The organism is Streptomyces sp. NBC_00390 (assembly GCF_036057275.1).
In the GTDB taxonomy this organism is placed as follows: domain Bacteria; phylum Actinomycetota; class Actinomycetes; order Streptomycetales; family Streptomycetaceae; genus Streptomyces.
Genome location: NZ_CP107945.1, coordinates 6,414,151 through 6,642,266, shown reverse-complemented (window position 1 = coordinate 6,642,266; position 228,116 = coordinate 6,414,151). Strand labels below are relative to the sequence as shown.

Annotated in this window: 202 protein-coding genes, 3 rRNA genes, 5 pseudogenes and 1 riboswitch (2 of these 211 only partly in view); of the genes and pseudogenes, 89 read left to right on the top strand and 121 right to left on the bottom strand. The window is 70.5% G+C overall.

The genetic code is table 11. From position 1 onward, the window contains the following. From pnuC to OHS70_RS29340, 10 genes are all read right to left on the bottom strand, one after another. Positions 1 to 220 carry the 5' portion of a nicotinamide riboside transporter PnuC gene (pnuC, locus tag OHS70_RS29385; RefSeq protein WP_328402279.1) on the bottom strand. Its footprint begins 434 nt before the window's first position, so the window shows 220 of its 654 coding nt (coding positions 1-220); its start codon is at positions 218 to 220; the stop codon falls past the left edge of the window. Between the two features lie 111 nt (positions 221 to 331). Next, positions 332 to 1,450, bottom strand: a complete 1,119-nt coding sequence (locus OHS70_RS29380) for a pseudouridine synthase (protein WP_328402277.1) — start codon at positions 1,448 to 1,450, stop codon at positions 332 to 334. Further along, positions 1,450 to 2,019 (bottom strand): SMC-Scp complex subunit ScpB, encoded by a 570-nt coding sequence (gene scpB / locus OHS70_RS29375; protein ID WP_328405994.1) that lies wholly within the window; start codon positions 2,017 to 2,019, stop codon positions 1,450 to 1,452. The genes OHS70_RS29380 and scpB overlap by 1 nt, the downstream gene beginning before the upstream one ends. A gap of 32 nt (positions 2,020 to 2,051) precedes the next feature. After that, positions 2,052 to 3,329: a segregation and condensation protein A gene (locus OHS70_RS29370; protein ID WP_328402275.1), complete on the bottom strand. Its 1,278-nt coding sequence runs from the start codon at positions 3,327 to 3,329 to the stop codon at positions 2,052 to 2,054. A 44-nt stretch (positions 3,330 to 3,373) separates the two neighbouring features. Further along, positions 3,374 to 3,952: a hypothetical protein gene (locus tag OHS70_RS29365; RefSeq protein ID WP_328402273.1), complete on the bottom strand. Its 579-nt coding sequence runs from the start codon at positions 3,950 to 3,952 to the stop codon at positions 3,374 to 3,376. Then, a complete protein-coding gene (locus tag OHS70_RS29360) occupies positions 3,937 to 5,103 on the bottom strand; it encodes a ParA family protein (protein WP_328402271.1) in 1,167 nt (388 codons plus the stop codon). Before OHS70_RS29360 ends, OHS70_RS29365 begins: the two co-directional genes overlap by 16 nt. A gap of 339 nt (positions 5,104 to 5,442) precedes the next feature. Further along, positions 5,443 to 6,558, bottom strand: a complete 1,116-nt coding sequence (gene ald, locus OHS70_RS29355; RefSeq protein ID WP_328405992.1) for an alanine dehydrogenase — start codon at positions 6,556 to 6,558, stop codon at positions 5,443 to 5,445. A gap of 143 nt (positions 6,559 to 6,701) precedes the next feature. After that, positions 6,702 to 8,759 (bottom strand): tetratricopeptide repeat protein, encoded by a 2,058-nt coding sequence (locus OHS70_RS29350; protein WP_328402269.1) that lies wholly within the window; start codon positions 8,757 to 8,759, stop codon positions 6,702 to 6,704. A gap of 158 nt (positions 8,760 to 8,917) precedes the next feature. Beyond that, positions 8,918 to 9,544 (bottom strand): NUDIX hydrolase, encoded by a 627-nt coding sequence (locus tag OHS70_RS29345; protein ID WP_328402267.1) that lies wholly within the window; start codon positions 9,542 to 9,544, stop codon positions 8,918 to 8,920. Between the two features lie 83 nt (positions 9,545 to 9,627). After that, the gene (locus OHS70_RS29340; protein WP_328402265.1) at positions 9,628 to 11,292 is read right to left on the bottom strand and encodes a CTP synthase; all 1,665 of its coding nucleotides are present in this window, start codon (positions 11,290 to 11,292) and stop codon (positions 9,628 to 9,630) included. A gap of 411 nt (positions 11,293 to 11,703) precedes the next feature. Between OHS70_RS29340 and OHS70_RS29335 the strand changes: the two genes are divergently transcribed. The 3 genes from OHS70_RS29335 (at position 11,704) to OHS70_RS29325 (ending at position 16,676) form a co-directional block, all read left to right on the top strand. After that, positions 11,704 to 13,506, top strand: a complete 1,803-nt coding sequence (locus tag OHS70_RS29335) for a glycoside hydrolase family 15 protein (RefSeq protein WP_328405990.1) — start codon at positions 11,704 to 11,706, stop codon at positions 13,504 to 13,506. Between the two features lie 88 nt (positions 13,507 to 13,594). Next, on the top strand, positions 13,595 to 14,977 hold the full coding sequence (locus OHS70_RS29330) for an FAD-binding oxidoreductase (protein ID WP_328402263.1): 1,383 nt from the start codon (positions 13,595 to 13,597) through the stop codon (positions 14,975 to 14,977). A 40-nt stretch (positions 14,978 to 15,017) separates the two neighbouring features. Then, positions 15,018 to 16,676 carry a PucR family transcriptional regulator gene (locus OHS70_RS29325; RefSeq protein ID WP_328402261.1) on the top strand — a complete coding sequence of 553 codons (1,659 nt, stop codon included), beginning with the start codon at positions 15,018 to 15,020 and terminating at the stop codon, positions 16,674 to 16,676. Between the two features lie 433 nt (positions 16,677 to 17,109). Here the strand turns inward: OHS70_RS29325 and OHS70_RS29320 are convergent, their stop codons facing one another. The 5 genes from OHS70_RS29320 to OHS70_RS29300 form a co-directional block, all read right to left on the bottom strand. Then, on the bottom strand, positions 17,110 to 18,192 hold the full coding sequence (locus tag OHS70_RS29320) for a glycosyltransferase family 4 protein (protein WP_328402259.1): 1,083 nt from the start codon (positions 18,190 to 18,192) through the stop codon (positions 17,110 to 17,112). 438 nt (positions 18,193 to 18,630) lie between these two features. Next, positions 18,631 to 20,358 carry a DNA repair protein RecN gene (gene recN / locus OHS70_RS29315; protein WP_328405988.1) on the bottom strand — a complete coding sequence of 576 codons (1,728 nt, stop codon included), beginning with the start codon at positions 20,356 to 20,358 and terminating at the stop codon, positions 18,631 to 18,633. A gap of 130 nt (positions 20,359 to 20,488) precedes the next feature. Next, positions 20,489 to 21,388, bottom strand: coding sequence for an NAD kinase (locus tag OHS70_RS29310; protein WP_328402257.1), 900 nt, complete (start codon positions 21,386 to 21,388; stop codon positions 20,489 to 20,491). Between the two features lie 53 nt (positions 21,389 to 21,441). Continuing rightward, positions 21,442 to 22,257 carry a TlyA family RNA methyltransferase gene (locus OHS70_RS29305; protein ID WP_328402255.1) on the bottom strand — a complete coding sequence of 272 codons (816 nt, stop codon included), beginning with the start codon at positions 22,255 to 22,257 and terminating at the stop codon, positions 21,442 to 21,444. Positions 22,258 to 22,264: 7 nt separating this feature from the next. Next, positions 22,265 to 22,612: a hypothetical protein gene (locus OHS70_RS29300; RefSeq protein WP_328402253.1), complete on the bottom strand. Its 348-nt coding sequence runs from the start codon at positions 22,610 to 22,612 to the stop codon at positions 22,265 to 22,267. A 42-nt stretch (positions 22,613 to 22,654) separates the two neighbouring features. Here OHS70_RS29300 and OHS70_RS29295 point away from each other — a divergent pair, with 42 nt between their 5' ends. Then, complete coding sequence (locus OHS70_RS29295; protein ID WP_328402251.1) at positions 22,655 to 23,002, top strand: SCP2 sterol-binding domain-containing protein; 348 nt, start codon at positions 22,655 to 22,657, stop codon at positions 23,000 to 23,002. A gap of 355 nt (positions 23,003 to 23,357) precedes the next feature. Here the strand turns inward: OHS70_RS29295 and OHS70_RS29290 are convergent, their stop codons facing one another. The 4 genes from OHS70_RS29290 to OHS70_RS29275 form a co-directional block, all read right to left on the bottom strand. Then, entirely contained in the window at positions 23,358 to 24,161 is an 804-nt protein-coding gene (locus OHS70_RS29290) for an ABC transporter ATP-binding protein (protein WP_328402249.1), read from the bottom strand. Positions 24,162 to 24,190: 29 nt separating this feature from the next. After that, positions 24,191 to 25,210 carry a FecCD family ABC transporter permease gene (locus OHS70_RS29285; protein WP_328405986.1) on the bottom strand — a complete coding sequence of 340 codons (1,020 nt, stop codon included), beginning with the start codon at positions 25,208 to 25,210 and terminating at the stop codon, positions 24,191 to 24,193. Between the two features lie 8 nt (positions 25,211 to 25,218). Next, positions 25,219 to 26,220 carry a FecCD family ABC transporter permease gene (locus tag OHS70_RS29280; protein ID WP_443062767.1) on the bottom strand — a complete coding sequence of 334 codons (1,002 nt, stop codon included), beginning with the start codon at positions 26,218 to 26,220 and terminating at the stop codon, positions 25,219 to 25,221. Between the two features lie 138 nt (positions 26,221 to 26,358). Beyond that, positions 26,359 to 27,387, bottom strand: a complete 1,029-nt coding sequence (locus OHS70_RS29275; RefSeq protein ID WP_328405984.1) for an HAD hydrolase-like protein — start codon at positions 27,385 to 27,387, stop codon at positions 26,359 to 26,361. Between the two features lie 74 nt (positions 27,388 to 27,461). On the opposite strand from OHS70_RS29275, the gene OHS70_RS29270 reads away from it, so the two are divergent. Further along, a complete protein-coding gene (locus OHS70_RS29270) occupies positions 27,462 to 28,742 on the top strand; it encodes a DUF1015 domain-containing protein (RefSeq protein WP_328402245.1) in 1,281 nt (426 codons plus the stop codon). Between the two features lie 76 nt (positions 28,743 to 28,818). Here OHS70_RS29270 and OHS70_RS29265 read toward each other — a convergent pair whose 3' ends face one another. The 6 genes and pseudogenes from OHS70_RS29265 to OHS70_RS29240 form a co-directional block, all read right to left on the bottom strand. Further along, positions 28,819 to 29,601: a hypothetical protein gene (locus tag OHS70_RS29265; RefSeq protein WP_328405982.1), complete on the bottom strand. Its 783-nt coding sequence runs from the start codon at positions 29,599 to 29,601 to the stop codon at positions 28,819 to 28,821. 405 nt (positions 29,602 to 30,006) lie between these two features. Then, positions 30,007 to 30,987 (bottom strand): annotated as a pseudogene (locus tag OHS70_RS29260) (hypothetical protein); the annotation flags it as partial. Positions 30,988 to 31,121: 134 nt separating this feature from the next. After that, positions 31,122 to 31,238, bottom strand: a 5S ribosomal RNA gene (gene rrf / locus OHS70_RS29255). Positions 31,239 to 31,372: 134 nt separating this feature from the next. Then, positions 31,373 to 34,496, bottom strand: a 23S ribosomal RNA gene (locus OHS70_RS29250). A 312-nt stretch (positions 34,497 to 34,808) separates the two neighbouring features. Continuing rightward, positions 34,809 to 36,334 (bottom strand): 16S ribosomal RNA (locus OHS70_RS29245). Together the 16S, 23S and 5S rRNA genes form the textbook arrangement of a ribosomal RNA operon. Positions 36,335 to 36,840: 506 nt before the next feature. Then, positions 36,841 to 37,482 (bottom strand): DNA-3-methyladenine glycosylase, encoded by a 642-nt coding sequence (locus OHS70_RS29240; RefSeq protein WP_328402243.1) that lies wholly within the window; start codon positions 37,480 to 37,482, stop codon positions 36,841 to 36,843. Between the two features lie 75 nt (positions 37,483 to 37,557). Here OHS70_RS29240 and OHS70_RS29235 point away from each other — a divergent pair, with 75 nt between their 5' ends. The 3 genes from OHS70_RS29235 (at position 37,558) to OHS70_RS29225 (ending at position 39,625) form a co-directional block, all read left to right on the top strand. Further along, entirely contained in the window at positions 37,558 to 38,340 is a 783-nt protein-coding gene (locus OHS70_RS29235) for a sporulation protein (protein ID WP_328402241.1), read from the top strand. Between the two features lie 48 nt (positions 38,341 to 38,388). Continuing rightward, positions 38,389 to 38,919: a YbhB/YbcL family Raf kinase inhibitor-like protein gene (locus OHS70_RS29230; protein WP_328402239.1), complete on the top strand. Its 531-nt coding sequence runs from the start codon at positions 38,389 to 38,391 to the stop codon at positions 38,917 to 38,919. Positions 38,920 to 39,115: 196 nt separating this feature from the next. Next, entirely contained in the window at positions 39,116 to 39,625 is a 510-nt protein-coding gene (locus OHS70_RS29225; protein ID WP_328402237.1) for an HNH endonuclease, read from the top strand. Between the two features lie 76 nt (positions 39,626 to 39,701). Here the strand turns inward: OHS70_RS29225 and OHS70_RS29220 are convergent, their stop codons facing one another. The 4 genes from OHS70_RS29220 to OHS70_RS29205 form a co-directional block, all read right to left on the bottom strand. Continuing rightward, positions 39,702 to 40,472, bottom strand: a complete 771-nt coding sequence (locus OHS70_RS29220; RefSeq protein WP_328402235.1) for a sulfite exporter TauE/SafE family protein — start codon at positions 40,470 to 40,472, stop codon at positions 39,702 to 39,704. 86 nt (positions 40,473 to 40,558) lie between these two features. Beyond that, the gene (locus OHS70_RS29215) at positions 40,559 to 41,503 is read right to left on the bottom strand and encodes an SPFH domain-containing protein (protein WP_328402233.1); all 945 of its coding nucleotides are present in this window, start codon (positions 41,501 to 41,503) and stop codon (positions 40,559 to 40,561) included. A 136-nt stretch (positions 41,504 to 41,639) separates the two neighbouring features. Continuing rightward, positions 41,640 to 42,068: an NfeD family protein gene (locus tag OHS70_RS29210; RefSeq protein ID WP_328402231.1), complete on the bottom strand. Its 429-nt coding sequence runs from the start codon at positions 42,066 to 42,068 to the stop codon at positions 41,640 to 41,642. 74 nt (positions 42,069 to 42,142) lie between these two features. Further along, complete coding sequence (locus OHS70_RS29205) at positions 42,143 to 42,934, bottom strand: ABC transporter ATP-binding protein (RefSeq protein ID WP_328402229.1); 792 nt, start codon at positions 42,932 to 42,934, stop codon at positions 42,143 to 42,145. A 135-nt stretch (positions 42,935 to 43,069) separates the two neighbouring features. On the opposite strand from OHS70_RS29205, the gene OHS70_RS29200 reads away from it, so the two are divergent. Then, the gene (locus OHS70_RS29200; RefSeq protein ID WP_328402227.1) at positions 43,070 to 43,855 is read left to right on the top strand and encodes a hypothetical protein; all 786 of its coding nucleotides are present in this window, start codon (positions 43,070 to 43,072) and stop codon (positions 43,853 to 43,855) included. A gap of 680 nt (positions 43,856 to 44,535) precedes the next feature. On the opposite strand, the gene OHS70_RS29195 is transcribed toward OHS70_RS29200, so the two are convergent. The 3 genes from OHS70_RS29195 to OHS70_RS29185 all read right to left on the bottom strand — a co-directional run bounded on the left by OHS70_RS29195 (position 44,536) and on the right by OHS70_RS29185 (position 46,716). After that, positions 44,536 to 44,784 (bottom strand): chaplin, encoded by a 249-nt coding sequence (locus OHS70_RS29195; protein ID WP_328405979.1) that lies wholly within the window; start codon positions 44,782 to 44,784, stop codon positions 44,536 to 44,538. A gap of 149 nt (positions 44,785 to 44,933) precedes the next feature. After that, positions 44,934 to 45,578, bottom strand: coding sequence for a response regulator transcription factor (locus tag OHS70_RS29190; RefSeq protein WP_328402225.1), 645 nt, complete (start codon positions 45,576 to 45,578; stop codon positions 44,934 to 44,936). After that, positions 45,571 to 46,716: a GAF domain-containing sensor histidine kinase gene (locus OHS70_RS29185; protein ID WP_328402223.1), complete on the bottom strand. Its 1,146-nt coding sequence runs from the start codon at positions 46,714 to 46,716 to the stop codon at positions 45,571 to 45,573. Before OHS70_RS29185 ends, OHS70_RS29190 begins: the two co-directional genes overlap by 8 nt. Positions 46,717 to 46,888: 172 nt before the next feature. Between OHS70_RS29185 and OHS70_RS29180 the strand changes: the two genes are divergently transcribed. The 3 genes from OHS70_RS29180 (at position 46,889) to OHS70_RS29170 (ending at position 49,720) form a co-directional block, all read left to right on the top strand. Next, positions 46,889 to 47,584, top strand: coding sequence for an SDR family NAD(P)-dependent oxidoreductase (locus tag OHS70_RS29180; protein WP_328405977.1), 696 nt, complete (start codon positions 46,889 to 46,891; stop codon positions 47,582 to 47,584). Further along, a complete protein-coding gene (locus tag OHS70_RS29175) occupies positions 47,581 to 48,678 on the top strand; it encodes an S-adenosylmethionine:tRNA ribosyltransferase-isomerase (protein ID WP_328402221.1) in 1,098 nt (365 codons plus the stop codon). The genes OHS70_RS29180 and OHS70_RS29175 overlap by 4 nt, the downstream gene beginning before the upstream one ends. Positions 48,679 to 49,006: 328 nt before the next feature. Next, positions 49,007 to 49,720, top strand: coding sequence for a transglycosylase SLT domain-containing protein (locus OHS70_RS29170; RefSeq protein WP_328402219.1), 714 nt, complete (start codon positions 49,007 to 49,009; stop codon positions 49,718 to 49,720). A gap of 68 nt (positions 49,721 to 49,788) precedes the next feature. Here the strand turns inward: OHS70_RS29170 and OHS70_RS29165 are convergent, their stop codons facing one another. After that, positions 49,789 to 52,305, bottom strand: coding sequence for an ABC transporter ATP-binding protein/permease (locus OHS70_RS29165; protein WP_328402217.1), 2,517 nt, complete (start codon positions 52,303 to 52,305; stop codon positions 49,789 to 49,791). A 273-nt stretch (positions 52,306 to 52,578) separates the two neighbouring features. Here OHS70_RS29165 and OHS70_RS29160 point away from each other — a divergent pair, with 273 nt between their 5' ends. After that, on the top strand, positions 52,579 to 54,099 hold the full coding sequence (locus OHS70_RS29160; protein WP_328402215.1) for a streptophobe family protein: 1,521 nt from the start codon (positions 52,579 to 52,581) through the stop codon (positions 54,097 to 54,099). A gap of 160 nt (positions 54,100 to 54,259) precedes the next feature. Next, positions 54,260 to 55,486, top strand: coding sequence for a phosphoserine phosphatase SerB (gene serB / locus OHS70_RS29155; RefSeq protein WP_328402213.1), 1,227 nt, complete (start codon positions 54,260 to 54,262; stop codon positions 55,484 to 55,486). A gap of 106 nt (positions 55,487 to 55,592) precedes the next feature. On the opposite strand, the gene OHS70_RS29150 is transcribed toward serB, so the two are convergent. The 4 genes from OHS70_RS29150 to OHS70_RS29135 form a co-directional block, all read right to left on the bottom strand. Continuing rightward, positions 55,593 to 56,144, bottom strand: a complete 552-nt coding sequence (locus tag OHS70_RS29150; protein ID WP_328402211.1) for a SixA phosphatase family protein — start codon at positions 56,142 to 56,144, stop codon at positions 55,593 to 55,595. Positions 56,145 to 56,234: 90 nt separating this feature from the next. Then, on the bottom strand, positions 56,235 to 56,438 hold the full coding sequence (locus OHS70_RS29145) for a hypothetical protein (RefSeq protein ID WP_328402209.1): 204 nt from the start codon (positions 56,436 to 56,438) through the stop codon (positions 56,235 to 56,237). A gap of 158 nt (positions 56,439 to 56,596) precedes the next feature. Next, positions 56,597 to 56,713: an SGM_5486 family transporter-associated protein gene (locus OHS70_RS29140; protein WP_328402207.1), complete on the bottom strand. Its 117-nt coding sequence runs from the start codon at positions 56,711 to 56,713 to the stop codon at positions 56,597 to 56,599. Positions 56,714 to 56,730: 17 nt separating this feature from the next. Beyond that, positions 56,731 to 58,038, bottom strand: a complete 1,308-nt coding sequence (locus tag OHS70_RS29135; RefSeq protein ID WP_328402205.1) for a CynX/NimT family MFS transporter — start codon at positions 58,036 to 58,038, stop codon at positions 56,731 to 56,733. Between the two features lie 96 nt (positions 58,039 to 58,134). Between OHS70_RS29135 and OHS70_RS29130 the strand changes: the two genes are divergently transcribed. Then, on the top strand, positions 58,135 to 58,821 hold the full coding sequence (locus OHS70_RS29130) for a FadR/GntR family transcriptional regulator (protein WP_328402203.1): 687 nt from the start codon (positions 58,135 to 58,137) through the stop codon (positions 58,819 to 58,821). Here the strand turns inward: OHS70_RS29130 and OHS70_RS29125 are convergent. From OHS70_RS29125 to fabG, 3 genes are all read right to left on the bottom strand, one after another. After that, positions 58,784 to 59,146, bottom strand: a complete 363-nt coding sequence (locus tag OHS70_RS29125; RefSeq protein ID WP_328402201.1) for a hypothetical protein — start codon at positions 59,144 to 59,146, stop codon at positions 58,784 to 58,786. The genes OHS70_RS29130 and OHS70_RS29125 overlap by 38 nt on opposite strands. A gap of 177 nt (positions 59,147 to 59,323) precedes the next feature. Then, a complete protein-coding gene (gene fabI / locus OHS70_RS29120; protein ID WP_328402199.1) occupies positions 59,324 to 60,091 on the bottom strand; it encodes an enoyl-ACP reductase FabI in 768 nt (255 codons plus the stop codon). A gap of 5 nt (positions 60,092 to 60,096) precedes the next feature. Continuing rightward, positions 60,097 to 60,816, bottom strand: coding sequence for a 3-oxoacyl-[acyl-carrier-protein] reductase (gene fabG, locus OHS70_RS29115; RefSeq protein ID WP_328402198.1), 720 nt, complete (start codon positions 60,814 to 60,816; stop codon positions 60,097 to 60,099). 224 nt (positions 60,817 to 61,040) lie between these two features. Here fabG and OHS70_RS29110 point away from each other — a divergent pair, with 224 nt between their 5' ends. The 3 genes from OHS70_RS29110 to tyrS all read left to right on the top strand — a co-directional run bounded on the left by OHS70_RS29110 (position 61,041) and on the right by tyrS (position 65,291). After that, positions 61,041 to 62,564 (top strand): TldD/PmbA family protein, encoded by a 1,524-nt coding sequence (locus OHS70_RS29110; RefSeq protein ID WP_328402196.1) that lies wholly within the window; start codon positions 61,041 to 61,043, stop codon positions 62,562 to 62,564. After that, positions 62,564 to 63,961, top strand: a complete 1,398-nt coding sequence (locus OHS70_RS29105; RefSeq protein ID WP_328402194.1) for a metallopeptidase TldD-related protein — start codon at positions 62,564 to 62,566, stop codon at positions 63,959 to 63,961. Before OHS70_RS29110 ends, OHS70_RS29105 begins: the two co-directional genes overlap by 1 nt. 61 nt (positions 63,962 to 64,022) lie before the next feature. Next, positions 64,023 to 65,291, top strand: coding sequence for a tyrosine--tRNA ligase (tyrS, locus tag OHS70_RS29100; RefSeq protein ID WP_328402192.1), 1,269 nt, complete (start codon positions 64,023 to 64,025; stop codon positions 65,289 to 65,291). Between the two features lie 94 nt (positions 65,292 to 65,385). Here tyrS and OHS70_RS29095 read toward each other — a convergent pair whose 3' ends face one another. Next, on the bottom strand, positions 65,386 to 65,658 hold the full coding sequence (locus OHS70_RS29095; RefSeq protein ID WP_328402190.1) for a GlsB/YeaQ/YmgE family stress response membrane protein: 273 nt from the start codon (positions 65,656 to 65,658) through the stop codon (positions 65,386 to 65,388). 228 nt (positions 65,659 to 65,886) lie between these two features. On the opposite strand from OHS70_RS29095, the gene OHS70_RS29090 reads away from it, so the two are divergent. Both OHS70_RS29090 and OHS70_RS29085 read left to right on the top strand, forming a co-directional pair. Then, complete coding sequence (locus tag OHS70_RS29090; RefSeq protein WP_328405975.1) at positions 65,887 to 66,261, top strand: DUF3099 domain-containing protein; 375 nt, start codon at positions 65,887 to 65,889, stop codon at positions 66,259 to 66,261. A gap of 192 nt (positions 66,262 to 66,453) precedes the next feature. Further along, positions 66,454 to 66,678, top strand: coding sequence for a hypothetical protein (locus OHS70_RS29085; RefSeq protein ID WP_328402188.1), 225 nt, complete (start codon positions 66,454 to 66,456; stop codon positions 66,676 to 66,678). Here the strand turns inward: OHS70_RS29085 and moaA are convergent. The 3 genes from moaA to OHS70_RS29070 form a co-directional block, all read right to left on the bottom strand. After that, positions 66,661 to 67,650, bottom strand: a complete 990-nt coding sequence (moaA, locus tag OHS70_RS29080; protein WP_328402186.1) for a GTP 3',8-cyclase MoaA — start codon at positions 67,648 to 67,650, stop codon at positions 66,661 to 66,663. The two genes, OHS70_RS29085 and moaA, sit on opposite strands and share 18 nt — an antisense overlap. Before the next feature lie 152 nt (positions 67,651 to 67,802). Further along, positions 67,803 to 69,425, bottom strand: a complete 1,623-nt coding sequence (locus OHS70_RS29075) for a solute symporter family protein (protein ID WP_328402184.1) — start codon at positions 69,423 to 69,425, stop codon at positions 67,803 to 67,805. Continuing rightward, positions 69,422 to 69,790, bottom strand: a complete 369-nt coding sequence (locus OHS70_RS29070; RefSeq protein WP_328402180.1) for a DUF485 domain-containing protein — start codon at positions 69,788 to 69,790, stop codon at positions 69,422 to 69,424. Before OHS70_RS29070 ends, OHS70_RS29075 begins: the two co-directional genes overlap by 4 nt. 265 nt (positions 69,791 to 70,055) lie before the next feature. Between OHS70_RS29070 and OHS70_RS29065 the strand changes: the two genes are divergently transcribed. The 3 genes from OHS70_RS29065 to OHS70_RS29055 all read left to right on the top strand — a co-directional run bounded on the left by OHS70_RS29065 (position 70,056) and on the right by OHS70_RS29055 (position 73,640). Continuing rightward, the gene (locus tag OHS70_RS29065; RefSeq protein WP_328402178.1) at positions 70,056 to 71,588 is read left to right on the top strand and encodes a S8 family peptidase; all 1,533 of its coding nucleotides are present in this window, start codon (positions 70,056 to 70,058) and stop codon (positions 71,586 to 71,588) included. 77 nt (positions 71,589 to 71,665) lie between these two features. Continuing rightward, positions 71,666 to 73,045 (top strand): CoA transferase, encoded by a 1,380-nt coding sequence (locus OHS70_RS29060; RefSeq protein ID WP_328402176.1) that lies wholly within the window; start codon positions 71,666 to 71,668, stop codon positions 73,043 to 73,045. A 55-nt stretch (positions 73,046 to 73,100) separates the two neighbouring features. Next, positions 73,101 to 73,640, top strand: coding sequence for a hypothetical protein (locus tag OHS70_RS29055; protein ID WP_328402174.1), 540 nt, complete (start codon positions 73,101 to 73,103; stop codon positions 73,638 to 73,640). Positions 73,641 to 73,690: 50 nt separating this feature from the next. On the opposite strand, the gene OHS70_RS29050 is transcribed toward OHS70_RS29055, so the two are convergent. The 4 genes from OHS70_RS29050 to OHS70_RS29035 form a co-directional block, all read right to left on the bottom strand. Further along, complete coding sequence (locus OHS70_RS29050; protein WP_328402172.1) at positions 73,691 to 74,734, bottom strand: zinc-dependent alcohol dehydrogenase family protein; 1,044 nt, start codon at positions 74,732 to 74,734, stop codon at positions 73,691 to 73,693. Between the two features lie 19 nt (positions 74,735 to 74,753). Continuing rightward, positions 74,754 to 75,389, bottom strand: a complete 636-nt coding sequence (locus OHS70_RS29045) for a lysoplasmalogenase (protein WP_328405973.1) — start codon at positions 75,387 to 75,389, stop codon at positions 74,754 to 74,756. 90 nt (positions 75,390 to 75,479) lie between these two features. Beyond that, positions 75,480 to 76,361: a sterol desaturase family protein gene (locus OHS70_RS29040; protein ID WP_328402170.1), complete on the bottom strand. Its 882-nt coding sequence runs from the start codon at positions 76,359 to 76,361 to the stop codon at positions 75,480 to 75,482. A gap of 158 nt (positions 76,362 to 76,519) precedes the next feature. Continuing rightward, positions 76,520 to 77,242 (bottom strand): VIT1/CCC1 transporter family protein, encoded by a 723-nt coding sequence (locus tag OHS70_RS29035; RefSeq protein ID WP_328402168.1) that lies wholly within the window; start codon positions 77,240 to 77,242, stop codon positions 76,520 to 76,522. 392 nt (positions 77,243 to 77,634) lie between these two features. On the opposite strand from OHS70_RS29035, the gene OHS70_RS29030 reads away from it, so the two are divergent. The 5 genes from OHS70_RS29030 to OHS70_RS29010 all read left to right on the top strand — a co-directional run bounded on the left by OHS70_RS29030 (position 77,635) and on the right by OHS70_RS29010 (position 82,467). Continuing rightward, positions 77,635 to 78,702 carry a DEDDh family exonuclease gene (locus OHS70_RS29030; RefSeq protein WP_328402166.1) on the top strand — a complete coding sequence of 356 codons (1,068 nt, stop codon included), beginning with the start codon at positions 77,635 to 77,637 and terminating at the stop codon, positions 78,700 to 78,702. A 64-nt stretch (positions 78,703 to 78,766) separates the two neighbouring features. After that, positions 78,767 to 79,000, top strand: a complete 234-nt coding sequence (locus OHS70_RS29025; protein ID WP_152894276.1) for a hypothetical protein — start codon at positions 78,767 to 78,769, stop codon at positions 78,998 to 79,000. 102 nt (positions 79,001 to 79,102) lie between these two features. Further along, on the top strand, positions 79,103 to 79,891 hold the full coding sequence (locus OHS70_RS29020) for an SURF1 family cytochrome oxidase biogenesis protein (RefSeq protein ID WP_328402162.1): 789 nt from the start codon (positions 79,103 to 79,105) through the stop codon (positions 79,889 to 79,891). Positions 79,892 to 79,921: 30 nt separating this feature from the next. After that, positions 79,922 to 81,706 carry a glycoside hydrolase family 15 protein gene (locus tag OHS70_RS29015; protein WP_328402160.1) on the top strand — a complete coding sequence of 595 codons (1,785 nt, stop codon included), beginning with the start codon at positions 79,922 to 79,924 and terminating at the stop codon, positions 81,704 to 81,706. A 5-nt stretch (positions 81,707 to 81,711) separates the two neighbouring features. Beyond that, positions 81,712 to 82,467: an SDR family oxidoreductase gene (locus OHS70_RS29010; RefSeq protein ID WP_328402158.1), complete on the top strand. Its 756-nt coding sequence runs from the start codon at positions 81,712 to 81,714 to the stop codon at positions 82,465 to 82,467. 133 nt (positions 82,468 to 82,600) lie between these two features. Here OHS70_RS29010 and amaP read toward each other — a convergent pair whose 3' ends face one another. Genes amaP through OHS70_RS28985 form a run of 5 tightly spaced genes read right to left on the bottom strand, consistent with a single transcriptional unit; the run spans position 82,601 to position 84,899 of the window. Then, positions 82,601 to 83,179, bottom strand: coding sequence for an alkaline shock response membrane anchor protein AmaP (gene amaP / locus OHS70_RS29005; protein ID WP_328405971.1), 579 nt, complete (start codon positions 83,177 to 83,179; stop codon positions 82,601 to 82,603). Positions 83,180 to 83,184: 5 nt separating this feature from the next. Next, positions 83,185 to 83,847, bottom strand: a complete 663-nt coding sequence (locus OHS70_RS29000; protein ID WP_328402156.1) for a DUF6286 domain-containing protein — start codon at positions 83,845 to 83,847, stop codon at positions 83,185 to 83,187. Beyond that, a complete protein-coding gene (locus OHS70_RS28995) occupies positions 83,844 to 84,188 on the bottom strand; it encodes a hypothetical protein (RefSeq protein ID WP_328402154.1) in 345 nt (114 codons plus the stop codon). Before OHS70_RS28995 ends, OHS70_RS29000 begins: the two co-directional genes overlap by 4 nt. Positions 84,189 to 84,194: 6 nt before the next feature. Continuing rightward, positions 84,195 to 84,386, bottom strand: a complete 192-nt coding sequence (locus OHS70_RS28990; RefSeq protein ID WP_328402152.1) for a hypothetical protein — start codon at positions 84,384 to 84,386, stop codon at positions 84,195 to 84,197. A gap of 12 nt (positions 84,387 to 84,398) precedes the next feature. Continuing rightward, on the bottom strand, positions 84,399 to 84,899 hold the full coding sequence (locus tag OHS70_RS28985) for an Asp23/Gls24 family envelope stress response protein (RefSeq protein WP_328402150.1): 501 nt from the start codon (positions 84,897 to 84,899) through the stop codon (positions 84,399 to 84,401). A 90-nt stretch (positions 84,900 to 84,989) separates the two neighbouring features. Between OHS70_RS28985 and OHS70_RS28980 the strand changes: the two genes are divergently transcribed. Further along, entirely contained in the window at positions 84,990 to 85,661 is a 672-nt protein-coding gene (locus OHS70_RS28980; protein WP_328402148.1) for a hypothetical protein, read from the top strand. A gap of 100 nt (positions 85,662 to 85,761) precedes the next feature. Here the strand turns inward: OHS70_RS28980 and OHS70_RS28975 are convergent, their stop codons facing one another. From OHS70_RS28975 to OHS70_RS28965, 3 genes are all read right to left on the bottom strand, one after another. After that, positions 85,762 to 86,553 (bottom strand): enoyl-CoA hydratase/isomerase family protein, encoded by a 792-nt coding sequence (locus tag OHS70_RS28975; RefSeq protein WP_328402146.1) that lies wholly within the window; start codon positions 86,551 to 86,553, stop codon positions 85,762 to 85,764. A gap of 211 nt (positions 86,554 to 86,764) precedes the next feature. Continuing rightward, entirely contained in the window at positions 86,765 to 86,986 is a 222-nt protein-coding gene (locus tag OHS70_RS28970) for a helix-turn-helix domain-containing protein (RefSeq protein WP_005477683.1), read from the bottom strand. A gap of 393 nt (positions 86,987 to 87,379) precedes the next feature. Next, positions 87,380 to 88,978: an ABC-F family ATP-binding cassette domain-containing protein gene (locus tag OHS70_RS28965; protein WP_328402144.1), complete on the bottom strand. Its 1,599-nt coding sequence runs from the start codon at positions 88,976 to 88,978 to the stop codon at positions 87,380 to 87,382. A gap of 343 nt (positions 88,979 to 89,321) precedes the next feature. On the opposite strand from OHS70_RS28965, the pseudogene ypfJ reads away from it, so the two are divergent. Beyond that, positions 89,322 to 90,211, top strand: a pseudogene (gene ypfJ, locus OHS70_RS28960) (KPN_02809 family neutral zinc metallopeptidase). Positions 90,212 to 90,332: 121 nt separating this feature from the next. Further along, complete coding sequence (locus OHS70_RS28955; protein ID WP_328402142.1) at positions 90,333 to 90,740, top strand: VOC family protein; 408 nt, start codon at positions 90,333 to 90,335, stop codon at positions 90,738 to 90,740. A 17-nt stretch (positions 90,741 to 90,757) separates the two neighbouring features. On the opposite strand, the gene OHS70_RS28950 is transcribed toward OHS70_RS28955, so the two are convergent. The 3 genes from OHS70_RS28950 to OHS70_RS28940 form a co-directional block, all read right to left on the bottom strand. Further along, entirely contained in the window at positions 90,758 to 92,221 is a 1,464-nt protein-coding gene (locus OHS70_RS28950; RefSeq protein ID WP_443062674.1) for a hypothetical protein, read from the bottom strand. A 111-nt stretch (positions 92,222 to 92,332) separates the two neighbouring features. Continuing rightward, positions 92,333 to 93,460 carry an alpha/beta hydrolase gene (locus tag OHS70_RS28945; protein ID WP_328402138.1) on the bottom strand — a complete coding sequence of 376 codons (1,128 nt, stop codon included), beginning with the start codon at positions 93,458 to 93,460 and terminating at the stop codon, positions 92,333 to 92,335. Between the two features lie 520 nt (positions 93,461 to 93,980). Beyond that, positions 93,981 to 94,655 (bottom strand): class II aldolase/adducin family protein, encoded by a 675-nt coding sequence (locus tag OHS70_RS28940; protein WP_328402136.1) that lies wholly within the window; start codon positions 94,653 to 94,655, stop codon positions 93,981 to 93,983. A 245-nt stretch (positions 94,656 to 94,900) separates the two neighbouring features. On the opposite strand from OHS70_RS28940, the gene OHS70_RS28935 reads away from it, so the two are divergent. From OHS70_RS28935 to OHS70_RS28905, 7 genes are all read left to right on the top strand, one after another. After that, positions 94,901 to 96,148 (top strand): inorganic phosphate transporter, encoded by a 1,248-nt coding sequence (locus tag OHS70_RS28935; protein WP_328402134.1) that lies wholly within the window; start codon positions 94,901 to 94,903, stop codon positions 96,146 to 96,148. Positions 96,149 to 96,160: 12 nt separating this feature from the next. Further along, positions 96,161 to 96,382, top strand: coding sequence for a hypothetical protein (locus OHS70_RS28930; RefSeq protein ID WP_328402132.1), 222 nt, complete (start codon positions 96,161 to 96,163; stop codon positions 96,380 to 96,382). A 182-nt stretch (positions 96,383 to 96,564) separates the two neighbouring features. Then, a riboswitch (cobalamin riboswitch) is annotated at positions 96,565 to 96,709 on the top strand. 108 nt (positions 96,710 to 96,817) lie between these two features. Continuing rightward, positions 96,818 to 97,807, top strand: a complete 990-nt coding sequence (locus OHS70_RS28925; protein ID WP_328402130.1) for a cobalamin biosynthesis protein — start codon at positions 96,818 to 96,820, stop codon at positions 97,805 to 97,807. Then, positions 97,804 to 99,327 (top strand): cobyric acid synthase, encoded by a 1,524-nt coding sequence (locus OHS70_RS28920; protein WP_328402128.1) that lies wholly within the window; start codon positions 97,804 to 97,806, stop codon positions 99,325 to 99,327. The genes OHS70_RS28925 and OHS70_RS28920 overlap by 4 nt, the downstream gene beginning before the upstream one ends. Before the next feature lie 193 nt (positions 99,328 to 99,520). Continuing rightward, positions 99,521 to 101,902 carry a putative cobaltochelatase gene (locus OHS70_RS28915; RefSeq protein ID WP_328402126.1) on the top strand — a complete coding sequence of 794 codons (2,382 nt, stop codon included), beginning with the start codon at positions 99,521 to 99,523 and terminating at the stop codon, positions 101,900 to 101,902. Next, entirely contained in the window at positions 101,902 to 102,510 is a 609-nt protein-coding gene (gene cobO / locus OHS70_RS28910) for a cob(I)yrinic acid a,c-diamide adenosyltransferase (RefSeq protein ID WP_328402124.1), read from the top strand. Before OHS70_RS28915 ends, cobO begins: the two co-directional genes overlap by 1 nt. Continuing rightward, positions 102,504 to 103,847, top strand: coding sequence for a cobyrinate a,c-diamide synthase (locus OHS70_RS28905; protein ID WP_328402122.1), 1,344 nt, complete (start codon positions 102,504 to 102,506; stop codon positions 103,845 to 103,847). The genes cobO and OHS70_RS28905 overlap by 7 nt, the downstream gene beginning before the upstream one ends. Before the next feature lie 23 nt (positions 103,848 to 103,870). On the opposite strand, the gene OHS70_RS28900 is transcribed toward OHS70_RS28905, so the two are convergent. Beyond that, positions 103,871 to 104,590, bottom strand: coding sequence for a ZIP family metal transporter (locus tag OHS70_RS28900; RefSeq protein ID WP_328402120.1), 720 nt, complete (start codon positions 104,588 to 104,590; stop codon positions 103,871 to 103,873). Positions 104,591 to 104,710: 120 nt separating this feature from the next. On the opposite strand from OHS70_RS28900, the pseudogene OHS70_RS28895 reads away from it, so the two are divergent. Both OHS70_RS28895 and cobC read left to right on the top strand, forming a co-directional pair. Next, positions 104,711 to 105,079 (top strand): annotated as a pseudogene (locus OHS70_RS28895) (cobalamin biosynthesis protein); the annotation flags it as partial. Positions 105,080 to 105,420: 341 nt separating this feature from the next. Further along, positions 105,421 to 106,506 (top strand): Rv2231c family pyridoxal phosphate-dependent protein CobC, encoded by a 1,086-nt coding sequence (gene cobC, locus OHS70_RS28890; RefSeq protein WP_328402119.1) that lies wholly within the window; start codon positions 105,421 to 105,423, stop codon positions 106,504 to 106,506. 88 nt (positions 106,507 to 106,594) lie between these two features. Here cobC and OHS70_RS28885 read toward each other — a convergent pair whose 3' ends face one another. Further along, on the bottom strand, positions 106,595 to 107,518 hold the full coding sequence (locus OHS70_RS28885; protein ID WP_328402117.1) for an SCO1860 family LAETG-anchored protein: 924 nt from the start codon (positions 107,516 to 107,518) through the stop codon (positions 106,595 to 106,597). Positions 107,519 to 107,851: 333 nt separating this feature from the next. Next, complete coding sequence (locus OHS70_RS28880; protein WP_328402115.1) at positions 107,852 to 108,937, bottom strand: amidohydrolase family protein; 1,086 nt, start codon at positions 108,935 to 108,937, stop codon at positions 107,852 to 107,854. Positions 108,938 to 109,368: 431 nt separating this feature from the next. Here OHS70_RS28880 and ectA point away from each other — a divergent pair, with 431 nt between their 5' ends. The 4 genes from ectA to thpD are packed head-to-tail and all read left to right on the top strand — an operon-like array spanning position 109,369 to position 112,533. Continuing rightward, positions 109,369 to 109,872: a diaminobutyrate acetyltransferase gene (gene ectA, locus OHS70_RS28875; RefSeq protein WP_328402113.1), complete on the top strand. Its 504-nt coding sequence runs from the start codon at positions 109,369 to 109,371 to the stop codon at positions 109,870 to 109,872. A gap of 36 nt (positions 109,873 to 109,908) precedes the next feature. Then, positions 109,909 to 111,177 (top strand): diaminobutyrate--2-oxoglutarate transaminase, encoded by a 1,269-nt coding sequence (gene ectB, locus OHS70_RS28870; protein ID WP_328402111.1) that lies wholly within the window; start codon positions 109,909 to 109,911, stop codon positions 111,175 to 111,177. A 57-nt stretch (positions 111,178 to 111,234) separates the two neighbouring features. Next, positions 111,235 to 111,633, top strand: coding sequence for an ectoine synthase (locus OHS70_RS28865; RefSeq protein WP_328402109.1), 399 nt, complete (start codon positions 111,235 to 111,237; stop codon positions 111,631 to 111,633). A 3-nt stretch (positions 111,634 to 111,636) separates the two neighbouring features. Next, positions 111,637 to 112,533, top strand: a complete 897-nt coding sequence (gene thpD / locus OHS70_RS28860; RefSeq protein WP_328402107.1) for an ectoine hydroxylase — start codon at positions 111,637 to 111,639, stop codon at positions 112,531 to 112,533. Between the two features lie 72 nt (positions 112,534 to 112,605). Here thpD and OHS70_RS28855 read toward each other — a convergent pair whose 3' ends face one another. Beyond that, positions 112,606 to 113,679 carry an alkene reductase gene (locus OHS70_RS28855; protein WP_328402105.1) on the bottom strand — a complete coding sequence of 358 codons (1,074 nt, stop codon included), beginning with the start codon at positions 113,677 to 113,679 and terminating at the stop codon, positions 112,606 to 112,608. Positions 113,680 to 113,862: 183 nt separating this feature from the next. On the opposite strand from OHS70_RS28855, the gene OHS70_RS28850 reads away from it, so the two are divergent. The 4 genes and pseudogenes from OHS70_RS28850 (at position 113,863) to OHS70_RS28835 (ending at position 118,948) form a co-directional block, all read left to right on the top strand. Then, the gene (locus tag OHS70_RS28850; RefSeq protein ID WP_328402103.1) at positions 113,863 to 114,369 is read left to right on the top strand and encodes a MarR family winged helix-turn-helix transcriptional regulator; all 507 of its coding nucleotides are present in this window, start codon (positions 113,863 to 113,865) and stop codon (positions 114,367 to 114,369) included. 134 nt (positions 114,370 to 114,503) lie between these two features. Beyond that, positions 114,504 to 116,936: pseudogene (locus tag OHS70_RS28845) on the top strand (virulence factor); the annotation flags it as partial. Beyond that, positions 116,916 to 117,323 carry a polymorphic toxin type 43 domain-containing protein gene (locus OHS70_RS28840; protein ID WP_328405968.1) on the top strand — a complete coding sequence of 136 codons (408 nt, stop codon included), beginning with the start codon at positions 116,916 to 116,918 and terminating at the stop codon, positions 117,321 to 117,323. The pseudogene OHS70_RS28845 and the gene OHS70_RS28840, both read left to right, overlap by 21 nt. A 920-nt stretch (positions 117,324 to 118,243) precedes the next feature. After that, on the top strand, positions 118,244 to 118,948 hold the full coding sequence (locus OHS70_RS28835) for a hypothetical protein (RefSeq protein WP_328402101.1): 705 nt from the start codon (positions 118,244 to 118,246) through the stop codon (positions 118,946 to 118,948). A gap of 239 nt (positions 118,949 to 119,187) precedes the next feature. Here the strand turns inward: OHS70_RS28835 and OHS70_RS28830 are convergent, their stop codons facing one another. The 6 genes and pseudogenes from OHS70_RS28830 to OHS70_RS28800 form a co-directional block, all read right to left on the bottom strand. Further along, positions 119,188 to 120,237, bottom strand: coding sequence for an aminotransferase class V-fold PLP-dependent enzyme (locus OHS70_RS28830; RefSeq protein ID WP_328402099.1), 1,050 nt, complete (start codon positions 120,235 to 120,237; stop codon positions 119,188 to 119,190). Between the two features lie 86 nt (positions 120,238 to 120,323). Continuing rightward, positions 120,324 to 121,037: a DsbA family oxidoreductase gene (locus tag OHS70_RS28825; RefSeq protein ID WP_328405966.1), complete on the bottom strand. Its 714-nt coding sequence runs from the start codon at positions 121,035 to 121,037 to the stop codon at positions 120,324 to 120,326. 175 nt (positions 121,038 to 121,212) lie between these two features. Next, positions 121,213 to 121,581, bottom strand: a pseudogene (locus tag OHS70_RS28820) (hypothetical protein); the annotation flags it as partial. A 382-nt stretch (positions 121,582 to 121,963) separates the two neighbouring features. Then, the gene (locus OHS70_RS28810) at positions 121,964 to 122,761 is read right to left on the bottom strand and encodes an LppX_LprAFG lipoprotein (protein WP_328402097.1); all 798 of its coding nucleotides are present in this window, start codon (positions 122,759 to 122,761) and stop codon (positions 121,964 to 121,966) included. 154 nt (positions 122,762 to 122,915) lie between these two features. Next, complete coding sequence (locus OHS70_RS28805; RefSeq protein WP_328402095.1) at positions 122,916 to 123,524, bottom strand: DUF1349 domain-containing protein; 609 nt, start codon at positions 123,522 to 123,524, stop codon at positions 122,916 to 122,918. 5 nt (positions 123,525 to 123,529) lie between these two features. Further along, the gene (locus tag OHS70_RS28800; protein WP_328402093.1) at positions 123,530 to 125,059 is read right to left on the bottom strand and encodes an aldehyde dehydrogenase (NADP(+)); all 1,530 of its coding nucleotides are present in this window, start codon (positions 125,057 to 125,059) and stop codon (positions 123,530 to 123,532) included. A 168-nt stretch (positions 125,060 to 125,227) separates the two neighbouring features. Here OHS70_RS28800 and OHS70_RS28795 point away from each other — a divergent pair, with 168 nt between their 5' ends. The 8 genes from OHS70_RS28795 (at position 125,228) to OHS70_RS28760 (ending at position 132,326) form a co-directional block, all read left to right on the top strand. Beyond that, positions 125,228 to 125,998, top strand: a complete 771-nt coding sequence (locus OHS70_RS28795; RefSeq protein ID WP_328402091.1) for an IclR family transcriptional regulator — start codon at positions 125,228 to 125,230, stop codon at positions 125,996 to 125,998. A gap of 5 nt (positions 125,999 to 126,003) precedes the next feature. Then, positions 126,004 to 126,483 (top strand): GNAT family N-acetyltransferase, encoded by a 480-nt coding sequence (locus OHS70_RS28790; RefSeq protein ID WP_443062673.1) that lies wholly within the window; start codon positions 126,004 to 126,006, stop codon positions 126,481 to 126,483. Between the two features lie 89 nt (positions 126,484 to 126,572). Continuing rightward, positions 126,573 to 127,562 carry a hypothetical protein gene (locus OHS70_RS28785; protein WP_328402089.1) on the top strand — a complete coding sequence of 330 codons (990 nt, stop codon included), beginning with the start codon at positions 126,573 to 126,575 and terminating at the stop codon, positions 127,560 to 127,562. Positions 127,563 to 127,585: 23 nt separating this feature from the next. Beyond that, complete coding sequence (locus OHS70_RS28780) at positions 127,586 to 128,824, top strand: sensor histidine kinase (protein ID WP_328402087.1); 1,239 nt, start codon at positions 127,586 to 127,588, stop codon at positions 128,822 to 128,824. Continuing rightward, on the top strand, positions 128,821 to 129,477 hold the full coding sequence (locus OHS70_RS28775) for a response regulator transcription factor (protein WP_328402085.1): 657 nt from the start codon (positions 128,821 to 128,823) through the stop codon (positions 129,475 to 129,477). The genes OHS70_RS28780 and OHS70_RS28775 overlap by 4 nt, the downstream gene beginning before the upstream one ends. Positions 129,478 to 129,578: 101 nt before the next feature. Next, a complete protein-coding gene (locus tag OHS70_RS28770) occupies positions 129,579 to 131,027 on the top strand; it encodes a penicillin-binding transpeptidase domain-containing protein (RefSeq protein ID WP_328402083.1) in 1,449 nt (482 codons plus the stop codon). A 54-nt stretch (positions 131,028 to 131,081) separates the two neighbouring features. Further along, complete coding sequence (locus OHS70_RS28765; RefSeq protein WP_328402081.1) at positions 131,082 to 131,534, top strand: hypothetical protein; 453 nt, start codon at positions 131,082 to 131,084, stop codon at positions 131,532 to 131,534. Positions 131,535 to 131,582: 48 nt separating this feature from the next. Next, the gene (locus OHS70_RS28760; protein ID WP_328402079.1) at positions 131,583 to 132,326 is read left to right on the top strand and encodes a hypothetical protein; all 744 of its coding nucleotides are present in this window, start codon (positions 131,583 to 131,585) and stop codon (positions 132,324 to 132,326) included. A gap of 76 nt (positions 132,327 to 132,402) precedes the next feature. On the opposite strand, the gene OHS70_RS28755 is transcribed toward OHS70_RS28760, so the two are convergent. Then, the gene (locus OHS70_RS28755; RefSeq protein ID WP_328402077.1) at positions 132,403 to 133,809 is read right to left on the bottom strand and encodes an NCS2 family permease; all 1,407 of its coding nucleotides are present in this window, start codon (positions 133,807 to 133,809) and stop codon (positions 132,403 to 132,405) included. A 407-nt stretch (positions 133,810 to 134,216) separates the two neighbouring features. Between OHS70_RS28755 and OHS70_RS28750 the strand changes: the two genes are divergently transcribed. The 5 genes from OHS70_RS28750 to OHS70_RS28730 all read left to right on the top strand — a co-directional run bounded on the left by OHS70_RS28750 (position 134,217) and on the right by OHS70_RS28730 (position 139,412). Continuing rightward, complete coding sequence (locus tag OHS70_RS28750; protein WP_328402075.1) at positions 134,217 to 135,410, top strand: cytochrome P450; 1,194 nt, start codon at positions 134,217 to 134,219, stop codon at positions 135,408 to 135,410. A 47-nt stretch (positions 135,411 to 135,457) separates the two neighbouring features. After that, complete coding sequence (locus OHS70_RS28745) at positions 135,458 to 136,087, top strand: hypothetical protein (RefSeq protein ID WP_328402073.1); 630 nt, start codon at positions 135,458 to 135,460, stop codon at positions 136,085 to 136,087. After that, entirely contained in the window at positions 136,084 to 137,367 is a 1,284-nt protein-coding gene (locus OHS70_RS28740) for a cytochrome P450 family protein (RefSeq protein WP_328402071.1), read from the top strand. The genes OHS70_RS28745 and OHS70_RS28740 overlap by 4 nt, the downstream gene beginning before the upstream one ends. After that, on the top strand, positions 137,364 to 138,047 hold the full coding sequence (locus OHS70_RS28735) for an SDR family oxidoreductase (protein WP_328402069.1): 684 nt from the start codon (positions 137,364 to 137,366) through the stop codon (positions 138,045 to 138,047). Before OHS70_RS28740 ends, OHS70_RS28735 begins: the two co-directional genes overlap by 4 nt. A gap of 138 nt (positions 138,048 to 138,185) precedes the next feature. Continuing rightward, positions 138,186 to 139,412, top strand: a complete 1,227-nt coding sequence (locus tag OHS70_RS28730; protein WP_328402067.1) for an MFS transporter — start codon at positions 138,186 to 138,188, stop codon at positions 139,410 to 139,412. A 163-nt stretch (positions 139,413 to 139,575) separates the two neighbouring features. Here the strand turns inward: OHS70_RS28730 and OHS70_RS28725 are convergent, their stop codons facing one another. Further along, the gene (locus tag OHS70_RS28725) at positions 139,576 to 140,031 is read right to left on the bottom strand and encodes a hypothetical protein (RefSeq protein WP_328402065.1); all 456 of its coding nucleotides are present in this window, start codon (positions 140,029 to 140,031) and stop codon (positions 139,576 to 139,578) included. 99 nt (positions 140,032 to 140,130) lie between these two features. Here OHS70_RS28725 and OHS70_RS28720 point away from each other — a divergent pair, with 99 nt between their 5' ends. Both OHS70_RS28720 and OHS70_RS28715 read left to right on the top strand, forming a co-directional pair. After that, the gene (locus OHS70_RS28720) at positions 140,131 to 140,349 is read left to right on the top strand and encodes a hypothetical protein (protein WP_328402063.1); all 219 of its coding nucleotides are present in this window, start codon (positions 140,131 to 140,133) and stop codon (positions 140,347 to 140,349) included. Between the two features lie 45 nt (positions 140,350 to 140,394). Continuing rightward, positions 140,395 to 141,591: a TerD family protein gene (locus OHS70_RS28715; RefSeq protein ID WP_328402062.1), complete on the top strand. Its 1,197-nt coding sequence runs from the start codon at positions 140,395 to 140,397 to the stop codon at positions 141,589 to 141,591. A 53-nt stretch (positions 141,592 to 141,644) separates the two neighbouring features. On the opposite strand, the gene OHS70_RS28710 is transcribed toward OHS70_RS28715, so the two are convergent. The 4 genes from OHS70_RS28710 to OHS70_RS28695 all read right to left on the bottom strand — a co-directional run bounded on the left by OHS70_RS28710 (position 141,645) and on the right by OHS70_RS28695 (position 147,021). Then, positions 141,645 to 141,875 carry a hypothetical protein gene (locus tag OHS70_RS28710; protein ID WP_328402060.1) on the bottom strand — a complete coding sequence of 77 codons (231 nt, stop codon included), beginning with the start codon at positions 141,873 to 141,875 and terminating at the stop codon, positions 141,645 to 141,647. A 51-nt stretch (positions 141,876 to 141,926) separates the two neighbouring features. Further along, the gene (locus OHS70_RS28705) at positions 141,927 to 143,510 is read right to left on the bottom strand and encodes a TROVE domain-containing protein (RefSeq protein WP_328402058.1); all 1,584 of its coding nucleotides are present in this window, start codon (positions 143,508 to 143,510) and stop codon (positions 141,927 to 141,929) included. A gap of 327 nt (positions 143,511 to 143,837) precedes the next feature. Further along, entirely contained in the window at positions 143,838 to 145,280 is a 1,443-nt protein-coding gene (locus OHS70_RS28700) for an alkaline phosphatase PhoX (protein ID WP_328402056.1), read from the bottom strand. Positions 145,281 to 145,545: 265 nt separating this feature from the next. Continuing rightward, positions 145,546 to 147,021, bottom strand: coding sequence for a hypothetical protein (locus tag OHS70_RS28695; protein ID WP_328402054.1), 1,476 nt, complete (start codon positions 147,019 to 147,021; stop codon positions 145,546 to 145,548). A gap of 301 nt (positions 147,022 to 147,322) precedes the next feature. Here OHS70_RS28695 and OHS70_RS28690 point away from each other — a divergent pair, with 301 nt between their 5' ends. Both OHS70_RS28690 and dapA read left to right on the top strand, forming a co-directional pair. Then, a complete protein-coding gene (locus tag OHS70_RS28690) occupies positions 147,323 to 149,173 on the top strand; it encodes an endonuclease/exonuclease/phosphatase family protein (RefSeq protein ID WP_328402052.1) in 1,851 nt (616 codons plus the stop codon). A gap of 133 nt (positions 149,174 to 149,306) precedes the next feature. Next, complete coding sequence (gene dapA / locus OHS70_RS28685; protein WP_328402050.1) at positions 149,307 to 150,203, top strand: 4-hydroxy-tetrahydrodipicolinate synthase; 897 nt, start codon at positions 149,307 to 149,309, stop codon at positions 150,201 to 150,203. Here the strand turns inward: dapA and OHS70_RS28680 are convergent. Next, positions 150,188 to 150,391, bottom strand: a complete 204-nt coding sequence (locus OHS70_RS28680) for a hypothetical protein (protein WP_328402048.1) — start codon at positions 150,389 to 150,391, stop codon at positions 150,188 to 150,190. The genes dapA and OHS70_RS28680 overlap by 16 nt on opposite strands. A 131-nt stretch (positions 150,392 to 150,522) precedes the next feature. Continuing rightward, positions 150,523 to 151,524 (bottom strand): 2,3,4,5-tetrahydropyridine-2,6-dicarboxylate N-succinyltransferase, encoded by a 1,002-nt coding sequence (dapD, locus tag OHS70_RS28675; RefSeq protein WP_328402046.1) that lies wholly within the window; start codon positions 151,522 to 151,524, stop codon positions 150,523 to 150,525. A 196-nt stretch (positions 151,525 to 151,720) separates the two neighbouring features. Between dapD and OHS70_RS28670 the strand changes: the two genes are divergently transcribed. Continuing rightward, positions 151,721 to 152,797, top strand: coding sequence for a hypothetical protein (locus OHS70_RS28670; protein WP_328402044.1), 1,077 nt, complete (start codon positions 151,721 to 151,723; stop codon positions 152,795 to 152,797). Between the two features lie 3 nt (positions 152,798 to 152,800). On the opposite strand, the gene OHS70_RS28665 is transcribed toward OHS70_RS28670, so the two are convergent. Continuing rightward, complete coding sequence (locus OHS70_RS28665; protein WP_328402042.1) at positions 152,801 to 153,763, bottom strand: alpha/beta fold hydrolase; 963 nt, start codon at positions 153,761 to 153,763, stop codon at positions 152,801 to 152,803. Positions 153,764 to 154,065: 302 nt separating this feature from the next. Here OHS70_RS28665 and OHS70_RS28660 point away from each other — a divergent pair, with 302 nt between their 5' ends. Beyond that, positions 154,066 to 155,316 (top strand): PucR family transcriptional regulator, encoded by a 1,251-nt coding sequence (locus tag OHS70_RS28660; protein ID WP_328402040.1) that lies wholly within the window; start codon positions 154,066 to 154,068, stop codon positions 155,314 to 155,316. A gap of 120 nt (positions 155,317 to 155,436) precedes the next feature. Here OHS70_RS28660 and OHS70_RS28655 read toward each other — a convergent pair whose 3' ends face one another. From OHS70_RS28655 to OHS70_RS28615, 9 genes are all read right to left on the bottom strand, one after another. After that, complete coding sequence (locus OHS70_RS28655; protein WP_328402038.1) at positions 155,437 to 155,832, bottom strand: metal-sulfur cluster assembly factor; 396 nt, start codon at positions 155,830 to 155,832, stop codon at positions 155,437 to 155,439. After that, on the bottom strand, positions 155,829 to 156,284 hold the full coding sequence (gene sufU / locus OHS70_RS28650) for a Fe-S cluster assembly sulfur transfer protein SufU (protein ID WP_328402033.1): 456 nt from the start codon (positions 156,282 to 156,284) through the stop codon (positions 155,829 to 155,831). The genes OHS70_RS28655 and sufU overlap by 4 nt, the downstream gene beginning before the upstream one ends. Positions 156,285 to 156,297: 13 nt before the next feature. Further along, entirely contained in the window at positions 156,298 to 157,554 is a 1,257-nt protein-coding gene (locus OHS70_RS28645) for a cysteine desulfurase (protein WP_328402031.1), read from the bottom strand. Then, the gene (gene sufC / locus OHS70_RS28640) at positions 157,551 to 158,315 is read right to left on the bottom strand and encodes a Fe-S cluster assembly ATPase SufC (protein WP_328402029.1); all 765 of its coding nucleotides are present in this window, start codon (positions 158,313 to 158,315) and stop codon (positions 157,551 to 157,553) included. The genes OHS70_RS28645 and sufC overlap by 4 nt, the downstream gene beginning before the upstream one ends. Before the next feature lie 7 nt (positions 158,316 to 158,322). Beyond that, positions 158,323 to 158,640: a non-heme iron oxygenase ferredoxin subunit gene (locus OHS70_RS28635; protein ID WP_328402027.1), complete on the bottom strand. Its 318-nt coding sequence runs from the start codon at positions 158,638 to 158,640 to the stop codon at positions 158,323 to 158,325. Beyond that, a complete protein-coding gene (sufD, locus tag OHS70_RS28630) occupies positions 158,640 to 159,821 on the bottom strand; it encodes a Fe-S cluster assembly protein SufD (RefSeq protein WP_328402025.1) in 1,182 nt (393 codons plus the stop codon). The genes OHS70_RS28635 and sufD overlap by 1 nt, the downstream gene beginning before the upstream one ends. 151 nt (positions 159,822 to 159,972) lie before the next feature. Then, positions 159,973 to 161,394: a Fe-S cluster assembly protein SufB gene (sufB, locus tag OHS70_RS28625; protein ID WP_328402023.1), complete on the bottom strand. Its 1,422-nt coding sequence runs from the start codon at positions 161,392 to 161,394 to the stop codon at positions 159,973 to 159,975. Further along, entirely contained in the window at positions 161,391 to 162,116 is a 726-nt protein-coding gene (locus tag OHS70_RS28620) for a helix-turn-helix transcriptional regulator (RefSeq protein WP_328402021.1), read from the bottom strand. Before OHS70_RS28620 ends, sufB begins: the two co-directional genes overlap by 4 nt. 104 nt (positions 162,117 to 162,220) lie before the next feature. Then, complete coding sequence (locus OHS70_RS28615; protein ID WP_328402019.1) at positions 162,221 to 162,994, bottom strand: DUF72 domain-containing protein; 774 nt, start codon at positions 162,992 to 162,994, stop codon at positions 162,221 to 162,223. A 149-nt stretch (positions 162,995 to 163,143) separates the two neighbouring features. On the opposite strand from OHS70_RS28615, the gene OHS70_RS28610 reads away from it, so the two are divergent. The 4 genes from OHS70_RS28610 to OHS70_RS28595 all read left to right on the top strand — a co-directional run bounded on the left by OHS70_RS28610 (position 163,144) and on the right by OHS70_RS28595 (position 167,109). Then, positions 163,144 to 164,067, top strand: coding sequence for an ABC transporter ATP-binding protein (locus tag OHS70_RS28610; RefSeq protein WP_328402017.1), 924 nt, complete (start codon positions 163,144 to 163,146; stop codon positions 164,065 to 164,067). Positions 164,068 to 164,182: 115 nt separating this feature from the next. Then, a complete protein-coding gene (locus OHS70_RS28605; RefSeq protein ID WP_328402015.1) occupies positions 164,183 to 164,950 on the top strand; it encodes an ABC transporter permease in 768 nt (255 codons plus the stop codon). A gap of 49 nt (positions 164,951 to 164,999) precedes the next feature. Next, entirely contained in the window at positions 165,000 to 166,115 is a 1,116-nt protein-coding gene (locus OHS70_RS28600) for a hypothetical protein (protein ID WP_328402013.1), read from the top strand. A 34-nt stretch (positions 166,116 to 166,149) separates the two neighbouring features. Next, a complete protein-coding gene (locus tag OHS70_RS28595) occupies positions 166,150 to 167,109 on the top strand; it encodes a COX15/CtaA family protein (RefSeq protein ID WP_443062672.1) in 960 nt (319 codons plus the stop codon). A gap of 45 nt (positions 167,110 to 167,154) precedes the next feature. Here the strand turns inward: OHS70_RS28595 and OHS70_RS28590 are convergent, their stop codons facing one another. The 3 genes from OHS70_RS28590 to OHS70_RS28580 form a co-directional block, all read right to left on the bottom strand. Continuing rightward, positions 167,155 to 168,249 carry an amidohydrolase family protein gene (locus tag OHS70_RS28590; RefSeq protein WP_328402009.1) on the bottom strand — a complete coding sequence of 365 codons (1,095 nt, stop codon included), beginning with the start codon at positions 168,247 to 168,249 and terminating at the stop codon, positions 167,155 to 167,157. 66 nt (positions 168,250 to 168,315) lie between these two features. Beyond that, positions 168,316 to 168,660: a hypothetical protein gene (locus tag OHS70_RS28585; RefSeq protein WP_328402007.1), complete on the bottom strand. Its 345-nt coding sequence runs from the start codon at positions 168,658 to 168,660 to the stop codon at positions 168,316 to 168,318. A gap of 69 nt (positions 168,661 to 168,729) precedes the next feature. Further along, on the bottom strand, positions 168,730 to 169,677 hold the full coding sequence (locus OHS70_RS28580; protein WP_328402005.1) for a heme o synthase: 948 nt from the start codon (positions 169,675 to 169,677) through the stop codon (positions 168,730 to 168,732). A 390-nt stretch (positions 169,678 to 170,067) separates the two neighbouring features. Between OHS70_RS28580 and tkt the strand changes: the two genes are divergently transcribed. From tkt to pgl, 5 genes are read left to right on the top strand one after another with little or no spacing between them, the layout of a single operon-like run. Next, positions 170,068 to 172,155: a transketolase gene (tkt, locus tag OHS70_RS28575; RefSeq protein ID WP_328402003.1), complete on the top strand. Its 2,088-nt coding sequence runs from the start codon at positions 170,068 to 170,070 to the stop codon at positions 172,153 to 172,155. A gap of 34 nt (positions 172,156 to 172,189) precedes the next feature. Then, positions 172,190 to 173,308: a transaldolase gene (tal, locus tag OHS70_RS28570; protein WP_328402001.1), complete on the top strand. Its 1,119-nt coding sequence runs from the start codon at positions 172,190 to 172,192 to the stop codon at positions 173,306 to 173,308. A gap of 5 nt (positions 173,309 to 173,313) precedes the next feature. After that, on the top strand, positions 173,314 to 174,846 hold the full coding sequence (gene zwf, locus OHS70_RS28565) for a glucose-6-phosphate dehydrogenase (RefSeq protein WP_328401999.1): 1,533 nt from the start codon (positions 173,314 to 173,316) through the stop codon (positions 174,844 to 174,846). Then, entirely contained in the window at positions 174,843 to 175,865 is a 1,023-nt protein-coding gene (gene opcA, locus OHS70_RS28560; protein WP_328401997.1) for a glucose-6-phosphate dehydrogenase assembly protein OpcA, read from the top strand. Before zwf ends, opcA begins: the two co-directional genes overlap by 4 nt. Continuing rightward, a complete protein-coding gene (pgl, locus tag OHS70_RS28555; RefSeq protein WP_328401995.1) occupies positions 175,862 to 176,644 on the top strand; it encodes a 6-phosphogluconolactonase in 783 nt (260 codons plus the stop codon). Before opcA ends, pgl begins: the two co-directional genes overlap by 4 nt. A gap of 82 nt (positions 176,645 to 176,726) precedes the next feature. On the opposite strand, the gene OHS70_RS28550 is transcribed toward pgl, so the two are convergent. The 15 genes from OHS70_RS28550 to uvrC all read right to left on the bottom strand — a co-directional run bounded on the left by OHS70_RS28550 (position 176,727) and on the right by uvrC (position 195,018). Beyond that, positions 176,727 to 177,569 carry a poly-gamma-glutamate hydrolase family protein gene (locus OHS70_RS28550; protein ID WP_328401993.1) on the bottom strand — a complete coding sequence of 281 codons (843 nt, stop codon included), beginning with the start codon at positions 177,567 to 177,569 and terminating at the stop codon, positions 176,727 to 176,729. Between the two features lie 58 nt (positions 177,570 to 177,627). Then, positions 177,628 to 179,154, bottom strand: coding sequence for a PH domain-containing protein (locus tag OHS70_RS28545; RefSeq protein ID WP_328401991.1), 1,527 nt, complete (start codon positions 179,152 to 179,154; stop codon positions 177,628 to 177,630). Beyond that, positions 179,151 to 179,657, bottom strand: coding sequence for a PH domain-containing protein (locus tag OHS70_RS28540; RefSeq protein WP_328401989.1), 507 nt, complete (start codon positions 179,655 to 179,657; stop codon positions 179,151 to 179,153). Before OHS70_RS28540 ends, OHS70_RS28545 begins: the two co-directional genes overlap by 4 nt. A gap of 4 nt (positions 179,658 to 179,661) precedes the next feature. After that, the gene (pgi, locus tag OHS70_RS28535) at positions 179,662 to 181,314 is read right to left on the bottom strand and encodes a glucose-6-phosphate isomerase (RefSeq protein ID WP_328401987.1); all 1,653 of its coding nucleotides are present in this window, start codon (positions 181,312 to 181,314) and stop codon (positions 179,662 to 179,664) included. A gap of 148 nt (positions 181,315 to 181,462) precedes the next feature. After that, a complete protein-coding gene (locus tag OHS70_RS28530) occupies positions 181,463 to 182,698 on the bottom strand; it encodes an MFS transporter (protein WP_328401985.1) in 1,236 nt (411 codons plus the stop codon). A 109-nt stretch (positions 182,699 to 182,807) separates the two neighbouring features. Then, positions 182,808 to 183,143: an RNA polymerase-binding protein RbpA gene (locus tag OHS70_RS28525; RefSeq protein ID WP_072483070.1), complete on the bottom strand. Its 336-nt coding sequence runs from the start codon at positions 183,141 to 183,143 to the stop codon at positions 182,808 to 182,810. Between the two features lie 135 nt (positions 183,144 to 183,278). Continuing rightward, a complete protein-coding gene (gene secG / locus OHS70_RS28520) occupies positions 183,279 to 183,509 on the bottom strand; it encodes a preprotein translocase subunit SecG (protein WP_328405962.1) in 231 nt (76 codons plus the stop codon). A gap of 104 nt (positions 183,510 to 183,613) precedes the next feature. Further along, positions 183,614 to 184,402, bottom strand: a complete 789-nt coding sequence (gene tpiA / locus OHS70_RS28515; protein ID WP_328401983.1) for a triose-phosphate isomerase — start codon at positions 184,400 to 184,402, stop codon at positions 183,614 to 183,616. Positions 184,403 to 184,408: 6 nt separating this feature from the next. Then, entirely contained in the window at positions 184,409 to 185,620 is a 1,212-nt protein-coding gene (locus tag OHS70_RS28510) for a phosphoglycerate kinase (protein WP_328401981.1), read from the bottom strand. A gap of 118 nt (positions 185,621 to 185,738) precedes the next feature. Continuing rightward, positions 185,739 to 186,743, bottom strand: coding sequence for a type I glyceraldehyde-3-phosphate dehydrogenase (gene gap, locus OHS70_RS28505; protein WP_328401979.1), 1,005 nt, complete (start codon positions 186,741 to 186,743; stop codon positions 185,739 to 185,741). A 212-nt stretch (positions 186,744 to 186,955) separates the two neighbouring features. Next, positions 186,956 to 189,904: a M14 family metallopeptidase gene (locus OHS70_RS28500; RefSeq protein ID WP_328401977.1), complete on the bottom strand. Its 2,949-nt coding sequence runs from the start codon at positions 189,902 to 189,904 to the stop codon at positions 186,956 to 186,958. A 157-nt stretch (positions 189,905 to 190,061) separates the two neighbouring features. Then, complete coding sequence (gene whiA, locus OHS70_RS28495) at positions 190,062 to 191,051, bottom strand: DNA-binding protein WhiA (protein WP_005318962.1); 990 nt, start codon at positions 191,049 to 191,051, stop codon at positions 190,062 to 190,064. After that, positions 191,042 to 192,076 carry a gluconeogenesis factor YvcK family protein gene (locus tag OHS70_RS28490; RefSeq protein WP_328401974.1) on the bottom strand — a complete coding sequence of 345 codons (1,035 nt, stop codon included), beginning with the start codon at positions 192,074 to 192,076 and terminating at the stop codon, positions 191,042 to 191,044. The genes whiA and OHS70_RS28490 overlap by 10 nt, the downstream gene beginning before the upstream one ends. Beyond that, positions 192,073 to 193,014: an RNase adapter RapZ gene (rapZ, locus tag OHS70_RS28485; RefSeq protein ID WP_328401972.1), complete on the bottom strand. Its 942-nt coding sequence runs from the start codon at positions 193,012 to 193,014 to the stop codon at positions 192,073 to 192,075. The genes OHS70_RS28490 and rapZ overlap by 4 nt, the downstream gene beginning before the upstream one ends. A 6-nt stretch (positions 193,015 to 193,020) precedes the next feature. Beyond that, entirely contained in the window at positions 193,021 to 195,018 is a 1,998-nt protein-coding gene (uvrC, locus tag OHS70_RS28480) for an excinuclease ABC subunit UvrC (protein WP_328401970.1), read from the bottom strand. Between the two features lie 276 nt (positions 195,019 to 195,294). Between uvrC and OHS70_RS28475 the strand changes: the two genes are divergently transcribed. Further along, positions 195,295 to 196,227 (top strand): hypothetical protein, encoded by a 933-nt coding sequence (locus OHS70_RS28475; RefSeq protein ID WP_328401968.1) that lies wholly within the window; start codon positions 195,295 to 195,297, stop codon positions 196,225 to 196,227. Between the two features lie 22 nt (positions 196,228 to 196,249). Here the strand turns inward: OHS70_RS28475 and OHS70_RS28470 are convergent, their stop codons facing one another. Further along, a complete protein-coding gene (locus OHS70_RS28470; protein ID WP_328401966.1) occupies positions 196,250 to 196,705 on the bottom strand; it encodes a Rieske (2Fe-2S) protein in 456 nt (151 codons plus the stop codon). Between the two features lie 154 nt (positions 196,706 to 196,859). On the opposite strand from OHS70_RS28470, the gene OHS70_RS28465 reads away from it, so the two are divergent. Continuing rightward, complete coding sequence (locus OHS70_RS28465; protein WP_328405960.1) at positions 196,860 to 197,756, top strand: carbohydrate kinase family protein; 897 nt, start codon at positions 196,860 to 196,862, stop codon at positions 197,754 to 197,756. Positions 197,757 to 197,904: 148 nt separating this feature from the next. Here the strand turns inward: OHS70_RS28465 and uvrA are convergent, their stop codons facing one another. After that, entirely contained in the window at positions 197,905 to 200,898 is a 2,994-nt protein-coding gene (uvrA, locus tag OHS70_RS28460; RefSeq protein WP_328401964.1) for an excinuclease ABC subunit UvrA, read from the bottom strand. A gap of 194 nt (positions 200,899 to 201,092) precedes the next feature. Here uvrA and OHS70_RS28455 point away from each other — a divergent pair, with 194 nt between their 5' ends. Further along, the gene (locus OHS70_RS28455; RefSeq protein ID WP_328401962.1) at positions 201,093 to 201,776 is read left to right on the top strand and encodes a maleylpyruvate isomerase family mycothiol-dependent enzyme; all 684 of its coding nucleotides are present in this window, start codon (positions 201,093 to 201,095) and stop codon (positions 201,774 to 201,776) included. 9 nt (positions 201,777 to 201,785) lie between these two features. Beyond that, the gene (locus OHS70_RS28450) at positions 201,786 to 202,442 is read left to right on the top strand and encodes an MBL fold metallo-hydrolase (protein ID WP_328401960.1); all 657 of its coding nucleotides are present in this window, start codon (positions 201,786 to 201,788) and stop codon (positions 202,440 to 202,442) included. Between the two features lie 263 nt (positions 202,443 to 202,705). Here the strand turns inward: OHS70_RS28450 and OHS70_RS28445 are convergent, their stop codons facing one another. The 6 genes from OHS70_RS28445 to OHS70_RS28420 form a co-directional block, all read right to left on the bottom strand. Beyond that, positions 202,706 to 203,458, bottom strand: coding sequence for an alpha/beta hydrolase (locus OHS70_RS28445; protein ID WP_328401958.1), 753 nt, complete (start codon positions 203,456 to 203,458; stop codon positions 202,706 to 202,708). Between the two features lie 242 nt (positions 203,459 to 203,700). Then, positions 203,701 to 204,723, bottom strand: coding sequence for a TerC/Alx family metal homeostasis membrane protein (locus tag OHS70_RS28440; RefSeq protein ID WP_328401956.1), 1,023 nt, complete (start codon positions 204,721 to 204,723; stop codon positions 203,701 to 203,703). Between the two features lie 264 nt (positions 204,724 to 204,987). After that, positions 204,988 to 206,988: a TerD family protein gene (locus OHS70_RS28435; protein ID WP_328401954.1), complete on the bottom strand. Its 2,001-nt coding sequence runs from the start codon at positions 206,986 to 206,988 to the stop codon at positions 204,988 to 204,990. Between the two features lie 143 nt (positions 206,989 to 207,131). Next, entirely contained in the window at positions 207,132 to 207,710 is a 579-nt protein-coding gene (locus OHS70_RS28430; protein WP_328401952.1) for a TerD family protein, read from the bottom strand. 132 nt (positions 207,711 to 207,842) lie between these two features. Continuing rightward, positions 207,843 to 209,972: an excinuclease ABC subunit UvrB gene (uvrB, locus tag OHS70_RS28425; protein WP_328401950.1), complete on the bottom strand. Its 2,130-nt coding sequence runs from the start codon at positions 209,970 to 209,972 to the stop codon at positions 207,843 to 207,845. 80 nt (positions 209,973 to 210,052) lie between these two features. Continuing rightward, positions 210,053 to 210,931: an MHYT domain-containing protein gene (locus tag OHS70_RS28420; RefSeq protein ID WP_328401948.1), complete on the bottom strand. Its 879-nt coding sequence runs from the start codon at positions 210,929 to 210,931 to the stop codon at positions 210,053 to 210,055. Positions 210,932 to 211,186: 255 nt separating this feature from the next. Here OHS70_RS28420 and OHS70_RS28415 point away from each other — a divergent pair, with 255 nt between their 5' ends. The 5 genes from OHS70_RS28415 to OHS70_RS28395 all read left to right on the top strand — a co-directional run bounded on the left by OHS70_RS28415 (position 211,187) and on the right by OHS70_RS28395 (position 215,952). Beyond that, a complete protein-coding gene (locus OHS70_RS28415) occupies positions 211,187 to 212,116 on the top strand; it encodes a glycerophosphodiester phosphodiesterase (RefSeq protein WP_328401946.1) in 930 nt (309 codons plus the stop codon). Then, a complete protein-coding gene (locus OHS70_RS28410; protein WP_328401944.1) occupies positions 212,113 to 212,643 on the top strand; it encodes a methylated-DNA--[protein]-cysteine S-methyltransferase in 531 nt (176 codons plus the stop codon). Before OHS70_RS28415 ends, OHS70_RS28410 begins: the two co-directional genes overlap by 4 nt. An 81-nt stretch (positions 212,644 to 212,724) precedes the next feature. Further along, on the top strand, positions 212,725 to 213,999 hold the full coding sequence (locus OHS70_RS28405; RefSeq protein ID WP_328401942.1) for an MFS transporter: 1,275 nt from the start codon (positions 212,725 to 212,727) through the stop codon (positions 213,997 to 213,999). A gap of 163 nt (positions 214,000 to 214,162) precedes the next feature. Next, on the top strand, positions 214,163 to 215,068 hold the full coding sequence (locus tag OHS70_RS28400) for a pseudouridine-5'-phosphate glycosidase (RefSeq protein ID WP_328401940.1): 906 nt from the start codon (positions 214,163 to 214,165) through the stop codon (positions 215,066 to 215,068). After that, positions 215,065 to 215,952 (top strand): carbohydrate kinase family protein, encoded by an 888-nt coding sequence (locus OHS70_RS28395; protein WP_328401938.1) that lies wholly within the window; start codon positions 215,065 to 215,067, stop codon positions 215,950 to 215,952. The genes OHS70_RS28400 and OHS70_RS28395 overlap by 4 nt, the downstream gene beginning before the upstream one ends. A 9-nt stretch (positions 215,953 to 215,961) precedes the next feature. Here the strand turns inward: OHS70_RS28395 and OHS70_RS28390 are convergent, their stop codons facing one another. Further along, positions 215,962 to 216,600 (bottom strand): uridine kinase, encoded by a 639-nt coding sequence (locus OHS70_RS28390; RefSeq protein WP_328401936.1) that lies wholly within the window; start codon positions 216,598 to 216,600, stop codon positions 215,962 to 215,964. A 112-nt stretch (positions 216,601 to 216,712) separates the two neighbouring features. Between OHS70_RS28390 and OHS70_RS28385 the strand changes: the two genes are divergently transcribed. Further along, a complete protein-coding gene (locus tag OHS70_RS28385; RefSeq protein WP_328401934.1) occupies positions 216,713 to 216,949 on the top strand; it encodes a hypothetical protein in 237 nt (78 codons plus the stop codon). 48 nt (positions 216,950 to 216,997) lie between these two features. Here OHS70_RS28385 and OHS70_RS28380 read toward each other — a convergent pair whose 3' ends face one another. After that, on the bottom strand, positions 216,998 to 217,627 hold the full coding sequence (locus tag OHS70_RS28380; protein ID WP_328401932.1) for a winged helix-turn-helix transcriptional regulator: 630 nt from the start codon (positions 217,625 to 217,627) through the stop codon (positions 216,998 to 217,000). A gap of 85 nt (positions 217,628 to 217,712) precedes the next feature. On the opposite strand from OHS70_RS28380, the gene OHS70_RS28375 reads away from it, so the two are divergent. Continuing rightward, positions 217,713 to 218,924, top strand: coding sequence for a pyridoxal phosphate-dependent aminotransferase (locus tag OHS70_RS28375; RefSeq protein ID WP_328401930.1), 1,212 nt, complete (start codon positions 217,713 to 217,715; stop codon positions 218,922 to 218,924). A 409-nt stretch (positions 218,925 to 219,333) separates the two neighbouring features. Here the strand turns inward: OHS70_RS28375 and OHS70_RS28370 are convergent, their stop codons facing one another. Next, on the bottom strand, positions 219,334 to 220,065 hold the full coding sequence (locus OHS70_RS28370; protein WP_328401928.1) for a DUF7873 family protein: 732 nt from the start codon (positions 220,063 to 220,065) through the stop codon (positions 219,334 to 219,336). Positions 220,066 to 220,133: 68 nt separating this feature from the next. Between OHS70_RS28370 and OHS70_RS28365 the strand changes: the two genes are divergently transcribed. Next, a complete protein-coding gene (locus tag OHS70_RS28365) occupies positions 220,134 to 220,592 on the top strand; it encodes a hypothetical protein (protein ID WP_328401926.1) in 459 nt (152 codons plus the stop codon). 15 nt (positions 220,593 to 220,607) lie between these two features. Here OHS70_RS28365 and OHS70_RS28360 read toward each other — a convergent pair whose 3' ends face one another. Beyond that, the gene (locus OHS70_RS28360) at positions 220,608 to 221,579 is read right to left on the bottom strand and encodes a D-2-hydroxyacid dehydrogenase family protein (RefSeq protein WP_328401924.1); all 972 of its coding nucleotides are present in this window, start codon (positions 221,577 to 221,579) and stop codon (positions 220,608 to 220,610) included. Between the two features lie 45 nt (positions 221,580 to 221,624). Between OHS70_RS28360 and OHS70_RS28355 the strand changes: the two genes are divergently transcribed. Beyond that, on the top strand, positions 221,625 to 222,272 hold the full coding sequence (locus OHS70_RS28355; protein ID WP_328401922.1) for a DUF2293 domain-containing protein: 648 nt from the start codon (positions 221,625 to 221,627) through the stop codon (positions 222,270 to 222,272). 5 nt (positions 222,273 to 222,277) lie between these two features. On the opposite strand, the gene OHS70_RS28350 is transcribed toward OHS70_RS28355, so the two are convergent. From OHS70_RS28350 to OHS70_RS28335, 4 genes are all read right to left on the bottom strand, one after another. Next, complete coding sequence (locus OHS70_RS28350; RefSeq protein ID WP_328401919.1) at positions 222,278 to 222,970, bottom strand: chaplin; 693 nt, start codon at positions 222,968 to 222,970, stop codon at positions 222,278 to 222,280. A gap of 329 nt (positions 222,971 to 223,299) precedes the next feature. Next, the gene (locus tag OHS70_RS28345; protein WP_328401917.1) at positions 223,300 to 224,619 is read right to left on the bottom strand and encodes an SWIM zinc finger family protein; all 1,320 of its coding nucleotides are present in this window, start codon (positions 224,617 to 224,619) and stop codon (positions 223,300 to 223,302) included. After that, positions 224,616 to 227,522 (bottom strand): DEAD/DEAH box helicase, encoded by a 2,907-nt coding sequence (locus tag OHS70_RS28340; protein WP_328401915.1) that lies wholly within the window; start codon positions 227,520 to 227,522, stop codon positions 224,616 to 224,618. The genes OHS70_RS28345 and OHS70_RS28340 overlap by 4 nt, the downstream gene beginning before the upstream one ends. A gap of 148 nt (positions 227,523 to 227,670) precedes the next feature. Next, on the bottom strand, positions 227,671 to 228,116 hold the 3' portion of the coding sequence (locus OHS70_RS28335) for a slipin family protein (protein WP_328401913.1). It continues 625 nt past the right edge of the window; the window shows 446 of its 1,071 coding nt (coding positions 626-1,071); its start codon lies off the right edge, out of view; the stop codon is at positions 227,671 to 227,673.

Below are 228,116 nucleotides of genomic sequence, written 5' to 3'. Positions count from 1 at the left end.
GCAGGCCGGCGTCGGCGTACAGGCCCGCCTGGGTGAACAGCAGGATGAAGAAGAGGTTGTTGGCGATGCCGATCGGCCAGTTGGCGATGTGCTGGCGGGCGACGAGCCACACGCACAGTGCGCCGCTGCCGAAGCCGAGGAACTCGGCCCAGCTCACCGCAGTGCCGAGCACGGTGAACAGCGGTTGCTGCAGGGGTTCGAGGATGTCCGCGAGGCTCACGCCCGCCTCCTTAAGAGTCACCCTGACTATAAAGGGCCGGGGGTTGCGTCCACAAGACGAAAAGGCCCGTGACCTGAACGGTCACGGGCCCTTTCGGATGCTTTTGTACGACTACAGGCCGACTTCCTTCATCAGCATGCCGACCTCGGTGTTGGTCAGGCGGCGCAGCCAGCCCGACTTCTGGTCGCCGAGCGAGATCGGGCCGAAGGCGGTCCGTACGAGCTTGTCGACCGGGAAGCCTGCCTCGGCGAGCATGCGGCGCACGATGTGCTTGCGGCCCTCGTGGAGGACGACCTCGACCAGGTAGTTCTTGCCGGTCTGCTCCACGACCCGGAAGTGGTCCGCGCGGGCGTACCCGTCCTCGAGCTGGATGCCGTCCTTGAGGCGCTTGCCGACCTCGCGGGGCAGGGGGCCCTGGATGGCGGCGAGATAGGTCTTCTTCACGCCGTACTTGGGGTGGGTGAGGCGGTGTGCCAGCTCGCCGTGGTTGGTGAGGAGGATGATGCCCTCGGTCTCCGTGTCGAGCCGTCCGACGTGGAAGAGACGCGTCTCGCGGTTGGTGACGTAGTCGCCGAGGCACTGGCGGCCGTCCGGATCCTCCATGGTGGAGACGACACCGGCCGGCTTGTTCAGCGCGAAGAACAGGTACGACTGGGTGGCCACGGTCAGGCCGTCGACCTTGATCTCGTCCTTCTCGGGGTCGACGCGCACGCCCTGCTCGATGACGATCTTGCCGTTCACCTCGACCCGGCCGGCGTCGATCAGCTCCTCGCAGGCGCGGCGCGAGCCCACACCGGCGCGGGCGAGCACCTTCTGCAGCCGCTCCCCCTCCTGCTCGGCGCCGGGGAACGTCTTGGGCGTCCTGACCTCCGGCTTGTTCGCGTATCGCTCGCGGTTGCGCTCCTCCGAGCGGGCGTCGTACTCGCGCGACCGCGCCGGAGCCGTACGGCCGCCGCCCCGCTGGGGAGACTGCCGGGGGCCGCCCTTGGCGCCGCCGCGGGCGGCGGCGCCACGGCCGCGCCTGGGGCCCTCCGAGCCGTCGCCCACGTCGTAGGTGCGCTCCTCGGGGCGGGGGCGGCGCGGGTTGCTGTCGCGCTGCTGCCGGTCGTCGCGGCTGTTACCGGCACCCCGGTAATTGCCGCGGCCGGCGCTGCTGCCGCGGCCGCCGCTGTTGCCACCACGGCTCCCGCCGTTGTTTCCGCTGCTGTTCCTGCCGCTGCTGCTTCGCATCAAATTTCCGTCTTGTCGTCTGCGTCGTCGGAATCCGGTGCATCCGGATCGAACGACGGAACGCCTTCCTGCGTCTCGGCCTCGATCGCGTCCGCCTCGGGGAGGAAGGGCGCGAGCTCCGGGAGCTCGTCCAGGCCGCGCAGGCCCATCCGCTCCAGAAAGTAGTTCGTCGTCCTGTACAGGATCGCACCTGTTTCGGGTTCCGTGCCCGCCTCCTCGACCAGACCCCGCTGGAGGAGGGTGCGCATGACCCCGTCACAGTTCACTCCGCGCACCGCGGAGACCCGCGAACGGCTGACCGGCTGGCGGTACGCGACGACCGCCAGCGTCTCCAGGGCGGCCTGGGTCAGCCGTGCGTGCTGTCCGTCGAGCACGAAGCGCTCGACGGCGTCGGCGTGCTCTGCGCGGCTGTAGAAGCGCCAGCCGCCCGCTACGAGCCGGAGTTCGAAGCCGCGGCCCTGGACGGTGTACTCGTCCGCGAGCTCCCGCAGCGCGTCTGCGACAGCCCTGCGGGGCTGCTCGAGCACCTTGGCGAGATGCTCCTCGGTCGCGGGCTCGTCGACGACCATGAGGACGGCCTCGAGGGCGGGCTTGAGCTCGCTCACTGCTTCTCCTCCGTGTTGTCGGGGACTCGGTCGAATTCGTCCGTGACGGTCACCGACCCGCTGCCGGACCAGATGACGACGAGCTCCCCCAGCGCGTGCTCCTGGTCCAGTGCGACGGCCTTCTCACGGTAGAGCTCGAGCAGGGCGAGGAAGCGGGCGACGACGGTGAGGGTGTCGTCGACGCCCTCGGTCAGCTCCGCGAACGTGGCCCGCCCACGCTCCCGCAGCAGCCCGACGACCACGTCGGCCTGCTCCCGGACGCTGACGAGGGGGGCGTGGATGTGGTCGACGTACACCTGCGGCCTGGGCTTGGGCTGCATGGCCTTGACCGCGAGTCTGGCGAACCCCTCGGCGCCGATGCTGATGACGACATCGGGCAGCAGGTCGGCGTGATGGGGTTCGAGCCCCACGGTACGGGGGTACCGGCGGGCCTCGGCATCCAGCCGGGCGCTGAAGATCTCGGCGATCTGCTTGTAGGCGCGGTACTGCAACAGCCGCGCGAAGAGGAGGTCCCGCGCTTCGAGCAGTGCCAGATCCGCCTCGTCCTCCACCTCGGCGGAGGGCAGCAGGCGGGCGGCCTTGAGGTCGAGCAGCGTCGCGGCGACGACAAGGAACTCCGTGGTCTGATCGAGGTCCCAGTCGGGCCCCATGGCCCGGATATGGGCCATGAACTCGTCGGTGACCTTGGAGAGCGCCACCTCGGTCACGTCGAGCTTGTGCTTGGAGATCAGCTGCAGCAGCAGATCGAAGGGGCCTTCGAAGTTCGCCAGCCGCACTTTGAAGCGCCCGTCGTCGGCGGGTGCGTCACCGTCCGCGGGGCCTGCTGTCTGCGCACCGATGCGCACGCCGGCGCCTGTCGCGCCACCGCCGGCGGATCCGGAGCCGACTCCGCCGTCCTCCGACGGCGCGACGATCGCATCGGCGCCGGCGGCGGTGGCCTCGTCACGGGCGGGAAGCTGCCCGTCGCTCGTCCGGTCGGCCGCACCCGGGGCGCTGCCGGGCCAGGACAGGGCAGAAACGCCACTGTCGCGCTGTGAGCGGCCCGGTGCGGCGGCCTCGCCGTCCGCCGGGTCGCCGTCCGCCGCGTCGGCCGTGGCGTCGGTCCTGGCCTCGATCCTGGGCGGCTGGGGCTCCGGGGGCCGAGCCCCGGATTCAGGAAGCGACGGGGTGGGGGAAGGCTCCGCGTCCGGCGGCGCATCGCGGACTGGGCCCGTGCCCGGGCCGCGGCCCAGGAGGCGGCGGGAGCGTGCGGGTGCGTCGTCGGTCGGGGGCATGGTGGTCCAGGGAGCGGAAGGAACGTCGCGCGCAGGCTACCCCGTCAGCGCCCGCGCAGGCGCCGCACGAGGATGCTCGCGTCGCCCCGCTGCTCCAGGTCCGCCAGCACCACCGCGACCGCCTCGCGGACGATCCGCCCGCGGTCGACGGCCAGCCCGTGCTCGCCGCGCAGCACCAGCCGCGCGTGCTCGAGGTCCATCAACTCCTCGGCCGAGACATAGACCGTGATCTTCTCGTCGTGCCGTTCACGTCCGCTGGGCCGGCGGTTCGCGCCGCGACCGCGCCGCCGAGGCTGGGCGGCGGCCTCGGCCTCGGCCGCGGGTGCCCGGCGCGCCTTGGGCGGCCCGGCCGCGGCAGGCGCTCCCGAAGCGACGGACGCGGCTTGTCCCGAAGGCTCCGCGGCCCGGCCGCGTTCCTCCCCCGCGACCTCCGCCTCGGCGGCCGAGTGCTCCTGCGAGCCGCCTGTGGCCGAGGGCTGTGCGGCGGAGTCGTTCTCCCCGGCCGGTGCGGGCACGCGCGGCTCGCCGTTCGCCTGACGGCGCGGCGTGGACGACTGCAGCGCCATGCCCCCGGTCGTACGGAACAGCTCGTCGGCCCCGGGCAGACTCACTCGGCGTGACACCGGGCGAGCACCTCCCTGGCCAGCTGGCGGTACGCGGCGGCGCCGACGGAGTTGGACGCGTAGGTGGTGATGGGCTCACCGGCGACCGTGGTCTCCGGGAAGCGCACGGTGCGCCCGATGACCGTGTGGTAGACGTGGTCGTCGAAGGCCTCGACCACCCGCGCGAGCACCTCACGGCTGTGCACCGTGCGCGAGTCGTACATCGTGGCCAGGATGCCGTCGAGCTCCAGGTCGGGGTTGAGCCGCTCCTGGACCTTCTCGATCGTCTCGGTCAGCAGCGCCACACCACGCAGCGCGAAGAACTCGCATTCCAGCGGCACGATGACCTTGTGAGCCGCCGTCAGGGCGTTCACGGTCAGCAGACCGAGCGAGGGCTGACAGTCGATCACGATGTAGTCGTAGTCCGACATCAGCGGCTTCAGCGCACGCTGCAGCGTGGACTCACGCGCGACCTCGCTCACCAACTGGACTTCCGCGGCCGAGAGATCGATGTTGCTCGGCAGCAGGTCCATGTTGGGCACGGCGGTCTTCAGCAGCACGTCGTCCGCCGACATGCCCCGCTCCATGAGCAGGTTGTAGACGGTGAGGTCGAGCTCCATCGGGTTGACGCCGAGGCCGACCGACAGGGCGCCCTGCGGGTCGAAGTCGACGAGCAGCACACGCCGTCCGTACTCCGCGAGCGCCGCACCCAGGTTGATGGTCGACGTCGTCTTGCCGACGCCGCCCTTCTGGTTGCACATCGCGATGATCTTCGCCGGGCCGTGGTCGGTCAGCGGGCCCGGGATCGGGAAGTACGGCAGGGGGCGCCCGGTGGGGCCGATCCGCTCGCGGCGCTGCCGGGCAGCGTCGGGGGCGAGGGTGGCCGCGTACTCGGGATCGGGCTCGTATTCGGCATCGGGGTCGTAGAAGTGCCCCTCGGGGACTTCCTCGTAGGCGGCGAAGTGGGTGGACTCTCGGCCACTCTCGTTGCCGGCCATGGCGTTCACGTGTTGGCCGTCCATCATCTTCATCGTGTGGGGTGTCGTCATGTGCGTCGTGTGCTGGTGCGTCGCGACGGTGCGGACAGCGACGGAGCCGACAGCCTCGAGCCCGGACGACGCACTCTGGCCCGCCGCAGGCGTTCCCCCGGGAGTAAATGTCGACTCATTCACAAGTCGTCTTACCTCCTTGGACGTGACCAGGAAACTTATCGATAGGTCAGCGTGGCACCATGCCGACGGTTGGCGACTCTATGGCGTGTCCCCGGTCCGCAGCAACACAATCCGCCGGACCCGGCCCGATGTGTCGGCAATCGAACACATCCCTGTCAAGGGTGCACTGGGGTCCGGGCGTGCTCCCGCGCGCAGGTTTCATGGGTACGCGAAACGGTTAAAGGGCTTCGTTCGAGGCGAGTTGAGCAAGCGTCGCAAAGCGGTCGGACATGCGTCCGGCCGGACCTTGCTCGGCAAGGTCCGGCCGGGTGCGTGATGTTGACGCCGGGCGTTGACCGCTCAGCCGAGCAGCGCGCTCAGCTCGACGCTTTCGAGGCCGTGGGCCTCGGCGACCGGGCCGTAAACGACCTGGCCGTCATGGGTGTTGAGACCCAGGGCGAGCGCCTGGTCGCGGCGCAGGGCCTCGACCCAGCCGCGGTTGGCGAGCTCCACGATGTACGGGAGGGTCGCGTTGGTGAGCGCGTAGGTGGAGGTGTGGGGCACCGCGCCGGGCATGTTGGCGACGCAGTAGAAGACCGAGTTGTGCACCCGGAAGGTCGGCTCGGCGTGGGTGGTCGGTCGCGAGTCCTCGAAGCAGCCGCCCTGATCGATTGCGATGTCGACAAGTACACTTCCGGGCTTCATCTTGGCGACAAGCTCGTTGGTGACCAGCTTCGGGGCCTTGGCGCCCGGGATGAGAACGGCGCCGATGACGAGGTCCGCCTCGACGACGGCCTTCTCCAGTTCGAAGGCGTTGGAGACGATCGTCTTCACCTTGCTGCCGAAGACCTTGTCGGCCTCACGCAGCTTGTTGATGTCACGGTCGAGCAGAGTGACGTGGAAGCCCATGCCGACGGCGATCTGCGTGGCGTTCCAGCCGGAGACACCGCCGCCGATGACGACGGCCTCGCCGGCCGCCGTGCCCGGGACGCCGCCCGGCAGCACACCGCGGCCGCCCGCCGAGCGCATCAGGTGGTACGCGCCGACCTGCGGGGCCAGCCGGCCCGCGACCTCGGACATCGGGGCGAGCAGCGGCAGCGCGCGGTTCGCGGTCTCGACCGTCTCGTAGGCGATGGCGGTCGTGCCGGATTCCAGCAGGGCGTCCGTGCACTCGCGGGAGGCGGCGAGGTGCAGGTAGGTGAAGAGCGTCTGGTCCTTGCGGAGGCGGTGGTACTCCTCGGCGATGGGCTCCTTGACCTTCAGCAGCAGGTCGGCGACAGCCCAGACCTCGTCGGCGGTGGGCAGGATCTGCGCACCGGCGGCGATGTACTCGTCGTCCGTGATCGAGGAGCCGACGCCGGCGTTCTGCTCGACGAACACCTGGTGGCCGTTGCGCACGAGCTCGTGCACGCCGGCGGGGGTGATGGCCACCCGGAACTCGTTGTTCTTGACCTCGCGGGGGATGCCGACCTTCACGTCGATCACGGTCCTTGGCTCTGGGATTTCAACGGTCAATGCCATACATACCCGGATACTCAGGGCGCACCGGGAGACACCGCAGCAACATGCGATGGAGCCAGTCTAATGAAGGATTTCTCGCTGTCTAGCCTTGCAAAGCACTAATCTTCGAGCGAGGCACTGCGGATTTCGTAGGCGGAACCTTCCTCTCCGAGCAGCCTTTCCGCAGTGGAGCGGTGCAGACGGGCCGCCGCCGGGTCGCCGAGCCGGTCGAGTGTGTCCGCCAGTCTGAGCTGCAGCGCGGCCTGCAGCCGGACGTCGTCGGCCCGGCGCGCCAGCTCCACCGCTTCCCGGCAGGTGCGCAGCGACTCCTCGGGCCGCCCCGCGTACTCCTGTACGCGCGCGGCCTCGCTCAACGCTCGCGCCTGGGACGGGAGATCGCCGAGCCTGCGGTAGCCGGCCACCGCCGCGCGCCAGTTGCGCAGCGCCTCGCCGTAGTGCCCCGCATAGGTGTGCACGGTGCCCAGCCGCCCGTACAGGCGGGCCTCGTCGGCCCGCTCCCCGCGTGTCTGCCGCTGGGCGAGCGCCCTCCCGTACCAGTCACCGGCCCGCTGCCAGTCCCCCAGCTCCTGGTACGCGCCGCCTACGGATTCCATCGCGCGGCCGGTCGCATACGGATCGTTCGCGGCCCGCCCTGCGTCCAGTGCGGCCCGGTAGCGGGCCAATGAGTCCTCGACCCGGCCGGTCTGCGCGTCGAGATCGGCGAGATTCAGCAGTGCGGCGGCCTGCTCGCGGTGCAGGCCGCCGCGCTCGGCCACGTCGAGGACCAGCTCGTGCAGACCGTAGAGCTCGGGGGCGGCCGCTTCGGTGCCCCGGTGCGCGACCAGCGCTCTGACCAGGGCGGAGACCAGCCGGCGCGCCAGAGTGTCCAGCTCCCCGTCCTCGACCGCGAGCCGTGCCGAGGCCAGCAGCGTGCCGAGACGGTCGCGCAGCCACGCGTCGGCGGCCTGCGGCGTGGGAAAGCGCAGTGCACGGGGCAGCGCCGCGAGCTTCTTGCGGGCCGCCGACCCCTCGGGTTCGGTGATCGCCCGGCAGGACTGCAGCAGCCGTACGGTCCGCTCCAGCATCCGCGCCCGCGCCAGCTGCACCTCGGCGGGCCGGTCGGTGCCCTCGAGCAGGGTACGGAGCATCGGCAGCAGGGCGCCGGGCACCTCGAAGCACTCGTCGGTCCGCTGCCGTACGAGGCCCAGCGCGGCGAAGTTGTCCAGTGTCGCCCGGGCGGCCGAGACCGAGCAGCCGGCCAGCGCGGACGCGGTGTGCGCATCGGCCAGACCGGCGGGCGCGAGCGCCAGCAGTCGCAGTGTCCGCGCGGCAGACTGCGGCAGGGACTCGTACGCCAGCCGGAAGGCGCGGGCCAGCGGGCGTGTTCCCTTGGGCTGCTCGTGATCGTCGGGCAGCACCCGCAGCCGCTTGACGGCGTCGGCGACCGAGGCCTTGGGCCGGGCCGCGAGCCAGCCGCCGACCAGCACCAGCGCGGCCGGCTGTCCGCCGCACTCCTCGGCGATCGTCTCCGCGGCCTGCGGGTCCACGGTGATGCGCACGGAGCCGGTGAAGGTGGCGAGCAGTTCGATCGCCGCCTTGGCGTCCATACCGCCGAGCGCGCAGGGCCGTACGTCGGGGATACCGGTGAGCGGGCCCCGGGAGACCGCGACCACCAGGCAGTCGGGGTTGTCGGGCAGCAGGGCGTCGACCTGCTCGGCGTCGACCGCGTCGTCGAGCAGGAGCACCGCGCGGCGCGCGGCGAGCGCGTCGCGCACCAGCTCGGTGAGTTCGTCCTCGGCCGCGCCCGGCGGGGCCGCGATGCCGAGGGAGTCCAGCAGCTCCCGGGCGGCTTCGTCCAGGGGGACGGGCCGGCCGGCCGGTTCGGTCAGCCGCAGGCGCCACACCCCGTCGGGGTAGTCCTCGGCGAGCCGGCGCGTGAATTCCTCGGCGAGCGAGGTTCTGCCGGAACCAGGGTTGCCGGCGATCAGCAGTACGCGGGCGCGGGGGGCCTTGCGGCCGGCGAGCGTGTCGAGTCCGGCTCGCTCGATGTCGGCGCGGAGCGCTTTCAACTCCCGTTGCCGTCCGAAGAACCGGGGATCGGGCGTGGCCTGGGCGGCGGACGGCCCGGCGGCCTCCGCGCCGTCGGGGCAACCCGAGTCCACCGCCTGATCCGTCACGGGGCCACGCTCCAGTCCGTCCGCGCACGAGCCGAGCCCGCCGGGGCTCCACACGGGCGTTCCGAGCGTAGTTCACGCTCTGCGACGAACCGTGCGGAGCACGACGGACAGATCGCCCGTTCGGATCAGCAGATCGTCACATTGCCCCTCGGCAGGGCTCAGGCCTCGAACGGACGGGCGGGCCAAGGGGCTTCGGCCGGCCGCAGCGCGTCGAAACCGCTGCCGTTCAGCGCTGCCGCGGCCGAGAGAACGCCGACGACCAGGCAGGTGTTGTGGAGTTCACCGCCCAGCGCACCCCGGACGAGCTCGTCCAGGGGAATCCTGGCCAGCTCCATGTCGGCCTCCTCCTCGGAGACCTCGAACCGCTCGCCCTCCGCCTCCGACAGATCGCGGGCCAGGAAGATCCGCACCGCCTCGTCGCAGCCGCCTGGTGTGGTGTAGATGTCGGTGAGCACCCGCCAGTCCTCGGCCTTGACGTGCGCCTCCTCGTACAGCTCGCGCTGTGCGGCGTGCAGCGGGTTCTCCCCGGGCACGTCGAGCAGGCCGGCCGGGATCTCCCACAGCCTGTGCCGCACGGGGTGCCGGTACTGGCGCAGCACCAGGACCCGTCCCTGGGTGTCGAGGGCGAGCACCGCCACCGACCCAGGGTGCACCTGGTAGTCGCGCTTGACGACGGTGCCGTCGGGCATGACCACATGGTCGGTGCGGACGCTTGTCTTGTTACCCCGGAACGGGGTGTCGGTCGCGGTGACCTGCCACTCTTCGGGCGTGTCCTTGATGGTCATGAAAAGCGTCCTCCCACCACACAACAGAAAACCGGGGTACGGCCGCGTCGGCCCGTACCCCGGTCAACCGTATCGCCAAAGGATTACGCGCCCGTCGTACGAGCGGCTTCCTGACGCTGCACGGCCGCCTTCACCAGACCGGCGAAGAGGGGGTGCGGGCGGGTCGGGCGGGAGCGCAGCTCGGGGTGGGCCTGCGTGGCGACCAGGTAGGGGTGCACGTCGCGGGGGTACTCGACGTACTCGACGAGCTTGTTGTCCGGGGACGTGCCGGAGAAGAGGATGCCCGCCTTCTTCTCCAGTTCGGCGCGGTACGCGTTGTTGACCTCGTAGCGGTGGCGGTGGCGCTCCTCGACGTACGGCTGGTCGTCGTAGACCTCGCGCACGATGGAGCCCTCGGCCAGTTTGGCCGGGTAGAGACCGAGCCGCATGGTGCCGCCCAGGTCACCGGCGCCCTCCACGTAGGCCAGCTGCTCCTCCATCGTGGAGATCACCGGGTGGGCGGTGGCCGCGTCGAACTCGGTGGAGTTGGCGTCGGTGATCTCGGCGAGGTTGCGGGCGGCCTCGATCACGATGCACTGCAGCCCCAGGCACAGACCGAGCAGCGGGACCTTGTTCTCGCGGGCGTAGCGGATCGCGCCGACCTTGCCGTCGACCCCGCGCTCGCCGAACCCGCCGGGGATGACGATCGCGTCGACGTCGCCGAGCTGCTTCTGGGCGCCCGCCTCGGTCCTGCAGTCGTCGGAGGTGACCCACTTGACCTTGACGCGGGCCTTGTTGGCGAAGCCGCCGGCGCGCATGGCCTCGGTGACCGAGAGGTAGGCGTCGGGCAGGTCGATGTACTTGCCGACCAGGGCGACGGTGACCTCGTGGGCGGGGTTGTGGACGCGGTCCAGCAGGTCGTCCCAGAGGGTCCAGTCGACGTCGCGGAACGGCAGGTCGAGCTTGCGCACCACGTACGCGTCCAGGCCCTCGGTGTGCAGGACCTTGGGGATGTCGTAGATCGACTTGGCGTCGATCGCGGCGACCACGGCGGCCTCGTCCACGTCGCACATCAGCGAGATCTTCCGCTTGATCGCGGTCGGCACGTCCCGGTCGGCACGCAGCACGATCGCGTCCGGCTGAATACCGATGTTGCGCAGGGCGGCCACGGAGTGCTGGGTGGGCTTGGTCTTCAGCTCGCCGGACGGGCCGATGTAGGGCAGCAGCGAGATGTGCACCACGAAGACGTTGTCCCGGCCGACCTCGTGACGGACCTGGCGCACCGTCTCCAGGAACGGCAGCGACTCGATGTCGCCGACGGTGCCGCCGACCTCCGTGATCACGACATCGACGTCGTCGGTGGCCATCCTGCGGATACGGGACTTGATCTCGTTGGTGATGTGCGGGATGACCTGCACCGTGTCGCCGAGGTACTCGCCGCGCCGTTCCTTGGCGATCACCTGGGAGTAGACCTGCCCGGTGGTCACGTTCGCGGAGCCGTCCAGGTCCACGTCGAGGAAGCGCTCGTAGTGGCCGATGTCCAGGTCGGTCTCGGCGCCGTCGTTGGTGACGAACACCTCACCGTGCTGGAACGGGTTCATCGTGCCCGGGTCGACGTTCAGATAGGGGTCGAGCTTCTGCATGGTGACCCGCAGGCCTCGGGCCTTGAGCAGCGCGCCCAGGCTGGAAGCCGTCAGGCCCTTGCCGAGGGAGGAGGCGACACCCCCGGTGACGAAGATGTGCTTGGTCGTCATGGAATTGGGCGGCATCGCCAAGAGGGGGCTCCCGTGGTCGCGAAGTGAGGTGCTTGAGGCATCTGCCCGGGATGATCCTGGGGTGCCGAAGCTGCGGTTTCGGGGCCCCTGTTTTACGCAGGACGGCCACCGGTCCACGGGGTACCAGGGTATCAGCGCCGACGGATGACCGCTTCCGGCCACGCGTGCCGTGGGCGGACCGGCCGCTCACCGCAGCTCACCCGCCGCTCACCCGTTCGGCGTACCCTCGTTGCCGGGACGGCCGCGCAGATCACTAGGGTGCGTCGTATCCTGCTCGGACATCGCTGCCGAGCCAGGCCGGCAAACGGCACCATCCCCGCCCGTCAACGCCGCGAGCTCGTCAACGACCCTTGACCGCAGTAAGCGCCCCGCGGGGCGGACGTGGCCGTTCGACTGGAGATGCACGTGGCCGGGCGCATCGAGGATTACGCACTCATCGGAGACATGCAGACCGCAGCACTGGTCTGCCGGGACGGCACGGTGGACTGGCTGTGCCTGCCGCGCTTCGACTCGCATGCCGTCTTTGCCGGGCTGCTCGGCACCGAAGAACACGGATTCTGGCGGCTCGGCCCGGCGTACGGCGAGAGCGCCGAGCCGCAGGCCGCGGACCGCCGCCGCTACCTGGGCGACTCCCTGATCCTGGAATCCGAGTGGGACACGCCGCGCGGCACGGTCCGGGTGACCGATTTCATGCCCCCGCGTGACGGAGCGCCCCAGCTCATCCGTGTCGTCGAGGGCGTGAGCGGGCGCGTTCCGATGCGCTCGGCGCTGCGCATGCGCTTCAGCTACGGCCGTGTCGTGCCCTGGGTGCACAAGGTCGGCGCGCGTACGGTCGCCGTCGCCGGCCCCGACTCGGTCTGGCTGGACACGGACGCGGAGACGTACGGCGAGGACCTCACGACGTACTCCGACTTCACCGTCACCCCGGGTGAACGGTTCACGTTCACGATCAGCTGGCAGCCCTCGCACAAGGGACCCCCGGCGCTGCCGGACCCGGAGGGCGCGCTGGAGGCCACCGGAGACTTCTGGCGGGAGTGGGTGGAGCACTGCACCTACCACGGGCCCTATCGCGAGGCCGTGGTCCGCTCCCTGATCACGCTGAAGGCGCTGACGTACGCGCCGACCGGCGGGATCGTGGCCGCGCCGACGACCTCGTTGCCGGAGGAGATCGGCGGCGTACGGAACTGGGACTACCGCTACACCTGGCTGCGTGACGCCGCGATCACCCTGTCGTCGCTGCTGCGCACCGGCTACCGCGAGGAAGCCCGCGCCTGGCGCGAGTGGCTGCTGCGCGCGGTGGCGGGCGACCCGGAGAACCTGCAGATCATGTACGGGATCGCCGGCGAAAGGGAGCTGGGCGAGGCCGAGTTGGACTGGCTCCCGGGCTACGAGAACTCCGCCCCCGTCCGGGTCGGCAACGGAGCCGCCAACCAGCTGCAGCTCGATGTGTACGGCGAGGTCACCGAGGCACTGCACCTGGCCCATATGACGGGTCTGTCGCGCAACGACTACGCCTCGCTGCTCCAGCTGAAGCTGATCCGCTACCTGGAGGACCACTGGAACCAGCCGGACGAGGGCATCTGGGAGGTCCGCGGGCCACGCCGGCACTTCGTGCACTCGAAGGTGATGGCCTGGGTCGCGGTCGACCGCACCATCAAGCTGATCGAGTCCGGCGACGCTGACGGGCCGCTGGAGCGGTGGCGCGAGCTGCGCGACGAGATCCACTACGACGTGTGCGAGAAGGGCTACGACAAGGAGCGCAACACCTTCACGCAGTCGTACGGCTCGAAGGAGCTGGACGCCTCCCTGCTGCTGATCCCGCAGATGGGCTTTCTGCCGCCGGACGACAAGCGGGTCATCGGCACCATCGAGGCCATCCAGCGGGAGCTGTCCACCGAGGACGGCTTCATCCTGCGCTACCCCACCGAGGGTGCCGACGAGGGTGTGGACGGGCTGCCCGGGGACGAGGGCGCGTTCCTGGCGTGTTCGTTCTGGATGGCCGACGACCTGGCGATGATCGGCCGGGTCGACGAGGCACGGCGGCTGTTCGAGCGGCTGCTGGCGCTGCGCAACGACCTCGGGCTGCTGGCGGAGGAGTGGGACCCGCGGCTGCAGCGGCAGGTGGGCAACTTCCCGCAGGCCTTCAGCCACGTTCCGCTGATCGACACGGCGCTGCGGCTGACCGCGTCCGGCGCCTACGGCGGATAGGGGCGCGGGCGCCAGGTGCGCGGGTGCGGGGCAGGACCGCACGACCCTACGATGAAAAGGTCCTGCTCGCGCCCCGGAAGGGGGCACCATGGCGCCCCATCCCCTCGCGGAACCTGCCCTGAACGGACTCCGCGAAAGCCTGGCCGGCGACGCCATCACCCCTGGTGACACGGCCTACGACGAGGCTCGCACGATCTTCAACGGGATGATCGACCGGCGGCCCGCGGTGATCGTCCAGTGCGAGTCGGCCGCCGATGTGGCGGCGGCCGTGCGCTTCGGCCGGGAGCACGACCTGGAAGTGGCCGTCCGCGGCGGCGGACACAGCGTCGCGGGGCTCGCGACCACCGACGGCGGTCTGGTCGTCGATCTGCGCCGGATGCACTCGGTCGTCGTCGACCCCGTCGCCCGCACGGCACGCATCGGCGGCGGGGCCACCATGAGCCATCTGGACCGGGCCACGCAGCCGTTCGACCTGGCGACCACCGGCGGCCGGGCCTCCACCACCGGAGTGGGTGGCTTCACGCTGGGCGGCGGATCGGGCTGGCTGGAGCGGAAGTTCGGCCTGGCCTGCGACAACCTCGACGCTGTCGACCTGGTGACGGCCGAAGGCGCCGAAGTCCACGCCGACGACGACGAGCACCCGGAGCTGTTCTGGGCGCTGCACGGCGGCGGCGGCAATTTCGGTGTGGCCACGTCGATCACGCTGAAGCTGCATCCCCTGCCCGCCATGTCGGTCGCCCTGCTTCTCTTCCCCGCCCAGCGGGGCGATGAGGTGCTCCCCGTCTACCGCGAGGTGCTGGAGTCCGCACCGGACGAGGTCGGCGGAGGGTTCATCTACCTCACCGGCCCGCCCGAGGAATTCGTGCCGGAGCACCTGGTGGGCAAGGCTGCGGCCTGCGTGCTCGTCACATATACCGGCACCCTGCCCGAGCTGCGCGAGGCGGTGGCGCCGCTGCTCGCGCTCGGACACGACGCGGAGCTCATCACGGAGCTCCCGTACGCCGATCTGCAGTGCATGATCGACGACCCGCCGGGGCTGCGGAACTACTGGTCGGCGGAGTATCTGGCCCGGCTTCCCGAGGAGGCCATGCAGGTCTTCTGCGCGCGTGCGGAGAGCATGATCGTGCCCTCGAACTCGCAGCACATCCTCTTCCCGATGGGCGGGGCGCTGGAGCGGGGCGACTCCGCCTATCCGGTGCCGTGGCGGACCGCGTCCTGGGTCTCCCATCCCTTCGGGATCTGGGACAGCCCGGCCGACGACGAGCGCGGCAGGAAGTGGGTCCGTGACGCGCGGGAGGACGTCGTACCGTGGTCCATCGGTCTCGTGTACCTCAACTTCATCGGGCTGGAAGGCCCCGAGCGGATCGTGGCCGGTTTCGGCGCCGAGAACTACCGGCGACTCGAAGCGGTCAAGGCGCAGTACGACCCGGACAACGTCTTCAGGCTGAACCACAACATCAAGCCGCGATGACAGTTGTCCTTCGAACTTTCGCCCAGGTAGCGTCCCGGCCATGGAAACACAGGGCGGAATCACGGTGCAGCGGGCGCTGGAGCTGCCCGGACTCCGCAGCGGGCTCCCGGAGGTCGTGGCAGCGGCCGACCGGCTGAACCGCACGGTCCGCTGGGTGCACGCCGGTGAGGTGCCGAACATCGCGTCGCTGCTCAAGGGCGGTGAGCTGCTCCTCACCACCGGTCTCGGCCTCGGCACCCGGCCGGCCGAGCAGCGCGCGTTCGTGGCACGGCTCGCGGAGCGCGGGATCGCGGCGCTGGTCGTCGAGCTGGGTCCGCGCTTCACCCGGCTCCCCGCCTGCCTCGTCGAGGCGGCGAAATCCGCCGGACTGCCCCTGATCCAGCTGCATCGCGAGGTGCCGTTCGTCTCGGTGACGGAGGAGATCCACACCGAGATCGTCAACGGCCACTACGCGCTGCTGCAGCAGGCCGAAGAGGTGCACCGGCGGTGCACGCAGGCGCTGCTGGGCGGCGGCGGAGTCCCGCAGGTGCTGACCATCCTCGCCGACTTCACCGGCGACCCGGTCTTTCTGGAGACCCCGGGCGGGCAGTTGCTGTACGCGGCGGACACGCCCGGCGCGGAGCCTGCCGTCGCCGATCCGCTTCAGGTGTGGGAAGGGCTGCGCGGCGGGCGCGAGGCCCAGCAGGACGGTCCGCCGGCCAACGCCGTGCTCGTCGATGTGCCGGGCGGCGGCCAGGGCACCGGGGCCGTACGCGCCCGGATCGTGCTGCTGGCCGTGTCGTCGCCGCTGCAGCCCGTCCACCGCATCGCCGCGGAGCGGGCCGCGGCCATCCTGGCCGTCGTGCTGATGCAGGCCCGTCAGGAGGAGGAGCTGGCGGCCCGCGGGCGCGGTGACTTCCTGACCGACCTGGCCGAGGGACGGATCGCGGCGGACGACGCACCCGCCCAGGCGCGTGTTCTCGGCTTCCGGCCCGGGACCGGGCCGCTGCTCCCGGTGGTGATGCGGCTGGCCCCGGAGCTGTCGCCCACGGGCAACTGGGCGGTCCTGGCGCGGGCCGTCGCCGAGGAGCTGTCCTCGCTCGGTGTGCCGGTGCTGCTCGGGGTGCGTCCCGTGGAAGGGCGGGTTCCGCTGTTGCTGGGCCTGCGCTCGGAGTCGGAGCGCACGGCGGTGGCCGACCGCGTCGCCGCAGCGCTGCGGGCCGGGGTCGAGCGGGCCGGCCTGGCGGGGGTTCCATCGGCCGGAGGCATGGGGAGAGCGGGCGCGCATCCACCGGTCGTGGTGGTCGGGGTCGCGGGCGGCTGGGCGGCGGCGAGTGCGGGCCTGCGCCACGCGGCGGAGACGGCGACGGCTGCGCAGGGGCTGGGCGACCGCCCCTGGTACGACGCCCGCCGTCTGGACATCGATCTGCTGTTGTGGCGTCTGCGCGAACACCCGGACCTGGCGGCGTTCGTGGACCGCGCCATCGGCCCGCTGCGCGAGCACGACAGGACGTCACGGCCCGCGCTGCTGCCGACGCTGGAGACGTATCTGGCGCATGCGGGGCGCAAGGCCGAGACGGCGCGAGAACTGCATCTGAACCGGCAGACGCTGTACAACCGCCTGGCTCGGATCTCGGAACTGCTGGGCACGGACCTGGACGATCCGCAGACCGTACTGGCACTGAGCCTGGCGCTGCGGGCTCGGCGGCATACGCCGTAGCGGCGCGGGGATCGGGAGCCGAAGCCGTTGGGCCCTGTCCGGGCGATCCTGTCGGGCCCGCGGCGCTCCCCCAGAGCTTCTCCCCCCAGACTCCGTCGGGGGGACCCCCAGGAGGTACCCCCGGCTACGGCACCTCGCCGTGATGTCGAAGTCGCCCAAGTACGCCCAGTACGAGGGCGATCTGCCCCGGCCGCCGGCCGGGCGGGTAACCCCACCGGCTTTACGTCCCCTCGGCCCTGGCGGCCTGGGGAGACCCCATGCCTCGGCCCTGGCGGCCTGGGGAGACCCCATGCCTCGGCCCTGGCGGCCTGGGGAGACCCCATGCCTCGGCCCTGGCGGCCTGGGGAGACCCCATGCCTCGGCCCTGGGGACCTGGGGAGACCCCATGCATCCGACGTCGCAGGCCGATCCGCGAAGATCGCCCGGACAGGGCCTAACCGGCCCGGCTCTGGACCAACTCGTCGTAGACGCTGAGCACTTGCGCGACCGTCTCGTCCTCCGTCTGCCATGTTCTCGCCTGGGCCCGCCCCGCCGCCGCCAGCTCGGCCCGCCTCACCGGGTCCGACAGCAGCCGGGACACCGCTGAAGCCAGCGCGACAGCATCCCCGTACGGCACCAACTCCGCTGCTTCACCGACCAGTTCCGGTACGCCGCCCACCGCGGTGGCGACCAGCGGGACGCCGAGGCGCAGGGCCTCCTGCGCAAGCAGGGAGCGGGCCTCCCAGCGGCTCGGCAGGACGGCCACGTCCGCCGCGGCCAGCAGGTCGGCGACGTCGTCGCGCCGCCCCAGCAAGCGCACCGGCAGGTCCTCGCGGTGGATCCGGCGCTGGAGCGCGGCCCGTTCCCGGCCCTCCCCCGCAACCATCAGGAGCGGGACCGGATCGAGCCCGCGCCACCTCCGTGCGGCGTCGAGCAAAGTGCCGTAGCCCCCGTGCGGCACCAGGCTGCCCACGGTCATCAGCAGCGGACGGTCCACGACGCCCAGTTCGGCGCGGGTCTTGCCCTGCTGGCCGCGCTGCGCACAGCCCCAGGTTGCCGCGACCGGTGCGAGGCGGGCGTCCCGGGCGCCGCTCTCACGGGCCCGGTCGACCAGCTCGGAGCACGTCCCGAAGACAACTGTCGCCGCCCGCGCCGCTCTTCGCTCCAGCAGGCGCAGCACATGGCGCCGGGCGCCCTCGCTGTGGGACCTGGTGTGCCAGGTGACGACGAGGGGGATCCGCTGACCGCTGATGGCGAGCGCCGCGCGGACGGCGGCGTGCAGACCGTGTGCATGGACGATGTCCGCGCCGCCGCATACTGCGCGCAGCGCTCCCACCACCGCGGGGTCACTTCGGCGCGGCAGGGGCGCGAAGTGCGCCCCCGCACCCGGGAAGTCGTAGGCCTGCTCCAATGCGGTGGGGGCGCACACCGTCACCCGCACGCCCCGTGCCGCCAGCCCGGCGGCCAGCGACCTGACGTGCGCGCTGCTGCCCGCACTGCCGCCGCCCAGCACCTGGACCGTACGCAGCTGTGTCACGCGCCAAGGATGCCAGTCCGTACGCACGTTCCGGCACCGCCCCCGCGCCGCGCCCAGGCAGGGGACGGGTACTTCGGAGTGCTGGGATCACTCACATGGGTGATCCGGCCGCCGGCCGGCCTCCGTGCCGTACGCCGCGGCGGCCATGGCTACGAGCACCGGTGTCGCCGCGCACGGCCGGTTCCCCAAGGTCATCGTTGACGACGGCGGCCACCCCGGCACGGCCCGCTGCCCCTGCGCGCCCGGCCCCGCGGGCGTCCCCGGCACCGGCGCGGTCCCTACGACACGCCGCCCCGGGCCGCCGCCGGACACCCGGACCCGGCCGACCCGTGCGCTCGGCGCGCCGGGACCCGGGCACACACGTCCGGTTGCGCACACGGGAACGCGGGCGCACCCGGCAATGATGCGCCCCCTCAGCCGGCGTGCACGCCCCCCGCGCTACCCGTCCGCCCGTGCCGCGGCCAGGAGCTCCTCCGCGTGTGCGCGCGCCGTCTGGGAGTCCTCCTGGCCCGCGAGCATCCGGGACAGCTCGCGCACCCGGTCCTCGCCCTCCAGAACGGTGACACCGCTTCGGGTGACCGAACCGTCATTGGTCTTCTCGACCAGCAGCTGGCGGTCCGCGAACGCCGCCACCTGCGGCAGATGCGTCACCACCACCACCTGGGCCGACTTCGCCAGCTTGGCCAGCCGCCGGCCGATCTCGACCGCGGCCTTGCCTCCGACGCCCGCGTCGACCTCGTCGAAGAGATACGTCGGCACAGGGTCGGTGCCCGCGAACACCACCTCCACCGCGAGCATCACGCGCGACAGCTCACCGCCCGAGGCGCCCTTGGCGATCGGCCGGGGCGGCGCGCCCGGGTGCGGGGCCAGCAGGAGTTCGACCTCGTCGACGCCGTAGGGCCCGTACACCACCGAACGGCCGCCGACCTCGACGCCCGAGGCCTCGTCCGCCGCCTCGGTCTGCCGGATCGCGAACGACACCCGCGCATGCGGCATCGCGAGCGATGCCAGCTCCTCGGTGACCGCCTCGGCGAACCGGGCCGCCGCCTCGCTGCGCGCGTTCGTCAATGCCTGGGCAAGGCCGGAGAGTTCGTCACGCAGCGCATCCCGCTCAGCCGTGAGCTCGCCGATCCGGTCGTCGTCGCCGTCCAGCTCGATGAGCCGGGCCGCGCCCTCCTCCGCCCACGCCAGCACGGACGCGATGTCCTCGCCGTACTTGCGCGTCAGTTGCGTCAGCGCGGCCCGCCGCTCCTCCACCGCGGCGAGCCGCAGCGGATCGGCGTCCAGATTGTCCGCGTAGCCGGCGAGCTCACCGGCCACATCGCCGAGCAGGATGGAGATCTCCCCCATCCGGTCCGCGAGCGCGGCCAGCGCCGGATCGTGGGAACGTACGGCGTCCAGCGCCCGCCCGGCGCCCGCGACCAGCGTCGTGGCGTCGACGCCCTCCGGGTCCTCGGGGTTGCCGGCCAGCGCGCCGTGCGCAACGGCCGCCGCAGAGGCCAGCGCCTCCGCGTGACCGAGCCGCTCCGCCTCCGCGGCGAGCTCGACGTCCTCGCCCGCCCGCGGTTCGACGCCCGCGACCTCGTTCAGGCCGAAGCGCAGCAGATCGGCCTCCTGGGCACGCTCGCGCGCCCGCGTGGTCAGCTCGTCGAGCTCCGTACTCACCGCGCGCAGCCGCCGGTAGGCGGCCGCGTACTTGGCGTGCGGCCCGGCGACCGCGTCACCCGCGTACCGGTCGAGCGCCTCGCGCTGCCGGGCGGGCCGCAGCAGGCCCTGCTGGTCGGTCTGGCCATGGACGGCGATCAGTTCGTCGGCGAGCTCGGACAGCATGCCCACCGGCACGGACCGCCCGCCGAGATGCGCACGGGAGCGCCCCTCCGCCGAGATGGTCCGGCTGATCAGCAGGGTGCCCTCGTCGAGTTCGGCCCCTGCCTCCTCCGCCCGCAGCGCCGCGGGGGCGTCGACGGGCATCCTGATCCGCCCCTCCACCACGGCCGACTTCGCGCCGATCCGCACCAGGGCCGGGTCGGCGCGCCCGCCGAGCAGCAGCCCGAGGCTGGTGACGACCATGGTCTTGCCCGCCCCGGTCTCGCCGGTCACCGCAGTGAAACCGGGCGACAGCTCGACGACCGCGTCGTCGATGACCCCGAGCGACCGTATCCGCATCTCCTCCAACACGGACACGACCTTACGAGGTCCGAGCCCCCGAGTGCGACGGGCCCCGGCCACTGATTCACTCTCCCGGGCAGCCGGGCGCCGCAGCAAGCCGCGGCCGGGCGTCGTGCGACGGGGGCGGCTAGCTCGGCGCTCCGCGCCAACCCGACACCGGCAGCGCGAACTTGGCCACCAGCCGGTCCGTGAACGACGCATGGTGCAGCCGGGCCAGCCGTACGGGCACGGCGCCGCGCCGCACTTCGACGCGAGCCCCCTGCGGCAGCTCGACGGTCCTGCGCCCGTCGCACCACAGCACGCCGTGGGGGGTGTGCGGCTGCACCTCCACCGCGAGGACGGACGTCGGCGAGGTCACGAGCGGCTTGGCGAACAGGGCGTGGGCGCTGATCGGCACCATCAGCAGCGCCTCGACCTCCGGCCACACCACCGGCCCGCCGGCCGAGAACGCGTACGCCGTCGAACCTGTCGGCGTGGCGCACACGATTCCGTCGCAGCCGAAGCCGGTGACCGGCCGGCCGTCGATCTCGAGGACGACCTCCAGCATCCGTTCCGGGGAGACCTTCTGGACTGCGGCCTCGTTCAGCGCCCAGTCCCGGTACACGACATCGCCGTTGCGGTGCACGACGACATCGAGGGTCATGCGCTCCTCGACCTCGTAGGCGCGGGTGACGACCCGGTCCACGACCTTGTCCAGGTCGTCGCGCTCGGCCTCCGCGAGAAAGCCCACCCTGCCCAGGTTGACGCCCAGCATGGGCACCCCGGAGGCGCGGGAGAACTCGGCCCCGCGAAGCAGCGTCCCGTCGCCGCCGAGCACGATCAGAAGTTCGCAGCCGTCGAGCACCTCGGGTGTGGCGTCCACGACGGTCTCCACGGACGCGGGCAGCGGCAGATCGGCTGCCTCGGCCTGGAGTACGCGTACTCCGATGCCGCTGCGCAGCAGCCCTTGGACGACGAGCTCGGCACTGCGGATCGCCGCGGGCCGGCCGGTGTGCGCGAGGAGGAAGACAGTCCGTCTCGCAGGCATGTCTGCCGCTTCGGCCGATGCTGCCGAAGCCGGTGAAGCTGCTGATGTCGTGGTCAACGAGGTCCCTCCGCCACTGCACGGTCGACGTCCGCCGGATCGAGCTCGGGCGCCCCGGCCCGGAGCCACAGAAAGTATTCGACGTTCCCGGAAGGGCCCGGCAGCGGGCTGGCGGTGACCGACCGCACCCCGAGACCGAGCTCCCCCGCCCTGCGCGCCACGTCCCGAACGGCCTCGGCACGCAGCTCGGGACTGCGCACCACACCACCGCTGCCGAGGCGCTCCTTACCCACCTCGAACTGTGGTTTGACCATCAGTACGAGGTCCGCGTCGGGCGCGGTGCAGCGCACCAGCGCGGGCAGAACCAGCCCGAGCGGAATGAAGGACAGATCGCCCACCACAAGGTCCACCGGCACTCCGTCGATCGTATCCAGCGTCAATTCACGGACGTTGGTACGGTCCTTGACGGTCACGCGTTCATCGCTCTGCAGAGACCAGGCGAGCTGGCCGTAGCCGACGTCCACGGCGAGGACATGCGCGGCGCCCGCCCGCAGCAGTACGTCGGTGAATCCGCCGGTCGACGCTCCCGCGTCCAGGGCCCGCCGGCCCTCGACCTTCAGCCCGAGCGGTACGAAGGCGGCCAGCGCGCCCGCGAGCTTGTGGCCACCGCGCGAGACGTAGTCCGGGTCGCTGTCGTCGGATGCGACCACGATGGCGGCGCTGGTCTCGACCTGGGTGGCGGCCTTGCCGGCGGTGTTGCCGCCGACGGTCACCCGCCCTGCGGCGATCAGCTGGCTCGCGTGCTCGCGCGAGCGCGCGAGTTTGCGGCGTACCAGCTCGGCGTCCAGACGGCGGCGGGCCACTCCTGCCACGGTGGGTTCAGCTCCTGTAGTCGTTCTGGTGGCCCGAAGGGCCGCGATGCGGGGTGGTGGTCGGCAGACGGGCGGGAAGGGAGGGCTGGGGCCCCTGGCGGGTGTCGAGCGCGGTCAGTGCGTCCCTCAGCCCTCGATGTACATCCTCGTACACCTCCAGGTGTCCGTCCGCCGGGAGGTGGTCGGCGTCGCCCAGCCGCTCGAGGAGCACATCGACCTCGGCATTGCCGGTGGGCGTGCGCTGCACGCCGAGCGGCGCGGGTGCGGCCGGGTCGTCCGCCTCGGCCGCGGGCGCGCTCTCCTCGGGAGCCTCGTGCTCCGGTTCCGTGCCGGGTCCCGGCATCGAGTCGTTCATGCCCAGACGCTATCGCGAAGCCCTGCGGTACCGTCGATCACGATGGCCACAACGCAAGAGTGCCGCAGCGCACTCGACAAACTCTCGGACAATCTGGCGAAGGCGGACGGCGACGTACGCGGCGCCGCTGCGCTGGACCGTTCGCTCAGCTGCCACATCACGGACCTGGACATCACCTTCACCGGACGGCTGGGCGCCGGCCGGATCGAGGTGCTCGACACACTGCCGGGGGCGCCGCGCGACAAGGCCCAGATCCGGCTGGCGATGACGGGCGACGACCTGGTCGCGATGGTGGGCGGAGAACTGAACTTCGCCAAGGCGTGGGCATCGGGCCGGGTGAGACTCGAGGCGGGCTTCCGCGACCTGCTGCGCCTGCGGACGCTGCTGTAGCGCGCACATCGGCTCGGGCGAGTCCTGACCGGGGACGTGTGCGTTGTGCGCCGGCACGGATTCCAAGGCGCGCCACGACCCGCGGCCGGCTCACGGCGTATGACGCTCGTACAGCGGTGCGCCGGTGCACCGCCGTAAGCCCCTGCGCCTGCCCGGCGCCCACGATCGGCCGGATCGTCACCAGGTCTCACGCCCGCCGACCGGCCACCGGGGCTTCGCCGTCCACGGCGCCTGCATCGCGGGAGCACGGCCGGGCCCCGAGGCACTCACGCACCGCGGCGGCCGGCGCCGGCCAGGGCTGCCGACCGCGGCTCCGCCGCCGGCAGCCCTGGCCCGAGGCGGCGTCCGCTCGCCCTCAGACCTTCACCGGCGCGCCGCGCCTGCGGGCAGCCGGGACCACCAAGGGCGTGCCGGACTCCGGGTCTTCGATGATCCGGCTCCTCACCCCGAAGACCTGCTCCACCAGCTCCGCCGTGACCACATCGGACGGCGGGCCCTCCGCCACGACCTTGCCGTCGCGCAGCGCGACAAGGTGGGTCGCGTAGCGCGCCGCCTGGTTGAGGTCGTGCAGGACCGCAACGAGCGTGCGTCCCTGCGACTCGTGGAGCTCCGCGCACAGATCGAGCACCTCGAGCTGGTGCTGGATGTCGAGGTACGTCGTCGGCTCGTCGAGCAGCAGCAGTGGTGTCTGCTGCGCGAGCGCCATCGCGATCCACACGCGCTGCCGCTGTCCCCCGGAGAGTTCGTCGACATAGCGGTCCGCCAGCTCGTGGACCGCGGTCGCGGTCATCGACTCCTCGACGATCCGCTCGTCCTCGGGCGACCACTGCCGCAGCAGTCCCTGGTGTGGGTAGCGCCCGCGGGCGACCAGGTCGGCGACCGTGATGCCGTCCGGCGCGATCGACGACTGCGGCAGCAGGCCCAGCGTCCTGGCGACCTTCCTGGCGGGGAGCGAGTGGATGGCCTGCCCGTCCAGCAGGACCCGGCCCCGAGTGGGCTTGAGCATCCGCGACAGGGCCCGCAGCAGCGTCGACTTGCCGCAGGCGTTCGGGCCGACGATCACGGTGAAGGAGTGGTCGGGGATCTCCACCGAGAGGTTCTCGGCGATGACCCGCTGGTCGTAGCCGAGGGTGACCGATTCCGCGCTGAGGCGCTGCATTGCCGTCGTACTCCTGGATCCGTAGGAAGTCATATCCGTCCCGCCCTGCGCTCGGTGACGAGCAGCCAGAGCAGGTAGCAGCCGCCCAGCACTCCGGTCACCACACCGACCGGAAGCAGGCGGTCGCCGAACGCGTGCGTGGCCACCCAGTCCGCCACCAGCAGCAGGGCGGCGCCCATGACGGCGGCCGCGACCAGGTTCGGCCCCGGCGAGCGGGTCAGCCGGCGGGCCAGCTGCGGCGCGCTCAGCGCGACGAAGGCGATCGGCCCGGCAGCGGCCGTCGCGCCCGATATGAACAGCACGCCCGATGCCATCAGCACCACTCGGGTGCGCTCGACCGGCACCCCGAGCGCGTACGCCGCGTCGTCGCCCATCTCCAGCATCCGCAGGGGCCGCCCGTGCAGGAACACCAGTGGCATCAGCACCGCGCCCATCCCGAGCAGCGGCCACACCTGCGCCCAGTCGCGTCCGTCGAGGGATCCGGTCATCCAGAGCGTGGCCCGGGTGGCGTCCACCAGGTTCGCCTTGGTCACCAGATAGTGGATCACGGCCGTGAGCATGGACGCGACGCCGATACCGACGAGCACCAGCCGCAGGCCGTGCACGCCGCGCTTGACGGCCAGTACGTACACGACGGCACCGGTCACCACACCGCCCGCCACCGCGCCGCCCGCCACCGCGAGCGCCCCGTCCTGGGTGAGCACGATGACGCTGAGCGCGCCGACGGCGGAGCCCTGGCCGAAGCCGATCACATCGGGGCTGCCGAGCGGATTACGGGACAGGGACTGGAAGATCGCGCCGCTGAGCGCCAGGGACGCCCCGACGAGCAGCGCGACCAGCACCCTCGGCAGGCGCAGCTGCCGGACGATGAGTTCCTGCGCCGGCGTGCCGTTCCCGAGGAAAGTGCCGACCACGTCGCCGAACGACATCGGGAAGTCGCCGCTGCCGATGAGGACCACTGCCGTAGCCGCCGCGGCGGCGGCGAGCAACAGGACGACGACCGCCGACCGGAGGTCGATCCGTACGGAGAGCCCGCCGGGTGTTCGCATCACGTTCTTCACAGCTGGGCCATCCTCTTGCGGCGTACGAGCTGGATGAAGACGGGCCCGCCGATGAGTGCGGTCACGATGCCGACCTGCAGCTCGGAGGGGCGCGTCACGACCCGGCCGATGACATCGGCGCCCAGCAGCAGGACCGGCGAGAGCACCGCCGCGTACGGCAGGATCCAGCGCATGTCGGGCCCGGTGACGGCGCGGACGAGGTGGGGAATCATCAGGCCGATGAAGACGATCGGCCCGCAGGCGGCGGTCGCCGCCCCGCACAGCAGGGTGACGGTGAGCATCGACAGGACGCGGGTGCGGTTCAGGTGCGCGCCGAGCGAACGGGCGGTGTCGTCACCCATCTCCATCGCGTTCAGCGGCCGGGCCAGCAGCAGCGCCAGCACGATGCCGACGGCGATGAACGGCGCGATCTTCTTGATCGTCCCCATGTCGGCGGAGGCGAGCGATCCCACCGTCCAGAAGCGCAGCCGGTCCAGCGCGGCCGCGTCGAGCAGCTGAACGGCGTTGATGTAGCCGTACAGCGCGGCAGTCGCGGCCGTCCCCGCGAGCGCCAGCCGCACCGGGGTGGCGCCGCGGCTGCCGCCGAGGACGTACACGGCACTGGACACCACGGCCGCGCCGAGGAGCGCGAACCACACGAAACCGGTGAGCGAGGTGACGCCGAGAAAGCTGATGGCGGAGACGACGGCCGCCGAGGCACCGGCGCTCACCCCCAGCAGGCCTGGCTCCGCCAGGGGGTTACGGGTCAGCGCCTGCATCACCGCACCGGCGAGCCCGAGGGCCGCACCGACGACCAGGCCGAGCAGCGTCCTCGGCACGCGCACATCCCGGATGATCACGTCGTTGCCGGTGCCGGTGTTGTGGAACAGGCCGTCCCACACATCGGAGAGCGGAATCGCCTTGGCGCCCAGGGCGATGCTCGCTACGCACACCAGCAGCAGGACGCCGAACGACACGAGCAACCCGACGGCACGCAAAGCGTGCCGCTTGGGAGTCACCGGTGCGGACAGCGGCTCCGCGCTCTGTTTCGGGGGACTGTCGACCAACACGCGGTTAGGTTAGCCTCCCTTTGGTAGCGCCTCGGCGGCGGGAGGCGGCGCCTCGGGCCCAGGCAGCTGACCTCGGGTGACCTCGGGCTACAACCCCAGCCGGGCCAGGGCCTTTCCGGCGTCGAGCGTGCACGCGCCGTCCCCCGCGTGCGACCAGGCGGCAGCGCACAGCGCCCGCAGCCCGTCCAGCGACTCGCCGTCGCCCTCCAGCGCCAGCACCTCACCGCGCGCCGCGGCCGTCCATCCGCCGCAGCGGAACCCGTCCTCGCTCGCCGCCACTGCGGGCTGCCCGGTGAGCATCCCCCGCAGATCGGCGTCCACATAGGTCGGCCGGTGCTGGGGTACGGCGGCCAGCAGCTGCGCCGCGTCCGTCACCCCGGTCAGGACGAGCAGCGAGTCCACGCCACCGTTGAACGCGCCCTCGATGTCCGTGTCCAGCCGGTCGCCGACCACCAGCGGCCGCTCGGCACCCGTCCGCAGGATCGTCTCGCGGTGCATCGGCGGCAACGGCTTCCCGGCGACCTGCGGCACGGCTCCCGTGGCGATGCGCACGACCTCCACCGCGGCGCCGTTGCCGGGCGCGATGCCGCGCGCGCTCGGGATCGTCAGATCCGTGTTGGACGCGAACCACGGCACCCCGCGCGCGATCGCGAAGCAGGCCTCGGCGAAGCGCCCCCAGGCAAGGCCCGGACCGCCGTACCCCTGGACGACCGCCACCGGACCGTCGTCGGCCGAGTCCACCGGCTCGAGACCGCGCTCGCGCAGCGCGACCCGCAGCCCCTCGCCGCCGATCACCAGCACCCGGGATCCGGCCGGAACCTGCTCGGAGATCAGCCGGGCCACCGCCTGCGCCGAGGTGATGACATCGTCCGCGGCGGTCGGAATCCCCAGCTCGGTCAGATGCTCCGCCACGGCGTCGGGCGTGCGCAGCGCATTGTTGGTGACGTACGCGAGGTGCATACCGCCCGCGCGGGCCGTCCCCAGCGACTCGACCGCGTGCGCGATCGCCTCGCCGCCCGCGTACACCACGCCGTCGAGGTCCAGCAGGGCCGTGTCGTACGCCTCGCTCAGTGCCTGCGTACTGCCGCTCGGCCGGTTCCTGCCCTGCTGACTCATCCGCTTCCGCTCCTCGCGCTCGGGTTCACTCCCCCGATCATCGCTCATGTGCGCACCCCACATACGATGCACAAATGAACACCGAAGGTCCGGCGGCCAATGACGGTCTGCATCTGATCCCGTTCCGTGGACTGCGCTATGTCCCTGAGCGGGTGGGCAGTCTCGCCGCCGTGACCTCGCCGCCGTACGACGTGGTCGTACGCCCCGACGGCCTGCACCACCTGGAGTCGGCAGATCCGTACAACATCGTCCGGCTGATCCTCCCGCAGGCGGCCGCGGCCGGCACCCGCCATCGCAAAGCCGCCGACACACTGTCGCGGTGGCTCAACGAAGGCGTCCTGGCCCCGGACCCCGAGCCCGCCTTGTACGTGTACGAGCAGCGCAGGGGCGACATCCTGCAGCGCGGCATCATCGGGGCGCTCGCCCTGTCGGAGCCGTCCGAGGGGGTGGTCCTGCCGCACGAGGACGTGATGCCTGACATCGTCGCGGACCGGGCCGCCCTGATGCGTACGACGGCCGCCAATCTGGAGCCGCTGCTGCTCACCTATCGCAGTACGAACAACGGGAACGGCGCGGCAGCCGTCATCGAGCGCGCGGCCCGGCGGCCTCCACTGCTGTCGACCACGACCGAGGACGGTTTCAGCCATCTGCTCTGGTCGATCACGGAGCCGGGTGAACTGGCCGAGGTGCGCGACGATCTGTCCCGGCGTCAGGCCCTGATCGCCGACGGCCACCACCGCTGGGCGACCTACCTGCGCCTGCGCGCCGAGCACCCCTCGCACGGCCCGTGGAACTACGGCCTGGTACTGCTCATCGACACGGCCCGCTACCCGCTCCAGGTCCGGGCGATCCACCGGCTGCTGCACCGCCTCCCGGTCTCCCAGGCGCTCGCCTCGCTGGGCGACTCCTTCCGCAGTCGGCGGCTCGACGTCCCGCTGGAGCAGGCACTGGCCGCTCTCTCGGAGGCGGCGGCGGAGGGCAACGCCTTTCTCCTCGCCGGCGACGGCTCCTTCCACCTCATCGACCGGCCGGATCCGCAGCTGCTGTCCCGTACGGTCCGCGCCGACCGTCCCGAGACCTGGCGCAGCCTGGACGCGACCGTGCTGCACGCCACGCTCCTGGACCATGTCTGGAAGATCCCGGACGCCCCCGAGCACATCGGGTACATCCACGACACCCTGGCCGCCGTCGACCAGGCCGAACGCCGCGGCAGCACGGCGGTGCTGATGCATCCGGTACGGGAGGACGTCGTGCGCGACCTGGCACGCGAGGGCGTGACGATGCCCCGGAAGTCGACGTCGTTCGGCCCGAAGCCGGCCACGGGACTGGTCCTGCGCAGCCTCGCACTGGACTGACGCGGCGTGAACATGGCTGAGGGCGGCACCCACAGTGGGTGCCGCCCTCAGCCATACGCTCACAGAGCAACCGGACTTACTCGGCCTGCTTGCCTTCGGTCCCGTCCGCGGTGTCGTGCTCGTCCTCGCCATCGCGGTCGTTCGCGTCGTCGGGGTCGGGGACGTCGTCGTGGTCGTCCTCGTCCATGACGTCGACGAATTCCACGCCGTCCAGCTCGGCGAGGCGATCCGACGCGTCGGTCGCACCGTCCTTGTCGGCCTCGAGCGCCTTGGCGAACCACTCGCGCGCCTCACTCTCCCGGTCGGCGGCCAGGAGCGCGTCGGCATACGCGTACCGCAGCCGCGCGGTCCAGGGCTGCACCGAGCTGGACGCCAGCTCAGGGCTCTGCAGGGTCACGATGGCGGCGTCGATCTGCCCCATGTCCCGGCGCGCTCCTGCGGCGACGAGCCGCATCTCGACCTGACCGGCCTTGTCGAGCTTCTGGACCTCGGGCTCACCGGCCATGGCCATCGCCCGCTCGGGCCGTCCGAGCCCGCGCTCGCAGTCCGCCATGACGGGCCAGAGCTCGACGCCGCCGGTCATCCGCCGGGCCGCCCGGAATTCGGCCAGCGCCTCGGAGTACTTCTGCGTCGCGTACGCGGCGAAGCCCGCGGCCTCGCGCACAGCAGCCACACGCGAGGCGAGCCGCAGCGCCACCCTGGAGTAGGCGTACGCCTGCTCGGGGTCTTCGTCGATCAGGTTCGCAACCATGACGAGGTTCCTGGCAACGTCCTCGGCGAGGCCCTTCGGCAGGCTCTGGAGCTCCTGCCGTACGTCCTTGTCGATCTCGTCGCCGGTGACGTCGTCGGGAATCGGCAGCCGCTTGATGGGCTCGCGGTCCGGACGGTCCCGGTCCTCGCGACGGCCGTAGCCACCGCGGTCCCGGTCACGGTCGCCACGCTGGCCGCGGAAGCCGCCGCGGTCGCGATCGCCATCACGGTCGTCGCTGCGGGGACCGCGGAAGCCACCGCGGTCGTCCTCGCGACGGGGGCCGCTGGGCCGGTCGTCACGGCGCCCGTAGCCGCCACCGCTGCTGGGGCGGCCACCACGGTCATCACGCGAACCGCGGTACCCACCACGGTCATCATCGCGACGTGGAGCACGATCCCGGTCCCTGTCACGGTCATCGCGACGGAAGCCACCCTGACGGTCATCACGGCGATCATCCCTGCGATCGTCGCGACGGTCATCCCGGCGATCGTCCCGCTGACCGCGGTACCCACCGCGGTCGTCGTCGCGACGGAAGCCGCCACCGCGCTCGTCATCCCGGCGCCCGTAGCCACCGCTGCCGGCACGGTCGTCGCGACGGAACCCGCCACCACTGCCGGGACGGCCGCCACCACGGTCGTCACGAGGCCAGCGCTGACCACCGCGGTCGTCCTCGCGACGGGGGCCACTGGGACGGTCGTCACGGCGCCCGTAGCCACCACCGCCGGCACGGTCGTCGCGACGGAACCCACCGCCACTGCCACCGGCACCGCCACGGTCGTCGCGACGGAACCCACCGCCACTGCCACCGGCACCGCCACGGTCGTCGCGACGGAACCCACCGCCGCTGCTGGGGCGGCCGGCACCACGGTCGTCACGGGACCCGCGGTACCCACCACGGTCATCGTCCCGACGCGGACCACGGTCACGGTCACGGTCACCAGGCCGGTCATCGCGGCGGAAGCCACCGCCACCGCTGCTGGCACCGCCACGGTCGTCGCGACGGAACCCGCCGCCGCTGCTGGGGCGGCCGGCACCACGGTCGTCACGGGACCCGCGGTACCCACCACGGTCATCGTCCCGACGCGGACCACGGTCACGGTCACGGTCACCAGGCCGGTCATCGCGGCGGAAGCCACCGCCACCGCTGCTGGCACCGCCACGGTCGTCGCGACGGAACCCGCCGCCGCTGCTGGGGCGGCCGGCACCACGGTCGTCACGGGACCCGCGGTACCCACCACGGTCATCGTCCCGACGCGGACCACGGTCACGGTCACGGTCACCAGGCCGGTCATCGCGGCGGAAGCCACCGCCACCGCTGCTGGGGCGGCCACCACGGTCATCACGCGAACCGCGGTATCCGCCACGGTCGTTGTCTCCGTCCCGGCGAGGCCCACGATCCCGGTCGTCACGACCACCGCGGAAACCGCCGCGGTCACCACCGTCCCTGCGACGCGGCTCTCGATCCGGACGATCGTCGGGAGAGTTGGTGGACATCGGTGTGACTCCTGTCTTCGGGTACCACAGTCATTCTCGCGCAGCCGGCCATCGGTCGCGCTTCGGCAAATCAGCAAAACAAAAAAGGACCCTTGGTCCAGCGTGAACGCTGGACCAAGGGTCCTTGAAAGATTGTTCGGCGGCGTCCTACTCTCCCACAGGGTCCCCCCTGCAGTACCATCGGCGCTGAAAGGCTTAGCTTCCGGGTTCGGAATGTAACCGGGCGTTTCCCTAACGCTATGACCACCGAAACTCTATCGGGCCACCCCGCAAAGCGGGATATCGGCGCTTAGCGAACAAGCACACTCTTCAATTAAGTAGTGGAGCTGGTTCAACCGGTGCGACTGTTCGCAACCCGGGAACCACACAGTGGACGCGAGCAACTGAGGACAAGCCCTCGGCCTATTAGTACCGGTCAACTCCACCCATTACTGGGCTTCCATATCCGGCCTATCAACCCAGTCGTCTACTGGGAGCCTTACCCTCTCAAGGAGGTGGGAGTCCTCATCTCGAAGCAGGCTTCCCGCTTAGATGCTTTCAGCGGTTATCCTTTCCGAACGTAGCCAACCAGCCATGCCCTTGGCAGGACAACTGGCACACCAGAGGTTCGTCCGTCCCGGTCCTCTCGTACTAGGGACAGCCCTTCTCAAGACTCCTACGCGCACAGCGGATAGGGACCGAACTGTCTCACGACGTTCTAAACCCAGCTCGCGTACCGCTTTAATGGGCGAACAGCCCAACCCTTGGGACCGACTCCAGCCCCAGGATGCGACGAGCCGACATCGAGGTGCCAAACCATCCCGTCGATATGGACTCTTGGGGAAGATCAGCCTGTTATCCCCGGGGTACCTTTTATCCGTTGAGCGACGGCGCTTCCACAAGCCACCGCCGGATCACTAGTCCCGACTTTCGTCCCTGCTCGACCCGTCGGTCTCACAGTCAAGCTCCCTTGTGCACTTACACTCAACACCTGATTGCCAACCAGGCTGAGGGAACCTTTGGGCGCCTCCGTTACCCTTTGGGAGGCAACCGCCCCAGTTAAACTACCCATCAGACACTGTCCCTGATCCGGATCACGGACCCAGGTTAGACATCCAGCACGACCAGAGTGGTATTTCAACGGCGACTCCACCTGAACTGGCGTCCAGGCTTCAAAGTCTCCCACCTATCCTACACAAGCCGAACCGAACACCAATATCAAACTGTAGTAAAGGTCCCGGGGTCTTTCCGTCCTGCTGCGCGAAACGAGCATCTTTACTCGTAGTGCAATTTCACCGGGCCTATGGTTGAGACAGTCGAGAAGTCGTTACGCCATTCGTGCAGGTCGGAACTTACCCGACAAGGAATTTCGCTACCTTAGGATGGTTATAGTTACCACCGCCGTTTACTGGCGCTTAAGTTCTCAGCTTCGCCCTGTCGAAACAGAGCTAACCGGTCCCCTTAACGTTCCAGCACCGGGCAGGCGTCAGTCCGTATACATCGCCTTACGGCTTCGCACGGACCTGTGTTTTTAGTAAACAGTCGCTTCTCGCTGGTCTCTGCGGCCACCCCCAGCTCAGAGTGCAAGACTCATCACCGGTGATGGCCCCCCTTCTCCCGAAGTTACGGGGGCATTTTGCCGAGTTCCTTAACCATAGTTCACCCGAACGCCTCGGTATTCTCTACCTGACCACCTGAGTCGGTTTAGGGTACGGGCCGCCATGAAACTCGCTAGAGGCTTTTCTCGACAGCATAGGATCATCCACTTCACCACAATCGGCTCGGCATCAGGTCTCACCCTGCATGAGAGACGGATTTGCCTATCTCTCGGGCTACACCCTTACCCCGGGACAACCACCGCCCGGGCTGGACTACCTTCCTGCGTCACCCCATCGCTTACCTACTACAGATCTGGGCCGGCGGCTCCACCACTCCCCCTCACTCCGAAGAGATCAGGGGCGGCTTCACGGCCTTAGCATCGTCTGATTCGATATTGGGCGTTTCAAAGCGGGTACCGGAATATCAACCGGTTGTCCATCGACTACGCCTGTCGGCCTCGCCTTAGGTCCCGACTTACCCTGGGCAGATCAGCTTGACCCAGGAACCCTTAGTCAATCGGCGCACACGTTTCTCACGTGTGTATCGCTACTCATGCCTGCATTCTCACTCGTGAACCGTCCACAACTCGCTTCCGCGGCTGCTTCACCCGGCACACGACGCTCCCCTACCCATCACAGTCCCCGTTGGGGGTACATACTGCAATGACACGACTTCGGCGGTACGCTTGAGCCCCGCTACATTGTCGGCGCGGAATCACTTGACCAGTGAGCTATTACGCACTCTTTCAAGGGTGGCTGCTTCTAAGCCAACCTCCTGGTTGTCTCTGCGACTCCACATCCTTTCCCACTTAGCGTACGCTTAGGGGCCTTAGTCGATGCTCTGGGCTGTTTCCCTCTCGACCATGGAGCTTATCCCCCACAGTCTCACTGCCGCGCTCTCACTTACCGGCATTCGGAGTTTGGCTAAGGTCAGTAACCCGGTAGGGCCCATCGCCTATCCAGTGCTCTACCTCCGGCAAGAAACACACGACGCTGCACCTAAATGCATTTCGGGGAGAACCAGCTATCACGGAGTTTGATTGGCCTTTCACCCCTAACCACAGGTCATCCCCCAGGTTTTCAACCCTGGTGGGTTCGGTCCTCCACGAAGTCTTACCTCCGCTTCAACCTGCCCATGGCTAGATCACTCCGCTTCGGGTCTTGAGCGCGCTACTGAATCGCCCTGTTCGGACTCGCTTTCGCTACGGCTTCCCCACACGGGTTAACCTCGCAACACACCGCAAACTCGCAGGCTCATTCTTCAAAAGGCACGCAGTCACGACATACAAGCAAGCTTGCATGCGACGCTCCCACGGCTTGTAGGCACACGGTTTCAGGTACTATTTCACTCCGCTCCCGCGGTACTTTTCACCATTCCCTCACGGTACTATCCGCTATCGGTCACCAGGGAATATTTAGGCTTAGCGGGTGGTCCCGCCAGATTCACACGGGATTTCTCGGGCCCCGTGCTACTTGGGTGTCTCTCAAACGAGCCGCATGAATTTCAGCTACGGGGGTCTTACCCTCTACGCCGGACCTTTCGCATGTCCTTCGCCTATCCATACGGTTTCTGACTCGTCTCACGGCCGGCAGACCGTAAAAGAGAGATCCCACAACCCCCACGACGCAACCCCTGCCGGGTCTCACACGTCGTAGGTTTGGCCTCATCCGGTTTCGCTCGCCACTACTCCCGGAATCACGGTTGTTTTCTCTTCCTGAGGGTACTGAGATGTTTCACTTCCCCTCGTTCCCTCCACACTGCCTATGTGTTCAGCAGCGGGTGACAGCCCATGACGACTGCCGGGTTTCCCCATTCGGAAACCCCCGGATCAAAGCCTGGTTGACGGCTCCCCGGGGACTATCGTGGCCTCCCACGTCCTTCATCGGTTCCTGGTGCCAAGGCATCCACCGTGCGCCCTTAAAAACTTGGCCACAGATGCTCGCGTCCACTGTGCAGTTCTCAAGCAACGACCAGCCACCCGCCACCCCGCCCACAAAGGACGAGTTCACCGGGGCCGGCATCGCGAAGATAGGGACCGCAGTCCGTACCCTCAGACACCCAACAGCGCGCCAGGCGCCCTCGCCGCTCCCCTGCCGTTCCACGCTCCGAAGAGCAGTACTAGGAAGAAAAGACGGTCAAGTGCGCCGAATAATCAACGTTCCACCCATGAGCAACCAGCATCGGACGTTCGCCGATGTCCTGGCCTCTGACCGACCCGAGGGCCGGTAAGAAGTGCTCCTTAGAAAGGAGGTGATCCAGCCGCACCTTCCGGTACGGCTACCTTGTTACGACTTCGTCCCAATCGCCAGTCCCACCTTCGACAGCTCCCTCCCACAAGGGGTTGGGCCACCGGCTTCGGGTGTTACCGACTTTCGTGACGTGACGGGCGGTGTGTACAAGGCCCGGGAACGTATTCACCGCAGCAATGCTGATCTGCGATTACTAGCAACTCCGACTTCATGGGGTCGAGTTGCAGACCCCAATCCGAACTGAGACCGGCTTTTTGAGATTCGCTCCGCCTCGCGGCATCGCAGCTCATTGTACCGGCCATTGTAGCACGTGTGCAGCCCAAGACATAAGGGGCATGATGACTTGACGTCGTCCCCACCTTCCTCCGAGTTGACCCCGGCGGTCTCCTGTGAGTCCCCATCACCCCGAAGGGCATGCTGGCAACACAGAACAAGGGTTGCGCTCGTTGCGGGACTTAACCCAACATCTCACGACACGAGCTGACGACAGCCATGCACCACCTGTATACCGACCACAAGGGGGGCACTATCTCTAATGCTTTCCGGTATATGTCAAGCCTTGGTAAGGTTCTTCGCGTTGCGTCGAATTAAGCCACATGCTCCGCTGCTTGTGCGGGCCCCCGTCAATTCCTTTGAGTTTTAGCCTTGCGGCCGTACTCCCCAGGCGGGGAACTTAATGCGTTAGCTGCGGCACCGACGACGTGGAATGTCGCCAACACCTAGTTCCCAACGTTTACGGCGTGGACTACCAGGGTATCTAATCCTGTTCGCTCCCCACGCTTTCGCTCCTCAGCGTCAGTAATGGCCCAGAGATCCGCCTTCGCCACCGGTGTTCCTCCTGATATCTGCGCATTTCACCGCTACACCAGGAATTCCGATCTCCCCTACCACACTCTAGCCTGCCCGTATCGAATGCAGACCCGGGGTTAAGCCCCGGGCTTTCACATCCGACGTGACAAGCCGCCTACGAGCTCTTTACGCCCAATAATTCCGGACAACGCTTGCGCCCTACGTATTACCGCGGCTGCTGGCACGTAGTTAGCCGGCGCTTCTTCTGCAGGTACCGTCACTTTCGCTTCTTCCCTGCTGAAAGAGGTTTACAACCCGAAGGCCGTCATCCCTCACGCGGCGTCGCTGCATCAGGCTTTCGCCCATTGTGCAATATTCCCCACTGCTGCCTCCCGTAGGAGTCTGGGCCGTGTCTCAGTCCCAGTGTGGCCGGTCGCCCTCTCAGGCCGGCTACCCGTCGTCGCCTTGGTGGGCCATCACCCCACCAACAAGCTGATAGGCCGCGGGCTCATCCTTCACCGCCGGAGCTTTCAACCGCAGACCATGCGGCCCGCAGTGTTATCCGGTATTAGACCCCGTTTCCAGGGCTTGTCCCAGAGTGAAGGGCAGATTGCCCACGTGTTACTCACCCGTTCGCCACTAATCCACCCCGAAGGGCTTCATCGTTCGACTTGCATGTGTTAAGCACGCCGCCAGCGTTCGTCCTGAGCCAGGATCAAACTCTCCATGAATGTTTACCCGTAATCGGGTCGACACCACGAGAGCGGTGCGACAGGGAGGAATAGTCCCCGTCGCACACAGCGTCCTCGCTGTGTTTCTACAAAGGAACCCTGCCATCCGAAGATGGACGGGGTATCAACATATCTGGCGTTGATTTTTGGCACGCTGTTGAGTTCTCAAGGAACGGACGCTTCCTTTGTACTCACCCTCTCGGGCTTTCCTCCGGGCGCTTCCCTTCGGTCTTGCGTTTCCGACTCTATCAGACTCTTTCGTGTCCGATTCCCGGCCGGCGGGGCGCTTTCCAGTTCCACGCTTTCGCGTTTCCCTTTCGGCGTGGTCACTACGTTAGCCGATTTCCCAGGCGACTCATAATCGAGTCATTCAGGTCCGAATTTCGGCATGCCGAAATCGCACCCGTTCGGGTCCGTCGTGAGTAGTGGATGGCCGCTTCGGGATGCTGAACAGCAGGGCCCGGTTCAAGCGGCTCGGGCTACGTTAGGCGGCCGGGGTAACCGAGTCAAGTTGACCGGCGGCGTGGCGTATGAGCCCTGTAAGGGCTCACCGTCGGGTCCCCATCGATCCAGAAGCGCCAGGGGTGGTGCGCGCCGTCGCCGCCGACTCCGGTGCGGGGGCCGGTGCGTACCTGGTCAGAGTTCGGGGGGTGGCCGTAGAACAAGGAGAGCGGAGCGCCCGGGCCGGCACACAGGTCGGTCCCGTTCAAGGCACGGTCCACACTGAGCGCCGTGGCCAGGCGGGCGGGACCTTTGGCCAGATCCTTGTCATGACGGGCCGAGAATCGACGTTTGCGTGCGAGATCCGCGCCTACTCGGATCTCGCCGGCACGCAGCAGGATCCCGCTTGCCCGGCCCTCGGGGCCGCACACCACATTGAGGCAGTGCCACATCCCGTAGGTGAAGTAGACGTACGCGTGTCCGGGCGGACCGAACATCACTTCGTTGCGGCGGGTGCGACCACGGAAGGCATGCGAGCCGGGGTCGGCCTCCCCCGCGTAGGCCTCCACCTCGGTGAGGCGGAGCTCGATGGGACCGTCGTCCGTGAGACGTGCCAGGGTGCAGCCGAGGAGTTCCGGGGCGACCTCGAGTACCGGGCGGTCGAAGAAGGCCCGGGGCAGGGGCGTACGGTCGGAGCTCTCGATCATCGCGTACGAGGGTAGTGGGGGAACCGACTGTCGTCGTCACGCGTAAGTAGGGGTCAGGACCTAGAAGGAGTGGACATGGGCTTCAAGAAGCTGCTCGCGAGCCTGGGCGCCGGCGGCGCCTCCGTCGAGACGGTGCTCACCGAACAGAACGTCGTGCCGGGCGGTGTCGTCCAGGGCGAGGTGCGTATTCAGGGCGGCTCGGTCGATCAGCAGATCGAGGGGCTGTCCGTCGGTCTGCAGGCGCGCGTCGAGGTCGAAGGCGGTGACCAGGAGGTCAAGCAGGACATCGAGTTCACCAAGCTGCGGCTCGGCGGCGCGTTCGAGGTCAAGGCCGGTGCGGTGCATGTGGTGCCGTTCGGGCTGGAGATTCCCTGGGAGACGCCGGTCACGAGCATTCAGGGCCAGCAGCTGCGCGGGATGAACATCGGTGTGATCACCGAGCTGGAGATCGCGCGGGCCGTGGACTCGGGCGACCTCGACCCGATCAATGTGCACCCGCTGCCCTCGCAGCAGGCCATCCTGGACGCCTTCATTCAGCTGGGCTTCCGCTTCAAGAGCGCGGACATGGAGCGCGGTCAGATCCGTGGCACGCGTCAGCGGCTGCCGTTCTACCAGGAGATCGAGTTCTTCCCGCCGCAGCAGTACCGCGGGCTGAACCAGGTCGAGCTGACGTTCGTCGCGGACAACCACGAGATGGACGTCATCCTGGAGATGGACAAGAAGCCGGGGCTGTTCAGCGAGAGCAGTGACTCGTACAAGGCATTCAAGGTGGGGCACCACGACTTCCAGTCGACCGACTGGGCGGCATACCTGAACCAGTGGCTCGCGGATGTCGGCGGGCGTCGCAACTGGCTCTAGGCTCCATTCGGCAGGACACAAGCAGACAGCCGAACCGGAGGTTTTGACGTGACCGAGCTCAAGCGGCCGCCCCTTCCGCACGACTTCCATCCTGCGGTGCCGTCGTTCACGGTGGCGAGCGAGGACATCGAGCCGGGATCGGTGCTGAGGGACGCTCAGGTCCACGCGGCGGGCAACACCTCTCCCCAGCTGCGCTGGGAAGGCTTTCCTGCCGAGACCAAGAGCTTCGCGGTGACGTGCTTCGATCCGGACGCGCCGACCGGCAGCGGGTTCTGGCACTGGGTGCTCTTCGACATCCCGGCGTCGGTGACGGAACTGCCGGCGGGGGCGGGCAGCGGGAAGTTCGACGGGCTGCCCGCGGGTGCCGTCCATGTCCGTAACGACTACGGGTCGAAGGACTTCGGCGGTGCCGCTCCGCCGGCCGGTGAGAACCACCGCTACGTGTTCACCGTGTACGCGGTGGACAGCGAGAAGCTCGGGCCCGGCGCGGATGCCTCGCCCGCGGTGGTGGGTTTCAATCTGCGCTTCCACGCGATCGCCCGTGCCCAGTTGATCGGCGAGTACGAGGGCCCCGCGTAGATCTGACTGTTCGCCTGGAGTTTGCCCTGCCCTGGTCTTGGAGAGATCAGGGCAGGGCAGTTTTGTTGCCGAGGCCGGGGGGTCACTCTCCTGGCAGGCACAGATATTGCGTTGTCCATCTCGGCGCGCCCGGCCAGAGTTGATCCGAGCCCGATGCCCGCCGACGGGGCCGGGCCGGCGAACGGAGGTGGGCGAGATGCGGGACACGCTGGTGCTGAATGCGAGCTTCGAGCCGCTGTCGACGGTGACTCTCAACCGTGCAGTGGTGCTGGTGCTCCAGGACAAGGCCGTTGTCGAGCAGGAGCATCCCGATCTCCGCATGCGTGCGGCTGCCGTGGATCTTCCGGTGCCCCGTGTGATCAGACTCTGCAGATACGTACGGGTGCCGTTCCGAAGACAGGCTCCGTGGTCGAGACGGGGGGTGCTGGTCAGGGACCAGCACCGGTGCGCCTACTGCGGCAGGCGCGCCACGACCGTGGACCATGTGGTGCCGAAGTCGCGCGGTGGTGCGGACAGCTGGCTGAACACGGTGGCCTCGTGCGCCGAGGACAACCACCGCAAGGCGGACCGCACGCCGGAGCAGGCCGGAATGCCGCTGCTGCACCAGCCGTTCGTGCCGTCGCCGGCCGACGCCATGCTGCTCGGGATGCGGTCGGGTGAACGCGAGGCGCTGCCTGAGTGGCTGGCCTCGCAGCCTGCCGCGTGACCCGTTCGGGAGCCCGTCTTCACCGGTGAACCGGTGCAGACGGGCTCCCGTGTTTGTACGTGTCTCTTCGCCGTGATCAGCGCAGCACCAACTGGACGATGGCGGCCGTGCCGACCACGACGATGAGCGTGCGCAGGACGGTGGGGTGGAGCCTGCGGCCGACCTTGGCGCCGATCTGGCCGCCGATCGTGGAGCCGACGGCGATGAGGAGGACGGCCGTCCACTCGAAGTCCGCGACGAAGAGGAAGAAGAGCGCGGCGATGGTGTTGACGACAGCGGCGAGCACGTTTTTCACGGCGTTGAGGCGCTGCAGGGTGTCGTCGATCAGCGTGCCCATCAGGGAGAGGTAGATGATGCCCTGGGCCGCCGTGAAGTAGCCGCCGTAGACGCTGGCGAGCAGCAGACCGCCGAACAGGAGCGGGCCGCCGTCGGCGTGCCGGCTCGGGGTGCCGGTGCGGTCGCGGCGTTCCTGGACGGCCCTGGCCAGCCTCGGCTGGACGATCACCAGGACGAGGGCGAGAGCGACCAGTACGGGCACGATCGTCTCGAAGGCTGTCGACGGCAGCATCAGCAGGAGTATCGCCCCGCCGAGGCCGCCGATCGCTGCGGCGACACTGAGGCGCAGGACGCGGCGGCGCTGGCCCTTCAGTTCGGCGCGGTAGCCGATGGCGCCGCTGATGGAGCCGGGGATCAGGCCGAGTGCGTTGGACACGGTGGCCGTGACGGGTGGCAGCCCCGTGGCGAGCAGCACGGGAAAGGTGATCAGTGTGCCCGAGCCGACGATGGTGTTGATCGTGCCGGCTGCCGTACCCGCCGCGAAGACCGCAAGCGCTTCCCAGATGGACAAGGCCATCTCCTCACATGTTCAGTTCGCCGCCTCCCCGCCATGAAGGTCGAGGGGCCGCACTGATCATGCCCGACCGTGTGTACGCATCAGTCGATGGGGGGCTGCTCCCGGCGCTCCGTGCCGCCGCCCTGCTGCGGAATGTTGTTGCCGCCCAGCGGACCGCCGAAGCTGCCGATGGCGCCGGAAAGGCCCTTGAGCGCGTCACCGATCTCGCTCGGAACGATCCAGAGCTTGTTGGCGTCGCCCTCCGCGATCTTCGGGAGCATCTGGAGGTACTGGTACGAGAGGAGCTTCTGGTCCGGGTCTCCGGCGTGGATGGCCTCGAAGACCGTACGCACGGCCTGGGCCTCGCCCTCGGCACGCAGGGCGGCCGCCTTGGCCTCACCCTCGGCGCGCAGGATCGCGGACTGCTTCTCACCTTCGGCGGTGAGGATCTGCGACTGGCGGATACCTTCGGCGGTGAGGATCGCGGCGCGCTTGTCACGGTCGGCGCGCATCTGCTTCTCCATCGAGTCCTGGATGGAGGTGGGGGGTTCGATGGCCTTGAGTTCGACGCGGTTGACGCGGATGCCCCACTTGCCGGTGGCCTCGTCGAGGACGCCGCGCAGGGCGGCGTTGATCTCCTCGCGGGAGGTCAGGGTCCGCTCGAGGTCCATGCCGCCGATGATGTTCCGCAGGGTGGTGACGGTGAGCTGCTCGATGGCCTGGATGTAGCTGGCGACCTCGTAGGTCGCCGCGCGGGCGTCGGTCACCTGGTAGTAGATGACCGTGTCGATGTTGACGACCAGGTTGTCCTGGGTGATCACCGGCTGCGGCGGGAAGGGGACGACCTGCTCACGGAGGTCGATACGGTTGCGGATGGAGTCGATGAAGGGGACGACGATGTTCAGGCCCGCGTTGAGGGTGCGGGTGTAGCGGCCGAAGCGCTCGACGATGGCGGCGCTGGCCTGTGGGATGACCTGGATCGTCTTGATCAAGGCGATGAAGACCAGCACCACCAGAATGATCAGGACGATGATGATCGGTTGCATCGCGTTCCCTGTGCCCTTCGCTGCCGGGTGATTCCGATGATCGAGTTTCCCAGAACTCGGCCTGGGTTGTGGCGCGTTCGATGGGGTTGGGCCGGCGAGTCGGCCGGGCGGGACCCGAATCCCGGTCCAGGTCCGGTCACATGACGACGGCGGTGGCGCCGTCGATCTCGACGACATCGACCTGCTGGCCCTCTTCGTAGGTCATCGTCGTGTCGAAGGCACGGGCGGACCAGACCTCACCGGCGAGCTTGATGCGGCCGCCGTTGCCGTCGACCCGTTCCAGCACGACCGCCTGACGGCCTTTCAGCGCGTCGACCCCGCTCGCGAAGCGGGGGCTCTGCGCCCGGTGCCGGTTCGCGATCGGCCGTACGACGGCAATGAGCGCGACGGAGACCGCTGCGAAGACGAGCACTTGGGCCACCGTGCCTCCGCCGAGCGCCGCCACCACGGCCGCGGCCACCGCGCCGGCCGAGAACATGCCGAATTCCGGCATCGCCGTCAGCACGAGCGGTATGCCCAGCCCGACCGCGCCGATCAGCCACCACACCCATGCGTCGATGTCCACGTGGTCATGGTAGATCCGCCGGTCGCGGTCCGGACAGGGGGCGAAGTCAGGTCAGTTGCAGCGGAGTTCGCGGTTCAGCCGAGCGGGAGGCCCTGGGCGGTCCAGCGCTCGCCGTTGCGCTCGACGAGCAGCGGGAGGCCGAAGCAGAGCGAGAGGTTGCGGGAGGTCAGCTCGGTCTCCATCGGGCCGGCGGCGAGCACCTTGCCCTGGCGGATCATGAGGACATGGGTGAATCCGGCCGCGATCTCCTCGACATGGTGGGTGACCATGATCATCGAGGGGGCGTTCGGGTCACGGGCCAGCCGGCCGAGGCGGCGGACCAGGTCTTCGCGGCCGCCGAGGTCGAGACCGGCTGCGGGCTCGTCGAGGAGCAGCAGCTCGGGGTCGGTCATCATGGCGCGCGCGATCAGGGTGCGCTTGCGCTCGCCCTCGGAGAGGGTGCCGAACTTGCGGTCGAGGTACTCCGTCATGCCGAGACGGTCGAGGAAGGCACGGGCGCGCTCCTCGTCGACGGCGTCGTAGTCCTCGTGCCAGGTGGCGGTCATGCCGTACGCGGCGGTGAGCACGGTCTGCAGGACGGTCTGGTTCTTGGGGAGCTTCTCTGCCATGGCGATGCCGGCCACACCGATGCGCGGGCGGAGCTCGAAGACGTCGACGGCGCCGAGGCGCTCGCCGAGGACCTGCACCTCGCCCTTGGTCGGGAAGAGATAGCTGGAGGCGATATTGAGGAGGGTGGTCTTGCCGGCTCCGTTGGGTCCGAGGATGACCCAGCGCTCCCCCTCCTTGACCGACCAGGAGACGTCGTCCACCAGAGCGCGTCCGTCGCGGACCACGGATACGTCCACCAGCTCCAGTACATCGCTCATGAGCGCGTTGTCTCCCCATGCAATCGTCTTGAGGTGTTCGGGTGCATGTGTGCACCGGTGGGGTCAGCTCCCAGGGAAAACCTACGCCACTGGTCGAGTACTCCCTTCCCCCGGTCCGGTCCCTAGGCTGGGTGCATGCTTTCCGAACCACGCTCAGGACGGCTGGCCGCATGGGGAAATGCCCTGTTGGCCGGACTTGTATCCCCCGACGACGCGGTGCACGCGATCGTCGCCGACGACGCGGTGCACCGGGTGGAGGGTCTGCCGGGAGAGGCTGCGCCCGTCGGGCTCACGCTGGCACTCGGGCGGCTGCGCAGCCTCGGGGTGACCGGGTACCGGGTCGCGCTCCCGGCGCCCGGGCATCCGCTGGGGCTCTGCGGGCCGCCGGAGTTCAACGCCCGCGCCCTCGAGGCGGAGGAGGCCGTGGTCGCGACGGGCTCCGCGTTCGGGCTGGTGCCCGAGGTGTACGAGGCCGGGCCGGCGGGCGACCTTCATGTGGAGGTCGTCTGGCACTGCCTGCCCGTGCGTGAGGCTCCGCCCGCGGATGTGCCCTCGCTGAGCGAGGCGGAGCGGGAGCTTGCGGAGGCGCTGCGGGAGGCGACTGCCGCGCTGACGCGACTGGATGTCGCGGCGTCGGGGCCGGTGGCCGAGGCGGCGGTGGACGCGTACCGGGCCCGTGCGGCGCGGGGGCCCGGAGAGACACTCGCGCCGGGTTATCCGCCGCGTGCGGTACGGGTGTTGGAGCTGGCGCAGCGGATCGGGCTGCTGGTCTCGGTGGCGTACGAGAAGGGCCATGGGGGTGCGGTCAGTGCCTCCGAGATGGCGGCGCGGGGGGAGGCTCTTCGGCCGGTGGAGCGGGTGGCGCGTAGGGCCCAGGTGGCGGCGTACAACGCGTACGTGGAGGAGCGTGAGCGGGGGTGAGGCTTGCGGCCGGGCACGGGGTGGTGTGCCCGTGGCCGGGTCGCTGAGCCTCGAGCCCGGGGCGGCGCTCGGGTTGCCGGGTGGCCGAGCCTGCGGTCCGGGCAGGGCGCCGGTTGAGACTGCGGCCCGGGCCGGCGCCGAGTCTCGGCCCGGTGCGGCACCGAAGCGGTGAGGCGGGGCTGTGCCGACGGCGGGCCTCTGCCCTTCTCGGCGCCGCCGTCCCTCTCCGGCCTGGCGGCTGTGGGAGTGCGTGTCCGGACCCGCCTGGGCAGGGCCGGCGTCGGCACCGATGTCGACCCCTTGCTCGTCGAGGGTCACCGATGTCAGCAACGCCTCGTGCACGGCACGGACGCCGCCGTCGTGCCGTCGGCCGGATTCCGGAACAGCCAGGCACCCCTGTCCCGGACCGGGCTGCGCCCCGCGCCCCGGGACGGCCTCCGGACCGTCTGGATGTGCCGCTGCGCTTGCAAACCGGCCCGGCCTGCAAGCGACAGCAGAGCCACAATCCAGCCCCGTTGGAGCCCCCGGACGAAGTCCGGGGGAGCGTGCGTCGCAGGTCCGGGGCAGAGCCCGCCGGTGCGCCGTATCCCGCAGGAGCGGTGGCCCCACGGAAGTGGAGCGCCCCGCAGGGGCGGCGTGCCCCCGCAGGGCCCAGGGCAGCGCCCTGGGGTCGGGGGACGTCAGCCGTTGAAGCCCGCGTTGGCGAACGCCGGGTTCAGGAGGCCGATCACGTTCACCGTGTTGCCGACGACGTTCACCGGGACGTGGACCGGGACCTGTACCAGGTTGCCGGAGGCAACACCGGGCGAGTGGACGGCCTCGCCGTGGGCGTGGGCGCCACCAGTGGTGGCGGACGCCACTCCCGCGCCGGCAGCCACCAGGGATCCGGTGATCATGGTGAGCGCAGCGGCCTTCCTCAGATTCATCATCTTCGTCATCCTCCGTAACATCGCTGCGGCCTACTGCCGCAGCTCGCCATGGAGAACGGCGCGGAGCCGATCAGGATGCGCTGAACGGGTGACATACACCCGACAGTATGAATCTCTGATCGGAGCGTGACGCTCCGCACACCCCTTGGTCAGCTGGTCAGCCCGTGGCGGACCGCCCACAGCGCCGCCTGCGTGCGGTCCACCAGGTCGAGCTTCATCAGGATGTTCGAGACGTGCGTCTTGACCGTCTTCTCGGACAGCACCAGCGCCCGGGCGATCTCCCGGTTGGACCGGCCGTCCGCGATCAGTCCGAGCACCTCCCTCTCCCGCTCGGTCAGCGTGCTGCCGCGGCCCGTGCTGCCCGCCGGATCGTCGTCGGAGAGCAGCGCGCCCGCGATCTCCTGCTGCAGCAGGACGTGCCCGGCATGCACGGAACGGATCGCACCCGCCAGCGCCTCGGGATCGACGTCCTTGTACACGTATCCGGATGCGCCGGCGCGCAGCGCCGGAACGACGGTGCGCTTCTCGGTGAAGCTGGTGACGATCAGCACCTTGGCCGGGTTGGCCAGCTCACGCAGTTTGCGCAGGGCCTCGATACCGTCCATCCCGGGCATCTTCACGTCCATCAGGACGACATCCGGCCCGAGCTCCTCGGCACGCGCGACACCCTCGGCCCCGTCCCCCGCCTCGCCGACGACCTCGATGTCGTCCTGGATCTCGAGGAAGGTGCGCAGCCCGCGGCGGACCACCTGATGGTCGTCGACCAACAGCACACGGATCGTCTTGTCAGCCACCGGGGACCTCCATCTCGATGGTGGTGCCCTTGCCGGGCGCCGATTCCACACTGAGCGTGCCGCCGACGCCACTCGCGCGGTCCCGCATGGACACGAGTCCGAGGTGGCGGCCCGCCCTGCGGACGGTCCTCGGCTCGAATCCCCTGCCGTTGTCGGTCACGCTGAGCACCGCCCCCTGTCCTCGGCGGACCAGGACCACGTCGACCCGGTCGGCCTCCGAGTGGCGCAGGGCATTGTGCAGCGCCTCCTGGGCGACGCGCAGGAGTGCCTCTTCCTGGGGCGCGGGCAGGGCCCGTATCGCACGGCTGTCGAAGGTGACCTTGGCCGTGTGGGCGCGGTCGAGGACCTGGATCTGGGTGCGCAGCGTGTCGACCAGGCCGTCCTCGTCGAGGGCGGCGGGGCGAAGCTCGACGACCGCCGCGCGCAGCTCGTCGGCGGCCTCCGCGGCGAGGGTCGCGACCTGTTGCAGCTCTCCCTTGGCCCGGCCCGGGTCGCGGTCGACCAGGGCCGCCGCGGCCTGGGCGGTCAGCCGCAGGGAGAAGAGCTTCTGGCTGACCGCGTCGTGCAGCTCGTGGGCGAGCCGGGAGCGCTCCTCGGCGATGGTGAGTTCACGACTGCGCTCGTACAGCCTGGCGTTGGTCAGGGCGATCGCGGCGTGCTGGGCGAGGATCCCGAGCAGGTCCTCGTCGTCCTCGGTGAAGCCGCAGCCGCCCTCGGGCCGCGGGCAGCGCTTGTTGGCGAGGAACAGTGCGCCGATGGTCTCGTCGCCGTCCTTGATCGGCAGTCCGAGGAAATCGGACATCTCGGGGTGGGCTGCCGGCCAGCCCTCGAAACGAGGGTCCTCGCGGACGTCGGCGAGCCGCTCGGGCCTCGCGTCGTGGAGCATCGAGGCGAGGATGCCGTGCTGGCGCGGGAGCGGCCCGATCGCCTTCCACTGGGCGTCGCTCACACCGTCGACGACGAACTGGGCGAAGCCGCCGTGGTCGTCGGGCACGCCGAGTGCCGCGTACTCGGCGTCCAGGAGCTCACGGGCGGAGGCCACGATCGTCTTCAGCACGTCGCGCACCTCGAGATGTCTGCTCATGGCGAGAAGCGCGGTGCTCACGGCGGCCAGGCCGGAGCTCGGTCGATGACTCATGAGCTCACGGTACCGGCGTGGTGTGACAGTCCGTATCGACCTGGGGACGGCACCCGGCCGGGACTCGGGATGTAGGTCGAAGTGACGTGCCCGGTGGGGTCCCGAGCACGAGGCGGGGTGCCGGGTCCCGTTCCTACGTTGGGTCCATCGACACGACGAGGGGATGGACATCATGCCGGTTGCGGTGATCACTGGGGCGTCCAAGGGGCTGGGGCGGGCGCTCGCCGCCGCCCTCGCACAGGGGGGCTGGGATCTGGTGCTGGGGGCCAGGACCGGGGACGTACTGAAGGAGAGCGCGCAGCACGCCGGCGCCTTCGGGACCCAGGTGATCGCCGTGCCCGGGGATGTCACGGATGCCGGGCACCGCACCGGGCTGGTCGCCGCGGCCCGGGCGCTCGGTGGTATCGATCTGCTGGTGAGCAATGCGAGTGCACTGGGTGCGGAGCCGCTGGTGCCGCTGGAGGCGCTGCCGCTCGACGGTCTGCGGACGGCGTTCGAGACCAATGTTGTGGCCGCGCTGGGTCTCGTGCAGGAGGCTCTGCCGCTGTTGCGGGCGTCGTCGGCCGGCACGGTCGTCACGATCAGTTCGGACGCGGCGGCGGAGGCGTACGGGACCTGGGGCGGTTACGGAGCGTCCAAGGCGGCGCTCGACCAGCTGGCCGCGGTGCTCGCGGTGGAGGAGCCGGGGGTGCGGGTGTGGTCGGTGGACCCGGGTGACATGCAGACGGATCTGTACGCGGCCGCCGTGCCGGACGACGACGATCCGCGCCCGTCGCCCGAGTCCGTCGCGCCGGGGTTTCTGCGGCTGCTCGAGCAGCGCCCGGCCAGTGGCCGGTACGCGGCTCAGGCTCTGCTGGGTACCCGGTGAGGCCGGTGCGGGAAGGAGGGGCCGTGCTGGATTCGCTCCGGGTGCCCGCCGAGCTCTCGGCGCAGGAGCCGGCCGAGGTACGCGGGGCGGGGCGGGACGACGTACGGCTGCTGGTCTCCCGGGGGACCCGGGTGACCCATCACCGGTTCCCGGACCTGCCCGGGCAGCTGCGCGCCGGTGATGTCCTGGTGGTCAACACGTCGGCGACGATGCCGGCCGCCGTCAACGGGCGGGCCGCGGACGGCGCGGCGGTCGTCGTGCACTTCTCGACGCGGGACCGGAGGTCGCCGGAGACGGAGTCCGGCGGCGGGCGGTGGGCGGTGGAGCTGCGCCGCCCGGACGGTGCGGGCAGCACGACGCCCAGGCCGGGCGGGCCGCGCGGTGCGGTGGTACGGCTTCCCGGCGGCGCGCACCTGGTGCTGGACGAGCCGCTCACCCCCGGAGCGGACCGGCTGTGGTGGGCGTCGGTCTCGGTGGCGGTGCCGGGCCTGCTTCAGCGGTACGGCCGGCCGATCCGGTACGGGTACACGGCGCAGGACCAGCCGTTGTCCGCGTATCAGACAGTGTTCGCGCTTGCGAGCCGCGACGGCTCGGGGTCGGCGGAGATGCCGAGCGCCGCGCGCCCGTTCACGGCGCGGCTGGTGGCGGAGCTGGTCAGCCGCGGTGTGCAGTTCGCGCCGCTGACGCTGGACACAGGGGTGGCGTCGGCGGAGGCGTACGAGCCGCCGTATCCGGAGCGCTTCGAGGTACCTGCGGCAACGGCCTGGCTGGTGAACGCGGCGCGCGCAGGCGGGGGCCGCGTCGTCGCGGTGGGGACGACGGCGGTGCGGGCGCTGGAGTCGTCGGTGGACGCGGAGGGTGTGGCGCGGGCGGCAGCGGGCTGGACGGATGTGGTGGTCACGCCGGGGCGCGGGGTACGCGCCGTGGACGGACTGCTGACCGGGCTGCACGAGCCGGAGGCGTCGCATCTGCTGATGCTGGAGGCGATCGCCGGAAGAGCGGCGCTGAGCTGCAGCTACAGGGAGGCGCTACGGCTCCGCTATCTGTGGCACGAGTTCGGGGACGTCCATCTGATCCTCCCCGACGAGGGCTGATTCAAGGGGGTGAGGGCCTGGGCAACAGGCCCTCACCCTATGAATTGCTGGAGCAACACATCGTGATTCGGTTTCACCCTCGATGTGAGCCCCCGCATAGGACCCAGATCACTTACGAAGTCGGGTAGTGGACACATAAACGCCATGTGAGCGGGGACAGGGCGACCAAATCGGACATTGCACCCGGCCTTGTCCACTAGCGTGGATAGTACGTCACACCTTTGCCACAGCTTTTTGCTGCCGCTAAGAATTGCCGACGTCGCTTCCGAAGAGCGCAGAGCCGAACCGGCCTGGAGCGACTTTCCGCTATTCGAAGAGGTACGTCTACATGTCCGCGTTCAACACCCCCGGCCTTCGTCGTCTGAAGACCCGCAAGGCTGCCGTCGCCGGTATTGCCGCCGCCGCCACCGCGGCGATTGCGATCTCGCTCGTTCCGGGCGACGCCGAGGCCAAGGTCGAGACCGAGGCACTGTCTGCGGCCCCCGTCGCGTGGAGCCTGGACGCCGCTGAGGCCTCCACGGTCCACAAGAGCATCGTCAACCAGCAGTCCGCCTTCGAGGCGCGCCTGGAGGCCGCGCAGGCCAAGGCCAAGGCCGAGGCCGCGGCGAAGAAGGCCGCCGCCGCCAAGAAGGCCGCGGCGAAGGCCAAGGCCGAGGCCGCCGCGAAGAAGCGTGCGAAGGCGCAGGCGGCAAGCCGTGCCGCCGACCGCAAGCCGGTCTACGCCAACAACCTGGACGGCTGGATCCGCGAGGCCATGTCCATCATGAAGAAGCACGACATCCCGGGTTCCTACGAGGGCATCAAGCGCAACATCCTGCGCGAGTCCAGCGGTAACCCGCGCGCCATCAACAACTGGGACATCAACGCCCAGAACGGCATCCCCTCGAAGGGCCTGCTGCAGGTCATCCAGCCGACCTTCGACGCGTACCACATCCCCGGCACCGCCCGGGACCTGTACGACCCGGTCGCCAACATCGTTGCAGCCTGCAACTACGCGGCCGACCGGTACGGCTCCATGGACAACGTGAACAGCGCCTACTGACGGACGCTGCGACATGCCGAAGGGCGCACCCCACGGGGTGCGCCCTTCGGCGTCGTCTCAGGACCGCGTCACTTGCGCATGACCTCGGGCTCGTGGCGGCGCAGCAGGCGCACGACCACGAAGCCGCAGATGACCCCGAGGCCGAACAGCACGCCCATGTCGACGGCCCACTGGCCGGCGGTGTGCTCCCACAGCTGGTCGACGTTGGCCCGGTCCCACGGCATGGCCACGTTGAGCTCGGCCGTGGTGCCCAGCGCCGCCACCGCCCAGCGCGACGGCATCAGCCAGGCGACCTGCTCGATACCGGGGCTGTCGTACACCTGGAAGAGCACGCCGGTGAAGACGACCTGGACGATCGCGAACATCACCAGCAGCGGCATGGTCTTCTCGGCGGTCTTCACCAGCGCGGAGATGATCAGACCGAACATCATGCAGGTGAAGCCGAGAGTGCTGATGACCATGGTCATCTCGATCACCGGCGTGTCCGCGAAGATGACGCCCTCGCGGGGCAGCCTGTCCCGGGCACCGAATCCGATGGCGCAGATGATCGCACCCTGGAGTGCGGTGATCACGCCGAGGACGATGACCTTCGACATCAGATACGCGGAGCGCGACAGGCCGGTGGCGCGTTCCCGCTCGTAGATGACGCGTTCCTTGATCAGCTCTCGTACCGAGTTCGCGGCGCCGGAGAAGCACGCGCCGACCGCCAGGATGAGCAGGATCGTGCCGACGTCCTTGTTCGTGAACCGCACCCGCGCCGGACCGAGGCCGAGGCCGGAGTCGGCGGGGATCACCGTGCTGACGATGCCGAGCACCGCGGGCAGGATGAACATCAGGCCGATGAAGCCCTTGTCGGACGCGATGACCGAGGAGTAGCGGCGGATCAGCGTCCACAGCTGGGAGCCCCAGCTCTGCGGCTTCGGGGGGCGCATCTGCTGCGGCGGGGGCATGTGCACCGACTGCGCGGCGACGGCGTCGATGTCCGCGGCGTACATCTGGTAGTGCTGTGAGCCCTTCCAGCGGCCCGCCCAGTCGTAGTCGCGGTAGTTCTCGAACGCCGAGAAGACATCGGCCCAGGTGCTGTAGCCGAAGAAGTTGAGCGCCTCCTCCGGCGGGCCGAAGTACGCCACCGAGCCGCCGGGCGCCATGACGAGGAGCTTGTCGCACAGCGCCAGCTCGGCCACCGAGTGGGTGACCACGAGGACGGTGCGCCCGTCGTCGGCGAGTCCGCGCAGCAGCTGCATGACGTCGCGGTCCATGCCCGGGTCGAGGCCGGAGGTCGGCTCGTCCAGGAAGATCAGCGACGGCTTGGTGAGCAGCTCCAGGGCGACGGAGACGCGCTTGCGCTGGCCACCGGAGAGGGAGGTGACCTTCTTCTCCTTGTGGATGTCCAGCTTCAGCTCGCGCAGGACCTCGCCGATACGGGCCGCACGCTCGGCCGCGGTGGTGTCCGCGGGGAAACGGAGCTTGGCCGCGTACGTGAGCGCCTTCCGGACCGTCAGCTCCTTGTGCAGGATGTCGTCCTGCGGGACCAGACCGATGCGCTGACGCAGCTCGGCGAACTGCTTGTAGAGGCTCCGGTTGTCGTACAGGACATCGCCCTGGTTGGCGGGCCGGTAGCCGGTGAGCGCCTTGAGCAGGGTGGACTTGCCGGAGCCCGAGGGGCCGATGACACCGATGAGCGACTTCTCCGGCACGCCGAAGGAGACGTCCCGGAGGATCTGCTTGCCGCCGTCGACGGTCACGGTCAGATGGCGGGCGGAGAAGGAGACCTCGCCGGTGTCGACGAACTCCTCGAGCCGGTCGCCGACGAGTCTGAAGGTGGAGTGGCCGACACCGACGATGTCGTTCGGGCCGATGAGCACCGTGGACGACTTGGCTATCGGCTGGCCGTTGACGTAGGTGCCGTTGTGGGATCCGAGGTCGCGGATCTCGAACCGTCCGTCGGGCGTCGCCACGAACTCGGCGTGGTTGCGCGAGACCTGGAGGTCGGAGACGACCAGCTCGTTCTCGAGCGCACGGCCGATGCGCATCACCCGGCCGAGGGCGAGCTGGTGGAACGTGGTCGGGCTGCGGTCCCCGTAGACGGGCGGTGCCCCCGCGGCACCGCCCGCGCCCTGCCCCTGCTTGTGCGGGGAGTGCTGCTGCGGGACCTGCGCCCGCGGTGCATCGTGGGGCTGCTGCGGCGCCGGGGCCTGCGGCCAGCCCTGCGGGGCGGCGGCCTGGGCCTGCTGCGCGGGAGCGTGCTGAGGCGCGGCTCCCTGAGCGCTGAACGCGCCCGCTCCGGCGCCGGCCCCGGCGGAGAGATTCAGCCGGGGGCCGTCAGTGGCGTTGCCGAGATGCACGGCCGAGCCGGGGCCGATCTCCAGCTGGTGGATCCGCTGGCCCTGTACATACGTGCCGTTGGTGCTCCCCTGGTCCTCGATGACCCAACTGCGGCCACCCCAGCTGATGGTGGCATGGCGCCACGAGACCCTGGCGTCGTCGATCACCAGATCGCCCTGCGGATCGCGTCCGAGGGTGTACGACCTGGACGGATCGAGGGTCCAGGTCCTTCCGTTCAATTCCAGTACGAGTTCCGGCACTCCATGCCCCACTAGTTGTCCCCCGAGCTACCCCCATCGCAGGGAGTCTAGGGATGGTGAACATCGTGAGGAACTATTTCAGGCCCGGTCCCGTATCCGAAAGTCGGGCCTTGCCAAGACGCCCTGGGAGGTGGGCGTTGACGGCGGATAAACGCGCCCGGAGAGTGGTAAGCACCCATGAGTGCATACGGATCATGCGTGATGGGGGCAACTGGGTCGAACCCAGCAGGGATCGGGGGGGTCCTCATGGGCTCGGGTGGCAGGCACGAGGGCATGGCGTGGGGCGAGGTGGCGCTGGCCTCCGTCGCCGCGGTGAGCTGGTCCCTGGTCGGCATGGCGGCTGCGGCGGCGGCCGGACTCCATCTGCTGGGGGCGGACGCGGCAGGGGCGTTGGGGCCCATGACCGCGGCGGTGGTGGTGTCGGCGATCGGCGGATCGGTCACTCCGGCAGGCGATGTGTCCGCGTACGGGCTGGATGACGCAGAGATGGACACCGCCATCGACGTCATGCCGATGGGGGTCGGTCTGTTCGGGGCTCTGCTCCTTGCGTACTTCTTCCTGCGCTCGCTGCGGGGCGCGGGGGCGTACATCCCGGTGAGCGAACTCGCCGTGCGGGCGTCGGGAGTTGTGGCGCTGTTCGTCGCGATGACCGGTTTTCTGGCATGGGCAGGTCACGACGTCATCACAATCGACGGTGCGCGGTGGGGACTCGGCCGGGAGCTGCCCGACATCGGGGACACGGGGCTCGGCGGTGTCGGTGGCCTCCTGCCCGACCGGCTGGGGGACCTGGCACGGGCCCGTGCCGCGGTCGGCTTCGGCGTGGACACCGGACGGTCGCTCACGGGGGCGCTGGTGTGGGTGGTCGGTGTGCTGACGATCGCGTATCTCGCCTCGCCGCGTACGCCGTTGCCGCGCGGCGCCCGCTGGGAGGCGGTACGCAGCCGGGTGCGTCCGGCCGCGTCCGCCCTGGTGGCCGCGGCACTCGTCGCCGTCCTCGCCGGGTACGCGGCGGCTGTGTACGCGGCGGCCGGCGACGACCACCCGCGGCGCATCACGGGCGCGGCGCTGCTCGGCGCGCCCAACGGGGCGTGGCTCGGGCTTCCGCTCGGCCTGTTCGTCCCGTGGGAGGGCACCGCGACAGGTCCGCTGGCGCAGGCGCTGCCGGATCCGGTGGACGAACTGCTGAGGGGCCCCGGCGAGCGGCCGGTCACGGTGGGCGCCCTGGCCGAGCTGGACGGGCGCGTGTGGCTGCTGACGGCCGGCGCGGCGGCACTGATGCTGTACGCGGGGGTGCGCACGGCGGCCCGGACCCCCGCGGAGCCGGGCCGCCGAACGGGCGCGAGCGCTTTCGCCGTGCGGTGTGCGCTGCGGCTCGGGGCGGCGACGGCGCTCGCGTTCGCACTGCTGGTGCGGCTGACCGGCGTCTCGGCCGGCGCGTCGCTGTCGGTGCTGGGCATCAACGCCTTCGACTCGGGCCTCGAGCTGCACGGCGACCTGGGCATGGCATTGGCCCTGGGGGCGGCATGGGGCGCTGCGGCAGGGGCGGCGGGCGCACTGCTGGTGTACGGGACACGGGGTGGTCCGCGGCCGGTGCGGAGCGTCCAGGAGGGGCCGGGCCCGTACCGCCCGGCGGCGCCGTACCGCCCGCCGAACCCGGACACGAACCCGTATCTGCGGCTTCCGCAGGACCTCCAGGACGCAACGACGCTGCCACCACCGCCCTCCCCGGCCCCGCCTCCGCGACGCGACGGCCGCGGGAGCGATCCTCATCGGCCGGACGCCGGGTCCGGGTAGGGCGGCATCCACCGGGCCCGGGCGATCGGAGGTCCCTGAAGGATGACATCCGCCCTGGCGGTGACGCTGGGCCCCCGTCCGTGACGCTCGGCCTCGCAGGTGTCCGGCCTGCGGGACAGGGCGTCTCATCCGGGACGGCGCCCGATACGGTGGTATCACCATGAGCGCATCGCAGCCCCCTCACACCGCCGACGTCCCCACCCTCCTCGTCAAGATCTTCGGGAAGGACCGTCCCGGGATCACCGCCGGACTCTTCGACACCCTCGCCGCATGGTCCGTCGATGTGGTCGACATCGAGCAGGTCGTCTCCCGAGGCCGTCTCGTGCTGTGCGTGCTCGTCACCGCACCGGCCGGCGACAAAGCCGCCGAGGGCGAGCTGCGGGCCACCGTGCACAGCTGGGCCGAGTCCCTCAGGCTTCAGGCCGAGATCATCTCCGGCCACGGCGACAACCGGCCCCGCGGCAGCGGACGTTCCCATGTCACGGTGCTCGGGCATCCGCTCACCGCCGAGTCCACCGCTGCCATAGCGGCGAGGATCGCGGGCGTGGGCGGCAACATCGACCGTATCTTCCGGCTCGCGAAGTATCCTGTCACCGCCGTGGAGTTCGCGGTGTCCGGTGTGGAGACCGAGCCGCTGCGCACCGCGCTGGCCACCGAGGCCCATGAGATCGGTGTCGATGTGGCCGTCGTGTCCGCGGGTCTGCACCGCCGGGCGCAGCGCCTGGTCGTCATGGATGTGGATTCGACGCTCATCCAGGACGAGGTCATCGAACTCTTCGCCGCGCACGCCGGATGCGAGGACAAGGTCGCCGAGGTCACTGCCGCCGCGATGCGTGGCGATCTGGACTTCGAGCAGTCGCTGCATGCGCGCGTGGCGCTGCTGGAGGGGCTGGACGCCTCGGTCGTGGACAAGGTGCGCAGCGAGGTGCGGCTCACCCCGGGTGCCCGCACCCTGATCCGTACCCTCAAGCGGCTCGGCTACCAAGTGGGCGTGGTGTCGGGCGGGTTCACGCAGGTCACCGATGACCTCAAGGAGCGGCTCGGACTCGACTTCGCCTCGGCGAACACGCTGGAGATCAAGGACGGCAAGCTCACCGGCCGGGTCGTCGGCGAGGTCGTGGACCGCGCGGGCAAGGCACGGCTGATGCGCCGGTTCGCCGCCGAAGCCGGGGTTCCGCTCGCGCAGACGGTCGCGATCGGCGACGGAGCGAACGATCTGGACATGCTGAACGCGGCCGGTCTCGGGGTGGCCTTCAACGCCAAGCCCGTCGTCCGCCGCGCCGCTCACACCGCGGTCAATGTGCCGTTCCTGGACACGGTGCTGTATCTGCTGGGCATCACCCGCGAAGAGGTCGAGGCCGCCGACGGGGACGGCGAGGAGCACTGACGAGCCCGACCTGACGAGGCCCCGGCGCGCCGCGCCGGGGCCTCGGTACTCTCCGGTCCGGTTCCGCCGGGGGCGGTCCCCGGAAGGCCGGTCCGCGGGAATCGGGTCAGTCGTGCGGCGTCCAGTAGTCGAGCAGCCTGCCCACGCCGTGCTCGACCGACTTCCATGAGCCCTCGAACGACAGGACGGCGAACGCCGAGGTCGGGAAACCGTCCGTGGTCATCCGGGCCAGCGCGTCGCCCTCGGCCCGGCCCGCGAGCGCGTCGGCGAGGGCGTGCATGCCGGGGTTGTGGCCGATCACCAGGAGGTCGTTCACCTCGTCGGAGACCTCGTTGAGCAGCGCGATCAGGTCGCCGAGGGAAGCCTCGTACAGGCGCTCCTCGTACACCGTCCTCGGGCGGTGGGGCAGCTCATGCACCGCGAGCTTCCAGGTCTCGCGGGTTCTGCTCGCGGTCGAGCACAGAGCCAGGTCGAAGGCGATCGCGGTCTCGGCGAGCCGGCGTCCGGCCACCGGGGCGTCCTTGCGCCCACGCTCGGCGAGCGGACGCTCATGATCGGCCACCTGGGGCCAGTCCGCCTTCGCATGCCTGAGGAGAACGATCCTGCGGGACTCGGGAGGTCCGGGGGATGTCCCCCCGGAAGACACTGCGGCGCTCATGAACCCCAGCTTCGCATGAAATGAGCCAACAGGCGCAGGGGGTTGACGCGCTCCCCCGTCACAGGTGAATGCAGTGGGGCCCTCATCGGCTCACCCGGCGAGGGCCTGTTGGACACGCTGGATGAACGCGCCGACGGCCGGTTCACCGGTGGCGGCGTGGGCGTCGCCCGGGCCGGCTATCAGCATCAGGAGTGCGCAGAAGGCGAGCACGGGGAGCGCGAGCGCCCACCAGGGCAGCCGGACCCCGACGCCCGATGCCTTGGCGCGGGACGGCGTGTGCATGTGGGCCGACATGGCCGCCTCCGTAGGTCTGCGGTCGAATACCTCAAACGTACGGATCATGGGAGGCCCGGCCCATCCGGTGAGCCACCCACTTCACCCTGACCCTGCCCCCCTAGGGGATGGGGGTGCAGGCCCCAGGTGAGGGTGGTGCCGGCCCCACCCTCACGGTGTCACGGTGACACGACGGAGGCGATGATCCCGATGATCACGCCGATCAACAGCATCGCGCCGAGCACCGTGAGGAGCTTCTTCTGGCCGTTCGGGGGGTTCGGGTCGAGCACAGGCATGGGACCAGTCTCGCATCTCAGAATTCGTCCTCGACCGTCCGGTCCCGCCCTGCCAGGATCCCCACCGCGATCTGGGGCACTATCAGAACCGCCATCAGGCCGATCGGAAGCTCCCAGCCGCCGCTGTGCTGGTAGAGCACACCCACCAGCAGAGGGCCCGGGATGGCGATCAGATAGCCGGTGGACTGGGCGAACGCCGACAGCCGTGCGACTCCGGCGCCTGTGCGCGAACGCATGCCGATCATGGTGAGAGCGAGCGGGAACGCACAGTTCGAGACGCCCAGCAGCAGTGCCCAGGCCCAGGCGCCGGCCGCCGGGGCGAGCAGCAGGCCCAGGTAGCCGGTCAGCCCGGACAGGCCGAGGGCCACGACGATCGGGCCCTGGTTCCGCATGCGGGTGGCCAGCCGGGGGATGACGAAGGCGAGCGGTACGCCCATCACCATGGTCACGGCGAGCAGCACCCCGGCGGTGCCCGCCGAGACGCCCGCGTCGCGGAAGATCTGCGGCATCCAGCCCATCGTGATGTACGCGCCGGTCGCCTGGAGCCCGAAGAAACAGGCAAGCGCCCAGGCGGTCGGGCTGCGCCTGATGCGGGGTGCGGACGCGGATGCGGACGCGTCCTGGTTGTCCGCCGTGCTCCGGCCGGCGGCCCCCCGGCCCTGCTCCCGGCCCTGCTCCCGGTTCCGCACCAGGCCGATCCACGGCAGTACGGCCAGCGCCGCGAGCCCCGCCCACACCGCGAGCCCGACGCGCCAACTGCCACCCAGCGACTCTGTCATCGGCACGGTCGCGGCGGCCGCGACCGAGGTCCCGAGCGCCAGGGCCATGGAGTAGAGCCCGGTCATCGGGCCGAGCCGGTCGGGAAAGTACCGCTTGACGATCACCGGCATCAGCACGTTGCTCACGGCGATGCCCATCAGCGCGAGTGCGCTCGCGGCGAGGAAGGACGCGGTACCGCCGGTGAAGGGACGCACGGCGAGCCCGGTGGCGATCGCCGCCATACCTGCGCAGACGACCGCTGCGGGCCCGAAGCGGCGGGCGAGCCTCGGCGCCGCGATCCCGAAGACCGCGAAGCAGAGCGGCGGCACGGAGGTGAGCAGACCGGCCACGCTGCCGCTCATGTGCAGGCCCGCCCGCGCCTCCTCGAGCAGCGCGCCGAGGCTGGTGATGGCGGGGCGCAGATTGAGCGCGGCGAGGACGATGCCGGTGACGACGAGCCGAGTGATCCACACCGAGCGCCACGGAGCGGCAGAATCCACAGCAGGGGCCGTGGCGGCGGTGCCCCGGGGCCGGTTGTCGTCCAGGGTCTGGGTCTCGTCGGCCATGGAACCATCATAGAATCATGGGATGATTGGTTGTCCAATCCCGCGTACGGACGCTCCGGCTCCGACGCACGGACGGCCTTCACGACAAGGAGCACCATGGCGCTGTCCTCACCCCGGCGTTCCGCGCTCTCCGACCAGGTGATCGCGCAGCTGCGCAACCAGATCACCTCGGGCGAGTGGCCGGTGGGTTCACGGATCCCCACCGAACCCGAGCTCGTCGAGCAGCTCGGCGTCGCCCGCAACACCGTCCGTGAGGCGGTGCGCGCTCTCGCCCACAACGGGCTGCTGGACATCCGGCAGGGCTCGGGCACGTACGTCGTGGCCACCAGCGAGCTGGCCGGTGTCATGCACCGCCGGTTCGCCGACGCCGATCCGCGCCACATCGCCGAGCTGCGCTCCACGCTCGAGTCGTCCGCCGCGCGGCTGGCCGCGGAGCGCCGCACGGCACGGGACCTCAAACAGCTCGACACGCTGCTCGCCCGCCGCGAGGAGGCCTGGAAGTCGGGCGACGCCGAGCGGTTCGTCGCGGCCGACGCCACCTTCCATCTGGCCGTGGTCGCCGCCTCGCACAACGACGTACTGACCGAGCTGTACGCGGACCTCGGAGATCTCCTGCGCGACTGGCTGCGCGACGACGTCGGCGAGGAGCTGCGCCCGGAGAACCACATGGACCATGCGCGGATGGTGGAGGCGATCCGCTCCGGCGACGGTGACGCGGCGGCCTCGGAGGCAGCCGGCTATCCGTTCATGTGCCTACGCCGTCCGGCCGGGGCTGGTGGCTGATCCAGACCGCACCGATCTCCTTCCAGCACCGTTCGGTGAGCTCCGCGTAGCCGGCCGGCCTGACCTCCACCGGAGTGGTGTCCGCGTCGACGTCCCACCAGCGGGCGCATTCGACGTGCAGTCGGACGAAGTCGGTGTCGGGATAGGGATTGTGGCAGTAGGCGATGACACTCGAGCCGTCGACGACGGTGCGGCAGTTGGCCTGGTACGTGGGCGGCTGATCGCGTTGCGGGGCCTGGGGGCGCGGCTGGGAAACGGCCGGTGTCGCCCAGAGCAGGAGCGTCGCTGTGGCGAGGACGGAGGTTGAACGCCGGTTCGTACGCACAAGCAGGACCTCCTCGGCCGAACGGCGGCCGAGAGGCCGCGGCTGCACCACAAGGAAGAGTTGCTCCTCCAGCCTCGCTTCTCCCGGGGCGCGCCGCCCGCCCATTCGCCCGAACGGGCGACGCCCCGCCCCCGCGGTCACGGGGAACGGGGCGTTGCTTTCGTACGTATGTGCTGGTCAGGCGCCCATGATGTGCACGCCGCCGTCGACGTGGACGATCTCGCCGGTCGTCTTCGGGAAGAAGTCCGACAGCAGGGCGACGACACCGCGGCCGGCCGGCTCCGGGTCGGACATGTCCCACTGCAGCGGGGAGCGCTCGTCCCACACCCGCGCGAGCTCGGAGAAGCCCGGAATGGACTTGGCTGCCATCGAGCCGATCGGGCCGGCCGAGATCAGGTTGCAGCGGACGTTCTGCTTGCCGAGGTCACGGGCCAGGTAGCGGCTGGTGGCCTCCAGCGCGGCCTTCGCCGGACCCATCCAGTCGTACTGCGGCCAGGCGAACTGCGCGTCGAAGGTCAGACCGACCACCGAGCCGCCCTCCTGCATCAGCGGCAGGCAGGCCGTCGTCAGCGACTTCAGCGAGAACGCCGAGACGTGCATCGCCGTGGACACCGACTCGAACGGGGTGTTCAGGAAATTGCCGCCGAGCGCGTCCTGCGGGGCGAAGCCGATCGAGTGGACGACGCCGTCGAGCCCGCCGAGCTCCTCGCGCACCACGTCCTCGACGCGGGCCAGGTGCTCGTTGTTGGTGACGTCCAGCTCGATGACCTTGGCAGGCTTGGGGAGCTTCCTGGCGATGCGCTCGGTAAGGGTGGGCCGCGGGAAGGCGGTCAGGATGACCTCAGCGCCCTGCTCCTGGGCCACCTTGGCGGTGTGGAAGGCGATGGACGACTCCATCAGCACACCGGTGATCAGGACGCGCTTGCCCTCGAGGATTCCGCTCATGGTGATCAGTGACCCATGCCCAATCCGCCGTCAACGGGGATGACGGCTCCAGTGATGTACGAGGCGTCGTCGGAGGCGAGGAAGCGCACGGTGGCGGCGATCTCCTCCGGCTGCGCGTAACGGCCGAGCGGCACCTGGGAGACGATGCCCTCGCGCTGCTCGTCGGTGAGCGCCTTGGTCATGTCGGTGTCGACGAAGCCGGGTGCGACGACGTTGAAGGTGATGTTCCGCGATCCGAGCTCGCGGGCGAGGGAGCGGGCGAAACCGACCAGGCCGGCCTTGGAGGCCGCGTAGTTGGCCTGCCCCGCGGAGCCGAGCAGACCGACCACGGAGGAGATGAGCACGACGCGGCCCTTCTTGGCGCGCAGCATGCCGCGGTTGGCGCGCTTGACGACCCGGAAGGTGCCGGTCAGGTTGGTGTCGAGGACGGAGGTGAAATCGTCCTCGGACATACGCATCAGGAGCTGGTCCTTGGTGACGCCGGCGTTGGCCACCAGCACCTCCACGTTCCCGTGCTTCTCCTCGATCTCCTTGTATGCCTGCTCCACCTGCTCGGCGTCGGTGATGTCGCAGCGAACGGCGAGGACGCCCGCTTCGGTGAGCCCGGCCGGCGGCTCTCCGGAGCGGTAGGTGATCGCGACCTTGTCGCCGCCGGCGGCGAATGCGTGGGCGATGGCGAGGCCGATGCCCCGGTTTCCTCCGGTGACGAGAACCGAGCGGCTCAACGGATCACCCTTTCGTCAGTGGTCAGGTATGCCGAAAACCTATCGGTCCGGTCCGCCTCACGAGGAATCGGGCCCTGACAGCGCCTTTGACCAGACCCTGTGGGGTCCCTACAGAAAGCCGTCCCCGGAGGTGGCCGCAGCAAGTCGCGCAGGGAAGTCGCTGGGCAATGGGACCCCAGGGGCGACATGATCAGGGCGACCCGTCTCGACGACAGGAGACATCCGTGCCTCATTCCATCGACGAAGCGTTCACGGCACTGCCGTTGCGCGCGCTCGCCGACGCGGCGCTCGCCCGGGCGCGTGCGCTCGGCGCCGAGCATGCCGACTTCCGCCTCGAGCGTGTACGCAGCGCCGCCTGGCGGCTGCGCGACGCCAAGCCCTCCGGCTCCTCGGACACCACGGACCTCGGGTACGCGGTGCGTGTGGTGCACGGCGGTGCCTGGGGTTTCGCCTCCGGGGTCGATCTGACCATGGACGCGGCCGCCCGGGTCGCGAGCCAGGCGGTGGCGATGGCCAAGCTCTCCGCGCAGGTGATCGCGGCAGCGGGCTCGGACGAGAGGGTGGAGCTCGCGGACGAACCGGTGCACGCGGAGCGGACGTGGATCTCCTCGTACGAGATCGACCCGTTCACGGTCGCCGACGCGGAGAAGACGGCGCTGCTCGCGGACTGGAGCAACCGGCTGCTGAGTGCGGACGGGGTGGCGCATGTGGACGCCTCGCTGCTCACGGTCCACGAGAACAAGTTCTACGCGGACACGGCGGGTACCGTCACCACCCAGCAGCGGGTACGGCTGCATCCCCAGCTCACCGCGGTCGCCGTCGACGAGACGACAGGCGAGTTCGACTCGATGCGCACCATCGCACCGCCGGTGGGCCGGGGCTGGGAGTACCTGACCGGTACCGGCTGGGACTGGGACGCCGAGCTGGAGCAGATCCCGGCGCTGCTCGCGGAGAAGATGCGTGCGCCGAGCGTGCAGGCCGGACGCTACGACCTGGTGATCGACCCGTCGAACCTGTGGCTCACCATCCATGAGTCGATCGGTCACGCCACCGAGCTCGACCGGGCGCTGGGCTACGAGGCGGCGTACGCGGGCACCTCGTTCGCCACCTTCGACCAGCTCGGGAAGCTGGCGTACGGCTCGTCGGTGATGAACGTGAGCGGCGACCGCACCGCCGAGCACGGGCTCGCCACGATCGGGTACGACGACGAGGGCGTCGAGGCGCAGAGCTGGGACCTCGTGAAGGACGGCACGCTGGTCGGCTATCAGCTGGACCGGCGGATCGCGAAGCTGACGAGGCTCGGCCGCTCCAACGGCTGCGCCTTCGCGGACTCCCCCGCCCATGTGCCGGTGCAGCGGATGGCGAACGTGTCGCTGCAGCCGGATCCGGGCGGACTGTCGACCGAGGACCTGATCGGCGGGGTCGAGCGCGGGATCTACGTGGTCGGCGACCGGTCGTGGTCGATCGACATGCAGCGCTACAACTTCCAGTTCACCGGGCAGCGTTTCTTCCGGATCGAGAACGGCCGACTGGCCGGGCAGCTGCGGGATGTCGCGTACCAGGCGACCACGACGGACTTCTGGGGCTCGATGGAGAAGGTCGGCGGCCCGCAGACATACGTCCTGGGCGGAGCCTTCAACTGTGGCAAGGCCCAGCCGGGCCAGGTCGCCGCGGTCTCCCACGGCTGCCCCTCCGCCCTCTTCCGGGGCGTCAACATCTTGAACACCACGCAGGAGGCCGGACGTTGATGTCGACGAGCCGTATCACCCCGCCGCACGAGATCGTCGAACGGGCCCTGGAGCTGTCCACCGCCGACGGGTGCGTCGTCATCGCCGATGAGCACTCTTCCGCCAATCTGCGCTGGGCCGGCAATGCGCTGACCACCAACGGCGTCACCCGCGGACGGACGCTCACCGTGATCGCCACCGTCGACGGGGCCGAGGGCACGGCCTCCGGTGTCGTGTCACGCTCTGCGGTGACCGCCGGGGATCTCGAACCGCTGGTGCGCGCCGCGGAGACCGCCGCCCGCGCTGCCGGGCCCGCCGAGGACGCGCAGCCGCTGGTGGAGGGCGTTGCGGCGTCCCCCGACTTCACGGACGCGCCCGCCGAGACCTCGTCCTCCGTGTTCACGGACTTCGCGCCGGCGCTCGGCGAGTCCTTCGCGCGCGCCCGGCTCGGCGGGCGTGAGCTGTACGGCTTCGCCAACCACGAGCTGACCTCGACGTATCTCGGTACGTCGACGGGGCTGCGGCTGCGGCACGACCAGCCCAACGGCACCCTCGAGCTGAACGCCAAGTCCCCGGACCGCACCCGCTCGGCCTGGGCGGGCCGCTCGACGCGCGACTTCAAGGACGTCGACCCGGCGCTGCTGGACGAGGAGCTGGCACAGCGCCTCGGCTGGGCCGAGCGCCGCGTCGAGCTGCCAGCGGGCCGGTACGAGACGCTGCTGCCGCCGACCGCCGTGGCCGATCTGCTGATCTACCAGCTGTGGTCGTCGACGGCCCGGGACGCCGCCGAGGGCCGTACGGTCTTCTCCAAGCCCGGCGGCGGCACCCGCGTGGGCGAGACGCTGTCCTCGCTGCCGCTGACGCTTCGCAGCAATCCGCACGAGCCGGGCCTGGAGTCCGCCCCGTTCGTGATCGCCCACACCTCCGGCGACGACGCCTCGGTCTTCGACAACGGGCTGCCGGTGGCGGCGACCGACTGGGTGCGCGACGGAAAGCTCGAGCACCTGGTGACCACCCGGCACACCGCGGCCCTCACCGGGCTTCCGGTCGCGCCCGGCGCCGGGAATCTGGTGCTGGAGGGCGGTGGCGAGCGTTCCCTGGACGAGATGGTCGCCGCGACGTCCCGAGGGCTGCTGCTGACGTGTCTCTGGTACATCCGTGAGGTCGACCCGGCGACGTTGCTGCTGACCGGGCTGACCAGGGACGGCGTGTATCTGGTGGAGAACGGCGAGGTCGTCGGGGAGGTCAACAACTTCCGCTTCAACGAGTCACCGGTCGACCTGCTCTCCCGGGCCGCCGAGGCCGGGCGCAGCGAGAAGACGCTGCCGCGGGAATGGGGCGACTGGTTCACGCGGGCCGCGATGCCCGCGCTGCGCATCCCCGATTTCAATATGAGCTCGGTCAGCCAGGGCGTATAACCTCGGGGGAGTCTGCGCAACGGCAGACCTCTGGCAGATCACCGAAGGAGACGCGAGACCCGTGACGGACATCGTCGACGAGCTGAAGTGGCGTGGGCTGTTCGCCCAGTCCACTGACGAGGACGCATTGCGCAAGGCTCTCGCGGACGGTCCCGTCACGTTCTATTGCGGCTTCGACCCGACCGCGCCCAGCCTGCATGTCGGGCATCTGGTGCAGGTGCTCACCGTCCGCCGGCTCCAGCAGGCCGGGCATCGGCCGCTGGCGCTGGTGGGCGGGGCGACGGGGCAGATCGGTGACCCGCGCCCGACCGCGGAGCGCACGCTGAACGATCCGGAGACGATCGCGCAATGGGTGGCGCGGCTGCGTTCCCAGATCGAGCCGTTCCTGTCCTTCGAGGGCGGCAACGCCGCGGTCATGGTCAACAACCTGGACTGGACCGCGGGCATGTCCGCGATCGAGTTCCTGCGGGACATCGGCAAGCACTTCCGGGTCAACAAGATGCTGACCAAGGACTCCGTGGCCCGCCGGCTGGAGTCCGAGCAGGGCATCAGCTACACCGAGTTCAGCTACCAGCTGCTGCAGGGCATGGACTTCCTGGAGCTGTACCGCCGGTACGGCTGTGTGCTGCAGCAGGGCGGCAGCGACCAGTGGGGCAACCTGACCGCGGGTCTGGACCTGATCCACCGCCTTGAGCCGCACGCGGTCGTGCATGCGCTGGCGACCCCGCTGATGACCAAGGCGGACGGCACCAAGTTCGGCAAGACCGAGGGCGGCGCCGTCTGGCTGGACCCGGAGATGACCACGCCGTACGCGTTCTACCAGTTCTGGCTGAACGTGGACGACCGGGACATCTCGACGTACATGCGCATCCTCAGCTTCAAGAGCCGTGAGGAGCTCGAGGAGCTGGAGAAGATCACGTCCGAGCGGCCGCAGGCGCGTGCCGCGCAGCGGGCGCTGGCCGAGGAGCTGACGGCGCTGGTGCACGGCGCCGACCAGTGTGCCGCGGTCATGAACGCGTCGAAGGCGCTGTTCGGGCAGGGTGAGCTGGGCGGTCTGGACGAGCCGACGCTGCGGGCGGCGCTCTCCGAGCTGCCGCGCGCGGAGGTCACCGAGCTGCTGCCGGTCGTCGATCTGTTCGCCGAGACCGGCCTCGCGCCGAGCAAGTCGGCGGCCCGTCGCACGGTGAAGGAGGGCGGCGCGTACGTGAACAACGCGAAGGTGACCGCCGAGGACGCCGTGGTGGAGCGCGGCGAGCTGCTGCACGGGCGGTGGCTGGTGCTGCGCCGGGGCAAGAAGAACCTGGCCGCGGTCGAGGTCACGAACGGCTGATCGCCGCCGAGGGACATGGCGCGGCGGCCGGCCGGGTGGGGTACCCGCCCCGCCGCCGCCGTCCGCCGCTGAGCGCCGCGTCCCGGCGCCCTCCCTATGCCGTTCGTCTGCCGCGTACGGAGGTGTAGGCCATCTCCCCGAGGAAGACGACGAGCACCGCGGCCCCGAGCTGGAGCGCGTGCCGGCCCCAGTCGATACCGGCGGTCTCGTCGATGCCGAAGGCACTTGCCAGGGCGTTGCCGATCACGGCGCCGATGATGCCGAAGATGGTGATCAGCCAGAGCGGACTGTGCTGCTTGCCGGGGAGGATCGCCTTGGCGATCAGTCCCAGCACGAATCCCACGATGATCGCCCACAACCAGCCCATGGCTGCCTCCTCGTACGGCTCTGCCGGTAAAGCTCTGCGTGAGCAGTTACGCCGCCAGTGTCGGCCCGTGCGTCATACAGCGCATGTCGGGCGCAGCCGTACGGGCTCACGGCGCGGCCCGGGACAGGCCGGTGCGCCGCCCCGCCCTCGTGGCCGCCGCAGGCCGGGCGTACCGTGGAGGCATCCGGACCTGGAACGTCCGGCGCGGAAATCAGGTGGTGGAACGTGATGCGGAAGCGCGGCGGCACAGAAGTCTTCCGGATCACCGGGGCGCGGCAGGGACTTGCCGACGATGTGCGTGGCCGGCAGCGCCGCTATGTCATCTCGATGTCGGTGCGGACCCTGGCGGTGATCGCCTCAGCAGTCCTGTGGAACGTCGAGCGCCATGTGGCGATCGTGGCGCTGGTGCTGGGTGCCGTCCTGCCGTACATCGCCGTGGTCATCGCCAACGCGGGCCGGGAGAACGCCCCTTCGCTTCCGTCGACGTTCGTCCCCTCCCCCGGGAGACCGATGATCGCACCGCCGAGCGGACAGGACGCGGCGGATTCCGAGACGGAGCCGGGGGCGTCCGAGCACGGCCGATCGGGGCATGGCCAAAGCTGAACGCGGTCCGTGGCCGGAAGCCTGCGAACCTCAGGAAAACCTCAGATCAATCGTGAAGTTCCGGTGCACCACACCCCGTTACCCGTGACATACTTCGTAGCGCGCTCCGCATCCCCCGTCGGAGCGACGGACCGACGCCGGGCAGCTCCCCCCGTGGCTGCTCGGCGTCGCCATTGTTGGGACAATGATCAGGTGAGTGACGAGACCCCGATCTGTTCCGCCAAGGGCTGCCGGGCAGCCGCCGTGTGGGTGCTGGCCTGGAACAACCCGAAGCTGCACACCCCGGACCGCCGCAAGACCTGGCTCGCGTGCGAGGAACATCGCGAGCATCTGTCCCAGTTCCTCGACGTACGCGGTTTTCTGAAGGACGTCGTGACGCTCGTGGAGTGGGAGCGGCGCTCAGCCGCCGATGGCTGACATGGGGCGGTCGGGCTGAAGGAAGGACGGATCGTCCAGACCGGATCCGGCCTTCTTTCCCCACATCGCCAGCTTCCATATGCGGGCGATCTCCTCGTCCGGCGCGTCCGAGCGCAGGGCGGCCCGCAGGTCCGTCTCCTCGGTGGCGAACAGACAGGTGCGCACCTGGCCGTCGGCTGTGAGGCGGGTGCGGTCGCAGGCCTGGCAGAAGGGCCGGGTCACGGAGGCGATGACTCCGACGCGCTGCGGTCCGCCGTCCACGAGCCAGCGCTCGGCGGGTGCCGAGCCGCGCGCCTCGTCGCCCTCGGGTGTGAGGGTGAAGCGGGTCCGCAGCGACTCGAGGATGTCGCCCGCGGTGATCATGCCGTCACGCTTCCAGCCGTGCTGTGCGTCGAGGGGCATCTGCTCGATGAAACGCAGTTCGTAATCGTTGGCCACGGCCCAGGCCAGCAGGTCGGGGGCCTCGTCGTCATTGAGCCCCGGCATGAGCACGGCATTGACCTTGACCGGTGTGAGCCCGGCCGCGCGGGCGGCTTCGAGGCCCTCCAGGACGTCCTTGTGCCGGTCGCGGCGGGTGAGGGTCTTGAAGACATCCGGGCGCAGGGTGTCGAGGGAGACATTGACCCGGTCGAGTCCGGCGGCCTTGAGCGCGGTGGCGGTGCGCCGCAGACCGATGCCGTTGGTGGTCAGCGACATCTGGGGGCGCGGTGCGAGCGCGGCGACGTTCTCCACGATGCCGACGATCCCGGGGCGCAGCAGAGGCTCACCGCCGGTGAAGCGGACCTCGGTGATGCCGAGATCGGTGACGGCGATCCGGATCAGCCGCACGATCTCGTCGTCGGAGAGCAGATCGGGCTTGGCGAGCCACTGCAGTCCCTCTTCGGGCATGCAGTAGGAGCACCGCAGATTGCACCGATCAGTCAGAGAAACACGCAGATCAGTGGCCACACGGCCGTAGGTGTCGATGAGCACTGCGGGCCCCCTCCCCGATTCGCGGATCCGATGCCTTCGAGCCTACGCCAGACCTGTGACACGGCAGCGGCCCGATTGACACGAGCAACGGCACGGCCGCGTCGTAGGACTCTACGACGCGGCCGATCACCGGGGGAACCTGCCCCTCCGGATCAGTGCGCTCCGGCGCCGGTGAGCGACTTGACCTCGAGCTCGGCGTACTTGCCCTGGTCGGGCTCCTCCTTGGACAGCAGGGAGCCGAGCCAGCCGAGCAGGAAGCCGACCGGGATGGAGATCAGACCGGGGTTCTCCAGCGGGAACCAGGCGAAGTCCGCGCCGGGGAACATCGACGTCGGCTTCCCGGAGACGACCGGCGAGAACAGCACCAGCAGGACGGAGGTGGCGAGACCGCCGTAGATCGACCACAGCGCGCCCTGTGTGGTGAACCTCTTCCAGAACAGGCTGTAGAGGAGCGTCGGCAGATTCGCCGAGGCGGCGACCGCGAAGGCGAGGGCGACGAGGCCGGCCACGTTCAGATCGCGGGCCATGGCGCCCAGGGCGATGGAGACCACGCCGATGGCGACGGTCGCCCAGCGGGCCGCGCGGACCTCTTCCTGCTCGGTGGCCTGGCCCCTGCGGATGACGTTCGCGTAGATGTCGTGCGCGAACGACGAGGAGGAGGCGAGGGTGAGCCCGGCGACCACCGCGAGGATGGTGGCGAAGGCGACCGCCGAGATCACGGCGAGCAGGATCGCGCCGCCCGCCGAGTCGACGCCGCCGATGTGCAGCGCGAGCAGGGGTGCCGCCGTGTTGCCGGCCTTGTTGGACGCGGTGATCTCGGCGGGTCCGACGAGGGCCGCGGCGCCGAAGCCGAGCGCGATGGTCATCAGGTAGAACGAGCCGATGATGCCGATGGCCCAGATGACGGACTTACGGGCGGCCTTGGCTGTGGGCACGGTGTAGAAGCGGATGAGGATGTGGGGCAGTCCCGCGGTGCCGAGGACGAGCGCGATGCCGAGGGAGATGAAGTCCAGTTTCGACGTGCCGGTGGCGCCGTACTTCAGGCCCGGCTCCAGGAACGCCGCGCCCTTGCCGCTGTTGTCGGCGGCCTTGCCGAGCAGGTCGGAGACGTTGAAGTTGAACTTCCACATCACCAGGAAGGTGATCAGCAGGGTTCCGGCGATGAGCAGGACGGCCTTGACCATCTGCACCCACGTGGTGCCCTTCATACCGCCGATGGTCACGTACACGATCATCAGTACGCCGACCAGAGCCACGATCGCGATCTTCCCCGCGTCGCTGGTGATCCCGAGGAGCAGGGACACCAGCACACCGGCGCCCGCCATCTGCGCCAGCAGGTAGAAGATCGAGACGACGATGGTGGAGGTGCCCGCAGCGGTACGGACCGGCCGCTGGCGCATGCGGTAGGCGAGTACGTCGCCCATCGTGAATCGGCCGGAGTTGCGCAGCGGCTCGGCGACCAGCAGCAGGGCGACGAGCCAGGCCACCAGGAAGCCGATGGAGTAGAGGAAGCCGTCGTAGCCGAAGAGGGCGATGGCGCCGGCGATACCGAGGAACGAGGCGGCGGACATGTAGTCGCCGGAGATCGCCAGACCGTTCTGGAAGCCCGTGAACTGGCGGCCGCCCGCGTAGAAGTCGGCGGCGCTCTTGGTCTGCCGGCCGGCCCAGACGGTGATGAACAGCGTCGCCACGACGAAGCAGGCGAACAGCGTGATGATGAGCGGCCGGTGCTCGCTGGTGGCACTCGCGGCCGCCAGCTGAAGGGGGGTGCTCATGCGTCGGCCTCCAGACGGGACTTGATGGCCTCGGCCTTGGGGTCGAGCTTGGTCGCGGCGTGGCGCGAGTAGAGCCAGGCGATGAGGAACGTGGTGGCGAACTGGGCGAGTCCGAAGACCAGCGCGACGTTGATGTTGCCGAAGAGCTTGGTGCCCATGAAGCCGCCCGCGTAGTTGGACAGCAGGACGAACAGCAGGTACCAGGCAATGAAGGCAATGGTCAGGGGGAAGGCGAAGGAACGGTAGGCGCGGCGCAGTTCGCCGAATTCCGCACTCTCCTGCACCTGAACGAACGACTGGGTCGTGGGCTGGGCGGGGCTGGTGTCCGTGCCGCCCTTGGGCGGCGGCGGTGCATCGGTGGCCACGGAGTCTCCTCGCGACGCTGCGGTGGGGATGGACATGGGGACGACCTCTCTGTGGGGGCGGATTGATGTTGCTCCGCCCCCTGCCAACGGCACGGAGCACGCGCCGACCGGGTTCAACATCGGGCCGTTCTTCCGCGCTTCTTCTCGAACTTGTGCTCCGAACGCATTGATGGCGGCCCTTGATCGGCGATAGTTTCGCTCGGCATGTACCGCTCATTCGCAACAGGGGTGTCTGAGCGGTTTTCACGGATGATGTGGAGAACCCATGGCTCATCTGGGATCCAGACGGCGGCGCGCGCTTGCTCTGCCCGCCGGTCTGGCGCTCACTGCTTCGCTCGGATTTCTGCCCGCGGGTGCCGCCTCGGCGGCTCCGACGGACGAGACCCCCGCAGCAGTGTCGACCGACGGCCCGAAGCTGTCGTACGTCGTGAACGTGAAGGGCGGCCACGGCACCGCCAAGTCGGTCAAGAAGGCGATAGCCAAGGCCGGCGGTTCGGTGGTGATCGCCTACGACCAGATAGGCGTCATCGTCGTCCACTCGCAGAACCCGGCGTTCGCCGAGACGATCCGCAAGGTCCGCGGTGTCGAGTCGGCCGGTGCCACCCGCACCGCCCCGCTGACGCCCTCGGCCGACACGGCCATCGAGTCGGAACGCCCGCTGACCGCCGGCGAGGCCGAGAAGGCGGCGGCCGAGGCGGACTCCGACCAGGACCCGCTCGAGCCCCTCCAGTGGGACCTGTCCGCCATCAAGGCGGACAAGGCCCACGAGAAGACGCTGGGCAGCAAGAAGGTCACCGTCGCGGTCATCGACACGGGTGTCGACGACACCCACCCCGACCTCGCCCCGAACTTCGACCGCAACGCGTCGGTCAGCTGCGTGGGCGGCGTGCCCAACACGGCGGACGGCGCCTGGCGTCCGGGCCCGGGCGAGAGCGACCACGGCACGCACGTCGCGGGCACGATAGCCGCGGCCAAGAACGGCGTCGGCGTCACCGGCGTCGCGCCGGGCGTGAAGGTCTCCGGCATCAAGGTCTCGCAGCCCGACGGATTCTTCTACACCGAGGCCGTCGTGTGCGGCTTCGTGTGGGCCGCCGAGCACGGCGTCGATGTGACCAACAACAGCTACTACACGGACCCGTGGCTGTTCAACTGCAAGAACGACGCCGACCAGAAGGCTCTGATCGACGCGCACGTCCGCGCACTGCGGTACGCGGAGCGCAAGGGCGCGGTGAACGTCGCCGCGGCCGGCAACTCGGACATGGACCTCGCCGCCGACGAGCTCACCGACACCTCGAGCCCGAACGACACCACCCCGGGCTCCCGTGTCGTCAACCCGCGCGACTGCCTGGACATCCCCACCCAGATCCCGGGTGTCGTCACGGTCTCCGCGCTGGGTGCGAAGGGCCTGAAGTCCTCGTACTCCAACTACGGCCAGGGCGTCATCGACATCTCCGCCCCCGGCGGGGACGCGACGCGTTTCCAGGCGCCGGACGCGCCGGCCACCGACGGCCGGATCCTGTCCACGCTGCCTGGCGGCAAGTACGGCTACAAGGCCGGCACCTCGATGGCCTCTCCGCATGTCGCGGGTGTCGCCGCGCTCATCAAGTCGACCCACCCGTACGCGCCGCCGGCGCTGGTGAAGGGTCTGCTGTACGCGCAGGCGGACGACACCGAGTGCACCACCCCGTACGACATCGACGGTGACGGCACCGTCGACGCGGTCTGCGAGGGCGGTAAGCGCAACAACGGCTTCTACGGCACGGGTGTCGCCGACGCCTTGGACGCCGTTCGCCGGTAACAGCTGCCTGTCCGAAGGGCCCGGCGCGGAGTTCCGCGCCGGGCCTTCCGTGTGGCACTCGGTGCCATAGTGGCGGTATGGCTCATACATCCTCGAGCGGTACGGCCCAGGCCTGGGCCGCCGTGGGCGGCGATCCCGCCCTGCTGGAGCGGGTGTCGTACGAAGGGACCGGCTCGCTGCCTTCGCGGCTGCCCGTCATGGAGCTGGCGCGCTCCACCGTGGCGGTGTGCTCCCTCGCCGCCGCCGAGCTGGCGTCGCGGCGCGGCGGCGGGCCGGTCCCGGCGGTGCGGGTCGACGACGGCGCGGTGACCGCCGCCTTCCTCGGCGACCGGCTCGTGCGGGTCGACGGCGTGGCCCCGACGACCTTCGCCCCGCTCTCCCGGTTCTGGCGCGCGGCCGACGGCTGGGTGCGCACGCATGCCAACTACCCGCACCACCGGACCCGGTTGCTGGATGCGCTCGGGCTGCCGGCGGACGCGGACGCGGATGCCGTGGCCATCGCGGTCGGGCAGCTGCCGGCGCAAACCGTCGAGGAGCGGGTGTACGCGGCGGGCGGACTGGCCGTTGCCGTGCGCAGCGAGCAGGAGTGGGCCGCGCACCCGCAGGGAGCGGCGGCCGCCGGACATCCGCTGCTGGTCATGGAGCGGATCGGGGACGAGCAGGCGCCGCGGGCCGTGGGCGGACCGGCGGCGCGGCCGTGTGCGGGGCTGCGCGTGCTCGACCTGACCCGGGTGCTCGCCGGCCCGGTCGCCACCCGCACACTGGCCCTGCTCGGCGCGGACGTGCTGCGGGTCGACCCGTCCGGTCTGCCGGAAAGTCAGGAGGCCCACAACGACACGGGGGTGGGGAAACGGTCGGCCCGCCTCGACCTGGGCAGCGCGGCCGGCCGGGCCGTCTTCGAGGAGCTGCTGGCCTCGGCCGACGTGGTGGCGACGGGCTACCGTCCGGGCTCGATGGACCGGTTCGGCCTGAGCCCGGAGGAACTCGCCGCCCGCCGCCCGGGTCTGGTCGTGGCCCGCCTGTCGGCATGGGGACGCTACGGACCCTGGGCGCGGCGGCGCGGCTTCGACAGTCTGATGCAGGCGGCCTCGGGCATCGCCGTGATCGAGTGCGACCAGGACCGGCCCGGGGCGCTGCCCGCGCAGGCCCTGGACCACGGCACCGGCTATCTGATGGCCGCCGGTGTGCTGCGCGCGCTGACGGAGCAGCACGAGAGGGGCGGGGCCCGGCTGGTGGAACTGGCCCTCTCCCAGACGGGGGCATGGCTGGTCGACCGCCTGGCGAGAACCCCGGACCGGTCGTCGGACCCGTACGACGCCTCGCGGTGGCTCACGGAGAAGGACAGCCCGATGGGGCGACTGCGGCATGTGCTGCCGGCCGTGTCGTATGCCGGCGGCCCGGCCGACTGGGACCGTCCGCCGGGGATTTGGGGGACGGATGCGCCCGAGTGGCGCTGAAACCGGTCGCGTAGCCTGCCGCTCCGGATCTTGTCACCCTTCTCTGGAGTCACCCGTGTACCACAAGCACCCCGAATACCACGCGAGTTCGTGGGAGCCGCTGCCCGTCCGTTCCGTGGCCCGGCTCTGGCTGCTGTTCCTGCTGACCGTGGTGCTGTTGCCGCTGCACTGGGTGCTGGTGCTGGGCGGCACGCTGCTCCTGCTCGCATTCGGCCTGGTGGGTGAAGTGCTTTCGATCATCCCGGGGTTCGAGAAGGGCTTCCTGAAGGCAGTCGACAAGGTAGGTGACCGGGTACAGCTGTGGCCGCGCTGGTTCGTGTCCTGGCCCGAGCTGCGGCACGAGGGGGATGCGGATTTCTACGCGCGGCGCGCCGACAAGGCGGTGGCCGACCTGACCACCAGGGCCACGGCACCGGTCGGCCGGGCGGCGCCCGTCTCCACCTGCGAGATACCGGTGCGCAAGTACCGGGCCGTGGGCGCGGGCCATGTGCTGCGGGTGGCCGAGACGCAGGGTTGGGCGCTGCGCCACGACGAGTGGTCCGATCTGCCGCACGTCATCATGCTGCGCCGCGTCCCCGAGTCCGCCTCGGCCTGAGATGCCGGGCGCGCGACCGGGCCCGGCAGCCGGTCACGTCCGGCGGCGGGTCACGGCTTGATGAGCACCTTCAGCGCGGTGCGCTCGTCCATCGCCCGGTAGCCGTCCGGGACACCCTCCAGGCCGACCGCCAGGTCGAAGACGGGTGACGGGTCGATGGTGCCGTCGAGAACGTCGGGCAGCAGCTCCGGAATGTACGCGCGAACCGGGGCCACACCGCCGCGCAGTGAGATGTTCCGGTCGAACATCACACCGAGGTCCAGGCCGGTGCCGCTGCCGTGCGGGACGCCGACGTAGCCGATCGTGCCGCCGTCGCGGGTGATCTCGACGGCCGTGCGCATCGACTGCTCCGTACCGACGGCCTCGATCACGGCGTGCGCCCCCTGGCCGCCGGTCAGCTCGCGCACCGCGGCGACGGCCGCCTCGCCGCGCTCGGCCACGACGTCGGTCGCCCCGAAGGTGCGGGCGATGTCGGTGCGCACCTGGTGGCGGCCGAGCGCGATGATCCGCTCGGCGCCCAGGCGCTTGGCGGCCAGTACGCCGCACAGCCCGACGGCTCCGTCGCCGACCACCGCCACGGTGGTGCCCTTGGTCACGCCCGCGCCGACGGCGGCGTGGTGCCCGGTGCCGAGGACGTCGGAGAGGGCGAGCAGTGCGGTCAGCAGCCGGTCGTCGGACACCGCGTCGGCGGGGAGCTTGACGAGGGTGCCGTCGGCGAAGGGCACGCGCACCGCCTCGCCCTGGCCTCCGTCGAAGCCGACCGAGCCCCAGAAGCCGCCCTGGGGGCAGGAGGTCTGCAGGCCCCGGGCGCAGAAGTCGCAGGTGCCGTCGGACCAGACGAACGGGGCGACGACCAGGTCGCCGGGCCCGAAGCCGGTGACGGCGGAGCCGGCCTCCTCGACCACACCGAGGAACTCGTGCCCGATGCGCTGCCCGGGTCGACGGGCCGCCTGACCGCGGTACGCCCACAGGTCGCTGCCGCATATACAGGCCCGCAGTACCCGCAGCACGGCGTCGGTCGGTTGCTGGACGACGGGATCCGGCACCTCCTCCACGCGGATGTCGTGCGGGGCGTGGATGACGGTGGCGCGCATGCTGAAGGTCCTTGCCGGGTCAGACAGGTGTGTGCCCCACACCGTACGCCTGTGCGGCACGCCGCTGTGCACCAGCGGTCAGCAGCAGCTGGGCGGCGCAGTAGGTGAGCATGATCCAGAAATCCGGGGCGGGCAGCTGCGGCCACCCGGCCATGCCGGTGGCGATGAGGGCGTCCGACAGCAGGAACAGCGCGCCGCCCGCCCCCGCGAGCCGGCCGAGGCCGGTGGCCCGACAGGCCATGGCCGTCAGCAGGAGGGAGTACCCGGCCACCGGGCCGCGCAGCTCGGCGGGCAGGTCCGGCCACAGGAGGACGACGAGTCCGACGAGCACGGCGCCGTACCCGGCGGCCACGGCCGGTGACGTACGGGCCCTGCCGAACAGCAGCAGGTAGCAGACGTGCCCGGCGGCGAAGGAACCCATGCCCACGAGGAACGCCCAGTCGGCGTCGAGGAGCAGGAACACGTCGCCGCCCCAGCCGAGGAGCAGCGCGGCGACGAGGAGCCTCGGCCCGCCGGCCACCGCGACGTACGCCGCCAGCAGCGGCATGAGCAGCGGCTTGGCGACGAGGTGCCCGGTCCGGGCCCCGGCAAGGAGACTGACGAGGTCGGCCAGGGCGGCGAGCACGAAGGCGCCGAGCAGGAAGCCTGCGCGCAGCTCACCGGCGAAGGCCCTCGGCGAAGGGCAAACGGACCGGGGGCCTGACGGCCACCTCGGCAGCGTCGCCGGGTCCTGTGTCCGGGGCGGTCATGCCGCGCCCTTGGCGGCCGGTGCGGCATCGCCGGTGAGCGGAGCGGGGGATGCCGGCTGCCAGCCGGGCCCGCGGAAAACGCGCCCGGCCATCTCGCGCAGGGTGCGGGCCTCCCGTACGTCCCTGGCGATGGCCACGTACTCGTGCGTGGCCACGCGCAACGGGTTGTACGTCTCGATGTTCTTGGTCAGCCCGAACACGGGACGCTCGGTCTCGGCCGCGAACGACCCGAACAGCCGGTCCCACAGGATGAGGATGCCCCCGAAGTTGCGGTCCAGATAACCGCCCTGGGAGGCGTGGTGCACCCGGTGGTGGGACGGCGTGTTGAGGACGTACTCGAAGGGTCGCGGCAGCTTGTCGATGCGCTCGGTGTGGATCCAGAACTGGTAGACGAGATTGACGGAGGAACAGAAGGCGAGCGCGGCCGGGTGCACACCGCAGGCGACGAGCGGCAGATAGAACGGCCAGGAGGTCAGGCCGGTCCAGGGCTGGCGCAGCGCGGTGCTGAGGTTGAACTTCCGGCTGGAGTGGTGGACGACATGGCACGCCCACAGAATCCGGATCACGTGGTGGCCGCGGTGCGACCAGTAGTAGAAGAAGTCCTGCGCGAGCAGCATCAGCAGGACCGTCCACCACAGGACCGGGACCCGGGCCGGTGTGAACGCGTAGAGGGCCGAGTAGAGCGCGACGACGGGGATCTTCCACACGAGGTCGAAGAAGAGGCTGCCGAGACCCATGCCGATGCTGGTCGCGGCGTCCTTGGCCTCGTAGCCGGCGGCATCCTCGTCGGGATGCAGCCGGTAGCTGACCATCTCCAGGACGGTGAGCAGGACGAAGGCGGGTATCGACCACAGCACGACATCGGGCAGGTTCGGCATGCGGGCACCGTAGAGGCGGGTGACGGGGCACGGCTAGATGGTGTTACCGACAAGTATGCGAGAGGGGCTGTCAGCAGCTTTTGGCGACTTCCGCCAAGAACCCGCCACCGCCCGGTCCACGATCAGGCGGGCCGGTGCCTCCCTGCACAGGACGTGATTCACACCCCCGCCGCTCCCAGCAGCGTCCCCGTCGCGTACGTCACCGCCATCGCCAGCGCCCCGCCGCCCACATTGCGCAGCACCGCCAGACCCACCCCGGCGCCGCCCAGCCGGGCGCTCCACCAGCCGGTGAAGGCGAGGGCCGCGAGGACGGACACGACGGTGACAGGCAGACGCAGGGACGACGAGGGCAGCACGATCGCGAGCAGGGGTAGCAGGGCGCCCACGGTGAACGCCAGGAAACTCGCGCCCGCCGCATGCCAGGGGTTGGTCAACCGGTCCGGATCGATGCCGAGTTCGACCCGGGCGTGGGCGCGCAGGGCGTCCCGTTCGGTGAGTTGGACCGCGGCCTCGCGGGCCACCTCGGGCGACAGGCCCCGGTCCGCCAACAGCTGCGTCAGTTCTTCCAGTTCGGCTGCCGGCTGCTCCCTCAGCTCCCGCTTCTCGACCGCGAGGGCGGCCTTCTCGGAGTCTCGCTGCGTGGAGACGGAGACATACTCGCCGGCCGCCATCGACATGGACCCGGCCAGCAGCCCGGACAGGCCCGCAGTGAGCAGGGCGCCCCGGGATCCGGTCGCGCCCGCGACGCCGACGACCAGGCCGGCGGTGGAGACGACACCGTCGTTGGCGCCGAGCACCGCGGCGCGCAGCCAGTTGAGGCGGGTGCCGAGACCGCCGCCATGAGCCTCCTCGTGGGGCGGACCGCCCGTCGTATCAGTCACCTGGGGAGGGTCTCACCCGGTGCTGTGCCGCGTCCGAACCAACCCGCGGAAAATGAATCCGGTGGAGGCGGGCACCGCACTGGACCGGCGCGGAGCTGCTGACAAACCGGTGGCGTTCGCGGCGCGCATCCGCGGACGCGATGCGCCGGAGCGCGAAACGCATCCCGGGGCGGCGCACGGGCTCGCGTCCGGCACGTGCGGGCCGCTCTCGCGCCGGTACACGGTCGGGTGGTGCCGGAGCACGCGAGCGGCACCGTATGTCTGCTGCTTCCGGGCCCTGTTGACGGCCGTGGGCCTGGAACTGACGGCAGCCGGGGACCTGGTCGCAGCACCTGGCCGGGTAGGCCGGGGCACGGGGCGGCGAGTGTTGTCAGTGACGGCCCGTATTCTCTGTGACCATGCTCGACGACCGTACGACCGCAGCGACGACGTGGCCGGCCGCGTATCCGAAGGGGTACGCGGTCGTCGACGTGGAGACCACCGGACTCGCCCGTGAGGACCGGATAGTGTCTGCCGCGGTCTACCGTCTCGACGCCCGCGGCAATGTCGAGGACCACTGGTACACGCTGGTCAATCCGGAGCGCGATCCGGGGCCTGTGTGGATCCACGGTCTGACGAGCGATGTCCTGGAAGGCGCGCCCCTGTTCGGCGAGATCGCAGCGGAGCTCTCCACCCGGCTCGACGGCCGGGTGCTGGTCGCGCACAACGCCATCTTCGACTGGTCGATGCTCGCCAGGGAGTACGCACGGGCGAGCCGGTCGGCGCCGACGAGGCAGCGCCTGTGCACCATCGCGCTCGCCAAGGAGCTCCGGCTGCCGCTGCCCAACCACAAGCTGGCGTCGCTCGCGGCGCACTTCGGCGTCGTGCAGCAGCGCGCGCACCACGCGCTGGACGACGCGCGGGTCCTGGCCGAGGCGTTCCGGCCGAGCCTTCACGCGGCGGCGCGTGACGGGGTCCGTCTGCCGTTGCTCGAATGCCGTCCCCTGACGGAGTGGTCCGACTCCCCCGCCACGCCGCGGATCGGCTACCAGCCGTCGTACGGACACGGCAGCTGGCGGCCCTCGCGCAAACGCCCGCCGTGCCCGTACCCCAACCCGGGGCGGTACGAGAAGGACGGGCAGCTGGTCCAGGGGATGCGGGTGGCGTTCTCCGGCGACACGTCGACCGAGCGCGAGCTTCTGGAGGACCGTGCGATCGAGGCCGGGCTGCATGTCGCCACGAGCGTCTCGCGGCTGACGAGTCTGCTGGTGACCAACGACCCGGACGCGTCTACGTCGAAGACCCTGAAGGCCGCGGCATACGGCACACCGGTCGTGGACGAGGCGGCCTTCACCCAGCTGCTGCGGGACGTGGCACCCTCCCCGGGGGGTCCGCAGACAGCCGCGGTCGCCGGTCCGGCGGCGGTTCCGGCGGTACCACGACCCGCCGCACCGCCCGCCGCGGCACCCGCATCGGAGTGAACCCGGCGCGACTCGCCCGCCGCCCGCTCGCCCCCGGCCAGTCCTGAGTCCCACCCTGTGGCGCATGGCACGTTGCGAGGTATGCGGAAACGACTACGGCATGTCCTTCGAGGTGCACGCGCAGGGCGCGGTGCACGTCTTCGACTGCTTCTCCTGCGCCATTCACCGCATGGCGCCCATCTGTGAACACTGCCGGGTCCAGATCATCGGCCAGGGCGTCGAAGTCGAGGGCCACTGGTACTGCGGGGGCCACTGCGCCCGTGCGGAGGGCAGGGTGGGCATCGTGGACAAGGTGTGACGGGGCGGGCGGCCCGATTGCAGAATCGGATCTTCCCGTGTGCGCGGCCCTGACGGGACCCCCCGTCCGGGCCGCGGGCCGTCAGCAGGTACGGTCGAGGCCGTGTACCGCTTCCTGTTGTCCCGGCAGTGGGTGATCCTCACCCTCATTGCGCTCGTCCTCGTCCCCACGATGGTCGAGCTGGGCTTCTGGCAGCTGCACCGCCACGAGCGCCGGGTCGCCCAGAACTCACTGATCGCCCGGAATCTCGAGGCGAAGCCGGTACCGGTCGACGAGCTCAGCTCCCCCGGGCACACGGTCCCCCGCGCCGACTACTGGCGGCAGGTCACCGCGACGGGCACGTTCGACACCGCCCACGAAGTCGTCGTGCGCCGCCGCACCAACGCCGACGACCGGGTCGGCTTCCATGTCCTCACCCCCCTGGTGCCGGCCGACGGCTCCGCCGTCCTGGTCAACCGGGGCTGGGTCCCGGCCGCCGCCGACCAGCAGGCGTTCCCCACCGTGCCTGCCGCGCCCCGGGGCACCGTCACCGTCACCGGCCGGCTCAAGGCCGACGAGACGACCGGCGCCAGCGGGATCAAGGACCTGTCGGGTCTGCCGCCCCGCCAGGTGATGCTGATCAACAGCGAACAGCAGGCCAGGACCATGGACAGGCCCCTGCTGGGCGGCTATCTGGAGATGACCGCGCCGGAGCCGGCCGACGACAGCATCGAGCCGATCCCGGACCCCGACCACGACTCCATCGGCGCGCACATGGCGTACGCGGTTCAGTGGTGGCTGTTCGCCGCGTCCGTGCCTGTCGGCTGGGTGATCCTCGTACGGCGGGAGAAGAAGGACCGCGCCGTCACGGCGGCGGATCCGGCGCCCGAGCCGGCTGCCGCGACGGCATAGCGGACAACTCCCGGGGGAACACGCCGGGGCGTGACCCAACGCATCGAGGACTACGCGCTCATCGGCGACCTGCAGACTGCCGCGCTGGTCGGCAGGGACGGATCGGTGGACTGGCTGTGCCTTCCCCGCTTCGACTCGCCCGCCTGCTTCGCCGCACTGATCGGCGGCGAGGACAACGGCCACTGGCGGATCGCGCCCAAGGGGGCGAAAGCGTGCACCCGGCGGGGCTACGTGGGTGATTCGCTGGTCCTGGAGTCGGTGTGGGAGACCCGCACCGGCACGGTCAAAGTCATCGACTTCATGCCGCAGCGCGACAAGGCCCCCGATGTCGTACGCATCGTGGAAGGGGTCAGCGGCTCGGTCGAGATGAGCTCCACGCTGCGACTGCGCTTCGACTACGGCTCGGTGGTGCCGTGGGTGCGGCGCACGGACGGACACCGGGTGGCGGTGGCGGGCCCCGACTCGGTCTGGCTGCGCAGCGAGCCCGAGGTCAAGACATGGGGTCAGCAGTTCAGCACCTGCTCGTCGTTCACCGTCGGACCGGGCGAGCGGGTGGCGTTCGTCATGACCTGGCATCCCTCGCACATGCCGGCACCCGGACTCATCGACCCGCACAAGGCCCTGGACCAGTGCCTCGCCGACTGGCACGAGTGGTCGGCGGGCTGCCGCTACACGGGTCCGTACCGCGAGGCCGTCATGCGCTCCCTGATCACGCTGAAGGGGCTGACGTACGCGCCGACCGGGGGCATCGTCGCCGCGCCCACCACATCGCTGCCGGAGGACATCGGCGGGGTGCGCAACTGGGACTACCGCTACTGCTGGCTGCGCGACTCCACACTCACACTCGGCGCGCTCCTGTCGGCGGGACATGTGGAAGAGGCCGCGGCCTGGCGGGACTGGCTGCTGCGGGCGGTGGCCGGGGATCCGGCCGATCTCCAGGTCATGTACGGGGTGGCAGGTGAGCGCCGGCTGCCGGAGACGGTGCTGCCCTGGCTCGGCGGCTACGCGGGCTCGGCGCCGGTCCGTATCGGCAACGACGCGGTGAACCAGCTGCAGCTCGATGTGTACGGCGAGGTCATGGACTCGCTCTATCTGGGACGGCAGGCGGGGCTGACGGCGGAAGGCCACGCGTGGAACATCCAGTTGAGCCTGATGGGCTTCCTGGAGTCGACGTGGCGCCAACCGGACGAGGGGCTGTGGGAAGTACGCGGGCCGCGGCGGCACTTCGTGCACTCCAAGGTGATGGCGTGGGTCGCGGCGGACCGCGCCGTGCGCACGCTGGAGGAGTTTCCCCAGCTGAACGGCGACGCGGCGCGCTGGCGGGCGATGCGGGACGAGGTGCACCGGGAGGTGTGCGAGAAGGGCTTCGACCCGCAGCGGGGCACCTTCACCCAGTCGTACGGCTCGAAGGAGCTCGACGCCGCGGTGCTGCTGATACCGCGGGTGGGGTTCCTGCCTCCGGACGACCCGCGGGTGATCGGCACGGTGGACGCGGTACGGGCGGAGCTTGGCACCGGTCCGCTGGTGCGCCGCTACAGCAGGGGCGCCGCCGACGTCGACGGATTGCCGGGGCACGAAGGGGAGTTCGTGGTCTGCTCGTTCTGGCTCGCGGACGCGCTGATGGTGACGGGCCGGGTGGACGAGGCCCGGGACCTGTTCGAGCGGCTGCTCGCGCTCCGCAACGACGTCGGGCTGCTGTCGGAGGAGTACGACGCGAGGGCCGGGCGGCAGCTCGGGAACTACCCGCAGGCGTTCAGCCACATCGGCCTGGTGAACACCGCCCTCGCGCTCGGCGCCGACCGGACGGCAGGATAGGGACCATGGATCTTGGACTGAAGGACCGCGTCTACATCGTCACCGGCGCGTCGCGGGGGCTGGGCAACGCCGCGGCGCGGGCGCTCGTCACGGACGGTGCGAAGGTTGTCATCACGGGGAGGGACGCGAAGACGGTCGCGGACGCCGCCACCGAACTCGGGCCGAACGCGGTGGGCGTGGCCTGCGACAACGCCGACCCGGCCGGGGCCGAACGCCTCGTCGCCGCGGCGCGCGCGCACTTCGGCGGCCTCGACGGCATTCTGATCAGCGTGGGCGGCCCGCCGCCGGGCTTCGCCGCGGACAACACGGACGACCAGTGGCGGACGGCTTTCGAGTCGGTCTTCCTCGGCGCGGTGCGGCTGGCACGGACGGCCGCGGCGGAACTGGGCGAAGGCGGCGTCATCGGCTTCGTCCTCTCCGGCTCGGTGCACGAACCCATCCCGGGACTGACCGTCTCCAACGGCCTGCGCCCCGGTCTGGCCGGCTTCGCCAAGTCCCTCGCGGACGAGCTGGGCCCCCGCGGTATCCGTGTGGTGGGACTGCTCCCGGCCCGCATCGACACGGACCGGGTGCGCGAGCTCGACGCACTCTCCGGTGACGCGGAGGCGGCGCGCTCGATGAACGAATCCCGCATCCCGCTGCGCCGCTACGGCACCCCCGACGAGTTCGGTGCGGCGGCGGCCTTCCTGCTCTCCCCTGCGGCGTCCTACCTGACAGGGATCATGCTCCCGGTGGACGGCGGCGCCCGCCACGGCTTCTGACGCCGGACGGGGGCACGTCGCGCCGATGCCGGGGGCACGTGGCCGGCCGGGCAACCCATCGGCGACGGCTGGGGTACCGCCGCCGGGGGCACCCCACGGCCTCCCCTGCGCGCCGGTCCGGGCAGGGCGGGGGTCAACTCACCCGCCGTGCCTTGTGCTTCGTCGCCCCCATCCTCACCTCCGCCGGCAACGACGCCAGCCCCGCCGAGTCCCTTGCGTGGCCGATCGCCTCGTCAGTGAGGTGTGACAGCGTTTCGCCCGGAGCCGCGTACGGCTCCAGGAGCAGGGACACGCGCGCCTCGGGCGTACTGCGGCGGCCTGTCAGCCTGACGTGGGCCCTCGACACGCCGTCCAGGGCCTCCGCCTCGCCCGTGAGGACGCCCTCGAGTGCCCGGGCCCGCAGCAGCGCTCCCTCACCGTCCCCGCTGTCCACGAGCACCTCCGCCAGCCGGGCGCGGCGCAGCTGGGCGAGCAGCCACCACAGCGTCAGCAGCACCACCACCGCCAGCACCGCGATGGCGACCGGCCACCACCAGCCCTCGTCCCGCCACCGGGCGCGGTCCGCGTCGCTCAGCAGGACGTCGTCGGGCCCGTCCCATGGCCACCAGGACGGCACCGGGAGCCCCGTCCCGGCTGCCAGAACGGCACCTCCCACACAGACCAGCGCCAGGCCGGCGAGACCGACCAGCACACGGTTGACCACCCGGAGCATCGGCCTCACCGCTTCCTGGCCGAGGGCCGCACGACATGCACGGTCAGCGCGAGCGGTGCGGCGAGGCCGAGGTCCTTCAGGCCGACGCCCAGCGCACTGTCCAGGTCGGCCCGTACGTCGTCGAGTTCCCGGAAGTGCGACATCGCCCGCACCCGCGCCCTCGAACGCCCCACCCGTACCCGTACGGACTGCACCCCGGAGACCTCCATCGCCCGGTCGCGCAGCGCAAAGGCCGCCGCCTCCCGTTCGAGGGCGGCCCGGACATGCGGATGCTCGCGGCGCATGGGGAGCAGCGCGCGCAGCCCCGGCGTGACGGCGAGGACGATCAGCCAGATACCGATGAGCACCGCGGCGGCGGACACCGCCAGCACCCCCACCTCGTCCGGACGCCATGTATCGAGGTCGTGCGCCAGGGTGCGCCGCCACTGCATGGCGGGCCGGTCGGCGCGCACCGCCGCGACGTCGTACAGCGTCAGGGCCGACGCCCCGAGCACCACCAGCGCGAGCAGCCCGGCCGGCACCCGGCGCACGGACCAGAAACGGCCCGCCCTCCCGCCCTCTCCCTGCTCCGCCGAAGAGGCCGGCTCGTACGCCGCCGCGGACGCCGACTGGTCCAGCTCCAGCACCGGTGGTCTGGGTTTTTGGGCCTCGGACTCGGACTCGGTCATCGGATCCTCCCCTGCGCCGCACGCGAGTGGACGGAGTGCAGTTGCTCCACCTGCACCGCCACCTCGGGTACCTCCATCCCCGCCAACGCCTTTACCCGCTCGGTGACTCGCCGACGCACCGCACCGCACTGGCCGCCGATGTCCGAGGGGTAGTCGAGGTCCAGGATGATCCGTACATGGGCGATGTCATGGTGCACCGTGACCGTGGCGTGCGGTGAGGTGCCGCCCTCCGGCACGCGGCCGATCGCCTCTCGCGCCGCCTGCGCGGCGATCTTCGCGACGACGCGGTCCGCGATCGTGGTCGCCCCGCGTTCGGCCGCCGCGACACGCGGGACGGGCACGACGCCTCACCGCCGCCCGTCGCCGCGGTCGCGGCTGCGGAAGAAGTCGCCGAGTTCAAGGTCCCCCTCGAGGAACCGTCCCCCGATGAAGCCGACCGCTCCCAACGCGGCCACCAGCAGAAATGCCCCGAAGCCGCCGAAGTATCCGGCGAAGCCGAGCGCCATGCCCGCCATCAGGCCGACCACCGCCATGCTCATGTTGAGCTCCTTCTACTGAATGCGTGGCTCCGGCTCTTCCTCTTCCTCTTCCGGCAACTTCACGTCGCTGACCGCGATGTTGACCTCGACGACCTCGAGGCCGGTCATCCGCTCCACGGCGGAGACGACGTTCTCGCGGACGGCGCGGGCGACATCGGCGATCGAGACGCCGTAGTCGACGACGATCTCCAGGTCGAGAGCCGTCTGCACCTCGCCGACCTCGGCCTTCACACCTCGGGCGGCATTGGACCTGCCGCCGGGTACCCGGTCGCGTACGGCGCCGAAGGTACGGGAGCCACTGCCGCCGCCCATCGCATGCACACCGACCACATCGCGGGCCGCCAGCCCCGCGATCTTCTCCACCACCCCGTCGGCGATGGTGGTGCGGCCACGCGCTCCCGCGTCGACGCTTCGCTTGGCCATCGCCGGCCTGCGGGACTGTTCACCGGCCCCTCCGCCCGACGGCTCGCCGCCAGGGTTCTCGGACCGGTTGCGCTGGGCTGGGTCGGTCATCGCCTTGTCCTCTCCGGGCGGTGGTGGCCTCCTTGCCCACATTAAGTGCGCTTGCCCCGTCTCGCGCCGGGGATGCGGCAGGCTGGAGCAATGACCGGTGCGGATGCGGTGCGGCGGGTACGGCGGGCGATGGACCTGGGCAGCTTGCTCCCCCTGGGCGGGCCGGGGGACGGAGCCTGGTTGAGTGAGCAGGCGGCCGCTCCGGTGCTGCGCCGTGTTGCTGCCACGGTGCCGGGAGCGGCGCTGCGCCGGATCCGGCTGACCCTCGCGGACCCGGGCACGACCGCGGAGCCGGCCGTACCGCCTCCGCCGAGCGCCCTGCCGCCGGGTCCGCTGCGCCTGGAAGCGGAGGTCGCGGTCTGGGAATGGGAGCCATTGCCCGCGCTGGCGGCCGAGTTGAGGGCGGAGCTGCTCGCGGTGGCGTCGGACCGGCTGGGTCTGGAGATCGCGGAGGTGGACCTTCTGGTGAGCGAACTGCTGGACACGGCGCCCCGCGGACGTGATGGCACCGACGCGCACCGGGTGCGTGCGGTCGACGCCACGGATGCGGCGGGTGAGGCCGCGGCGGCGACCGAAGGGGTGGCGCATCTGACGGCCACGCTGGGGGTGGCCGTGCATCACGAGCCGGACCATGTCCGGGTCGAGCTGGCGACGGCCGTGGGCCATCGCCCCTTGGATGTCGCCCGCGCGGTCCGCGCCGCGGTCTCCGATGCCCTTGACGACGGCCGTGCGGTGGCGGTCCTGATCACGTCGGTGCCCTGACGGCGTACAGGTGACCGCGGGCCCAGGACTCGGCGCGCCTGCATGCGGACGCGCCGAGTCGACGCCGGAGGCGTCGGTCCGGCCGAGTCGATCGGGAGCGTCAGTCCGACAGGCCGGCCAGGTCGCGCAGCCGCCGCGCCTGGGCCGCACGCTCCGCGACCCGCTGGTCCTCGTAGGTCCGGCCGGCGGCGCCCTGGAGCAGTGCCTTCGTTTCGATCACCGCGTCCCGGGGCGCGGCGATCAGCGCCGCGGCCAGGTCCTGGACGGCGCCGTCGAGCTCCTCCGGTGCCACGACCAGGTTGGCCAGGCCCGTACGCTCGGCCTCCTCCGCGTGGACGAAGCGGCCGGTCGCACAGATCTCGAGTGCACGGGCATAGCCGACGAGCGACACCAGAGGGTGCGTACCGGTGAGATCGGGAACGAGACCGAGGCTGGTCTCACGCATGGCGAACTGCACGTCCTGCGCGACGACCCGCAGGTCGCAGGCGAGGGCGAGCTGGAAGCCGGCGCCGATCGCATGCCCCTGGACCGCCGCGATCGTGACGATGTCACTGCGGCGCCACCAGGTGAACGCTTCCTGGTACTCGGCGATGACCGCGTCGAGCTCCGCATCGGAGCCGCGTGCGAGATCGATGAAGGACGGCTCGCCGTCGAAGCCCTCGGGCGTGAAGGCCTGCCGGTCGAGCCCCGCGGAGAAGGACTTGCCCTCACCGCGCAGCACCACGACCCGCACATTGCCCGGCAGTGACCGACCCGCGTGCACCAACGCCCGCCACAGCGCAGGAGATTGGGCGTTGCGCTTGTCCGGGTTGGTCAGGGTCACCGTGGCAACCGCGTCCTCGACGGTGAGCCGTACGCCGTCCTTGTCGAGCACAGAGTCGGGCGAAGTCATAAGGCGCCTCCGGTTCAGGTGCAGTCAGCTCTGCCAAGAGCTCTACCAAGATAAGTGACTGCACAGTAACCACCCGGCCGACCGGATGCCCGACCGGGTGGCCACCGCGTGTGAACCGGTGGACCGAAGGAGCCACGACCGCCTTGAACGACCCTTCCTTGAACGATTCGCCTCGATCGACCCGATCGAATCGCGCCGATCGGCCGAACCGTCAGGCCGAGGCCGTCTTCTTGCCTCGCGTCGCTCCGCCGCGTCCCCGCAGCGTGACTCCGGACTCGCTCAGCATCCGGTGGACGAATCCGTAGGAGCGGCCGGTCTCTTCGGCCAACGCCCGGATGCTCGCACCGGAGTCGTACTTCTTCTTCAGGTCTGCCGCGAGCTTGTCGCGCGCGGCGCCGGTCACCCGGCTGCCCTTCTTCAGAGTCTCGGCCACCCGTGCCTCCTCATGGGAAGTGCGCTCTGGACTTCTCATGATCACCCCTCATGGGCATCCTGGCCACCCATTCGGCAAGGTCAGTGCAAAAGGCTTGGCGATGCACCGGAGGCCCGACACCGCCGGAATCCTGCATTCCGATCGGCCGAAAGGACCCCCTCGAGCCGAGCGCCATGGAAAGGACCAGGTCAGCGCCGTGCAGCGACGCAAGGGCACCGCACGGGAGCGGACGGACACGGTCCGCTCGGCGCCACGCCGTGATACGAGACGCACTCACACAGATGATGGATCACGCGTAGGCCGAATGATCCATACGGAGTGGATCAACACCGTGCGGCAGCGTCCGGTAACGGAAACGGCCCGGCCCGTGGCGGGCCGGGCCGGAGCCGGTCGTCAGGCGAGCGCCACCAGGTCGGCGTAGTCAGCGCCCCACAGGTCCTCCACGCCGTCCGGAAGCAGGATGATCCGCTCCGGCTCGAGCGCCTCGACCGCGCCCTCGTCGTGGGTGACGAGGATGACGGCACCCTTGTAGGTGCGCAGCGCGCCGAGGATCTCCTCACGGCTGGCGGGGTCGAGGTTGTTGGTGGGCTCGTCCAGCAGCAGGACGTTGGCCGAGGAGACGACCAGGGTGGCCAGCGCCAACCGGGTCTTCTCACCACCGGACAGCACGCCCGCCGGCTTGTCGACGTCGTCACCGGAGAACAGGAAAGAGCCGAGCGTCTTGCGCACCGCGACCAGGTCGAGGTCGGGCGCGGAGGAGCGCATGTTCTCCAGCACCGTGCGGTCCGGGTCGAGCGTCTCGTGCTCCTGCGCGTAGTAGCCGAGCTTGAGGCCGTGGCCCGGGGTGACCTCGCCCGTGTCCGGCTTCTCGACACCGGCCAGGAGCCGCAGGAGCGTGGTCTTGCCGGCGCCGTTGAGGCCGAGGATGACCACACGCGAGCCCTTGTCGATCGCGAGGTCGACATCCGTGAAGATCTCGAGCGAGCCGTACGACTTGGACAGGCCCTCCGCCGTCAGCGGGGTCTTGCCGCAGGGAGCGGGTTCCGGGAAGCGCAGCTTGGCGACCTTGTCGGCGACCCGCACCTCGTCGAGCCCGGCGAGCAGGCGCTCCGCGCGCTTGGCCATGTTCTGTGCGGCGACCGTCTTGGTGGCCTTCGCGCGCATCTTGTCGGCCTGCGTGTTGAGGGCGGCGGCCTTCTTCTCGGCGTTCTGCCGCTCGCGCTTGCGGCGCTTCTCATCGGCCTCGCGCTGCTGCTGGTAGAGCTTCCAGCCCATGTTGTAGACGTCGATCTGGGAGCGGTTGGCGTCCAGATAGAAGACCTTGTTGACGACCGTCTCGACCAGATCGACGTCGTGGGAGATCACGATGAAGCCGCCACGGTAGGTCTTGAGGTAGTCGCGCAGCCAGACGATGGAGTCGGCGTCCAGGTGGTTGGTCGGCTCGTCGAGCAGCAGGGTGTCGGCGTCCGAGAAGAGGATGCGGGCCAGCTCGACCCGGCGGCGCTGACCGCCGGAGAGCGTATGGAGGGGCTGGCCGAGCACCCGGTCGGGCAGGCCGAGCGCGGCGGCGATGGTGGAGGCCTCGGCCTCGGCGGAGTAACCGCCCTTGGTGAGGAACTCCGTCTCCTGACGCTCGTACTGCCGCAGCGCCTTTTCGCGGGTGGCTCCCTGGCCGGTCGCGATGCGCTCCTCGTTCAGGCGCATCTTGCGGATCAGGAGGTCGAGTCCGCGGGCGGAGAGGATGCGGTCGCGTGCCAGGACGTCGAGATCGCCGGTGCGCGGGTCCTGCGGGAGGTAGCCGACCTCGCCGGAACGGGTGATGGTGCCGCCGGCGGGGATGCCTTCACCCGCAAGGCACTTGGTGAGGGTGGTCTTGCCGGCTCCGTTGCGGCCGACGAGACCGACACGGTCACCCTTGGCGATACGGAAGGAAGCGGATTCGATGAGGACGCGGGCGCCTGCGCGCAGCTCGACTCCGGATGCGGTGATCACGGGGTAATACTCCAAGGCGGTATGGACGGCGGAGGGACGGGTGGTCGACGCTGCGACGCCGTCTAATGCACAAGGAGAATTGCCATACGGCCCAGTCTAACGGGGCGGGGCAAGTGGTTTTCCGTGGCGGCCGTCACGTCCGGCGCCGCGAACACCGCTCCTGGCACCACCCCTGCGGCACCACCCTGGGGCGCCCGATCGCCGCGATGCGGGGTCGCCCGCCCAATGGACCCGACCGTCCAACAAAAGGGGCATACAGCGCAAGGCTGGTCGATACTCGGCGGCAGGGCGGCTCGTTGCCCGCGCCGCGGCGGCAAGAGCGTGGAGCAAGAGGTGGTGGCTCGTGCAGTTCGACGACGACGCCGATCTGGACACGTCCGAGGTACAGGACGTCCGGGGCAGCCGTGTCCCGGGAGGCAGGGCCACGATCGGCGGCGGGATCGCCGGCATCGTCGCGGTGATCCTGGGGCTCTTCTTCGGAGTGGGGCCCGAGCAGCTCGGGCTGTCCTCCGGCGACCCCGAACCGGTGGCGACCTCGTCGTCGCAGTCGGAGGTCGCGAAGGCCTGCCGCAAGGGGGTGGACGCGAACACCCGGGAGGACTGCCGGATCGTCGCGGTGGTCAACAACGTCCAGGACCTCTGGAGGGCGGAGTTCCAGCGGCGCGGGGGGCGTTACTCACCGGCGCAGACGGTGATCTTCACCGGGCAGGTGCGGACCGCCTGCGGGACGGCGACCGCAGAGGTGGGGCCGTTCTACTGCCCTGCCGACCGGAAGGTCCATCTGGACCTGGGCTTCTTCGACGATCTGCGGACCAGGTTCGGGGCGACCGGCGGCTCGTTCGCGCAGGCCTACGTGGTGGCCCACGAGTACGGGCACCACGTGCAGAACCTGCTGGGCACGCTGCAGCGGGCGCAGGACGGACAGCAGGGCGCGGGCAGCAACGCGGTGCGCGTGGAACTGCAGGCGGACTGCTACGCCGGGGTGTGGGCACACCACGCGCGGCCTCGCCGGACGAGAAGACGGGCCGGCGGCTGCTGACCTTGCTCACCGACCAGGACATCCGGGACGGTCTGGACGCGGCGGCGGCGGTGGGCGACGACCGCATCCAGGCGAGGTACCAGGGCCGGGTCACCCCGGAGTCCTGGACGCACGGCTCGGCGGCACAGCGCCAGGAGTGGTTCCACACCGGCTACCGCACGGGCGACATGGCTCGCTGCAACACCTTCCGCTGAGCGCAGGGCGCCGGAGTGCCGCGGTGCGGCCGGGCGTTGTCAGTGGCGGGTGCCAGACTGAGTGCCGGATCTGAGACACAGATCACATGCGCGTCGTCGAGCAAGTTGAGGAGTGATCGGGATGACTCAGTCGCCGAGCATCTGTCCGACGCTGGTGTACGCGGACGCCAAGGCCGCCATCCGGCAGCTCACCGAGGCCTTCGGCTTCACCGAACATGCGGTGTACGAGGACGAGCACGGCGCTGTGGTGCACGCCGAGCTCACCTACGGCAACGGAATGGTGATGCTGGGCAGCAAGGGCACCGGCAGTGAGTTCGACAAGCTGATGAAGGGGGCAGGTCCGACGGGGGTGTTCGTGCATGTCGACGACGTGGACGCGCACCACAGCCGGGCCGTGGAGCAGGGAGCGGAGATCGTGATGCCGCCGACCGACCAGGACTACGGGGCGCGCGACTACATGACCCGCGATCTCGAGGGCAACATCTGGAGCTTCGGGACGTACTCCCCGGGGGCGGCGGAGTCCCCGTAAGATTCCCCGCCCCTGTGTCAGGAGCCTCCGGTGTGCACCTGGAAGGCGGCCCGGCGCACGGCCTTGGCGAGCGCGGGGTCCGGGTGCGCTGCGGCCAGGGCCACCAGGACCTGGACGGTGCGGGGGTGCCCGCCGGTCCGGAGTTCGTCCAGGAGTGCCGGGACCGTGCCCTGGACCGCGGAGTCGAGGTGGCGAAGCAGGAGCTGAGGCTCACCGTGGTCGGCGACGGCCGCCGCGGTGTCCACCCACAGCCAGGTCGCTTCCTCCCGGGTGAGGACGTCGGCGGCGTCCTCGGGGTCGGCGCCTTCGTACTCGGCGAGCCAGAGCAACACATAGGGGCGCAGGGACGGCTCCGTGGCGGCGGACCTCACCTCGGCCTCCGCCGGGGCGCCGACGACGCGCAGCGCTTCGAAGGCGAGTCCGCGCAGCAGGGCGTCCTCGCCACGGGCGACGGCGAGGAGTTCACCGACCGCGCTGGAGACGGTGCGGGCGGCGAGCCAGGCGCGGTATTCGGCGCGCGCCGGGCCGGGGGTGAGCCGGGCACAGCCGAGCAGCATGTCCGAGGCTGACTGCTCGATATTGCCCGCGGGGCTCTGGGCAGCGACGCAGATCTGCTCGAGCTTGACCCAAACCGCCCAGTTGCCGAGGGGGGTGAGGGTGGCGGACCGGCCGGACTCCAGGGTCAGGGCTCCGACGGCGGACAGGCCTTCGAGGGCCCAGTCGAGCAGTACGGCCACGGGGACGTCGTCACCCGGGCCGGTCTCCGGGGCAGCGGGTCCGGTGAGGGCGGGTTCGCCGGGGACGGGTCCCGTGAGGGCTGTTCCCGTGAGGGCGGGTCCGGCTTCGGGCGTCTCGGCGTACGGGACCTCGCAGCGTTCCTCGCGCAGTTCGGCGACGCGCTGCTGCAGCAGATCCAGCAGGGCCGGTACGAGCACGGGGCCGTCCGAGAGCTGAAGGAGGGAGAGCACCTGGGGCACGGCCTCGACGACCTCGGCCACCGCGGTGGGCGCGATGTCCTCGGGAGCGGGGTGGACCAGCGACCAGGCGTCGAAGAGGGCGACCCAGCCGCGCAGCACGGCCATGTCGTCGCGGTCCCAGGCGCGCAGCCGCCAGCCGGGGCGCACCGTGTCGCCGTGCAGCTCGACCAGGCCGGCGAGACGGGCGCGGTCCCAGCCGGCCCGGACCTGGTGGGGTGTCAGTTCCAAAGCGGCCGCGGCGCGTTCCCGCGTGCGGTCGGTGAGCGGGGCGGTGCTGGGGTCGCGCTCGACGGCCGCCCAGCGGGCGATGCGTACGGCGTCGGCGAGGACCGCCCTGGCCTGGCGGGCCAGCTCCGCCGGGGCGGGCGTGCCCTCGGGCGGCCTGGTGGCCGGCCGGGTGCGCCGGGTCGTCACGGCCCGTCGTGCAGTGGCCAGGGACCGCGGGCGGACAAGACGGAGTCTGGAGTTGCGCGCCAATTGCTCATCAGGCTTTCGGGACGTCACGGGGTGCAGTCTTCCCGTTGACGGCCCGAAAGCCCAAACGGAACCGGCGCGGCCGGGCCCGGCAGGCGCCCCACCGGGGACGAAAGGGACAAGAGGGGAGCGTACCGGTGTCTACATCAACGGGGTGAGGAAGCGGCGCAGGGCCTCCTCGTAGCGGGTCGGCCCGGCGTTCCACATGGCGGCGTGCGGGGCGTTCGGGACCGGGTGAAGGCTGACCAGCTCCGGCCGCCGGGCGGCCAGTTCCTGGGAGGGCTCCCATGGGGCAATGATGTCGTCCGGCCCGTGGAAGATCAGCGTCGGCACCCTCAGGGCGTCCGGGTCGGCGGCCTGGAGCAGCCGGTCGCCGTGCAGACCGGTCCTGCCCTGTGCCGCTCTGACCGCGAGCGGCAGCAGCACGGCGGGGGTGCGGCGGGCAGCGGCCAGGGTGCGCAGGGTGGTCTGCCAGTCGAGCACCGGGGAATCCAGGACGAGTCCGCTGATCCGGTCGCGCAGCGCCGAATTGGCCGCGGCGTACAGGGCCATCGAGGCGCCGGTGGACCAGCCGTGGACGACGACACGCTCGGCGCCGTGGCGAACGGCGTGGCGGACGGCCGCGTCCAGGTCGCGCCACTCGGAGTCGCCGAGATGACCGAGCCCGTCCGGCGGCCGGGGAGCGCCGGCATCGCCGCGATATGCCAGGTCGAGGACCGGGAACTGGTAGGAGTGCAGGAACTCGAGGACGTTCAGAGGGTGTTCGCGGGTGGTGCCCAGACCGTGCACGGTGATGACCCAGGTGGTACGGGCACCGGGGACGAACCAGGCGGGCAGCGCACCCAGTTCGCCGGGGACGAGGACCTCGGCGTGGTCGATGCCGAGCGCGTCGGCCGGGGCACCGCTGTGCAGCTGAGGAGTGAGGCGGACCTTGTCGCCCCGCTCGAGGCCGTCACCGGTGACGCGTACCAGGTGGCGTACGACGGTGTCCGGGGCATGGGGGACGTGGTCGAGCACCTGCCCCACGACGGCATGGACGCCGGAGCCTGCGAGTCCGTAGGTGCCGGGGCGAAGCGAGGCCAGGCTGCGGGTCAGGGTGATGCGGTCGCCTTCGGTCTCGTGCACGGTGAGCCGGGGGTCACCGGGCAGGGGTTTCCCGACCGGAGCCTTGAGCGCGGCGTTGCTCGCGTAGCGGCCGGCCGCTATCGCTGCCGCGCCGACGCCGAGCAGAGTGGTGACGGCCGCTGCCGTCGCTGTTGCCGCGCGCACCCGTCCAGTGTCGGCAGCCACGGGCCACGCTGCCAGTGGAGGGGCGTGCGGGACGGCGTACGGGTGGGCCGCGGTCACCGGGCCGGCGCCGGACGGCGTACCGCTTGACGGGCCTCTGCACGGTGCCGCCGCCCCTGGCCGACGGACCCGGCGCACCCCCACCCCCTCGGGCAAGCGCCACCGGCCGCAAGGCCGCCTGCCGGCAAGTGGCCCGACCCGGCCAGGCGCACCCGGCCGCGAGGCGGTCACCGACAGAAGCCCCGCCCCTCTCCGGCGAGCGGGCGCAGGCCGCAAGGCCGCCTCCCGGCGACAGACCGCCCCGACCCGGCCAGGAGCAGCGGCCGCCGACAGCGCCCCGGCCCCTCCGGCGAACGCCCTCCCGACTCCGGCCCTTCCGGCAACAGGCCCGACCCGGCCCGGCCCGGCACACCCCGCCCCCGCGTCATGGTCGCCGGGCACCGGACCGGCCGGCACCGGTCCCCACCTCGGTCCAGGGCCCCCGACGCGAGGCCGGTCGCCGTCAGTGGCGGGGCTGGCCGTAGCCCTTCAGCTGGTCGGACACCTCATTCAGCTGCCCTTCGGACAGCAGCGTGGGCGAGAGTCCCGGCACGGACGACGCGGTCAGCCAGAGGCGGCACATCCACTCCAGCTGGGCCGTGCGGTCGTATGCCTGGTCGAGGGAGTCGCCGTAGGTGACGGTTCCGTGGTTCTGCAGCAGGCACGCGCTGCGGTCGCGCAGGGCCTCGCGCATGTTCCGGGCGAGCTCCTCGGTGCCGTACAGGGCGTAGCGGGCGACGCGTACGGGGCCGCCGAGTGCGGCGGTCATGTAGTGGATGGTCGGGAGCTCGGGGACGAGGGTGGAGACCGCGGTGGCATGCACGGCGTGGGTGTGCACCACGGCGCCTGCGCCGGTATGGCGGTACACCTCAAGATGCAGCGGCAGCTCGCTGGTGGGCGCCAGGTCGCCGAAGAGCCGGCCGCCGTCGAGATCGACACCGACGGCGTCCGCGGGGGTGAGCCTGTCGTAGGGGACCCCGCTCGGGGTGACAAGGACGGTCTCCCCGACCCGTACCGAGACATTGCCCGAGGTGCCGACCACCAGACCCTCGGCCGCCGTCCTGCGGGCGGTTGTCACGAGGTCCCGCCATGCCCGGTCGATCGCGTCCTGCGCGTCCTGCCGCCCCTGTTCCGTCATGTGACGATCCTCTCAGTCACCGGCAGCCGGCGGAGGCGTGCACCGGGGCACCACGATCGCCCGCACGGGGCCCGTTTCGAACGGATTCCACGGGCTTTCGGCGACCGCAGCCGAGCCCCACCTTCATAAGCGGAACCACTTCTACTCACTTGCGGACACTGCACCGCCGGGCCCAGTTCACCTTCCGTTCATCCAGGTTGCCTACGGTCGGCCAGCCAATGACGTCAAACGATTGCCTGGGTTAAATGGAACACATCACACTGCTGCTCGCGATCGTGATCGTGACAGCTCTCGTGTTCGATTTCACGAACGGTTTCCACGACACCGCCAACGCGATGGCGACGACCATCTCGACCGGCGCACTGAAGCCCAAGACGGCGGTCGCCATGTCCGCCGTGCTCAACCTCGTCGGTGCTTTCATGTCGGTGGAGGTCGCCAAGACGATCTCCAGCGGTCTCGTCGACGACTCAGGCATCACGCCGGAAGTCATCTTCGCGGCGCTCGTCGGCGCCATTCTCTGGAATCTGATGACCTGGCTGGTCGGTCTGCCCTCCAGCTCGTCCCACGCACTCATGGGCGGTCTGATCGGCGCCACGGTCGCATCGGTCGGCTTCGGTGGCGTCAACGGAAGCGTCGTCGTCACCAAGGTGCTGATACCGGCCATCGCCGCCCCGCTCGTCGCGGGCATCGGCGCGATGGTGGCCACCCGGCTGACGTACAAGCTCGGCAAGAACGCCGACGCCGGCGCCACCGCCAAGGGCTACCGCGCCGGCCAGATCACCTCGGCCGGTCTCGTCTCCCTCGCGCACGGCACGAACGACGCCCAGAAGACGATGGGCATCATCACGCTGGCCCTCGTCGCCGGCAATGTGATCGCCCCGGGTTCCAACCCCCCGCTGTGGGTCATCGTCTCCGCCGGTCTCGCGATCGCGCTCGGCACGTACCTCGGCGGCTGGCGCATCATCCGCACCATGGGCAAGGGCCTCACCGACCTCCAGCCGCAGCAGGGCTTCGCCGCCCAGACCAGCGCGGCCAGCGTCATCCTCGCCTCCTCCAACCTCGGTTTCTCCCTGTCGACCACGCACTCGTGCTCCGGCGCGGTGATGGGCGCGGGCCTCGGCCGCAAGGGCGGGGTCGTCCGCTGGTCCACCGCGACCCGGATGTTCGTCGCCTGGGGTCTGACCCTTCCGGCCGCAGGCCTCGTCGCGGCGGGCTCGGAATTCGTCACCCAGCAGGGTGACTGGGGTGTCGCGACCGTCGCCGCCTTCCTGATCGCCTCCTGTGTCGCGATCTGGTTCATCTCCCGCCGCCAGGTCATCGACCACAACAACGTCAACGACATCGAGGCCGACGAGCCCGCGGGCGTCGTCACCACCGCCATCGCGGCCGTCATCCCGCCCCCCGCGGGGACCCCCGCGCAGGACATCAAGACCACCATCCCCGCCCCGGCCGCTCCCCCGGCCGAGCCGGCCGGCAGCCCGGCCTCGGTGTAAGGAATCAGCAGTATGAAAATCGACTGGGCAGCTCTCGGCTCCGTCTTCGGCGTGAGTCTCCTCGCCACCGTCGCTCTGGTGGGCCTGTTCACCCTGGGCGTCGTGGGCCTGAGCAAGCAGGAGGCCGCGGCCTCCGGCGGCGGGTCCGCGGCACTGGCCCGCACCGGCGCCTACGCCTGCTTCGCACTCTGCGCCGCGGCCGTGGCGTACGGGATCTATCTGATCGTCAGCTGACGGCAGCGCACGTGCAGTGAAGGCCGGTCACGGTCCACCCCCGGGTGGACCGTGACCGGCCTTTCCGTCGTCGGCGCATGCCCCGGCACCCGCCTCGGCGCGAGGTTCGGTGCAGGGCGGGGTGCAGTGCCCGGTGTGGGGCTCGGCACACTGTCCCGCCGCAGGTCAAGGGTGAGTTGACGGGCGTTCGCGCGCGTGGTGGACTGCCGGGGCCATCTACGGCGGCAGCAGAGGAAGTCCGGTGCGAATCCGGCGCGGTCCCGCCACTGTCACCCGGGGAGCAGTCCCCGGGGAGCCAGGAACTCTCACCGCCGGTCACGTCGAACCAGGGCGCGGACCCTGAGTGAGGACTCATCGCCATGTCTGGCTGCGGTTCAGCCGTGTCCGCCCGGTCCGTCCGCGGGCAGATCCACCGCGCAAGGGGTCGCTGAACCCATGCGTGCCGACCGTGTATTCGTGTACGGCGCCACCGCGGGCCTCGTCGTCGATCTGCTGCTCGGCGATCCCCGCCGGGGACACCCCGTCGCCGCCTTCGGGCGCGCCGCGGGCGCCGTCGAACATGTCCTGTGGCGTGACCACCGGGGCCGCGGCGCGCTGCACACCGCGGTGTGCGCCGGAGGTGCCGTCGCCCTGGGCGCGCTGGCAGCCCGGGCCGCGCGCCGTTCCCGTACCGCGTCCGTCGCCCTGACCGCCGCCGCCACCTGGGCCGTCGTCGGCGGCACCACGCTCGGCCGCGAGGCGCGGGCCATCGGGGGCGCGCTCGCCGCCGGGGACGTAGAGGTCGCGCGCGAGCGGCTGCCGCATCTGTGCGGACGCGATCCCCACTCCCTGGACGAGCAGCAGATCGCCCGTGCCGTGGTCGAATCCGTGGCCGAGAACACCTCCGACGCGGTCGTCGGCGCCCTGGTGTGGGGCGCGCTCGCGGGAGTGCCGGGCCTGGTGGGCTTCCGGGCGGTGAACACCCTGGACGCGATGGTGGGGCACAAGTCGCCGCGGTACCTCAGGTTCGGGTGGGCGTCGGCGCGCCTGGACGATCTGGTCGGCTGGCCGGGGGCACGGCTCACCGCCGGGCTCGCGGTCGTCGCCGGCGGCGATCCGCGCGGAGCCGTGCGGGCATGGCGGGCCGACGCCGCGAAGCATCCGAGCCCCAACGCGGGCCCGGTCGAGGCGGCGTTCGCCGGGGCGCTCGGCGTACGGCTGGGCGGGACCCTGTCGTACGGCGGCCGGACCGAGCACCGCCCGGTGCTGGGCGGCTCCGGGCGGCCGGTGGAGTTCGCGGACATCGAGCGGGCTGTGCGGCTGTCGCGGCGGGTCGGTGTGCTGGCTCTCGCAGTCGGCGCGGGCGTCCGCCTGGCGTACGGAGCGGCGCCGGCCGCCCGCGCCGAGAGGGCGGGGCGCCGCGGTGCCGGGAAGGGGCGGGGATGAGCGGGAGCGCACGCAGAGGCGGGGGCCTGCTGGTCGCGGGCACCACGTCGGACGCGGGCAAGAGTGTCGTCACCGCCGGTATCTGCCGGTGGCTGGTACGGCAGGGCGTGAAGGTCGCGCCCTTCAAGGGCCAGAACATGTCGCTCAATTCGTTCGTGACCCGCGAGGGGGCGGAGATCGGGCGGGCCCAGGCCATGCAGGCCCAGGCCGCGCGTGTGGAGCCCAGCGCGCTGATGAACCCCGTGCTCCTGAAGCCGGGCAGCGACCGCTCCAGCCAGGTGGTGCTGATGGGCAAGCCGGTCGGCGAGCTGAGCGCCCGCGGCTACCACGGAGGCAGACAGCGCGAGCTGTTCGAGCCCGTCATGGCGTGCCTGGAGGAGCTGCGGGGCACGTATGACGCCGTGATCTGCGAGGGGGCGGGCAGCCCGGCCGAGATCAATCTGCGGCGCACGGACATCGTGAACATGGGCATCGCGCGGGCGGCCCGGCTGCCGGTGCTGGTGGTCGGGGACATCGACCGGGGCGGGGTGTTCGCGCAGTTCTTCGGTACGACGGCGCTGCTGGCGCCGGAGGACCAGGAGCTGATCGCGGGCTATCTCGTGAACAAGTTCCGCGGCGATGTGACCCTTCTGGAGCCCGGCCTGGACATGCTGCTCGGGCTGACCGGACGGCGGACGTTCGGTGTGCTGCCGTACGCGCACGGGCTCGGCATCGACGAGGAGGACGGGCTGCGGGTGTCCCTGCGGGGCGCCGTGCGCGAGTCGGTGGTCGCGCCGCCGTTCGGCGAGGACGTGCTGCGGGTCGCCGTGTGCGCGGTGCCGTTGATGTCCAACTTCACGGACGTGGACGCGCTGGCGGCCGAACCGGGCGTGGTGGTGCGGTTCGTGGACCGTGCCGAGGAGCTCGTCGACGCCGACCTCGTGGTCGTGCCCGGCACGCGCGGGACGGTGAGGGCGCTCGGCTGGCTGCGTGAGCGGGGACTCGCCGACGCGATCGGGCGGCGCGCGGCGGCGGGCCTGCCGGTGCTCGGCATCTGCGGCGGCTTCCAGGCGCTGGGTGAACGCATCGAGGACGACGTCGAGTCGAAGGCCGGGGAGGTCGAGGGGCTCGGACTGCTGCCGGTACGGGTACGGTTCGCGCCCGGGAAGACCCTGGCCAGACCGGTGGGCGAGGCTCTCGGCGAACGGGTCGAGGGGTACGAGATCCACCACGGCGTCGCCGAAGTCCTCGGCGGCGAACCCTTCTTGGACGGGTGCCGGGTGGGATCCGTGTGGGGCACCCACTGGCACGGTTCGCTGGAGAGCGACGCCTTCCGGCGGGCGTTCCTGCGGGACGTGGCCGCGGCGGCGGGGCGCCGGTTCGTGCCCGCGCCCGACACGAGCTTCGGCTCGCTGCGCGAGGAACAGCTGGACCGGCTCGGCGACCTGATCGAGGAGCATGCCGACACGGACGCGCTGCTGCGGCTGATCGACCAGGGGCCCCCGGCCGGGCTGCCGTTCATTGCGCCGGGTGCGCCGTGAGGCGGGGGCGGGCCATGCGTCCCGGGGACACCGCCCCCGTTCGCGGTGTCCCGGCACACGCGGGGAACGCGGAGCCCGTACGGCCGTGCTCTTCACCGTCCCGGGCACATCCGCGCCAGTGCCTCGTCGTCTCCTGGCGCAGCACCCCTGACACGCCCGATCACAGCACGTCCCTCGAAGGGGGTACTCGTTAATGGCATCGGTCCCTTACCCGTTCACCGCAGTCGTCGGCATGGACGACATGCGGCTGAGTCTGCTGCTCAATGCCGTCTCACCGGCCATCGGCGGTGTACTCGTCCGCGGCGAGAAGGGCACCGCGAAGTCGACGATCGTGCGCGGGCTCACAGCGTTGCTGCCTCCCATGGACGTCGTCAGCGGCTGCCGCTTCTCCTGCGACCCGGCTGCGCCCGACCTCACCTGCCCTGACGGGCCACACGAGGTCGGACCGGGGGCGAGAAGGCCGACAGCGATGGTCGAGCTGCCGGTCGGCGCGTCGGAGGACCGGCTCGTCGGTGCGCTGGACATCGAGCGGGCGCTGGCGGACGGCGTGAAGGCCTTCGAGCCGGGCCTGCTGGCCGGCGCGCACCGCGGGATCCTGTACGTCGACGAAGTCAATCTGCTCCATGACCATCTGGTCGACCTTCTGCTGGACGCCGCTGCGATGGGCGCCTCGTACGTGGAGCGTGAAGGCGTCTCCGTACGGCACGCCTCGCGCTTCCTCCTCGTCGGGACCATGAACCCCGAAGAGGGCGAGCTGCGGCCGCAGTTGCTGGACCGGTTCGGACTGACGGTGGAGGTCGCCGCGTCGCGGGACCCGGACCAGCGGGTGGAGGTCGTGCGGCGCAGGCTCGCGTACGACGACGACTCCGCCGCCTTCGCGGCGCGCTGGGCGGACGAGGAGACGGCGCTGCGCGACCGCATCGTGGCCGCACGGGAGCTGCTGCCCACCGTGCGGCTCGGTGATGTGGTGCTGCGTCAGATCGCTGCGACCTGTGCGGCGTTCGAGGTGGACGGCATGCGCGCGGACATCGTGATGGCCCGGACGGCGACGGCGCTGGCGGCGTGGGCGGGGCGTACGGACGTCGCGGAGGAGGACGTTCGCCAGGCGGCGCTGCTGGCGCTGCCGCACCGCAGGCGGCGGGCTCCGTTCGACGCACCGGGCCTCGACGAGGACAAGCTCGACGAGACGCTGGAGCAGTTCGGCGAGGACGAGGCCGACCCGGATCCGGAGCCCGATCCGGACCCCGGTCCGGACGGAGACGGCCCGGACGGCGGCCCGGACGGCGGCGGCGGGCTGCCCCCGCAGAGCAGCGGCCCGGACGCACCGGCGGCCACCGAGCCGCCGCCCGCGGACCCTGCGGACGCGGACGCTCCCGCCCCGCTCCCCGGTGCCGGGAGCGGTGAGCAGCAGCCCGTGCGCGCCGCGGAGCCTTTCCGCACGAAGGTGCTGAGTGTGCCGGGTCTCGGGGAGGGCGCGGCCGGGCGCCGTTCACGGGCGCGTACCGAGCACGGCCGCACGACCGGCTCCCGTCGGCCCCAAGGCGCGCTCACCAAGCTGCATCTGGCGGCGACGGTGCAGGCCGCCGCGCCCCATCAGCGGGCGCGCGGGCGCAGCGGTCCCGGCCTGCTGGTCCGCCGTGACGACCTGCGCCAGGCGACCCGCGAGGGGCGCGAGGGGAACCTGGTGCTGTTCGTGGTGGACGCGTCGGGGTCGATGGCGGCGCGGCAGCGGATGAGCGCGGTGAAGGGCGCGGTGCTGTCGCTGCTGCTGGACGCCTACCAGCGGCGCGACAAGGTCGGTCTGGTCACCTTCCGCGGAAAGGACGCGGAACTGGCGCTGCCGCCGACGTCGTCGGTGGACGCGGCCGCGGCGCGCCTGGAGCTTCTCCCGACGGGCGGCCGCACCCCGCTCGCGGCGGGCCTGCTGAAGGCACACGACGTCCTGCGCATCGAACGCCTGCGGGACCCGTCCCGTCGCCCGCTGCTGGTGGTGGTGACGGACGGCCGTGCCACGGCGTCGGCGGGCGCGGGTGCCGGCGGGCGTACGCGCGTCGCCGCAGGCGCGGCGGCGGCCGGCGTCGGCCTCGGTGCACCGGGGCTGCGGACCGGCGCCACGGGCACGGACGCGCTCGCCGTCGGCGGCGGCAACGGGCTCGCGGCATTCGCCGGCCTGTCGGCCGGACCTGCGGGCGCGATGCCCGGCGGACCGGGAGGCGTGGACCCGCTCGCGGCAGCGGCAGGCCCCGGCGGCCTGCTGCCCGCGCACGGGGAGCGAGGAGCGGCGGCCGGCGTGACCGGGCGTGACCGGGTCACCCGGCGGGCCGCCGCCGGCGCCGGGCAGCACGGCGACGCGTTCGCTCTCGCGCTGCGCGCCGCGCGCCTGCATGCCGCCGACGGGACCGCCGCCGTCGTCGTGGACTGCGAGGCCGGGCACGTAAGGCTCGGACTGGCCGGCACGCTCGCCGGGGAACTCGGCGGAACCGCCGTCACGCTCGACGAGCTGCGCGCCGATTCGATCGCCGGGCTCGTGAAGGACGTTCGCAGCGTTCAAGCAACCAGCAGGAGGGCCGCTTAATGCCACAGGGACAGCCGTCCGTCGTACCGGACGACGGGCTCACCACCCGCCAGCGCCGCAACCGCCCGCTCGTGTTCGTCCACACCGGCATCGGCAAGGGCAAGTCGACCGCCGCGTTCGGGCTGGCGCTGCGCGCCTGGAACCAGGGGTGGCCGGTCGGGGTGTTCCAGTTCGTGAAGTCCGCGAAGTGGAAGGTGGGCGAGGAGAACGCGCTGAAGGTCCTCGGCGCGAGCGGCGAGGGCGGCACCGTCGCCTGGCACAAGATGGGCGAGGGCTGGTCATGGATCCAGCGCGCCCCCGCCGAGGGCGAGCAGTCCAACGAGGACAAGGCCCGTGAGGGCTGGGACCAGGTCAAACGCGACCTCGCCGCCGAGACGCACAAGCTGTACGTGCTCGACGAGTTCGCCTACCCCCTGCACTGGGGCTGGATCGACACCGACGAGGTGATCGAGGTGCTGCGGAACCGTCCCGGCACCCAGCACGTGGTCATCACCGGCCGCAACGCCCCCGAGAAGCTGATCGACTTCGCCGACCTCGTCACGGACATGTCCAAGGTCAAGCACCCGATGGACGCCGGTCAGAAGGGCCAGCGGGGCATCGAGTGGTAGCACGTCTCGTCATCGCCGCCCCCGCGTCGGGCAGCGGAAAGACCACGGTCGCGACGGGCCTGATGGCGGCCTTCGTGCAGGCGGGTCTCGCCGTGTCCCCGCACAAGGTCGGTCCCGACTACATCGACCCCGGCTATCACACGCTCGCGGCGGGCCGGCCGGGCCGCAATCTCGACGCGTACCTGTGCGGCACGGAGCTCGTCACCCCGCTGTTCGCCCATGGCGCGGCGGGCTGCGACCTGGCCGTGGTCGAGGGCGTGATGGGTCTGTACGACGGCGCCTCGGGGCAGGGGGAGCTGGCGTCCACCGCGCAGATCGCCAAGCTGCTGCGCGCACCCGTGGTGCTGGTCGTGGACGCGTCGTCGCAGTCCCGTTCGGTGGCGGCGCTGGTGCACGGTTTCGCGTCGTGGGATCCGCAGGTGCGCCTCGGCGGGGTGATCCTCAACAAGGTGGGCTCGGACCGGCACGAGGCGCTGCTGCGGGAGGCGCTGGAGGAGTCGGGCGTGCCGGTGCTGGGGGCGTTGCGGCGTGCGGACCGGGTCGGCACCCCCTCCCGCCATCTGGGTCTGGTGCCGGTCGCCGAGCGCCGCGCCGAGGCGCTCGATGCGGTGGCCGCCATGGCGCAGCAGGTGCGGGCGGGCTGCGACATGGAAGGGCTGCTGGCGCTGGCGCGTTCCGCTCCCCCGCTGCCGGACGCACCATGGGCGCCGGTGCCCGAGCGGGCGGCCGGCGGCCGGCGGCCGGTCGTCGCCGTCGCGGGCGGGGCAGCGTTCACGTTCTCGTACGCCGAACATGTGGAGCTGCTCGCGGCCGCGGGCGCCGAAGTGGTGACGTTCGACCCGCTGCGGGACGAGCAGCTCCCGCAGGGGACGGCCGGTCTGGTCATAGGCGGCGGTTTCCCCGAGGTGTACGCGCCCGAGCTGTCCGCCAACGAGCCGCTGCGCAAGGCGGTCGCCGAGCTGGCGCACTCCGGTGCGCCGGTCGCCGCGGAGTGCGCGGGACTGCTCTATCTGGCCCGCTCGTTGGACGGCAGGCCCATGTGCGGTGTGCTGGACGCCGATGCGCGGATGTCGGGGCGGCTGACACTCGGCTACCGGGAGGCCGTCGCGGTCGCCGACAGCCCGCTGGCCGCGGCGGGCACCCGCCTGCGGGGCCATGAGTTCCACCGCACGGTGCTGGAGCCGGGCGCCGGGCCGGTGCCCGCGTGGGGCATGGTGCGCCCGGAGCGCCGCGTCGAGGGCTTTGTGCAGCGGGGCGTGCACGCCAGCTATCTGCACACGCACTGGGCCTCGCAGCCCCGGATCGCCGGCCGGTTCGTCGAGGCCTGCGCGGGGTGAGCGCCGACGTCGCGGCCGGCCCTTCACTCGGCGAGGCCGACCACCAGCCAGACGAAGCCCACGCCGCCCGCCGTGCACAGCAGCGTGGAGCGGGCGGGGTGTTCGTGGTGTGCCTCGGGCAGGATCTCGGCGGCGGCGAGGTAGAGCAGCGCGCCGCCGAAGAATCCGAGGTAGCTGCCGAGAAGTTCCTCCGGAAGTGTGAACAGCACGGTGGACGCCGCTCCCACGACGGGGGCGAGCGCGTCGGCGATCAGCATCACGACCGCCTTGCGCCGGGTGTTCCCGTACAGGCTGGTGATCGTGTACGTGTTGAAGCCGTCGGCGAAGTCGTGGGTGATGACGGCGAGCGCCACGGTCGCGCCCATCCCACCGCCGACCTGGAACGCGGCGCCGAGCGCGATGCCGTCCATCAGGCTGTGCGCGACCATCGCCGCGGCCGCCGTCAGCCCGACCTGGGGCACCCGGTGCTCCAGGCCGTGTGCCGCCTGCCGTACGGCCAGAAGCCGTTCCACCAGGTGGGCCGCGAGAAAGCCGCCGACGAACAGCAGCAGGGCCTGCGGCACGCCGAACACCGGCCGCCCCGCCGCCTGAATCGCCTCGGGCAGCAGGTCGAGGCCGACCACGCCGAGCATCAGTCCGCCGGCGAGGCCGAGGACCAGGTGCCGGCGGTCGGTGACCCGGCCGGCCGTCCAGCCGCCGAACAGCGTCATCACAAACGCGCCGAGCGCGACGAACACCGCCATGCGCCCTTGCTAGCCGATTGACCCGGCCTGCCGCACATCAGCCCATCGCCGGTACAAGCCTTTCCCTGTCGCCGTGTTGACCCGAGAGGAGCCCCGCCCATGTCCGATGCCGCCCGCCATGTCGTCGGGGTCGGCGCGTCGCGGGGCGTGCCGGTCGGCGAAGTGCTGGAACTGGTCATCGCGACGCTGGCCGAGGCGGGTCTTTCGGCCATGGACGTCGTCGAGTTGGCGAGCGTCGACGCGAAGGGCGGGGAGCCGGGGATCGTGGGCACGGCGGAGCGGCTGGGTGTGCCGCTGGTGACGTACAGCGCCGCGCGGCTGGCCGGGGTCGCGGTGCCCAACCCCTCGGGCGCGGCTCTGGGCGCGGTCGGATCGGCGTCGGTCGCGGAGGCCGCGGCGCTCGCGGGCGGCGGCGAACTGGTGGTGCCCAAGCGGAAGTCGAGCCCGGTGGGCAGGCCGGCGGGGGCGACCTGCGCGGTGGCGCGCCGTGGGGTTCCGCAGCCGCCGCGCCGGGAGCCGAACACCGTCTCGGACCAACCGCTTTCACCGGCCCCGCACCGCCCCGCCGACTCGTCCTGTCCCACGGGTCAGTACGGCGGGAAGGGGACGCGCGGCCCGCGCGCGGGGACGGCGTCCGCTCCCCCGGACCCGTACCGCCCCCTGCGACTGTTCGATTCCGGTCGGGGCCGGTTATGGACGGGACTGGATCAAGCCGCACCGGACATGATGACCGTCGTGAGGGCCGCCTGAGCCGCCGGGCCGCCCTCCGAGGGCACGGTTGCGCCCGTGAGTGCTCCGTGCTCACCCGCCCCCACACCCAGGAGACCGCCATGACAAGCCCGCCCAGCCCCACCAGACCCGCCTGCACGGATGGACACGATCTGCGCCACCACGGCGACGCCGAGGTACGGGACGGGGCACTGGGCCTGGTCGATCTCGCCGTCAATGTCCGCACCAACACCCCGCCCGCCTGGCTGCGTGAACGCATCGCGGGTTCGCTGGGTTCGCTCGCTGCCTATCCCGACGGGCGCCCGGCCCGGGCGGCGGTCGCCGAGCGGCACGGTCTGCCCGCGGAGCGGGTGCTGCTGACGGCCGGTGCGGCGGAGGCGTTCGTGCTGCTCGCGCGGGGGCTGGAGGTCCGCAACCCGCTGGTGGTGCATCCGCAGTTCACCGAACCGGAGGCGGCACTGCTGGACGCAGGACACACGGTGGAACGGCTGCTGCTGCGCGAGGAGGACGGGTTCCGGCTGGATCCGAAGGCCGTGCCCGAGGAGGCGGACCTGGTGGTGGTCGGCAATCCGACCAATCCCACGTCCGTGCTGCATCCTGCGGACGACATCGCCCGGCTGGCCCGCCCCGGGCGGGTGCTGGTGGTGGACGAGGCGTTCATGGACGCGGTGCCGGGCGAGAGCGAGACGCTGGCGGGCCGGACGGATGTGCCGGGCCTTGTGGTGCTGCGCAGCCTCACCAAGACCTGGGGACTGGCCGGTCTGCGCATCGGCTATGTGCTCGCGGAGCCCTCGACGGTCACGGCGCTGGAGCGGGCGCAGCCGCTGTGGCCGGTCTCCACGCCCGCGCTGGCCGCGGCCGAGGCGTGCATGGGGCACGATGCGCTGGCGGAGGCCGAACTGGCCGCGCACTGCATCGCGACGGAGCGCGCCCATCTGCTGGCGGGTCTGGCCGAGTTCGACGAGGTACGGGTGGTGGAGGCGGCCCGGGGGCCGTTCGTGCTCGTACGGGTGCGGCGCGGCGCAGAGGTGCGCGAGCGGCTGCGCGGGCTCGGGTTCGCGGCGCGGCGGGGAGACACCTTCCCCGGCCTGGACGGGGACTGGCTGCGGCTGGCGGTACGCGACCGGGCGACGACGAACCGCTTTCTGCAGGCCCTGGACCAGGCGCTGTCGATGGTCGGCCACTGACGCGACGGATTTCCGGTGACGCGCCGCGGGCGCGCGGGCGCCGGGCCCTCCCCTCCCGCGAGGGCCCGGCGCCTGCGGCTGCCCCGGGTCAGCGCCGGGCGCGGACGCGGGTCAGCACCGTCGCGGAGGCGCCAGCCGCGAGCAGCAGGGCCGCACCGCCCGCGAGGTACGCGGTCGCCGAACTGCCTCCGGTCTCGGCGAGGTTCTCCTTGGCCGGCTCCTCGCCGGACTGCACCTGCACATCCTTCGCCGGCTCCTGCGAAGGCTGCTCGGCGGCCGGTGTCTCCTCGGCGGGGGCGTCGGGCGACACGCAGTCGGCCTCGGCGAGGGTGACCGTGCCGGTGACCTCGGCGACGTTCAGCTCAAGGGGGTTCACCGACACCTTGAGCTCGAGCGCGGTGGCGGCAGCGGTACGTGAGGTGGTCCGCGTCCGGGACAGTTCGAGGCTCACCTCGCCGACCTGCGGCACCTCGACCCTGGTGGGGCCGCCGGCGGAGAGCGTGACCTTCTTGCCGAGCACGGTCACCTTGCCGAGCACGTTCGAGGTGGCCACCGGTTGCCGGCCGGCCTCGCAGACCGCGGTCGAGGTGACCTTCTCGACCTCGATCAGGGAGAGCAGCGGCAGTCCGGGCACATGCAGCTTCGCATGGGCCAGATTGCTGTGTGCCTCGGCCACCTGCCGGTCCGCGCTCGCCTTGGCCGTCGCCACGTCCGCGCGCAGCAGCTGGACGGGCCTGCTCCCCTCCACGCTGTCCAACCGCACGCTCAGGGCGGTCTTCCCGGCCCTCTCGGGGGCCTGTACCTCGTTGAGCGTCGCCTTGAGCGGGACATCGACCGTCTTGTCGGCCAGGGACACATCGAGGGCCGTACGGAGCACGACCGCGCTCGCCCGCCCCTCGCCGCCGGTGGCGTGCGCCGGGGCGGCCGCGGCGACGGGTCCGATGACCAGCGCGGCGGCGGCCGCGGCGGCGGCGCCGCGGCGGACAGGAATGCTCGAGGTGTTGCTGTTCAAGGTGGTCGAACCCCCACAGGAGACGCGGCGTCGCCGGCCGTGCCACAGGGACGTGTGGGACGGCGGTGACCGGGACACCGGAATCTTTACGCACTGAGAGTGAACCGACAGACACCTGGCGTGAGTTCACCTTAAAGTGGGGTTTCGGTACGCGTATTCGATTCTCGCGGTACAGGCGTTCCCCTGAGCACCACGAGTGAGCACCCGAGAGGGTGTCCTGGGCGGTCCGCGCCGGAGTGCGCGCCTGCCCGCCACCCCCTCGGGAAAAGTGCTTCAACGAGCGGCACCACAGCAGGGTCACGCCCCGTCAACGGCGTGAACTCCCCGTCCCGATCAGCCGATCACCCGGCCGTTCAGGATCACCCGCCGTGGCCCGGCCAGCACCCTGACATCCGTGCGCGGGTCGTCGTCGTAGACCACGAGGTCCGCCGGAGCGCCCTCTTCCAGCGCCGGGCGGCCCAGCCACGCGCGGGCGCCCCAGGTGGTCGCCGACAGCGCCTGGAGCGGCGGGATGCCTGCCTTGACCAGTTCCGCCACCTCGGCGGCCACCAGGCCGTGCGCCAGCGAACCGCCCGCGTCCGTGCCGACGAAGACGGGAACACCCGCGTCGTACGCCGACCGCACGGTGTCGTAGCGGCGCTCGTACAGCCGCTTCATATGGGCCGACCACCGGGGGAACCTGTCCTGTCCGCCGGCCGCGAGGTCCGGGAAGGTGGCGATGTTGACCAGCGTCGGCACGATGGCGACGCCGCGCTCCGCGAAGAGCGGGATGGTCTCCTCGGTGAGCCCCGTCGCGTGCTCGATGCAGTCGATGCCCGCCTCGACGAGGTCACGCAGCGAGTCCTCGGCGAAGCAGTGCGCGGTCACCCGCGCACCCAGCCGGTGCGCCTCGGCGATCGCCGCCTCGACCGCCTCGCGCGGCCAGCACGGCGTCAGGTCTCCCGCGTCGCGGTCGATCCAGTCGCCGACCAGCTTGACCCAGCCGTCGCTGCGCCCGGCCTCCCGGGCGACATGGTCGACCAGGTCCTCGGGCTCGATCTCGTGGGCGTAGTTGCGGATGTAGCGGCGGGTGCGGGCGATGTGCCGGCCTGCCCTGATGATCTTCGGGAGATCGTCGCGGTCGTCGATCCAGCGGGTGTCGGAGGGGGATCCGGCGTCGCGCAGCAGCAGCGTGCCGGCGTCCCGGTCGGTGACCGCCTGCTTCTCGCTGGTCGCCGCGTCGACGGCGCCGTGGTGGTCGAGCCCGACATGGCAGTGGGCGTCGACCAGTCCTGGCAGGGCCCAGCCGCGTACGGTGACGGCTTCGGCACGCGGGCGTTCGTACGAGATCCGGCCGTCCACGACCCACAGCTCGTCCCGCGCCTCGTCGGGTCCGACGAGCACCCGCCCCTTCACATGCAGCACCGTGTGATCGCTCATATCGAGCACTGTACGAGGCGCTCGGCAGTCCCCGCCGGGGACCCTGACGCCGGGCGCCCCGGGATCGCCGGGCCGAAGCGCGGCCGACAGGAATTCACCACGTATCCTTCGACGGAGGGGATGCGAATTCCGTAAATACGGGGAGCGAATTCACGCGAACAGCTCCCCGCTTTCTGCTGCCCCGGTTCCCCGTCCCTAAACACAAGAATCCGTATGGATCGACGCGGCGATTCCGGCACGTGTCAATGTGATTACCGCCATGTGACAGACACCACACGGAGTCCATTTCACACAGAAATATCCGGGCAGAACGGTGCGACTGAGCGGCATCCGGCCATGGCTCTCGCGCCTGCGCGATAACACACAGGGGCAGCCGGTCCAACCCCTTCCCCCGATGCAATTTGGAAATTTGCTCGGTAAATTCAATCCCCATGACCGCCGCACAAGCAGCCATTGTTCTGGACAGCCCGCGAGTGGAGGACGGAGCCGCGATCTGGCGCATTGCCCGCGACTCCGAGGTACTGGACCTCAATTCCTCGTACAGCTATCTGCTGTGGTGCCGCGACTTCGCTGCGACCTCCCTGGTCGCCCGCGGCGCCGACGGCGAGCCGATCGCGTTCGTCACCGGCTACATCCGGCCGGAGCGCCCGCACACCCTGCTCGTCTGGCAGGTCGCCGTCGACCGCGAGCACCGTGGTCAGGGGCTGGCCGGGGTACTGCTCGACGCGCTCACCGCGCGCCTCGCCGACCGGGGCGTCCACACGGTCGAGACGACCGTCACCCCGGACAACACCGCCTCCGACCGGCTGTTCCGTTCGTACGCCGAGCGTCACAAGGCACCGCTGAGCCGCGAAGTCCTCTTCGACGGCGTGCTGTTCCCCGAGGGGACGCACCTGCCGGAGGTGCTCTACCGCATCGGCCCCGTCAACGCCTGATCCCGGATCCGACACCCCCACCCAGGAGAGAACGCTGTGACCATCACCCCGCCCGCCCTGAGCGTCTTCGAGACCCTGGAGTCGGAGGTGCGCAGCTACTGCCGCGGCTGGCCGGCCGTGTTCGACCGCGCGCAGGGCAGCTACCTCCACGACGAGGACGGACACACCTACCTCGACTTCTTCGCCGGTGCCGGATCACTCAACTACGGACACAACAACCCGGTGCTGAAACGCGCGCTGATCGACTACATCGAGCGCGACGGCATCACGCACGGCCTCGACATGGCCACCACCGCGAAGCGCGCGTTCCTGGAGTCGTTCCAGAACGTGGTGCTGCGGCCGCGTGATCTGCCGTACAAGGTCATGTTCCCGGGCCCGACCGGCACCAACGCGGTCGAGTCGGCGCTCAAGCTGGCCCGCAAGGTGAAGGGCCGCGAGTCGGTCGTCTCGTTCACCAACGCCTTCCACGGCATGTCGCTCGGCTCGCTCGCCGTGACCGGCAACGCCTTCAAGCGCGCCGGCGCCGGCATCCCCCTGGTGCACGGCACCCCGATGCCGTTCGACAACTACTTCGACGGCCAGGTCCCGGACTTCCTGTGGTTCGAGCGCCTCCTCGAGGACCAGGGGTCCGGGCTCAACAAGCCGGCCGCCGTGATCGTCGAGACGGTCCAGGGCGAGGGCGGCATCAACGTCGCCCGTGCCGAGTGGCTGCGCGCGCTCCAGGATCTCTGCCACCGCCAGGACATGCTGCTGATCGTCGACGACATCCAGATGGGCTGCGGCCGCACCGGCGGATTCTTCTCCTTCGAGGAGGCGGGCATCGTCCCGGACATCGTCACCCTGTCGAAGTCCATCAGCGGGTACGGACTGCCCATGTCGCTGTGCCTGTTCAAGCCGGAGCTCGACATATGGGAGCCGGGCGAGCACAACGGCACCTTCCGCGGCAACAACCCCGCCTTCGTCACGGCCGCCGCCGCGCTCAACACCTACTGGGGCGACGGCCAGATGGAGAAGCAGACCCTCGCCCGCGGCGAGCAGGTCGAGCGGGCGCTGCTCGCGATCGTCGACGAACTGGGCGGCGAGGGCGTGAGCTTCCGCGGCCGGGGCCTGGTGTGGGGCATGGAGTTCGAGGACAAGAAGCGCGCTTCGGCGGTCTGCGCCCGCGCCTTCGAGCTGGGTCTGCTGCTGGAGACCTCCGGCCCGGAGAGCGAGGTCGTCAAGCTGCTGCCGCCGCTGACCGTCTCCTCGGACGAGCTGGACGAGGGTCTGCGCATCCTGGCCCGTTCGGTCCGCGAGACCGCCTGACCCGCCCGCAGAACCGGCTGACCCGCCTGACAACACCGAGAAAGGCTTCAACTCACCGTGATCGTCCGATCGTTCAAGGACATCGAGAACACCGAGCGCCATGTGAAGGCCGCTTCCGGCACCTGGGAGAGCAAGCGCATCGTGCTCGCCAAGGAGAAGGTCGGCTTCTCGCTGCACGAGACCGTGCTGTACGCGGGTACGGAGACGTCGATGTGGTACGCGAACCACATCGAGGCCGTGCTCTGCGTCGAGGGCGAGGCGGAGCTGACCAACGACGAGACGGGCGAGACCCACTGGATCGAGCCCGGAACGATGTATCTGCTGGACGGCCATGAGCGCCACACCATGCGCCCCAAGACCGACTTCCGCTGTGTCTGTGTCTTCAACCCGCCCGTCACCGGACGGGAGGACCACGACGAGAACGGCGTCTACCCACTGCTGACCGAGGAGGGCTGAGAGATGACCACCGCACCCGCACGCACCGACCTGTACCCGACCCGAGGCCCGCAGGAGCTGACGACCCCGCGCCGGGACCCGGTCGTATGGTCGCCGCCCGGCACGCCGGGACCGATCGAGACCTCCGGCCTGACGGCCTTCGAGCGCGACGGGTTCCTCACCGTCGACCAGCTCATCGGCGAGGACGAGGTGGCGGTCTACCGGGCGGAGCTGGACAGACTGGTCAACGACCCGGAGATCCGGGCCGACGAGCGTTCGATCATCGAGCCCACCTCGCAGGACGTCCGGTCGGTCTTCGAGGTGCACAAGCTCAGCGAGCTCTTCGAGGCCCTGGTGCGCGACGAGCGGGTGGTGGGCAGGGCCCGGCAGATCCTCGGCTCGGACGTCTATGTCCACCAGTCCCGTATCAACGTCAAGCCGGGCTTCGGCGCTTCGGGCTTCTACTGGCACTCGGACTTCGAGACCTGGCATGCGGAGGACGGACTGCCGAACATGCGCACCGTGTCCGTCTCGATCGCGCTGACCGAGAACCTCGACACGAACGGCGGCCTGATGATCATGCCCGGGTCGCACCGGACGTTCCTGGGCTGCGCGGGCGAGACACCGAAGGACAACTACAAGAAGTCGCTGCAGATGCAGGACGCCGGGACGCCGTCCGACGAGGCGCTGACCGCGTTCGCCGACGAGCACGGGATCCGGCTGTTCACCGGCCGGGCAGGATCGGCCACCTGGTTCGACTGCAACTGCATGCACGGCTCCGGGGACAACATCACCCCGTATCCGCGCAGCAATGTCTTCATCGTGTTCAACAGCGTGGAGAACGCGGCGGTGGAGCCGTTCGCGGCACCGGTGCCGCGCCCTGAGTTCATCGGCGCCCGGGACTTCACCCCGGTGCGGTGACGGGCAGTCGTCCACGCGGAAGGGGCCGGTCCTCCCCCGAGGAGACCGGCCCCTTCCGCGTGCCCGGACGCGTCAGGCGGTCAGCGCCGGGTAGTCGGTGTACCCCTTGTCGTCTCCGCCGAAGAACGTGGCCGGGTCCGGGGTGTTGTAGGGGCCGTCGGCCCTGAGCCGCGCCGGAAGGTCCGGGTTGGCGAGGAACATCACGCCGTAGGAGACCAGGTCGGCGATGCCGTCCTCGATCAGGGCGAGTGCGCCGGGGCCGGTCGGCCCGTCGGTCGCCGCGTTGAGGACGATCGTGCCGGAGAAGCGCTTGCGCAGCTCGAGGGTGAGTTCCCGCAGCTCCGGAGCGCCCTCGAGGATGTGCAGATAGGCGAGGCCGAGCGGCTCGAGCTGGTCGACGAGCGCGATGTAGGCGGCCTCGGGCTCGGGCTCGTCGATGTCGTTGTACAGGTTGGACGGCGAGATCCGCAGCGCGGTGCGCTCCGCGCCGATCGCGTCGGCGACGGCCTTGGTGACCTCGACGGCGAAGCGGATGCGGTTCTCGTCGGAGCCGCCCCACTCGTCGGTGCGGGTGTTGGTGTTGGGGGCCAGGAACTGGTGGATGAGGTATCCGTTGGCGCCGTGCAGCTCGACGCCGTCGAAGCCGGCCTCCACGGCGTTGCGGGCGGCGGCGGCGAAGTCGGCGATCGTCGCCAGCACCTCCTCGCCGGTCAGCTCCTTCGGCGTGACGAAGTCCTTGGGGCCCTCGTGCGTGAAGACCTGCCCCGCGGCGGCGACGGCGGAGGGGGCGACCGGGACGAGTCCGTCCGGCAGAAGCACGGGGTGGCCGATCCGGCCCGCGTGCATGATCTGGGCGAAGATCGTGCCGCCGGCGGCGTGCACGGCGTCGGTGACCTTGCGCCAGGCGGCGATCTGCTCGTCGCTGTGCAGGCCCGGGGTGTCGGGGTAGCCCTGGCCGACGGCGGAGGGCTGGATGCCCTCGGTGATGATCAGGCCGGCCGAGGCGCGCTGGGTGTAGTACTCGGCGACCGAGGGGGTCGGTGACAGGCCGGGGCCGTGGGCGCGGCTGCGGGTCATCGGGGCCATGGCGATGCGGTTGGCGAGCTTCTTGCCGCCGAGCTGGACCGGGTCGAATGCGGTGGTCATGGGAACCCCCAGGGAGATTTATATGGTCGGCCAAGTAATGGCTCGGGAGCCACTGTAACCCATTAATTGGCCGACCAAGGTAAAATGTGGAGACGGGCTGATCGCAGTAGCTTGGGGCAGGCGGCCCGCACGCCCCGGCCTCACCTGATCCACCCGCTGCTCCACAGGACCGAGGAGGTCACGATGACCGCCGTACCCCAGGCGCAGGGCGACCCCGTCTGCGACGCCCTGCCCCGTGCCGCCCGCGGTGGCCCGGTCAGCCATGCGCTCTCCCGGGTCGCACGGCTCCACCGGATCGCGGCCGGCAAGCTGCTCAAGGACCTCGGCCTCTACCCCGGCCAGGAGTTCTTGATGATGCAGCTGTGGGGTGCGGGCCCCGTGCGCCAGTCCGAGCTGATCAAGGCCGTGGACCTCGATCCCTCGACGGTCACCAAGATGCTCCAGCGCCTGGAGCAGACCGGCCACGTACGCCGCCGCCCGGACCCGGACGACCGCCGCGCCGTCGTCGTCGAGGCGACGGAACGCAGCTGCGCGCTGCTCGCGGACATGTCGGCGGCCTGGACGGAACTGGAGCGGCACACACTGGCCGGTCTCGACGAGGACGAGCGCCGGGAGCTGGCCCGGCTGCTGGGCAAGGTCGAGGAGAGCCTGTGCACGCAGACGGCGGGCTGCCCCGACCTGAAGTGCTGAATCATCTTCGCTGCGCCAGGTGATCGGCCAGAGACTGCGCCATCGTGGACGTCGGCCCGGCGAGAATCACTCCCTGTGCCCTCCCGGTCCGGATCAAGTCACCTGCCCCTGCCCGGGCTCCGGGCTCCGGGCTCGGCATCGCGGACGGCAACGGCGCCCCGCGCGGCCGCGGCCTGCTGGTCGGCCAGCAGAAGGCGCAGGTCACCAAGGGTTCCGCCGCCGCTCTTGAGGCGATGGTGAAGGCCGGCGAGACCGCCGAGGCCGCCACCCGCGCATCCGGCGGCGACAGCCAGACGATCGCCCAGCGTGCGCTGGCCCAGGCCGCGCAGGTCAAGGCCGAATTCCGCAAGGAGGCAGCACACACTGCCGAGTTGCAGGCGAAGGCCGCGGCAGACGCCGCCAAGCTGCACCGCGACAACGCGAAGAAGGACAAGGAGACGGCGGAGGCCAAGCTCGCCGTCGCGCTGAAGGCTGAGGGCGACGCCAAGGCGGCCGCTGCTGACGCGCACGCGAAGCGGCTGTCCGCCGAGGCGGAGGAGAAGACTGCCAAGGCGGAGAAGGAGACCGCCGCCGCCAAACAGGCCGAGGCCAACCAGCACAAGCAGAACGCCCAGGCCGAAGCCGGCAAGGCGCAGGAGGCCAAGGGCAAGGCCGAGGCCGCCGAGGCCACCGCAGTCGAGCGGAAGAACGGCGCGATCCAGGCCCGCGACAACGCCAGGGCCAAGCGGGACGACGCCTGGGACGCCGAGCAGAAGGCGGATGCCGCTCGCGCCAAGGCCGACGCGAAGTCAGCGTACGCCCAGGCTCACATCTCGGACGCCAACGCAAAAGAGAGCAGGGCGGCAGCCGACGCGGCCGATGCGTATGCCGACGATGCCGAGGCAGCCGCCGGACGTGCCCGCGCAGCGGCCGACGCCGCGACGCAGGCGGCAGCGGACGCGGACGCCGCAGCCACCCGTGCCGAGGCGGCCGCCAAGCGGGCTCGCGCCCACGCGGACGACGCTCAGGCGGCGAAGCTCAAGGCCGACGCCGCGGTGCGGACCGCGACCAGCGCCGCCGCCGACGCCATCCAGGCCTCGCAGCACGCCGCTTCGGAGGCGAAGACGGCGGTCGCACTGGCCAACGAGGCGGAAAAGAAGGCGAAGAACGCCAAGTCCCAGGCGGACGAGGCGAACAAGGAGGCCGGCAAGGCCCTGGCGGCATCGGCGAAGGCCGCAGGCTACGCCCACGTCACCGCCCAGGCCGCCGTCGACGCCGGCAACGCCGCCGCACAGGTCGCCAAACCCGCCAACGACGCCATCCAGCTCGGCTCCCCGTATGTCACCAAGGATTCGGCCGCCAATCTGGTCGTGCTGACCGGGCAGGCGTCCAAGTCGATCGCCGAGCAGCAGAAGGCCGTCGCCGAGGCCCATGCCAAGAACGCCAAGGAGGAAGCAACCCTCGCCAAGAGCCTTGCCGAGACCGCGCAGGGAGACACAAAGGCCGCCTACCAGCACGCCGCCAACGCCGCGACACATGCGGCCGATGCCCGCAACTACGCGAAGGAGGCCCTCGGCTACGCCGCGGATGCCGCCAACGCCGCATCCAAGGCAGCAGCGTCCCTGGCACGCACCGTCGAATACGACCGCCAGGCCACCGAGGCCGCCGAGGCCGCCGAGGCCGCGGACAAGGCGGCCGGACGCGCCGAAGGCTACGCCAAGGACGCACGGGCATCCGCGGACGAGGCCGCCCTCGACGCCCAGGCCGCCCTCGACGCCCAGGCCGCCCGGGACGCCGCAGCCGCGGCGGAGCAGGCAGCCAAGGACGCACGGGCAGCGGCCGATCGCGCCGACGCAGCCGCCACCGAAGCCGAGCAAGCGGCCAAGGACGCGCTGAAGTACGCCGAGGAGGCACAGCGGGCCGCGGAGTCCGCCGAGCGGAAGAAGGCCAACCAGCAGGTCACCACCGGCGCGGGTACCGGCACCAGGAGCACGTGGTACGTCGTCGACAGCGTCGAGGTCACCGACGCCAAGCAGGAGAACCCCTGCGTCATCGAGATCGGCTTCAAAGGCTGCACCGTCAACTTCACCGTGACGTTCAACGCGACGGTCGACTTCTACATGTGCACCAACCCCGATGTGCCGGCCACGGCCTCCGGCTGCCCGTCTTCGGACACACTGCTCCTCGGCACCGAGACCTTCAAGGGCCTGACCAAGAAGGTCACCGAGTCGTTCAACAAGTGGCAGCTCATCGAGCAGACGGTCACCTACAAGATCCTCAAGGATGTCCTGGTCCAGGACTTCGTCGAATGCTGGCACGGCAGCGCCAGCGGCTGCGCCTGGGCCGCGAGCAACTTCATCCCCGGCAAGGCGTTCGAGAAGGTGGCCGAGGCGATCCGCGCGCTGGATGCCGCGATGAAGACCGGGGTCGGAGTCACCGACGCGTTCAAAGCGCTGAAGGCGCTGGACGTGGACCCGGCGACCCTCGCCAAGATCGAGCGATCGGTCAACATCTACGAAGACGCGATCACCTCCTGCAAGACCAGGCCTGGCGCCGCCAGTGCGCCCATGACAGGCGGCTCCCGCAAGGCCATGCCACGACTCGCGCAGAGCTCCGGCCCGAGCTGTGTCCTGATCGAGCTCGGACCGGGTATCAAGTCGGCCGATGCCCTGAAGGCGTTCAATCCTTCTGCCCCTGAGATCGAGTTCATATTCGAACCGGGTACCGGAAGGTTCATAACTGGCGACCCTGCGCATCTGGGCCTGAAGGGCAGTCCGCACGAGCAACTGGCGCGATCCATCGACGCCGATGAAATGACGGTACTGGGAGGAACTATCTTCCGCGACAATGGTCGCCTAGTATTCACTGAGAATAGCGGCCACTACGGGCACAGGTGGACGGATGCCATGCGCAACCAGTTCAAGGACTTCCTGAAGGGTTACGGCGTTGACTACGAATACAGGCAGTGGGGGTGAAATGGGCGAATGGATTCCTCTGATCTATCGCGGCGATGGGGCATGGATTGGCATAATGCCCGGCGGTGAGATAGGTGTGGGCACTAAAGAGGACGGGCGAGCAACCCTTGAGGGTTCACGGTTCGTTCCCATGTGGCCTTTCATGGAGCGGGATTTCTCCGAATGCCTTAGTGAATTTTCCCGTGCAGGGGAGTCCCTCACCAAAGGCGGTACCTCACCTGAGAAGCTGATCGAACTGACGGTGACATCAGCCTGGAATTCAGGTCGCACCCATTGGATGCGACTAACTGTTCCATGGGTGGTAGAGATGGTTGAGCACCCAGGCTTCGACTCCGAAGCCGTGGAGAATCTTCTTCACGAGATGGTTCATTCGGAAGTCGTGGAACCGGATATGCGGGAGCGGCTCCGGCACGCTTCTTCGAAGTTGCGGTAGCCGGAGCAACCATCTCGGCACACGGGATAACACTTGAGAGGCCCCGCTGGATTGATTTCTGGTGGGGCCTCTCGTCCGTGGCATGTGCCACCAATGGCCTCCCGCAGCCGGGTGCGGCCTGGCCGGTGGCGAGTGGGGTCCTTCTGACCGAGGTGTGCCTGGACCTCAGCCAAGGTGCCGACAGCGGGACGACCTGATGCGCCCCGACCACGGATCGAGCAGGTTTTCCAGAGCGGACGAGCTGTAAGCCTGGAAGACCAAGCAGGCCCAGAGAATCGGAAAGAAGATCGGCTTCCGTCCAGGGAGGGGACCTGAAGACGATCCGTTGGACCGTCGGAGGCCTGGGCAGCTCCCTCGGGAAGAAGTGGGTGAGGAACGGGCCGCAGAAGGTTCCCGCCGGAACCACCGTGATCATCAAGCTGAAGTACGTGGGGAAGCCACACACGGACAAGTTCGTCGTCTACAGCGCCTACCTGGAAGGCTGACCATGGCAGAAAACGACGACGAAGGCATCGAGTACGAGTGCCTCGAGGACATCGGGCTGACCTGGGTGACCTCGAAGTGGGACATCCCAGACGCGCTCTCCCCGGAAGACGCTGAGCGTTACCTTCCCAAGGGCGGGCCGGTCGCGTTCTGGCTGGGACTTCCGGCGTCGGCGGCTGAGGAGTTCGACCGGTCGCGTGCGTGCCAGCTCGGACAGGACGTACGACGTCTGTCCGAGTCCACGCTGCCGGACGAGACGATCCGCACAGTATGGCTCGGCGCCACACATGGGTGCTTCGACCCTGCCGAGCACGGTGTGAACGCCCGTACCTGGCTGCGGAGGATCGAGGACGCCTGGCTGGCGGCGGTCTGCCGCATCGACCCGGCGTTCGTCCCGCCGCCGCCGCGGCCCGTGACGGACGAGGCCCTGCGACAGGCTGTCCTTGAGGTGATCCGCCCGGTCGCGAACGACCTGACACGCGCGGTCACCACCCCTGGCTACGGATCTGCGCTGCCGGGTCTGGTGTTCTCGCTGGAGCAGGTCGTCACCCAGGCCTGCGCGGACCTCGGCTACCGACTGTTCCTGTCCGCCATGAAGGCGTACTTCGTCGAGATCGACCGGAACAGTCGCGACGCGTTCATCGCACTCGGGAAACGGTTCGGCTATCCCAAGTTCCTGGTAGGCAACAACCTCAACTACCAAGAATGACCGACCTCTGATGTCTGGTCGACCCCACCAGGCATCGGAAGGCTGACGGGAGGGGGACAAGGCAACACGCCTCTCCCCGGCCCGGCTTTGCGGCCCGCACCCTCCTCAAGGGGTGCGGGCCGCCGTCGTTTGCGCGGGGTCACTCGAGGGTCGGAGCGCCGGGGACAGAAGGACTCCCGACGCCCGGCCTGCCGTTGACGCGGGTCGCAAGATGCCGGCTGTGCTCGTGATCGCGATGCCTAGCCGGCCAGGCGGTCCAGTACCCGGTCCACGTCGGCCGCCGAGTTGTAGAGGTGGAACGCTGCGCGCAGGTTGCCCGCGCGGTCGGCCACGACGATGCCCGCGCGGGCCAGCTCGGGTACGCGGTCCCCGAGCCCGGGTACGGCGACGATCGCCGAGTCGCCCGGGAGCGGCTCGTGCCGCAGATCCGTAAGTCCCGCCCTGAACTGCCGGGCGAGTTCGGTGTCATGGGCGTGGACCGCCTCGATCCCGATCTCCTCCAGCAGCGCCAGGGACTGCTCGGCCGCGTTGTACGCGAGGTAGGCGGGGGCTTCGTCGTAGCGGCGGGCCGAGTGCGCGAGCTCCTCGATCGGGCCGTACAGCGTCTCGCTCTCGCCGGCGAAGGGCCCGGCGTGAAGGGGCGGCAGTGACGTCTGCGCCTCCTCCGTCACGGTCAGGAAGGAGACGCCGCGCGGGCAGAGCAGGAACTTGAACGCGCCGGTGACCGTGAAGTCCCACGCTCCCGCGTCCAGCGGCAGCCAGCCCGCAGACTGGCTGGCGTCGACGAGCGTACGAGCCCCATGCGCGGCCGCGGCCGCCCGTACGGCTGCCAGGTCGGCGACCCGGCCGTCGGACGACTGCACGGACGAGAAGGCCACCAGCGCGGTGCCGGGCCGTACCGCCTCGGCCAGGGCCTCCAGTGGCGCGTAGCGCAGCTTGAGGTCGCCGCGCACGGCGAACGGCGTGATCACGGAGGCGTACTCGCCCTCCGGGAACAGGACCTCCGCACCGGGTGGCAGCGAGGCCGCGATCAGTCCCACATGCACCGCGACCGAGCCGCCGCAGGCGACCCGGTCCTCGTGCACGCCGGCGATCCGGGCGAAGGACCCGCGTACGGCGTTCATCACGGCGTAGTCGCCGGCGCCGCCGGGCCGCCCGGCGGCCAGCTCCTCGGTGAGCGTGCTCACCGCCCGCACGGCCCGGCGCGGCAACCGGCCGCAGCTCGCCGTGTTGAGATACGTCGTCGTGGGCGGGAACTCGACACCGACCAGTGCCTGAAGCATCGTCATGAGATCACCCTGCGGTCCGGCCTCGCCCGGGTCAATCACGAATTGCTGCGGCCCATTGTTCAGCGCCGCTCAACAGTCCGCCGCCGTCAGGCCGTGGCCTGCGGGACCTCGCACGCGCCGTCGGCGTCACAGGCGGCCGCGTCCGTACCGATCGGGGTGATCACCCGGCCCTGCCAGGCCTGCTCCAGCGCCTTGGTGAAGACCTCGGCGGGCTGGCCGCCCGAGACCCCGTAGCGGCGGTCCAGTACGAAGAAGGGCACCCCGGTCGCGCCGAGTTCCGCGGCCTCGCGCTCGTCGGCGCGCACCGCGTCGGCGTACGCCGTCTCGTCGGCGAGGACGTCCCGGACCTCCTGCTCGTCCAGACCGGCCTCCACCGCGAGCGTGACCAGAACCTCCGGGTCGAAGACGGACCGCTCCTCCGCGAAGTTCGCCCGGTAGGCGAGGTCCAGCAGCTGGTCCTGGCGGCCACGGGCCTTGGCCAGGTGCAGCAGCCGGTGGATGTCGAAGGTGTTGCCGTGATCACGGCCCTCGGTGCGGTACGTCAGACCCTCGGAGCGCGCGTTGGAGGCGACGTGCTCCTCCATGGCCCGCGCCTCGTCGAGGGTGCGGCCGTACTTCTTGGCCAGCATCTCGACCACCGGAGCTGTGTCGTGCCTGGCCCGGCCGGGGTCGAGCTCGAAGGAGCGGTGGACCACCTCGACGTCGTCGCGATGGGCGAATGCCGCGAGTCCCTGCTCGAAGCGTGCCTTCCCGATGTAGCACCAGGGACATGCGATGTCGCTCCAGATCTCGACGCGCATCTTCTTCATCACTCCAGGGTCGTCCGTTGCGCGGAGGCCGCCTCCGCCATGGCGTGAACGCGCACCGCAACCGCGTCATTCCGCCGCGGACGGCAGTGTGAGGTGCGGCACGAACCGGCCCAGGCACCGGGGGCGAGCACGATGCAGGTCCGTGCGGGTTCCTGGAGTCACGGACGTGGGCGGCGGACGGGGTGGTGGCGGCCTCGACGCAGTCGCGCGGTGACCGGATCCCGGTCGTCCCGGACCCGGCGGAGGGGGAATCGGGACGCGGGCTGCTGCTGGCCGGGCGCTCGCGGACCGGTGGGGCGTGAACGCCGGGCTGCCTCAGTGCAAAGCGGTCCGGGCGGAACTCGATCCGCCGTCGCTGTGACCGGCACCCGGATAGCCGGGATGCGGGGTTCCGGGAGATCCCGACCAAAGAACCCTCGGGAGAGAAGCAACCGACCGGACCAAACCCGCGCGAGTCACCCACTCGGGTGATCTGCTCCAACTGGGCTGGCGCATGTGCCACTTCGCGAGGCGGGCTCGGCACCGACAACCCCATACATGCGACGGCCCCCGGCCGGGACTCGCAATCCCGATCGAGGGCCTGACCACTCGAGGAAGTTAGGGCTTCCCTGATCGCTGAGCAGCAGCTCAACGCGCCCCCGCGCGCGCTTTCCGTACGACGACCGGCGTGATCCAGGTGCGCGAGCACCAGCCCGACCGGTACACGATCGTCGGCAACCACCTTGCGCAGCATGCCGAGTTGTCGCTGACCGCGATCGAGCTCGCGACATACATCCTGTCGCTGCCCGACGTGGTCCCAGGTGGACATCAGGACGCTGGCGGAGAGGTTCCCCGAGGGCAGGGACCGGATCACGGCGGCTCTGCAGGAGCTCGAGGAACAGGGCTACGTGCAGCGGGTCCTGGTGCGTACGCCGGCCTCAGCCGGGAAGTACACCCTTCACCGAGGTCAGCGGGACGACCTCGGAGGACGGCGGGGCGGACGCGGTGACCGGCTTGCCGAAGTCCGACAGGGTCATCGTCACCTCGGACTTGACGCTGCTGGTGAACGACAGGCGCACGCGTACGGCCCGCCCCTCGCCGTCGACCCACGCGTCCGCGAAGACGGGGATCTCGCTGCCGAGCAGATCGCGCATCTCGTCGGCCTTGCTCCGCGCGCTCTTCGCCAGACGCAGCGTCAGCGTCGCATGGTCGATCATGCCGCGGTAGTGCGTCGTCGGTACGCCGTTCACCTTCTCGTCGCCGAGCTTCGAGACCCGGCGCATCGCGGCCACCTGCTTCAGTGTGTGCTCGGGATCGTTGAGCGGCGCGCGCAGCATGTAGTGGCCCTCGGCCTTGTCACGGGGCATCGAGCCCCATGTGTCCTTCACCCCCTGCACGCCTCGCAGGTAGACGTCCCCGTCCGCGAAGATCTCGTCGAGATGGCTGATGGCCCCGCCCGGCAGGTCGACGGCGAGCCTGCCCTTGTCCGCGGCCAGGTCGAATCCGCCGGCCACCGTGATGGTGTAGGTCTTGGTGCCGTCGCCCGTCTCGATCTTCTTCTCGATCCGGGCGGTGGTCCGACCCGTCGCGGCGATCGCCGCCCGTACCGCCCGCCCGTGGTCCGCGGACGGGGCGGACGACTTCCCGGCACCGTCCGCGGCGTCCTTGTCCGGGTCTCCTGAACAGCCCGCGCACAGCAGTACGGCGGCGCAGAGCAGCGTGATGGAACGTCGCAACGAGTCTCCCCCGAGGAATCACGGTGTTCTCAATGGCGCATCCCCGCCCTTGCGGCGGCACGAGCCGTCCCCTGTGTCTGGTGCCATCCTAACGGGGAGCGATCACAGAGCAGTTCCGGTTTTCCGTCAGGGGCGGGGTGGACCGTGCCCCTGCTCAGGACCCGTCGCGCAACCCCGCAGGCCAGCTCGGGCGGTACTCGATGCGGTCGAAGGTCACCACACACCCCTCCCCGACCGGCGACTGGGCCCCGAATCCGACCAGTGCCGCGCCCGCCTGCTCCTCGTCGCCCAGCGCGAAGATGCGCACGAAGGTCCACTGCTCGCCGTCGGTCGACGCGTGGAAGGCGAACGCCTTGCCGGTGCGGCTGACCCGCAGCCACACGCTGTCGCCTTCCACCACGAAGGAATTGGCGTCGTCGGAGTGACCGCGGGTGACGACCGTGCACACGGTGGGCCTGTCCGGGGAGAGCTCCAGGCAGAGTTTGGCCCACTCCCTCTCACTGACGTGCACATAGAGCACGCCGGCGTCGAAGGCGGTTGCGAAGCCGACCTTGGCCCGGGCAAGGAGCTGGAAGTCGCCCTCCGGTGCGCCGAGCAGGCGTGGCGCGTCGGAGGCCGGGTCCAGGGCGTGGCCGGTGGGAGGGACGAAACGGTCCTGCCGGGGCCCGGCCCAGGCGGTCAGTACGCCGTCCTCGTGCGTCCAGTCGGCCTCGGGCCCGTACGCCCGCAGAGGGAAGGGAAGTTCGGGCAGTTTCACATCCATGCGGTTCAGTGTTCCAGGCGCCCGTCCACGCGGCGCGGAAGTCCGAGCGGGTTGTCGTCGCGCAACTCGGGCGGCAGCAGTGCCGCTGGGGTGGTCTGGTAGGTGACCGGGCGCAGCCAGCGCTCGATCGCGGTGGCGCCGACCGAGGTGGACGTGGAGGTGGTGGCCGGGTAGGGGCCGCCGTGGTGCTGGGCGGGTGCGACGGCGACTCCGGTGGGCCAGCCGCCGACGAGGACACGTCCGGCGAGCGGGGTGAGTTCGGCCAGCAGCTCGGCGCCGCGGCCCTCGCCCGCCGCCTCGGCGCCCGAGAGGTGCAGGGTGGCGGTGAGATTGCCGGTCAGACGCCCGAGTACGGCGGTGATCTCGGCGCTGGAGTCGTAGCGCGCGACCACGGTGACCGGGCCGAAGCACTCCTCCAGCAGCAGATCGTGGTCTCCCGCCTCGGCCAGCAGCCGCGCCGGGACGGTGAGGAACCCCGCGCTGACGGTGTGGTCCCCACCCGCCCCTGGGGTGACGGGTGCGTCGACGTCCGCGAGTGCGGCCCGTGCGCGTACCCCGGCGACGAAAGCGTCGCGCATCCTGCGGTCGAGCATCACCCCGGGTTCGGTCTCGCTTATGGCGCCGGTCAGGGCCTTGACGACCCGGTCGCCCGCGTCGCTCGCGGGGGCGAGGACGAAGCCGGGCTTGGTGCAGAACTGGCCTTCGCCGAGTGTCATGGAGCCGGCGAGGCCGGTGCCGAGCTGCTCGGCGGCCTCCTCTGCGGCGGCCTCGGTGATCACGACGGGGTTGAGCGAGCCCAGTTCGCCGTGGAAGGGGATGGGGGCGGGGCGTGCGGCCGCGGCGTCGAACAGGGCGCGGCCGCCGCGTACGGAACCTGTGAAGCCGGCCGCCGTGACCAGCGGATGCCGTACGAGTTCGACGCCCGCCTCGAAGCCGTGGACGAGGACCACGACGTCCTCGGGCAGTCCGGCCCGATGAGCGGCCCGGCGCAGGACCGAGGCGCACAGCTCAGCGGTGGCGGGATGGCCGGGGTGGGCCTTGACGACGACGGGGCAGCCTGCCGCGAGGGCGCTGGCGGTGTCGCCGCCCGGTACCGAGAAGGCGAGGGGGAAGTTACTGGCCGCGTAGACGGCGACGACACCGAGCGGGACCTTGTAGCGGCGCAGATCCGGCCAGGGCGGGGTGCGGCCGGCATCCGCGTGGTCGATGCGGATGCCGAGAAAGGCTCCCTCGTCCACGACATCGGCGAAGGAGCGCAACTGGGCAGCGGTGCGGGCGAGTTCGCCGTTCAGCCGGACCGGCCCGAGAGCGGTCTCGGCGTCGGCCGCCTCGATGACATGGTCGCGTGTTTCCTCGAGCAGCTCGGCGGCGGTGCGCAGCAGGCGTGCGCGTGCGCCGCGGTCGGCGAGCGCGGGTCGGGCCGCGTGCGCGGCGCGGACGGCGCGGTCGACCTCTCCGGATGTGGACTCCACGGCGACCTGCTCCCGCGGCTTCCCGGTACGGGGGTCGACACTCCAGACTGGTGCTGCTGCCACCGCGGCTTCCTTCCAGGTCGACTGCCCATGTCTACCGCCCGGGTCTGCTGACCCGGTCCGCTGCCCAGCCACCGGGGCGTTCGGTATTCTGAACACAGTTCCCGGTGGTGAATGCCTGTGGGGACTCTATTTCCGGGCGTTCTGCGCGGTCAAGGAGGGGCGAAGGCGATGTCAGCGGTCGAATCCGGTGGGGCACAGGTCAAGTCCGCGGTGCGGACGGTCGAGTTGCTCGAATACTTCGCCGGGCGCCCCGGCATGCACTCGCTCGCCGCGGTGCAGGAGGCCGTGGGTTACCCCAAGTCCAGCCTCTACATGCTGCTGCGCACCCTGGTCGAGCTCGGCTGGGTGGAGACGGACGCCACCGGCACCCGGTACGGCATCGGCGTCCGGGCGCTGCTCGTCGGCACCTCCTACATCGACGGTGACGAGGTCGTCGCCGCCGCCCGGCCCACCCTGGACCGGCTCTCCGACGACACCACGGAGACCATTCACCTCGCCCGGCTGGACGGCACCAATGTCGTGTATCTGGCCACCCGGCAGTCTCAGCACTATCTGCGCCCGTTCACCCGGGTCGGACGCAGGCTGCCCGCCCACTCCACCTCGCTCGGCAAGGCGCTGCTGGCCACCTACAGCGACGAGCAGGTACGCAAGATGCTGCCCGAGACACTCGCGCCGCTGACCGAGCACACGATCACCGACCGCGAGAAGCTCATCGAGGAACTGCATCTCGTCCGCGAGCAGGGCTATGCGGTGGACCGCGAGGAGAACACCCTCGGGCTGCGCTGCTTCGGTGTCGCGATCCCCTACCGCACCCCCGCCCGCGACGCCATCAGCTGCTCGGTCCCGGTGGCCCGGCTCACTCCCGCCCATGAGCAGATGATCAAGGATGCGCTGTTCGACGCCCGCGACCGGCTCGCCCTCGCCACCCGGAGGCTCTGACCTCGATGACCACCCTGTTCATCACGCTGCGCGAAGTGCACGACACCGACCTGCCGGTCTTCTTCCGGCACATGAACGACCCCGAGTCGAACCGGATCGCCGCCTTCACCAGCGAGGACCCCTCGGACCGGGCCGCCTTCGAGGCCCACTGGGCGCGGATCCGGGCGTCCGAGGACGTCATCCGCACCGTGCTCGCCGACGGCGTGGTCGTCGGCCACACCGCGGTGTACGGGCCGCCCGATTTCCGCGAGGTCACCTACTTCATCGACCGGGCGTACTGGGGGCGGGGAGTGGCAACGGCCGCGCTGAGCGGCCTGCTCGACGTCGTGCCTACGCGTCCGCTGCACGCGCGGGCCGCGGCCGACAACAAGGGATCCGTCCGCGTCCTGGAGAAGTGCGGATTCACCGTCACCGGCCACGACCGGGGCTTCGCGAACGCCCGCGGCGAGGAGATCGACGAACTGGTGCTCACCCTCGCGCAGTGAGAAGCGGTACCCCGCCTCCGCCGCGCGGCGGAGGCGGATCGTCGTTGCGCAGGAGGTGCGCGGGCGCCCGCGCGACGAGCGTGGACGCCATGACACCGACACCGCTCCCCGTCTCCGCCGACGAACTGCTCCCCGTACGGCCCCGCCCCTGGAGCTCCGCGCTGCGCGCCCTCGCGATCGCCGCCTGCGTTCCGTATCTCTCGCTCAAGATCGCCTGGATCTCCGGCAGCCGGATCGGCATCCCCGACGGCAGCATGCTGCTGGACCACCCCCGGCTGGTGCTCGTGGCCAACAGCGTCACGGTGGTGATGGACACGTCCGTCGTCGTCCTCGCCCTGCTGCTGACCCGGCCCTGGGGGCTGCGCGTGCCGGCCTGGCTCCTGGGCGTGCCGGCATGGGGAGCGACCGGACTGCTCCTGCCCATCATGATCGGCTTTCCGATGCAGTTGCTGGCCACCGCCCTCGGAGGCACCACTGCGCAGGACTCGTCCCAGCGGCCGTTCCTCGACGACTGGGTGTTCGGGGTGGTCTACGGCGGCTTCATCCTCCAGGGCCTCGCTCTCGGCACCCTGGCCGTGCTCTACGCCAGGGATCGCTGGGGGCACCTGTGGCGCGGGACGATGTGGGAACTGCCGTCCAGGGCGACCGGACCTGCCGTGCGGACCTGGGCCGTACTCGGCTCGCTCCTCGCGCTGTTCCCGGCCCTCATGCATCTGCTGTGGGCCGCCGGATCGGCCGTGGCGCTCTCCCCCGGCCGTGCCGCCGAACGCACCACCGACTTCTACCTGCTTGAGGGCGCCCGGTTCGTGTTCGTGGCCGTGGCCTGCGCGGGGACTCTGATGCTCGCGTTCCGCCGCCGCCCCTGGCTGCCGGTGAGGCTCCCGCTCGCCATGGCCTGGGCCGGGGCGAGCACGCTCGGCGCCTGGGGTGGCTGGCTGCTGATCACCTCGCTGATGCCCGCGGCCGATGCCTCGAACGATGCCTCGTGGCAGATGACGCTGACCTACGCTGGTGAGATGATCTCCGGTCTTCTGCTCACGGCGGGCGTCGTGTGTGTGCTCCGGCGGCGCGGCGCGTGACGAGGTCCGGCACGGTCTGGGGGGTGGCCGGCCGGGCCCTGTTCGGGGTCCGGGCGAGGCTCCGCTGGGTTCATCTGGTGCTCGGCGGGGCGCTGTTGATGCCGTTCTGGCTGGTGGGCACCGTGGTGGTGGGACCCGTTGTCGGCGCGGACGGCGTGTTCTCCGAGTCGCCCGCTCTGCAGTTCGGCGCGTACGCCGTCGCCCTGCCGCTCGCGGCGATCGCGGCCGCCCTGTTCCCGCTCACCCGACCGCTGTCCGTAAGTGTGGCCCGAGCACTGACGGGGGTGCCGGCCGAGCGGTTCGCGGAGGGGCCCGCGCGCAGCAGGGCGGCGCGGGTACGGACCTCTGCCTGGTTCACGCTCCATGCGGGGCTCGGCGCCCTGGTCAGCGGGGCTTCCCTCGCCCTGCCGCCGTTCGCGGTGAGCCTGATGCTGGTGCCGTTCTTCCCCGGACTGCGGGACTCGCTCCGGCTGTCCGGCCACCAGGCCTGGCAGCTGGCCCTGCTCCCGGCCGCCGGAATCGGAATGCTGCTCGCGCTCGCGGCCTGCTCGGCGGCGGCCGGGGCCCTGCTCGCCCGCCGGGCGCCGCTGCTGCTCGGCCCGACTCCCGCGGACCGGCTGGCGGCGGCCGAACGACGGGCCACCGAACTCGCCGAACGCAACCGTCTCGCCCGCGAGTTGCACGACAGCGTCGGCCATGCCCTCAGCGCCGTCACCCTGCAGGCGGGCGCGGCCCGCAAGGTGCTGGACACCGATGTGGAGTTCGTGCGGGAGGCGCTGGCCGCGATCGAGGAGACCGCGCGGCGCACCGTGGGCGAACTGGACTCCGTACTGGGCCTGTTGCGCCAGGACGACGACGCGGGCGGCCCGCCGGTCACCACCGGCCCCGCCCTGGACTCGCTGGACGGTCTGCTGTCACGCAGCGGTGTGCCGGTCTCGCTCGACGTCGACGGCGAGCTCGCGGCCGTGCCCGCTGCCGTCTCCCGCGAGGCGTACCGCATCGTCCAGGAGGGGCTGAGCAACGCCCTGCGGCATGCCGGGCGGTCCCCCGTATCCCTGTGGATCACCGTGCACGGCAAGAAGGTGGAGGTCACGATGGAGAATCCGCTGCCCGACCAGGCACCGGTCGTACGCCCGGGCGGCGGCCGCGGGGTGCGCGGCATCACCGAGCGGGCCGCGCTGCTCGGGGGGCGGGCCGAGGCCGGCCCCGACGGCGCGGTGTGGCGGCTGTCCGCGCGGCTGCCCCTGGACGGTCGGCGATGAGCGCGATCCGGGTGGTGCTCGCCGACGACGAGCGCATGGTCCGTACGGCGCTGCGCGTCATCCTCGACGCCGAGCCCGACCTCGAGGTCGTCGGCGAGGCGGCGACGGGCGCGGAGGCGGTGTCGGTGGTGCGCGAGCTGCGCCCGGACGTGGTCCTCATGGATGTGCGGATGCCGGAGATCGACGGCATCCGGGCGAGTGAGCAGATACTGGGCACGCTGGCGGAGCCTCCGCGGATCGTGGTGGTGACGACCTTCGAGAACGACGCGTACGTGTACGAGGCGCTGCGCGCCGGAGCGGCCGGGTTCCTGCTCAAGCGGGCCGCCGTGGAGGAACTGGTGCAGGCGGTCCGGCTGGTCGCGCGCAGTGACTCGCTGCTCTTCCCCGCGGCCGTGCGCTCGCTTGCCGCCGAGTACGGCCGCCGCGAGCCCGCCCCGGCCCCTGCGTGGGCCGCGCGGCTGACCGAGCGGGAGGCACAGGTGCTGCGGCTGATGGCGACCGGCCTGACGAACGCGGAGATCGCCGACCGGATGGGGGTGGGTCCCGCGACCACCAAGACGCATGTGGCATCGGTGCTGGCGAAGACGGGCGCCCGGGACCGTACACAGGCGGTGATCGCGGCGTACGAGACGGGGTTCATCTCGCCCCGCTGACCGGGCCGCCGCGTGCCGTTCCGGGCCGCTCCGAGATGAGAAAGTCCTGAGAAGGGCGGCGGCGGGGAACGGCCGTCCCCCGGCGCTCGTCGTCATAAGGGATGAACAAGACGATCAGGCGCGCCGCCGTCTTCAGTCTGCTGCTGGTGCTCGCCCTGCTGGTGCGGGCGACCTGGGTGCAGGCGTACGACGCCAAGGCCCTCGCCGACAACGAGCACAACCAGCGGAATGTCATCGCGCGGTACGCGCAGCCGCTGGGCGGCATCGTCGTGGCCGGCTCCGAGGTCACCGGGTCGAAGCGGACGAAGGGCAGCAATCTCGCGTACAAGCGCACCTACACCGACGGCGCGCTGTACGCGGCCGTCACCGGCTACAGCTCGCAGGCGTTCGGCGCCACCCAGCTCGAAGGCATCTACTCCGGGGTGCTGGACGGGACCGACAACCGGCTGAAGAACCCTGTGGACGTGCTCACCGGCAAGCAGCAGCAGCCCGGCGATGTGGTGACCACCATCGACCCCTCCGTCCAGAAGGCCGGTTTCACGGCACTCGGCGACACCAAGGGCGCGGCCGTCGCGATGGACCCGAAGACCGGCGAGATCCTCGGCATGGTCAGCACCCCCTCGTACGACCCCTCGGCCATCAGCTCCACGACGGACGGCGACGCATGGAGCGAGCTGCTGGCGGACAAGGACCAGCCGCTGCTCAACCGGGCGCTGCGCCAGCCGCTGGCGCCCGGCTCGACGTTCAAGCTGGTGGTCGCGGCGGCCGCGCTGGAGGACGGTCTGTACGACTCGGCCGACGAGAAGACCGAGAGCCCGGACCCGTACCGGCTGCCCGGCTCGACGCGGGCCCTGGAGAACGAGAATCCGTCCGCGCCCTGCGAGAACGCCACCATCCGCACGGCCCTGCAGTTCTCCTGCAACAACGTCTTCGGCAAGATGGCCGTCGACCTGGGCCAGGAAAAGGTCCGCGCGATGGCCGAGAAGTTCGGGTTCAACGACGCCGAGCAGGATGTGCCGGTCCGGGCGACGGCCAGCCTCTACCCGTCGGGGATGGACGAGGCGGGGACGGCGCTGACGGGCATCGGCCAGTACGACGTGACGGCCACCCCGCTGCAGATGTCCATGGTGTCGGCGGCGCTCGCCAACGACGGCGTGCTGGCCACGCCGCACATGGTCTCCAAGGTCGTGGACGCGGACGGCGACACCCTGGAGTCGTACGGAGACGGGGACGGCCGGCGGATCGTGTCGTCCTCGACCGCCGAGCAGTTGCGCAGCGCGATGGTGACGGTCGTCGAGGAGGGCACGGGCTCCAACGCCCGGATCTCCGGCGCCGAGGTCGGCGGCAAGACGGGCACGGCCCAGCGCGGCGAGAACAACAGCAAGACGCCGTACGCCTGGTTCACGTCATACGGCAAGGACCCGAACACCGGCAAGGAGGTGGCCGTCGCGGTGGTCGTCGAAGACTCCGGCGCGGCCCGCTCCGAGGTCAGCGGCAACGGTTTGGCGGCCCCGATCGCACAGAAGATGATGCAGGCGGCGCTGGACTGATCCCGGACAGGGCCTGTTCACCGGGGCGGGGCGCGCTGTATGCAGGGTCTCGCGATGGCCGACATCCCCTGCATCCCGAGGACTTCCGTGCGCACCCTGCCCCGTTCCCCGTCCGGCTGGACCATGGCGGTCTTCGGTGTCCTGGCCGCCGCGCTCGGCATGCTGGGGCTGATCGCCCCCGACGCCCTGATCGCCGCCATGGGCTTCGGCTCCACAGCCGAATCCCGCCGCGCGGAGGGAGACCACACGCTGGTCTTCGTGACCGCGTCATCGATGGCCGCCGTCAATATGGGCGTCTACTACGTCCTGGCGTCCCTGGCCGACTGGAAGCCCTTCTTCCGCTGGACCGTCCCCTTCCGCCTGCTGACCTGCGCGGTCTTCACGCTCACGGTGCTCAGCGGCCGTGCTCCGGCGGGCATGATCGGCGTGGCAGTGTGGGAGGGCCTGGGCGCGGTGGTCACCGGCGCGGCCCTGCGGTACGAGGCGAAGCGCGATGTCCCGAGGTAGGGGCTTCGCGAGGCTTCGTCGTCGGTGGCCGCTGCCAGAATGCACGCCATGACAGCCTCCGCGACCGACTGGTCGCAGCTCACGCACGCGTACGGCTCGGCCGCGAACATACCCGGCCTCTTCGCCTGCCTCGGCCGCGGCCGGGAGCAGGACAGTGAGGTGTGGAGCGACCTGTGGTCGGCGCTGTGCCACCAGGGCTCGGTGTACGAGGCGAGTTACGCGGCGCTGCCGCAGCTCACCGACATCGCGAGGGGCCGCGCTCCGGGCGAGCCGGCCGAGGCGGTGCTGATGGCGGGCCTGATCGTCGCCGCCGCGGACGCGGACCGCCGCGAGCGGCACGGCGCCGAGATCGCCGAGTTGCTGCCGGTCGCCCGCGCCTGTCTGGCTCAGGTCCCGAAGGACGACGCCGCCGGCTTCGTGTATCTGCTGCAGTGTGTGCTCGCGTTCGAGGGAGTGCCCGTCTGGTCCGAGTGCCTGGAGGGCGTGTTCCAGGAGGAGTACGAGCTCGACTGCCCGGACTGCGCGGCGGGGTTGTTCGTCACGTTCGGCTCGTACGGCTGCTTCGCCGCCGCGGGCGACCATGTGACCGAGGAGGATCCGGCCAAGGCGGCGCTGTACCCCGCGGACCCGGCCCGGCTGACCGGGGTCGCGCGGCGGCTGCACACCATGGCCCGTGAGTCCGGGCAGCAGAAGGTCGCCGAGGGGCTGACGTATCTCTTCGGGCGCGCGACCTGCCCCGAGTGCGAGTGCACGTTCCCGGTCGCCGAACGGGTCGCGCAGATGTACGGCTGAACGGCTCGAGTGCCGGCGGTGGTCCCGTGCGGCGCGGCCCGCGCCGCACTGCGCGCCGTCTCCGGTGCGAGGAACGCTACTTGACGCCGAACAGCTGCTCGACGGGGTCGATGGCGAAGTAGACGAGGAACAGCGCCGCAGTGCCCCACAGCAGCCAGTGCACCTCACGCGCCTTGCCCAGCACGGTCTTGATGACGACGTAGGCGATGAAACCCGCGCCGATGCCGTTGGTGATGGAGTACGTGAACGGCATCACGACGATCGTGAGGAAGGCGGGGATGGCGACCTCGTACCGCTCCCAGTCGATGTGCCGCACCTGTGCCATCAGCAGGAAGCCGACGGCGACCAGCGCCGGGGCGGCGGCCTGGGCGGGGACGACGGTGGCGAGCGGGGTGAGGAAGAGCGCAAGGGCGAACAGGGCGCCGGTGACCACGGACGCGAGCCCGGTGCGGGCGCCTTCGCCCACCCCGGCCGCCGACTCGATGTACGAGGTGTTGGACGACGCCGAGGCCGCACCGCCCGCCACGGCGGCGGCGCCGTCGATCAGCAGGACGCGGCCGAGGTTGGGGACATCGCCTTTCTCGTCGAGGAGGCCGGCCTCGTTGGAGACGCCGACGACCGTGCCCATGGTGTCGAAGAAGTCGCTGAGGAGCAGCGTGAAGACGAGCAGCACGATGGTGATGACACCGACCTGCTCGAACGCGCCGAAAAGGCTGAAGGCTCCGACGAGACCGAACTCGGGTGCGGCCACGACGCTCTCGGGTACGGCAGGGACGGTCAGTCCCCAGGCACGCGGGTCGATGGTGGCGATCTCGTTGACGACGATGGCCAGGACGGTCGTGACGACGATGGAGACGAGGATCGCGCCGCGCGTCCTGCGGGCCATCAAGGAGATGGTGAGCAGTACGCCGATGCAGAAGACCAGGACCGGCCAGCCGGACAACTGCCCGTTCAGGCCGAGCTGAACGGGGACGGTGCCCTGCTCGCCGGGGATCCGGGTGGCGAAGCCCGCGTCGATGAAGCCGATGAACGCGATGAACACGCCGATGCCCACGCTGATGGCCTGCTTGAGCGACGGGGGGATCGCGTGCATGACGGCCTCACGCAGCCCGGTGACGACCAGGACGCAGATGAGCAGGCCCTCGATGACGATCAGGCCCATCGCGTCCGGCCAGCTCATCAGGGGCGCGATCTGGAAGGCGACGACGGCGTTGAGACCGAGGCCGGCGGCGACGGCGAGGGGCAGATTGCCGCCGAGTCCCATGATCGCGGTCATCACGGCGGCCACCAGGGCGGTGACGGTGGCCACTTCGACGTCGGAGAGCCTGTTGCCGAACTTGTCGGTGGTGCTGCTGAGGATGATCGGGTTGAGGACCAGGATGTAGGCCATCGTGAAGAACGTGGCGAAGCCGCCTCGGATCTCACGGGCGTAGGTCGAACCCCGGGCGCTGACCTGGAAGAAATGGTCGATCTTGGCTGTCATTCCGCTCCTCGGCGGCTCGATCCGGGCAACGAGTAGCTGGATTGTGCCCCCGGGAAGGCCACTTCAGATCACGCGAGTGTTACGCATGGTGATCCTTCTCGTAGCAGGCGGGCACACTCGGCTGCTGCGCTGTTGAGGGGAGGGTGGCACCGGCCTGGCTGCGTGACCAGCCACCCGGCCCACTTCTCCACCGGACGTCCAGGCCCCCGCCACCAGCCCCTCCGACGAAACGCGACTCACCCGTTCGGAGCAATCCTGCTGTGTCCCAAGTCGCGATTCACCCGATTGGAGTGGTCAATGGTGGTGGGCTGACGCGAGACCTCCGTTCCACCACGCAAGGGGACCTCCGTCCCATCGGACAAGGAATGGCCGGGCTACAACCGCACTCACCGCGAGAGGTTGACGCCATGGGAACCATCGGCTCCACCGACGCCCTCACAGATGTCCACTCCGGCGACCCGTATCCCGTCTATGAGCGACTGCGCGCGACGGAACCGGTGTACCTGTGCGGGACAGGCTCCTACCTGCTGACCCGTTACACGGACTGTCAGCGTGTTCTGACCGAACGCGAGTGTTTCCTGGCGCCGGGCGCACACAGGCCCTTTGGTGGGAAGGCGGACCGTGCGGCGCCCGTGCTGTCACGCGTCATGAGCTCCCAGAACCCACCCCGGCACACCAGAATGCGCACCGCGGTGGCCAGGCGATTCGTCGAGCATGTGCGACGTCAGCAGACGTGGCTCGGCGGACTCTGCGACCAGCTGCTCGCCCCTGTGGTGGAGACTCTCCGCCACGGCGTCGCCGACATGACCGCACTCGCCGAGGCCGTTCCCCGCGACACGATCATGCACTTGCTGGGATTGCCGCCGGCCGACCGGGACCTCGTGTCGAGACTCGTCGCCGACATCTTCCCCACCTCAGGGCCGTTGCCCGGACAGGGCTGTGGCGGTGCTGAGGCGATGCGGCAGCTCACCGACTACCTCCAGGCGGAAGTGGTCCGGCGGCGCCGCGCGCCTGGCGACGATCTGACGTCCGAACTCGTCCGCGCGCACACCGACTGTCCGCAGGCCCTGCCTCATGACGAACTGGTCAGCATTCTCACGGGACTCATGGTCGCGGGGTACCCGCAGATCGCTGCGGGGATCGAGACCGGGATCGTCCTGATGATGCGCCACCCCGAGAGGGCGGTCTTCCTGGACGGCCCTGCCGGCGCTCGGATGTTCGTCGACGAGGTGCTCCGCTACGACGCGCCCGTACAGTTCACGCCCGCCCCCCGGATCCCCACGAGGGCGGTGGTCCTCAGCGGTGTGACGGTACCCGCGGGAGCGCAGGTCTGGCCGGTGCTGGGTGCCGCCAACCGGGATCCCGGCATGTTCCCCTGGCCGGATGAATTCCGGCCGGGGCGCGACGGGGCACGTCACTTGAGCTTCGGCGGAGGTGCGCATCACTGCCTCGGCGCCGAACTGGTCCACCTGGAGATGTCGATGGTGCTTCGGCGGCTACGGCGGCGCCTCCCGGATCTCGCGCCTGCGCGGCAACCTGTGCAGCGTCTCGGACGGTTGCGCGGGTTCACTTCTGTTCCCGTCGTACGCGTGGAGCGCTGATGGTGGCGATCGGTGGCGGTCCCCGTCCCGACGGACACGCGGACAGCGTGGACGTCTTCCTTGAGAGTGCCGCCTGCTCCACGTTCCTCGACGCCGCACTTCGTGTCTATGGAGCGATCAAGCCGGGCTTTCCCTACCCCTGCTTCGGCGTGCTCGTCGGTTGCCTGCGGGGCGACAGCGCCCGCGTCGAGCGCGTCGAATTCGGCCGTAACGTCCGGGCCACCGACAGCGCGGCCCTGGGAGAATTCTCGGAATCCATAGTTCCTTGTTTCGGAACGGCATACGAGAACCCCCATCGTGGCTACTGGTGCGATTCCACCGACCTGCTCCGTATCATGCGGGACGCCGAATTGGACGGACTCGACATTCTCGGGTCGATACACCTCCACCCCGACTGGCACAACATCGACTCTCCTGGCGGCAACGGGTCGCCGCTGAGCGAGCACCCGACGCGGATGGACAAGTACGTCTTCGTCAATACCGGGTGGCCGATCAATCTCATCTGCTACCTGGAGCGGCGGAACAGCAGCATCTATCACTCATGGGGCGCCTGGACTCCACGTACGGCCGACCCCTCGGACCCCCATTGCGACGCGTTGCCGGTGCGCCTGGCGCTGCCCGGTCACACACGAGTTCACCGGACACAAGCGACTCCGCCGTACAGGGAGGACCCGTGAATGCCGAACAGGCCGACAGAGCCGTCTCTTGCCGCATGCCGCACGACCGGACGACCGCCGACGGCGTCACCGACCTCATGGAGCAGAAGAGCTACGTCGACGCCCCGTATCCGCTGCTCGCGCAGCTCCGGGCCGAAGGGCCTGTACGGCGCGTGGTGTTCGCCGGCGCTCCCGTGTGGCTGGTCACACGCCATGAGGACATCCGGACAGCAAGCAGGGATCCACGGTTGAGCAACGATCCGCGGCGCTGCAACCGGGCGGCGCAGTCCGTGCCGTGGGTGTTCGCCGGCGAAACCTATACCGTCACGCGCAACATGCTCCGCAGCGACCCCCCGGACCACACCAGACTGCGTGCGCTGGTGGCAGGTGAGTTCACACCGGGCCGTATCGAAGCCCTGCGTCCACGCATCCAGGAGATCACCGACGAGCTCATTGCCCCGTTCCTTCCGCTGGGGCGCCTCGATGTCATCACCGACTTCGCAAAGCGTCTGCCGCTCACGGTCATATCGGAGGTACTGGGCGTACCTGCCGAGGAACGGGACACCTTTGCGCGGCTGGCCGGCGTCTACGTGGAGATGAGCGAGGGCGACGACAGCCGCATGCCCCATGCCGCCTCCGAGATGCGGGACTGCCTCACCGGACTTCTGAAGGCGAAGAGGAATTGCCCCTCCGGCTCCGAAGACCTGCTGGGGCGGCTCCTCGAGGCCGATCACGAGGAGGACGAGGTGATCAGCATGTCCTTCCTCCTCCTGGTGGCCGGTTTCGAGACGACCGCCAATCTCATCGGCAGCGGTGTTCTGGCGTTGCTGGAACATCCTGAGCAGCTGGAGTTGCTCCGCAGGGAGCCGCACCTCATGTGGCAGGCGGTCGAAGAGATCCTGCGCTACAACGGCCCCATCAAAATGGCGCCCGTCCTGAGGTTCACGACCTGCGACATACAGATCGGAGGAGTGACCGTTCCCGGGGGCGGAGAGGCCGTGCTGCTCTCCTACGGCGCCGGTAACCGGGATCCGGACCGCTTCGCCGAGCCCGACCGGTTCGACATCCTCCGCGACAGCCGAGGGCACCTCGCGTTCGGGCACGGGATCCACCACTGCCTCGGCGCGCCGCTCGGCAGAGCGGAGGGCACGATCGCGCTCCGCACCCTCCTGGAACGCTGCGACGAACTGGCGCTCGCGGTCGATCCCTCCGAATTGACCTGGGGACACAGCCGGTTCATGCGTGGGCTGACAAGCCTCCCGGTAACCTTCCGGCCCGTTCTGCGAGGTGCTACGCCATGACAGATCCACGACCCCGCGCACTGGTGACAGGTGCCTCCCGGGGCATCGGGGCGGCCATCGCCCGCGCACTCGCGCCCACTCACGATGTACTGCTCGGCGGCCGCGATGCCAGGTCGCTGGAGGCGCTCGCCCGCGACCTGCCGGGAAAGGCCCGTCCATGGGTGGTCGATCTGGCACACCCCGGCAAGATCGCCGGGGTCACGGCGGACATCGATCGTCTCGACGTTCTCGTGCACAACGCCGCCGTCGCCGAGCCCGGCACGATCGCCGATGCCTCACCGGAAGTGTGGCAACGCATCTTCGCGGTCAACCTCTTCTCGGCCGCCGAACTCACCCGGCTGCTTCTGCCGTCCCTCCGCCAGGGCCGGGGACATGTGGTGCTGATCAACGCGGGTTCCGGACTCCGGATCAAGTCGAACCGCGGCCCCTACGCCGCCAGCAAGTACGCGTTGCGGGCGTTCGCAGACGCCCTTCAGGCCGAGGAGAAACCCAACGGAGTCCGAGTGACCTCGATCCACCCCGGCCCGACCGACACCGACCTGCAGCGCAAGGCAGCTGAACGGGCGGGCCAGGAGTACCGCCCCGATCAGTTCCTTCGGCCGGAATCGGTCGCCGACGTCGTGGCGAACGCGGTACGGGCGCCGGCGGACGCGACGGTGACCGATGCCGTCATCGATTGACCACTGCCCTCCGCCGGCCTGTGCGCGTCCCCACCTCACAAGGCGATACACCTAGGTCAACTGCCCGATCCCTCCGGCACTCCTCAGATGGCACGGTCCTTACGGTGAACAGGACCGGGTCGGGGAGGCGGGACGGGCGTGCGCTGGGCGGCGGGGGCGGTACTGCGTGACCGCAACGCGGGGCTGTATCTGTCCGGGGTGGTCGTCTCGGGCTTCGGCACGTCGGCGATGTGGCTGGCGGCCGGCGTCTGGGTCAAGTCACTGACCGGCTCCGACAGTCTGGCGGCGCTGACGACGTTCGCCATGTGGGCGCCCGTGCTCGTCGGGCCACTGCTGGGAGCGGTCGCCGACCGGGTGCGCAGGCGGCCGCTGCTGATCTGGACGAACCTCGCGATGTCCGCGCTGCTGCTGCCGCTGCTCGCACTGGAATCGGCGGATCACGTGTGGGTCCTGTTCGTCGTGCTGGCCGTGTACGGGGCGAGCGGGGTGGTGCAGGACGCGGCCGAGGCGGCGCTGGTGGCCTCCGCGGTCGACTCGCGGCTGCTCGGCGACTTCAACGGGCTTCGGATGACGGCGAACGAGGGCATGAAACTGCTGGCCCCGCTCGTCGGCGCGGCCCTGTTCACGCGCTTCGGCGGCGCTTCGGTGGCACTGCTGGACGCGGTGACGTTCGCGGTGGCGGCCGGGATCTTCGCGCTGCTGCGCGTACGGGAGGAACGCCCCGGAGCGGCCCGGGGAGCCGGCCGGCGCACGGCCTGGGCCGAGGGCGCACGTCATCTGCGGCGTTCGCCGGGCTTGCGTCCGCTGGTGTGGGCGGGCGGTGCGGTGATGGCCCTGGCGGGTCTGAACGGCGCGCTGATCTTCGCGGTGAACGACAAGGTGCTGGGTCACTCCCCCGCGTTCGTGGGCGTGCTGTACGCGGTGCAGGGTGCGGGCTCCGTGCTGAGCGGCCTGCTGGCGGGCCCGCTGCTGCGGCGCATGCCGGAGAGGGCCTTCGCCGCGACGGGCATCGCACTCTTCGCGACAGCGGTGGCGCTTCGGGCACTGCCGTACGACGCGGTGGCACTGATGTGCAGCGCGGCGATCGGGCTGGGCCTGCCGTGGGTGCTGATCACCGCGCTGACGGCGGTGCAGCGGGAGACGCCCGGCGCGCTGGTGGGCCGGGCCGCGGCGACGGCCAACACCCTGATCTACGCCCCGAACGCGCTCGCGCTGGCGCTGGGCGCGGGCTTGGTGACGCTCCTGGACGTCAGGGCGCTCCTGGTGGCGATCGGGGTGCTGGGCCTGATGACGGCGGCGTCGCTGGTGCGGCCGGCCCGGGCCGGCCGGCCTGTGGCGAAGCCGGTGGACTCGACCTGGAGCTGAGCGGCCCGGGTACGCAACACCCGGCGTCCGGCCCCGGCGGGCCTGCGGCGTGTGCAGGCCAGGGGCCTGCCTTCCGGGTCCTGGCAGGTTCGCGGGCCTGGCGGCCCGCACTCTCCCGTAGCCCTTCAACCAGGGCAGGTGTCCCCCGGCACCGGGGCTTTGTTCACTGGTCCGGCCTGATCCGACGGGCCGTCCCCGGGCGCCCGCACCCGGCCTCCGGGCGTGCCTGCCTGCGGCACGGGTCGCAGCGTCCGATTCCCGGTTCACGGCCCTGCGCCGACCGCGCGGCGGGCGGCGCATCCGGCCGCCGTACGCTCTCGCGGTGGCCGGCGGCGTGCAGCAGGACCTGGAAGGCCTCGGGCGCCGCCGTACGCACCGCAGCGATCGCCGACTCCTGGAGCGTCCGGGCGGTGTGTGCACGGAAGTCCAGTGTGGCCGTGGCCAGTCCGGGGCCGATCAGCCGGTCGATCGAGGTGTCCGGCGGGACGGCCCCCTGCCACACCGGGTCCAGCGCACGCCGCACGGACGCGGCCAGCTCGCCCGGGTCCGCGCCTGCCTTGCCGTACCCGTCCCGGCAGGCCGGGCAGAAGCACCGGACCACGCCTTTCTCGGCGGCCACTTCGCCACCGACCCGCCGCAGTGGCCGCACTGATCGCGACCGCCCTGTCACCGCGTAAATGCAGGTGACCTCCGGCCACGCACCCGCCAGGATGGGGCGATGGCCAGACCCTTCGGTTTCAGTTACGCCCAGCACGGCGACGGCACGGTCGTCATCACCCACCGCGGCCGGGCCGCGAGCACGCTGCGCGGTTCCCGCGCGGAGAAGTTCCTGGCCGAGGTGGCCTCGGGTGATGCGCAGCTGGTGATGGCCCGGTGGACCGGGGCGTACAAGTTCGGCAACGAACGCACGGCCAGGAACCATCCCCGCAACAGATGAGCCAGGTAAGGGAACGGTAAAGCGCCCTGGCTCGTTACCTCTGGCATGACAGCTATGACCCCCGGCTCGAACATCCCCCTGACCGCCGCGCGGGTGGCGGTGGACGTCGCCGCCCCGGTGCGGCTCGACGTATCGGGCCTGCTGCTCACCGCCGACGGCAAGGTGCGCTCCGACGACGATTTCATCTTCTACAACCAGCCGGCGGGCCCCGGCGTCACGTATCGCTCCGGAGGCGGCAGTGCGCCCGACGCGATCGTGGTGGACACCGCGGCCGTCCCGCCCGGCATCGAGAAGATCGTCGTCACCGCGAGCCCGGACGCCGCCGGACAGACGTTCCAGGGCGTCGAACCGACCGCCACCATCCGCAACGCCGACGACGGCAGCCCGCTCGCCACGTTCACTCCCCCGCAGCTCGGTGCGGAGACCGCTCTGGTGGTCGTGGAGATCTATCTCCGGGGCGGCGTCTGGAAGGCCCGTGCGGTGGGCCAGGGATATGCCGACGGGCTGGCGGGCATCGCCACGGACTTCGGCGTCTCGGTCGACGAGGAGCCTGCGGCCGCCCCGGCGGCAACGCCCCCGGCCGCGGTGACGCCCGACCCGCGGATCGCCGCGGCGGCGCCGCCTCCCCCGGCCGCGCCCCCGGCCACCCCTGCGCCCGGCACCGGAAAGATCAATCTGGACAAGGGACGGGTGAGCCTGCAGAAGAACCAGACGGTGTCCCTGGTCAAGGGCGGCCGTCCGCTGCTCTCCCAGGTCAAGATGGGGCTGGGCTGGGAGCCCGCCTTCCGCGGTGCGGACATCGACCTCGACGCCTCGGTGATCGCCTACGGCCCGAGCCGCAACCACCTGGACAGCTGCTACTTCGGCAAGCTGTCGATCCTGAACGGCTCGATCAAGCACTCCGGCGACAATCTGACCGGCGAGGGCGCGGGCGACGACGAGGTCATCGTCGTGGACCTCGGCCGGCTCCCGGCCGACGCGACGGGCCTGGTCTTCACGGTCAACTCGTTCTCCGGCCAGAAGTTCACCGAGGTCGCCAAGGCCTACTGCCGGCTGCTGGACGCGACGACCGGCGAGGAACTGGTCCGCTTCGACCTGACCGGCGCCGAGCCGCAGACCGGCGTGATGATGGCGAAGCTGATCAAGCAGTTCTCGGGCGAGTGGGAGATGACCGCGCTGGGCGACTTCGTGAAGTCGCGCACGGTCCGCGGCATGGTCAAGCCCGCCGCACAGGCGCTGTGAAGCGTCCGCCGGGGCCCGTCACAAAGGGACGACGGGCCCGGCGGAGGCTCTCCTCAGAGCTTTGCCAGCTTGGCGAAGGGGCTGAGGATACGGCCCTGCCTGCCGGAGAAGTCGACAAGCACGGCGGCGTTGTCTCCTTCCACAGCGAGGACTCTGCCGAGACCGAACTGATCATGCGAAACCCGATCGCCCGCTTCGTAGCGCTCGATCGGCGGCTCTGGCGCGGCCGGACGGTTGAAGGGACTGGAGGGCAGATGGCGCCGGGATCCGGCTGACTTAGTCATTACCTGGAGTATGCGCCTTCAAGGCGTCCGAAAGCCACGTCCAGCCGTCTCTCATCTCCAGGGCCAGTCCGAGGACCGGCCCTGTTCGATCAACGGCACCATCCGAAAAGCGTCGTCGGACAGGCCCCCGAAGGTGTGCCGGTTCCCCGTGCCCGACGGCGCATGACCGGCCCGGTGTCCCGCCAGATTCCAGGTGTAGACCGGGATGTGCGCCGGTACCTGCTCCGTGGGGCTGCCATGGCGGCTGTGCGCCGCCTGCTCGTCGGTCACGATCAGCACCCGGTCGTGGCCGCGGTAGTGCGCGCGTACGGCCGCGGTGGTGTTGGTGCCGCCAAGATTGCCGAAACGCTCGAGCACCCTGAGCACCGACTCGCCCCGGGTGTACGGCACAGCCACATGGCCCGTGCCGAACTGCACCAGGTCGGCGCCGGCGGCCCGCATCGCCACTGCCGTTCCGAAGATCGCCGCCGCGTCGGCGCGGTTGAGCTCCGACCGGTCCGAGAGCGGCGACCACATCGAACCCGAGCGGTCCACCAGGACCAGGGTCCGGCCCGGCAGGGCGGGCACATTGGCCAGCGAGTGGCCGAGCGCCTGCTCCAGCGGGTAGGCCCAGCGCAGTGACGGAGCGTGCTGGTACGCGGCGAGATAGCGGAAGGGGAACTGGCGTGAGGCCGCGACCACCGCGGGGTCCGAGATCTTCGCCGAAACCTGAGCGGCAACCTCGTCGGAGACCCCTGCCTGGTCGAAGTTGCGCAGATTGCGGACAAGCGCCATAGCGCCCATGGACGGGATGACGGCCTCCCAGGCTGCCGCGTCCATCGGACCCTGCAGCCAGCCCGCCAGCGCCTCCCAGGTCATGCCCGCCTCGGCCAGGCGCTCCGCGCCGCCCGGCGAGGTGATCACGGCACGCCGCTCCTGGACCGGCAGCGCCATCAGCTCACGGTACGCGGTGAGCACCGGGATCGCGGCGGGCGGCTCGGCCGTCTCCGGGTGGTGCCTGCGGTCGAGCGCGTACCGGAACAGGGCGCCCTGCCAGGACCTCTGCGGGTCGGGCGAGGCGTGCACGAGGTTGAGGACGTCGCCGAAGCGGTAGCCCTTGCTCGCGGTGTCGTACTTCAGCAGCGACTTCCCGCTGTACAGCCGGCGTACCGCGTCCCCGATGCCGCGTTTGACGGGCTTGGGCACGTTGCGGCCGTACCTCGAGGTCCAGTAGCCGAGCAGCTCACCGGGCTCATCGGCACGCAGCAGTACGGAGGCGATGACCTGCCGGTTGCGGCTGCCGTCGGTCGCGCCCGCCTGGAGGCGGGCCTTGACGAACTCCGCGGCGCCGACGAGCGAGGCGGTCCGCATATGGGCCTCGCCGCGCAGCCAGCCGAGCAGACCCGCGGTCCACTGCGGGTCCACGACGGCCAGCTCACGGACGAGCGCGGTGAAACGGTTGTCGCGATCGCTGCCCGACTCGTAGAAGGTCCGCTGGGACACGAAGTTGGCGACCGCGAGAAGAAAGAGCTCCGAACGCGCATCCCGCTCGACACCGGCACCGCCCTCGCGGGTGAACAGAACGCGGCCGGTCGAGCCGATGTACGAGTACTCGGCGGCCTCGTCGCGTGCCGCACGGCTGTTGAAACGCGTCATCCGAATTCCCCGAATTCGCGGGGGAAGCACAGCAGGGGGACGCCTGAGATCGAGACGGCGACGGCAAAAGTCAGATGCTCTACCCGATTGAGCTACCGGCCGCCGCCGGGCGGGACTTGAACCCGCAACCGTCCGATCCGAAGTAGCCGTCGCCTGCGCACCAGGCGTCCCACGTGCCGAGCCTCCCGAGATCGAAGATGGCAGCGGCGTGTTTTCGTCAGAGGAAGTAGCCGCGGCCGGCGCACCGGGAGGTGCGGTTCGTGATTCAGACTCTAGGAACGAACTGCCGGGCGCGCCAATGCATTTACGCGCGCCCGGCTTTCGGCGTCAGTGACGGTGCCGGCGCTTCCAGGGGCCGGTGATCGCGAGCTGGATGCCAGGTGTCTGGATGCTGGCGTACAGCGTCCGCCCGTCCGGCGAGAAGGTGACGCCGGCGAACTCGCTGTAGTCCGGGTCCTCCGCGGTGCCGAGGTTGAGCTCGTTGCGGGCGATCGGGTAGGTGCGGCCGCGGTCGGTGGCGCCGATCAGATGCTGGACGCCTTCGCCGTCCTCGGCGAGGATCACGCCGCCGTAGGGCGAGACCGTGATGTTGTCCGGGCCGTCGTAGGCACCGTCCTTGGACGGGTCCGGGTTCATACCGAACAGCACCTTCAGCGTCAGGGTCCGGCGCCGCGGGTCGTAGAACCAGACCTGTCCGTCGTGCTGCTGCGGGCTCTCCTCGCGGGCGTAGGAGGAGACGACGTAGGCGCCGCCGTCGCCCCACCACATGCCCTCGAGCTTGCGGCCGCGGGTGACCTCGCCGTCGGTGAACTGCTTGCGCACCGAGACGGTCCTGGCGTCGCGGTCGGGCACCTCCGTCCAGTCCACCCCGTACACCGTGCCGATCCTCGCGGCACGGGAGAGGTCGTCGACGAACCGGCCGCCGGAGTCGTAGCAGGTGGCGGCCTGCAGCACACCGGCGTCGTCGGCGAGCCTGCGCAGCTGTCCGCGGCCGTGCCTGAAGCCGTGGGGCGGGACCCAGCGGTACAGCAGGCCGTTGGGTGTGTCCGCGTCCTCGGTCAGATACAGGTGGCCACGCCTGGGGTCGACGACGACGGCCTCGTGGGCGTACCGGCCGAGCGCCTTGACGGGCTGCGGGTTCCGGTTGGCGCGGCGGTCGCAGGGGTCGACCTCGAAGACATAGCCGTGGTCCTTGGTCGCACCGTTCTTGCCGGCCCGGTCCTCCGTCTCCTCGCAGGTCAGCCAGGTGCCCCAGGGAGTGGAGCCGCCTGCGCAGTTCTGCACGGTACCGGCGATGCCCACCCACTGGGCGACCTCGCCGCTGCGGTGGCTCTCGACGACGGTGCAGCCGCCGGGCGCTGCGGGGTCGTAGACGAGACCCTCCGTGAGCGGCACCGGGTGGGCGACGGTGGAACGCGCGCCCTTGAGTTCATGGTTGACGACGAGCAGCGTCACACCGCGCGGCCCCTCGAACGCGGCGGTGCCGTCGTGCTTGCCGGGGGTGAACTCACCCGACTCCAGGGTGGTGACCCCGGCGCGGGTGAGGACGCGGTACGAGAAACCGGCAGGCAGGGCGAGGATGCCGTCGGGGTCGGGGACGAGCGGCCCGTAGCCGGGCTCACAGCCGTGGCCGTGTCCCTCGGCCTGCTCGGTGTCCTCGGCCGCGAGTGCGCCGGGCGCGGTGGCCAGGGTACCGACGGCACCGGTGAGGGCGACACCCGCACCGGTCAGAGCGGTCTGTCTGGTGAAATCCCTGCGAGTGAGCGACATCGGGGTCTCCTGAAGGCGCGTCCGGGCCGGCTGATGATTGCGCCACCCTCGCGCGCCCGCCTGAACGGCACTTGAACCGCGGGCTACGCCTGTACGACCCTCGGACGGGCAGCGGCCCGGCCCGACGCCCGCACGCGGGGCCCTCAGGGTGGAGGTTCCCCTCGCGGGCCGCCTCGGACAGAAAGCGGACCGGCCACGGGCCCGTAGCCCGCACACCGCCCCCGTGCAGGCCCTCGGAGACGCGACTGCGTCCGAGGGGCCCGCGTCAGCTCCCCGCCCGTGAGCGGGCCTTGAAGGCCGCCTTGCGGGCCTCCTTCGCCGCCTTCTTGTCGCGGTGCAAGCGGCCCATCGCCTCCAGGACCGTCGCCGTCGCCGGATGGTCCACCCGCCACGCCGCGTCGAAGAAGCCGCTGTGCCGGCCGACCAGGCTCTCCACCAGGTCCTGGAGTTCGTCCGGTTCGCCGACCGCGCTCAGTTGCGCGGCGATCGTGTCGATGGCCAGCCAGAAGATCATCGATTCCGGCGGCGCCGGTACGTCCGCCGCGCCGTGCTCCGCCAGCCAGACGCGGGCCAGGCCGCCCAGCTGCGGGTTGTCGAGGACCGCGCGTACGGCCGGCTCGGCCTGCGGGCCCACCAGGGTCAGGGCCTGCTGGCAGTGCAGCCGGCGCAGCGGTGCGCCCCCGTCGTCCCCTTCGGCGGCGGTGAGAAGTTCGCGCGCCGCGTCGGCGGGGGCACGCCGGGCCAGCCACTGCTCGGTCTCGGCGCGCGCCGACAGCTCGGGGAAGTACGCGAGCCCGTCGAGCAGCACCTCCGCACCCTTGTCCGCGAGGTCGCCGACCGCGGGCGCGTCGATCCCCCCCTCCAGCAGCCGGGCCCTGATGCCGTACAGGCCGAGCGGAGTGAGCCAGACCAGGCCGTACCGGGAGACGTCCTCGTCGTCGGGCTGCGGCGGGGGCTCCTCGCCCTCCTCGGCCATCAACGCCTCGTCCACCGGCCGGTATTCGACCAGGCCGATGGTTTCGAGCAGCCTGAACTGGTCGTCGAGGCGCATCATCGCCTGCGACACCTGTTCCAGCACGTCGTCGGTGGGCTCGCCCATGTCGTCGGGCACGATCACCGACGCGGCGAGCACCGGCAGCGGCACCGCTTCCTCGCCCGCGCCGCCCCCGGTGACGGTCAGCAGGTAGAGATTGCCGAGCACCCCGTCCAGGAAGGCGGCTTCGGCCTCGGGGTCCCAGTCCAGCGCCTCGACGTCGATGGTGCCGTCCTCGCCGAGGATGTCCTCGATGTCGTCGAGCAGGGGTGCGGTCGCGTCCGCGAGCACCACGTCCAGGGCGTCCAGCCACAGGCCGAGCACATCCTGGGGACCACCGCCGGTGACGAGCGCCAGGTTGTCCCCCGAGGAGACCGTTCCGGCCGAGTCGTCATCACCTTCCTCGACCTCCACGAGGCCGGTGTCGACGGCGATACGCCAGGCCTCGCTGGCGTACGCCAGCCCCTCGCCGCCCCCGTCCGTGCCCTCGGCCCCCTCCCCGCCGCTCTCGCCGAGTCCCAGCACCTCCGCGGCCTCGGGCAGCTGCTCCTCGACGAGTTCACCGCCCAAGCCGACCCGTGTCCCGGGTCCCGCCCAGCGGGCGAGCTTCACGGCCCTGGTCAGCAGCGGAGTGGCGAGCGCGTCCCGCGCCAGCTCCGCGTCCGAGTGCAGCCGCACGGGCGGCAAAGGAGAGCGGTCTTCGGGCATCTGGTGGTTCTCCTCCGGGCGTTCGGAATCCGGGCGGCCCTGTGGGCGCCCCCAGCGTAGACGTATTTCACCGGGTTTCGCCGCGCCCGGGAGATACCGCCGGAGCAGGGGGCGGGGCCGGCACGGGAGTTCACCCCGCGAGCGGTGCGGACACCCCCTGCCCTGAGCCCCATTGCCATCGGTTCACCTGCCGGAACACCCCCGTACACCCGATGGCTCTTGACAACTACAGTGTCCAGCCAAGAGATTGACGCGCGTAGATATACGAACCACCCCCCAACCCTCATTCCGGAGTTCTCCGATGCCTTCCATACCGAGATATGCCGCCGTCGCGACCGTCGTGGCCTCCGCACTGGCCGCCGGTCTGCTCGCCGGTTCCTCCTCGGCCGCCGCCGACGCCGACATCACGGCCGACACCGCCGGCGCGCGCATTCATGACATCCAGGGCACCACCCGCACGAGCCCGCTCGTCGGGCAGCAGGTCAAGGACGTCGAGGGCATCGTCATCGGCGTCCGCGGGTACGGCTCCTCCCGCGGCTTCTGGATCCAGGACCCGCAGGCGGACGCCGATCCGGCCACCAGCGAGGGCCTCTTCGTCTTCACCGGCGCCGCCCCGACCGTCGCCGTCGGCGACGCCGTCAAGGTCTCCGGCACCGTGGGCGAGTACGTCCCGGGCGGCCTGAGCTCCGGCAACCAGTCGCTGACCCAGATCTCCAAGCCGACCGTGACCGTGGTGTCCTCGGGCAACGCGCTGCCCGCCCCGGTGACCGTCTCCGCCTGGTCCGTCCCGTCGCGGTACGCGCCCGAGGGCGACACCGCGGCCGCCGGCAGCATCAACGCGCTGCCGCTCAAGCCCCGTTCGTACGCCCTGGACTACTACGAGTCGCTCGAGGGCAGCAATGTCCGCATCGGCACCTCGCGTGTCGTCGGTGCCACCGATCCGTACTCCGAGCTGTGGGTGACGGTCAAGCCCTGGGAGAACCCGACGGGCCGCGGCGGCGCGCGCTACGGCTCGTACGAGTCCCAGAACACCGGCCGGCTGCAGATCCAGTCGCTCATTCCGCTCGCCCAGCAGCCCTTCCCCAAGGCGAACGTCGGCGATCTACTGTCGGGCACCACCGAAGGCCCCCTGGACTTCAACCAGTTCGGCGGCTACACGATCACCGCCCGCACCCTCGGCACGGTCACCGACCGCGAGCTGGAGCGCGAGTCGACGCGTCCTCAGCGTCGCGGCGAGCTGGCAGTGGCCACGTACAACGTGGAGAACCTGGACCCGTCCGACCCGCAGGAGAAGTTCGACGCGCTGGCGAAGGCCGTCGTGGAGAACCTGGCCTCGCCCGACATCGTCGCCCTGGAGGAGATCCAGGACAACACCGGCGCGAAGAACGACGGCACGGTGGCCTCCGACCAGACGGTCAAGAAGTTCACGGACGCGATCATTGCCGCGGGCGGCCCGGCGTACGAGTGGCGCACCGTCGACCCGGAGAACAACAAGGACGGCGGCGAGCCCGGCGGCAACATCCGCCAGGTCTTCCTGTTCAACCCGGAGCGGGTCTCCTTCACCGACCGTGCCGGCGGCAACGCGACGGCCGCCACCGGTGTCACGAAGGAGTACGGCCATGCCGCGCTCACCTTCTCCCCCGGCCGGATCGACCCGGCCAACACCGCCTGGGAGAGCAGCCGCAAGCCGCTCGCCGGCGAGTTCGTCTTCCGCGGGCGCACGGTCTTCGTCATCGCCAACCACTTCGGTTCGAAGGGCGGCGACGAGGGTCTCACCTCGCACCACCAGCCGCCGGTCCGCTCCTCGGAGGCCAAGCGCCTGCTCCAGGCGCAGGCGGTGAACACCTTCGTCAAGGACATCCTCAAGGCCGACCGGCACGCGGACGTCGTGGTGCTGGGTGACATCAACGACTTCGAGTTCTCGGAGACGACCAAGGCACTGACGGACGGCGGCGCGCTGTACCCGGCGATCAAGTCACTGCCGAGCTGGGAGCGTTACTCGTACGTCTACCAGGGCAACAGCCAGGTTCTGGACCAGATCCTGACCAGCCCGTCGATCGGCGACTTCAGCTACGACAGCGTGCACATCAACGCCGAGTTCGCCGATCAGAACAGCGACCACGACCCGCAGGTGCTGCGCTTCCGTCCGTAGCACACCCCTCGCCGGGCGCGGGGCCCGCTCCGTCCAGCAGGTCCCGCGCCCAGGCGATCTCGTAGCAATGCTTCGCTGTCGCGGGAAGCAGATTTAACTGGAGCTTCCCGGTGGGGTGGGTCAGACTCCGGTCATGCACTCTCCGCATCCTTTCGGCCGGGCCCTGTGCGCCATGGTCACGCCCTTCGCCGACGACGGCTCCCTCGACCTGGACGGTGCCCAGAAGCTCGCCGCCCAGCTGGTGGACAGCGGCTGTGACGGGCTGGTGGTGAACGGAACCACCGGCGAGTCCCCGACCACCACGGACGCCGAGAAGACCGCGCTCGTACGGGCGGTGGCCGAGGCGGTGGGCGAGCGGGCCTCGGTCCTCGCGGGCGTCGGCACCGCGGACACCCGGCACACCGTCGAACTCGCGCGCTCCGCCGAGGCGGTCGGCGCCGACGGGGTTCTGGTGGTCACCCCGTACTACAGCCGACCGCCGCAGGACGCCGTCGCCGCGCATTTCGTGCGCGTCGCGGACTCCGTGGGCGTTCCTCTGATGCTGTACGACATCCCGGGCCGCACCGGCACCCGCATCGAGCCGGACACCTTGCTGCGGCTCGCCGGTCACCCGCGCATCGTGGCCGTCAAGGACTGCTCGTTCGACCTGCTCGGCAGCTCCAAGGTCATCGCGCACGGCGGACTCGCCTACTACGCGGGGGCCGAGGAGCTGAATCTTCCGCTGTACGCGGTGGGCGGCGCCGGCTTCGTGTCGACAGTGGCCAATGTCGCGGCCCCTCAACTGCGGGCGGCTCTGGACGCGTTCGACGCCGGCGACACCGGCGCCGCGGTCCGGCTCAACCAGGCGACGCTGCCGCTCACCGAGCTGATGATGGCCTCCGGCCTGCCCGGCACAGTGACGGCGAAGGCACTGCTCGGCGCGCTCGGGCTGCCTGCGGGCGCGGTGCGGGAACCACTGCAGCCCGCCGGCCGCGAGGCGGCCCGCGGGCTGCTGGCTGCGTACGAGGAGCTCGCTCAGTCGTACACGTAGGTCGAGCCGAGGACCGCCGGGTGCTCGAGGACGTCCTCGAGCGGATCGTCGATCTGGCCGGTGGAGATCAGCGAGACGCTGGGTCCGTCGTGCGAGCCGGTGTGCGTCTCGTCGGCGAGCGCGCTGCCCGCCGGATGCACTGCGGCGAGCAGCGCGAACACACCGAGTACGGTCAGCCTGGTCTTCATGTCGGTTCCTCGCCTTGCCGGTCCGGGGCCGGATCGTGTGACTCCGCTTTGCCCTGCCTATCCGCCCGAACAGAGCAAAGGTTACGCAGAGTCACACGATGGCGGGGAACCCGGCGACCGGGGACGGCCGGTCAGTTGTGGCTGTGGAGCACCTCGTTGAGACCGCCCCAGACCGCGTTGTTCGGACGGGCCTCGACGGCACCGGTCACCGAATTGCGGCGGAAGAGGATGTTCGAGGCGCCGGACAGCTCACGGGCCTTGACGATCTCACCGTCGGGCATCGTGATGCGCGTACCCGCCGTGACATAGAGACCGGCCTCGACGACGCACTCGTCGCCGAGCGCGATGCCGACGCCCGCCTCGGCGCCGATCAGGCAGCGCTCGCCGATGGAGATGATGACGTTCCCGCCACCGGAGAGCGTGCCCATGGTGGAGGCGCCGCCGCCGATGTCCGAGCCGTCGCCGACGACGACACCGGCGGAGATACGGCCCTCGACCATCGAGGTGCCCAGGGTGCCGGCGTTGAAGTTGACGAAGCCCTCGTGCATGACGGTGGTGCCCTCGGCGAGGTGCGCGCCCAGGCGGACCCGGTCGGCGTCGGCGATCCGTACGCCCTTGGGCGCCACGTAGTCCGTCATCCGCGGGAACTTGTCGATCGAGGTCACCTGGAGGTGCAGGCCCTCGGCGCGGGCGTGGAGACGGACCTTCTCGACGTCGTCGACGGCGACCGGGCCGAGCGAGGTCCACGCGACATTGGCGAGCAGGCCGAAGACGCCGTCCAGGCTCTGGCCGTGCGGCCGCACCAGGCGGTGGGAGAGCAGGTGGAGGCGCAGGTAGGCGTCGTGCGCGTCCAGCGGCTTGTCGTCGAGGGAGGCGATCACGGTGCGGACCGCGACGACCTCGACACCGCGGCGCGGGTCGGGGCCGATCGCCTTGGTGGCGCCCTCGCCGAGCAGCTCGGCGGCCTGCGCGGCGGTCAGCCGCTCGGTGCCGGCGGGCCCGGGCTCGGCGACGAGCTCGGGAGCGGGGAACCAGGTGTCGAGTACGGTGCCGTCGGCCGTGAGAGTGGCGAGTCCGGCGGCGACGGCGCCGGTGGTGCGCGTTGCGGTGGTGCTGTCGGGCGAGTCAGTCATGACAGGAAACCTAACGGGCCGGGCACCGCCCCCGCGAACCGGTCTCAGGTGCCGGGCGTGATCCGCCCGTATGCCGGGTTCGGCGGCTTGCAGGGGGTCCCGTCCGCCGCCCGGCGGCGTCCCGCTACGGTGTGCCGTCCGATCGCTTCCGGTCGGATCGGTCCAGGTCGGTATCGAAGCACGGGGGAATCCAGCAGTGGCCCACGGAAACACGCCTTACCCGGGTACGCCCGCCTACGGCGGCTGGATGCCGCCGGTGCCACCGCCGCCGAAGCCCGGTGTCATACCGCTGGCGCCGCTCGCCCTGGGCGCGATACTCGGTGGGGCGTTCTCGACCATCGGCCGCCACTGGAAGCAGCTGCTCGGTGTCGCACTCGCGGCCTACGGCGTGGCCGCCGTGCTGGTCTGCGGCGCCATCGGCATCGCGTACGTGTCGGTCTCGGACCGCCTGCACCGCGTGCTGGACTGGTCGGGCAGCGAGGCCCCCGGCTGGGACGAGTTCGGCCCGCTGGTGCTCTCCTTCGGCGCGGTGTACCTGTTCGGCCTGCTCACGCTTCTGGTCGCCAACGCGGTGATCTACGCGAGCTGCCCCGTCATCCTCCAGGACGCGGTCCTGGGCCGCCCGACCACCATCGGCTCCGTCTGGCGCCGTGCCCTGCCCCGCACCGGCGCGGTGCTCGGCAGTGTTGTGCTGACCTCGCTGATCGCCTTTGTCCCGATCCTCCTGACCGGCATGGCCTTCTTCGGGTTCCTCTTCGCGATGATCATGCTGACCGTGAACGGCACGGACGGGTTCGGCTGGGTCATCCTGGTCGGATTCCTCGGCGCCCTGATCACGGGCCCGGCGGCCGTCTGGCTCTGGGTGAGGTTCAGTCTCGCCCCGGCCGCCGCCGTCTTCGAGGGCCAGGGCGTCATCGCCTCGATGAGCCGCTCCGCCCAGCTGGTGCGCGGTGCCTGGTGGCGGATCTTCGGCATCTCACTGCTGGCATACCTGATCGCCGTGGTGGCCGGCTACGTGATCCAGCTGCCGCTGTCCGTGCTGAACGCCCTGCCCGCCGGCCCGCTGTCGCTGTCGGACGACGCGTCCAGCGGCGGCGTCGCCGTGACGATCCTCGCGACCACCCTGGTGTTCGGTCTGATCAGCTCGCTGATCAGCCAGGCCCTCACCGTGGCCTTCCCCCAGCTGGTGCTGAACCTGCTCTACATCGACCGGCGTATCCGCACCGAGAACCTGGCCGCTGCCCTCGCCGAGGCCGCCGGGCCGACGTCCTGACGGTCAGAGCAGAGGCATTCCGTATCCCTCGCAGACGGGCTTGAAGCCGTCGGGCCCGTCCGCGAGCGCGTTCATGGTGAGCTGCAGGGTGGGATCGTCGTTGAACAACCCCATGTGGCCCGCCTTGTCGTCGGGGCACATGTCCTGCAGGACGATGTTGGTGACGTCGTCACCCTGCAGCGCCTGGGTCGCGTATGGGGTGATCACCTTGTCGTGCTCGGTCATCACGACGGTGTACTCGGGCCCTTCCGGCACCGTGTCACCGTCCGCCCACAGCTCCCTGGTGTAGTCGCTGGTGCCGGCCTGCTCGAGGACGCCGGGGAACTGTGCGACCTCGGACAGGCCGGTGACGAAGCCCATCGCCTTGAGGGAGTCGGCGAGGCGGACAATGCCGTTCAGATCGGTGCCGTGGGAGCTGGGCGCCCAGCCGACGTAGTGGGCAACCTTGTCGGCGCCGTCCATCTTCTTCATCCACCACATCGACACGCTCGAGCCGAGCGAGTGGCCGACGATGTCCACCTTCGCGGCCCCGGTGGCCTGCTGGACCCGCGCCACGAAGGCGTCCAGCTGCGCGGCCGAGTCCCTGTTGTGGCCCAGACCGCCGACGCGGCCGAACGACGCGGAGGTGAATCCGTAGTTCATGGCGAAGACGCAGTAGCCGTTGTTCTTCAGACGGGGCGCGGCCTTCACGAAGTCGGCGCCGATGTTGAAGAAGGTTCCCGGCAGCATGACCACCGGGTTGGGGTGTTCGGCACTCGGCCGGCACGACCAGTCGTTCGCGCCGGGCACAGCCTCGGGCGACACCGCGAAGTTCCACAGCGCTTGTGCGACGCCGCCTTCCCGCAGCTTGTCCTGCTGGGCAGCCTGTGCCGGGGCAGCGGCACAGGTGACGACGACTGCGGCCGAGACGGCGGCCGCGGCGAGTGACGTGCGCAGCCGGCGCACGGGCCACGTTGTCCCTGACATGGGTGCTCCTGGGATTCGCTCGGCCCGTCCTCGAACCGATGACCGGTGAAGTGGGGCGGACACTGCCGCCCCTGACGAATCGTCGTGGTGACCCGGCGCTCCGGGCCCCGTACGCCATCCAGACTTCGCGCCAGGGGTTTGTGAGCGATCACAGTTTGTCCAGGCTATGGCCAACGGTCCTTGACACCCGCCGCTCCCTGCGAGGACGGTGGTTACCAAGCAGTAAGTTCGTTGATCCTCGCGGGGTTTCGCCGAAGCTCCGCACGGAGTGGATCTCCGCAGAGTGCCGGCGAGGTCGCAGCGTGAACAGTCACACCGGGGCGGGCGGCCATGTGCCGCTCACATTCGGCGGGATTCCCGTGCATCAGCGGCTCACCGGGGCCGTGCACGACCTGGCCGCACGCGTGCTGGCCCGTCTCGTCGACCAAGTGCCCGTGTACGCGACCCTGCCCGCCGAACAGCGCACCGAGACCCGGCGGGTCATCGAGCAGGGCATCCGGGCGTTCGCCACCATCCTGCGCACCGGCCAGCTTCCGAGCGAGGCGGAACTCCAGGTGCTGCGGCAGTCCGCGGCCAAGCGGGCCGAGGACGGCATGCCGGTGGAGGCCGTGATCAGCGCCTATCACGTAGGGGCACACGAGTGTCTGGAGCGGATGGCACCGCATGCGACCCGCGAGGACATGCCGCAGCTACAGGCCGCGCACATGCTCGTCCTGCGTTTCCTGGAGCGGATGACGACCACGGTGGTGGCCGGGTACCTCGCAGAGCGGCAGGCCGTCGCCAGCGATGAGCAGTCGGCGCGGCAGGCGATGCTCACGGCGCTGCTGGACGGCGAGGACGTCCAGGGCACGGCCGCGCGCTGCGGTATCGGCCTGCCACCGTGCTACCTGGTCGTCGGGCTGGCGATCGGCCCGCACCCCGACGAGAGTGCCGACGGGGTGAGCAGCGTGATGGCGGGCCGGCGCAAACTGCGGCGGCTGCGGGTCGAGCTCGACCGCCACGTGGACGGCGCCGTTCTGACTGCGCTGTCCGGCGCCGGGGGGATCGCCCTGATCCCCTGGCGGACCGAGGAGGCACAGCTGTCGGCCCGGGACTGGACCTGGCTGGGCCAAGTGGTCTCCCATATGAGCAGGGTCGCCGACGTCGACATCGTGGCCGGGGTGGCCGCGGCCGTCCCTGAGGAGGTGGGCGAGGCCGCCGAACTGGTGGAGGAGATACGGCGGGTGGCCGTCGCCGCGGGCCGTCCGCCGGGCGTCTACCACCTCACCGACGTGCTGCTGGAGTATCAGCTGATGCAGCCGGGACCGGCCCGGGACGCGCTGGCCCGGCTGATGCGCCCGCTGGCCGACCGGCCCGAGCTGCTGTCCACACTGCGCACGTTCCTGGACTGCGGCCTGAGCCGCCAGCTCACCGCGGAACGGCTCCGGGTTCATCCCAACACCGTGGACTACCGACTGCGGCGGGCAGCGGAGGCCACCGGCCTGGACGCCACGTCGGGCACGGACGTCCTGCGGGTCCGAGCAGCCCTGAGTGCCCATGACGCCTGTGCGTGAACCGAACCGCGACCCGCAGCCGCTCGATGCCCGCGCCCGCAGGCCCCCCGCACAGGCAGAAGCGGCCGTGGTCACCAGGAACCCCTGGCACCCACGGCCGCTTCTGAATTCGGCAGCGCGTCAGACGTTGAAGCCGAGCGCACGCAGCTGCTCGCGTCCGTCGTCCGTGATCTTGTCGGGACCCCACGGCGGCATCCAGACCCAGTTGATCTTCAGCTCGCTGACGATGCCGTCCGTCGCGGCCTTCGCCTGGTCCTCGATCACGTCCGTCAGCGGGCAGGCCGCCGACGTCAGCGTCATGTCCAGGGTCGCGATGTTGGCGTCGTCGATGTGGATGCCGTAGATCAGCCCGAGGTTGACCACGTCGATGCCCAGCTCGGGGTCGACGACGTCGTACAGGGCCTCGCGGACCTCCTCCTCGGAGGCCTTCGTGCTCGTCGGCGCCGCGGCCTTGGAGGAGAAGGTCTCCTCGTCCGGCCAGTCCTTCTCCGCCGTGGTCTCGCGGTTCTCAGTCATGCGGTCTTCCCTTCGGACAGCGCCTGCGCCGTCGCGTCCTTCCATGCCATCCAGCTCAGGAGGGCGCACTTCACGCGCGCCGGGTACTTGGAGACGCCGGCGAACGCGACCGCGTCCTCCAGCACCTCCTCCATCGCATCGTCCGGCTCGATCTGGCCCTTGGACTGCATCAGCTCAAGGAAGGTCGCCTGGATCTTCTGTGCCTCGGCCAGCTCCTTGCCGACGAGCAACTCGTTCAGCACGGAGGCCGAGGCCTGGCTGATGGAGCAGCCCTGGCCCTCGTACGAGACGTCGGCGATGAGCGTGCCGTCGTACTTCACACGGAGGGTGATCTCGTCGCCGCAGGTCGGGTTGACGTGGTGCACCTCGGCGTCGCCGTCCCGCAAGCCCCGCCCGTGCGGGTGCTTGTAGTGGTCCAGGATGACGTCCTGGTACATCGAATCAAGCTTCACAGCGGTTGGTCCCTCATCCGAAGAAGTTGCGGACGTGTTCCAGGCCGTCGATGAGCAGGTCCACCTCGGCCGGCGTGGAGTACAGATAGAACGACGCCCGCGTGGTCGCAGGAATTCCGTACCGGAGGCAGACGGGCCGCGCGCAGTGGTGGCCGACGCGGACGGCGATGCCCTGCTCGTCGAGAACCTGGCCCACATCGTGCGGGTGGATGTCGCCGAGGGTGAAGGAGATCGCGGCTCCGCGGTCCTCGGCCGTGGTGGGGCCGATGATCCGCAGGTCCGGGACCTCGAGCAGCCGCTGCACCGCGTACTCGGTCAGCGCGTGCTCGTGCTGGGCGACCTTGTCCATGCCGATCGAGGTGAGGTAGTCCACCGCCGCGCCGAGGCCGACAGCCTGCGCGATCGGGGGCGTACCCGCCTCGAACTTGTGCGGTGCGGGCGCGTACGTCGAGGAGTGCATCGAGACGGTCTCGATCATCTCGCCGCCGCCGAGGAACGGCGGCAGGTCCTCGAGCAGCTCCTGCCGGCCCCACAGCACGCCGATACCGGTCGGACCGCACATCTTGTGGCCGGTGAAGGCCACGAAGTCCGCGCCGAGCGCCTGCACGTCCAGCGGCATGTGCGGCGCGGCCTGCGAGGCGTCGATCAGCACCAGGGCGCCGACGTCCTGTGCGCGGCGGACGATCGCCTCGACCGGGTTGACCGTGCCCATGATGTTGGAGACCAGCGTGAAGGAGACGATCTTCGTCTGCTCGGTGATGATCTCGTCGATGTTGGACAGGTCGAGCCTGCCGTCGTCGGTCAGCCCGAACCACTTCAGCTTCGCGCCCGTGCGCTGCGAGAGCAGCTGCCACGGAACGATGTTGGAGTGGTGCTCCATCTCCGTGATGACGACCTCGGTCTCGCGGTCCACCCGGTAGGGCTCCTCGGCCCAGCCGAGCATGTTGGCCACGAGGTTCAGCGACTCGGAGGCGTTCTTGGTGAAGATCACCTCGTCGCGGCTGGGCGCGTTGATGAAGGCGGCGACCTTGTCGCGGGCGCCTTCGTACAGCGCCGTGGCCTCCTCGGCGAGCACATGGACGCCACGGTGGACGTTCGCGTTGTGCTGCTCGTAGTACTCGCTGAGCACGTCGAGGACCTGGCGCGGCGTCTGCGAGGTCGCCGCGTTGTCCAGGTACACGAGCTTCTTGCCGTCATGGAGCACCCGGTCGAGGATCGGGAAGTCCTTACGGATCGCCTCGGTGTCGAGGAGGCCCGGCAGCTGTGTCACGCGGATACGCCACCCTTCGTGTAAGCCTCGTAGCCCTCGGCCTCGAGCTTGTCGGCGAGCTCGGCGCCGCCGGACTCGGCGATACGGCCGTTCGCGAACACGTGCACGAAGTCGGGCTTGATGTAGCGCAGGATGCGCGTGTAGTGCGTGATCAGCAGGGTGCCGACCTCGCCGGTCTCACGGACACGGTTGACGCCGTCGGAAACCTGGCGCAGGGCGTCCACGTCCAGGCCGGAGTCGGTCTCGTCCAGGATCGCGATCTTCGGCTTGAGCAGCTCGAGCTGAAGGATCTCGTGGCGCTTCTTCTCACCGCCGGAGAAGCCCTCGTTCACATTGCGCTCGGCGAAGGCCGGGTCCATCTGGAGCTGCTCCATGGCGGACTTGACCTCCTTCACCCAGGTACGCAGCTTGGGGGCCTCGCCGCGCACGGCGGTGGCGGAGGTGCGCAGGAAGTTGGAGACCGAGACGCCGGGGACCTCGACCGGGTACTGCATGGCCAGGAACATGCCGGCGCGGGCGCGCTCGTCGACGGACATCTCCAGGACGTCCTCGCCGTCCAGGGTCACGGTGCCACTGGTGATCGTGTACTTGGGGTGGCCCGCGATGGAGTAGGCGAGGGTCGACTTGCCGGAGCCGTTGGGGCCCATGATGGCGTGGGTCTCGCCCTGCTTCACGGTCAGGTCGACGCCCTTGAGGATCTCCCGGGGGCCGTTCTCGGCCTCGACGGAAACGTGCAGGTCGCGGATTTCAAGCGTTGCCATGGGTGACTCAGGACTCCTGGGTGATGGAGACGAGCACATCGTCCCCTTCGATCTTTACGGGGTATACGGGGACGGGGCGCGTCGCGGGCAGGCCCGACGGCTTGCCGGTGCGCAGGTCGAAGCTGGAGCCGTGCAGCCAGCACTCGATCTGGCAGTCCTCCACCTCGCCCTCGGAGAGGGAGACGTTCGCGTGCGAGCAGATGTCGTGGATCGCGAACACCTCGCCCTCGGTGCGCACCACGGACACCGGCGTGCCGTCGAGTTCCACCCGCCTGGGGGTGTCCTCCTCCAGCTCGCTCAGCGCACAGGCTTTGACGAAGGCCATCAGACGGCCGCCTCCAGCTCCGCCTCGATCTTGGCGATCAGGCGCTCCTCGACATCCGGGAGGCCGATCTGCTGGACCAGCTCGGCGAAGAAGCCGCGCACGACGAGACGGCGTGCCTCGCTCTCCGGGATACCGCGGGCCATGAGGTAGAACAGCTGCTCGTCGTCGAAGCGGCCGGTGGCGCTCGCGTGACCGGCGCCGACGATCTCGCCGGTCTCGATCTCCAGATTCGGCACGGAGTCGACGCGCGCGCCGTCCGTGAGGACGAGGTTGCGGTTCATCTCGTAGGTGTCGGTGCCCTCGGCCTTGGCCTCGATGAGCACGTCACCGATCCACACGGCGTGCGCGGCATCGCCCTGCAGCGCGCCCTTGTAGGCGACGTTCGACTTGCAGTGCGGAGTGTTGTGGTCGACCAGCAGGCGGTGCTCCTGGTGCTGGCCGGCGTCGGTGAAGTACAGACCGAACAGCTCGGCCTCGCCGCCGGTGCCGGCGTACGCGACGCGCGGGTGGAGCCGTACGAGGTCGCCGCCGAAGGTGACCACGATGGACTTGAAAGAGGCGTCCCGGCCGACCAGCGCGTTGTGCTGGGCGACATGGACGGCCTTGTCGTCCCAGTCCTGGACACAGACGACGGTGAGCTTCGCGCCGTCGCCGAGGATGTAGTCGACGTTGGCGGCGAGCACCGCGTCGCCGGTGTGGTCGATGACCACGACGGCCTCGGCGAACGCGCCGAGCTCGATGACCTGGTGGCCGAAGGCGGTGCCGCCCTCGCCGTGCACCGCGATCCGGATCGGCTCGGTGAGCACGGCCTCCTTGGCCACGGTGACGACCGAGGCCTTCTCGAAGGAGGAGTACGCCTGGGCGGCGACCCGGTCCACCGGGATTCCGGCCTTGCCGACCCGCTCGTCGTCACGGCCGACGGTCTCGACGGTGACGCCCTCGGGGGCCTCGATGGCGATCTTGACTCCGTCGCCGGATGCGACCGCGGTGCCGTCGTGCAGACCGGCGAGGCGCTCCAGCGGCGTGAAGCGCCACTCCTCCTCGCGGCCGTGCGGGACCGGGAAGTCCGCCACATCGAAGGACGGGGGCGCACTCATACGGGTGGCGACGGTCGACTCGGCGGCCACCGCGATCGAGCCGGCGGTGGTGGAGCCCACCGGGATGTTCTGAGCCTCAGCCATGGCTGTCGGTCTGCTCGCTTTCTGCTTCAGTGCGTTCGCTCGGGGCCCGCCACCGGCCGGAGCCTTCGCTCCGGCCGGGGGCCGGTCACCCTGAGGTCTGCTCACAGGCTCACCGCGTGAGCCCGAAGGACGTGATCGGGACGGGCGGGGGCTAGCCCACCGCGCCCTCCATCTGCAGCTCGATCAGCCGGTTGAGCTCCAGCGCGTACTCCATGGGGAGTTCCTTCGCGATCGGCTCGACGAAGCCGCGCACGATCATCGCCATCGCCTCGAACTCGGTCAGACCGCGGCTCATCAGGTAGAAGAGCTGGTCCTCGGAGACCTTGGAGACGGTGGCCTCGTGACCCATGGAGACGTCGTCCTCGCGGACGTCGACGTACGGGTAGGTGTCGGAACGGGAAATGGTGTCGACCAGCAGAGCGTCACACAGCACGTTGGACTTCGCGCCCGGGGCGCCCTCACCGATCTCGATCAGACCGCGGTAAGAGGTACGGCCGCCGCCTCGCGCCACCGACTTGGAGACGATGTTGGAGGACGTGTTCGGGGCCATGTGGACCATCTTGGCGCCGGCGTCCTGGTGCTGGCCCTCGCCCGCGAAGGCGATGGACAGCGTCTCGCCCTTGGCGTGCTCGCCCATCAGGTAGACGGCCGGGTACTTCATGGTGACCTTGGAGCCGATGTTGCCGTCGACCCACTCCATGGTCGCGCCCTCGTACGCCACGGCGCGCTTGGTGACCAGGTTGTAGACGTTGTTCGACCAGTTCTGGATGGTCGTGTAGCGGCAGCGGCCGCCCTTCTTGACGATGATCTCGACGACGGCGCTGTGCAGCGAGTCCGAGGAGTAGATCGGGGCGGTGCAGCCCTCGACGTAGTGGACGTAGGCGTCCTCGTCGACGATGATCAGCGTCCGCTCGAACTGGCCCATGTTCTCCGTGTTGATGCGGAAGTAGGCCTGCAGCGGGATGTCCACCTGGACACCCTTGGGCACGTAGATGAACGATCCGCCGGACCACACGGCCGAGTTCAGCGAGGCGAACTTGTTGTCGCCGACGGGGATGACCGTGCCGAAGTACTCCTGGAAGAGCTCCGGGTGCTCCTTGAGCGCGGTGTCGGTGTCGAGGAAGATGACGCCCTGCTCCTCCAGGTCCTCACGGATCTGGTGGTAGACGACCTCGGACTCGTACTGCGCGGCGACACCGGCGACCAGGCGCTGCTTCTCCGCCTCCGGGATGCCCAGCTTGTCGTACGTGTTCTTGATGTCCTCGGGCAGCTCCTCCCAGGAGGCGGCCTGCTGCTCGGTGGAGCGGACGAAGTACTTGATGTTGTCGAAGTCGATGCCCGACAGGTCGGAGCCCCAGCTCGGCATCGGCTTCTTGTCGAACAGCCGCAGACCCTTGAGCCGCAGCTTCAGCATCCACTCCGGCTCGTTCTTCTTCGCGGAGATGTCGCGGACGACCTCCTCGGACAGGCCGCGCTTGGCTGCCGCGCCGGCCGCGTCGGAGTCGGCCCAGCCGAATTCGTACGTACCCAGACCCTCGAGTTCGGGGTGGGCAGTCTCCGTGGGGAGAGTCATGCGGGGTTCCTCCCGGCCGTACTTGCAGATGCTGATGGGGTGGTCTGTGTGGTGCTGCGCGGAATGAACGTGGTGCACACTCCGTCGCCGTGGGCGATGGTGGCCAGCCGCTGCACATGCGTTCCGAGCAGCCGCGAGAAGACCTCGGTCTCCGCCTCGCACAGTTGCGGGTACTGCTCGGCCGCGTGGGCGACGGGGCAGTGATGCTGGCAGAGCTGCTCGCCGACCGGTGCGCTACGCGCAGTAGCAGCGTACCCGTCGACGCTCAGGGCCTTGGCCAGCGCTTCGGTGCGCCCCTCGGGGGCGGCGGCGTCGATCGCGGCCTGGTAGGCGACGGCCTGGGCCTCGATGCGGTCCCGGGCGAAGGCGGCGACGGCCGCTTCCCCTCCGGCGTTCTGCTCGATCCAGCGCAGGGCGTCGACGGCCAGCACGTCGTACGACTGGTCGAAGGCGTCCCGGCCGCAGTCGGTGAGCGCGAACACCTTGGCGGGCCGCCCGCGGGTGCGGGCGCCGTAGACCCGCTGCTCGCGGGGCTCCACCACATTCTCCGAGACGAGGGAGTCGAGATGGCGCCGGACGGCTGCCTGGGTGAGCCCGAGGCGGCCGGCGAGATCGGCCACCGTGGACGGACCGTGGTCCAGGATGGAGCGCGCGACCCGGTTGCGCGTCGAGTGCTCACCGGTCGCGAGTTCCTCTCGGGGAGCCTCGCCAACGTTTTTCACAACGCCATTGTTGCGTAATTCCTCAGAGAGTGACAAGCCGCGTCCGGATCATCGATCGGTGCAGTGCATCACTTAGGGAAACCTAACCTGACCTGCGAAAATGATCACTCGGCGGTGTTCCGGACCCCGGCCGGGCGCAGCACAGTGCGCCGCTTCGACGCCACCGCACGGGCGAAGGAGGTCGCGTCGCGGACGGCCGCGCCCCCTGGGTCGTTGTTGAAAAAGGCGAAGACGTCGGCCGTGTCCGTCCAGGCGTCGGCGATCCGCCCGGCCCAGGCGGCCAGCGCTTTTCTCCCGTATCCGGGCCAGGGCTCGGCCCTGCCCTCGTGGAACCGCAGATAGCCCCAGTCCGCGGTACGCCACAGCGGCGTCACCGGCCGCGAGCCCCGGTCCGCCCAGCACAGGGCCGCGCCACGGTTCCTCAGCACCTCCCTGACCTCGTCCGTCCACCAGGACACGTGCCGGGGCTCGACGGCCACGCGCACCCCGCGGGGGAAACAGGCCAGTGCCGCGTCCAGGGATCTGGGATCGCACCGGAGCGTGGGCGGGAGCTGGAGCAGTACGGGTCCCAGCCGCTCCCCCAGGCCTTCGGCGCGGCTCATGAGGCGCGCGACGGGCTCCTGCGGATCGCGCAGCCGTTTGATGTGCGTCAGATAGCGGCTCGCCTTCACCGCCATGACGAAGCCCTCCGGGGTGCGCCGACGCCAGTCGGCGAAGGTCTTCTGCTCGGGGAGGCGGTAGAAGGCGTTGTTGCTCTCGACGGTCACGAAGTGCCGTCCGTACTCCTCCAGCCAGAGCCGCTGGGGCAGCTCCTGGGGGTAGAGCTCGCCGCGCCAGTCCTTGTACTGCCACCCGGAGGTGCCGATGAGCACGGGCATGAGGTGATCCTGCCCCGTGCAGCGCGCCTCACCCGGCCGGGTGACGGGGGAACGGCCGGCCGGCGTAATCCGGGGGCCGGGGCCGTGACCATGGCGCGATCCGGACCCGGCCGACCGGGGACCGTCCGCGGCTCCTTAGACTTCCCGGCATGAAGAACGAGTCCGTCGTCCAGGTGCGGGGCCTGGTGAAGCGGTACGGATCCAAAACGGCCGTGGACGGTCTCGACCTCGATGTCACCGCAGGCTCCGTGACCGCCGTCCTCGGCCCCAACGGCGCCGGCAAGACCACCACCATCGAGACCTGCGAGGGCTACCGCCGTGCCGACGCGGGCACCGTGCGCGTCCTGGGCCTCGACCCGGTGGCCGACGCCGCACGGCTGCGCCCGCGGATCGGTGTGATGCTCCAGTCCGGCGGCATCTACTCCGGCGCACGCGCCGACGAGATGCTCCGGCACATGGCCAAGCTGCACGCCCACCCGCTGGACGTGGATGCGCTGATCGAGCGACTGGGGCTCGGCGGTTGCGGCCGTACGGCCTACCGCAGGCTCTCCGGCGGTCAGCAGCAGCGGCTCTCCCTGGCGATGGCCGTCGTCGGCCGCCCCGAACTGGTCTTCCTGGACGAGCCGACCGCCGGTCTCGACCCGCAGGCCCGCCGCTCCACCTGGGACCTGGTCCGCGAGCTGCGCGCCGACGGTGTCACCACCGTCCTGACCACGCACCACATGGACGAGGCCGAGGAGCTCGCCGACGGTGTCGCCATCGTCGACGCGGGCAGGGTCATCGCCCGCGGCAGCATCGAGGAGCTGTGCCGCGGCGGTGCGGAGAACACCCTGCGCTTCACGGGGCGTCCGGGCCTGGACCTCGGCTCGCTGCTCAAGGCACTGCCGGACGGCACGTCCGCGGCCGAGCTCACCTCGGGCGCGTACCGGATCAGCGGCCAGGTCGACCCGCAGCTGCTGGCGACGGTGACCTCGTGGTGCGCGCAGCACGGCGTGATGCCGGACGGCATCTCGGTGGAGCGCCACACCCTTGAGGACGTCTTCCTGGAAATGACCGGCAGGGAGCTGCGGTGATGACGGAGCACAGCGCCGGCATCACCCAGGAGTCCGGCCCGCGGCGAAGCCGCGATGAGGCACAGTGCCCCCCGGGCAAGCACAGTCTGGAACCGACCGGCAAGGAGCTGCGCCGATGAGCGCCGGTACATACGCGCCGAAGCCCGGGGCCGCACCCCTGCCGCGCATGATCGCGGCGCAGGCCGCCTTCGAGACCAGGATGCTCCTGCGCAACGGTGAGCAGCTGCTGCTCACCGTGATCATCCCGTCGCTGCTGCTGGTGCTGTTCTCCACCGTCGACGTGGTCGACACCGGCAGCGGCAAGGCCGTCGACTTCCTGGCACCCGGCGTGCTGGCGCTCGCCGTGATGTCCACCGCCTTCACCGGGCAGGCCATCGCCACCGGCTTCGAGCGGCGCTACGGCGTGCTCAAGCGGCTGGGCGCCTCGCCGCTCCCCCGCTGGGCGCTGATGACCGCCAAGACGCTCTCGGTCCTGGTCACCGAGGTCCTGCAGATCGTGCTGCTGGCCTTGATCGCCTTCCTGCTCGGCTGGTCCCCGCACGGCAGCCCCGTCTCCGTGCTGCTGCTGCTCGTCCTCGGTACGGCCGCCTTCTCCGGGCTCGGTCTGCTGATGGCCGGCACGCTGAAGGCGGAGGCCACACTCGCCGCCGCCAACCTCGTCTTCCTGCTGCTCCTGGTGGGCGGCGGCGTGATCGTGCCGCTGGACAGGTTCCCCGACGGCGTCGCGTCGGTGCTCGCGCTGCTGCCTGTCTCGGCGCTGTCGGACGGGCTGCGCGACGTGCTCCAGCACGGGGCCTCCATGCCCTGGGGCGACCTCGGCATCCTCGCGGTCTGGGCGGTGCTCGGACTGGGCGCCGCCGCCCGGCTCTTCCGCTGGGAGTGACGCACGGGTCAGGATGCTCCTGCCGAGACCCGCACGGTGGGAGGTCTTGATGGAGCGGACTGCCGCACTGCGTCTGGATGCTGAGTGGGCGAAGGTCAGAACGGGCAGACCCGGGGCTTCTCCCCGCAAGCGCGAGCGCATGCTGACCGATCTGATCGCAGCGCTCGCGCCGCACGCCGAGGATGACCTGTCGCTGAGTGCCCGGCTGAGCCTGCGCTACGGGGACCTGGCGCGCCACCACTTCGACAACGGCAGGCGGGACGACGCGCTGAGCGCGGTGGACGAGGCCGTCCGGCGCTGCGAGGAGCCGGCCGGGCACGACGACGAGCACGCCCGCTGGTACGCAAAGGCCCTGATCAGCCGGTCCGTCTATCTGGCCGAGCCGCTCAGCGACGAACTCGGTCTGCCGCGCTATCCCTTCCAGCCCCACGGCGAGCGGCCCCGGCCCTGCGACCGCGCCGACGGTCTCGCCGCCGTGGCGGCGACCGACCTGGCCATCACGGTCTGGGAGGCACTCGACCAGACCGACCCGCGCAACCGGGAGGGTCTCGCCAAGGCGTATGTCTTTCTCGGCGACCGGCTCGAGGAGCTGGGGCGGCCGGTGGAGGCGGCCGGGTGGGCGGTTCGGGCCGAGCGTGAGTTCCGCGAACTGTGGCAGGCGCCCGATCCGGCGGGGCGCGCGCATACCGCGGTGCTGGAGCACCTCGGCGACCAGCTCGAGCGCCGGCTGCGGCGCTGTCCGTTCGACGGCGGTCTGACCCGGCTGCGGCGTGAGGCGCTGCTGCCCGACCGGCTGCTGCCGCTCGCCGTGGTGGGGGCCCGGATCGAGGGCATCGGGGCCGAGGCGATCGCCGAAGGGCTCGCACTGGAGGTCGCCGAAGTGCGCCGCATCCTGCGGTCGCGCTGCTGGCGTGCGGTGTGGCGGTTCGACGTACGCCGTGACGACGGGTCCTGGGCGCCGATGGCTTTCCCGTGGCGCGGCATGGACGCCGTCGCCGACCGCAGCGCCGAGGCGGTCGCGGCGGATCTGGCGGATGCCTTCAGCCGCTCGCCCGACCGGCCGCCCGCCGCGCACTGGCGGTTCGCCCTGTGGTGGGAGGAGGAGGACCAGCTGGAAGGGTCGCGTTTCCGGAGGGCCTTCGCACCCCCTGCCGACCCCTCGTGAAAGTGTGCACAAGCCTCTGCTTACGATAGGGCCCGTGCAGACCCCCCTCGCCTATATCGCCCAGCGGTGGACACCGTCCCCCAGAACGCTCCGGCGTGCCGCGCTCTCCGCAGTCGTGATGAGCGTGGTCATCATCGTCACGGGCGGCGCGGTCCGGCTGACCGGCTCCGGTCTCGGCTGCGACACCTGGCCCAAGTGCACGGACGACAGCCTGTTCGCCACGCCTGAGCAGGGTCTCCACGGCGCGATCGAGTTCGGCAACCGGATGCTCACCTACGTCCTGTCGGCCGCGGTCGGCTGGGCGATCATCGCCGTACGGGCGGTCAAGCCGCGGCGGCGGGGGCTCAGCCGGATCGCCTGGTCGCAGTTCTGGATCGTCATGGCCAATGCGGTGGTGGGTGGCATCACCGTGTTCGCGGGCCTGAACCCGTGGACCGTGGCGGGGCACTTCCTGCTCGCCAACGCCCTGCTCACGGTCACGACGATCACCTGGGTACGCACGCACGAGGGGGACGGCGTCCCGCGCCCCCGCGTACCGCGCCCGGTCCGCAAGCTGTCCTGGGCGATCATCGCGGCCTCTGGGGTCCTGATCGTGCTGGGCACCTCGGTGACCGGCTCGGGCAAGCACGCGGGGGACAGCAGCAAGGTGCCGCGTATGCCGTGGGACTGGGTCGACGCCGCGCACATCCACGCGGTGGCTGCCTGGGTGGTCTGCGCGCTGGCCGTCGCCATGTGGCTGGTCCTGCGGGTGGTGGACGCGCCCGACGACACCCGGGCACGGGCCCGTGATCTGCTGATCGTGCTGCTGCTCCAGGGGGCGGTCGGCTACGTGCAGTACTTCACGCACGTCCCCGAGATCCTGGTCGGCCTGCACATGCTCGGCTCGGCGCTGATGTGGATCGCGGTACTGCGTCTGGCACTGAGTCTGCGGGAACGCGAGGAGCTGGAGACGGCGGTCCCGTCCCGGCCCGGCGGTGCGCTCTCCTCGGTCTGACCGGCCGGTGGACGGCGGGGCCTTGCGCCGCGCCCCTGGGATGTCTCACAGCCCGTACACCCGGCGCGCGTTGCCCGACGCGAGCATCGTGGCCACGCGTTCCGCGTCCGAGCGCGCCCACGCGCCATCGGCGACCCACTCGCCCAGCACCCGGCCGACCGCTTCCCGGAAGATCCTCGCGCCCACCACATGCATCTCGGGCAGCCCTTGCGCCCCGCTGGAGAACAGCAGTTTGCCGAAGGGCGCGAGCTCCAGGATCTCCGCGAGCACCGCCGCCGCCCGTGGCCCGGTCCGGGCGATCGTCGGACCCAGATCCGCGTACACGTGAGGGTGCGCGCTCGCCAGATGCGCGGCGCTGCGGTGGTACGGGTAGCCGTGCAGCAGCACGAGATCGGTGCCGAGCCCGGCCGTCGCCGTGGCGAAGGGGGCGAGCAGCAGCGGGTCCCGGACGCCGACGTGCAGTTGCAGCGGCAGACCGGAGGCGACCGCGATCCACAGCAGGTGCCGCAGCAGGACGGGGTCGTCGATGGGATCGCCCGCGTGGCGTACGGCCAGCCAGCGCCCCGCGGCCCCGCGTACCTCCCCCGCCCCCGGCGGCTCCGGGGCCTCGGCCAGGCTTTCGTGCACGGCGGCCACGCAGGTGAAGGCGACGGCCGATGCGGCTGCGCCGTGGACGGCTTCGGCGAGGTTGGCCAGCAGGGCCTCGACGGTGCCCGAGGTGTCGGCGACCTGCTCGGCAAGCAGCTCGAGCCGGACGATCTCCCGGGCGTCGGCGGCTCCTGCGGCGGCGATCTCGGGCGGCCCCGTGAAATCGCCGGGGCGCCCGGTGTCCACCAGGTACGTGGTGATCCCGGTGCCGCGCAGCAGCCGTCTGCCCGCCTCCAGCACCCCCAGTTCGCGGCGGCGGGCCAGGTAGCGGGCAGGCGGGCAGTGGGGCTCCAGGCCGAGCAGCGGCGGACACCAGCGCCGTACCGCGAACCCGGTCTGCGTGTCGAAGAAGGTCGTCCCGGGCGCCGGCGGCGCGGACGGTGCCGCGGCCGGCGCAAGATGCGCCTCGAAGGTGCCAAGGCCCAGTTCGGTGCGGAGCACCCCTTGGCAGTAGTGGTCGACGAGGTGCACCGCGGACGCAACGTCGATCATCGGGGGCTCCCTGCCTAGGACCGTGCTTCCACAGTCCTAACGGGTGACCCCCGCGCGAGGTGTTGGTCAGCCGTTGGACGGGCCGCCGACCTGGATGCCGGCCATGCGGGTCCACTCGTAGCGGCCGGTGCGGACCTTGGCCGCGAAGTCGCCGTCGAAGGACTCGTGCAGGGTGATGCCGGACTTCTCGGCGGCGTTCACCGCGATGGCGTGGGTCGGCGCGACGAGGTCGCCCCAGCCGCCGTCCTCGCCGACGAGGACGATCCGGGTGCCCATCTGACCGATGTACGCGAGCTGCCCCTCGGCGCCGCCGTGCTTCTTGGCGAAGGCGCCGATCTGCTTGGCGAGCTTGGCCGCCTTGCGCTCGGCGCGGGCGTCGGGCGCGGTCTCTTCAACCTTGGTTTCTGCCATGTGCCGCATGCTACTCGCGGGTAGATCGTTCTGCGATGCCCAGGTGGAGTGGCCTCGGCCACCCCGGCGTCAGCGCAGGAACGGGTCCACGGCGATGGCCACGAAGAGCAGCGAGACATAGGTGATGGACCAGTGGAACAGCCGCATCTCCTTCAGCTTGCCGCCCGTTGCCCCGCTCTTCGCCCGGTGCTGCAGGGCGTGCGCCTCCCACAGCCACCAGCCCCCGGCGGCCAGGGCGACCGCCGTGTAGAACCAGCCGGTGTAGCCGAGCGGCGTCAGCAGCAGCGACACGGCGACCATCACCCAGCTGTAGAGGACGATCTGGCGGGCGACCACCGAGTTGGAGGCGACCACAGGGAGCATGGGCACGCCCACGCGCGCGTAGTCCTCCTTCACCTTCATCGACAGCGGCCAGTAGTGCGGCGGCGTCCAGAAGAAGATGACCAGGAAGAGGATGACCGCGGCCCACGACATCGAGTTGGTCACGGCGGACCAGCCGATGAGGACCGGCATACAGCCGGCGATGCCGCCCCAGACGATGTTCTGCGCGGTACGGCGCTTGAGGATCATCGTGTAGACGACGACGTAGAACAGCAGCGCACCCAGTGCCAGCGCGGCGGACAGCCAGTTGACGAGCAGCCCGAACCAGAGCGTGGAGATCACGGCGAGCGCGAGACCGAAGACCAGCCCCTCGCGCGGCGACACCATGCCGGTGACCAGGGGGCGCTGCGACGTGCGGTCCATCAGGGCGTCGATGTCCCGGTCGATGTACATGTTCAGCGCGTTGGCGCCACCCGCGGAGAGGTAGCCGCCGACGCACGTCGTCAGCACCAGCCAGAGGTCGGGCACACCCTGCTCGGCCAGGAACATCACCGGCACGGTGGTGATCAGCAGCAGCTCGATGATGCGCGGCTTGGTCAGCGCCACGAATGCCTTGACGCGGGCCCCGAACGGCCGATGGCCCCCCGGGCTGGGAGTCAAGACGACCCCTGCGGGTCGGGACTCGACGGCCGTCACGCACACCCCTGACAGAGAAATCCCAGCAAGCCTCCGGGGGTGCCTCCCATGCCCGAAGGGCTATGGAGGAGTGAGGACCCGCTGCAAGGACTTGCGCGTACCACGCCACTCTAGACGTTGCCCATCCGCCGATCTTCGCCGGGGGTGGCTCGTGTTGAGCACCGGGCCGGCGTCCTGCGTATACATGCGCGGCATCGTTCCCAAGAGGCGGAGAGCACCTGGTGCCCGCACCCTGGCAGTGTCCGATCGGAGAGACGCGCACTCGAAAGGAGGCGCGTTGCTGCGAGGGTAGGCTCGACATCGGCTGCCGGTCCTGTGACCGGGTGGCCACCAGCCCGGTTACCCCTCAGTCACCGGGATTCGACATGTGGAGAGGAGCCCTGACTCAGGGTGAGCACCAAGCCGACCACCACAGACCTCGAGTGGACCGCACTGGACCAGCGGGCAGTCGACACCGTCCGCGTCCTGGCCATGGATTCCGTACAGAAGGTCGGCAACGGCCATCCGGGTACGGCCATGAGCCTGGCCCCTGCCGCCTATGTGCTCTTCCAGAAACTGATGCGGCACGACCCCGCGGACGCCGACTGGACCGGTCGTGACCGGTTCGTCCTCTCCGCCGGCCACTCGTCGCTCACGCTCTACATCCAGCTCTACCTGGCCGGCTACGGCCTGGAGCTCGACGACCTCAAGGCGTTCCGCACCTGGGGCTCCAAGACTCCCGGTCACCCCGAGTACGGGCACACCACCGGTGTCGAGACGACGACCGGCCCGCTGGGCCAGGGCGTCGCCAACGCGGTGGGCATGGCGATGGCCGCCCGCTACGAGCGCGGCCTGTTCGACCCGGACGCGGCCCCCGGCAGCTCCCCGTTCGACCACAACGTCTGGGTGATCGCCGGTGACGGCTGCCTCCAGGAGGGCATCTCCCACGAGGCGTCCTCGCTGGCCGGCCACCAGAAGCTGGGCAACCTCGTCCTGCTGTGGGACGACAACCACATCTCGATCGAGGGCGACACCGAGACGGCCGTCTCCGAGGACACCCTCAAGCGCTACGAGGCCTACGGCTGGCACGTCCAGCGCGTCGAGCAGCTGCCGAACGGCGACCTCGACCCCGCCGGCCTGTACCGCGCCCTGAAGGCGGCGCAGGCCGAGACCGAGCGCCCGTCCTTCATCGCGGCCCGCTCGATCATCGCCTGGCCGGCCCCGCACGCCCAGAACACCGAGGCCGCGCACGGCTCGGCGCTCGGCGACGAGGAGGTCGCGGCCACCAAGCGCGTTCTCGGCTTCGACCCGGAGAAGAGTTTCGAGGTCTCCGACGAGGTCCTCGGGCACACCCGCGAGGCGCTCGACCGCGGCCGTGAGGCCCGCGGCGCGTGGGAGAAGACCTTCGCCGAGTGGCGCACCGCCAACCCGGAGCGCGCGGCCGAGTTCGACCGGATCCGCTCCGGCGAGCTGCCCGCGGGCTGGGAGGAGAAGCTCCCCGAGTTCGAGACCGGGAAGGGCGTCGCGACCCGTGCCGCCTCCGGCAAGATCCTTCAGGCGCTGGGTGCGGTCGTCCCCGAGCTGTGGGGCGGCTCCGCCGACCTCGCCGGCTCGAACAACACGACGATCGACAAGACGTCGTCGTTCCTGCCCAAGGGCAACCCGCTGCCGGAGGCCGCACCGTACGGCCGCACCATCCACTTCGGCATCCGCGAGCACGCGATGGCCGCCGTGATGAACGGCATCACACTGCACGGCAACACCCGTGTCTTCGGCGGCACCTTCCTGGTGTTCTCCGACTACATGCGCAACGCGGTGCGGCTCTCGGCGCTGATGCACCTGCCGGTGACCTACGTGTGGACGCACGACTCGATCGGTCTCGGCGAGGACGGCCCGACGCACCAGCCGGTGGAGCACCTGGCCTCGCTGCGTGCCATCCCGGGGCTGAACATCGTCCGCCCCGCCGACGCCAACGAGACGGCGATCGCGTGGCGCGAGATCCTCAGGCGCTGGACCAAGGAGTTCGGCAAGGGCGCTCCGCACGGCCTCGCACTCACCCGCCAGGGCGTGCCGACGTACGAGCGCAACGAGGACGCCGCCAAGGGCGGTTACGTCCTCCTGGACGCCGAGGGCGGCGATGCCCAGGTCGTGCTGATCGGCACCGGGTCCGAGGTGCAGCTGGCCGTCGGGGCGCGCGAGCAGCTCCAGGCAGCCGGCATCCCGACCCGGGTGGTCTCGATGCCGTCCGTCGAATGGTTCGAGGAGCAGGACCAGGCGTACAAGGACAGCGTCCTGCCGCCGGCCGTCAAGGCGCGGGTCGCTGTCGAGGCCGGTGTCGGGCTGACCTGGCACCGCTACGTCGGCGACGCCGGCCGCATCGTCTCACTCGAGCACTTCGGCGCCTCGGCCGACGGCAAGGTGCTGTTCCGCGAGTTCGGCTTCACTCCCGAGAACGTGGCCGCCGCCGCGCGGGAATCTCTTGAAGCCGCTGCACGCTGACGCCGGTACACGACAAGTAGGAGATGCAACTCTCATGACAGACGCACTCAAGCGCCTCTCCGACGAAGGCGTCGCGATCTGGCTGGACGACCTGTCGCGCAAGCGGATCACGTCCGGCAATCTCGCCGAGCTGATCGACCAGCAGCACGTCGTGGGCGTCACCACGAACCCGTCGATCTTCCAGAAGGCCATCTCGTCCGGCGACGGTTACGAGCAGCAGCTCACCGACCTCGCCGCCCGCAAGGTGACCGTCGAGGAAGCCCTGCGCATGATCACGACGGCGGACGTGCGGGACGCCGCGGACGTACTGCGGCCGGTCTTCGACACGACGGGCGGCCAGGACGGCCGTGTGTCGATCGAGGTCGACCCGCGGCTCGCCCACAACACGGCCGCCACGATCGCCGAGGCCAAGCAGCTGGCCTGGCTGGTGGACCGGCCGAACACGTTCATCAAGATCCCGGCGACCAAGGCGGGCCTGCCGGCGATCACCGAGGTCATCGGCCTCGGTATCAGCGTCAATGTCACGCTGATCTTCTCACTGGAGCGCTACCGCGAGGTGATGGACGCCTACCTGGCCGGTCTGGAGAAGGCCAAGGCCGCAGGGCTGGACCTCTCGAAGATCCGTTCGGTGGCGTCGTTCTTCGTGTCCCGTGTGGACACCGAGATCGACAAGCGGCTGGACGCGCTGGGCACGGACGAGGCGAAGGAGCTGCGCGGCAAGGCCGCCCTTGCCAACGCCCGTCTCGCGTACCAGGCGTACGAGGAGGTGTTCGGCTCCGACCGCTGGGCCGCCCTCGACAAGGCGCAGGCCAACAAGCAGCGTCCACTGTGGGCCTCGACCGGCGTCAAGGACCCGGCGTACAAGGACACGCTGTACGTCGACGAGCTGGTCGCCCCGGGCACGGTCAACACCATGCCGGAGGCCACCCTGGAGGCCACGGCCGACCACGGTGAGATCACCGGTGACACGGTGCGCGGCACCTACGAGCAGGCGCGCGCCGATCTCGACGCCGTCGAGAAGCTGGGGATCGCCTACAACGACGTGGTCCGGCTGCTGGAGGACGAGGGCGTCGAGAAGTTCGAGGCGGCCTGGAACGACCTGCTCAAGTCGACCGAGGCCGAGCTCGAGCGCCTCGTTCCCTCGGAGGGCTGAGGACCTTGTCCGGTATTGACGGAGCCAATCCGCTCCGTGATGCTGCCGACCGACGGCTCCCGCGTATCGCGGGGCCGTCGGGCCTGGTCATCTTCGGGGTCACCGGCGATCTGTCGCGCAAGAAGCTGATGCCCGCCGTCTACGACCTGGCCAACCGGGGGCTGCTGCCCCCGGGCTTCTCGCTCGTCGGCTTCGCCCGTCGCGAGTGGCAGGACGAGGACTTCGCGCAGGAGGTCCACGACTCGGTCAAGCAATACGCGCGTACGCCGTTCCGCGAGGAGGTCTGGCAGCAGCTCATCCAGGGCATGCGGTTCGTCCCGGGCACCTTCGACGACGACGACGCCTTCGAGCAGCTGAAGTCGACGATCGAGGACCTCGACAAGGTGCAGGGCACCGGCGGGAACTTCGCGTTCTATCTGTCGGTGCCGCCGAAGTTCTTCCCCAAGGTCGTCCGGCAGCTCAAGAAGCACGGGCTCGCCGACCAGAAGGAGGGCTCCTGGCGCCGGGCGGTCATCGAGAAGCCGTTCGGGCACGACCTGGCATCCGCCGAGGAGCTCAACCAGGTGGTGCACGAGGTCTTCCCGTCGAACGAGGTCTTCCGTATCGACCACTACCTCGGCAAGGAGACCGTCCAGAACATCCTGGCGCTGCGGTTCGCGAACACGCTGTTCGAGCCGATCTGGAACCGGTCGTACGTCGACCATGTGCAGATCACCATGGCCGAGGACATCGGCATCGGCGGCCGGGCCGGCTACTACGACGGGATCGGCGCCGCCCGTGACGTCATCCAGAACCACCTCCTGCAGCTGCTCGCGCTGACCGCCATGGAGGAGCCCGCCTCCTTCGACGCGGACGCGCTGGCCGCGGAGAAGACCAAGGTGCTGGGTGCGGTGAAGCTGCCCAAGGACCTGTCCAAGGCGACCGTGCGCGCGCAGTACGCGGCGGGCTGGCAGGGCGGCGAGAAGGCGGTCGGGTACCTCCAGGAGGAGGGCACCGACCCGAAGTCGAAGACCGATACGTACGCCGCGGTCAAGCTGGAGATCGACAACCGCCGCTGGGCGGGTGTCCCGTTCTATCTGCGCACCGGCAAGCGGCTCGGCCGGCGGGTCACGGAGATCGCGGTGGTCTTCCAGCGCGCCCCGCACTCGCCGTTCGACTCGACGGCCACCGAGGAGCTGGGGCAGAACGCCCTGGTCATCCGGGTGCAGCCGGACGAGGGCGTCACGATGCGGTTCGGCTCCAAGGTGCCCGGCACCTCGATGGAGGTGCGGGACGTCTCGATGGACTTCGCGTACGGCGAGTCGTTCACCGAGTCGAGCCCCGAGGCGTACGAACGGCTCATCCTCGATGTGCTGCTCGGCGACTCCAACCTCTTCCCGCGCGTGGAGGAGGTCGAGCTGTCCTGGAAGATCCTCGACCCGATCGAGGAATTCTGGGACAGGAACGGCAAGCCCGCGCAGTACGCGGCCGGCACCTGGGGACCGGCCGAGGCGGACGAGATGCTCGCACGAGACGGACGGAGCTGGCGTCGGCCATGAAGATCGACCTTACGGACACGACCGCCAGCAAGATCAACAAAGCGCTGGTGCAGGGCCGCCGCGCGATCGGCACCCCTGCCGTCGGCATGGTGCTCACCCTCGTCATCGTCACCGACGAGGAGAACGCCTACGACGCGCTGAAGGCCGCCAACGACGCCTCCCACGAGCATCCCTCGCGCACCCTGGTCGTCATCAAGCGGTTCTCGCGCTCGCCGCGCGACCGCGCGAAGGCGCGTCTGGACGCCGAGGTACGGGTGGGCGCGGACGCGGGCACGGGTGAGACGGTGATACTGCGGCTGTACGGCGAGATCGTCGACCACGCCCAGTCGGTGGTGCTGCCGCTGCTGCTGCCCGATGCGCCGGTCGTGGTGTGGTGGCCGGTGAATGCGCCGACGGACCCGGCCCAGGACCCTCTGGGCTCGCTGGCCCAGCGCCGGGTGACGGACACCTACGCCGCCGAGCAGCCCGTGCGCGAGCTGACTGCGCGCGCCGAGGCCTACACCCCCGGCGACACCGATCTGTCCTGGACCCGGATCACGCCGTGGCGCTCGATGCTCGCGGCCGCTCTGGACCAGGTCAGCTGCCAGGTCACCTCGGTCCAGGTGGAGGGCGAGGAGTTCAACCCGAGCTGCGAACTGCTGGCGATGTGGCTCGCCGACCGGCTGAAGGTGCCGGTGAAGCGGTCGGCGTCGGCGGGCCCCGGACTCACCTCCGTACGGCTGGAGTCCTCCTGCGGCCCGATCGTGCTGGACCGGGCGGACGGTTCCCTGGCCACCCTGTCCATCGAGGGACAGCCGGACCGGGCGGTGGCACTGAAGCGGCGTGACACGGCCGAGCTGATCGCGGAAGAGCTGCGCAGGCTCGACCCCGACGACACCTACGCGTCGGCGCTGCGCTACGGCGTGGACCGGCTGGGCGAGGGCTACGCGGAGCCTGCGGCGTCCGCGGAGGCCGGGGCCGGGCCGAAGCCCGCTGCGGCGAAGAAGGCCGCCCCGGCCAGGAAGGCGGCGTCGAAGTGAGCGCGGCACAGCTGGTCGTGCACCGCGACAAGGAGCTGATGGCACAGGCCGCAGCGGCCCGGCTGATCACCAAGGTCGTCGACGCCCAGGCGGCCCGCGGCTCGGCCTCGGTCGTACTGACCGGCGGCCGCAACGGCAACGGGCTGCTGGCTGCGCTGAGTTCGGCGCCCGCCCGGGACGCGATCGACTGGTCGCGGCTCGACCTGTGGTGGGGCGACGAGCGGTTCCTGCCCGAGGGCGACCCGGAGCGCAATGTCACGCAGGCCCGCGCGGCGCTGCTGGACAGCGTGCCGCTGGACCCGGCCCGGGTGCATCCGATGCCCGCGTCGGACGGCGAGTACGGCTCCGACGCGGATGCTGCGGCGGCTGCGTACGCGGCCGAACTCGCGGCCGCCGCAGGCCCGGAGGACCATGGCCCGGTGCCGACGTTCGACGTGCTGATGCTGGGCGTCGGCCCGGACACTCATGTGGCCTCGCTCTTCCCCGAGCTCCCGGCGGTCCGCGAGACGGAGCGCACGGTCGTCGGCGTCCACGGCGCGCCCAAGCCGCCGCCGACCCGTATCTCGCTGACGCTGCCGGCGATCCGCGCGGCACGCGAGGTCTGGCTGCTCGCGGCGGGCGAGGACAAGGCGAAGGCGGCGCAGATCGCGCTGTCGGGCGCCGGTGAGATCCAGGCACCGGCGGCCGGGGCGTACGGCCGGGCCCGGACGCTGTGGCTGCTGGACGCGGCGGCGGCGGCGCAGCTTCCGCGGGGCCTGTACCCGCCCGCCTCGGCATAGCGACGACCGGCGGACGCCGAAGGCCCGTGCCGCCCTCGTGGCGGACCGGGCCTTCGGCGTCCGTGCCCGGACCGGCCCCGGGTCAGAGGATCATCTGCTCCGAGCCGGTCTCCAGCTTCGCGATCGCCGCCCGGCAGGCGCCGACGAACCGGTCGAAGACCTCCGTGGTGCTGCCGGCCCGGCCCGCCCTGGTGTTGACCGTGAACATGGCGCCGCGCAGTTCCCTGGTGATCTCCAGCTGGGCGCCCTTGCCCAGCATGGTGCGGTTGCACGGATTGTGGGCGTGGACGCCCGCCAGGTCGGGCACCTCGTCTCCGTCCCGCCAGGCGATGCGGGCCTTGTCGAACTCGGCCGTCAGCAGGTTCTTGAAGGTGCGGTTCAGACCACCGACGACCACGGCCTGAGGATTCGCCGTGCCGGCCTGGCCGGCGGTGCAGCCGTGCAGGCTCAGGACGTTGAGGCTGCTCGCGGCCATGGACACGGCGACGTGGTCGTCACAGTTCCTGGCCGTGACATGCAGCTCGCTGTTCCCGGCGGACAGCAAACCCTCGAACATCCAGTAGTCGTGCCGCGAGAATCCGTCCTGAAGCGGCACCAGCGTCGCCGGGTGGTAACCGGCCACGGCGAGACAGAGTTCGGACGTACCCGTCTCGATGCCTCCACCGTGCAAAGCCATGACCGTGGTGCGGTTGTAGGCATGTCTCCGGTCGTACGAGTGGTCGGTGTACTCGTGCCTCTTGTAGCGGCGGGCGAAGTCGATGCCCTCCTTGCCCGCGAGCTTGGTGTAGAGGTCGGTGTTGGAGGCATAGCGGTCCGGCTCGTCCGCGGCGTGGGCGGGGGTCGCGGTCGCACCGGCGAGCAGGGGACCGCTCACGGATGCGGCGGCGAGTGCGGTCAGGACCGTACGACGGCTGGTGAGTGTCATGGTTCTCATGATCACCGGCATCGAAGTACCGTGCGCGGTAAGGGAGTTGTGGTGTACGTCACCTCTCGCCGGGCGGCCGGCCGACGGACTCCAGGAACGGCTCCAGCACTCCCGGCACAGCCTCCGCGGCGAACACCAGCCCCTCGCCCTCGGCCGCGTCGTACACGCCGTACGCCCCGGCTCCCGCGGCGGTCGTCGCGATCAGGGTGAGCAGACCGGACCGGCGCTGGAAGACGGACCGCCTGACCGTCCAACCGATCACCCCGGTCCGCTGCAGCGCCACCGTCGTGCGCCGCACCGTGCCCGAGCGGGTCACCAGATAGGCGCCGCTCAGGCCGTGCCCCAGGCTGCGGTACGCGTCGAGGGCGAGCAGCACCGCGACCGGAACCGCCACCGCCGCACACGCCGCCGCGATGAACAGCAGCACAGGCGTGAGCAGCACGCCCAGCAGCGCCAGGACCGCCACCGGGGGCAGCGAGATCATCAGCGCCCGGCGCAGCCGCCGGCCACGCGCCGCCGGAGGGTGGGCGATGAGACGGGCCGCAGCCGTCGGGGCCGTCTCCTCCCGCAGCACCTGCGCCGCGACCTCTCCAGCCAGTGCCACGGGCACGGCGGGCAGCAGCGTCTTGTGGTCGGCGTGCTCGTCCTCGCCGTTCTTGGCCAGTCCGGTGGCGACGGCATCCACACGCGCCGCGCCGAACAGCCGTACGCCCAGCGGCTCGACGAGCTCTATGCCGCGCAGCCGCCGTTCCTCGATGGACACCGACCGGGCGGTGAACAGGCCGCGGCGCACCCGCAGGGTGCCGCCCGGCTCCCGCTCCAGGCGGTAGTTCCACCACATCTCGATCCACAGACCGAGCGCGCCGACGACACCCGTCGCGAGCGCCACGGCGGCCAGCACCACGACGATCCAGACGACGGTGGTGTCCCGGAATCGGTCACCCACCCACTCGATGACCTCACCCTGCGCCCCGAACCACTCGCTGACCTGCATCACGCCACCCGCCGCCGTGCCTCCCAGGAGCGGGGCGACGAAGGACACCGGCGCATACCGGATCCAGGCCGGGTCGAGGGCGGCCAGCACGCCCTCGCGATGGGTGCCGGGCGGCCCGCCCACCGACCGGTCCAGCAGCTCCGTACGCAGCCGCTCCCCCTCGGCCCGGGTGACCGCGTCCAGCTCCAGCGCGGACTCGCCGCCCTCGGTCCGTTCGCCCGTGCCTATCCGCACCTGCACCAGGCCCAGGACGCGTAGCAGCGGATTGGCCGTCAGATCGACGCTGCGGATGCGCTCACGGCCCAGGGAGCGCCGCTTGACCAGCAGCAGCCCGGTGTGGAGCTCGGCCCGATCGGGGCCGATGCGATAGCGTGTCCGCCGCCAGCGCACATAGTCCGCGCCGGTCGCCGCGCCGATCACCAGGGCGGCCCCGCCCAGCACCCAGGCGAGGGCCTGTCGCAGCGGCATGTCGCCGAGGAGACCGATCAGGGTGGGCAGCCCGGCTCCGGCCACCACGCCGGCCGTGACGAGCGGGGTGACCAGGAGCGTACGCCCGTCGAGACGCTGCCACTTGTCGTGCTCGGGGCTCATGTGGCGTCCCCGGGTGTGTCCTGGGTGATCCGGGTCAGCCGATCGGCCAGGTCGGCGGCGAGCTCGTGGTCGAGCCCCTCGATCCTGATCGCGCCCTTGGACGAGGCGGTGGTGACCGTGACCGTGGCGAGCCGGAACGCCTGTTCCAGCGGTCCGCGGACCGTGTCCACCGTCTGGATCCGGGACATGGGAGCGATCCGCCACTCCTGCCGAAGCGCCCCGGTGCGGACATAGACCGCCTCGTCCGTGACTTCCCAGCGGTGCACCCGGAACCACCACGCCGGCAGGAAGGCGGTGCAGGCCAGACCCGGCGCCGCCACCACTCCGGCGGCGGCGAGCAGCCACGGCCGCGCGGGCGCGATCAGCGCGCCCAGCACGGCCAGGACCACCACCGGGACCGCGGTCACGAGCAGCAACTGCACTCGCCACCAGCCGACGGCCCGCTTGTCGAGCGTGTTGTTCGGCGGCCTCAGCCGCACCGCCCCCGCCCCCGCCCCCGTCATCGGATCAGTTCCCTCGCAGCGTGCGGTACTTGGCCGCGAGGGCCGAGGTCGAGCTGTCCAGCCGTTCCCCGCCCGTGCCCTGTGTGAGCACGGGCTCGATCTTCTTCGCGAGGACCTTGCCGAGTTCGACGCCCCACTGGTCGAAGGAGTCGATGTTCCAGATGGCTCCCTGGACGAACACCTTGTGCTCGTACAGCGCGATCAGCTGGCCCAGCACGGACGGCGTGAGTTCGTCGGCGAGGATCGTGGTGGTCGGGTGGTTGCCGTGGAAGGTCTTGTGCGCGACCAGCTCCTCGGGGACGCCTTCCGCGCGGACCTCCTCGGGTGTCTTGCCGAAGGCCAGCGCCTGGGTCTGGGCGAAGAAGTTGGCCATCAGCAGATCGTGCTGGGCGGCGAGGCCGGGCAGCAGGTCATCGACCGGCTTGGCGAAGCCGATGAAGTCCGCGGGGATGAACTTGGTGCCCTGGTGGATCAACTGGTAGTAGGCGTGCTGTCCGTTGGTGCCGGGCGTGCCCCAGACCACCGGCCCGGTCTGCCAGTCGACACGGTTGCCGTCACGGTCGACGGACTTGCCGTTGGACTCCATGTCCAGCTGCTGCAGATAGGCCGTGAACTTCGACAGATAGTGGGAGTACGGCAGCACCGCATGCGACTGGGCGTCGAAGAACTCGCCGTACCAGACGCCCAGCAGACCGAGCAGCAGCGGAGCGTTGGCCTCGGCGGGTGCGGTGCGGAAGTGCTCGTCGACCAGGTGGAAGCCGTCCAGCATCTCGCGGAACCGGTCCGGGCCGACGGCGATCATCAGCGACAGACCGATCGCCGAGTCGTACGAGTAGCGGCCGCCTACCCAGTCCCAGAACTCGAACATGTTGACCGTGTCGATGCCGAACTCGGCGACCTTCTCGGCGTTCGTCGACAGCGCCACGAAGTGCTTGGCGACGGCCTCCTGGCCGGCCTTCAGTCCGGTGAGCAGCCAGTTCCGCGCGGAGGTGGCGTTGGTGATGGTCTCGATGGTGGTGAAGGTCTTGGAGGCGATGATGAACAGCGTCTCTTCCGGGTCCAGATCCCGCACGGCCTCGTGCAGATCGGCCCCGTCGACGTTCGACACGAAACGGAACGTCAGATCCCGCTCTGTGAAGGGACGCAGCACCTCGTACGCCATCGAGGGTCCGAGATCGGAGCCGCCGATGCCGATGTTCACCACGTTCCTGATGCGCCTGCCGGTGTGACCGGTCCACTCGCCGGAGCGGATCCGCTCGGAGAAGGCGGCCATCTTGTCGAGCACGGCGTGCACAGCCGGCACCACGTTCTCGCCGTCGACCTCGATCACGGCATCGCGCGGGGCCCGCAGGGCGGTGTGCAGAACGGCGCGGTTCTCGGTGGTGTTGATCTTCTCGCCGCGGAACATCGCGTCCCGCAGCCCGGCCACATCGGTCGCCACGGCCAGCTCGCGCAGCAGCGTCAGTGTCTCGTCGGTCACCAGGTGCTTGGAGTAGTCAAGGTACAGATCGCCGACCTGGAGCGTGTACTCGCTGCCGCGCGCCGTGTCGGCGGAGAACAGCTCCCGCAGATGTGTCCCGCCCAGCTGCTCGCGGTGCTTGCCGAGGGCGATCCATTCGGAGGTCTGGTTGAGCCGGGTACGGCCTTGTGCATTCACTGGAATTCACCTCGGGAGGACGGTCCGCTCAGCCCCGCCGACCTGCTACCGGCCGGGGGTCCGGGGGCTGTCCCCCGGGAAGACACAGCATCTCGGACATCGGCAACTTCTTCTGGTATCAGCCCGCATGCCTCGCTGCGGTTCCAACCTAATTGATCAGACCGGCAAGTGAGACGACGGCCGGGACGAAGAGCCCGGCTGCCAGCAGAGCCGGCGTGTTCGCGCCCCAGGCGGCCACGGCCGCCCCGCCCGCGAGCGCGCCGAGCGGGGCACCGGCGACCGCGAGCGTACGGAACGCGGAGCTGATGCGGCCGAGCATTGCCGCGGGGCTGCGCTCCTGCATCAGCGTCGTCTGGTTGACGTTCCACACCATGCCCATGACGGCGAACACCGCCATGGCGGCGATGGTCACCCACAGCGCCCGCACGGACCCGACGGCGACCAGGCATCCGGTCTGCACGACTCCGGCGGCGAACACGCTCCGTATTCGTCCGAACCGCTCCGCCAGGCGGCGTGCCAGCAGCCCGCCTGCCGCGCTGCCCACCCCAAATGCGGTGATGACCGCCGCATACCCGGCGTTCCCCGCGTCCAGCCACACCGTCACGTGCACCACGAGCGTGGCGATGAGCGCGCCCATGCCGATGTTGCAGAGCGTGGTGGCCACGCAGATCCCGCGCAGTGCGCGGTCGCGCCACAGATGGCGCAGACCGGCCGCGATCTCCGCGCGCAGGGTGCTGCCACCCGCCCTCGGTGCCCGGTCGGGCGCCGAGGCCCGCAGGGAGGCGATCAGGGCCGCGGCCACCACATAGGTGGCCGCGTCCGCCGCATACGGCACGGCAGCACCCGCGACGAGAAGTACCGGCACCACGGGAGCGGCCACCAAGCCGCCCGCGATCTGCTGCGCGGTCATCAGGCGGGCGTTGGCACTGCCCAGGGCCTCTTCGGGCACCAGCGACGGCAGCAGGGCCGTGGCGGCATTGTCGAAGAGCGTCTGGAGCGTGGTGAGGGTGAAAGCGAGGCCGAGCAGCAGGGCGATCGACGCGTGGTCCAGCCGGACGGCCAGGGCGAAGGCGCCCATCAGGGCCCCTCTGAGCAGATCGACGGCCCACATGGCGCGCCGCTGGTCGACCCGGTCGGCCACCGCGCCGCCGACCAGTCCGAACAACAGCCACGGCAGATAGCCGAAGGCGGTCACGGCGGCGATCAGCAGCGGGTCGTCGGTGAGCGAGGCGGCGAGCAGCGGCATCGCGGCGGTCCGCAGCGCATCTCCGAACCGGGACACGACCGCGGCCGTCCACAGCCGGCCGAATCCTCCACGCCACGCGGGAGTTCGCGGCGCCGTCGCACCTGTCACCGCCACAACGCCCCCCTTCGGTCCGGTCATCCAGAACCGTACGGGGTGCCACTGACAACGGCCGGGCCCGGCGGTCCGCACCGCCCGGCGACGCAAAAGTCCGGCCGTCACCCTCAGGTGTCCGACCGGACCTCAAGCTCTAGATCTCGCCCCGCAGTTTGGCGAGCGCCTCGGCGAGGATCGCCTCGCCGTCCGCGTCACTGCGGCGTTCCCGTACATAGGCGAGGTGCGTCTTGTACGGCTCGGTGCGCGGCGGGTCCGGGGGGCTGTCCCGGTCCTGACCGGCCGGGAACCCGCAACGCGGGCAGTCCCACGTCTCCGGGACCTGTGCGTCACTGGCGAAGCTCGGCTGCGTCTCGTGCCCGTTCGAGCACCAGAAGGAGATGCGGAGGCGCGGCGCGGACTCGCCTCGCTCAGCCTCGCCCATCGGCCCCGCTCCGACCCGGCTTCCCCGGATCGCGTTGCCACTTGCCACGGTCGTAACTCCCTGCGTGATGGTGCTGCACAGCGTCTCACAGCGGCTGCGCCGCGAGTGCCCCAGTCTACGTAAGGCCCAACGCTCGTCCAGTGATTGGAGTTACACCCCAGCTCGGGACGCGGAACCTGTGGGTCAGCTGTCCAGCTTCATGAGCAGACCAAGTACGACAATGCTCGCGAACCAGAGCAGACCGACAACGACGGTGATGCGGTCCAGGTTGCGCTCGGCGACCGAGGAGCCGCCGACCGAGGACTGCATTCCGCCTCCGAACATGTCGGAGAGGCCGCCGCCCTTCCCCTTGTGCATCAGCACCAGCAGCATCAGCAGGCCACTGAAGACGATCAGGGCGATCGAGAACCCCATAACCACGGCTGGACCAACTTCCTAGGACTGGTATGGACGACGGGGGCCGAGCTCCATGAGCTTCGGCCCCCGCAAGGGTACGCCGGATCTGCGCTAGCGCATACTCACTGGTCGCGGAACCGGACGATCTTGACGAACTCCTCCGCGTCCAGCGCCGCGCCGCCCACCAGGGCGCCGTCCACATCGGGCTGCGCCATGATCGCGGCGACGTTGCCGGCCTTCACCGAGCCGCCGTACTGGATGCGGACCTTGTCGGCCAGCTCCTGCGAATACAGCTCGGCGAGACGCCCGCGGATCGCTCCGCAGACCTCCTGGGCGTCCTCGGGGGTGGCGACCTCGCCGGTGCCGATGGCCCACACCGGCTCGTAGGCGATGACGATGGATTCCGCGTGCTCGGCCGGGACGTCCTTCAGGCCGCCGTCGATCTGCGCGAGGGTGTACGGCACCTGCCGGCCCGCCTTGCGGACCTCCAGGCCCTCACCGACGCACAGGATCGGTGTCAGACCGTGCCGGTACGCGGCCTTCACCTTGGCGTTGCAGATCTCGTCCGACTCAGCGTGGTACTGCCGGCGCTCGGAGTGACCCACCGCGACATAGGTGCACTTCAGCTTGGACAGCATCGGGCCCGAGATCTCACCGGTGTAGGCACCGGAGTCGTGAGCCGAGATGTCCTGGGCGCCGTACTTGATCTTGAGCTTGTCGCCGTCGACCAACGTCTGGACCGAGCGCAGGTCGGTGAACGGCGGCAGGACGGCGACCTCGACCGCGTCGTAGTCCTTGTCCGCGAGGGCGAAGGCGAGCTTCTGGACGTGGGCGATGGCCTCGAGGTGGTTGAGGTTCATCTTCCAGTTGCCCGCCATCAGCGGGATGCGGCCCTTTTCAAGAGCGGTCATGCGGGGTCAGTCCTCCAGTGCAGCGAGTCCGGGAAGCGTCTTGCCCTCGAGATACTCGAGGCTCGCGCCGCCGCCGGTCGAAATGTGGCCGAATGCGTTCTCGTCGAAACCGAGCGTACGGACGGCGGCAGCGGAGTCGCCACCGCCGACGACCGTGAAGGCCGAGCTGTCGACGAGCGCCTGGGCGATCGCGCGGGTGCCGCCCGCGTAGTCGGGGTGCTCGAAGACGCCCACAGGGCCGTTCCAGAAGACGGTCTCGGCGTCGGCGATCTTCGAGGCGTACAGCTCACGCGTCCTCGGGCCGATGTCCAGGCCCTCCTTGTCGGCCGGGATACCGTCCGCGTCGACCGTGACGAACTCGGCCGGGGCCTTGGTCTTGAGGTCCGGGAAGTCCGCCGCGGCCAGGATGTCGACGGGCAGTACGAGCTCGACGCCGTTCTTCTCGGCGCGCTCCATGTACTCGATGACGGTCGGGACCTGGTCCTCCTGGAGGAGGGAGACACCGACCTCGTAGCCCTTGGCCTTGAGGAACGTGTACGCCATGCCGCCGCCGATCAGCAGCCTGTCGGCCTTGCCGAGCAGCTGGTCGATGACGGCGAGCTTGTCGGAGACCTTGGCGCCGCCGAGCACGACGACATAGGGACGCTTGACGTCCTCGGTGAGCTTCTTCAGCACGCCGACCTCGGTCCCGATGAGGTAGCCCGCGTAGTGCGGCAGGCGCGCCGGAAGGTCGAACACCGAGGCGTGCTTGCGGTGCACGGCTCCGAAACCGTCGCCGACGTACACATCCGCCAGGGCGGCCAGCTGGTCGGCGAACGCGCCGCGCTCGGCGTCGTCCTTGGAGGTCTCGCCGGCGTTGAAACGCAGGTTCTCGACGACGGCGACCTGGCCGTCGGCGAGGGCCGCCACCACGGAGGTGGCGGAATCGCCGACCGTGTCGGTCGCGAACGCCACCTCGGCGCCGAGCAGTTCGCCGAGCCGCTTGGCGGCCGGGGCGAGCGAGAACGCCGGGTCCGGGGCGCCCTTGGGGCGGCCCAGGTGGGAGGCGACGACGACACGCGCGCCCGCCTCGGCGAGCTTGGCGATGGTCGGCCGGACGGCGCGGATGCGGCCGTCGTCGGTGATGGTGGTGCCGTCGAGCGGCACATTGAGGTCGGCGCGGACGAATACCCGCTTGCCCGCGACCCCGTCGGCCAGGAGTTGGTCGATCGTCTTCATGAAATTACGGCTCCTCGGAGGGCTGGACGTGCGACAGGGCTCGAACCGCGCCACATTGCGCCGGCCGAGCCCTGTCGCTTACATCGTGGTGCTCTCGTTGCAGATCAGAAGGTGCAGATCAGAGCTGGTTACCGACGAAGACCGTAAGGTCCACGAGACGGTTGGAGTAGCCCCACTCGTTGTCGTACCAGCCGACGACCTTGACCTGGTTGCCCTGGACCATGGTCAGGGAGGAGTCGAAGGTGCAGGAGGCCGGCCAGTTCACGATGTCCGAGGAGACGATCGGGTCCTCGGTGTACTCCAGGATGCCCTGGAGCTGTCCCTCGGCGGCCTTCTGGAACGCGGCGTTGATGTCGTCCTTGGTGACCTCGGCGTTGAGCTCGATGACGAGGTCGGTGACCGAGCCGGTCGGGACCGGGACGCGCATGGCGATGCCGTCCAGCTTGCCCTTGAGCTGCGGCAGGACCAGGGCGGTGGCCTTGGCGGCACCCGTCGAGGTCGGGATGATGTTCTCCGCGGCGGCGCGGGCGCGGCGCAGGTCGGAGTGCGGGAAGTCCAGGATGCGCTGGTCGTTCGTGTACGCGTGGACCGTGGTCATCATGCCCTTGACGATGCCGAAGTTCTCGTCGAGAACCTTGGCCATCGGCGCCACACAGTTGGTGGTGCAGGAGGCGTTGGAGATGACGTGGTGGTTGGCCGCGTCGTACTTGTCCTGGTTGACGCCCATGACGATGGTGATGTCCTCGTCCTTGGCCGGAGCCGAGATGAGGACCTTCTTCGCGCCACCGGCGATGTGCTTCGCGGCGTCCGCCTTCTTGGTGAAGATGCCGGTCGACTCGATGACGATGTCGACGCCCAGCTCACCCCACGGGATGTCGGCCGGGTTGCGCTCGGAGAGCACCTTGATGGTGTGACCGTCGACGGTGATCGTGTCGGCGGTGTGGGTCACCTCGGCCTTGAGGCGGCCGAGGATGGTGTCGTACTTCAGCAGGTGGGCCGTGGTCGCAGTGTCACCCAGGTCGTTGACAGCCACGATCTCGATGTCTGCACCCTGCTCCAGCAGCGCGCGGAAGTAGTTACGACCGATGCGGCCAAAGCCGTTGATGCCTACGCGGATCGTCACGAAACCGATCTCCTCGTTGGTACGCCGGTTTTCGACGCCGGCGAGCTGTATGGGATGTCCCCGACCGCCTATGACCCTACCCCCCACGAGGGCCCCGAGTGACATCGAGAGGGCGCGTGTATTGCCTGGTGGCTCGTACCCGTCAGTAGGGTCACGAGCCGCCGGAGCACTGCACCCGGCCCGGGTACGCCGGACCGGGTGCAGTGCGCTGGTCAGCGCCGAAGGGCGGTCAGCGCTGCGGCGATGATCCGCCGGCGCTCGGCAGCGGCCGGCACATGCTCCAGGCCGAAACCGAGCAGGACGCTGTCCCTCGTGGCGACCGCCGCCGCGGAAGGGTACAGGTCCTGACTGCGCTCCCAGTTCCCGCGCGGGGCCGGGCTGCCCTGCGGAGGTCCCGCCGCCGTCCAGGGCCCGAGCGAGGTCTCGAAGCCGTCGGCGCCCTGCTCACCGCCGCCGGTCACCAGCTTGGTCTCGTCGACGAAGATGCCGCGGCCACCGTCGCCGGGGTCGGTGATGTACGACAGGGAGACCTCGATCTGCTTGCCCGCGTAGGCGCTGAGATCGAACGACGTGGCCCGCCAGCCGTCGGAGGCTCCGGTGAAGGAGTTCCAGCTGCCACTCGTGCCACTCGCCGTACAGCCACCCGCACCGACGGTGAGGTAGTGCCTCAGGAACGGATGCTGGTTGACGTAGAAGCCTTCGCCGCACTGGGTCGGCACGGTGGTTCCGGTGCCGCCGCCGGTGTCCGGCAGGGTCGTCCAGTCGTCCTGGCCGACCGTGTGGACCTCGAGGACGGCATTGTCGTAGCCGGGCTCGGTGTTGAAGCTCAGCGCCATGTTCAGCGCGGGCTTGTCGGCCGCGGCCGTGCCACCGAGATCGATCGTGCGCGACAGGCGCATCCAGGAGCCGTTGCGGTGGGTGGCTGCCGCGTACCAGTCACCCGCGTACGGCGAGAAGGGCATGCGCACGCCGGGGTACTCGCCCGCTGCCGCGCTGCGGAACTGCGGGAACTCGCCGGCCGGCAGGGTGTCCGAGGTGATCGTGTACGCACCCGCGGCGTCCAGCGGGTTGCCGGGTGCGCCGGCCAGTGATCCGAAGCCTCCGGCGAGACCTCCGGTGCCGCGGAATCCGGTGACCCCGGCGAGCGAGGCACGGCCCGACGCGCCGAGGTAGTACTGGGCGAAGTCGTCGCTGAGCGCGCCGCCGAGGTTGGCGTTGCCGCCCGCCCGTTCACCCGCGGTGACCAGCTTGCCGCCGTCGTTGAGATAGTCGCGCACGGCCTGGGTGGTGGCCCAGGACGGCGCCGCCGCGCCGGTGTACCAGACGACGGACCGGAAGTGGCTGAGCACGCCGAGGGGATCAGGGGTGCCCTGGGTGGCGACGTCCCAGACGGCGCTGCGCCGGTTGTTGTCGGCGAGGGCCTTCGTGTACGCCGCGGCGTGCTGGGCCGGGGCGGTACCGCCCTCCTCGGCGATCACCAGCGTGTCGCCGCGCGGACGTTCGGCGATCCGGTAGGTGAAGTGCTCGCTGGACGTGGACTTTCCGGCCCCGGTCTCACCGGTGAACCAGACCTCGACGGTGTCGCCGACAATGCCGTCCTGGACCTTGGCGCGGTACTCGTCGAAGCGGATGTTGTCGTCGCCGCCGTATGTCTCGCCGCCCTTCCAGCGCCGCAGCGTCTGGTCATGGACCCGGCCGCCGTTGACGCGGTACTTGAGCTCCTTGTCACGTACCGACTTGCGGACGATGACGGACACTTCCTGGTCGCCGCCGCGGGCGTAGGAAGTGGTGAACGGCTGCGGGGTGAAGTCCGCCGCCTCCAGGCCGAGCGAGGAGGAGGGCCGGTCGGGGTGGAGGGAGGTCTCGGCGACGGAGAGGGCGAACGGGATGTTCTTGGCGAACTCCTGCTGGATCAGCTTCTCGTCGTCGGGGAAGGTGAAGACGGAGGCGCAGTCGGCGGCGTTCCAGGGATCGCCGGGGTCGATCCGGGAGGCGGTGGCACAGGTCGACATCTCCGGGGTGTACATCATCATCCCGTTGACGTTGGCCGCGTGGCCGTCGGCCTCGCCGTTGGTGGTGTAGAGCTCGGAGGAGACCTGGGGGTGGTAGCCCGGGATCGCGGAGTTCTCCGGGGTGCCCGCCAGCGCCTCGTACAGCACGTCGTCGGGGGTCGGGGTGGCGACCTGCCAGCCGACGCCGTAGAGGAGCAGCTCGGCCGCGGAGTGGTAGTTGATGCCGTACTCGAAGCCGATGCGCTTCTGGAACGCGTCGATCGCCTTGGTCTCGGGCTCGGACGCCGGCCCGGTGCCGCGATAGGTCTCGTCGAACGGATCCGGGGACGAACCCTCGTTGTCGTAGCCCCACTTGTAGGCGAAGTTGCGGTTGAGGTCGACCCCGTCGCCGGGGGCGATGACGCCGTCGCCGTCGTTGTCGCGCATGTTCTTGCGCCACTGCCGCTCGGCGGTGCCCTTGAACGTGTAGTCGTAGCCGTCGGGGTTGGCGGAGAGCACGAACCACACCTCGGAGGCGTCCACGATCCTGGTGATCTGCGGATCCTTGCCGTAGCCGGTCAGGTAGTGGTGCATCAGCCGCCGGGTCATCTCCGGGGTGATCCACTCCCGGGCGTGCTGGTTGGACATGTACAGCGTGGCCGGCCTGGAGCCGTCCTTGTGCTTCCTGGCGCCCTTGGAGATCTTCAGCGCGAGGATGTCCTGGCCCTTCACGGACTTGCCGATGCTGACGACCTTGGTGATGTCCGGGTTGGCCTTGGCGGCCTCGAGGATCTCGCTCTTGAGACCGCCCTCGCCGCTGTACGGGCGGAAGACGCCGTCACCGGCCGCGGCGACGCGCCGTTCGGCCGCCTTCGGGACCGTGTGCTCGGTGACGCCGATGCCCTGCTCGCGCAGTTCACCCGCCTGCCGTTCCGTCAGATAGAGCTCGATCGTCGCGGTGCCCTTGGCCGGCACCTGCTCGGTCAGCTCATGTGCGTCGGCACCGGCCGCGAGGATCAGCGGCACCTGTGCCCTGGTGACTTTCGCATGCCATACGGAGAGTTCCTCACCGCTGCCGTCACCGGGGTCGGCCTGCGCGATCGGCGCCGCCGAAAGTCCGGCAACCAGCAGTGAAGCCGCAGCGAGGATCGATCTCGCCCTGCGTCTCATAAGCCCCCCTTGCTGTTGTCTGCCACGAAAGTGAACATGCGCCAGGCTCATGACTCTCCATGATCATGTCAATAGTGCGTCGGGTGCCGGGAAAACAATGCTGCCGACGCCTCAACAGGCGTCGGCAGCAAAGCTGTTGAGCTGCATGCCGTAGGAGTCAGCCGACGAGACCGTCTGCCATCTCCTCCGTCAGATTGGACTCCGTGCCCGGAATCCCGAGGTCCTGGGCCCGCTTGTCGGCCATCGCCAGCAGCCGGCGGATACGGCCCGCGACCGCGTCCTTGGTCAGCGGCGGATCGGCAAGCGCCCCCAGTTCCTCGAGGGAGGCCTGCTTGTGCTCCATACGGAGCCGGCCCGCGGCGGCGAGGTGCTCGGGCACCTCCTCGCCGAGGATCTCCAGCGCCCGCTGCACCCGAGCGCCCGCGGCAACCGCAGCCCGGGCGGAACGGCGCAGATTCGCGTCGTCGAAGTTGGCGAGGCGGTTGGCGGTGGCGCGCACCTCGCGCCGCATCCGCCGTTCCTCCCACGCCAGCACCGACTCATGGGCGCCGAGCCGGGTCAGCAGCGCACCGATCGCGTCCCCGTCGCGTACGACCACCCGGTCCACGCCCCGCACCTCGCGCGCCTTGGCCGCGATGGACAGCCGGCGGGCGGCACCCACCAGCGCCAGGGCGGCCTCGGGGCCGGGGCAGGTGACCTCCAGCGAGGAGGAGCGGCCCGGCTCGGTGAGCGAACCATGGGCCAGGAAGGCGCCCCGCCAGGCGGCCTCCGCATCACAGGTGGCCCCCGAGACCACCTGCGGGGGCAGCCCGCGGATGGGGCGGCCGCGACCGTCCACCAGGCCGGTCTGGCGGGCCAGCTGATCGCCGCCCGCCACCACCCGCACCACGAAGCGCGAGCCCCGGCGCAGCCCGCCAGGAGCCATCACCATCAGCTCGGAACTGTGCCCGAAGATCTCCAGGATGTCGCGCTTGAGCCGGCGCGCCGCAATCCCGGTGTCCAGCTCCGCCTCGATCACGATGCGGCCGCTCACCAGGTGCAGCCCGCCCGCGAATCGCAGGATCGCCGAGACCTCCGCCTTTCTGCAGCAGGTCCGGGTGACGGGAAGCCGGGAGATTTCGTCCTTCACCGCTGCCGTCATCGCCATGGGCCGATCCTTCCATGCATCCGAAAAATACGGTCGTACGCGGCGGCCAACAGCTCCGGGTCGTGCCTCGAAACGCTGTCGGGCGAGGCCACCGGAGCCAGCTCGACCGCGGCCCCCAGCCGACTGGCGGCCTCGGCGAGGGAGGCGCGGTCGCGCACTGCGGCCTCGTCGGCCAGCACCACGTCCAGGGCGAGTTTAGGCGCGTGTCGTCCCAAAACCTCCAAATGACGCTGCGGGGAGAACCCTTCGGTTTCCCCGGGCTGTGGCGACAGATTGAGGGAGAGGACCCGGCGCGCCTTGGTCTCCACCAGGGCGTCCAGCAGTTCGGGAACCAGTAGATGCGGGATCACCGAGGAGAACCAGGAGCCGGGGCCGAGAACCACCCAGTCGGCGTCCAGCACCGCCTCGACTGCCTCCGGTACGGCCGGCGGGTCGTGCGGGACGAGATGCACGGACTGCACCTCGCCCGGGGTGAGCGCGACGGTGGCCTGGCCCCGGACCGTCTCCACAGCGTCCGGGCGCGCCGGGTCGTGCCCCCGCACCAGCGCCTCGAGGTCCAGCGGCACGGCCGACATCGGCAGCACCCGCCCGTGCGCGCCCAGCAGCTTGCCGACCAGATCAAGGGCCTGGACATGGTCGCCGAACTGCTCCCACAGGGCCACGATCAGCAGATTGCCGACCGCATGCTCGTGCAGCTCGCCCTTGGACTGGAAGCGGTACTGGATGACCCGGGCCCAGGTCTGGCCCCAGTCGTCGTCGCCGCACAGCGCGGCGAGCGCCTTGCGCAGATCACCGGGCGGCAGTACGCCGAGCTCCCTGCGCAGCCGCCCGCTGGAGCCGCCGTCGTCGGCGACGGTGACGACCGCGGTGAGATCTCCCGTGATGCGGCGCAGGGCCGCCAGCGACGCCGACAGGCCCATTCCGCCGCCGAGGGCGACGACCTTGGGCTGGGCACCGCGCTTCCGTGCCGACAGCGCGTGCGTGGTCCTGCGCAGCCGCCGCAGACGGAGGTTGCGTCCGGTCACTCGCGCCCCATGTCACGGTGCACGACGACGGTCTCGACCCCGGCGGCGGACAGCCTGGCCGCGAGCTTCTCGGACGTGGCGACGGAGCGGTGCTTGCCGCCGGTGCAGCCCACCGCGATGGTGACGTACCGCTTGCCCTCACGGCGGTAGCCGGCGGCGATCAGCTGGAGCAGCTCGGTGTAGCTGTCCAGGAACTCCTTGGCGCCGGGCTGGTTGAAGACATAGTTCGAGACCTCTTCGTTGAGGCCGGTGAAGGGACGCAGTTCCGGGACCCAGTGCGGGTTCGGCAGGAAGCGCATGTCGACGACCAGGTCGGCGTCGACGGGCAGTCCGTACTTGAACCCGAACGACATCACGGTGGCCCGCAGCTCGGGCTCCTCGTCGCCCGCGAACTGGGCGTCCATCTTGGCGCGCAGCTCGTGCACGTTCAGGCTGGAGGTGTCGATCACCAGATCGGCGTCACCGCGCAGCTCGCGCAGCAGATCGCGCTCGGCGGCGATACCGTCGACGATCCGGCCGTCGCCCTGCAGGGGGTGCGGACGGCGGACCGACTCGAAGCGGCGCACCAGGGCGTCGTCGGACGACTCGAGGAAGACGATCCGGCGGGTGACCTGCTTGGCGTCCAGGTCGGCCAGGGACTCGCGGAGATTGTCGAAGAACCGCCGGCCGCGTACGTCGACGACCACCGCGATCCGCGCGACGTTGCCCTGCGAGCGGGCGCCGAGCTCCACCATCGTGGGGATCAGCGCAGGGGGCAGGTTGTCCACGACGAACCAGCCGAGGTCCTCCAGGCACTTCGCCGCCGTACTGCGCCCGGCGCCCGACATTCCGGAGATGATCACCAGCTCAGGGATGGCCGCGTCCGCGGCAGCATCGCCGGGCTCGGTTCCGTTGCCCGTACTCACGTCTGCTGCTCCGTCTCCATCGTGCTCGGTCATTTCGCGCTATCCCCCGTCGTTCTCTTCAATGATCTCTCCAGTCGCCGTATTCACGGCAGGGGCGGCCGGAACCGCCTGGGCCAGGGCCACGACCACGGACTCCGCCGTCTTGCGGCCCATGCCGGGAACCTCACAGATCTGCTCGATTGTCGCCTGCCGCAGCCGCTTCACCGAGCCGAAATGCTTGATCAGAGCCTGTTTGCGGGTCTCTCCCAGCCCGGGGACCGCGTCCAGCGGACCGGTCCTGATGCGCTTGGTCCGTTTCGAGCGCTGATAGCGGATGGCGAAATCGTGAGCTGTGTCACGTACCCGCTGGAGGAGGTACAGCCCCTCGCTGGAGCGGGGCAGCACGACGGGGTCGTCGTCGTGCGGCAGCCAGACCTCCTCGAGGCGCTTGGCCAGACCGCAGACGGCGACATCGTCGATGCCGAGTTCGTCCAGAGCGCGCTGGGCCGCCGCGACCTGCGGCTGCCCTCCGTCGACCACGACGAGCTGGGGCGGGTAGGCGAACTTCCTCGGCTTCCCGTCGTCGGAAGCGTCGTCGGGATCATCGCCGCCGATCCACTCCCCCGTCCGGTCCTTCTCGGCCAGATACCGCTTGAAGCGGCGGGTGACCACCTCGTGCATGGACCGGACATCGTCCTGGCCCTCCCCGTGCCAGAGCTGCGTGTCCCCGGCGCGGCCCTTGATCTGGAAGCGGCGGTACTCGCTCTTGCGGGCCAGGCCGTCCTCGAACACCACCATGGACGCCACGATGTCCTCGCCCTGCAGGTGCGAGATGTCGAAGCACTCGATCCGCAGCGGGGCGGAGTCCAGGCCGAGCGCCTCGGCGATCTCCTCCAGGGCGCGGGAGCGGGTGGTGAGGTCGCTGGCGCGCCTGGTCTTGTGCAGCGCGAGCGCCTGCTGGGCGTTGCGCTGGACCGTCTCCATCAGGTCCTTCTTGTCGCCGCGCTGCGGTATGCGCAGCGACACCTGGGACCCGCGGCGGCCGCTCAGCCACTGCGTCACCGCGTCCGTCTCCTCGGGCAGTGCCGGGACGAGGACCTCCTTGGGGACCGCGTCGCCGCTCTCCTCCCCGTACAGCTGTTGCAGGGCGTGCTCGACCAGACCTGCCGTGTCGACGTTCTCGACCTTGTCGGTCACCCAGCCGCGCTGGCCGCGCACCCGTCCCCCGCGGACGTGGAAGATCTGCACGGCAGCCTCCAGCTCGTCCTCGGCCAGGGCCATCAGATCAGCGTCGGTGGCGTCAGCGAGGACCACCGCGTTCTTCTCCAGCGCGCGCCTGAGTGCCTCGATGTCGTCGCGCAGCCGGGCCGCCTTCTCGTACTCCATCTCCTCGGCCGCGGCCATCATCTGCTTCTCGAGCCTGCGGATGTACGTGCCCGTGCGTCCGGCCATGAAGTCGCAGAACTCCTCCGCCAGTTCGCGGTGCTCCTCGGGGGTCACCCGGCCCACGCAGGGCGCCGAGCACTTGCCGATGTAGCCCAGCAGGCAGGGGCGGCCTCTTTGCACGTGGTTCCTGAACACCCCCGCGGAGCAGGTGCGCACCGGGAAGACACGGAGCATCAGGTCGACCGTCTCGCGGATCGCCCACGCGTGTCCGTACGGGCCGAAGTACCGCACGCCCTTGCGCTTGGCGCCGCGCATGACCTGGACCCGGGGGAACTCTTCGTTGAGCGTCACCGCGAGATACGGATAGCTCTTGTCGTCGCGGTACTTGACGTTGAACCGGGGGTCGTACTCCTTGATCCAGGAGTACTCCAGCTGAAGCGCCTCCACCTCGGTGGCGACGACGGTCCACTCGACCGAGGCTGCGGTGGTGACCATGGTGCGGGTGCGCGGGTGCAGATTCGCCAGGTCCTGGAAGTAGCTGGCGAGGCGCTGGCGCAGGCTTTTCGCCTTGCCGACGTAGATCACCCGGCGGTGCTCGTCACGGAATCTGTAGACCCCCGGAGAGTCGGGGATCTCTCCCGGCTTGGGACGGTAGCTGGAGGGGTCTGCCATGCCGACCACCCTACTGTCGGGCGGTGACAGCGTGGTCATGTCCGGGGCCCGGGACAGGACGGTGCTGCCGGTGGCCCGATGCCGCGGTTGAGTATCAGTCCTTGTCGGAGGCAGGCCAACACGCTTCAATGCGGGGTGACGCGGCCCTGTGAACGGTGTGGTCCGGATGTGAACACCTCCGTCCCGCCCCCACCTGGAGGGCCGCTGCCGCCCATCCACAGCGGTCAGCCCTGCTCGTGAACGTGCACCGACGCGATGAGTCCCCGGAGGGAAGCCATGGGCCACACCGAAGCCGATCTGGCACAGGTGCTGGACACCGGCCCGTTCCATCTGGCGCTGCGCGCCGCCCTCGCGGTGCGCGGGCTGCCGCTCCAGCGGGTCCAGCACCATCTCGCGCATCGTGGCATCAAGGTCGGCGTGACCAGTCTCAGTTACTGGCAGCAGGGCGCGCGCCGCCCGCAACGGCCCGAGTCGCTGCGGGCGGTGCGGGCGCTGGAGGACGTACTGGAGCTGCCGGGGAACTCGCTGCTCCGTCTGCTCGGCGACGGCGACGGACGCTCCCACACGGATCTCGAACGGCCGGCCGCCCGCTCGTACCGCTCACTGGTCGAGCCCTCCGGAGTGGTGGAGCAGCTGCTCGCGGATCTCCGGTCGCCGACGGACGGCGGGCTGCACACGGTCGGACACCAGGAGCGGGTGCGCATAGGACGGGAGCGTGAGCTGGTGGGGCGGCAGTCGCAACACGTGGTGCGCGCCCACCGGGACGGCGTCGACCGCTATCTGGCCATCCACCACGGCGACCCGGGGTGCGATCCGGCGCGGGTGGCGGTGAAGGCGCTGGAGAACTGCCGCACGGGTCGGGTGCGGTGGCACCAGGAGAGCGGGGTGGTGATCGCGGAGCTGCTGTTCGACGCCCGGCTGCGTGCGGGCGAGACGTACTTCTTCGGCTACGGCTTCGAGGACGGGACCGGCGGTCCGAGCACCGAATACGTGCGCGGGTTCAGTTTCGCGGGCGGGCAGTACGTGCTCCAGGTGCACTTCGCGGAGGAAGCACTCCCGGTGCGCTGCCGCCGCTTCGCGCAGGCGACCACGGGGGCGCCGCGCGGAGCCCGTACGGATCTGACGCTGAGCCGTCGGCACCGCACGGTGCATCTGGCCGAGCAGGGTGTGCGGCCGGGGATTCTCGGGATCGACTGGGACTGGGACTGAAGCCCTGGGCCTGCGGTCCTTCTCAGGCGTCCGGACCGGCGACGAGCCTGCCGCCCTCGACCTTGATCGGCACCTCGGGCAGCGGCACGGTCGCCGGGCCCACCACGGCCTTGCCGCTCGTCACATCGAAGCGGCTGCCGTGGCAGGGGCAGTTGCCCTCGTTGTTCTCGATCTTGTCGAGCACGCAGCCGGCGTGGGTGCACTGGGCGCTGAAGGCCCGGTACCGGCCCTCGGCCGGACAGCTCACGACCAGGCGCTGCTCGCGGTAGAGCCTCGCCCCGCCGACCGGAACGGCGTCGGCCTCGCCGAGGTCCACGGGCGCGGTGGGGGTGGGGATCCGGGCATGGCCGAGCTTGGATTCGGTGGAGCAGGCTGCCGCGCCCAGTCCGGCGGCACCCGCGAGCGCGGCGCCTTTCAGCACGGTCCGGCGGGCCGGGGGTGCCGACTGCCGAAGGTGAGGGGAGGGCTGGCCGGACATGGGAACTCCACGGATCAGGGGCGTGCTGTCTGGGCTCGTTGCCAGTGACAGACCCGACGATACCGGCGGAGATCGGAGGGGCTGCGGGCGGGCTCCGGTCGGCCGCCGGGGGCCATGGGTCACGGCCCATGAGGCCATGGGTTACGTTCGGGCCGTGTTCGTCGTCGCAGGAGAATCCCTCATCGACCTGGTCCCTCAGGAGAACGGCACACCGCTGCCGTTGCTGCTGCCACGCCCCGGCGGGGGCCCGTACAACACCGCGATCGCACTGGGCAGGCTCGGTGAGCACGTCGCATTCTGTTCGCGGGTCTCGACGGACGGCTTCGGGGAGGCGCTGCTGGCGGGGCTGCGCAGGGCGGGCGTCGACACGTCGCTCGTACAGCGCGGCCCCGAGCCGACGACGCTCGCGGTGGCGGCGATCGGCTCGGACGGCTCGGCCGGATACGGCTTCTACACGGAGGGCAGCGCTGACCGCCTTTTCGAGCTGCCGCACGCGCTGCCGGAGTCGGTACGGGCACTGGCGCTCGGCACATGTTCCCTGGTGCTGGAGCCCGGTGCGAGCGCGTACGAGGCGCTGCTGCGGCGGGAGGCGGGACGCGGGGTCTTCACCCTGCTCGACCCGAACATCAGGGCGGTCCTGATCCCGGACGCGGACGCCTATCGGGCGCGATGCGCGGGCTGGCTGCCGTACGTGTCGCTGCTCAAACTGTCCGAGGACGACGCGACCTGGCTGGGCGGTGTCCCCGAGGGCCCGGCCGCGGTGGTCCTGACCCGGGGCGGGTCCGGGCTGACGGTACGCACCCGGTCAGGTCTCGAGGTCTCGGTCCCGGCCGCCCCGGTGACGGTCGCGGACACGATCGGCGCGGGCGACACCGTGAACGCGGCGCTGCTGCACGGGCTCGCGGAGCGGGACGCCCTGTCCCCGGAGGGGCTGTCGTCGCTGGACGCGGCTGCCTGGACCGAGGTGCTGACCCTCGCCGCCCGCGCGGCTGCCGTGACGTGCTCCCGCACGGGCGCGGAACCGCCGTACGCGGCGGAGCTGGAGCTTTAAGGTCCCGTACCGCAGCGGGCCACGGCAGGAAGTCGCCGCCCGCAGCCGTGCCCACCCCCGTCCTGAACCGCCGTCCTGAACCGCCTCGCACCCTCGAGACGCCAAGGGCCGGACGCCCCAGGAGGCGTCCGGCCCTCGATGCGCCCGGTCAGGCCTTGCGCGCCCTGGCCGTGCGAGCAGTCGTCGCGCGGGACGTCACCGTCTTCTTCGACGCCGTCGCGTTCGCCGACACCGGCTTCTTGGCCGCCGCCTTCTTCGCCCTGCGCGCCGCCGGCACCGCGACCGCATCGCTGATCCGGTCCGCGTCCAGGATGTCCCGCAGGAACTTTCCGGTGTGGCTGGCCGGGACACCGGCGACCTGCTCCGGGGTGCCTTCGGCGATGACCAGGCCGCCGCCGCTGCCGCCCTCGGGGCCCATGTCGACGACCCAGTCCGCCGTCTTGATGACGTCCAGGTTGTGCTCGATCACGATGACCGTGTTGCCCTTGTCGACCAGGTTGGACAGCACCTTGATCAGCTTGCTGATGTCCTCGAAGTGCAGTCCGGTGGTCGGCTCGTCCAGGACGTAGACCGTGCGGCCCGTGGAACGCTTCTGGAGCTCCGACGCGAGCTTCACCCGCTGGGCCTCACCGCCCGAGAGTGTCGGCGCGGACTGGCCGAGCCGGACATAGCCGAGGCCCACCTCGTTGAGCGTCCGCAGATGGCGGGAGATCGTCGGCACGGCCTCGAAGAAGTGCAGGGCCTCCTCGATCGGCATGTCCAGCACCTCGGCGATGGACTTGCCCTTGTAGTGGACCTCAAGGGTCTCCCGGTTGTAGCGCGCCCCGTGGCAGACCTCGCAGGGGACGTACACGTCCGGCAGGAAGTTCATCTCGATCTTGATGGTGCCGTCGCCGGAGCAGTTCTCGCAGCGGCCGCCCTTCACATTGAAGGAGAACCGGCCGGGGAGATAGCCGCGGACCTTGGCCTCCATCGTCTCCGCGAACAGCTTGCGGACATGGTCGAAGACACCGGTGTACGTCGCCGGGTTGGAGCGGGGCGTGCGGCCGATGGGCGACTGGTCGACGTGAACCACCTTGTCGACGAGGTCGTCGCCCTCGACCCGGGTGTGCCGGCCGGGCACCGACTTCGCGCCGTTCAGCTCGCGCGCGAGGTGCGTGTAGAGGATGTCGTTGACCAGCGTCGACTTTCCGGATCCCGAGACACCGGTGACCGCGGTGAGCACGCCGAGCGGGAAGGAGACGTCGATGTCCCGCAGGTTGTTCTCCCGGGCTCCGTGGACGGTGAGCTGCCGCGTCGGATCCATGGGCCGGCGGATGTCCGGCGTCGCGATCGCCTTCTGGCGGGACAGATACTGCCCGGTCATCGACTCCTTGTTGGCCAGCAGCTCCTTCAGGGGGCCGGAGTGCACGACCTTGCCGCCGTGCTCACCCGCGCCGGGGCCGATGTCGACGACCCAGTCGGCGACCTTGATGGTGTCCTCGTCGTGCTCCACGACGATGAGCGTGTTGCCCATGTCTCGCAGCCGGACCAGGGTCTCGATCAGACGGTGGTTGTCGCGCTGGTGCAGGCCGATCGACGGCTCGTCCAGCACATACAGCACCCCGACGAGGCCGGAGCCGATCTGGGTGGCGAGCCGGATGCGCTGCGCCTCACCGCCCGAGAGCGTGCCGGCCGCGCGGTTCAGCGAGAGGTAGTCCAGGCCGACGTCGACCAGGAACCGCAGCCGCTCGTTGACCTCCTTGAGCACACGCTCCGCGATCTTCTTGTCGCGGGCGTTGAGCTTGAGCCGGCCCAGGAACTCCGCGCACTCACTGATCGACATCGCGGCGACGTCGGCGATGGACTTCTCCATCACGGTGACCGCGAGCACGATCGGCTTCAGCCTGGTGCCCTCACAGGTCGGGCACGGCACCTCGCGCATATAGCCCTCGAAGCGCTCCCTGCTGGAGTCGCTCTCGGCCTCGGAGTGCCGCCGCTTGACGAACTGGACGGCCCCTTCGAAGGCCGGGGTGGTGTACGCCCGCTCCCGCCCGTACCGATTGCGGTAGCGGACCTCGACCTGGGTCTTGTGGCCGTGGAGCAGGGCCTTCTTGGCACGCTGGGGCAGTCCCGCCCACGGCATGTCGGTGCTGAAGCCGAGCGCCTGTGCGAGCCCGCCGATCAGGCGTCCGAAGTACTCCTTGGTGTGGCCGTGCGACCAGGGGTGGATCGCGCCCTCGTCGAGGGACCTCTCCTCGTCCGGGACGATCAGCTCGGGGTCGACCTCCATGCGCGTCCCGATGCCGGTGCAGTCGGGGCAGGCGCCGAAGGGCGAGTTGAACGAGAAGGAGCGGGGCTCGAGCTCCTCGAAGGACAGGTCGTCGTACGGGCAGTACAGATGCTCCGAGTACATCCGCTCGCGCTCGGGGTCGTCCTCGGGGAGGTCGACGAAGTCCAGCACGACCATGCCGCCGGAGAGCCCGAGCGCGGTCTCGACCGAGTCGGTCAGCCGGCGCTTGGCGCTGTCCTTGACGGTGAGGCGGTCGACGACCACCTCGATGGTGTGCTTCTCCTGCTTCTTCAGCTGCGGCGGCTCGGCCAGCTGGACGGTCTTTCCGTCGACCCGCGCCCGGCTGTAGCCCTTGGTCTGCAGATCGGCGAAGAGATCGACGAACTCGCCCTTGCGCTCGCGCACGAGCGGCGACAGGACCTGGAAGCGGCTGCCCTCGGGCAGCTCGAGCACCTTGTCGACGATGGCCTGCGGCGACTGGCGCGAGATGGGCCGGCGGCACTCGGGGCAGTGCGGCTTGCCGATACGGGCGAACAGCAGGCGGAGGTAGTCGTAGACCTCGGTGATCGTGCCGACCGTCGAGCGCGGATTGCGCGAGGTCGACTTCTGGTCGATGGAGACGGCCGGGGAGAGGCCCTCGATGAAGTCGACGTCCGGCTTGTCCATCTGGCCCAGGAACTGGCGGGCGTAGGACGACAGGGATTCGACATACCGGCGCTGGCCCTCGGCGAAGATCGTGTCGAAGGCGAGCGAGGACTTGCCCGACCCCGACAGACCCGTGAACACGATGAGCGAGTCACGGGGGAGGTCGAGCGAGACGTTCTTGAGATTGTGCTCGCGAGCGCCACGAACGATGAGACGGTCGGCCACGCCGGTCCGCACCTTTCTTGAGAGAAGCGGGGGGCACAGCCCCCGTCCCAGACTGTTCCAGGCTATGGGGGCCGCCAGGTGATGGATGCCTGACTTTCAAGGATGCCTCCACCGAGCGTATAGCACGCACATTCGATTAGCGGACGCGCTCGGCCACCTTCACCCGATCGAGTGGCGGGTCTATCGTCTGCACCATGATCGATCCCAAGCGCGACCTGGACGCTGTACACGAAGCCACCGAGCGACTGCTCACCGCAGCCGCCGCTCTGGACAACGCCGCCACGAGCGGACCGTCACGGCTGCCGGGCTGGACCCGCGGCCATGTCCTGGCCCACCTGGCCCGTAACGCCGACGCCCTCGTCAATGTGCTCGAGGGCCGCCCCATGTACGAGAGCGCTGCGGCGCGCGAGGCCGATATCGAGCGCGACGCCCCCCGCCCTCTCACCGAGCAGCTCGCCGACCTCCGCGCGAGCGCCGACCGCATCCAGGCCGCCGGAGAGCGGGACACCGACTGGTCACGGACGGTCGAGCTCCGCAACGGTGTGACCGACAGCGCCTCCCGGCTGCCGTTCCGGCGTCTCGTCGAGGTCGAGCTGCACCATGTCGACCTGGACATCGGCTACGAGCTCGAGGACCTGCCGAAGGAGTTCACGGAGCGGGAGACCGACTTCCTCGCGCAGCGTTTCAGCGGGCACGCGGACGTCCCGCCGACCCGCATCCTGACCGACGCCGGCGAGTGGCACACCGGCGGCCCCGGCGGCACCCCGGTCACCGTCTCGGGCCCGGCGGCGGACGTGCTGGGCTGGCTCGCGGGCCGGCGGGACGGCGCGGCGCTGGAGGTCTCCGGAGGCCTGCTGCCCGCACTGCCCCCGCTATAGGCTGAGTCCATGACGTACAGCGGAGTGGTGAAGGTCGGCGGCCCTGCGGACGTACACGAACTGACTGACCTGATGATCTCGAAGGTCGCGGTCGGACCGATGGACAACAACGCCTATCTGCTGCGCTGCCGGGCCACCGGCGAGCAGCTGCTGATCGACGCGGCGGCCGAGCCGGAGACGTTGCTGGGGTTCATCGGCGACGACTCCATCGCGTCGGTGGTCACCACGCACCAGCACGCCGACCACTGGCAGGCGCTGGCCGAGGTGGTCCGCGAGACCGGCGCGCGTACCTACGCCGGGCGGTACGACGCCGACGGCATCCCCGTCCCGACCGATGTGCCCGTCGAGGACGGCGACACGATCCGGGTGGGCAGGGTCGAGCTGGTCGCCCGTCATCTGATCGGCCACACCCCGGGCTCGATCGCGCTCGTCTACGACGACCCGCACGGCCATCCGCACGTCTTCACGGGCGACTGCCTGTTCCCCGGTGGGGTCGGCAACACCCGCAAGGACCCGGAGGCCTTCGCGAGCCTCATCGACGGGGTCGAGAAGAAGCTCTTCGACGCACTCCCGGACGAGACCTGGGTCTACCCGGGCCACGGAAAGGACACCACTCTCGGCAACGAGAGGCCGCAGCTGCCCACGTGGCGCGAGCGCGGCTGGTAGACGGACGGCACGCGCCGGACGCCCGAGGCCCTGAGCCATGTCTGAACAAATAGCACCGTCCGCCCGCAATGCGGGGTGCGCGGCGTCCGGTGCCTGCAATCGCAAGGCGGTGGGGGTACCGCCCGGCCGGAGGCTGGGGGAGAACATCCTCGTACTGGACGTACGTGGATGACTCCGACAACACAGCTGGGAGTACCCCAGGCGAAGCTCCGGGGGAGGGCGTGCCGGGCGTCGCGCACCAGGCGGGATATGTCAGACACGGCCTAGCCGCCCGCGGCGTCCGTCGCGTCCGTGGCGTCGGTCGGCTCGGCGGCGCCCGCGCCCTCGAAGCTCCTCGCGATCACCGGCGGCAGCGGCCCCAGCCCCAGCAGACCCGTCACCACGCGGGTGGTGAGCGAGTGCCATTCGCCGGCGCGGCGCAGCATGGCGTGATCGCCGCCGGCCATGCGCAGCGCGCACACCTCGGCCCCCGCGGCGCGGGCCCTGGTGGCGAACGCCCAGGTCTCCTGCGGGTCGGTCACCCGGTCCCGGTCACCGTGCAGCAGTACGACGCGGCGGTCCGCGAGGTGGTCCACCGGTTCACCCTCGGGGCACCAGGGGGCAAGGCCCACGACGCCGGTCACCAGCGGATGTCCGCCGGCGTGCAGTGCGGCGCGCCCGCCCATCGAGTGGCCGACCAGCAGAGTGGGCACGGGGCCGGTCAGCAGGGCGAGTTCGTCCAGGGCGCTGAGGGCGTCACGTCCGGCGTCGGCCCGCGTGCCGTTCCAGCCCCGGTGGCCGTAACGGACGCGGCCGAGCACGATGTCGTGCCCGGCGGTGGCACGGGCGACGGCCCGTGCGAAGGGGTGCATCCGCACGCCGGGCAGGTTGAGGCCGGAGGGCGGCTCGAGGCCGTCGGCCCGGCCGCCGTGCAGCAACAGGACCGCTGCCCGGGGCGGCTGGGCGGTCCGGTCGATGCTCAATGTGAGGGGGGCGGCGGGCGCGGGCTCTTGCCGGCGTGTGCGTCGGGGTGTCATGTCCTCGGTCGTGTCGGCTCGGGACGGTCGTCCACCGTCGTCGTGCGTCGTGCGTCGTGCGTCGTACGTCGTACGTCGTACGTCGTACGTCGTACGTCGTACGCAACGGTATGCGGAAGGGTGCCGCGCCGCGTGCCTCCCCCTCCCCCGAGAGTCGGGCCCGTACACCGGGACCGGCGGGTGCGAAACGGCTCTGCCGTCCGCACCCGCCGGTCGGGGGTGTTGGTGCCTCGTCGGGGCCGTCAGGCGTCGACGCTGTCCTTGTCCGACTCCCCGGGGCCCTGGACCCCGGCCTTTTGGGCTTCCTCGGCCGCTTCGCGCTCGGACTGCTTCTTGGAGGCGATGAGGCTGGTGATCGTGGTGATGATCAGCACGCCGCAGATGAAGGCCAGCGAGAAGGGGATGGAGATCTCCGGGACGTGCACTCCGCTCTCGTGCAAGGCGTGCAGCACCAGCTTCACGCCGATGAAGCCGAGGATCACCGACAGGCCGTAGCTGAGGTGGACGAGCTTCTTGAGCAGTCCGCCGATGAGGAAGTACAGCTGCCGCAGACCCATGAGGGCGAAGGCGTTGGCGGTGAAGACGATGTACGGGTCCTGGGTCAGGCCGAAGATCGCGGGGATCGAGTCCAGCGCGAAGAGCACATCGGTCGTGCCGATGGCGAGCATGACCACCATCAGCGGGGTCAGGACGCGCTTGCCGTTGACCCGGATGAAGAGCTTGGTGCCGTGGTACCGGTCGGCGACCCCGAACCTCTTCTCGATGGACTTGAGGAGCCTGTTCTCCTCGAACTCGTCCTCCTCCTCGTCCGAGCGCGCCTCCTGGATGAGCTTCCAGGCGGTGTAGATCAGGAACGCGCCGAAGATGTAGAAGACCCAGGAGAAGCTGGCGATGATCGCGGCGCCGGCCGCGATGAAGATGGCCCGCAGTACCAGCGCGATCAGCACACCGACGAGCAGTACGCGCTGCTGCAGGTGGGACGGCACCGCGAACTTCGCCATGATCAGGACGAACACGAAGAGGTTGTCGACACTGAGCGACTTCTCGGTGATGAAGCCCGCGAAGAACTCGCCCGACGCCTGGCGCTCACCGAACACCAGCAGGCCCAGGCCGAAGAGTGCGGCGAGCACGATCCAGACGACGGTCCAGATGCCCGCTTCCTTCATGGACACGTCGTGGGGCTTGCGCCCGATGAAGAAGTCGACCGCGATCAGGGCGCTCAGACCGAGAATGGTCAGCACCCACATGTTCAATGAAACGTCCACTGCGCCTCCGGCGTCGTACGGCTATTGATCAGCGTCGTCGCTGCCGGAGGTCTCTTCCACCCGGGGCGACGCGATGCCGCAACCACGGGCCGGCGCCCCGGGACTTCTCTGTCTGTCCGTACTGACGGGCACGCCGCGAGTCGGGAGTACTCCCCTCCGCGCAAAGAACAGTACAGGGAAGCCCAATGAAAGGTAAAGGTTGAGGTAAAGCGCTCCTCAAATACGCAGGTCAGTGACTGGACCAGGAAAGGGGCCGAGGGCGGCTCAGCGGTTCCAGGAACGGCGGGCCGTGGCCACCTGGTCCAGAACCTGGCGCAGCACGTCGCTGCCCGACGGCACCATCGGCGGCTCGTACGTCCAGGCATGCCGCACCCACGGGTCGGCAAGGTGGTCGTCCGGGACCGGCGTGACGCGCAGCAGGGAGCGCCACAGCGGGTCCAGCACCGGGCCGTACGCGCTCGCGTCCTCGCGGTCGGCGACCATCATCAGATGGACGCCGACGGCCGGGCCCTCGTCGGCGAGATAGCGCAGCTGGGTGACCGCGCGATCGTCGAAGCCGTGCGGGAAGTCATTGACGATCAGCAGCTGCTCACCGGTGTCGAAGCCGGGCGGCAGCGCGTCGGCCGCGCCCCCGCGCATCGCCATCGACACCAGGTCCACGCGCTGGGTGAGCTTCGCCAGCACGTCGCTGACGCCCTGGGCGCCGGCGGCGGGCGGCGCCGCCAGCACCCCGGAGGCGACGAGCGGGGCGAGCGACGCGGCCGCGGAGCGGGCAGGGTCGATGACATGCACGGAGAACTCGCCGGGCGGATAGACGGCGAGCAGCCGGGCCGCGTGCGCGACCGCGCAGTCGACGGCGAGGCGGCGCAGCTGGGCGTCGTCCATCATCAGCGCGCCTTCCGATCCGCCCCGTCCGCTGTCGACCCACAGCCCGCGCTCCAGCGGCAGCCGTACGAGACAGGGGATGCGCAGCTCGGGGCTCTCGGGCAGATGGAGATCGCCGATGCGCAGCGCCATGGGGATCTCCATCGGGACCCGGTAGGCGTGCCAGGTGGGGTTGTCCCAGCGGGCAAAGGCGGGAGGCAGGGCCGGCTCGACGACCTCCGACTCGGCCGCCAGCTGGGCGAGGTCGCGGTCGAGGACCTGACGGGCCTGGTCGGTGAGCTGCTCGCACTTGGCGCGCGCCGCCTCGCGGGCCGCGTCACCGGTGCCGCCGATCCGGCTTCGCGGGTCGGACAGGACATGGTCGAGCTCCTGCTCCATACGGTTCTCGGCGAATTCGACCGCGCTGCGGTAGGCGGCCACCGCACGGGCGTAGTCCTCGAACATGCCCCACACCTGGTTGTACAGGCGCTCCTCCATCGACCAGCCGGTGGCGTCGCCGGCCACGGGCACGGGCGGGCGGCCCGGCTCGCCGGGCTGTGCGGCCGGAGGCGGCGGCGGGGGCGCGGTGGACTGCCGGCGCGGATGCGCGTAGTTGATGGGGCCACCGCTGGGCGTCTGCGGGGCGTCGGCGGTGGGCGTCTGCTGGGGCCCGGTGGCGCCGCCGGCGGTGGCGGGCTGAGGGCCGGCGAGCGGGAAGTCGTCGGGGAGGGCACTGCCGGCCGCGAGGGTGGCGTCCGCCGGCGCCGACTGGTCGGGGCCCGGTGCGGGGGTGCCCTGAGCGGCGTGGGCGTCGCCGCCGCTCGTACGCAGCCGGGCCGGTTCCGTACGCGGCGAGCGGGACGCGGCCTTCTCCTGGACGGCCGCCGCGATCCGGTCGGCTCCGTCCATGCCCTGGTCCCTGAGCAGCGCGGCCAGTCCGCCCGCGTACCCCTGGCCGACGGCGCGGATCTTCCAGGCGCCCTGGCGGCGGTACAGCTCGACGGCGACCAGCGCGGTCTCGCTGTCCAGTCCGGTGATGGTGAAGCTGACCAACTCGGCGTCGTCCTGGCCGACGACGGCGAGGAAGGGGGCTGCGGTGGCACCGAAGTGGGCCGGCCCGCCCGATGCCTCCGGGAGCGCGAGCAGCACATTGACCTGGTCCACCGCATCGGGCACCGCGTCCAGGTCGATGCTGAACCGGGGCGCCTCGGTGGCCTGCCCGGGCACCTCGATCCCGGGCAGCGCGGCGGCTCCGGGGTAGGCGATCGCGCCGTCGTCGACGGCCCCCTGCGCGTCGGAGCAGGTGGCGCAGGCCAGCACTGGATGGCCCGCCGACACCCGGATCTGCAGGCGGGTGTCGGGCAGGGGGTGGTTCTGCCCCCGGACCAGCTCGGCCGTCATCGCTCTGTCTCCTCGGTGCTGTGCGCTTGTGGTCGTCGGCACGGTGAGCAGCTCACCGTGCGTCAATCGCGGTGCGTGGTACGCGGTGCAGCTCCCGGCGGCTGTGCCCCCGGGAGCTGCGTGTCCGTCCGCGCGGGCCGTACTTACAGGTGCGGCAGGATGGACGGCATCAGGTCCTGGAACGTCCGGCCGTTGGCCGGGTTGCCCAGAGCCGTCATCTTCCAGCCGCCGCCGACGCGGTGCACCTTTGCCATGATCTGCGCGGTGTACTGGCCGCCGCCGTCCAGGGTGTAGCGGGCCAGCTCCTGGCCGTTGCTCTCGTCGACGATGCGGCAGAAGGCGTTCTGCACCTCCTGGAACGTCTGGCCGGTGAACGAGTTCACCGTGAAGACGATCTGGTCGATGTGGACCGGCACCCGCTGCAGATCGACGAGGATCGCCTCGTCGTCGCCGCCCGAGCCCGCGCCGCCGACCAGGTTGTCACCCGTGTGCTTGACCGAGCCGTCATCGCTGACCAGGTGGCGGAAGAAGACCACGTCCACCGGCTGCTTGTCGGCGAACAGCACCGCCGACGCGTCGAGATCGATCTCACGGGTGCGCGAACCGAACAGACCGCGGCGAGGCGCCGCCTGCCAGCCGAGCCCCATCCGCACCGAGGTGAGGGTCCCCCCGTCGCTCTTCTGCAGGCTGATGGCCTGACCCTTGGTCATGTTGACCGTCACGCGCTGTCCCCTTCTTAGTATTTGCCGCCGCCCATATGTGCGGTTGTCCAGCACCCTACGCAGTCACTCCAACAGCGCAGCACAGTTGGTCGTTTTTTGTGTCGGTCTTGCAACACACCTGGTGTGCGGGGCTCAGGCGAGACCCGCCTCCTTCATCTGCCGCAGTTCCTTCTTCAACTCGCTCACCTCGTCGCGCAGCCGTGCCGCCACCTCGAACTGGAGCTCCGCGGCCGCGGCCCGCATCCGCTCGGTCATCTCCTCGATGATTCCGGCCAGTTCGGCCGCCGGGCGGTCGGAGAGCACCTCCCCCTTGCGGCCTGCCGCCCCCGCGCCGGAGCCGAGCACCGGGACCGGCGCCTTGGCCGCCTTGCCCGGTTTGCCCTCCTTGACCTGGCGGTAGCCGGTGCCGAGCAGCTCCTCGGTGTCGACCTCCTCACGCGCGATGGTGGCGACGATGTCGTTGATCTTCTTGCGGAGCGGCTGGGGGTCGATGCCGTTGGCGGTGTTGTAGGCGATCTGCCTCTCCCGGCGGCGGTTGGTCTCCTCGATCGCCTTATCCATGGCCGCGGTCACCTTGTCCGCGTACATATGGACCTGGCCTGAGACATTGCGCGCCGCGCGGCCGATGGTCTGGATCAGCGAGGTGCCGGAGCGCAGGAAGCCCTCCTTGTCCGCGTCGAGGATGGCCACCAGGGACACCTCGGGCAGGTCGAGGCCCTCACGCAGCAGGTTGATGCCGACCAGAACGTCGTACTCGCCCGCGCGCAGCTCGCGCAGCAGCTCGACCCGGCGCAGGGTGTCGACGTCGCTGTGCAAGTAGCGGACCTGGATGCCCAGTTCGAGGAAGTAGTCGGTGAGGTCCTCGGCCATCTTCTTGGTGAGCGTGGTGACCAGGACCCTCTCGTCCTTCTCCGTACGCAGGCGGATCTCGTGCACCAGGTCGTCGATCTGTCCCTCGGTGGGCTTGACGACGACCTCGGGGTCGACAAGGCCGGTGGGGCGGATGATCTGCTCCACGAAGCCGTCGCCGCGGGAGAGCTCGTAGGTGCCGGGGGTGGCGGACAGATAGACGGTCTGGCCGATCCGCTCCTGGAACTCCTCCCACTTCAGCGGGCGGTTGTCGAGCGCCGAGGGCAGCCGGAATCCGTGGTCGACCAGGGTGCGCTTGCGGGAGGCGTCTCCCTCGTACATGGCGCCGATCTGCGGCACGGTGACATGCGACTCGTCGATGACGAGCAGGAAGTCCTCGGGGAAGTAGTCGAGGAGGGTGTTGGGCGGGGAGCCGGGCTCCCGGTCGTCGAAGTGCATCGAATAGTTCTCGATGCCCGAGCAGGAGCCGATCTGGCGCATCATCTCGATGTCGTACGACGTACGCATGCGCAGCCGCTGGGACTCGAGCAGCTTGCCCTGTTTGTCCAGCTCGGCGAGGCGTTGTTCCAGCTCGGCCTCGATACCGTTGACCGCCTTCTCCATGCGCTCGGGGCCGGCCACATAGTGGCTGGCCGGGAAGACGTACAGCGACTGGTCCTCGCTGAGGATCTCACCGGTCAGAGGATGCAGGGTGGACAGCGCCTCGATCTCGTCGCCGAACATCTCGATACGGACGGCGAGCTCCTCGTAGACCGGGAAGATCTCGATGGTGTCGCCGCGGACCCGGAAGGTGCCGCGCTGGAACGCCATGTCGTTGCGCGTGTACTGGATGTCGACGAAGCGGCGCAGCAGCTGGTCGCGGTCGATCTCGTCGCCGACCTTGAGCTGCACCATGCGGTCCACGTACTCCTGCGGTGTGCCGAGGCCGTAGATGCACGAGACGGAGGCGACCACGACGACGTCCCGCCTGGTCAGCAGGGAGTTCGTCGCGGAGTGGCGCAGGCGCTCCACTTCCTCGTTGATCGAGGAGTCCTTCTCGATGTAGGTGTCCGACTGCGGGACGTACGCCTCGGGCTGGTAGTAGTCGTAGTACGAGACGAAGTACTCGACCGCGTTGTTCGGCAGCAGTTCGCGGAATTCGTTCGCAAGCTGGGCGGCCAGGGTCTTGTTCGGCGCCATCACGAGAGTGGGGCGCTGGAGCTTCTCGATCATCCAGGCGGTGGTCGCCGACTTACCGGTGCCGGTCGCACCGAGCAGGACGACATCCCTCTCACCTGCGCGGATACGCCGCTCCAGGTCGGCGATGGCGGTCGGCTGGTCGCCGCTGGGCTGGTAGTGGCTGACGACCTCGAAGGGCGCCACCGTACGTTCGATCTTGGAAACGGGCCGCATGCAACAACCGTACGACCCGCCACTGACACCAGGGGGGTGATCGGCCGCGCACGACCGCGGCCGGACCGGCCGGCCGGGGCTCAGCCCTTGCCGGAGCCCTGGTGCCCGCGGCGCATGCTGCGGTCGGCGGCCCAGGCGGCGGCCCTCGGATACGACGGCGCCGGCGTCCGCTGCGCGGGCACTCCGGGCCGGGCGCGGCCGCCGTCGGCCGGCAGCCGGACGGGCTCGCCCAGCACCAGCAGCGGGTCGAACATCACCACGACGGCGGCAAGGAGCAGGAAGACGCCGGGGCCGACCAGCACGGGAGCGAGGACCGTGGCGGCCGAGTCACCGCCGGCGGCGGAGCCGGCGACCGGATGCAGATGCACACTGACGGCAGCCATGCCCGTGTAGTGCATCCCGGTCACCGCGATCCCCATCACCAGGCTCGCGCCGAGGCTCGCCATGAAGCCGTGTATCGCGGCGGCGGCCCACAGCGCCAGCGTCGCGGCGACCACCGCGATCACCACGGACAGGGCGACGGTCCCCGTGTCGTACAGGAGGCGCCCCTCCAGCCGCATTCCGGCCATGCCGAGATAGTGCATGGAGGCCACACCGAGTCCGGTGATCGTGCCCCCGGTGACGAGGGCCATGGCCGTCGCACCCCGGTAGCCGACGATGAAGATGCCGATGCCGACCATGATCACGGCGACGGCGAGGCTGGCGAAGGTGGTCGGTCGGTCGTAGTTGACCGCCACCCCCTCGACGCTGAAGCCCATCATGGCTATGAAGTGCATCGTCCAGATTCCGGAGCCGATCGCGGTCGCGCCGAGGGCGAGCCACCCCGGTTTGAAGGACCGTCCGGTGCGCAGGGAGCGGGTGGTGCAGCGCAGGCCGAGCGCCCCGCCGAGGCATGCCATGAGAAAGGCGGCCACGGGCGTGACCAGCCCGTAGCTGAATCCGTCCACAGTGCCCTGCATGACCCTTGCCCTTCGTCCCGGGTGACGCCCCGCGATCCCTGCGATCCGTTGCGGACCCTGATGGAGGTCCGGTTCGGGCCGGAACACGGCCCGCAAGGCGGCACGCAAGCGTTGAGCGGTGTTGTCGACACGGAGTCTGACACGGAATGCGCGCCGCGCGGCCGCGTTCACGTTACGGCCATACTTCACTCGCACCTCGTTGACCGACTGCTGACACCCTCGGCTCGTCCGTGACCAACGACGTGAGGACCACTTATGTTCGCCCGCCCCGTCGCAGCGCTGGCCACCACCGCTCTCGGATTCAGTGCGCTGTTCCTGCCCGGATCCGCCGCGGGCACCGAGGACGCCACGGCACGGCACCGCGACCCGGTGGTCATCGCCCATCGCGGCGCGTCCGCCTACGCGCCGGAGAACACGCTCGCGGCGATCGACCTCGCAGCCCGTATGGGCTTCGCGTGGGTCGAGAACGACGTCCAGCGCACCAGGGACGGTGAGCTCGTGGTCGTGCACGACGATTCACTCGCCCGGACGACCGACGTGGAAGAGCGTTTTCCAGGCCGTGCGCCATGGAAGGTGAAGGACTTCACCGCCGCCGAGATCGCGACCCTGGACGCGGGCAGCTGGCGCGGACCCGAGTGGGCATGGGCCCGGGTGCCGACGCTCAAGGAGTACCTGAACCGGGTGGACGCCAACGGTCAGAAGCTGCTGCTGGAGATCAAGAAGCCGGTGCTGTACCCGGGCATCGAGCAGGACACCCTGCGGGTGCTCGGTGAAGAGGGCTGGCTCGACCGGGCGCACGTCGGACACCGGCTGGTCGTCCAGAGCTTCGGCGCGGACAGCATCAAGGCGGTCCACGCACTGCGGCCCGACATCACGACCGGTTTCCTCGGTACGCCCGCGGTGGCGGACCTGCCCGCGTTCGCGGCGTTCACGGACCAGATCAATCCCTCGCACACCTCGCTGAGCGCCGAGTACGTGGCCGCGGTCCACGCGCTCAAGGGCCCGCACGGCAGACCGCTGCGGATGAACACCTGGACGGTCGACGACGCGGAGGGCGCGGTGCGGGTGGCCGGGTTCGGAGTGGACGGGATCATCACCAACAACCCGGACGTGGTGCGGGACGCCATGGGCCGGGCTCCGGGCGCAGCGGGAGTGTCAGTGGCCGGTCGTACCGTGGTCCCATGAACAGCTTCGAGTGGACCACGGTCGGCACCGGCATCGGGCCGCTGCTTCTCGCCGCGACCGACGAGGGGCTGGTGAGCGTGGTCTTCCACGCCGACGCGGCGGTGCGGGACAGGGCGCTCGAGCGGCTGACGGGACGACTCGGCGCGGCGGGCGTCGAGGACCCGGCAGGGCGGCTCGCCGAGCCGATACGCCAGCTGGAGGCGTACTTCGCCGGCGGGCTGCGGACGTTCGACCTGGCACTGGACTGGTCGCTGTCCGGCGGCTTCAACCGCCGGGTGCTGTGCGAGCTGCTGGCCGGTGTCCCGTACGGGACGGTGGTCGGATACGGCGACCTGGCGGCCCGGGTGGGCCAGCCGGGTGCGGCCCAGGCAGTGGGCGCGGCGATGGGATCCAATCCGCTGCCGGTCGTGGTGCCCTGCCACCGGGTGGTGGAGACGGACGGGGGGCTCGGCGGGTTCGGCGGCGGTCCGGAGACCAAGCGGAAGCTGCTGGCACTGGAGGGTGTGCTGCCCGAGCCGCTGTTCTGACGTTGTTCCGGCGTCGGTCCGAGTTCCGGTGCGGCGCCCGCCGCTGTTTCGTGCGGAGGTGCGGGCTGGCACACTGCGCCGGTGACCGTAAGCCCTGACGCACCTGACATACCCGGCGGCATCGCGGTGCCCGCCGCAGGGCTGCCCGCGCTGCGGCGCAGGATCAACGCCGTACTGATCGCGAGCCAGATCCTCGGCGGACTCGGTGTCGCGACGGGGATCGCGCTGGCCTCGGTGCTGGCACAGGAGGTCAGCGGCACGGAGGCGCTGTCCGGTCTGGCCCCGACCGCGACCGTGGCCGGCACCGCGCTGCTCTCGATGCCGCTGGCCGCTCTGATGGCGGCGCGCGGCAGGCGGCCCGGGCTGGTCCTGGCGTATCTGATCGGGGCGGTGGGCGCGGGCGTGGTCGTGACGGGCGCGGTCGCCGGCAGCTTCCCTCTTCTGCTGGTGGGCATGGCCGGGTTCGGCGCGGCGTCGTCGGCGAATCTGCAGGCCCGTTTCGCGGCCGCCGACCTGGCCGAGCCGGAGCGTCGCGGCCGGGCCATCTCCACCGTCGTCTGGGCGACCACGATCGGGGCGGTCCTCGGCCCCAACATCGCGGCGCCCGCGGGTCGCAGCGTGTCCGGGCTCGGCATTCCGGCAGCGGCCGGCCCGTTCGTGTGGGCGGCCGGGGTCTTCCTCGTCGCGGCGGGCGTGGTCCTGATCCTGCTGCGCCCGGACCCGCTGCTCACGGCGCGGGCCCTGTCCCCGGCCGACCGCTCACCCGAGGGACGCTCGCTGCGCGCCGGGGTCCGGGCGGTCCGCGCCTCGCCCCGGGCCCGGCTGGCGCTGGTGACGGTGGCCGTGTCGCACACCGCGATGGTGTCGATCATGTCGATGACCCCGGTCGCGCTGAGCCACCACGGCGCGGACATCCAGCTGATCGGTCTGGTGATCAGCGGCCACATCGCGGGCATGTACGCGTTCTCGCCGGTGATGGGCTGGCTCGCGGACCGCATCGGACGGCTGTCGGTGATCGGGTTGGCCGCGGGGCTGCTCTGCGCCGCCGCCGTGCTGGCGGGCACGGCAGGAGCGAGCCACGGCCGGACGGCGATCGGCCTGTTCCTGCTGGGCCTGGGATGGTCGGCGGGTCTGGTCGCCGGTTCCACACTGCTGACCGACTCGGTACCGCAACCGGCCCGGGCCGCCGTCCAGGGCCTCTCGGACCTGACGAGCAACACATCGGCGGGCCTCGGCGGCGCGGCGGCGGGGCTGATCGTGGCCCAGGCGAGCTACGGCTGGCTGAACCTGATCGGCGCGTGCCTGCTGCTGCCGATGGCGGCCCTGACCGTCCACCGCGCCGTGGCCCGCGACTGACCTCCTGGGCCGGAGACCGGGCTCCGGCTCATGTGCTGCGACGGCGGACATGAGGGCGCGGTCGGCGCCAGACCGTCGCAGAACCTGCCGGTCAAGGACGTGTCCGTCGGTCCACGCCGGCTTTTGACGTTTGGGGGCACCGCTCCTGTGCCAGGGATGGGACATGCTGCTGACCCATGTGACCGACGAAGTCCAACAAGCCCTGGACGCACAGCGCCCGGTCGTCGCCCTGGAGTCGACGATCATCGCGCACGGACTGCCCCGCCCCCGCAATCTCGCCGTCGCCGAGGAGCTCGAGGGGCTGGTCCGGGACGCGGGCGCCGTCCCCGCCACCACCGCCGTACTGGACGGAATGGCCCATGTCGGCCTGGACAAGGACCAGCTGGAGCGGATCGCCGGGGACGACTCCATACGCAAGCTCGGTCACCGGGACCTCGCGCCCGCGCTCGCGGCAGGTGCGAGCGGGGCGACGACGGTGTCGGCGACGGCGTTCCTGGCGGACCGTGCCGGGATCCGGGTCTTCGCCACCGGAGGGCTCGGCGGTGTGCACCGGGGCTGGACCGAGACACAGGACGAGTCGGCGGACCTGCGGCTGCTCGCCAGGATCGGCATCACCGTGGTCTGTGCCGGGGTCAAGTCGATCCTCGACGTCCCCGCCACGCTCCAGCGGCTCGAAACCCTGGGTGTGGGCGTGATCGGGTACGGCACGGAGCAGTTCCCCGGTTTCTACCTGACGTCCGCGGGTGAACCGGTCGACTGGGTCGTGCATACGCCCGAGGAGGTGGCCGCGGTGATGCACGCGAAGGACGCGCTCGGCGCACCGCACTCCTCCCTGATCGTGGCCAACCCGGTGCCGGTGCGGGACCAGTTGGACCCGGCACTGCACGATCGCGTACTCGCCCGGGCCCTCGGCGAAGCACACGAGACGGGCGTCACGGGCCAGGCGGTCACTCCGTTCCTCCTCGAGAGGCTGATGCGGTACACCGAAGGCGCCTCGCTGGAGGCCAATCTCGCCGCGGTGCGCGGCAATGTCCGGCTCGCGGCACGGATCGCAGCGGCGTACGCATGACGGGCGGCGGACTGCTCGTCCTCGGGGACGTCGTCACCGATGTCGTGGCGCGCCACCGCACTCCGCTCGCGCGGGGCACGGACACGACGGCACGAATCCGTGTCCTGCCCGGCGGCGCCGGTGCCAACGTGGCCTGCTGGGCGGCCCGTCGGGCCTGCGGGGAGGTCCGGCTGCTCGCCAGGGTCGGCGCTGCCGATCTGCCGTGGCACGCGGAGCAGCTGCGAGCGGCCGGGGTGCACCCGTATCTCGTGCCCGATCAGGAGGTGCCCACCGCCACCGTCATCGCGCTCGTCGACGCGACGGCCGAGCGCACGTTTCTCACCGACAGCGGTGCGGTGCTGCACCTTGCCGCAGGGGACTTCTCGGCATCGATGCTGGACGGGGTCGGCGCCCTGCATGTGTCGGGCTACCTCCTCTTCTCCGGCACCAGCCGGGCCGCTGCCCGCCTGGCGATCGACTCGGCGCGGGAGAGGAACATCCCGGTGAGCGTCGACCCGGCCTCGGCGGGCTTCATCGCCGCGCTGGGTGCGGAGCACATGCTGTCGGCCCTCGACGGCGCGGATGTCCTCCTCCCCAACGCGGACGAGGCCCGGCAGCTCACCGGGCTGCCCGATACGGCGGCCGCGGCGGCCGCACTCAGCCGCCGTGTCCCGCTGGCCGTCGTCACGCTGGGCGCCCACGGGGCACTGGTCGCGGAGGCGGGCCGGGTGACGGCCCGCGTCGCGCCGCACGCGGCCGAGGCGGTGGACAGCACCGGTGCAGGCGACGCGTTCACGGGAGCGTTTCTCGCGGCCCGCCTCTCGGGGGCGGACGCCCCGACGGCCGCGGACGAGGGCTGCCGGGCGGGGGCCCTGGCCGTCACACTGACCGGCGGCCGGCCCTGAGCAGCCGGATCAGTGCAGGCCGCCCCACGCCGGGTGGCGGGGGTCGTCGGCCCGTACGAGTACGTCCGCGGCGTCCCCGGGACCGGTCTCGTCCTCGTAGCGGGCGAACGCCGGGAGCGTCCAGCGTTCCCGCTGGTCCGTGCGGCGCTCCAGCGCGGCCGGTGACAGGCGCAGATGCACGGTCAGGTCGAACGGGAACCAGTGCCCGAGCAGAAACGGGCCGTGCAGCAACAGCACTCCCCCGGGCGGGAGTTCGACGGGCGCCGAACGAGTCGCCCGGTCGGTCGCCGGGTCCCACAGATCGGGCAGCGCCTGCCCGGTGCCGCCCGGCTCCAGGGGTCCGAAGACCTCCCGCCACAGCGCGCCGGTGTCGAACCAGCCGCTGTAGTACGTGTCGGGGTCCTCGCGCCCGTGCTCGTACCGCAGCGACGCGGGCTTGAGAAACCCGTCCGTGCCGGCCACCAGCACGCCGCGCCCGCGCAGCCGCAGGGCCTCGGCGAGCGGACGGGCGAGTTCTTCGGGCCGTGCCGCGGGGGCGCCGTCGATGCCGATGCGCAGCCACGGGCTGCCGTCCGCGGCCCGGGTCCGAAGGATCCGGGCCGCGAGTGCTTCGGTCAGCCGCTCCCAGGTGATCGCTTCGAGTCGCACGCGCCCATCATCGCCCGGCGGGCCGCGGCCTGTCCTCGTCGAAGAGGTGCGCTCCGGTATCGGCCACCGGCAGCTGCGACCACGGTTCATCGGCCGAATCCGACATGCCAGGGTGCAGGCCGGTGCCGTCGTCTCCTCCCGGCTGCGCTACGACCTCGACGTCGTACGCGACAGCAGCGTCGCTGACTTCGTGCGGACCTGTCAGGCCGGCCGCCACGGTACGGCGGTGGCCTCGCGCACCGTGCGGGTCGAGTACAAGGGGCAGAAGCCGTACACCGGCTCCGATCCGCTCAAGGACCCCCGGCTGAGCACCTCGGGCGCGACGGTCGTCGTCACCGGCGAGCGCTGATTCACCCGCTGCCCGCGGGGCCGTTACCGCCGCTCGGAAGGGACGTGCTCATACGCCGAGGAACGCCGTGTCCCCTTGCACCGTGATCCGCCCGGTCCGTACGCCGTCCGCCAGCGTCAACTCGCCTCTGCCGAGCGCGGTACAGGTGTCCGCGTCCAGGGTCAGGCACGCGTCCGGCCGGCTGGCGGGACCGTCTCCGTAGTCAGGTCCGCCGCCTCCCAGTCGTACGTGGAAGACACCTTCGTCCAGCCGCACCTCCACCACCCCCGAACGGTCCGCCGGCCCGGCGAGCGCGCGCACCAGCGGGATCGCGAACCAGTGCGCGCGTACCGCGTCGGTGGGCCGGCGTTCGGCCAGCTCGGGCGCTCCCCAGCCGGCCAGGGCGGTGAGCACGGGAAGCAACTGCCGTCCCCGCACGGTCAGTTCGTACACGATCGCGGCGGAGGGCGGCGGGAGCTTGCGGCGCGTGGCCAGTCCGTCCCGTTCCATGTCCTTGAGCCGGGAGGCCAGGACGTCCGTGCTGACGCCCGGCAGGTCCGCGTGCAGGTCGGTGTAGCGACGGGGGCCCGCCAGCAGCTCGCGGACGATCAGCAGGGTCCACCGGTCTCCGACGGCGTCGAGCGCGCGGGCGGCGGCGCAGTACTGGTCATAGCTTCGGCGGCGCGTCAGGCGTGGCATGCGAGGAGTCTAGACAAGTTGTTGGACTTTCCAAGCTCCAACTTGGTAAAACCAAGTACGTCATTCGGTCCGGGGAGGGCACGACATGGAATTCCGGCAGTCGAGCAAGCTCAGCGAGGTCTGCTACGAGATCCGCGGTCCGGTGATCGAGCACGCCAACGCGCTGGAGGAAGCCGGCCACAGCGTGCTGCGCCTCAACACGGGCAATCCGGCGCTCTTCGGCTTCGAGGCGCCCGAGGAGATCGTCCAGGACATGATCCGGATGCTCCCGCAGGCCCACGGCTACACCGACTCCCGCGGCGTCCTCTCCGCCCGCCGCGCGGTGGCCCAGCGCTACCAGTCTCTCGGCCTGCCCGACGTGTCCGTCGACGACATCTTCCTCGGCAACGGCGTCTCCGAGCTGGTCTCCATGGCCGTCCAGGCCCTGCTGGAGGACGGCGACGAAGTGCTCATCCCCGCCCCGGACTTCCCGCTGTGGACCGCGGTGACCACCCTCGCCGGCGGCAAGGCGGTGCACTATCTGTGTGACGAGGAGTCCGACTGGTACCCGGATCTCGCCGACATGGCCTCGAAGATCACCGACCGTACGCGGGCGGTCGTGATCATCAATCCCAACAACCCCACCGGCGCGGTCTATCCGCGTGAGATCGTCGAAGGCATCCTCGATCTCGCGCGCCGCCACCAGCTGATGGTGTTCGCCGACGAGATCTACGACCAGATCGTGTACGACGACGCCGTCCACCACACGGCAGCAGCCCTCGCGCCCGATCTCGTGGTGCTCACCTTCGGCGGACTGTCCAAGACGTACCGCGTCGCCGGATTCCGCTCGGGCTGGCTCGTGGTCACCGGCCCCAAGCAGCACGCCCGCAGCTACCTCGAGGGCCTGACGATGCTCGCCTCGATGCGGTTGTGTGCCAACGCCCCCGCCCAGTACGCAATCCAGGCCGCGCTCGGCGGCCGCCAGTCCATCCGGGAGCTGGTCGCGCCCGGCGGCAGGCTCCACGAGCAGCGCGACCGGGCCTGGGAGAAGCTGAACGAGATCCCCGGTGTCTCGTGCGTCAAGCCGAAGGGTGCGCTGTACGCGTTCCCGCGGCTCGACCCGAAGGTGCACCGGATCCACGACGACGAGAAGTTCGTGCTGGACCTGCTGCTGCGCGAGAAGATCCAGGTCGTGCAGGGCACGGGCTTCAACTGGCCGCGTCCCGACCACTTCCGGATCCTCACCCTGCCGCATGCCGACGACCTCGACGCGGCCATCAGCCGTATCGGCCGCTTCCTCAGCGGCTACCGGCAGTGACCCGGGAGAAAGGAGCGGGCCCGGGGGCGTAGCCTGCCCCCGAGCCCTGTGAATGCCGCTCACGATCACACGCCGGCACACTTGAGGACCCGGGTCAGTCGTCATTGCGTCGCGTCCTGCCTTTGGACCACCGCCGATCGAGCTCGGCGGACCAGATTCGAACTGGCATTTCGACGCACCAGGGCCCGGGCCCGGTCGATCCGGCGATGAGCGGCGAATGCTGAGTCTGGAGCGAGAGTCTGAGATTCATCGCGGTCTGCCTCTGCCGAGTTGGGCCACCCCGGCCTGTGGTGCCGGGGGGAGGACTCGAACCTCCACTGGGACCGCGTGGTTCACGACAAGCTTCAGTTTCAGCTTTGCGCTCCTCGCGCACCCCGCCCGCGCTCCGGCGGACGGGGGGTTCATGGGGCTATCCGAAGAGATAGCCGAAGACCGCGTCACCCACCCGCCGGTCGGTGACCTCCGCGCCGTTCGCCTCCTCACGAGCGAACTTCACGGCCTGCTGGAGCTTCTCCACCCGGTCCAGGAGCTCGTTCACCCGCCGGGCCGGCAGCGCGCCGGAGAACTTCACGGTGGTCCAGTAACCCACCGGCACGTCCTCGTAGTACACCTCGACCTGCGCCGGGTGCTTCTCGGTGGCTTCGGCCTTCACATGGTTGCGCGGCACCTTCTTGGTCCGCAGCGTCCGCACGGCCTCGGTCTTCCAGGCGTCGGTCGACGGGTCCTGCGTCCACGACTCGGAGGCGTCCAGCACCGGAAGCTTGCGCACGAAGGTGTTGATGTCGGTCAGCTGCTTCTCGAGGAAGAGCAGATACGCCACCGGCACATCGCTCACCAGCGCGCGCCCGTCCACGGTCACATCCGCGCGCGCCGCGCAGTTGGCCCAGTCCTTGGTGGCGGTCACATCGAACAGCCTGGTCAGCGTCTTGGCCGTCTCGCGCAGCACGTCCTCGGCCTTGACCTGCACCCGGGTGGACTCGGGCGGCAGCTGCTCGCCCTCCTCGTCCTTCGGCTGGTACGTCCGCGAGATACCGGCGAGCAGGGCAGGCTTCTGGAGCCCGTGATGGGCGGCCGTCAGGTCCTGATGCGCCTTGGACTTGACGCCTTTCTCCACTGCGATGATCTGATTGAGTTTCGCCACGCAGGTGAAGCTAGCAGTACCGCTCGAATCGATCGATCGATTATTCGGAGCACGGGAATCGAGGCACCATGTGGACAGCCGTCATCGCGGTCGTAGGCACCCTGCTCGGCTCGGTGGCGACCCACTTCTTCCAGCGGCAGACGGCTGAGCGGACCGCCGCCCTCACCCGCGCCGAACAGCTTCGCCAGGAACGGATCTCGGCGTACAGCTCGTTCGCGGACGCGCTCGTCGACTACCGGCGCGGTCAGAACGACCGCTGGCACCGGGCCCAGGACGCCCCGGGCAGCGCGGTGGCCGAACAGTCCCGGATCGACTCCTACCGCCTGCGATCCGCCGCCCATCAGTCGCTGATCCGCGTCCAGTTGGTATGTGACGACACGGCGGCGCTGGAGCTTGCCGCAGCCGCCTTCGAGGTGACCAACTGCATGCACGAGGCGCAGGACGAGGACGACCGGGCGGAACGTTCCGAGCAGGCCCGCGAGACGCTGTCGGAGTTCATCGGCGCCGCGGCTCCGGGAGTCCGCTGAGGGCCGCCTCGGGGGCTACCCGGCCGCCTCGGTGAGCGTACGGACCGGCGTGCCCGCGAGGTATGCGGCGATGTTCTCGACCGCTTCGCCGTAGTAGCGCTCATAGTTGCCGTGGGTGACATAGCCGAGATGCGGCAGCCCGAGGAAGCGGGGAACCGTACGCAGCGGGTCGTCGGCCGGCAGTGGCTCGGTCTCGAAGACGTCCGACGCCGCTCCGGCGATCCAGCCCTCGTGCAGGGCACGGGCGAGCGCCTGCTGATCGACGATCGCTGCCCGCGAGGTGTTGACGAGGTACGCGGTACCGTGCATCCGCCGCAGCTCGGCCGCGCCGATCAGACCCCGGGTGCGGTCGCTGAGCTGCAGATGCACCGACACGACGTCACCAGCCTCGAGGAGCTCGTCCAGCGACTTCGCCCGTACGACGCCGTGTTCGGCGGCCCGCTCGGCGGTGAGGTTCCGGCTCCAGGCCATCACCTCCATACCGAAGGCCTGTCCCACTCGGGCGACCTGGGTGCCGATCTTCCCCAGGCCGAGGAGGGCGAGGCGGCGCCCGTGCAGGTCGCTGCCGATCGTGGACTGCCAGGCGCCGCCGTGTCGCAGAGCGGTGCTCTCCTCGACGACATGGCGGGCGAGGCCCAGAATCAGCGCCCAGGTCAGCTCGGCGGGCGGTGTGGAACTGCTGGCGGTGCCGCACACGGTGACGCCGTGCCGGGCGGCCGCCGCGAGATCGATCGAGGCATTGCGCATGCCCGAGGTGATCAGCAGGCGCAGCCGCGGCAGCCGGGCGAAGAGGGACGCGCCGAAGGGGGTGCGCTCACGCATCACGACCAGGATCTCGCAGTCGCCGACGGCGTCGGCGACGTCCTCCTCGGAGGTGAAATGGGTGCGAAGCGCCCGGACTTCGACGGCATTCCCGAGCGAGGACCAGTCCGCGTGGGAGAGTGCGACCCCCTGGAAGTCGTCGAGAACGGCACAGTGCAGCGTCATGAGGGCCGAGCGTAGCGGGGCAGTGCGTGTGGGTACGCTCCGGGCATGGACCTGGTGGTCATAGAACCACTGAAGGACAAGCACTGCGCGGAGTGCCGCCGCGGACCGCTCACGCTGCATGTGCTCGAGTTCCGTCGCCCCATCTGCCTGGACTGCGCGGATCTTGCCCATCTGGTGTATCTGCCGCGGGGCAGTGCGGCGCTCACCCGGCGGGCGCGCGAGGCCAGTTCACTGTGCGCGGTCGTGGTGCGCTTCCACCGGCGCCGGGGGCGCTACGAGCGCCAGGGGCTGCTGGTCGAGGAGGCGGCACTCGCCCGCGCCGAGTCGGCCTGCCTCGCCGATGCGGAGGCCCGGGCCCGGCGTCGGGAGCGGGACGCCGTACGGAGGGCGGCCGAGGACGTGCGGTTCACCGCCGAACTGTGCGCCGAGATCCGCCGGCTGTTTCCGGGCTGTCCTGCCGAGCGGGCCGCCGGCATCGCCGCGCATGCCTCGGTGCGCGGCAGCGGCCGGGTGGGCCGGACTGCGGCGGGCCGCTCTATGGAGCAGGAGGCGGTCACCGCCGCTGTCCGGGCTTCCGTACGGCATCTCGACACCCCGTACGACGCGCTGTTGATGGCCGGGGTCAGCCGCCACGAGGCGCGGGCGCGGGTGGCGTCGGCGATCGACGCGGTGCTGGCGTCGTGGTGCTCGTAGCCGGGTCAGGCGCGCGCCGACTGCTGCGCGGGCCGGAAGCGGCGGTAGAGCACCAGGCCGCCGAGCAGCATGGTCGCACCCGCAGGTACGGCGAACGCCAGCGCGTCACTGCCGGTCTGCGCCAGGGACGGGCCCCTGGTGCCGCTCTCACCGAGGGGCGGCTCGGTCTGCGGCGGTACGGTCCTCGGCGGTGTGACCGGCGGCTTGCCCGATACGTTCTCCGACGAGTTGCCGACGGCGGGGTTGCCGATGCCGACGACGTTCACCGAGTTGCCGCTGACATTGAGCGGCACGTCGACGGGCAGCTGGACGCCGTTGCCGCTGAGGACGCCCGGGGAGTTCTCCGCTGCACCGTCGGCCCTCGCGCCGCCGCCGTCGGCGAGAGTGCCCGGGGCGCGGGTGCCGCCCTGGTGCGCGACGCCGGCACGCGAGCCGCCGGAGGCGGCGGCACCGCTCGAGTCGTTGGAGCATCGGTTGCCGGCCGCCGGGTTCAGCAGACCGACGACGTCGACCGTGTTGCCGCACACGTTGACCGGAACGTTCACCGGGATCTGCACCGCATTGCCGGCCAGCACTCCCGGCGAGTTGGACGCGCCGCCGCTCGCGCTGGAGTCCGCCTGCGCGTATCCCGTCGCCATGGCCAACGCGCCACCCGTGAGCATCACGGTGGTCAGGCCCTTTCGGTGAACCTGCCTCATAGTTCCCTGCTTTCGGAAGATAATCTCGGGACACTCGCCCGCACCGGAAATAACGCCGCGAGGCCTCATCGGTTCTGGTGAAACCTCCATTCACCCCATCGGGTGGGCAATGTGTCGAACTGGCCGTCACCCTTCTGGATACGGCGTCCGCGGGTCGCGCGGTCGGCGCGGGCGGCCGTTCTGCGAGCTCGGTGGCAATGGCGGGCACACCGAGGGGCAGGGGTCCGGTCCCGGATCGGGATCCGGACGTCGACAACGGTCGCGCATACGTCCGAAGGCGGGTACGCCGTGCGCCGGTGTGGCCGCGATGCCGTGAGGCAGCCGGCCCGTCAGCCGCCGGCAAAGGAGGTGAGCGCTCCCACCGGGTCCGCGTCGGGGGTCCCCCGTGGCCACCAGTCCTCACGGTCCGGGTCCGACTCGTAGCCGTACCAGAGGCCGTCGCGGCCGAAGCGCAGCTGCAGCAGGGGGGCACCCCCGCCCGGAGGCTGGGGGAGGCTGGCGAGCTGGTTGCGCCAGGGGCGGAACGGCGGGAAGTCCGCGGCGATGAGAGCGGGCCGGGCCCGGTCGAAGGGGCCCGCGGGCGGGTCCCACGGCTCTTCCAGTACGGCGAGGGCCGCAGGTCCGCCCTGCCGCCAGGCGGCGACGGCGCGCGCCAGGTCGGTGGGGGTGCGGCCGGAGGCCGCTGCGAGATCGCGGTAGAGGGTGCGGGTGGAGGCCGTCAGCCCCGAGCCGGGGTGGCCTGCGGCCAGCCGGACCGCGTCCTGCCATTGCGTCAGGTGCGCGACGGGATCCCGCCCGGTGACCAGGAGAGTGTGGGCGCGTGCGGCGGCCTCGCCGGCCAGCAGGTCCAGCGCGAGCGGGTCGGGCGCGCCGGGCGCCTGCGGATACGACGGCGGCCGGCCGGCCCGGTCGGGGGCCGGGAAGGGCGGCGGAAGCGCGGGCCGCGACGTCTCGGCGACGGCCGCGCGGGCGGGGACGGTCGCCATGGGGGCGTCGGCCGCGGTGGTGGTCCGCTCGGCAGCCGATCGTGTGGCATTGCGGCGGGCCAGAGCGGCGAGGAGCTCCCGCTCGCCGCGACCGCGCATCAGGAACAGCACGAACGGGTCCTGGTCCAGCAGTCTGGCCGTCTGGTAGCACAGGGCCGCCACATGCTTGCAGGGATAACCGTCGTCCGGGCAGGAACAGTCGGGGATCAGGTCGCCGGGTGCGGGCAGCAGATCGACGGCGGCCGCCAGGCCGTGCGGCACGTCCTTGTCGAGCAGCGCCGCGATGTGGTCCGGCCGGGCCGCGGCGGCTGCGAGGAAGTCGTCCCACTCGTCGTCGGTGAGGGTGCGCAGGCGGATCTCCGTGCGGTACGGGCGCGGCCTGCTGCCGTGGACGTACGCCAGGACGCGGCCGGGGGTGACGGTGATCGCCGCGACGTTCCCCCCGCGGGCATAGGCACGGCCGCGGAGCAGCCGGGCCTGGTCGAGGGCCATGTCCTCCAGGGCGTCCACCCAGGCATGGCCCCACCAGGTGGCCGCGGCCTCCTCGCCGCCGAGCGGCTCCAGGGCGGGGAAGGTACGGCGGTGGTCGTCGTGCCCGGGCAGGGATCCGGAACGGGATCCGGGACGGGCGGGCCCGGTGCGCGCGCGGTCCGGCCTGTTCATGCGGACCTCCGCAGGGAGACGAGATCGGCCAGCTCACGGTCGGTCAGCTCGGTCAGGGCCGCCTCGCCCGTGCCCAGAACCGCGTCCGCCAGCGCCCGCTTGGCGGCGAGCATCTCGGCGATGCGGTCCTCCACGGTGCCCTCCGCCACCAGCCGGTGGACCTGTACGGGCTGGGTCTGGCCGATGCGGTACGCCCGGTCGGTCGCCTGCTCCTCCACCGCGGGGTTCCACCAGCGGTCGAAGTGGACGACATGACCGGCACGGGTGAGGTTCAGGCCGGTGCCTGCCGCCTTCAGGGAGAGGATGAACACCGGGACCTCACCGGACTGGAAACGGTCGACCATGCGCTCGCGCTCGGCCACCGGCGTGCCGCCGTGCAGGAGCAGGCTCGGGATCGCGCGGGCCGCGAGATGGGCCGACAGCAGCCGGGCCATGGTTACGTACTGGGTGAAGACCAGGACCGAGCCGTCCTCCGACAGGATCGTGTCCAGCAGCTCGTCCAGGAGGGCGAGTTTGCCGGAGCGGCCGGCGAGCCGGGGGCCGGCGCCGGCCGTCCCGGACTCCTTGAGAAACTGCGCCGGATGGTTGCAGATCTGCTTGAGGGCGGTCAGCAGCTTCATCACGAGGCCGCGGCGGGCGATGCCCTGCGCGCCCTCGATCGCTGCCATCGCCTCCCGCACGACCGCTTCGTACAAGGACGCCTGTTCGCGGGTGAGCGCGACGGGATGGTCGGTCTCGGTCTTCGGCGGGAGCTCCGGAACGATGCCCGGATCGGACTTCCTGCGCCGCAGCAGGAAGGGGCGGACCAGCCGGGCCAGCCGCTGGGCCGCCTCGTCGTCCTCACCCAGCTCCACCAGGCGGGCATGGCGGGCACGGAAGGCCCCCAGCGGGCCGAGCAGACCCGGTGTCGTCCAGTCGAGCAGCGCCCACAGCTCGGAGAGGTTGTTCTCCACCGGGGTGCCGGTCAGGGCGACGCGGGCCGGGGTCGCAATGGTGCGCAGCGCCTTGGCGGTCGCCGAGAACGGGTTCTTCACGTGCTGCGCCTCGTCGGCGACCACCATGCCCCAGGTGTGCGCGGCCAGCCGCTCGGCGCTGGTGCGCATCGTGCCGTAGGTGGTCAGCACGAAGCCGCCGGCCGGCGCCTCGCCGGTCCCGGCGTCGAACGTGCCACCGGGCTCGTCGTCCGGTCCGGGCAGGGAGCGGTCGGTGCCGTGGAAGCGGCGCACCGGCACGCCAGGGGCGAAACGGGCGATCTCCCGCTGCCAGTTGCCGAGGAGCGAGGCCGGGCAGACGACGAGAGTCGGTGCCTGGCGTGCGCGGCGCAGATGCAGGGCGATCACGGTGACCGTCTTGCCGAGCCCCATGTCGTCGGCGAGGCAGCCGCCGAGCCCGAGGCCGGTCATCAGATCCAGCCAGGCCAGCCCGCGCAGCTGGTACTCGCGCAGGGTGGCATGCAGACCGGCCGGTGCCTCGACGGGAGCGGCCACGGCGCTGAGCCGGTCACGCAGGCTCTCCAGCGCGCCGGTCGGCACCGCCTCCACCGTCTCGCCGTCCACCTCGGCGGTACCGGTCAGCGCGACGGCGAGCGCGTCGACGGGCTCGAGCAGCCCCAACTCCCGCTTGCGCGCCTTGCGTACGAGATCGGGATCGACCACGACCCACCGGTCCCGCAGCCTGACGACAGGACGGTGGGACTCGGCCAGAGCGTCCATCTCCCGCTCGGTGAGCGGCTCGCCGTCCAACGCCAACTGCCAGTTGAACTTGAGTAGTTCATCGCTGTCGAAGAACGGCGTGCCGTCGGTGGCCGAGCCGGGCGCGGGCCGTACGACCGCCGCGGCCGTGAGAGTCCGCGCCAGCTCCCTGGGCCAGTGGACGGCGACTCCTGCGGCGTCCAGGCGCGCCGCGCCGGGCCCCAGCAGCTCGTACAGCTCGTCCTCGGTCAGCGGCAGCACGTCCGGCACGTCCCGCTCCAGCAACCGCGTCAGCGGCGACCAGACCCGGGCGGCGCGGCGCAGTGCCAGCACGGCATCGATCCGGGCGCGGGGCCCGAAGTGCTCGTCGCCGTCGCCCGCCCACAGCCGTGCGGCGTCCCTCACGAGCGTCGGGTCGGCAAGGCTGTGCACCTGGACCAGGGCGGCACCGGCACTGCGCTCGGCGCCGTCCTCGTCGGCCTTGTCGAAGAGCTCGAACGCGGACAGGTCCAGGCGCAGCGAGACGCGCACCCCGGCGTCCATGCCCGCTGCCGCCTCGGCGGCCCACTCGCGCGCGGCAGGCAGATGCTGTGCACCCGCCGCCGCGAAGGGCGCACCCGCGGCGTGCGCGGCGGCCGGGGTACGCGGCAGGGTGTCGGCGACCGCGTCGAAGAATGCGCGCACCAGGGCCTCTGGGTCGGGCAGCCGCAGCGGGCGCAGCCCGGGAAAGGGCGCGGCATGCGCTTCGTACGGCATGGCGGCCGCGATGGCGCGCAGCTGGGCGATGTCGTCGGCGTCCAGCGGTCCGGCCCGCCAGGCGTCGTGGTCGTGCGCGGTCAGGCCGGGCAGCAGACGGCCGCGGGCCACCAGATGAAGGGCGTGCAGCGCGGCGGCACCCCAGCAGGCTGCCGCAGGGTGTGCGGCCGGATCGTGACGGGCCCGGGCCAGCAGTGGCAGGGCCTCGACCACCGGCAGCAGCACGGCGGGCACGGTGCGGCTGCGCACCCCTGCGCCGTGCGGCCGCACGACGGTGAGCCGGCCGCTGCCGCCGTCTGCGGCACCCGGCGCTTCGGCCTCGGCACCCACCAGGTCCGGAACCGGGCCGCCGTCCGGGTTCCAGAAGGCGACGCGGCCCTCGCGTGGCAGACCGGCGGGCACGAAGACCGCCGCGCAGGCGCGCAGCGGATGCGCCGGACTCGCGTCCAGGATCATCAGGGCCACCTCCCCTCGGGCCGTCGCCGTGCCCGGACGCCGCAGCGCCCGAGCACCCGATCACTCGATCCACGACCTTACGGGCAGGGTCCGACAATGACCCCGGTCACCGCTATGACCTGCGAATATATCGGCGATGGGCGGCTTGTCAGGCTGCGGCGGGCGGTCCTGCGGGCGGAAGCCGCGACGGGTCCCGGCGCTCCTGCACCCGTGCCTCGGCCAGCGCCTCGACGGACCCGGATGCGACCTCGGGCCCCTGGCCGTCACCGTCAGGATCCGGCCACCCCGGCGCCGGGGCGCCGAGCGCGGACCGTTCGGGCACCGGTTCCTCCACAGCGGCCCGACCCTCCACCGGCTGGGCAGAGGCCCGCTCCGGCGTCCCGGGTTCCGGCGTCACCGGTCCCGGTGCCACCTGGTCAGCCGTATGCGTATGCGGCGGCAGCGTGCCCGCCGGTCCGGGCTGCTGAGCCCGCTCCAGGAAACGCAGCAGCTCCACGGGGAACGGCAGCACCAGCGTGGAGTTCTTCTCGGCGGCGACGGCGACCACGGTCTGCAGCAGTCGCAGCTGCAGCGCGGCCGGCTGCTTCGACATCT

What these genes read in the sequence shown, in the direction of transcription:
- OHS70_RS29380 (WP_328402277.1), bottom strand. Translation starts at nt 1,450, where the DNA reads ATGCGAAGCAGCAGCGGCAGGAACAGCAGCGGAAACAACGGCGGGAGC.
- scpB (WP_328405994.1), bottom strand. Translation starts at nt 2,019, where the DNA reads ATGGTCGTCGACGAGCCCGCGACCGAGGAGCATCTCGCCAAGGTGCTC.
- OHS70_RS29370 (WP_328402275.1), bottom strand. Translation starts at nt 3,329, where the DNA reads ATGCCCCCGACCGACGACGCACCCGCACGCTCCCGCCGCCTCCTGGGC.
- OHS70_RS29345 (WP_328402267.1), bottom strand. Translation starts at nt 9,544, where the DNA reads ATGACCATCAAGGACACGCCCGAAGAGTGGCAGGTCACCGCGACCGAC.
- OHS70_RS29340 (WP_328402265.1), bottom strand. Translation starts at nt 11,292, where the DNA reads ATGCCGCCCAATTCCATGACGACCAAGCACATCTTCGTCACCGGGGGT.
- OHS70_RS29330 (WP_328402263.1), top strand. Translation starts at nt 13,595, where the DNA reads ATGGCGCCCCATCCCCTCGCGGAACCTGCCCTGAACGGACTCCGCGAA.
- OHS70_RS29325 (WP_328402261.1), top strand. Translation starts at nt 15,018, where the DNA reads ATGGAAACACAGGGCGGAATCACGGTGCAGCGGGCGCTGGAGCTGCCC.
- recN (WP_328405988.1), bottom strand. Translation starts at nt 20,358, where the DNA reads ATGCGGATACGGTCGCTCGGGGTCATCGACGACGCGGTCGTCGAGCTG.
- OHS70_RS29310 (WP_328402257.1), bottom strand. Translation starts at nt 21,388, where the DNA reads ATGCCTGCGAGACGGACTGTCTTCCTCCTCGCGCACACCGGCCGGCCC.
- OHS70_RS29300 (WP_328402253.1), bottom strand. Translation starts at nt 22,612, where the DNA reads ATGAACGACTCGATGCCGGGACCCGGCACGGAACCGGAGCACGAGGCT.
- OHS70_RS29295 (WP_328402251.1), top strand. Translation starts at nt 22,655, where the DNA reads ATGGCCACAACGCAAGAGTGCCGCAGCGCACTCGACAAACTCTCGGAC.
- OHS70_RS29290 (WP_328402249.1), bottom strand. Translation starts at nt 24,161, where the DNA reads ATGCAGCGCCTCAGCGCGGAATCGGTCACCCTCGGCTACGACCAGCGG.
- OHS70_RS29285 (WP_328405986.1), bottom strand. Translation starts at nt 25,210, where the DNA reads ATGCGAACACCCGGCGGGCTCTCCGTACGGATCGACCTCCGGTCGGCG.
- OHS70_RS29275 (WP_328405984.1), bottom strand. Translation starts at nt 27,387, where the DNA reads ATGAGTCAGCAGGGCAGGAACCGGCCGAGCGGCAGTACGCAGGCACTG.
- OHS70_RS29270 (WP_328402245.1), top strand. Translation starts at nt 27,462, where the DNA reads ATGAACACCGAAGGTCCGGCGGCCAATGACGGTCTGCATCTGATCCCG.
- OHS70_RS29240 (WP_328402243.1), bottom strand. Translation starts at nt 37,482, where the DNA reads ATGATCGAGAGCTCCGACCGTACGCCCCTGCCCCGGGCCTTCTTCGAC.
- OHS70_RS29235 (WP_328402241.1), top strand. Translation starts at nt 37,558, where the DNA reads ATGGGCTTCAAGAAGCTGCTCGCGAGCCTGGGCGCCGGCGGCGCCTCC.
- OHS70_RS29225 (WP_328402237.1), top strand. Translation starts at nt 39,116, where the DNA reads ATGCGGGACACGCTGGTGCTGAATGCGAGCTTCGAGCCGCTGTCGACG.
- OHS70_RS29215 (WP_328402233.1), bottom strand. Translation starts at nt 41,503, where the DNA reads ATGCAACCGATCATCATCGTCCTGATCATTCTGGTGGTGCTGGTCTTC.
- OHS70_RS29205 (WP_328402229.1), bottom strand. Translation starts at nt 42,934, where the DNA reads ATGAGCGATGTACTGGAGCTGGTGGACGTATCCGTGGTCCGCGACGGA.
- OHS70_RS29200 (WP_328402227.1), top strand. Translation starts at nt 43,070, where the DNA reads ATGCTTTCCGAACCACGCTCAGGACGGCTGGCCGCATGGGGAAATGCC.
- OHS70_RS29195 (WP_328405979.1), bottom strand. Translation starts at nt 44,784, where the DNA reads ATGATGAATCTGAGGAAGGCCGCTGCGCTCACCATGATCACCGGATCC.
- OHS70_RS29185 (WP_328402223.1), bottom strand. Translation starts at nt 46,716, where the DNA reads ATGAGTCATCGACCGAGCTCCGGCCTGGCCGCCGTGAGCACCGCGCTT.
- OHS70_RS29180 (WP_328405977.1), top strand. Translation starts at nt 46,889, where the DNA reads ATGCCGGTTGCGGTGATCACTGGGGCGTCCAAGGGGCTGGGGCGGGCG.
- OHS70_RS29170 (WP_328402219.1), top strand. Translation starts at nt 49,007, where the DNA reads ATGTCCGCGTTCAACACCCCCGGCCTTCGTCGTCTGAAGACCCGCAAG.
- OHS70_RS29160 (WP_328402215.1), top strand. Translation starts at nt 52,579, where the DNA reads ATGGCGTGGGGCGAGGTGGCGCTGGCCTCCGTCGCCGCGGTGAGCTGG.
- serB (WP_328402213.1), top strand. Translation starts at nt 54,260, where the DNA reads ATGAGCGCATCGCAGCCCCCTCACACCGCCGACGTCCCCACCCTCCTC.
- OHS70_RS29150 (WP_328402211.1), bottom strand. Translation starts at nt 56,144, where the DNA reads ATGAGCGCCGCAGTGTCTTCCGGGGGGACATCCCCCGGACCTCCCGAG.
- OHS70_RS29145 (WP_328402209.1), bottom strand. Translation starts at nt 56,438, where the DNA reads ATGTCGGCCCACATGCACACGCCGTCCCGCGCCAAGGCATCGGGCGTC.
- OHS70_RS29140 (WP_328402207.1), bottom strand. Translation starts at nt 56,713, where the DNA reads ATGCCTGTGCTCGACCCGAACCCCCCGAACGGCCAGAAGAAGCTCCTC.
- OHS70_RS29135 (WP_328402205.1), bottom strand. Translation starts at nt 58,038, where the DNA reads ATGGCCGACGAGACCCAGACCCTGGACGACAACCGGCCCCGGGGCACC.
- OHS70_RS29130 (WP_328402203.1), top strand. Translation starts at nt 58,135, where the DNA reads ATGGCGCTGTCCTCACCCCGGCGTTCCGCGCTCTCCGACCAGGTGATC.
- fabI (WP_328402199.1), bottom strand. Translation starts at nt 60,091, where the DNA reads ATGAGCGGAATCCTCGAGGGCAAGCGCGTCCTGATCACCGGTGTGCTG.
- OHS70_RS29105 (WP_328402194.1), top strand. Translation starts at nt 62,564, where the DNA reads ATGTCGACGAGCCGTATCACCCCGCCGCACGAGATCGTCGAACGGGCC.
- OHS70_RS29095 (WP_328402190.1), bottom strand. Translation starts at nt 65,658, where the DNA reads ATGGGCTGGTTGTGGGCGATCATCGTGGGATTCGTGCTGGGACTGATC.
- OHS70_RS29090 (WP_328405975.1), top strand. Translation starts at nt 65,887, where the DNA reads ATGCGGAAGCGCGGCGGCACAGAAGTCTTCCGGATCACCGGGGCGCGG.
- OHS70_RS29075 (WP_328402184.1), bottom strand. Translation starts at nt 69,425, where the DNA reads ATGAGCACCCCCCTTCAGCTGGCGGCCGCGAGTGCCACCAGCGAGCAC.
- OHS70_RS29065 (WP_328402178.1), top strand. Translation starts at nt 70,056, where the DNA reads ATGGCTCATCTGGGATCCAGACGGCGGCGCGCGCTTGCTCTGCCCGCC.
- OHS70_RS29060 (WP_328402176.1), top strand. Translation starts at nt 71,666, where the DNA reads ATGGCTCATACATCCTCGAGCGGTACGGCCCAGGCCTGGGCCGCCGTG.
- OHS70_RS29050 (WP_328402172.1), bottom strand. Translation starts at nt 74,734, where the DNA reads ATGCGCGCCACCGTCATCCACGCCCCGCACGACATCCGCGTGGAGGAG.
- OHS70_RS29040 (WP_328402170.1), bottom strand. Translation starts at nt 76,361, where the DNA reads ATGCCGAACCTGCCCGATGTCGTGCTGTGGTCGATACCCGCCTTCGTC.
- OHS70_RS29025 (WP_152894276.1), top strand. Translation starts at nt 78,767, where the DNA reads ATGGCACGTTGCGAGGTATGCGGAAACGACTACGGCATGTCCTTCGAG.
- OHS70_RS29010 (WP_328402158.1), top strand. Translation starts at nt 81,712, where the DNA reads ATGGATCTTGGACTGAAGGACCGCGTCTACATCGTCACCGGCGCGTCG.
- amaP (WP_328405971.1), bottom strand. Translation starts at nt 83,179, where the DNA reads ATGCTCCGGGTGGTCAACCGTGTGCTGGTCGGTCTCGCCGGCCTGGCG.
- OHS70_RS29000 (WP_328402156.1), bottom strand. Translation starts at nt 83,847, where the DNA reads ATGACCGAGTCCGAGTCCGAGGCCCAAAAACCCAGACCACCGGTGCTG.
- OHS70_RS28990 (WP_328402152.1), bottom strand. Translation starts at nt 84,386, where the DNA reads ATGAGCATGGCGGTGGTCGGCCTGATGGCGGGCATGGCGCTCGGCTTC.
- OHS70_RS28985 (WP_328402150.1), bottom strand. Translation starts at nt 84,899, where the DNA reads ATGACCGACCCAGCCCAGCGCAACCGGTCCGAGAACCCTGGCGGCGAG.
- OHS70_RS28980 (WP_328402148.1), top strand. Translation starts at nt 84,990, where the DNA reads ATGACCGGTGCGGATGCGGTGCGGCGGGTACGGCGGGCGATGGACCTG.
- OHS70_RS28975 (WP_328402146.1), bottom strand. Translation starts at nt 86,553, where the DNA reads ATGACTTCGCCCGACTCTGTGCTCGACAAGGACGGCGTACGGCTCACC.
- OHS70_RS28955 (WP_328402142.1), top strand. Translation starts at nt 90,333, where the DNA reads ATGACTCAGTCGCCGAGCATCTGTCCGACGCTGGTGTACGCGGACGCC.
- OHS70_RS28940 (WP_328402136.1), bottom strand. Translation starts at nt 94,655, where the DNA reads ATGACGGAACAGGGGCGGCAGGACGCGCAGGACGCGATCGACCGGGCA.
- OHS70_RS28935 (WP_328402134.1), top strand. Translation starts at nt 94,901, where the DNA reads ATGGAACACATCACACTGCTGCTCGCGATCGTGATCGTGACAGCTCTC.
- OHS70_RS28930 (WP_328402132.1), top strand. Translation starts at nt 96,161, where the DNA reads ATGAAAATCGACTGGGCAGCTCTCGGCTCCGTCTTCGGCGTGAGTCTC.
- OHS70_RS28925 (WP_328402130.1), top strand. Translation starts at nt 96,818, where the DNA reads ATGCGTGCCGACCGTGTATTCGTGTACGGCGCCACCGCGGGCCTCGTC.
- OHS70_RS28920 (WP_328402128.1), top strand. Translation starts at nt 97,804, where the DNA reads ATGAGCGGGAGCGCACGCAGAGGCGGGGGCCTGCTGGTCGCGGGCACC.
- OHS70_RS28915 (WP_328402126.1), top strand. Translation starts at nt 99,521, where the DNA reads ATGGCATCGGTCCCTTACCCGTTCACCGCAGTCGTCGGCATGGACGAC.
- cobO (WP_328402124.1), top strand. Translation starts at nt 101,902, where the DNA reads ATGCCACAGGGACAGCCGTCCGTCGTACCGGACGACGGGCTCACCACC.
- OHS70_RS28900 (WP_328402120.1), bottom strand. Translation starts at nt 104,590, where the DNA reads ATGGCGGTGTTCGTCGCGCTCGGCGCGTTTGTGATGACGCTGTTCGGC.
- cobC (WP_328402119.1), top strand. Translation starts at nt 105,421, where the DNA reads ATGACAAGCCCGCCCAGCCCCACCAGACCCGCCTGCACGGATGGACAC.
- OHS70_RS28880 (WP_328402115.1), bottom strand. Translation starts at nt 108,937, where the DNA reads ATGAGCGATCACACGGTGCTGCATGTGAAGGGGCGGGTGCTCGTCGGA.
- ectA (WP_328402113.1), top strand. Translation starts at nt 109,369, where the DNA reads ATGACCGCCGCACAAGCAGCCATTGTTCTGGACAGCCCGCGAGTGGAG.
- thpD (WP_328402107.1), top strand. Translation starts at nt 111,637, where the DNA reads ATGACCACCGCACCCGCACGCACCGACCTGTACCCGACCCGAGGCCCG.
- OHS70_RS28855 (WP_328402105.1), bottom strand. Translation starts at nt 113,679, where the DNA reads ATGACCACCGCATTCGACCCGGTCCAGCTCGGCGGCAAGAAGCTCGCC.
- OHS70_RS28850 (WP_328402103.1), top strand. Translation starts at nt 113,863, where the DNA reads ATGACCGCCGTACCCCAGGCGCAGGGCGACCCCGTCTGCGACGCCCTG.
- OHS70_RS28840 (WP_328405968.1), top strand. Translation starts at nt 116,916, where the DNA reads ATGACAGGCGGCTCCCGCAAGGCCATGCCACGACTCGCGCAGAGCTCC.
- OHS70_RS28835 (WP_328402101.1), top strand. Translation starts at nt 118,244, where the DNA reads ATGGCAGAAAACGACGACGAAGGCATCGAGTACGAGTGCCTCGAGGAC.
- OHS70_RS28830 (WP_328402099.1), bottom strand. Translation starts at nt 120,237, where the DNA reads ATGACGATGCTTCAGGCACTGGTCGGTGTCGAGTTCCCGCCCACGACG.
- OHS70_RS28825 (WP_328405966.1), bottom strand. Translation starts at nt 121,037, where the DNA reads ATGCGCGTCGAGATCTGGAGCGACATCGCATGTCCCTGGTGCTACATC.
- OHS70_RS28805 (WP_328402095.1), bottom strand. Translation starts at nt 123,524, where the DNA reads ATGGATGTGAAACTGCCCGAACTTCCCTTCCCTCTGCGGGCGTACGGG.
- OHS70_RS28795 (WP_328402091.1), top strand. Translation starts at nt 125,228, where the DNA reads ATGTCAGCGGTCGAATCCGGTGGGGCACAGGTCAAGTCCGCGGTGCGG.
- OHS70_RS28790 (WP_443062673.1), top strand. Translation starts at nt 126,004, where the DNA reads ATGACCACCCTGTTCATCACGCTGCGCGAAGTGCACGACACCGACCTG.
- OHS70_RS28785 (WP_328402089.1), top strand. Translation starts at nt 126,573, where the DNA reads ATGACACCGACACCGCTCCCCGTCTCCGCCGACGAACTGCTCCCCGTA.
- OHS70_RS28775 (WP_328402085.1), top strand. Translation starts at nt 128,821, where the DNA reads ATGAGCGCGATCCGGGTGGTGCTCGCCGACGACGAGCGCATGGTCCGT.
- OHS70_RS28770 (WP_328402083.1), top strand. Translation starts at nt 129,579, where the DNA reads ATGAACAAGACGATCAGGCGCGCCGCCGTCTTCAGTCTGCTGCTGGTG.
- OHS70_RS28765 (WP_328402081.1), top strand. Translation starts at nt 131,082, where the DNA reads ATGGCCGACATCCCCTGCATCCCGAGGACTTCCGTGCGCACCCTGCCC.
- OHS70_RS28760 (WP_328402079.1), top strand. Translation starts at nt 131,583, where the DNA reads ATGACAGCCTCCGCGACCGACTGGTCGCAGCTCACGCACGCGTACGGC.
- OHS70_RS28755 (WP_328402077.1), bottom strand. Translation starts at nt 133,809, where the DNA reads ATGACAGCCAAGATCGACCATTTCTTCCAGGTCAGCGCCCGGGGTTCG.
- OHS70_RS28750 (WP_328402075.1), top strand. Translation starts at nt 134,217, where the DNA reads ATGGGAACCATCGGCTCCACCGACGCCCTCACAGATGTCCACTCCGGC.
- OHS70_RS28735 (WP_328402069.1), top strand. Translation starts at nt 137,364, where the DNA reads ATGACAGATCCACGACCCCGCGCACTGGTGACAGGTGCCTCCCGGGGC.
- OHS70_RS28720 (WP_328402063.1), top strand. Translation starts at nt 140,131, where the DNA reads ATGGCCAGACCCTTCGGTTTCAGTTACGCCCAGCACGGCGACGGCACG.
- OHS70_RS28715 (WP_328402062.1), top strand. Translation starts at nt 140,395, where the DNA reads ATGACAGCTATGACCCCCGGCTCGAACATCCCCCTGACCGCCGCGCGG.
- OHS70_RS28710 (WP_328402060.1), bottom strand. Translation starts at nt 141,875, where the DNA reads ATGACTAAGTCAGCCGGATCCCGGCGCCATCTGCCCTCCAGTCCCTTC.
- OHS70_RS28705 (WP_328402058.1), bottom strand. Translation starts at nt 143,510, where the DNA reads ATGACGCGTTTCAACAGCCGTGCGGCACGCGACGAGGCCGCCGAGTAC.
- OHS70_RS28700 (WP_328402056.1), bottom strand. Translation starts at nt 145,280, where the DNA reads ATGTCGCTCACTCGCAGGGATTTCACCAGACAGACCGCTCTGACCGGT.
- OHS70_RS28695 (WP_328402054.1), bottom strand. Translation starts at nt 147,021, where the DNA reads ATGCCCGAAGACCGCTCTCCTTTGCCGCCCGTGCGGCTGCACTCGGAC.
- OHS70_RS28690 (WP_328402052.1), top strand. Translation starts at nt 147,323, where the DNA reads ATGCCTTCCATACCGAGATATGCCGCCGTCGCGACCGTCGTGGCCTCC.
- dapA (WP_328402050.1), top strand. Translation starts at nt 149,307, where the DNA reads ATGCACTCTCCGCATCCTTTCGGCCGGGCCCTGTGCGCCATGGTCACG.
- OHS70_RS28680 (WP_328402048.1), bottom strand. Translation starts at nt 150,391, where the DNA reads ATGAAGACCAGGCTGACCGTACTCGGTGTGTTCGCGCTGCTCGCCGCA.
- dapD (WP_328402046.1), bottom strand. Translation starts at nt 151,524, where the DNA reads ATGACTGACTCGCCCGACAGCACCACCGCAACGCGCACCACCGGCGCC.
- OHS70_RS28665 (WP_328402042.1), bottom strand. Translation starts at nt 153,763, where the DNA reads ATGTCAGGGACAACGTGGCCCGTGCGCCGGCTGCGCACGTCACTCGCC.
- OHS70_RS28655 (WP_328402038.1), bottom strand. Translation starts at nt 155,832, where the DNA reads ATGACTGAGAACCGCGAGACCACGGCGGAGAAGGACTGGCCGGACGAG.
- sufC (WP_328402029.1), bottom strand. Translation starts at nt 158,315, where the DNA reads ATGGCAACGCTTGAAATCCGCGACCTGCACGTTTCCGTCGAGGCCGAG.
- OHS70_RS28635 (WP_328402027.1), bottom strand. Translation starts at nt 158,640, where the DNA reads ATGGCCTTCGTCAAAGCCTGTGCGCTGAGCGAGCTGGAGGAGGACACC.
- sufD (WP_328402025.1), bottom strand. Translation starts at nt 159,821, where the DNA reads ATGGCTGAGGCTCAGAACATCCCGGTGGGCTCCACCACCGCCGGCTCG.
- sufB (WP_328402023.1), bottom strand. Translation starts at nt 161,394, where the DNA reads ATGACTCTCCCCACGGAGACTGCCCACCCCGAACTCGAGGGTCTGGGT.
- OHS70_RS28615 (WP_328402019.1), bottom strand. Translation starts at nt 162,994, where the DNA reads ATGCCCGTGCTCATCGGCACCTCCGGGTGGCAGTACAAGGACTGGCGC.
- OHS70_RS28610 (WP_328402017.1), top strand. Translation starts at nt 163,144, where the DNA reads ATGAAGAACGAGTCCGTCGTCCAGGTGCGGGGCCTGGTGAAGCGGTAC.
- OHS70_RS28605 (WP_328402015.1), top strand. Translation starts at nt 164,183, where the DNA reads ATGAGCGCCGGTACATACGCGCCGAAGCCCGGGGCCGCACCCCTGCCG.
- OHS70_RS28600 (WP_328402013.1), top strand. Translation starts at nt 165,000, where the DNA reads ATGGAGCGGACTGCCGCACTGCGTCTGGATGCTGAGTGGGCGAAGGTC.
- OHS70_RS28590 (WP_328402009.1), bottom strand. Translation starts at nt 168,249, where the DNA reads ATGATCGACGTTGCGTCCGCGGTGCACCTCGTCGACCACTACTGCCAA.
- OHS70_RS28585 (WP_328402007.1), bottom strand. Translation starts at nt 168,660, where the DNA reads ATGGCAGAAACCAAGGTTGAAGAGACCGCGCCCGACGCCCGCGCCGAG.
- tal (WP_328402001.1), top strand. Translation starts at nt 172,190, where the DNA reads ATGACAGACGCACTCAAGCGCCTCTCCGACGAAGGCGTCGCGATCTGG.
- opcA (WP_328401997.1), top strand. Translation starts at nt 174,843, where the DNA reads ATGAAGATCGACCTTACGGACACGACCGCCAGCAAGATCAACAAAGCG.
- OHS70_RS28550 (WP_328401993.1), bottom strand. Translation starts at nt 177,569, where the DNA reads ATGACACTCACCAGCCGTCGTACGGTCCTGACCGCACTCGCCGCCGCA.
- OHS70_RS28545 (WP_328401991.1), bottom strand. Translation starts at nt 179,154, where the DNA reads ATGAGCCCCGAGCACGACAAGTGGCAGCGTCTCGACGGGCGTACGCTC.
- OHS70_RS28540 (WP_328401989.1), bottom strand. Translation starts at nt 179,657, where the DNA reads ATGACGGGGGCGGGGGCGGGGGCGGTGCGGCTGAGGCCGCCGAACAAC.
- OHS70_RS28530 (WP_328401985.1), bottom strand. Translation starts at nt 182,698, where the DNA reads ATGACCGGACCGAAGGGGGGCGTTGTGGCGGTGACAGGTGCGACGGCG.
- secG (WP_328405962.1), bottom strand. Translation starts at nt 183,509, where the DNA reads ATGGGGTTCTCGATCGCCCTGATCGTCTTCAGTGGCCTGCTGATGCTG.
- tpiA (WP_328401983.1), bottom strand. Translation starts at nt 184,402, where the DNA reads ATGACCGCTCTTGAAAAGGGCCGCATCCCGCTGATGGCGGGCAACTGG.
- OHS70_RS28510 (WP_328401981.1), bottom strand. Translation starts at nt 185,620, where the DNA reads ATGAAGACGATCGACCAACTCCTGGCCGACGGGGTCGCGGGCAAGCGG.
- OHS70_RS28500 (WP_328401977.1), bottom strand. Translation starts at nt 189,904, where the DNA reads ATGAGACGCAGGGCGAGATCGATCCTCGCTGCGGCTTCACTGCTGGTT.
- whiA (WP_005318962.1), bottom strand. Translation starts at nt 191,051, where the DNA reads ATGGCGATGACGGCAGCGGTGAAGGACGAAATCTCCCGGCTTCCCGTC.
- rapZ (WP_328401972.1), bottom strand. Translation starts at nt 193,014, where the DNA reads ATGACCGAGCACGATGGAGACGGAGCAGCAGACGTGAGTACGGGCAAC.
- uvrC (WP_328401970.1), bottom strand. Translation starts at nt 195,018, where the DNA reads ATGGCAGACCCCTCCAGCTACCGTCCCAAGCCGGGAGAGATCCCCGAC.
- OHS70_RS28475 (WP_328401968.1), top strand. Translation starts at nt 195,295, where the DNA reads ATGGGCCACACCGAAGCCGATCTGGCACAGGTGCTGGACACCGGCCCG.
- OHS70_RS28470 (WP_328401966.1), bottom strand. Translation starts at nt 196,705, where the DNA reads ATGTCCGGCCAGCCCTCCCCTCACCTTCGGCAGTCGGCACCCCCGGCC.
- OHS70_RS28455 (WP_328401962.1), top strand. Translation starts at nt 201,093, where the DNA reads ATGATCGATCCCAAGCGCGACCTGGACGCTGTACACGAAGCCACCGAG.
- OHS70_RS28450 (WP_328401960.1), top strand. Translation starts at nt 201,786, where the DNA reads ATGACGTACAGCGGAGTGGTGAAGGTCGGCGGCCCTGCGGACGTACAC.
- OHS70_RS28445 (WP_328401958.1), bottom strand. Translation starts at nt 203,458, where the DNA reads ATGACACCCCGACGCACACGCCGGCAAGAGCCCGCGCCCGCCGCCCCC.
- OHS70_RS28435 (WP_328401954.1), bottom strand. Translation starts at nt 206,988, where the DNA reads ATGACGGCCGAGCTGGTCCGGGGGCAGAACCACCCCCTGCCCGACACC.
- uvrB (WP_328401950.1), bottom strand. Translation starts at nt 209,972, where the DNA reads ATGCGGCCCGTTTCCAAGATCGAACGTACGGTGGCGCCCTTCGAGGTC.
- OHS70_RS28420 (WP_328401948.1), bottom strand. Translation starts at nt 210,931, where the DNA reads ATGCAGGGCACTGTGGACGGATTCAGCTACGGGCTGGTCACGCCCGTG.
- OHS70_RS28415 (WP_328401946.1), top strand. Translation starts at nt 211,187, where the DNA reads ATGTTCGCCCGCCCCGTCGCAGCGCTGGCCACCACCGCTCTCGGATTC.
- OHS70_RS28410 (WP_328401944.1), top strand. Translation starts at nt 212,113, where the DNA reads ATGAACAGCTTCGAGTGGACCACGGTCGGCACCGGCATCGGGCCGCTG.
- OHS70_RS28400 (WP_328401940.1), top strand. Translation starts at nt 214,163, where the DNA reads ATGCTGCTGACCCATGTGACCGACGAAGTCCAACAAGCCCTGGACGCA.
- OHS70_RS28395 (WP_328401938.1), top strand. Translation starts at nt 215,065, where the DNA reads ATGACGGGCGGCGGACTGCTCGTCCTCGGGGACGTCGTCACCGATGTC.
- OHS70_RS28380 (WP_328401932.1), bottom strand. Translation starts at nt 217,627, where the DNA reads ATGCCACGCCTGACGCGCCGCCGAAGCTATGACCAGTACTGCGCCGCC.
- OHS70_RS28375 (WP_328401930.1), top strand. Translation starts at nt 217,713, where the DNA reads ATGGAATTCCGGCAGTCGAGCAAGCTCAGCGAGGTCTGCTACGAGATC.
- OHS70_RS28365 (WP_328401926.1), top strand. Translation starts at nt 220,134, where the DNA reads ATGTGGACAGCCGTCATCGCGGTCGTAGGCACCCTGCTCGGCTCGGTG.
- OHS70_RS28360 (WP_328401924.1), bottom strand. Translation starts at nt 221,579, where the DNA reads ATGACGCTGCACTGTGCCGTTCTCGACGACTTCCAGGGGGTCGCACTC.
- OHS70_RS28355 (WP_328401922.1), top strand. Translation starts at nt 221,625, where the DNA reads ATGGACCTGGTGGTCATAGAACCACTGAAGGACAAGCACTGCGCGGAG.
- OHS70_RS28350 (WP_328401919.1), bottom strand. Translation starts at nt 222,970, where the DNA reads ATGAGGCAGGTTCACCGAAAGGGCCTGACCACCGTGATGCTCACGGGT.
- OHS70_RS28345 (WP_328401917.1), bottom strand. Translation starts at nt 224,619, where the DNA reads ATGAACAGGCCGGACCGCGCGCGCACCGGGCCCGCCCGTCCCGGATCC.
- OHS70_RS28340 (WP_328401915.1), bottom strand. Translation starts at nt 227,522, where the DNA reads ATGATCCTGGACGCGAGTCCGGCGCATCCGCTGCGCGCCTGCGCGGCG.